Origin of the sequence: Sporosarcina sp. P19, from assembly GCF_002743165.1 — a bacterium.
In the GTDB taxonomy this organism is placed as follows: domain Bacteria; phylum Bacillota; class Bacilli; order Bacillales_A; family Planococcaceae; genus Sporosarcina; species Sporosarcina ureae.
On record NZ_PDYR01000004.1, the window covers coordinates 1 to 218,742 of the forward strand.

Here is a 218,742-nt window from a genome sequence, read left to right on the forward strand (position 1 = left end):
TTTGTTTATGTCATCGTTAGATGCATAAACTGTATTTCGTTAACGTTTTGCTGTTCAGTTTTCAAGGTTCATTTCGTTGGTCTCTCGTAAGAGGCAACTTTCTTATATTAACATCTCATCGTTTTGTTGTCAACGCTTTTACTTAAAAAGTTTTTCTTGTTAAGTTTGATGTTTTCGCAACTGCTTGATGCGACGCTTATAAATATACCACCCTATTTATGAGAATGCAAGCACTTTTATAAATTATTTTAATTAATCCTTGAAAACACCATACCTACAATGAAATACGGATATGCTTCCACTATAAATTCCAATGTAGAAATGCACACCCGCATAAAATAGCTTACTTTCCTCATTGTTTACAAAGTTATTCTATTAAAAGATCTTAACTATAGAAATTCTTCTATTAGACGATAGATCAGTATGCGTGCCCGTATCTAGAACTTTCACGATTGGACGCAACGGGAAGTCACGGTGCAAGTAAATGACTTCTGCTATCTCGTCAGTCGTAAGTTTTACTTTTGTTCCAATCGACAGCTTATTGATCAGTTCGTGAAGTACTTCAATTACCTTCATATCAAACTTGCCGAATTCCTCTTCCCTCATTAACTCGATTACTTTAAAAGAACTTTCCTTCTGTCTGTACGGTCTTTCGGATGCCATAGCGTGGTACACGTCCGCCACTGAGAGTATTTGAGAGATTTCTGTAATCTCCTGCCCTTTCAGTCCTCTTGGATAACCGCTACCATCAAAGCGCTCATGATGCTGCAAAATCGCTACTTTCATTTCCTGACGTACTAATGAAGAATCGTTGACCATTTGGAAACTGTGAATGACATGCTTTTTCACTTCACTTAGCTCTTCACTCGTTAAAAATGCTACTTTATCGATAATCTTTTCATCAATTTTTGCCATACCACTGTCTGCCAATACGCCAGCAATTCCAATTTGAAGTACTTGCCCTCTTGGATACCCCATTGCTTCACTTATTAAGGCTGCCAGAATGCCGACACTAATAGAATGGTGTGCGCGATAGTTTTGTAATGTAGAAAACTCATTTAGTCTTCTGACGTAGTCCTTATTCTCCAAAAATGCTTGAATTACAGGTAAAACAATTGTACGCACGGCTGCAACGTCCAATTTCTTGCCTGATCTATAACTAATGAATTCTTTTCTGTATGACTCTACTGCTTCATCGTATAGCGTTTCCAAAGACCTTGATTTTGGAGGAGCATTTTGAGTCATCTGCTTCTCTACTTCTGGAGTTAATTTTACCTCCGTTATTTTCTCCGTCGGTCCTTGTTCTATTTTACTAAGTGCCTTTGACTCGACCAGCACGCGGGTAATACCAAATGAATGAAGTACTTCAAAATGCTCTAGCATTAACTTGGTGTCTTTAACCATAATGGGATTTCGTGTATTGGCATACAAATCCTCTTTAAGAAAACTACCTGGTATTAATTCATTTACCTCTTTATAAATATCCAACGCTATCACCTAATTTCCTCTTTGCTCTACCTATTAATATACAATATTCTCAATTATATGGATAGATACCTGAGTATTTTTTCCTAATAAAAGCAAAAAAGTTATTGAAGTGACGTATTACGCCCCTTCAATAACTTTTCTTTATTCTTCTGAATCTGTTTCAGCTTCTATGTCTGTATCTGGTTGTACTTGTTTAGACACTTCCAGTTGGCCTTCTATATCTTCTTCCAACTCTTCTTCAAGGTCATCATCTTTTTCTACCTTTGCGACCGTTGCTACACGTTCGTCATCAGCTAATCGAATGAGTCGTACACCTTGTGTTGATCGGCCAAATATAGAAATATCACCAATTGACATACGGATTAAGATCCCGTGAATCGTAATTAACATTAAATCTTCTTCGCCGTTAACCGACTTCATCGCGACAATACTACCGTTTCGATCCGTCATATGCATTGTTTTTAATCCATAACCGCCACGTGATTGAGCTCGGTATTCACTTTCATGTGTGCGTTTGCCATATCCCTTTTCAGTAACTACTAGAATATCGTCACCTTCATCTACGATATCCATGCCAATTACTTCATCCTCTTGACGCAATCTAATACCACGTACACCCGCAGCAGTTCTACCGAGCGGACGGATGCTTTCCTCGTCAAAGCGGATCATCATACCTTGCTTGGTACAGATTGCAATATCTGACTTTCCATCAGTTGATCTAACAGAGATCAGTTCATCGTCTTCACGCAATCCTAATGCAATTAAGCCGTTCGCACGAATATTGGCATAGTCCATAATCGACGTTCGTTTAATAACACCTTGTTTTGTCGAGAAGAATAAATAGTGATCTTCAGTAAACTCATCGATTGGGATCATTGCTGTAACCTTTTCGCCTTTTTGGAAGTCAAGTAGGTTAATTATCGGCAATCCTTTGGCAGTTCTGCTGTATTCAGGAACTTCATAGCCCTTTTTACGGAATACACGGCCTCTGCTCGTAAACAGTAAAATCGTGTCATGCGTTGAAGTATTTAGTAAGTGCTCTACAAAGTCATCTTCATTTGTGCCCATACCTTGAATTCCACGACCGCCACGTTTTTGACTGCGATACGTATTAGCTGGCAGTCGCTTAATATACCCTTGGTGAGTTAATGTCACAATGGAGTTTTCCACTGGAATTAAATCTTCATCTTCAAGCATTTCAGAACCACCAAGCATAATCTCTGTTCGACGTTCGTCAGCAAAACGTTCTTTAATTTCGCTTAATTCTTCACGGATAATTTCAATTAATTTCAGTTCATCCGCTAAAATTGCACGTAATTCAGCAATAAGTGTCAGCAACTCCTGGTACTCCGACTCGATTTTGTCTCGTTCTAATCCAGTTAAACGTTGCAGACGCATGTCGAGAATAGCTTGAGACTGGCGATCAGATAACTCGAATGTCTCCATCAAGTTTGCTTTCGCTTCAGCCGTTGTCTTGGATGCACGGATTAGTGCAATGATCTGATCAATATGATCAAGCGCTATACGTAATCCTTCCAAAATATGTGCACGATCTTCTGCTTTATTCAAATCAAATTGAGTACGTCGGCGAATGACTACCTTTTGGTGTTCTAAGTAATGGTATAGAATTTCTTTCAACGACAATACTTTTGGTTGCTTGTCTACCAGTGCCAGCATATTGATTCCAAAACTAGTCTGCAAGGCAGTTTGTTTATATAGATTGTTCAATAATACATTGGCATTCGCATCTCTTCTTACTTCAATGACAATACGCATACCTGTACGGTCTGATTCGTCTGCTAAGTGTGTAATGCCGTCAATCTTCTTATCACGCACGAGCTCTGCAATTTTCTCGATTAACTTCGCCTTATTTACTTGGAATGGAATTTCATTAACGATAATCGTTTCACGGCCATTTGCAGCTGTCTCAATTTCCGCTTTTCCACGAATGATCAATGAACCCCGACCCGTTTCATAAGCACGACGAATTCCACTACGCCCAAGTATCATACCGCCAGTTGGGAAATCAGGACCTGGAATGATTTCCATTAGTTCTTCGGTTGTAATTGCGCTATTCTCTGCCAAAGCAAGTACAGCGTCTATCGTTTCACCGAGGTGATGGGGTGGGATGTTTGTTGCCATACCTACGGCAATTCCCGATGTACCGTTTACCAACAAGTTGGGATAACGACCTGGCAAGACGGCAGGCTCTTTTTCCTGCTCGTCATAATTTGCTTGGAAGTCGATTGTATTTTTATTGATATCACGCAATAACTCCATTGCAATACGAGACATACGAGACTCCGTATACCGCATTGCAGCCGCTCCATCACCATCAACAGAGCCGAAGTTACCGTGTCCATCTACTAGCATATAGCGATAACTGAAATCTTGAGCCATCCGTACCATCGTGTCATATACCGCACTATCGCCGTGCGGGTGGTACTTACCAATAACGTCCCCTACAATACGGGCTGACTTTTTATGCGGTTTCTCCGCAGTGATGCCCAAGTCATGCATAGCATACAAAATGCGGCGATGTACGGGCTTCAAACCATCTCGAACATCCGGAAGCGCACGAGAAACGATAACGCTCATCGCATAGTTCAGAAATGAAGTCTTCATTTCCGTATTAATATTTATTTCCTGCACTCCGCCTTTTGGCAAATCTGCCATGTTGTCAAGCTCCTTTCACCACTTACATCTATGAGTTCGGTCATTGCTAAATAATCTGTCACGATTAATCAAGTATCGATATTTTGTACGTAAACTGCATTATCTTCAATGAACTTTCTGCGTGGTTCTACTTCATCACCCATTAGTTCTTCAAACGTTTCATTAGCTTCTATTGCATCATCCATACGGACTTGTAGGAATGTGCGTTTATCAGGATCCATTGTGGTTTCCCATAGTTGCTCAGGATTCATCTCACCCAAACCTTTGTATCGTGTAATATCCGGCTTTGGTGAGGCAGGCATACTGCTCAGGATTTCTTGCAACGTTTCTTCGTCATAACAATATTCTTCTCTTTTTCCTGAACGTACACGATAAAGTGGTGGCTGTGCAATATATACATAGCCTGCTTCAATTAGCGGACGCATGAAACGGAAGAAGAAGGTTAATAATAATGTACGGATATGGGCACCATCAACGTCAGCATCTGTCATGATGACTAGCTTATGATAACGAGCCTTATCCAAGTTAAATTCAGGTCCGATTCCTGTACCGAGAGCCGTAATAATCATACGAATCTCTGCGTTCCCGAGAATACGGTCCAAACGTGCTTTTTCTACATTGAGGATTTTTCCTCGGAGCGGCAAGATCGCTTGGAAGTGACGATCGCGACCATTCTTCGCAGAACCTCCAGCAGAGTCACCCTCAACGATATACAATTCACTGATAGCTGGATCTCTTGAGGAACAATCTGATAGTTTTCCCGGTAAACTCGAAATTTCTAACGCCGATTTGCGACGTGTCAATTCACGAGCGTTTTTCGCAGCCATACGTGCTCTTGCAGCCATCGTGCTCTTACCTACTACCTGACGCGCTACTACTGGATTTTCAATTAAGAAACGTTGCAGTGCTTCGGAAAACAAAGAGTTCGTAATCGTGCTAACTTCTGAGTTACCCAATTTCGTTTTGGTTTGACCTTCAAATTGAGGATCAGGGTGCTTGATGGAGACGATAGCCGTCAGGCCTTCACGCACATCATCTCCGGTCAGATTGTCTTCTGACTCTTTCAACAAACCGTTTTTACGTGCATAGTCGTTAATCACGCGAGTTAATGCAGTTTTGAAACCTTGCTCGTGTGTTCCGCCTTCATACGTATGAATATTATTAGCGAATGACAATAAATTTTCACCGTAGCCGCTGTTGTATTGCATAGCGACTTCAACAGTAATGCCATCACGTTCGCCTTCAATGTAAATTGGATCTTCAAAGATCGGCTCTTTATTTGCATTCAAATGCTGAACGTATGATTTAATTCCGCCCTCATAGTGAAACATTTCGGATACGGGTTCCTCACCACGTTCATCGGTAATACTAATACGCAAACCACGGTTTAAGTAAGCAAGTTCACGCAAACGTGTGGCTAATATGCCATACTCGTATACCGTTGTTTCGGTAAAGATTTCAGAGTCCGCCTTAAAACGGATTGTAGTACCTGTTTCATCCGACTCACCAATGACTTCAAGCTCTTTTGAGACAGGGCCTCTAGAAAACTCAATTGCATATAACTTTTTATCCAGTTTAACATAGACTTCCGTCTTCTCTGACAAAGCATTGACGACTGAAGATCCTACGCCGTGCAAACCACCGGATACTTTATATCCACCGCCACCAAACTTACCACCTGCGTGAAGTACGGTCATAATGACTTCAACGGCTGGTCTACCTGTTGACTCCTGAATGCCGACTGGAATTCCACGGCCATTATCGGCTACTTTAATCCAGTTATCTTTCTCTATCGTTACTTCAATATGGTCACAATAACCTGCGAGAGCTTCATCGATACTATTGTCTACTATTTCCCACACAAGATGATGGAGCCCTTTTGCACTTGTTGTCCCAATGTACATACCAGGACGTTTACGGACAGCTTCAAGACCTTCCAACACTTGTATCTGACTTGCATCATAAGAAGTCTGCATATCCTTTTCTTCCATTGCCAAGGTGTTCACCTTTCCTTTCCAATACTATCAAACCGCAACAATCTAATCTCTAGGTAAAACAGATCCATCATGCACTTCAAAAATAGCTGCTTCCTGGATCGTGTTATGATCAATTCCTGCGATATTGGTTGTCGTCACAAATGTTTGAACTTGTCCTTGCATCGTACTCAACAAGTGTGACTGTCGGTAATCATCCAATTCGGATAACACATCATCCAGCAATAAAATTGGAGTTTCGCCCACTTCTTGCTTTACTAGCTCAATTTCCGCCAGTTTCAAAGAAAGTGCAGTCGTCCGTTGCTGTCCTTGTGAACCGTACGTTTGAATATCGTACCCATTGACAAAAAACTGCAAATCATCACGATGTGGACCTACCAGTGTAAGCCCTCGTTCTAATTCGCGTCTTCGCACACTCTTTAACTGATCAGCAAAAATCGTCTCCATCTCTTCAGCAGTCTGCCCAGAATGTAGGTCTTTTAAAGTCCCATATGAAACTTCCAGTGTTTCAAGACCACGTGAAATTCCTTGATGAATCGGATTTGCCCATTTTTGTAGTAATTCCATAAAGTAAAAACGCTTTAGAATAATTTGAACTGCCACTTGAATATACTGTTCTGTGTAAATATCGAACATTACATCCTGGAGATCCAATTTACCGCGATTTGCTTTTAACAATGCGTTGCGTTGCTTTAATATTTTTTGGAAATTGACCAAGTCATGCAAATAGACTCTCGAGATTTGTCCAATTTCCATATCTAAAAAACGCCTGCGCAGCTGTGGACTGCCCTTTACGATATTTAAATCTTCAGGCGCAAACATGACTACATTCATTTGGCCGACATACATACTCAAACGATTTTGTTCCAAATGATTGACTTTGGCTTTTTTCCCCTTTTTAGAAATCGTCAGCTCTATCGGCATATATCCAAATTTACGTTGGACGTCCCCTTCTATTTTACCACACTCTTGTTCCCAGCGTATCAGTTCTCGATCATTTGATGTGCGGTGGGATTTTGCCATTGCTAATACGTAAATAGCCTCCATGACATTGGTTTTCCCTTGTGCATTTTCACCGATCAATACATTCATCGTAGGAGAGAAATTTAATTCCAGAGCCTCATAATTTCGATAGTTCGTTAATTTAAGACGATCAATATGCATCCGACTGTCCAGATTCATCCGCTGACAGTTTGAATTTTCCTGCGCCCGGGATATTTACTACATCTCCGTCATATAATTTCTTACCACGTCGTTGTTCTGGTTCGCCGTTCACGTAGACAATGTTTTCACCTAAAAACCATTTAGCCATTCCACCTGAGCTAATAACATTCGTCATTTTCAATAATTGACCTAGCGTAATATATTCTGAATTAAACTGTACGGTTTCCATTTTTACTCAATCCCTCATAATGTATTCTGTCTCTCTAGTTTACCTAACTTTTCTCAATAAGTAAAAAGGTAGCCAACATGTTGACTACCCGATTACAAGATATTTTCTTTAGTTACAAATTAAAACGTTCTAACTGGCAAAATTAATTGTAGAATTGCTTCGCTGTCAATTGACTTCAAGATGAATGGGCGCATGCTGCCGGTGAAATGGATCTTTAAATCTTGGCCATCAATTGCTTTTAAGGCATCCATCATATATTTTGCACTGAATGAAATTTTCAAAGGTTCCCCTTCAATATCCACAGCTTCTACCAACTCTTCTACATTTCCGACATCCGGTGAGTTAGAAGAGATTTGCACATGTGGACTACCATCTGTTGAGAAGTGCACGATATTATTCCGATCTTCACGAGCTAACAAAGACGCGCGATCAATTGCTTGTAATAAATTGCGTCCATTAATCGTAATAGACGTTTTGTATTCAATTGGGATCAGACGAGATGTGTCAGGGTAATTACCTTCCAGTAGTCTTGAATAGAACAAAACGTTGTGAAGCTTAAATAATACTTGCTGATTCGCAATAAAAATTTCTACAGCTGTAGAGTCGTCAGGTAATATTTTACTTAGTTCCTGAAGACTTTTACCTGGTATTACCGCATTGAATGGTGAGTTTGCTTGAATCTCAGGAGTCACAATTCGTCTAGCTAATCGGTGACTATCCGTTGCAATACAATACAGCTCATGCTCTTTCATAATCCATTGAACACCAGTAAGGACTGGGCGTGTCTCTTGTTGGGATACTGCAAATACAGTCTCTCTAATAAGTGATTTCATTAAGTCCGCAGGCATTTCAAAACGCTCTGCATCTTTTACATCCGGCAAAATGGGATATTCATCAGCACTTTGGGCAATGATATGAAATTCAGACTGTCCAGAACGAATATGCGTTTTCATTCCATCACGTAACTCAATCATGACTTCATTTGTTGGGAGCTTGCGAATAATCTCGTTGAAGACTTTTGCTTGTAACACCAATGTACCTGGTTGGATCGTTTGAATAATTTGAGTACCATCTTCTTCTACTGGAATGAAAGTGGATATCGTAATATCTGAATCACTTCCAGTCATAGTTAATCCCTTTTCAGTAATCTCTAATTTGATACCTGTCAAAATAGGCGTCGTTACTTTTGAACTGATCGCTTTCACAACATCGCTCAATCCATCCAATAATCTGTCTCTCATAATTTCAAACTGCATATAGATACCTCGCTTATATAATAATAATTAAGTAATTAAATATAGTAGTAATAGTAGTAGGGCCTGTGGATATGTGGAAAAGCCTTTTGAATGTATGAGAATCATAGTTTCCCACATGTGCATAATACGTGGACGACCCTGCACTACTTGTCCACAGTTATCCACAATACATTATGCTCTTCCTAATACCTTTTTAATATCTTGAATATCTTGTAGCAATGCTTTGTCTTCATCGAGCTGTTTGGAAATCTTCTCATGCGCGTGAATGACAGTTGAATGATCTCGGCCACCAAACTCCGAACCAATCTTCGGCAGTGAGGAATCTGTCAGCTCTCTTGATAGATACATCGCAACTTGACGTGGAAATGCAATAGCCCGCGTCCGTTTTTTTGCTACAAAGTCTTCTAGTCTGATATTAAAGTGCTCACCGACTGCCTTTTGGATGTCCAGAATGGATATAATACGCGGACGGGAATTTGGAATAATATCCTTTAATGCTTCAGCTGCCAGGTCAGTGGTGACATCAGCATTTACCAACGAGGAGTATGCAACGACGCGGATTAACGCGCCTTCAAGCTCTCTAATATTGGTATCAATCTGATTAGCAATATACAACATAACATCATTTGAAATGTCGACTAGACCGTCTGCTTTTGCCTTTTTTCGTAAAATCGCAATTCTCGTTTCCAAGTCAGGTGGAGCTATGTCTGTGATCAATCCCCATTCAAAGCGGGAACGTAAACGGTCTTCCAGTGTAGGAATCTCTTTTGGAGGACGATCACTGGAAATAATAATTTGCTTTGATTCTTCATGCAACGTATTAAATGTATGGAAGAACTCTTCTTGTGTTTGTTCTTTTCCAGCTAGGAATTGAATATCATCAATTAAAAGAATATCTACATTGCGGTAACGATCTCTAAAATCGCCCGCTTTATTGTCCCGTATGGAGTTAATGAACTCATTCGTGAATTTTTCAGATGATAAATAGACTACCTTTAATGCAGGGTTTTGCTCCAGTACATAATGGCCGATTGCATGCATCAAGTGTGTTTTTCCTAATCCAACACCACCATATATAAAAAGTGGATTGTAGGCTTTTGCAGGTGCTTCAGCAACTGCAAGGGAAGCAGCATGGGCAAAGCGATTTCCTGATCCAATGACGAATGTATCAAAGGTGTACTTTGGATTTAGCATACCGGCTGAGTTGATCATAGGTGCTTTCTCTACTGGTTTCGGCTGTGTCTTTGGTAATTTAATATCGTTCTCCGCCAGATCTTGCGGAACGATAAATTCAACGATTCGATCTTCACCTGTCAATTCGGATAAGATCCCCGTGATCAAATGGACGTAATGTGTCTCGAGCCAATCTTTGGCGAATGAATTTGGAACAGAAATAGTAGCATGTTCGGCTTCATACGTCAGTAACTTTGTCGATTTTAACCACGTTTCAAAACTGGGTTTCGAAACCCTAGCTTCAATATTCTTTAATACTTGCTCCCATAAACTCGATAGATTTTCCAATCGTGTGCCTCCTTTACAATAAAATATTAAAAAGCCCGGAATACGCTTATGCACAGTATCCAAGGCTGTGGATAAAAATTATCGAAACATGTTGAAAAAACTATCCACACTGTATTCACATATGTGGATAAGATTTTAGCTGTAAATTATATACACAACAAAAGCTTTTTAATTGTAACAGGGAAACTGAATATTGACAAGGAGTCTAATGATTTATGCACAATCCCATTAACTGTGCATAAAGTAGTTATCCACAGGACTGAATATGTGAAAAACTTGTCGACAAATGCCGGATTAAAAAATCCACAAATATAGGCATCAACATTTCATCCAGAGCATAACTTTCTCCCGCTGTGGATAAGTATTGTGTGGAAATAGAAATGTTGTGAGTAGATCTCCCGAGTAGGAATAGAAAAGCATTGACTTTCTTTTACTGAATCGCTATACTATTCAAGACTGTCATAGTAGGAAAAGAGACAATCAAAGCAGGAGGTGTCTTACGAAATGAAACGTACATTCCAACCAAATAAACGTAAACGCGCTAAAGTCCACGGCTTCCGCCAAAGAATGAGTTCGAAAAACGGCCGTAGAATTTTAGCAGCTCGTCGTCGTAAAGGAAGAAAAGTTCTTTCAGCATAAGGCCACTGACATCAGTGGTCTTTTTTTTAGCTATTAGAGCGATTTCAATTAACTAGTAGGTCCCCTCTATATAGTGGAGTAGCAGATTAAGACGGTAGAAAATAAAAGCAGGTGCTATTATGAAGAAAAGCCAGCGAATTAAAAAGAATAAAGAATTTCAAACAGTATTTAAAAAAGGAAAGTCTTTTGCCAACCGACAGTTTATTGTCTATACCTATAAGAAGGAAGATCAGCAAGAATTTAGAATTGGCCTATCCGTCAGCAAAAAGGTCGGTAATGCCGTTACGCGTAACAGGATTAAGCGTTATATACGACAATCGTTCCTGGAAATGAAAGATGAAGTTAAATCTGATCTAGATTATGTTATTATCGCAAGAAATCAAGCTGCCACGCTCGATTTCCATACGGCCAAAAAAAATCTGCGACATGTTTTAAAGATCGCAAAAGTCTTTAAGTGAAATTATAGTTCTACTTGGATGTAGAACGATCAAAGCCATCGTGTTACACTGAAAAAAATTTAAAATTGATCTTGCAACTGTTTGGAGGAAAAAATGTTGAAAAAGAAATTAGTGTTCCTTTCATTACTTGTTGTTGTCGCAGTATTCATGGCAGGTTGTTCGGAATTCCAACAGCCGATCACAGCAGAAAGTACAGGAGTTTGGAACGAATATATTGTTTGGCCACTTGTTACATTGATTATGAAATTCAAATCATGGCTAGGTACATACGGATTAGCGATTATCGTCGTTACGGCGATCATTCGTACTGCATTGCTTCCATTGATTATTCAACAAACGAAAAGTTCAAAGCGTATGCAAGAGATTCAGCCAAGACTTAAAGCGTTGAAAGAGAAATATAAATCAAAAGACGCTGTCACACAGAAAAAGTATCAAGAAGAAATGCAACAGATTATGATCAACGAAAAGATTAATCCAGTTGCAGGATGTCTACCGGTTATCATCCAAATGCCAATATTTATTGGTTTCTACCACGCGATCAGCCGGATGAATGCCACACCAACGATTGAGTTAGGCAACTTCCTGGGTGTTGCACTTGGTTCACCAAGTATTATATTTGCAGTCATCGCTGGTTTGTTCCAATTAACGGTTTTACGTACAGGACCCGCAATGGATAACCCACAGATGAAGATGATGATGTACATCATGCCATTTATGATCATGGTATTCGGTTCATTCTTACCAGCAGCACTCGCTTTATACTGGATTGTTGGGAATATCATTTCACTGCTCCAAAACATTTTCATCTATAAGCCGTTTGATAAGCCGAAAAACGTCGAAGTAGTGAAAACAGGAGGGAAAAAGAAATGAAACAACTTACACAAAGGGCAGCAACCGTTGAGCTAGCAATTGAATCAGCTTTACAGGACCTGGGTGTAACAAAAGAACAAGTAGAGATACAGGTAGTGGAAAATGGCAGGAAAGGTTTTCTTGGTTTTGGCGTAAAGCAAGCGGAAGTGCTTGTAACTGTCTTAGAGAAATCCAAACCAGACCCTAAACCTGCTATCGCTCGAGTAACTGAACCGACACAGACGATTACAGATGACAGTGAAGTATTATCTCCCGTTACTAAGGCACCGCAAGTTGTTCAACAGCCTCATATTAAAGCGAAGCCATCAGAAAACGTTGTGGATATAAAGGAAAGTGAAAGAGTACCTGAAGCTAAAATCTATAATGAAAAAGATGCTATTGAAGAAACGAAACAGTACATTGAGGACATGGCAAAAGAAATGGGTATTGAAGATTTGGTTATTACGTATGAAACAAAAGGGAAGTACATCAATTTCCAGCTTGAAAGTGAAAAAGCAGCATTCTTAATAGGCAAAAGAGGACAAACGCTCAATGCGATCCAGCAATTAGCGCAACTCGTAGCCAATAAGGTAACAAAGCAATTCAAGATTGTTCGAATAGATGTTGCAGATTACCGTGAGCGCCGCGAGCAATCGCTCGAGCAGCTGGCAGACCGCATGGCAGACCGTGCAGTACGTACAAAACGTCAAGTTGCGCTAGAGCCGATGCCTTCCTACGAGAGAAAGGTCATCCATAACGCGTTGTCACTCAGACTTGATATCGAGACATTTTCAGAAGGAAAAGACCCATATCGCCACATTGTCATCAAAGGAATTGAATAAAACTAAACCCCGCAGCGTTTTCTGCGGGGTTTTTAATGCGCCTAAAATATTAAGAATAATGATTTGAGTACGAGGGGATTGCACATTCAGTTAGGTACGCTTTGCATGAGACGTGAATTGAGCTGCTTCCTTCGCTAAGGGCATATCTATACACCGGCGCTCACCGCGGATCCATAAGACACGCGACCGCCTAGAGCAAGATCCTTCATGGAGAATGGATTGTGAAGCATAAGCGAAGCGTTGAGAGTACATATTGGCACTTCAAATCACCACCTCAAAACTACCTTCATTTTAGGGCATATTTTCTACATCCCACATATTTCTTCAAGAAACTTTCTACACTAGAAAGCTTGAAACGACAGTGTTCTTTGTCGACTGCTAGCACATGATAAATTACCGTGACGCTTGGTTCAAAATTCCTGAAATTATCCACATAATTTAAATTCGCGTGCTAGGAGATTCCGACGCTTTATGATAATATAGGTTGTTAGAAAGTAGTATTCGCTATAAAAGATATGCACATGTGCACAACAAAGCCAGGAAGGTGAAAAACTTGCATTTTGATACGATAGCCGCCATTTCCACTCCCATGGGAGAAGGAGCGATTGCCATCGTTCGTCTGAGCGGCGATGACGCATGGAAGATTGCAGACCGTATATTTCAGTCACCAGCAGCCAAACCACTCTGCGAACACCCATCGCACACGATTCATTATGGACATTTACATGATCCCGTCACTGAAGAATTAGTGGAGGAAGTCATGGTGTCGATCATGAAAGCGCCAAAGACTTTCACGCGCGAAGACATAGTGGAGATCAACTGTCACGGAGGTATCACTTCGGTCAATAGGGTACTTCAATTGGTATTGACAGAGGGGGCTAGATTAGCAGAACCCGGCGAGTTTACTAAACGAGCATTTCTTAATGGGCGGATTGATTTATCACAGGCCGAAGCAGTTATGGATTTAATCAGAGCCAAAACAGATAAAGCCATGAACGTTGCACTTAACCAGATGGAGGGGAAACTATCCCACTTGATAGGTGAATTGCGACAAGCACTACTCGAAACACTTGCACAAGTTGAAGTTAATATAGATTATCCAGAGTATGATGATGTAGAAGAAGTGACGATTCCTTTAATGATTGAAAAAGGAACGTGGGTAATGGATGAGATTGATGAATTATTGCGTACATCATCACAAGGAAAGATCTTGCGTGAAGGATTGTCGACCGTAATTGTAGGACGTCCGAACGTTGGGAAATCATCGTTGCTTAACAGCTTAGTGCAGGAAAACAAAGCGATTGTTACTGATGTTGCGGGCACTACCCGTGATATTATAGAAGAGTATGTCAACGTTCGTGGAGTTCCATTGCGTCTTGTCGATACTGCGGGAATCCGGGAGACGGAAGATATTGTCGAGCGGATTGGTGTGGAACGTTCAAGGAAGGTACTGAAAGAAGCGGATCTCATACTATTGATGGTTAATAGCTCTGAAGCGTTAACAGATGAAGATGAGCGATTATTCGAAGTGGTTGCCGGCATGGATATGCTCGTCATCGTCAATAAAACGGATTTACCAACAAAGATTGATCTGGAACGAGTCTACGAAGTGGCGGGAAGAGATCGCGTGATTACTACTTCCATTCTGCAAGAGCGAGGTATTACAGAGTTAGAAGAAGCGATTGCCGCACTGTTTTTCGAAGGTTCACTGGAATCCAATGACCTGACGTATGTATCCAATGCTCGCCATATCTCGTTACTAAAACAGGCACGCAATACGATTAACGATGCGGTACAAGCAGCACAAGCTGGAGTTCCTGTCGACATGATTCAAATAGATGTTACACGCACATGGGAAATTCTCGGTGAAATAATTGGTGATACCGTTCAAGACAGTTTAATTAAAGAGTTGTTCTCAAAGTTCTGCCTCGGAAAATAATGATTTTATAAATGGGAAGGATGAACGAACATGCCACAATTTGAAGCAGGCAGGTTCGATTGTATCGTCATCGGAGCTGGACACGCAGGCGCAGAAGCAGCCTATGCATCAGCCAAGATGGGCGCATCGACATTAGTTTTAACAATGAATTTAGACATGATTGCTTTCATGCCGTGTAATCCTTCATTAGGAGGACCTGCAAAAGGTATTGTAGTGCGGGAAATAGACGCACTTGGCGGTGTGATGGCAAAGGTCATAGACAAAACGCATATTCAAATGCGTTTATTAAACACAGGGAAAGGTCCGGCAGTGCGTGCTTTGCGTGCACAAGCGGATAAAGTACTGTATCAGCAAGAAATGAAGCGGATACTGGAAGAAGAGCCGAATTTGACACTTCGCCAAGGGGTTGTCGAGCAGTTGATCGTAGAAGACGACGAAATAAAAGGCGTAGTGACACAGATTGGTGCAATTTTCCGTGCGAAGACTGTCATTATTACAACAGGTACATTTTTACGCGGAGAGGTTATTATTGGAGATCTGAAATACTCCAGTGGACCGAATAACCAAATGCCGTCCATCAAACTGGCGGAACATCTGCAGGAACTCGGTTTACAGACGGTTCGATTCAAAACTGGAACACCACCACGTATCAACAGCAATTCGATCGATTACAGCAAGACAGAAATTCAGCCAGGAGATGACGTACCGCGTTCATTTAGCTATGAAACAACGGAATTCATTGTAGACCAGTTGCCATGTTGGCTAACGTATACAACTCCGGAAACGCATGAAATCATCAATGAAAATCTTCATTTATCTCCGATGTATTCGGGGATGATTAAAGGAAAAGGACCAAGCTATTGTCCGTCCATTGAAGATAAAATTGTACGTTTTGCGGACAAGTCACGTCATCAAATTTTCCTCGAGCCTGAAGGTCGTAATACAAAAGAAGTATATGTGCAAGGGTTGTCAACAAGCCTTCCTGAACATATACAGCATCGCCTAATTGCGAGTGTACCAGGACTTGAGAAGGCTGAAATGATGCGTGCTGGCTATGCAATTGAGTACGATTCTATAATCGCGACTCAATTATGGCCAACGTTGGAAACGAAAAAAATCAAAAACTTGTATACAGCTGGCCAAATCAATGGAACATCAGGGTATGAGGAAGCCGCGGCACAAGGATTGATGGCGGGAATCAATGCAGCATGCAACGTACTTGGCAAGGAAGAGGTTGTTCTTGGACGCAGTGATGCGTATATCGGTGTACTCATCGATGACCTGGTCACTAAAGGTACGAGTGAGCCATATCGTCTATTGACGTCACGAGCGGAATACCGCCTCTTACTTCGTCATGATAATGCTGATATGCGCTTAACAGAAATTGGTTATCAAAACGGCATGATTAGTGAAGAGCGCCATACGAAGTTTTTGGCGAAGAAAGCACAAATTGATGCGGAGATTGATCATTTACGCAAGGTTACTGTGAAGCCGACTGAAGAGATACAGGCAATTATTGCTGAAGTTGGTGGAACAGCACTTCGTGAGCCAATGAAGGCGGCTGATTTATTGAAGCGGCCGGAAATGAAGTATGGCGAGTTGCGTAAGGTAGTGCCACCACTTGAAGAAATTAACGAAGAAGTGGCGGAACAAGTAGAGATTTTCATTAAGTATGAAGGATACATCGAAAAGTCCATGCAGCAAGTAGCAAGAATGAAAAAGATGGAGAATAAGCGGATCCCGGAAAATATTGATTATGATGCGATTTCAGGTATTGCGAAAGAAGCAAAGGCAAACCTTAAAGAAGTACAACCATTGTCGATTGCGCAGGCATCGCGTATTTCCGGTGTCAATCCAGCAGATATCTCAATCTTGCTTGTCTATATTGAACAAGGAAAAATTGCGAAAGTATCCGGTTGAGTCTATGACTGGCGCTTAGTAGCGTCAGTCTTTTTGAAAAGGAATGAGAACATGACGGAAGAACAGTTTTACGAAGCTCTGCAAGAGAAAGGCTTTGAATTGTCCGATACACAGAAGCAACAGTTCAAACGCTATTTTGAAGTACTCGTCGAGTGGAATGAAAAGATGAACTTAACGGCAATTACGGATGCACCTTCCGTATACTTAAAGCATTTCTACGATTCCGTTACAAGTGCATTTTACGTAGACTTCAAAAAGTATGAATCTGTGTGCGACGTAGGGGCCGGGGCAGGTTTTCCAAGCATCCCGTTGAAGATCATCTATCCGCACCTCCACGTGACGATTGTAGATTCATTGAATAAACGTATTACATTTTTAAATCATTTGGCGGGTGAATTAAAGCTTGAAAATGTGGCATTCGTCCATGCTAGAGCTGAAGAATTTGGTCGTAACCCGAAGTACCGTGAACAGTTTGATGTAGTGACTGCACGTGCGGTAGCAAGGCTATCGGTATTGTCGGAACTTTGCATTCCACTTGCCAAACAGGGAGGGCTTTTTGTTTCTATGAAAGGTGCAGCTGCATCTGAAGAAATGAAAGACGCCACTCGTGCTGTGAAACTACTAGGGGCAGTTTTGCAGAATGAACATGAATTCGTACTACCAGAAGAAAACAGTGAACGTCACATCTTTGTATTTGAAAAGAAAAAGCAGACACCTAAGAAATACCCGAGGAAACCAGGCGTACCTAATAAAACACCGATTACAGCAAACTGATTGTGGGAAATGTTTCACGTGAAACAATTGTATAGAAGAGAAAAAAGGGAATAGTTTCGAAAAGGTGGTGCAGAGGTTGAAAAGTACTTTTTCGCGTTTTTTTGGTGGGGGAGAAAAGATGACTACGATAGAAGAAGTAGAAGTTCATCATCTGGAGAAGGTAGCACAAATTGCAATTGATTCGATTACACCGAATCAATATCAGCCACGGACAATTTTTCATGAAGAAAAAATTGAAGAACTAGCTCGAACCATTCATACACACGGTGTTATTCAACCCATTGTCATTCGAACAAAAGATGACGGATCATACGAAATTATCGCAGGGGAACGAAGATTTCGAGCGATGCGTAAGCTTGGTTGGACAGAAGTACCGGCAATTGTGCGGAACTTGGATGATAAAGAGACAGCCTCAATTGCTTTAATCGAGAACTTGCAGCGTGAAGAACTGACGGCGATTGAAGAAGCGCATGCTTATGAACGTTTACTAGAACTACATGAATTAACGCAGGAAGCATTGGCGCAACGGCTCGGTAAAGGCCAGTCCACAATTGCGAATAAGATGCGATTGTTGAAGTTACCTGAACCCGTTCAAACAGCAATTTTACAAAAGAAGATATCTGAACGTCATGCACGTGCATTATTACCGTTAAAAGAATCCTCTCTTCAGCTGAAAGTGCTAGAAGAAATCAAAATGAATCAATATAACGTCAAAGATCTGGAAGCTAGAATTAAAGAAATCATGTATCCAACGGAATCAGTTGAGAAAGTGCAGCCTGCAAGAAGACGCGGGTCTCGACAGAAAGCTGTTAGTAAGGATGTTCGTATTGCAGTGAACACGTTGCGAGAATCTCTTGCACTGATTGCAAAGAGTGGGATTGAAGTAGCATCCGAGGAAGTGGATTCTGAAGAATTCTACACGGTTACGGTAAAAATATGTAAAAAGTGACGAATGGAAACTCTTGCTGATTTACTAGCAAGAGTTTTCTTATATATCAATAGAGTTCGTACAGTGAAGATGATAAACTGAAGTAGACCACATAGAACATATTCTTTGTCAGGCATTTCAAACATACGAAGCAACAAGTAAAACTTTGGTATACTAGTAAGATAAACGAAATAGGAAAGAAAGCAGGTGCAAGAGTGGGTAAGATTATTGCTATAGCTAATCAAAAAGGCGGAGTCGGTAAAACGACGACTTCTGTAAACTTAAGTGCATGCCTTGCCCATTTAGGCAAAAAAGTGCTCTTAATTGATTCTGATCCGCAAGGAAATGCGACGAGTGGGGTCGGTGTTAACAAAGGTGATGTACAAGATTGTATTTATAATATGCTAATTGATGATGTGCCAGTACGTGACGTTATTCTACCAACGGAGATTGAAAACCTTGAAATTGTTCCTGCTACCATTTCACTTGCGGGAGCTGAAATTGAACTCGTCTCTACGATATCACGTGAGGTTCGCATGAAACACGCAATTCAAGACATTAAAAGTGACTATGACTATGTCATTATCGACTGTCCTCCATCTCTTGGCCTTTTAACGTTGAACGCATTGACGGCTTCAGATTCAATTATTATTCCCGTACAGTGTGAATACTATGCACTGGAAGGACTAAGTCAATTGCTCAGTACGATTCGTCTAGTCCAAAAACATTTGAATGAAGCACTTTATATTGATGGCGTATTATTGACGATGTTTGACGCCAGGACCAATCTAGGCATTCAAGTTATTGAAGAAGTAAAGAAATACTTCCAAGATAAAGTGTATAAGACAATCATTCCGCGTAACGTTCGCTTAAGTGAAGCACCAAGTCATGGTAAGCCGATTATATTATATGATCCACGATCCAAAGGTGCGGAAGTGTATTCAGAGCTGGCAAAGGAAGTGGTGGAGAATGAGTAAAGGTCTAGGTAAAGGTCTTAATGCATTATTTCCTCGTGAGACATTGGAAAAGGTAGAGCTTTTACGTCTGAAAAGCATTAAAGTCAATCCATATCAGCCACGTAAAGAATTCGATGAAGTGTCGTTAAATGAATTAAGTGAATCAATTAAGGAACACGGTGTTCTGCAACCAATTATCGTACGAAGTGTAGGCACACAGTATGAAATTGTTGTAGGGGAAAGAAGATTCCGTGCTTCTGAACTGGCAGGCAAAAAGGAAATACCAGCAGTTGTACGTGATCTAACAGATGAGCAATCAATGGAAATGGCTATTCTTGAAAACTTGCAGCGTGAAGACTTATCTCCCATTGAAGTAGCAGAGGCGTATCAGAACTTAATGGAAAGTCTGAAGCTAACACAAGAACAACTTGCCTTTAGGTTAGGTAAGAGTAGACCGCACATTGCCAACCACATTCGTTTACTGACGTTACCTGAGAAAGTGTTAAAAGATATTTCCCATGGAATACTTTCAATGGGACATGGACGTACACTTCTCGGGTTGCGTAAAAAAGAACAAATTTTACCTATTGCCGAAAAGACCAAGACAGAAGGTTTAAATGTTCGTCAATTAGAGAAACTAGTTCAACAATTAAATGAAGATGTTCCACGTGAAACAAAGAAGGAAAAGAAAAAAGATATATTTATTGAAGCACAGGAAAACACACTACGTGAACAATTCGGTACAAAAGTAACGATCAAGAAAACGAAGAGAAAAGGTAAAATCGAAATCGAGTTTCATTCGGATGAAGACTTTGAACGTATTCTTGAATTATTGAACGCTGAGTGATGCTACACAAACCTATTTTGCTTTCATTGCAAAATAGGTTTTATTCTTGAAAAGAACTTGGACGTGACTACATGATATTGTTTGGTTCACTGTTTAATGTATTAACGATTATAATAGGTACATTAATCGGAAGGTTTTTATACGGAATACCGGAACGAATGAAAGAAACCATCATGTATGGAATTGGAATGGCCGTAGTAGCAATCGGTTTACAAATGACATTTGAAACAACACAAATTGTCATTGTGATTCTTAGTATTGTGATAGGCGCAATCCTCGGCGAATGGATTGACCTCGATCAAAAGGTTAATCAATTGGGACGATGGATTGAAAGAAAGTTACCGGCTAAAAAGGAAGGACCGGGAATTGCGCAAGGATTCGTTACAGCTACGTTGTTTTTTTGCGTAGGATCCATGGCAATTATCGGTGCTATTGATAGTGGTCTCCGCAACGACCACAACGTTTTAATAATGAAAGGGATATTAGATGGTTTCACTTCAATTATCTTTAGTTCTACATTAGGCATTGGTGTAGCGTTTGCAGCTATCCCTCTACTGATTTACCAAGGAAGTATAACCTTTCTTGCCACCATCCTCAGTCGGTTTGTCCCAGATGAATTAATGAAGTTGTTCATTTCTGAAATGACAGCTACAGGCGGCTTGATGATTGCGGCAATCGGATTAAATCTAATCGGCTTGACGAAAATCCGGGTAGCCAATTTTATCCCAGGTATTGCGGTAGTTGCGGTCATCGTAACGATTGTATATGCTTTTTGAAGGCTGACGATGATGTGCTAATTGTAAGGCACGGCCAATCATACGACTCATTTCGAACGGTAAATGAAGACGAGTGCTTTGTAAAACGGCTTGCTCCATGAAGCCGCCGACATTGACGATTCCTTTGACAGATACATCACCAACTAGGGGAAGTTCTTTACCTACTGCTTTACCTGGTGCAATCGGACCGCTATGAAACAATAGGTCACCAACTGCGTCCTTTTTACTCAGGCAGGCATCGATCGCCACTACAAATGCATCGGGATATAATGATTTCGTGAGTTCAATCCGTTGTTGTAGATTAAGAGCGTGCAGCGGCTCTTGTAACGTGCCGACTACTGTATATGGGAATAGACTTAGCTCCGACAAGTAGGAGCCTGTCAAAGGACCGAGTGAGTCGCCAGTAGAACGATCGGTTCCGATGCAATAAAAAATAATTGATTGTTGTTTAAAAGGGATATGTTGCATGAAATAAGAACTTAATTTCCACACGACACCGGTTTCTTTACTAGAAATACGGTAATGATAAGAAGAGGGTTCGGCTGTATACATAGGGAGACACCAGTCCTTTGTGATATATTTACGCTGAAATTTATACTGCGCACGTATTGCTGTGCAGTATATCCTGAGGGGTAAGGGTTTATACGAAAGGAGGATTTCTTTCAATGGCATCAACTTCTGCTACAAAAGAAGAAGTGAAAGAAAACCTAGAAGTTCTAGACGAAGCAGTTCAACAGGTAAAAGAAACTCTATTTGACGCGGAATTTTGGCTCGGTACCGGATTCTTTGCTATTCGCATCATTTTAATAATTGTCGTGGCAGGTATCGTCGTAAAAGCCGGACAAGTATTGATTCGCCGATTTTTTGCCATTAAGCTAAAAAGTCCGATGCGTAAAACAGAACGACGTGAGAAGACTATGATTAAGCTTTTGGAAAATGCATTGAAGTACATCGTCTATTTTTCCGCTATACTAGCAGTTTTGACAGAGTTTGAAATAGATGTAAAAGGCCTTCTTGCAGGTGCGGGTGTGCTAGGTCTAGCTGTCGGTTTTGGAGCCCAGAGTTTAGTGAAGGACGTCATTTCTGGGTTTTTCATCATTTTTGAAGATCAGTTTGGAGTCGGGGATTATGTGCGTATTAATTCGGGTGAAGGAACGGTTATGGAAATCGGACTTCGCACAACGAAAATCGCATTGTACGGCGGCGAGTTGTATACAGTACCTAACGGTCAAATAGGTGAAGTCATCAATTACTCTGTCACGAATTCCATGGTTTTGCTTGATTTAGCTCTATCTTACGAAACGGATATTGACCACGCAGAGGAATTAATCAAGGGATTCCTTGGGAAGTTACCGAGAGAACGCTATTCAGAAGTTATTGGAGTACCGGAAGTGTTGGGTGTACAAAGTATCGAACCGTCAAGAATCTTGCTACGCATTGCCGCAGAAACTGAACCGGTTGCTAACTTTAGTGTAGGTCGTAAATTACGACAAGACTTAAAAAAATTCATGGATGTGAATGGAATCGAAATGCCTTATCCACGAATGGTGATACGTGAAGAACATAAGGAAGGGGATTCAGATGATGGAGGACAAAGAGTTTAATTTGCATGACGTAGTGGAGATGAAAAAACAGCATCCTTGTGGCACAAATGCTTGGAAAATCATCCGAATGGGCGCTGATATTCGAATTAAATGTGAAGGCTGTGGACACAGTGTCATGATTCCGCGTAATGAATTTTCTAAGAAGATGAAAAAGATTCTAGTGAAGAACGAGTCTTGAGAACACATGGACAATCTACCGTATTGTCCTTATAATGAAGTGGTTGACTAACGAATAATGTAAGCTTTGGATAGATAAGAAAGGTGTGGGAATAATGGCGTTAACAGCTGGGATTGTAGGTCTTCCGAACGTGGGGAAATCAACATTATTTAATGCAATAACAAAAGCAGGAGCAGAGGCGGCGAACTATCCGTTCTGTACGATTGACCCGAACGTAGGAATAGTTGAGGTACCAGATGAGCGTTTAGACAAATTGACTGAGCTCGTCACACCGAAAAAGACCGTGCCAACTGCATTTGAATTCACTGATATTGCAGGGATTGTAGAAGGTGCAAGTAAAGGCGAAGGTCTAGGCAACAAGTTCCTTTCACATATTCGTGAAGTAGACGCAATTTGTCAGGTAGTTCGTTGTTTCGTGGATGAAAACATTACACACGTGTCAGGGAAAGTAAATCCAATCGATGATATTGAAGTCATTAATTTGGAATTGATTTTAGCGGATATGGAAAGTGTAGATAAGCGTTTGGCTCGCGTTTCCAAAATGGCGAAGCAAAAAGATAAGGAAGCAATGGCAGAAGAGCCCATTCTACTGAAATTACGTGATGCATTTGAAAATGCCATGGCAGCGCGTTCTGTTGAATTGACAGATGATGAGCTACAAGTCGTCAAAGGCATGCACTTACTGACGATCAAACCAATGTTATATGTAGCAAATGTTTCAGAAGATGAAATTGCAGACGCAGATAATAACCCCTATGTACAACAAGTTCGTGACTTTGCAGAGAAGGACAATGCAGAAGTAATCGTAGTTTGTGCAAAGATTGAAGAAGAGATGGCTGAGCTTGAAGATGAAGAGAAAGAAATGTTCCTTGAAGAGCTTGGCATTAAAGAATCCGGTCTTGATCAGTTGATTAAAGCGACGTACAACCTACTTGGATTTGCTACATACTTCACGGCAGGCGTACAAGAAGTTCGTGCATGGACGTTCCGTAAGGGCATGAAAGCACCACAATGTGCTGGAGTAATCCATACCGACTTCGAACGCGGATTCATCCGTGCAGAGACGGTAGCATACGATGACTTGGTCGAGCACGGTTCCATGACAGCAGCAAAAGAAGCGGGTAAAGTTCGTTTGGAAGGTAAAGAATACGTCGTTAAAGACGGCGACGTCATGCTATTCCGTTTCAACGTATAATACAAAAAGCTGATCCTCCAAGTGAGAATCAGCTTTTTTATGTTTTAAATGGTTTTAGTTTAAGACCTGCAAAGGGTATGTAATATAGTGGACGAATATAGATTATTTATGGTCATTGTCTCTGAGTGAGTGTTGGCCTTGAATGAATTCAAATTTAAATATGGAACCGGAATACAAGCCTAAATATAATGCACAATAGTAAGTGATACCTATCCCATTGCAACCCTAACCACTTCATTCAGCAGGATAAATATACAACTTAGGCAACTCGGGATCATCCTTCACCATTGCATCATCCGGAAACTTCTTTAACTCCTTATACATAGCAAAATCTCCAGCCGCACCGCCAATCAGCATCGCACCTAACAGTAACAACACACCATCATTGAAATACAACGCAAGAACGGCAGGCAACACACCTGTCATCCAAAAGGGCAGCAATAACGCTTTGCGAATACCCTTATTGTCCATCAACTGATCGGCGGTAGCGTACGCAACACCCATCTTCAAATTGACACCATACGCCATGTTCTTCCACGGCACATGACAAAACATACGAAAACCTAGCAAATGAAAAAACTCATGTATAACAATTAATAAAATATATCCAACCAAAGCATAAACAGCATACCACACTGAAAATGACATAAAGAGTCCACCTTGTAACAGACCACGAATTATTAAAAGTGCTATAAGCGGTAAGAAAGTGAGCCATAGACTTTGCTTCGCTATTTTCTGTAAATTGAGCTCTACAATTACAGGCTGTTGTTCTTCCATGTGAAATCACTCCTTAATTCATTCAGTATAGTATATTGAAGGTTGATATTTCAATTGTGATGTGATAGTATGTACTGATGTGAGTAATATTAAATTTACTTACTCCTTGCCCACTTGTAAAAGTAGGGCCCAAGTCCATAAGGAGGTGACTATTGATGAGAAAGTACGAAATTATGTACATTATGCGCCCAACTCTTGAAGATGACGCGAAAAAAGCGTTGATTGAACGTTTTGATACTGTCCTAACTTCAAACGGAGCGGAAATCATCGAGTCGAAAGAGTGGGGCAAGCGTCGTCTTGCTTACGAAATCGACGACTTACGTGAAGGTTACTACCAATTAGTAACTGCTAACGCTGGTGCTGAAGCAATCGATGAATTTACACGTCTAGCGAACATCAACGAAGGTATCATTCGTCATATGACAATTCGTGTAGATGCGTAATCTGATATAAAACTTATTAAATTTATGATGAGGGAGGTTTGATTCTGAATGATAAACCGTGTCGTTTTAGTTGGCCGATTAACAAAAGATCCTGAGCTAAAATATACACAAACTGGAATTGCTGTAACACGTTTTACACTGGCAGTGAACCGTGCGTTCGCTAATGCCCAGGGAGAACGGGAAGCGGATTTCATCACGTGTGTAGCTTGGCGTAAACAGGCTGAGAATATCGCGAATTATTTACGAAAAGGAAGTCTAGCCGGAGTGGATGGTCGTATACAGACGGGCAGCTTCGAAGGCCAAGACGGTAAGCGTGTTTACACGACAGAAGTTGTTGCGGATAGTACTCAATTCCTGGAACCAAGAAATGCTAATACAGAACGTCAGCAAACACCATCTTATGGTGGTGGAGCGCCTTCTTATAATGCACCTTCTCAAAACCAGGGACAAGGATACAATAACCAGCAATCCTACCAACCGAATCAGCAAAATATGACACGTGTCGATAATGATCCATTCCAGCCAGGCGGCGGTCCGATTGAAGTAACAGATGACGACTTGCCATTCTGATCGAACGGTTCACTTGATACGTAAATAGGAAGGAGGACAACAATTATGGCACCACGTCGTGGAGGTCGCAAACGCCGTAAGGTTTGCTATTTCACTTCTAACCACATTACTCACATCGACTATAAAGATGTGGATTTGTTGAAGAAGTTTATCTCTGAGCGCGGAAAGATGTTGCCTCGTCGAGTTACGGGTACAAGCGCTAAATACCAACGTAAATTGACGGTCGCAATCAAACGTGCACGCATCATGGCACTTCTTCCGTTCGTATCTGAAGAGCGGTAATATATAAACCGCCACTGACTGAATTAATCAGTCAGTGGCGGTTTTTTATTTGTATCGAAAACCTGATATTTGTGGGCACGTTGCGTATCCACTTTACTGGGAACTGTAACTGCCTGTATTTTTGATTTCACGTCGAATCGTGATACAATTAGAAGGATGATTGTAGCTTTATATTAATTAAGGTATACAACACTTTGTCTCCTTATTAACGATAGGCGGCAAAAGAAGCAGTGAATGAATTGAGGCGTAGATATGCAAGATCAAGCAAGTAGAATTACGTACGGTGCCATGATGGTCGCACTCTTCGCCATATTACTGGCAATGACTTTATACGTACCATTACTCGGCTTATTGACATTGTTGCTCGTTCCATTGCCCATTACGATTTATCGTTTACGTTATGACCGGATCTCTACACTGATGGTGGCGATGTGTACATGGCTAATCACTTTATTGATTGGCGGTCTGCTATCCATCCCAGCAGCGGTTGTATTGAGTGCAGTGGGATTCATTATCGGTGATACTGTACGAACTGGCAAGACGAAACTTTATGTATACATGGCAACAGGTGTCACATTGCTCATTTCATTGAGTCTATTGTATCTTGGTACTGTGTGGTTCATGAAAATTAATCCGATTGAACAGTTGATGCAACAATTTTCAGCTATACAGCAAGAAGCACTTGTGATTCTAACAGGAATGGGAAATTCAACAAGAGACATAGAACGAACCGTGGCAGAGGCATTTACGTATTACCAAACCATTGTGCCTTCCCTGTTCATCTTATCTGTTTTTGTAACAGCCTACCTGTTCGTTATGCCCATTTTGGCGGTCGCAACACGTTTGCGATTTGAAGTTCCCAAGTTTGCTTCCTTTCTTACTATGCGTCTTCCGTTTGCAACGGTATTAGCCTATCTGGCATTGCTGTTGATATCTATTTTATCGCAGCCGGAACAGGGCACAACGTTTTATCTAATGGAGGCAAATGCCATTCTCATCTTTAGATTCTTATTCTTCTTACAAGGTTTGGCGTTAATTTATTATGCATTGCGCAAGATGAAGCTTCCAATGATCGTCAACGTGCTAGCTACATTATTCGCCATGTTCCTCAGTCCCTTCACCGTAATGCTGGGTGTTTTGGATATCGCCATTAACATTCGTACATGGATAGATAAAGACAAGAGAGCGTAGGAGATGAGACATTGAATTTATTTTATAAAAAACGAAAGATACGAATTCCATTAGCAGTCTTGTCTCTACTTGGAGCGGTAGGTTCCGTACTACTAATGCTATTGAACTTTTGGGTTGGACTGCTTTTTGCCGTCGCTTATGCGCTTGCACTAGGCATCGCTTGGAAAGTAGAGAATGATAACTACTTGGAAACAGAGAAATATATTGAAACCCTATCCTATCGAATGAAAAGGGTTGGAGAAGAAGCGCTACTGGAATTACCAATTGGGATTATCTTGCTGAATGATAAGCAGTTAATTGAATGGATCAATCCATTCGTAAGCACGATTTATCCTGACAAGACTTGGATTGGGTCACAGCTCTACGAAATGAGTGAAGCATTTCGTCAAGTAATTAGAGAAGACAGTGAGCAAGATGTCATTGTATTGAATGATCGCTCGTATCGTGTGTACTACAAACCAGAAGAGAAGTTGATCTATTTATTTGACGTAACAGAACGTATAAAGATGCAATCCCTTTACTACGCTGATCGAACGACGATTGGGATTTTATTGGTCGATAACTATGACGAACTATCCCAGACAATGGACGATCAGACACGAAGCCAGATGAACTCACTTGTTACCTCATTGGTCAATCAATGGGCAGATGAATATGGGATCTTCGTAAAAAGAATTTCTTCTGAGCGTTTCTTGGCCGTTTTTAATGAAGGTACACTGGCATTATTGGAGAAGACTAAGTTTGCATTGCTCGATACGATCCGCGAGAACACATCTAAACACAGCGTATCACTTACATTGAGTATTGGGGTAGGGACAGGTACTACGTCGCTTACAGAGCTTGGTGAACTAGCACAGTCGAGCTTGGATTTAGTTCTCGGACGTGGCGGTGATCAAGTAGCGATCAAACACCATGATGGGAAGCTGAAATTCTACGGTGGTAAGACAAATCCTGTTGAAAAACGTACACGGGTGCGTGCACGAGTCATTTCACACGCGTTGCGTGATTTAATCCAAGATAGTGACCGCGTGTTCGTCATGGGTCACAAAATGCCTGACATGGATGCGATTGGTGCATCGATTGGCGTACGTAAAATGGCAAGAATGAATGGTGTTGAAGGCTATGTCGTCGTTAATTTTGATCAGCTCGATGCTAGTGTCAGCCGTTTGATGGATGAAGTGCAGCAAGATGAAGAATTATATGATCACATGCTGATGCCTGAAGAAGCGTTGGAATTGATGACGGAGCGTTCATTGGTCGTGATTGTTGATACGCATAAGCCGAGCATGGTTATAGATGAGCGCGTGTTGGACAAGGCACCGAAGGTTGTATTAATCGACCACCATAGACGGGGAGAAGAGTTCATTAATAATACTGTGCTTGTCTACATGGAACCATATGCATCTTCGACCGCGGAACTGGTAACGGAATTGCTGGAGTATCAGCCAAAGAACGAGAAGCTGACCATGCTGGAATCGACGGCGATGCTAGCAGGTATTGTAGTGGATACGAAAAGCTTTACACTCAGGACAGGTTCTCGTACATTCGAAGCGGCTTCCTATTTGCGAACGAATGGCGCCGATACCGTGCTAGTGCAGCGTTTGTTGAAAGAAGATATTACGACATATATTGAACGTTCAAAACTAATTGAGACCGTAGAATTTGTGGGCAATGGCGATATTGCGATTGCAAGAGGGCAGGATGAAGTAGTTCACAGCTCTGTGCTGATCGCGCAGACAGCTGATATCCTGCTGACGATGCAAGGTATTTCCGCTTCATTCGTCGTTGCCAAGCGTGATGATGGAAAAATGGGTATTAGCGCCCGCTCACTGGGCGAATTGAATGTTCAAGTCGTTATGGAAGAGTTGGGCGGTGGCGGTCATTTAACAAATTCCGCTTGCCAATTACAGGTTGATACGATGGATGAAGCAATCACGATGTTAAAGGACGTACTAGATCAATATGTAGAGAGGGGAAATGAAGGATGAAAGTTATTTTTTTAAAGGATGTCAAAGGTAAAGGCAAAAAAGGTGAAGTAAAAGAGGTTTCAACTGGATATGCACAAAACTATTTGTTGAAAAACAATGTAGCAGTTGAAGCAACTCCAGGTAATTTAAGTAAGTTGCAAGGTCAGAAGGAACGCCAGAAGAAAGATGCGGCTGCAGAATTGGCAGAAGCGAAAGAATTAAAAGAGCAAGTTGAAAAGTTGACTGTAGAGCTACAAGCGAAAACTGGTGAAGACGGCCGTCTCTTTGGTTCTATTACGTCTAAGCAAATCGGACAAGCACTAGAAAAGCAAAATAAAATTAAAGTAGATCGTCGCAAGATGGAATTACCTGAGCCAATTCGTGCACTTGGTTTTACAAATGTTCCGATCAAATTACACCCTGATGTAACAGCTACACTTAAAGTGCATGTTACAGAAGAATGATAAGGAGATAATAGCTTGAACCAGATGATCGAGCGCACACCTCCGCATAACAACGAAGCAGAGCAGTCGGTCCTTGGTGCAATATTTTTAGAACCACAAGCACTAATTACCGCATCTGAAATATTGTTGCCGGAAGATTTCTATCGGGTCGCACATAAAAAGATTTTCGAAACCATGCTTGTACTAAATGACAGAGGTCAGCCAGTCGATTTGGTAACCATCGCCGAAGAGCTCAAAGTGAAAAATGAGCTTGAAGACGTCGGGGGCATTTCGTATATCACAGAGCTTGCCAACGCGGTACCAACTGCTGCAAACATTGTTTATTACGCAAATATCGTAGAAGAAAAAGCTTTATTGCGCAGACTGATCCGCGTTGCAACTGACATTGTGGAAGACGGCTACACACGAGAAGATGAAGTAGAAGCCTTACTTGGTGAAGCCGAAAAAAAGATGATGGAAGTATCCAATCGAAAAAATGCTGGTGACTTCCGTCATATTAAAGATGTATTAGTGGAGACGTATGACAATATTGAATTATTGCATACACGTAAAGGTGATGTAACAGGTATACCTACCGGGTTCCGTGACTTGGATCAGATCACGGCAGGCTTCCAACGTAATGATTTGATTATTGTGGCGGCTCGTCCTTCTGTCGGTAAGACTGCATTTGCATTAAACGTAGCGCAAAACGTGGCAACGAAGACAGATGAAAATGTTGCGATTTTTAGTCTCGAGATGGGTGCAGAACAACTTGTCATGCGTATGCTCTGTGCGGAAGGGAATATTGATGCGCAAGTGCTACGTACAGGGAATCTTGAAGCGGACGATTGGCGCAAGCTGACGATGGCGATGGGCTCGTTATCAAATGCGGGAATCTTCATCGATGACAGTCCAGGTATTCGTATCAATGAAATACGTTCAAAATGCAGACGACTTCAACAAGAACATGGTCTTGGAATGATCATGATTGACTATTTGCAGCTAATCATGGGAAGCGGACGCGGCAGTGATAACCGTCAGCAAGAAGTATCTGAGATCTCTCGATCACTGAAAGCGTTGGCGCGTGAATTAAAAATACCAGTCATTGCACTATCCCAGCTTTCACGTGGCGTAGAGCAACGACAAGATAAGCGCCCAATGATGTCCGATCTTCGGGAATCAGGGAGTATTGAGCAAGACGCCGATATCGTTTCCTTCCTCTATCGGGAAGATTACTACGACAAAGAAACTGAAATGCAAAACATGATTGAGATCATTATTGCCAAGCAACGTAACGGCCCAACCGGTACCGTAACCTTGGCATTTGCAAAAGAATACAACAAATTCCTCAATATCGACTGGAGCCAGCACGAATCCCCTCCGTCTTACGAATAAAACAGCGCGCCTTTCTTCTGTGATTGTAGAAGAGGACGCGCTGTTTTTTCATTGTTCCACGCAAGTGATCCCCGCCTGAAAAAGTGCGATTTTACACAAATCGTGATAGAGTTAGAAGATATGGAATAATATATTTCAGCTTTAGAATCAGGCTGTGACCATAGAAAATTTAGATTAGCGTTTTATGTACCACACAAGTTTACATTGCCAAATTTAGTCGTGGAACAAGAACATAGCTTAAAAATTTGATCGCCAATTATGGTGAGAAAGGAACAAAACATGCAAAATAAAACTGTATTTATTGTAGACGATGAGAAACCCATCGCAGACATCATAGAATTTAATTTGAAAAAGGAGGGCTTCAACGTCTTTTGCGCATACGATGGTGAAGATGCAATCAACCGTGTAGAAGAAATTCAGCCGGACATCATGCTTCTTGATATCATGCTTCCTAAACGCGACGGTATGGAAGTCTGTAGAGAAGTACGAAAAAAGTACGATTTCCCCATTATTATGCTGACAGCGAAAGATTCGGAAATTGATAAGGTCTTAGGGCTTGAACTTGGCGCAGATGATTATGTTACGAAGCCGTTTGGAACAAGAGAATTAATTGCACGGGTCAAAGCCAATCTGCGTCGTCACGCGAGAACTATAGCGGAAGACCAGGAAGAAGAAACGAATGATATTACGGTTGGACAACTAGTTATTCAACCCGATGCTTACTATGTTCAAAAGCGTGGAGTTACAATTGAACTGACGCATCGTGAATTCGAACTACTTTATTACCTAGCAAAACATATCGGTCAGGTGATGACACGTGAGCATTTACTGCAAACTGTATGGGGCTATGATTATTTTGGTGATGTACGAACAGTCGATGTAACGATTCGACGTCTTCGTGAAAAGATTGAAGACACGCCGAGTCATCCGAGCTGGATCGTCACAAGACGTGGCGTAGGTTATTACTTGCGGGATCCGGAACAGGAGTAGGCCACTATGCATAAGGTAGGTTTTTTCCGGTCGATTCAAGTCAAGTTTGTCTTGATCTATGTCTTGCTTATACTTGTGTCCATGCAGATTATTGGGCTGTATTTTGCTCGTGAACTGGAACAAACATTAAAAGATAACTTTACGAGTTCGATTGTAGACCGAATGAATTTAGTCGAGTTCAGTGTACGGGAAGAAGTATTAAAAAAACGTAAAGACAGTGATCCCACGCTGGAACAAAGCTTAAAAAATGTCTTGTTCGAGTTCACTTCAGACGACATTATTGAAATACGGGTTATAAATTCTAAATATCGTATTTTGGCGACATCTTCATTTGATAATCAGATGAGGGTAGGTCAACATTCGACCAATGATAATGTGCGAAAGTCTATTACATCAGAAGCGATGAAAGATGTCGTGACGATTGATCCGCAATCTCATAATCGTGTGCTTTCCTTAGCCAAACCGATTTTTAACGGCAATGAAATTATAGGATCGCTCTATGTAGAAGCCAATATTGAATCCGTTTTCCAGCAAATCGAAGAAATTAATCGAATATTGGCAGGGGCGGCAGCTGTCTCCCTAACCATTACAATAATAGTTGGAATTTTCATAGCCAGGGCATTTACCCGGCCAATTTCAGACATGCGGCGACAAGCACAGGCGATGGCAAAAGGGAACTTCACCCGAAAGGTTAAAGTGTACGGAACAGATGAGATGGGTCAGCTGGCCATCGCATTCAATCACTTAACCAACCAGCTGCAAGAATCTCAGTCCACTACTGAGAGTGAAAGGCGAAAGTTGGCCTCAGTTCTAGAAAATATGACGGACGGTGTCATTTCGACTGACCGAAAAGGACGAGTTAGCTTAATTAACGACTCTGCCCTACAAATGCTCGGTGTAACAAACGACCTCGTCATTAATCGACCTATCGCCAGTATTCTGGGTATAGACGATGAATATACGTTTGAAGAACTAATCCAAATGAAAGAATCGATACCACTGGACTTCAGTACAGAAGATCAAGCATATATTTTACGTGCTACAATTTCCGTTACCCAGCGTGAAACAGGCTTCGTAAACGGCTTGATCGTTGTATTACATGACAATACGGAGCAAGAAAAGATTGATATGGAACGTCGAGAGTTCGTATCGAATGTTTCACATGAATTGCGTACACCGCTCACTACGATGCGCAGTTATCTCGATGCATTGGCAGAAGGGGCTTGGCGCAATGAAGATATTGCTCCAAATTTCTTACATGTTACGCAAAATGAAACCGAGCGAATGATTCGTCTCGTGAATGACTTACTGAAACTTTCACGTATGGACAGTAAAGAATATGAATTAAATAAGGAATGGGTAGAATTTAACCGGTTCTTCAATGCGGTTATCGAGCGCTTTGAATTTTCAAAGTCGCAAAATGTACGCTTCACACGAAATTTGTATTCAAGCAGTCTATTCGTGGAGATCGATACCGACAAACTCACGCAAGTACTAGACAATATTATTTCCAACGCCTTAAAGTATTCGCCGGATGGCGGAGAAATTCGCTTCGGTGTAACAGTTTCAGGTGATTATATTAAAGTGATGATTTCCGACGATGGGATGGGTATTCCAAAATCCAATGTCAATCGAATATTCGATCGTTTCTATCGTGCAGACAGAGCCCGTTCTCGTGCCCTCGGTGGTACCGGCCTCGGCCTCGCAATTGCTAAAGAAATGATTGTAGCGCATAAAGGAGAGATATGGGCACAGAGTGAAGAAGGAACAGGAACGACAATCTTCTTCAAGCTACCATTTGAACAACAAGAGGACGGTGAGTGGGATTGAAATATATTGAAACAATTAAATCCATCGTATTGTTGTTGCTCGTCTCGCTGAGTGTGCTATTCACATTAGCGGTTTGGAACTATTCGCCGAATTACGAACCAATGGAACAACTACAGACTGTCGATATTTCTATTTCTGAAAAGAAAGCAATCGATGAAATCATTAAGCCGTATAAAATTATTACTAATTTAAAAGATCAGGTACTGGGTTCTACTGATACTGAAAAGGTCGATAGGATTCTGACAGAAATGAATACTTGGGATTTATCTGATCTACATTTGGTAAGTCAAGATATGAATAAGTTTGATATTGCAAAAATCTTACGGCAACCAAGCCAAATGACATTCTACTTTACTGGTGAAGTACCTATGCTCGTTTATGACAATGTATTACTAGTCGACGACGTGAATATTCCGGAAGCCACTTTTAATCGTCTAGTCATTGACTGGGGTCAATCCACACAAGCGCCAGTCATTCATTTACTGAGTGAAATGAGCGGCCTACATTACCAGATGCAAGTGACACTACCGAATAAAACAAGTTTTCTGCGCAACGTAGTAGATGTCGGTCAATCATTCGACGAGTATGCGGAAATCGATCGTGGCAATGCACCATTTCTTGCCGTACCAAAAGATCCTATAACTGTTATGCGTAATACGTATTATCAGGAAGAAATCAATCCATTACGCTTCCGTGATGCGTTGTTCAGTGATCCGAATGCCGTACGACGTAATCTAGTGGATTCAACGCATGAAGAATATGGAGACGACCATGCTTTCATGAATGTCGATACCGAGATTAAAAGGTTGAATTATGTCATGCCTGCAGTGGAAAGTCAGGAGATAGCAATACCATCAGAATTATTGTTAAATACTATTGATTTTATCAATGAGCATGGCGGCTGGACGGATGAGTACCGCTACGCTTATATGAATCCGATATCTCGTTATGTTCGGTTCCAACTATATGTCGATGGCTTGCCCGTCTTTAGTGATCAATCTGGTACTAGTGAAATAACGGAGACGTGGGGAAATCAACGCGTATTCAAATATATACGTCCGTATTACACATTGGATGTGAACATTGAACCAGTACAAGAAACGTTGCCTTCAGGAGTGGAAGTGGCGGAGGTTTTACGTGAATCAGAAGAGTTAGACTTCGATTTGATAGAGGAAATCACTCCGGGATATTATATGATCCGTGATGTGGAACGCAAATTAATTATTTTGCAACCTTGCTGGTATTACCTTATCAAAGGTAACTGGTTACGCTTCGCTCCAGAAGAATTGCAAGGAGGTGACAAGATTGGATTGGAATAGAACCAAAACGATCTTCATCATCGTCTTTTCAATTCTAAATGTCTTCTTGTATTGGCTCTATTTAGATAGGCAAATGGGTGTCGGAAATATGCAGATTCTCGGGAAAGCATCCGTGGAAGAAACATTGGCGCTAGAGAATATTACGTATGAGCCTATTCCTTTCAATAAAAAAGATGTTTCATATTTGTCAGCTCATATTGCCACCTTTTCCAATGAAAAGTTAGATGAGTTAAGTGACCAATCGTTTGTTTTGATCGAACAATCACGATTACTGTCCCATATGAAAAAGGCTGTAAAAGTAATTGATGGAAAAGACGAATATAATTTTGACGAGTTCTTAAAGAAGTATGTGCTCAATGGTGAAGATTACGTGCTTTGGGATGTGGACGAAGATGAGCAGAGCGCTGTATTCTTCCAAAGAGTAAAAAATGAAACCATCTTCTATAGTTCCAACGCCATGCTGATCTTGCACTGGAACGAGGATGGAGAAGTTACGCATTACGAACAAAGTATGCTCGATGAGTTCTTAAGCTTTAATCATAAGAAAGACTTACTTTCGCAAGACGACGCAGTCTCTTCACTTGTTACACGAGGTTATTTGAAATCGGGTTCTACTGTCATGCAGGTGAAATCAGGTTATTCAACACTCGTTCAGCTGACAGAAACTCAAGTATTTGCACCGACGTGGAATGTTCAGGTAAAATTGAAGGATGGAACGATAGAACATTACTTCATCAATGCGATTGAAGGAAAAATCATCGAGTTCCAATCGGATATATTAGAAGAACCAATAGAATAGGAGTTTTCCACATGCGATTTAGCATTTTGGCGAGTGGCAGTACAGGCAACTCGCTATATATAGAGACAGATGAGCATGCTTTTCTCGTAGATGCCGGCATGAGCGGTAAGAAAATTGAAGGTTTGCTCGGATCGATCAATCGCTCGATGAAACAAATTGACGGCATTTTCGTCACACATGAACACAGTGATCATATTAAAGGGATCGGCGTACTGGCCCGGAAGTATAAAACACCCATTTATGCCAACGCCAAAACGTGGCAGGCGATGGACTCACTTGTAGGAGAGATTCCCGTTGATCAGCGTTTCCACTTCGACATGGAAACGGTGAAAACATTTGGCTCACTGGATATCCAGTCATTTGCTGTATCCCATGACGCAGCAGACCCAATGTTCTATACATTCAATGAAGGTGACCGTAAACTGGCGATTATTACGGACACAGGCTACGTCAGTGACCGTATGAAGGGTCATATCCACGGAGCTGACAGCTTTGTATTCGAAAGCAATCACGACGTTAGCATGCTACAAATGGGACGTTATCCATGGTCCATCAAACGTCGTATACTAAGTGACGTGGGCCACGTATCGAACGAAGATGCAGCCGTCGCAATGAGTGAAGTAGTAGCTCAAAAAGAAGCGCATATTTATTTAGCCCATCTTAGCTTAGATAATAATATGAAAGACTTGGCGCGCATGAGCGTAGCACAAACCCTCGAAGATTGCGGTATTCGTGCAGGAGAATTTGTTCATTTGCATGATACGGATGCTTCAGAATCTACAGAGCTTGTGCTAGTCTGAAGTACTTGCGAAAAGCCTTGCTAAATTAGTGAGGCTTTTTGCATTTTCAAAGAGTTATTGGGGTACAGTACATGTAGGATTACTTTCTAATAAGGAGGAAATGCGAATGGATGATGAAAGAAGAGAAGAAAGAAAAGAAGAAACGGAATGGCAACAACCAATACCGCCGGTAGAACCAAAACGAAACGCAAAACGTAGAGGTAGTTTTTGGCCCGGCTTACTTGGCGCATTGTTGGGTGGTTTAATCGTATTTTTAGTCATGATGTACGCAACTGGCTCATCAAGTAATGACGATGTTGCAACATCTAAACAACCAGAAGACAAAACCAACTCGGAACATGCCCAAGTATCAATGGATATCTCAAGCGAAATTACCGATGTTGTAGGTGACGTCGCAAATGCCGTTGTTGGTATTACAAATATCCAGACAGTCCAAGACTTCTGGTCTTCCACAACATCTACTCAAGAAGCCGGATCAGGTTCTGGTGTCCTATATAAAAAAGAAGGCGAAAAAGCATATATCGTCACCAATCACCACGTCGTAGAAAATTCCGAACAACTTGAAATTAGTTTTGATGATGGTACTAAAGTTGAAGGGAAATTAATCGGCAGTGACCTATGGACGGACTTGGCTGTAGTCGAAATTGATGCAGAACACGTTGATACAGTGGTAGAATTCGGTGATTCAGATGCGTTAAAACGTGGAGAATCAGTTATTGCAATCGGTAACCCATTAGGACTTGGCTTTGCAGGGTCCGTCACAGTAGGTGTAATTTCAGGTAAAGATCGCTCCATACCAATGGACTTAAACAAAGATGGGAATATCGATTGGCAAGCAGACGTCTTGCAGACAGATGCAGCAATCAATCCCGGGAACTCCGGTGGTGCATTAATCAACATGGCAGGTCAATTGATCGGGATCAACTCCATGAAGATCTCTGAAGCAACAGTAGAAGGAATCGGATTGGCGATCCCAATCAATATTGCATTACCAATTATTGAACACTTAGAAGAAACAGGACAAGTAAATCGTCCAACAATGGGCGTATCGTTACTTGATCTTCAACAGATTCCCATTCAGCAACAGCAACAGACGTTGAACTTACCTGAAGAAGTAACTGAAGGCGTCGTCGTTACGGATGTCATATCAAATTCATCCGCATTAGAAGCAGGCGTGAAGAAGTATGATATAATTGTCCAGTTGGATGAAGAGAAAGTGACAGATATGGTCAGTCTACGTAAGTATTTGTATAATAAAAAAGAAATTGGCGATTCATTGAAAATTACAGTCTATCGGGATGGAAAGAAAGTAGACTTGGAAATGGTATTGAAAGACGGAAACACATTCTAAGAAAAAGTACATTGTCCACATAGTGAACAACTTTCCGCCCACATCAGGCATCTAGCGAAAATGCGCTATGATGCCTGATTTTTTATGAAGTTATCCAATTGTGGATAAAATCGAAATAATGTGTATAATATTGTGTAAAAGAAAATGCTCGGAAAAAACTAAATAAAATTAAAGTGACAAGTGTTAACCCCTTACAGGTCAATAGGTTGGAGTATTTTCATTTTTTATGGGAATTAGATAACTCTATTCAAATTACAAAACGAATAAAAAGTTATCCACATTCGTATGATACACTAATCAGAGAAATTGACATGTAGTACAGAACAAATAATCGGACACAATATGTAGATGGAGTTGTGGATATGTGCATAAGTATTGTGTATAACATTTAGAGGGCGAGTGGATAAACTGTGAATATATCAATTGTGACCGTGGGTAAGTTAAAAGAGAAGTATTTGAAACAAGGAATAGAAGAGTATTCTAAACGTCTGAACAGCTATGCAAAAATGCAATTAATCGAAGTGGCGGACGAAAAAGCACCTGAAACACTAAGCGAAGCCGACATGGAAATCGTTAAAAAGAAAGAAGCAGATCGAATTCTAGCGAAAATTGCACCAGACGCGCATGTCATTGCACTAGCAATCGACGGAAAAATGAAAACTTCTGAGGAATTCGCTGCGAGTATCGATTCGTTGATGACATATGGTAAAAGCAAGATCGTCTTTGTTATTGGCGGATCACTGGGGTTACATAGTAGTGTGCTGCAGCGTTCGAATGAGAAGTTATCGTTTTCTAAGATGACATTTCCGCATCAGTTGATGAAGTTGGTGTTGGTGGAGCAGATTTATCGTGGATTTCGGATTATTAAGGGAGAACCGTACCATAAATAGAAACAAAAAAGTTAAAGAAAGCTGTTGGAATGAAAAATTACTCTTTTTCATTCTGTTTCGTTCCTTATAGCCAGCTTGTACACTTCCCAGATTTTTTGAATACACTGTCAAAGGCTTCCAAACGCTAAAAAAACTAGAAGAGAAGGGTTTATGGAACAAACCCTTTTCTTCTAGTTTTACTTATGAGTTAGAATCAATTATTTTAGATTAGAGATATACTCTTTTAAAACAAGATGGACATAGTCTTGATTGGCCGAAGCAGTATCTGGATTATACTGACCGTTATTAGTTTTGTTATTGGAAAGAATGCGTATACCTAAAAAAGGAACATTGTAACTTTCGGAAATTTGTGCTGCAGCAGCACCTTCCATTTCTTCAACAGAAGTACCATACTTTTCATGGAACCAGTTTATGCGGTCTACTTCGTTATTCCACAGATCAGCGGATCCAATAATACCTTCAACAACTTTGCCTAGTTCATATTGGTCTTTAACCGCATTGGCTGCTGCCAATAATTCAACATCGCCATCAAAGTAGCGAATCTTTTCTGCATCAGGGTCTTCTCCGGCACTGCCTTCAGAAGCCATGAGGTCCATAGGCTTCCATAGTGATGGATCCATTCCTTCATTTTCTTCTGCAGACTCAGTCTTCATCGAACCGATATTGACGGTTTGTTTTCCTAAGACTATATCAAATACATGTAAGTCCGGATCATGTCCGCCTGAAGTTCCTTGATTGATAATCGCGATAGGATTGTACTTTTCAATTGCTAATGCAGTGGCGGCTGCAGTGTTTTCCATCCCTTTACTAGTCTTGGTAACAATTACAGGATAGTCATCGATAGTTCCTTTATAAAAAATAAAGTTTCCTGATTCTTCGACTTCCGCGTCACTTAATTTTTCAGCAAACTTCTCAGCTTCAATAGGCATGGGTCCTTGCACAATGATCGGACGTTGTTCAGTATCTGCTGTACTATTAGTAGTGGAGTTACAGCCTGAAACGATCGTTGCTAGAAAAAGCATACATATAATAACCCCAACTAACTTCATGTTCCTCAAAGATGATCCCTCATTCCTTAAATGATTTCATCGAATAGTATTCCTAAGCACACTACTTTCCCAGATGCGTGATGGATTTCATTAATCCAAACAGTAACGAATAGCTGTTACAGTATGATGATGCTAGAAACCGATTATGTATTAATTGATTCTTATTACTTATTAATATTTTATATGGAAAGTAGTGAAAAGTGCTATTACGATGAATACGTTATGATTATAGCAAAGGCATTTTATGCTTTCAACCGATATACGAACGTTTATTTAATTATTATTTATATTGTACGTTTTACGGTATGATCGTCCTTTCGCACATCATACGGATATAAAGAAATGTACTAAATTACGAACAATGGAGAAAAATTTCATACTGTTAAGATGTAATGACTCATGAGATAACTATAGAATATGGAAGTTTTATTCCGACTACGTTTTAATCTCTTATACATTGCCATCCTATACGTCAATGAGTGGGTATAGCCAAACAAAAATATGTACGAAAAGTTTGAGTAAGTATAGAATAGGACAGTTGGCATTTAGTTGTAGGAAGGATGATAAATTTGTTAAAAGCATACGCTTGGCTGACACTTTGTGTAATGGTGTGGGGCAGTAATTTTGTTTTTGGGAAGATGCTGGTTCAAGACTTTTCTCCGGCTCTCCTAACTTCGCTCAGACTATTGTTTATTGTATTATTTCTGATTGGATTGTCTTTATATAAATTGCATGTGAAACGATTAAATAAATATGATTTGCTGGCAGTACTTTTTCTGGGTGTGTTCGGCGTTTTTATTAACCAGTGGTCTTTTTTTGCTGGATTAGAAACAGCTGATCCAACAACTTCTGCACTAATCTTGGCAACTACGCCCATTTTAACTGCTGTATTAGCAGCCATTTTTTTAAAAGAAAAGTTAACAATTCGTATGTTATTTGGATCTATTGTTGCCATCATAGGTATTTACTTTGTTGTAGCAAAAGGAAATATATCCTCTTTACATATCGATAAAGGTTTATGGTGGATTGTAGTTACGATGATTACATTCGCTATGCTAATTATCGTGACGAGACTCCTTTCCAATAGAATGGATCCGCTTGCCATTACTTTATATTCAAATGTTGTCGGACTGGTTATATCAGTTCCTTTTATTTTTTTACTTGATACGCCCATACGAATAAGTATAAAGGTATCGGATTGGTCATTTCTAATTATAACTGCCGTTGTGGTACACGGTATCGCCATGTTGATTTGGAATAATAATATTCGATATGTTGATGCTTCAAAGGCTTCCATATTATCTAATTTAGAACCTTTTGTAGCAATGATCATGGGTTTGATCTTGCTGTATAAACCAATAACCGGAGCAGAAATTGTCGGCTCATTGTTTATAGTGGGAGGAGTAGTGCTATCAACGTATCAGCGAAGAAAGCTAAAGCTGATAGAAATAACGAAGCCTGCAGGAAGAAAATTTTAAGTTGTACTAAATATAGATCAGTTCCTAAAAATGAATTGGAAACGTTGACTTGTTACCGAGAATTACTTTTCAGAAGATAGCTAAAGGGGTGGGTTATATTACTTGGCGTGGTAGCGCTTGCGCTAGTCAAGTCCCGCGACAGTAACATATGTGGAGAATCACATCAGAAGTAAATTACTTGTTATACAAAAACGGCCTCTTTCAATAATGCAGATACATGTTCTGCAAAAGAAAAGGGGCCGTTTCATTCTGTATGCTTTTAAGTCAGTTCAGGGAATAAGTAATATAATATATCCGTCGTCACTCGACGTGATTCACCTTTATAAGGGTAAATATGCATATACATCGACGGGTTAAAGTTCGCTTCAATGATGCCATAGGCGCCTGGATTTGCTGCTGGCACATCGAGGTCCTCAATAATCAAATCGATACCGCTAATTTTTGCGCCCAGAGCGGCTACTGCATCTACTGCAATCTTTTTATAATCGTCGGTAAACTGATCGGTGACATCAATCGAGTCTCCGCCAGTACTGACGTTGGAATTCTCACGCAAGTAGACGATTTCGCCGTCTTTGGGAATCGAATCTAGTTGATAACCTTGACCTTTTAGCATAAGAACCTCTAGTTCGCCCAGTTGAATAAGTTCTAATGGCGTGCGGTGGTCTGTACCTCTTAGTGGATCTCGGTTTTTTTCTTCAACGAGTTCCTTAATCGTGTGTGTGCCGTCGCCTGTGACGTTTGCAGGCACGCGCAGCATGATCGCAAGTACTTTATCGTGTAACACGAAGAAACGGTACTCTGTGCCGTCTAGGAACTCTTCTACCAAGACAGACGAGTCTTCGTCGAATGCGAGTGTGATCGCTTTCTCGTAGTCCTCATAACTGGCACCATCTTTAAAGATGGATATGCCTATTCCATAGTTCGTTGTTTTTGGCTTCACAACGAAAGGTGTCTTAGCAAACATATCAAAGGCACGCAATGCATCTTCGATATTACTGAACTCGTCACCACCTGGTACACGATAGCCTTCTTGGTGAAGAATTTTCTTCGTGACCGTTTTATTTTCCATAATCAAAGTAGAGACATACGTATCTTTACTCGTCATGTTACCGTTCTTGACGAACTCTACATGGTCTCGTAATTTCAGCTTTAAGAACTGATCTTGACGGTCTAAAATTTCTACTTTGATACCTTGCTGAAATGCATCAAACATGAGAATCTGCGTAGACAATTCCATATCGGTAAAGCCCGTTAACTCATATGGTTTTTCCCATAGATTCGCGTGGGTTTCTTTTGCAATTTCTATAGCTACCTGGCTTTGACTACTTTTTTGGCTTTCCGTGTACAATCTGCCAGCTAGAGTCTTCGAAGGATCTTCTAGCATAGCTCTCAAATTGCTAAATAACGAGTCAGAAACAGGGAAGTCCAATTCCTTAGACAACTTTTCCATACCTTCAACTAGCTCGTAAGCTTCTGCTTCAAACGCTGTATGTGACAATGGATGCTCAAGCGCAACTACATCATTACGTGCATCGCCGACTTTTCCATACTCATCACTTTCTAGATGTTCATCTTTCTGCAGAAGATACAGTGAGAAAATGTGCAGGAATTCCACTTGTTCATAACTGATTCCATTCGTCTCAAAAGGATTTAAATCAATATTTCGTAATTCTACATAACGGACGCCCTCGGTCAAGAATTTCTCTACGCGCTCGCTTCCACGTAAGCGCATAGCGGTATAGAATTCTTTTTCTTCCACAAGCAAACCTCTATTTACAACACAAGATAAATCTTCAATATACCTCTCTATCGAGCTGAATGAAACTTTCACATCATCGTGATTCACATAGCCAAATCTGCTGCTTCTAATACTTCTAACCGGTTCATTAGGCTGATCATCACATCCGTAGAAGTTCTCATTACTGATAGGGGAGGCACCATAAAAGTACGTCACGAGCCAGCGGTAGTATAAATAATTTCTAGTAAGTTTTAAGTAAATGTTTGTTTTGAAGTATTGATAATTGTCGATTTCGGACTGTAAATTAAATAGTTTCTCGAGCAATTCATCACTGAATTCAAAGTTAAAATGAATGCCACAAATCATTTGTTTCCGGCGACCGTATGAATTAGCCAAAGAGCGTCGATAGAGAACATTTTCAAAGTTATCCAGTTTCGCAATTATGATGTCTTCCTCTTTTTCAGGAAGTGCAGGTGGCATGCTTAAAGGCCATAGCATTTCACCTTTGCCCATGGAGCGGTATGCCACATCATGGATAGCAGATAAATAATTAAATAATTCGTCCCGTGTGTTCAGGACAGGCGTGATCAATTCCATTTGCGTTTCCGAGAAGTCGCGCTGAATATACGGATGTTCATCTGCCATTCCAATGCTTGTAGGGTGATCCGTCGTCGCTAAATTTCCCGCAAGATCCACGCGTTGGCCTTCTTTTTCAATACCATACCGAGCTTTTAGAACATACGGCTTCACACGTTCATCGGCTAACATTTTCTTTAGATCCATCGTAACTGTCCCTCCTATGTAAAAGATTTTAATACGTTCCTTCTATCTTAATTCATATACTCTAAAAAACAAAAACATCCACATTATAAGCAATGTGGACATTCGGAATGTAGGTAAATAAAATAGTTACAGGCACTGTTGATAGATGCTGCAGGGAAACGCATTCCCATAAGCATGGCTCAAACCACGCCCTCTGGAAAGCGTCCTCCCTGGAATTGAAATCCCATGCAGTATCCTACTTCAACTATCTACATTTATTCAAGTGATCCCAAGTTCTGCATATGGAAAGCAAAGTGTTCCTCTAAGAAGGAAGAGATGAAGAAATAGCTATGGTCATAGCCCTCTACTTTGTTATATTCCACTGCTTGATTATGCTGCTTCGCATTTTCAAGGAACGGTTTCTCATTCAACTGCTCCGGGTAAAAGCCATCTGCAGTTCCTTGCGTGATCAGGATTGGCGGAATACCTGCTATCTTCACTAGCTCAGCAGTGTCCCACTCTTTCCACGTCGTTTTGTCTTCACCTAGGTACGCCGTAAACGCTTTGATCCCCCAAGGAACATCACTCGGACTTGAAATTGGAGAGAACGCGGAAATCGCTTTGAAACGATCTGCATTCTTCATTCCGATCATCAATGCACCATAACCACCCATCGAGTGACCCATAATACTTTCTTTACCCGAGAAGTTAGGCACTAGAGTAGCAGCAATTTCACTAAGCTCCTGCGTTATATATGAATACATTTGATAATGCTTTGCCCATGGCTCTTCTGTTGCGTTTAGATAAAAGCTCGCACCTTGTCCAAGGTCAAATGCTTCATCGTTCGCTACGTCTTCTCCGCGCGGTGATGTATCTGGAATAATCACTGCCGCTTGATGTTTTTCAGCCAAGCTTTGGAAACCACTTTTTTGACTGAAGTTATCATCGGTACATGTTAATCCCGATAAAAACCAAATGAGCGGTAGTTCTTTTTGTTCTTTATTTGACGGTAAGAAGATACTAAATGTCATATCACACTTGAGGACTTCTGAATAATGGTTGTACTTGTTTTGTTCCCCACCAAAAGATCGTCTTTGCTCAACGCGTTCTACATTCATGATCTCACTCTCCATATGTTAGTATTGATCGAATTGATTCACCTTTATGCAGTAAATCAAATGCTTCATTGATATCCGTGAAGTTTAGTTGGTGTGTAATGAATGAATCTAAATCAATTTCACCGTCCATGTAGTCATCAATCATCCCTGGCAATTCGGTTCTGCCTTTTACTCCACCAAATGCAGAACCGCGCCATACGCGACCTGTAACTAGTTGGAATGGACGAGTATGAATTTCTTTACCAGCACCTGCAACGCCAATGATGACACTCTCGCCCCAACCTTTATGGCAGCATTCAAGAGCGGCTTTCATGACTTCAACATTACCGATACACTCGAAACTGTAGTCTACGCCGCCATCCGTCATGTCTACAATGACTTCTTGGATGGGCTTATCGAATGTAGAAGGGTTGATGAAATCTGTTGCGCCCATCTTCTTCGCTAGTTCAAATTTATCTTCATTGAGATCGATTGCAATGATACGGCTTGCTTTTGCTTGCTTTAGTCCTTGGATAACGGCCAAACCAATAGCTCCGAGACCGAAAACTGCTGTAACTGCACCTTCTTCTACTTTCGCAGTCTTATGAACAGCCCCGATACCCGTAGTGACGCCACATCCAAATAGACAAACTTTATCAAGTGGTACGTTGTGGTCTTCCACTTTAACTAAGGAGATCTCAGACACGACAGTATACTCACTAAATGTGCTCGTTCCCATGTAGTGATAAATAGGTTCTCCATTGTAAGAGAAGCGAGTCGTACCGTCAGGCATTAATCCTTTACCTTGTGTTTCGCGAATTGCACCGCATAGGTTAGTTTTACCGGATAGACAGAATTTACATTTCCCGCATTCAGGTGTGTAAAGTGGAATTACGTGATCGCCAGGTTTAACGGAAGTGACTCCTTCACCTACTGAAACTACGACACCAGCGCCTTCATGACCTAACACGGCAGGGAATACTCCTTCTGCGTCATCGCCAGATAATGTATATGCGTCTGTATGACAGACAGAAGTGTAAAGAATTTTGACTAATACCTCATTAGCTTTTGGTTCTTCTACATCGATTTCTACAATTTTAAGTGGTTCTCCAGGTTTAAATGCTACAGCTGCTCTACTTTTCAAATGAAACCCTTCTTTCTTTTGCTTTATAGTGTTTACATTTCTATCTTTACATATTATAATTCACCATGCAATACTGACTCTTTTGTCACTATGAACATGAATAGTATAGAAAGAAGTGAAGCAATATGATCATTCATTATAAAGATAAGCAGTACTTCACAAGCAAGGATTTAGCATTGTCCGTCATTGGAGGACGTTGGAAAATTGCGATCATCTGGTGCTTACTGCACGAAACGCCATTGAGACTAAGCGAAATACAGAAAAAACTTCCTGATGCCAATCAACGTATGCTGATCAGACAGTTACGTGAATTAGAAGAAGATAAAATTATTACGCGCTACGTCTATCCCGTTGTGCCGCCAAAAGTGGAGTATAAATTAAGTGAAATTGGCTTATTATTGGAACCAGTCGTTACATCGATTTGTGATTTTGGCGATCAGTTTATGCAAACAATTGAAAAGGAACCAGATCCAACGTCAGTCGACTGAATGAAGACAAATTATAACGAATCAGGCTATACTAAGAATTACAGCTATAGACTAGAGAGGGTACAGGTGATGATATGAATAATAATGATATTTTAAGCAGATTACGCTATGCACTGGATCTAAAAGATTCGGCAGTGGTAGAAATGTTTGCGTTAGGCGGACTGAAGACAAACAGGGCAGAAGTCAAAGAAATGCTGACGAAAACGAATGAGGATAGCACGGATGAAATGCAGATGAATGAATATGCAAAAGAAATTGACAACATGATGTTAGAGTCATTCTTAAATGGTTTGATTAGCTCCAAAAGAGGAGTACCGGAGAATACCAGTAATGCTCCACAGCCATTTCTTATGTCAGAGGAAGGCCATCGGAATGTCAATAATATTTTGCTAAAGAAAGTTAAAATTGCGTTATCTCTTACAAGTGAGGATATGCTCGATATTTTAGAAAATGCAGGGGTAACGATTTCTAAAAACGAATTGAGTGCTGTTCTTCGTAAAGAAGGCCATCGAAATTATAAACCGTGTGGCGATCGATATGCGCGTAACTTCTTAAAAGGATTGGCTATTCGTTATCGCGATCAAGACAACGAGGATTAATAGTTTTAATGATGAATATAAAGAGTTAGGAGTGTTAGAAAGATATGTTCAAGCGTAATAAAGCATGGTATTTCCTAATAAGTGTAATGGCGTTGGCCGTACTTTTAGTAGGGTGTGGGAAAGCGACTGAAGAACAACAAGTCGAGACACCGAATGAAGAATCTACAGAGCAACCTAAAGGAGCAGCGGTTGATTACTCGGCAGATGTAAAAGAGAACCCCATCGTGACAATCACGATGGAAAACGATGAGCAGATCGTCTTAGAGTTAGAGCCGACTGTTGCACCGAATACAGTAGCGAACTTCATTTCTTTAATTGAAGATGGCTATTACGATGGCTTGATTTTCCACCGTGTGATTCCAGGCTTTATGATTCAAGGCGGAGATTCATCCGGTGACGGCTCAGGTGGTCCAGGATACGCTATTGATGGAGAATTCTCTTCAAATGGCTTTGAAAATAATATGAAACATGAGCGCGGTGTGATTTCGACTGCACGGACGCAAGATCCGAACTCCGCAGGGTCCCAATTCTTTATTATGACAGACGATAACACTTCACTTGATGGCGAGTATGCGGCTTTCGGTAAAGTAACGGAAGGCATGGAGACAGTGGATGCTATCGTAGCTAATGAAACAGATGCTATGGACAAGCCTATTGAAGAGCAGAAAATGAAGACAGTTGAAGTAGATACAAAAGGTTTTGACTACCCTAAACCAACTACACATTAATCAGAAACAAAACGCAGTAGGCAATTGAGCCTGCTGCGTTTTTTATATAGCATGTTCATTTATTTCCCGTAAAATACACTCATCTAAGAGAATGTGCATAGTAAAGAATTTGACTGTTACTATATACATATCTATTCCTTTTTTACTTGTTTTAACACAGCTACGATGAGGAAGCTGACGATGACTAATAATAACCAAGAACTTAATTTACCTATGCCAACGAGATGCCATGTCTCGCTTTGATTGGGATAAGTCCAAGCACCGAAGAAAGTAGCAATGTTTTCAGCTACCCAAACGAAAAAGCCGATTAATATGAATGAGAGAGATAATGGCATACGGTACTGGGTTTCGTTTATCCAATAGCTCACCGAGGCACGCCAAAAAATAAGTAGTACTAATGCGGACAACCACCATCTTATATCGATCCAATAATGATGTGTGAAGAAGTTTCCATATATTGCGATGGCAAGCGGAACAACTGCCCAGAGCGGAGGCCATTGAATTAGGCTGACATGTAATCTTCTCCAAGCTTGGCATAAATAGCTTGCCACACTCGCATACATGAAGCCGCTGTATAAAGGAACACCGAAAACTTTGAAAAAACCTTCTTCAGGATAAGACCAGGAACCCATATGTACTTTAAATATCTCTAAAGCTAGGCCTATAATATGAAATAACGTAATCACTTTAAGTTCGTCACGTGTTTCGAGTCCAGATTGTACCATCCACCACTGAGTTCCGATGAAAATGAGGAGTAGCCAGTCGTATCGTGGCAAGAAAGGTAAAGGTATGATTTGTGTAAGTGCCAGTGAACTGAAGATGATAACAGGGAAGATGCAAGCTAAAGCTTGTTGCCATCCAAAATTAAAGAGTTGTCGTGTAGAATTCATTGTCTTATTACGTAATACCTGAATATTCATATGCCACCGCCTATTTATTCATAATGGAGATTAGTATGACGCTCATATAATAGTGTAGGTTCATTTACGAATAGATGTTTCACGTGAAACATTGCAGATTAGTGGAAGCGGGTGATCGGTTTTGAGTAGACAGATAATTGATGCGCATATTCATTTGGATATGTATGAAGAGGAAGATCGGCTTCAAATCTTGAGCGAATTAGAAGAGAATGATGTAACTTCGATAGTGGCGGTATCAAATGACTTTGCATCTTCCGTTAAGCAATTAGAGCTTTCGAAAATAGATAGACGAATTAAACCCGCTATAGGTTATCATCCCGAACAAGCTCTACCGAGCGAAAGTGAGCTTTCAGCTATTCTGCGATTGATTAATGACAATGCAGATTGTCTCACAGCGATTGGAGAAGTGGGGTTGCCTTATTATTTACAAAAAGAGCAAGCAGACTTAGACGTAGTACTATATAAAGAAGTGTTGGAATGCTTTGTTCGGAAGGCGGCTGAATATAACTTGCCAATTGCCTTACATGCCGTTTATGAAGATGCCGATATAGTGTGTGAGATGTTGGAACAGTATTCAATCCCGAAAGCACACTTTCACTGGTTTAAAGGGGACGATAGAATAGTGCAACGGATTGTTTCGAACGGTTATATGATTTCTGTGACGCCAGAAGTTACGTATCGGAAAAAGATTCAGCATATCGTTAAACAAGTTCCGTTAACTCAGTTAATGGTAGAGACAGATGGACCATGGCCTTTTGAATATACTTTCAAAGGAAAATTAACACATCCCTCCATGATGCATGAAAGTATGAACAGTATTGCCAGAGTTAAAGGTGTAACTGTTGATGAAGCGTATAAAGAAATCTATGAGACTACACAACGGTTCTTTTGCATATAAAACGGAGACACGCATCAAGCCGCGTGTCTCCGTTTTATCTAAGTACAAAATTTATGAGCAAATCACAATAATTTTATGTGGAGTAGTTTGCGGAGGGATACTCTTTGTAGTTGCACTATATAAAACTATCAAATTCCGCTCTGCTATATTTCCTGTGAAATACTGACCATTTGTCGAAAGTATTTCAGTTTGCGGAGACAGATTAAGTTGAAGCGTTCCATCACTACTTTGCAAGCGACGATTGAAGTAGTCAACTTTCACGTTTTCACGCCTGGAATCTTTGGACATAACTACCGCTCTAAATTGAGGGGGATAAATCATAGGCGTGGCAGCGTCGGCATCATAAAATCCTGTAACGCGATCCCCTACATGAACTTTCACATGATTAACGAAATAAGTTGTAGGCTCTACTACAAAGTTGACGACATTTCCTCGACCATTGTCGACCGTCATTAATACGTAGCAACCTGCGTCCTTATTTTGCCCTGTATAAAAATCACTTATTACCATTACGACACCACTGAAAGACTGAAGATTCATCGTAATACCCCTTTCATTCCTAAATCGTATCTATCTAGACTATGCGAAGCGTCCAATTTAGTGACTAGTTGAAAATCCTACAGCATAAATTGAAATAATTTTCCAAAAACCAATTGACATTACCAGCAAAACACTATATATTAAATGATAACTGTTCTCATTTGTGCGCTTTGAAAGTCACATACTTGTCATAGTCTACTAGATGATTGAGTTGCAATGATTTGTGTATGGGGCGATTTATGAGATAATTTAGAAGTGGAAATATATCCAGTGACTGGAAGCCGGTTGGTGGATTTATGTAGCATAAATATAAACAAGTGAGAGGGGATTATGTCCAAGTGAGAAAAGCATTTTTATACTTTTTAGTTGTAAGTTTTTTCGTGCTGACAATAGGGCTGCCGCAAGCATCCGCTAAAATAGCAAACGGTACCCAGCAATTAAATTATCAAGTTAATCAGCCGGACAGCACTAATGCATCTATTGCGAATGATTACTTCCAAAAACCGGCACTTGTAACGGTAACGAATGGTTCTGCCATCGTACAGCTTACGCTTAAGAACAGTTCTTGGATTACAAAGTTCGAGCCAGCAGGCGGAGCAGAAGTAGTCAATGAAGACCTGAAGGCAGATACGCGTGTTGTAGAGTTTAGCGTAAGTGATATTTCAAAGCCAATTAAGATCCCGATGAAAGTGGACGTAGAGCATATCAATTACCACCACGAGTATACAGTTGATTTGGTGTTCGAGGATAAGAGTGCCGTGACACCACCGGCAGTAAAACCACCTGCAACTACTACTACCCCACCACCTAACACAAATACCAACACTAGTACCAGTACAGTCACAAAAAAGCCAACTACTCAAGTACCAGTTAAGAATCCACAAACCAGTGATCCAACGCCGTACCTATTAATCTTTGTATTGGCAGGTTCTGCATTTTTATTGTATAAAACTAGATTTCATAGAAAACAGGGGGAACAATAATTATGACGAAAAAAACATCATCTCGCGCGACGAAAGTAGTACTTGCTTCATTACTAGCAGCTTCCATTGCTATTCCAACAGCAGCATCCGCTAACCCGATCAGCACAAGTGACCGAGCAGCATCTGCTTTGACACAGGCGGTAGCAGTGGATCAAGTGATTGATTTTCATGTTTATAAATCAGGGACGACTACACCAGAACCTGCAATCAGCAGTCACCTAGTGCCACAGGGTACATTGGTAGAAAAAGACGGAGTGACATATGTGCAGGTAACAGTGCCAGCTGGTTCAGCTCCCATGATTGCTGGTCTACAAACGTTGCAAGGGAAAGAACTTGTAGATGCCACTAGTGTGGAAAATACTGATGGGACAGTAATGTATAGCTTCCCGGTAGAAGTGGATAAAGTGAACTCTGGGAAAATACACGTTAAAACACCTGTTCATGAAATGTGGTATCCATTTGATTTCAAAGCAACAGTTGCTAAAGCAGATACAGACGGAGAAGCAATCAGCAATGTGAACGTAAAAGTATATAAAGATGGAACAACGGAAGAGTCCATTATGAATAATTATATGTCGCCAGTTGCATCTGTGAAGAAAGTAACGGACGGTAACGAAGTGACAGTAACTTTCCCTAAAGGCGACTATATCCACGGATTTAAAATCTCTGGTAAGGATGTACCTGTAGCAACAGATGATAAATCAACAGGCGAACGCACATATACATTCAAGGTAGCGGATCTAACGAAGTTAGTGAATGCTGATCTACACGTTATTGTAAATGAAGGGCCTATCAAATATGATTCAAACCATAAAGTACAAATTGGTCTTGATGGTGCAAAACCAACTGTAAACCCGTTTAAAGACATCGCCAAAGACGGGAACAAAGATGCAATCCTAGCTCTTTATAACAAAGGAATTGTCAAAGGTGCGGACAGGTTCAATCCACGTAACAACATCACACGTTCACAGTTCGCATTGATGGTTGCACGTGCGTTAAACTTGGAATCTACTAAGGACGCAGGTTTTAAAGATTTAGACAAAATTACGGATAAAGAACGCCTAAGCGCAATCAATGCTCTTGCAGAGGCAGGTATTGTGCAAACGAATGAAAAGTTCAATCCGAACCATACATTGACTCGTCAGCAAGGTGCATTGATGTTATACCGTGCAATTCAATTTGCAGAAGGTAAAGAAATCAAAAAAGGTGATACAACTCTCCCATTCTATGCAGATGGAAAAGCAATTACAGATCCTGAAGCGAAGCAAGCATTTGCATTGTTGTACGCAGAAAAAATCATGACAGGTGCCCCTCAGCCAAACGGTAAAGTTTTGATCAGCTCAGGCAGTTCATTACAACGTACACAAATGGCTAAAATTTTATATGGTTCATTAGAATTTATGAATAAATAAGAACGAATACAGATACTTCCTTTCGCTTTTTTAAAAGCGGAAGGAAGTTCCTGTCGTTTTACATGATATGTAAAGGAGTGTACGTCTGAAATGAAAAGAATGGTTTTGTCACCTCTACTTTTGCTACTCATCTCTGCGTGGCTTCCTTTTCATTTTGTAAACGCAAACGAAAGGAAAGAAATTGCAAATGACGTGCATCAAGTTGAACTAAGTTTTCTATCACATGAAGCCGAGGGTACAAATATTTTATTTACTAAGCAGGCTACGTTAACTGTTAAGGAAGGTCGCTATACATTATCTATTGCGGCGAAGAAAGATCACATCCTAATGCAAATCACTGCCGTGCAGCAAGGAAACAAAACGAGCACGCGTCTGGATCGAACAGAAAACTTAGTTCAGTTTGATATAGAGGATGTACAACAAAAGATTGAACTCACGGGCACATATCGTTTGCCGAAAGAACATGCACAGCAATCTTTTTCATATGAAGTGTTGATCAAGGAGCAGTCATTACCACCGTTTGATCAGATTCAACCAGCACAGTCCATTCAACCGGGTGACGATACCGTACACTACCGATTGCTTTCAGATGGTAAACCGTCGGCACTGAACGACTATGTTAATCAAGTACTGCACGTTATTAAACGTGACAATCGATACTTTGCACAGTTAGAGATTCTTCAACCGAGTAAGGTTAAAGGCTTCACAGTAGAGCAGCAAGGGAATTTAGTGGAACCAAAAGTGGTATCACAAAACAAGACACGTATTGTGCAGTTTGAAGTAGAAGATTTCCAGAAGGGGACTCGTATTTGGATGAAAGTGAAGGAATCTGAGAACTCGCATGTACAGGAAGAGTTTTTGCAAATAGCTTTCAATCAGCAACAGATAGCGAAGTTTTTGAACAAAGTACCTTCAAACAACAAAGCAGTATCTTCATTGACTAAGCGAACTGAGCAACCTAAAAACCCCACTACTCCAATTAAACAAAACACGAATGAAAAAGAAAAAAATATAGAAAAGTCATCTGAAGAAAAAGAACAAAAACAGGACGAGTTACCGCCTCTTCTTCCTGAAGTGCAATTGGAATTCGATCGTACAGTGGATGATGTGAAGGAAGAACCAGCTGAGGTCGTTACGCAAGTAGCAAGCGAACCGGAAGAACTGGCAACTCATGCACAAGATGAACAAACGATTCCCTTTGATATAATAAAAATGGGAATACTGTTTACATTATGTATGTTGTCGGGTGTCTTATTGATACGTCGACTACTAAAGAGAAATCACGTGATGAGTAATGAATAACGAGTGGAGGATTACAACGTGCAAAAAAAGTGGAGATATGTATGGCTGATGTTGGTAGTCATGACAGCAGCTATTATCGCAGGGTGCGGCAATGATAAAGAAGAGAAAGCTGTTTCAGCAGATACCGCCGAGAAAAGTGAAACCGCTGAAACAAGTGATCAGCGAATTATTGCGGGCACTGTAGTCATCGCGGATATTCTGGATAAGTTAAATATAGATGCCATCGCTATTCCTGAAACAGAAAAAGAATTGCCGAGCCGGTTTGATGGTCTTCCAACCATTGGCAATGCCATGACACCGGATATGGAAATTGTGAAATCAATGAATCCAACAGACTTTTTATCCGTTTCTACATTGGAATATGACCTCGAAGACGGCTTTGAACAATTGAAAATCCCGGCAACATTTTTAAATTTTCAAAGTGTGGACTCGATGATACAAGAAATCCAAGGTCTTGGAGAGCGCTATGATCGTAAAACACAAGCAGATAAATTAGTAGGGGACTTACAGAAAAAGATTGAAGCTGCCGAAGTAGTGGCAGCGAATCGCAAAGGTCCAAGAGTATTAATATTATTAGGTATCCCAGGTAGTTACTTAGTCGCGACGGAAAACTCCTACGCGGGTGATCTCGTAAAACGTGCTGGTGGAACGAATGTCATGGAAGGTCAGGATCCTGAATACTTATCGTCCAATACTGAGTATCTTCATAATAGTAATCCAGATATTATCTTGCGTTTATCACATGGTATGCCAGATGAAGTCGTGGAAATGTTCAACGAAGAGTTCCAAACGAATGATGTATGGAAGCATTTTGATGCGGTGAAAAATGGGAAAGTCTATGATTTGGAAGAAGAGTTATTCGGTACAACCGCTTCATTGCAAGTACCTGAAGCATTAAGTGAGCTAATGAAGATTTTCTATCGATAACTCGATGAATTTCGTTTGAAAAGGAAGGCCGTCATGAGAAAAAGAATTGCTAGTTATGTAATCGTATCCCTACTGCTCGTCGTAACCATCGTATATTCGGCTACGACAGGTAGTATTAAAATGGGGTTCTTTGAATTTTTCGGTGCGCTCTTTGAACAGGGCAACAGTCAGATGGAAGCAGTTCGTGACTTGCGCTTTCCGCGGATGATTGTGGCGTTATTTGCAGGCGCGGCATTGTCAGTATCGGGTGTCTTGTTGCAGTCTGTAATGCGTAACCCCCTTGCGGATGCAGGAATTATCGGGATATCTTCCGGTGCTGCATTCGTGCAGTTATTCATTATTTCGTTCTTTCCGGCGCTCTTTTTCATGACGCCTTTATTTGCATTTATGGGTGGGGCCTTCGCGTGTTTTCTGGTCTTTGCATTATCGTGGAAATCAGGTCTTAGCCCGTTGAAATTAATTCTTGTGGGAATTGCGATCAATGCAATGTTCACTGGTCTCACCGAAGCGTTCATTAGCTTTGGTGGTTCGTTGAATGTCTCAGCCTCAAGTGTGATTGGTTCGAATTTAACGATGCGTACATGGAGCGATGTATTGACCATTGCGACATACGGAACTATCGGATTGGTTCTGGCATTTGCATTGTACAGCTGGTGTAACTTATTAGTGCTACAGGATAAGACCGCAAAGAGTATCGGCTTCCATGTCGCGCGTGCTCGTTTACTCATTGCGGCAGTAGCTGTTTTACTAGCAGCGATTTCGGTCGTAGTGGCGGGTGTGATTTCATTCGTCGGTTTACTTGTACCGCATATTGCCCGCAGATTAGTAGGCTATGACCATAAGGTGCTTATACCGTTCACAGCGCTTTTAGGAGCATTGATAATTTTGTTGGCTGATACGCTCGGTAGAACGATCGTGGCGCCGCTTGAAATACCTGCTTCGACGTTGATGGCGATCATCGGCGGACCGTTCTTAATATTCTTACTGCGAAAAGAGTGACCTGTTATGGAAATGAAGCGCATTATTGTATCGCATGATAATATAAACAATCACTTGGATGATGTCTCGACGTCTATTTCTAAAGGCAAAGTGACAACGATCATCGGACCAAATGGTTGTGGGAAATCGACATTACTAAGTGTACTTTCACGAAGTAATATACCGAAGTCGGGGACGGTATCACTGGAAAATCGTGATTTAGTAATGTTTAAGCCGAAAGAGTTTGCGAAGAAGTTAGCGATTGTTTATCAGCAGAATGAAGTGCCAAAAGATTTGACGATTGAAAAACTGGTCGGCTTTGGTCGGTTGCCACATAAAACGTTATTGCAGCGAAACCAAGAAGAGGATCGCAAGGCAATAGACTGGGCATTGTCCGTGACGAATCTAACAGACAAACGCCATAATGACTTAGAAGCATTATCGGGTGGAGAGCGTCAGCGTGTATGGATTGCGATGGCACTAGCACAGCAGTCAGAAATACTGTGCCTAGATGAGCCCACAACTTATTTGGATATTTATTATCAGATTGAATTATTGGAGCTTGTAAAATCACTAAACGAAGACTATGGATTAACGATTGTCATGGTATTGCATGATATCAATCAGGCGATTCGGTACAGTGATGAGATTATTATGATGAAGAATGGTCGAATCATTGCAGAAGGTCCGCCACGTGAAATCATTACAAAAGATGTCATCAAAGAAGTATATGGAGTTAACGCTGTCTTCAAGGAAGATGACGAATTAGGTCTTTATATGATGTCTCTTGGTATTTAGGAGGTAAGCTGATGAAGAAACGCCTGTCGAAACTGATGCCACTCGTTTACCTGGCAGTCTTTCTCTACTCAGGCTATTTACTCGTGCAGTATTTGTATACATACGTGGAATCAGCCAGCTCATTGAAGGAAACGCAACAGATGTACGAGACGGCGTTAGAAAGTACAGCTCAGGTTGCTGTAACGGAAGACGCCAAAAAAGATCCCTCGGAAGATGATTCGATGCGTCCACAATTTGAAGAATTAAATAAAGTGAATCAAGATATCGTGGGTTGGATTTCAGTAGAAGGTACCAATTTGCATAATCCGATCTTGCAAGCTGAAGACAACGACTTTTATTTAAATCGTAACTTCACACGAGAAAATAGTCGCGCAGGCAGTGTCTTCATGGACTATCGGAATGATATTACGGATATGAGCCACAACACGGTCCTTTATGGTCATGCGATGCGAAACGATACGATGTTCGGTAGCTTGAAGAAATTTGGAGATCAAGACTATGCAGACGAACATCCCGTTATTTATTTCGATACATTGTATGAAGGGTATGATATTGAAGTATTTGCAGCATACGAAACGACGATTGACTTTTATTATATCGAAACAGATTTTCAGACGGACGAGCAATTTTCGGAGTTTCTAGAGGAAGTAGAATCGCGTTCTCTAATTGATATGCCTGTTGAAGTAGGGGTGGATGATCGGATTGTGACACTGTCGACTTGCAATAACTCTGTGAATAGTAAAGATAAACGCTATGTAGTGCAGGGGAAATTAGTGAAGCGCTAACGTATATAGATAGAATGAGGAGTTGCTCTTACAGGGTAGCTCCTTTTAATTTCTTTAACGATTCGTCTGGTAATGATACGATAGGATAAAACGATGAGGTGGGGGACTTCATGGACTTGGATCGACTGCAAAGTAAGTTATATGAAAATAAATCTTTATTCATCGGAGAAGATACTGCATTCCGTTCCGCTGTAATTATTCCGTTAGTAGAAGCGGAAGGGGAATGGCATGTACTGTTTGAGGTGCGTGCCTTCACGATGAGGAAACAGCCAGGAGACATCAGTTTTCCAGGTGGCAAAATCGATGTAACGGATGCGTCACCTATGGAAGCAGCTTTACGGGAGATGCACGAAGAGCTCGGAGTTGATCCGAAGACCGTACAGATGATAGGAGAGCTAAGTCCGTATATTGCGTCGCCTTCATTTGTCGTCTATCCGTTCGTGGCGGTTGTTGATTATCATGAAATTATTCGAAGCTATAATAAAGACGAGGTGGAGGAGGTATTCTCAATTCCATTAAAGTGGCTTGCGGAACATGAGCCATACATGCATATGGTAGCAATTGAAACAGCACCGCCTAAAAACTTCCCGTTCGAAAAGATTATGAATGGAGATCGGTATAAATTCAGAAGTCATTCTCTTGAAGAATGGTTTTATGAGTATGGTAATTATACAGTTTGGGGATTGACGGCTAGAGTGTTAAAGCATTTTATCGATATCGTGAAGAAATAAACTGGAATGAGGATCAAGTATGAAACAAAAGAGGACATGGAAATTCAAGTTGTTCGTCGGACTAGCAATTTTCCTGTTAATGATTGTAGTTGGTTTCTTTATATTCGCCAGTACTTATTATACAGCGCAGTCTTACGCGGAAGAAAATGTACAATCAGATTCAGATGTAGCGGTTGAGAATGGTAAAGAGCTAGTGTTTGAACCTACATCAAATAAGAAAAACATCGGTTTTATTTTCTATCAAGGTGCAAAAGTGGAAGCTGAAGCATACGCACCGATGGCCAAGGAAATTGCTAAACAAGGCTATACCGTAATTATTCCTCACTTGCCGCTCAAGATGGCGATCTTATCGCCTGACCGAGCCGATAAAGTGATACGTAATTATCCTGGAATAGATACATGGATAATAGGCGGGCATTCTTTAGGCGGTGTGACAGCATCGGATTATGCATCTCGTCATGAAAAGATTTCTGCGCTTGTGTTGCTGGCTTCTTATCCTGGAAGTCATACGGATTTGAGTGAAGCGTCGGTGGATATTTTGTCGATTTCGGCGAGTCAGGATGAGGTGGCGGATGCGGAGGCTATTCAGGCAGCTAAGTCTAGTATGCCTAGTGATGCAAAATTCATTGAGATAGAGGGCGGTAATCATGCAGGTTTTGGTGATTATGGCGAGCAGAAGGGTGACGGTAAAGCTACTATATCGAATGAAGAGCAGATTATGCAGACTTCTGCTGCGATTGTGGAATTACTTGAGGGGTTGGAGTAGTAGAAAATATCTTTTAGTGAAATAAAAGGCTGTGCAAGAAGTCGTGTATGCATGTTTTCCAGCACAGCCTGTAGCTTTATTTTTAGAATGTAGAATTAAAGTACTGTTAGTGTCACTTCAATATTGTCTCTAGTTGCTTTGGAATATGGGCAGACGTGGTGTGCTTTTTCTACTAGCTCTTCTAGTTGAGCCTTTTCGATGTCTGTGCCTGTCACTTGTAACTCAACTTCTAGCTTGAAGCCGCCGTCTGTCTCATCTTTGCACAGGCTGACGTTAGCTGTGACTTCCGATGAAAATTTAACACGTTCTTTGCTTGCGACGAGTTGAAGTGCGCTGTCGAAACAAGCTGCATAACCTGCAGCGAATAATTGCTCAGGGTTGGTAGAGTTCTCTAATTCTTTCGCTCTTTTTGTACCTGGCATTGCCGTATCGAATTCGACTACTTTGTCGGAGGATACTACATGGCCTTCTCTTCCTCCGTTAGCAGTTGCTGTGGATGTAAATAATTTTTCTGACATGAAATCACTACCCCTTGTCTAATTTTTTAGTCTCACTCCATTGCGTACCCGAATATTGGATAATTATGTGTGAATTCTTTAATCTTTTATGTACGTGTATAGTAACGTCATCCAACGTAGTGAATACATTTAGTTAAATTAGTTAGGAAGTGGGAACACGAAATGAACAAAAATGATATTGCAGATATCCGTAAACGATTTAAATTAGATACAGATCTTTTGACGATCACTGACATTTACCATGTGTACATTAGGCAGGAAAGCAGTGAGATTTACCATGAAGAAAGTCAGGCTTTTGCTTTGCTTGACCGTGAGCAACAGGAATTGTTCATGACGAATTTCAAAAAGGTGCTCGGTGGTAAACTAGGCATGAAGTTATTTGAAGTGAAGTTCGAACGTCAGAATGAAGAGAATACCGAGGATCACGCACAAAAGATTTTGTATGAAGGGTTGCATGCGGAAGAAGCCGAAGAATGGAAAGAAGAGATGCAACATCTAGCACTCAAGATGGTGAAAGATGTCCAATACGAAAAGGATCTCGTCGTGACATTTATTCGTGGAAACTACTTTAAGAAGACTAAGCGTAACAGTGAAGAGACGGAAATTGATATGCGGGATGAAGTGTTTACGACACCATTTATTCTATGCAGTATGAATCATACAGACTTGCCGAAGCGCTCCATTGTATTTGATTTTCAGGAGCGTGAATTCAAATCAAATACGATGCTCGATCCAATCATTAATCTTGCGTCACCAATAGGCGGCTTTTTATTCCCTTGCTTTACAGACAATTCAGCTGATGTCAATCATGTATTGTATGCTGCGGGTAAAGCGAATAAGCCGGATTATGCGTTCATAGAGCATGTCCTGAATGGAGAAGAAGTGGTTACTGCTGCGGACGATAAGGCTGTTTTCGAAGAGATCGTGAAACAAGTAGTTGGTGGTGAAGTAGACACGGAAACACTAGGAAATGTATATGAAGCTATCTACCGTTTAACTGTAGCGGATGAAGAAGAGGAAGAACCGGAAGAGCCGCCAGCAATTGATGCGAAGCAAATAGAGCGTGTATTGAAAATGAGCGGTGTCGACTACGTGAATACAGAGTCTGTAGAAACAGCTTTCCAGACCATAGTGGATGACACTTCTTATGAAATGAAAGCATCTCACATCGTCCCAAGTTATACGTCGAAATCGATTAAGATCGAAACTAAAGTAGCGAACATTTCAATCAGTCCACAAGACTTGAAGTATGTGAAACAAGTGAACTACGATGGCAAGCAATGCATTTTGATTGAAGTAGAAGAGGATACAATTATTGAAGGATTCAAAGTGATATCGGAAGATTTATTGACATGAAAATAGCCATAATTGAATCCAATCCGCAAAGTAGTTGAAAATTCGACACATTGCTGGCTTAATCCCGACAAATAAACAAGTCCCTTTAAACCAAGTTATATTTGATGTATAATAGAAAAGATGGTAGTAGATGTATGGTTAAACTGAGACAGAATAAAGTGCTCCTAGTACGCGCCATGTATGCTGTGACGCCTTATTTAGGAACATTTACGATTCTGTAAATTTCACATATAAGGAAGGTCAAAATGAGTAATAGACAAACTAAATCAGATGTTATATTAATTGGTGCCGGAATTATGAGTGCAACGCTAGGAACAATGTTGAAAGAATTAGCGCCTGACTGGAACATCTCGTTATTTGAGAAATTAGATAAAGCAGGGGAAGAGAGTTCGCATGAGATGAATAATGCGGGAACAGGACACGCAGCATTGTGTGAACTGAATTATACTTCCGAAAGACCGGATGGGACTGTAGATATCGCAAAAGCGGTTAAAGTTAATGAACAGTTCCAATTATCTATGCAATTTTGGTCCCATCTAGTAGAGAAAAACTTAATTAAAGATCCTGAGAAATTTATTATGCCACTGCCACACATGAGTCTTGTACAAGGTGAAGACAATGTGACGTATTTGAAGAAACGCTTTGAAGCGATGACAGCAAATCCACTATTCGAAGGAATGGAGTTTTCCGAAGATCCGGAGAAACTAAAAGAATGGATTCCGTTGATCATGAAAGACCGTACTGTTGATGAAGCAATTGCTGCAACAAAAATCGACACAGGTACAGACGTAAACTTTGGTGCATTGACTCGTATGTTAATCGAGCATATGCAAAAAGTGGGCGTTGATGTAAACTACGGTCATCAAGTGGAAGATATCAAACGTACAAGTGACGGCGAATGGGAATTAAAAATAAAAAATAATAAAGATGGCAAGCTTGAATTCCATAAGACTAAATTTGTTTTCATTGGTGGCGGAGGCGGAAGTCTTCCATTGCTACAGAAAACAGGTATACCTGAAAGTAAGCATATCGGTGGATTCCCAATCAGTGGTGTCTTCATGGTCTGTAAAAATCCAGACGTAATTGCAAAACATCACGCGAAAGTATACGGGAAAGCAAAAGTTGGTGCACCACCTATGTCCGTTCCGCACTTGGATACTCGTTATATTGATGGCGAGAAGTCCTTGCTATTCGGACCGTTCGCGGGCTTCACACCGAAGTTCTTGAAAGAAGGATCCATGATGGACCTTATTGGTTCTGTGAAACCAAATAACCTTACGACAATGCTTGCATGTGGTGCAAAAAATCTGTCGTTGACTAAATACTTGGTAGAACAAGTAGTACAAACAAAAGAACAACGTATTAATGAACTCCGCGAGTTTATTCCTGACGCGAAAAGCGAAGATTGGGATCTATGGACGGCAGGTCAACGCGTACAAGTCATCAAAGATACTCCGAACGGCAAAGGTACGCTTCAATTTGGTACAGAGCTTGTAACGGATCAGGATGGTTCTATTGCAGCGTTACTTGGAGCATCTCCAGGAGCATCTACTGCAGTGGCAGTTATGCTGGATCTTATTAACAAGTGCTTCCCAGGACAAGTAAGCGATTGGGAGCCGAAGTTGAAAGAAATGATACCTTCATACGGTAAAGCATTAGCAGAGCATCCTGAATTATTGAAGGACATGCATGCATCTACTTCCAAGATATTGAAGCTAACCGAAAATGAGCTAGAAAAAGAAACAGTTCATAACTAATAGTTAGAATTAAAAACGCACTACTACGATGTATTTCGTAGTAGTGCGTTTTTTATTTCGGTTCTAATGAAGTAAGGAAATAGTAAATACTCGTTTACTATGTTTCGGGAAATTAAAATTCTATACAAGTAAAGAAATTTGGATATACAGTTAATTTGCAACCACATACATAATTCGGAAATAATTCAATCTATAAACTGCTATAATTATGATGAAAGTTCAGGAAATGAGGGGTAGATTTATGTCACTTCAATTTATCAGTGTAGAAAAACGTATACATGATTCCATAATTTTTTCTTCTTTTAATTTATCGATACATCCCGGCCAAGGAGTAGCAATCTACTCCAGTGTAAATGTCCGTGAACAATTAATGGGATTACTGTTAGGAGATACCACGCCTTCGAGTGGAGAAGTTAAAATAGTAGGTGATCAATATACTGAATGCAAACAATCACTAGGATTCCTGTTTTTAGACAACGGTTTATACGAGCGTTTGACTATTGAAGAAATGATTAATTTTACTAAACGGCTCTATTCATCAACGCTGTCTGTAGATGAAGTAATTGGTATTGTGCAATTACGATCAAAACGAAAAATGAAAATAAAGAAGCTTTCTTATTCAGAAAGCAAACGTGTTCAACTAGCTTGTTTACTTGTGCAAAATCCAGACGTCTATATTTTTGAGGAAGCAGATCAAAATCTTGATCTCGAATCGAAGCGTATTTTTTTGACTGTTTTACAAGAGCTTAAAAAGAAGGAAAAAGGTGCATTGGTTTTAACAGGAAACATGGAGAGTGCTGTCACTGTAGCTGATCAGATCTTTCGTTTGGATGAAAATGGTTTACATGCTATTCATACACATGATATGTCAGAAGAACAACCTACTATTGATGAAACAATAACCTTGGAGGAATCCATACAACCGGTTCGTTTTGAAAAAATCCCGACAAAAGTAAATGACAAAATTGTTTTATTTGATCCAACTGAAATTGATTATATTGAAAGCAGTGAGGGACAATCATTTCTGCACATAAAGGGTGAGTCTTTCCCGGCTAATTTTACATTGAATGAACTAGAAGGTCGATTACTACCATTTGGTTTCTTCCGTTGTCATCGCTCTTATATTGTTAACTTGCAAAAGGTGCGTGAGGTAATTACTTGGACAAGAAATAGTTATAGTCTCGTTTTGGATGATAAAGAAAAATCGACAATACCTTTATCTAAAACGAAAATGGCAGAGTTGAAAGAGATGCTTGGACTCTAACTCTGTGAAAATAAATATATTTCCCGGGTAATATATTCATATACATATCTCTCACTGTAAGGAATCGTCATGATTTCAGCTTAATTAGCTATCGATTCAACGTTTTATGTGCTCCATTCACCATCCGTAAATCTCCTTTCATTGGAAATATGATGTGACCAATGATTATTTCCCTTAATCTAAAAGTGTGAAGAAGACATACGGCAAATAATGAGGAGAATGGAAATGGTAAATATTATTGAGGTAAAGAAGTTAGCTAAATTATTTGGAAATCAAAGTGCAATTGAAAGTGTAGATTTTCATGTGAAGAGAGGAGAGATATTTGGCTTTTTAGGACCGAGTGGATCTGGTAAAACAACTACTATTAAAATACTGACTGGCCAATTAGAGCCTACAAGTGGAACAGCAGAGATTTTTGGAGAGTCGATCACTCAGTTGAAGAAGTCAAAATATCGCAGTCGCTTTGGGGTGGTTACAGATAATAGTGGGCTCTATGAAAGACTATCGATACATGACAATTTAAAGTTGTATTGTGATTTATATAATATTCCATATTCGGAAATTAATGTTGTTCTCAATACAGTGAACTTAAAGGATGATAAGACGAAGCGAATTTCTACATTATCAAAGGGAATGATGCAGCGTGTAATATTGGCACGAGCATTGATTCATAAACCTGAATTACTGTTTCTTGATGAACCAACGTCTGCACTTGACCCTGGAAACTCTTTTCATATACACGAGGGTCTGCGCGCTCTCAATAAAGGAGGAACAACTATATTCCTCACTACTCATGACATGCAGGAAGCAGAACTTTTGTGTGATCGAATTGCCTTTTTAGATCAAGGAAGGATTCAGCTACTCGATACTCCCGAAAAGCTTAAGCAGCGGTTCTCTGATTTAACAATCACCATAGAATTGGTGACAGGAGAAAAAGTTATGCTACCGGCGGGGAGTGAAGGGGCAGATCGTTTGTATCACTATATGAACAACAATCAAGTCATAACGGTTCATTCCAATGAACCTACTTTGGGAGAAATATTTATGAAAGTGACTGGGAGGGAATTGACATGATAGTTTCAATGAAGAGAATGAATGCAATATTAATGAAAGACTTCAAGGATTTTTCACGGAATTTGTACGTTTCTACTGTTCTCATCTTGCCTATTGGATTAGCAGCTTTATATGGAAGGACGGGTGTTAATTCAATAGAAAGTCAATTTATGTTGATCAACTTGGCATTCGTAATGATTGCTACATTTATTCAATGTTGTCTGATCGCTGAAGAGAAAGAGAAGAATACACTAAGGGGTCTTATGCTATCGCCTGCAAGTACCGCTGAGATTCTTGGCGGGAAAAGCTTACTAACATTCATACTTACCATGTTTGTTGTAGTAGTTACTGCGTATCTTTCTGACTATAGGCCGGCTAATATTAGTGTAATCTTCACTGCATTCTTTTTAAGTACATTTTTCTATATTGCATTGGGAACATTGCTCGGACTGTTTTCAAAGTCAGTATTGGAAGCTTCAATCATTGTGATGCCGGTATTTGCTATTTTCTCCTTAGGGTCATTTCTTCCGATGATTATCGATCAGTACCCGATTCTCAAAATAGGTATGTACTTGCCGAATGTTCAATTGATTGAACTGGCTACAAAAGTAGAAGCAGGAGCTGGTTTTGTGGACGTGTTATTGGAGCTGTTTATTATTTTAGCTTGGACAATTTTAATATTCTTGCTAACACGTATTATTTATCAAAAGAAAATGGTTGATTAAATGAAAAGAAAAGCAAACCCATGTAGCAAGGGTTTGCTTTTCCTATTTAAACATAGAAACCTTCTTCAACATCGCACAAACCGGTATAGCAATAGCGATGCCTACTGCACATTGGACCAGGTCGCCTGGAATGGAAGCAAGCGGGATAATTAAACTGTTATATAGAACACTTTCCCCGATATAATAACCAGCAATTGTGAATGGTATGGATACTAACATTGCGAGTAGATTGTATTTAAAGCTAGTTCCTTTACGGCCATTGGACCAAGCGACTTTACCTACAATATAACCTTGCAGTCCGCGTGTCAGAATTGTAATCGGTGCCCATAAAGCCCAACCGCTGACAAGATCGAACAAGCCCATTCCAACAGCTCCTGCAATCATACCTTTCTTCGGTCCAAATAAAATGGAGACAATGAACAACATGGCAGTACCGAGATGGATTAATCCACCGTTTCCTAGAGGCAGCTTAATATTGAGTAAAAGAGTAGCGACGAACACGAGTGATGCAAGCATGGATGTCAGTATTAAGTCAAACGTCTTCGTTCGTTGTGCTGGATAGCTCTGTGTTTTTTGCATAGTCTGAATCTTCCTCACGTATAAAAGTAGTAAATTTAGAATAAAGGCAATCTGATACTTTAGAAAGAGTCAATTTATAATAAATTTAAGGGGTCAGAACAGGAGACTTTTACATATTTTGAAAACACTCGCTACATTAGTTGTGTAAGTTTTGTGGTATATATATCCACTAACTATATGTTATGTGGTAATAGAAGTAAGAAAGTGAAGGAAATGATACAAGTACACGGAATGGGTGTAGGTAGGACAAGGTGAGTCAACGCTATTTGACTCCGACACGCAGAAGATTTAGTCGAGGTTTATAAAAGGAGTTTATAGATGGTAGTACGTCTGAAATCGCTACTCGAACCAGTTGTTCCTCAGTAAATTATATCGGTAGACGTGCGCAACGATTGAATTGACTCCGATTGGAAAGACTATTATATTCATCACGATAGGTTTTTGTAGTAGTATGTAAGTATTGGGTATTGTATGATAACACGACCTGATGGCACAAATATTTGACGCAAAGGAATAGGCAATTGCCTACTCCTTTGCGCTTTTTTATTTGCGTAGTTTTTTTACTGCAACGAGTACAATGGTCAAAGTTATAAGTCCCAAACAGATTAATATAGACAAGATAATAGAAGAATACTCTCCATTAAATCCACTTTCCGAAGTGTGCTTAGAATATATCCCGTAATATGCCCAAATCAATACAAGTGCGTAGGCTATATCCTGACGTCGGATCGTAGTTAGAATCCCGATAGCAGCTCCTACGAATAAAATGATAATCGTCCATGTGACGTCAGATAAGCCCAATCCGTCCCACTCAATAGAAACGAGAAAAGCGGTAATGTTTGCAATCGTAGCGATTGTAATCCACCCAAAATAGATGCTGAATGGAAGTTTAATGAAGAATGCTTCTCTGCGAGTCAACGAAGCATCGAATGTGATGGTATTGATTTTTATTAATGTCAGCAACATCAGTAACATGACGATAACGGAAAGTAACAGATATTCATAATGCCATAAGAAAATCCATGATGCATTCAATACAGAGGAGATACAGAACCATATGCCTACTTGACTAAGTAGTTGTGGATTCTTCTTCTTCTCTTGAAAAAGACCAAGTTGATAGATGACATGAAATAATAACAGTAAGTAGATTACACTCCAAATAGAAAACGTAAATCCTGCGGGCGTAAATAAATTTCCGTATTTATCTGATAGCTCACCAGTCGTTTGTCCATTTAGAGGAATGATATTGGCCAATGCATTTGCTGTGATCAAGATTGCATAAGTGATAACAATAGCTACGCGTAAAAGTATAGATGTTTTCTTTTGTTTCATTTCTTCACCTCCACTTTGTTTCATTATAGTGTAGTCCATAGTTAAGTATTCCTGGTTTAATGCAGTGTGAAACATGGGAAGCCTTCTTCATTTAATAGAGGTTGATGGTATAATGGATCCCAAATGGATTGGTAATAAAATGGAGGTCTGAATACATGAAGAAAAATGTACATGTAGTGGGAGCAGTGATTGAAAACGAGAGAGGTGAAGTGTTAGCTGCACTTCGTAGTCCTATGATGACACTGCCGAATTATTGGGAGTTCCCAGGAGGTAAAATAGAAACGGGGGAAACACATCAGGAAGCACTGCGACGAGAGATTCAAGAAGAACTGGGTTGCACCATTACTGTAGGGGAAGCAGTAGAAGACACTACATATGAATACGAAAAAGTCATTGTTCGATTAGAAACGTTCATGGCGAAGATTGTGAAAGGAAAGCCTGTGGTGACAGAACATGCAGAATTACGCTGGATTGCAAAAGAACAGTTACACACGCTGGATTGGGCACCTGCGGATATACCGGCGATTGAAAAACTGGAAAATCAATAGTATTTGGAAAGAGGTGTCTGTGGGATGGGAGATTTTATTCGGCAACTAGAAGCGTCTTTGCATAAGGGGTTTGTGAATAAAGAACATAATCAGAATGGCAGTTATAAACCGGAGCTATTGGTGAATAATTCAATAAAGAATACGACGGTGCTATCCTCGATTCAGGATGAACTTCGACACTGTGAACAATTCTTATTTTCAGTGGCATTTATCACAGAAAGCGGACTGGCTACACTTAAGTCTTTGTTTTACGATTTACATAAACGGGGCGTAAACGGCCGAATCATTACATCTACTTACTTATACTTCAATCAGCCAAAAGTATTTCGTGAGCTTCTAAACATTCCGAATGTAGAAGTACGTCTTACTGAAAAGGAAGGCTTTCATTCAAAGGGTTATATTTTTCAGCAAGGTGATCAATATTCATTAATTGTAGGCAGTTCAAACTTAACAGCACATGCGCTACAAGTGAATTATGAGTGGAATGTGAAACTGACGTCTCATCGTGATGGGGAAATTGTCTATCATTTTAAAGATCAGTTTGAGGATGTTTGGTCAGATGCCAATGTATTAACTGAAGAGTGGATTGAACACTATGAAACGGTTTATCAGGAACATGCAGATCGGATAAGCGGTGCTCAAATATTTGAGCACCCATCCACCTATCAAACCAATGCACTAGAACAGGCGTTAGAGATTACACCAAATAACATGCAACAGGCGGCCCTTGCAAGTATTGAAGCGGTGCGTGCGAACGGTGAGGATAAAGGGCTGGTCATTTCGGCAACAGGTACAGGGAAGACGTATCTATCTGCGTTTGATGTACGTAAATTTGCACCCAAACGTATGCTATTCATTGTGCATAGAGAGCAAATCTTGAAGAAAGCTATGCAAGATTTCAAGCGGGTACTCGGGGGAATCGACGAAGATTTTGGATTGTATGTTGGGGCGAGTCGCCAGTCGGATAAGAAGTATGTGTTTGCAAGTATCCAAACGTTGTCCAAGCCCGAAAACCTTCAGGACTTTAACCCAGAAGACTTTGATTATATTTTAATTGATGAAGTACATAAAGCGGGTGCGGCGAGCTATTTGCGTGTGATGGACTATTTCACACCTAAGTTTCTAATGGGGATGACCGCGACACCTGAACGAACAGACGATTTCAACATATACGAGCTCTTCGATTATAATATTGCTTATGAAATCCGTCTTCAGGAAGCACTGGAAGAAGATATGTTGTGTCCGTTTCATTATTTTGGCGTCACGGATTTTGAAATAGATGGTGAGCTAATTGGTGACCACACGGTTCTTTCTAAATTGGTAACGAATGAACGTGTAGAGCATGTCATTGAAAAAGTTGCCTATTATAGTCATGCCGGTGATCAAGTGAGGGGCTTAATGTTTTGCAGTCGAAAAGAAGAGGCGCGTGAATTATCAAGAGAGTTGAACTTACGTGGCTATAGAACCGTAGCATTAACGGGGGATGATTCGTATGATGAGCGCATGCGAAGAGTCGGCCAGTTGGAAAATGGCGAACTCGATTATATACTGACTGTGGATATTTTCAATGAAGGTATCGATATCCCAAGTATCAATCAGGTGGTCATGCTTAGACAAACACAGTCCAGTATCATTTTCATTCAACAACTAGGACGGGGACTACGCAAAGATCAAAATAAGCCATTCGTTACGGTTATTGATTTTATCGGAAACTATGCCAATAACTATTTGATTCCAATTGCGTTGTCTGGTGACCGCTCGATGAATAAAGATAATGTTCGACGCAATATGAAAGATACTAGTTATATTAAGGGCGTTTCGACAATAAATTTTGAAGAAGTTGCACAGAAGCGTATTTTTAACGCAATCAACAACAGTAATTTAACGTCTTTAAAAATCTTGAAAGATGCTTATCAGAATCTGAGGAATAAAATTGGTAGAGTGCCTTATCTATATGACTTTATCGAACAGCACTCCATCGATCCAGTCGTTATTATAAACAAACACAATAATTACTTTGACTTTCTAATGAAAGTTAAATCTACAGAAGATCCTATTCCAACAATTACACCGTATGAAAGTCAGGTATTAACAATGTTCTCTATGGAATTGATCAATGGCAAACGGATTCATGAAGTAGTGCTAGCTCAGATGTTGCTCACTAAGGGAAGTGTTCGTTTGGACGAATTCATCTACGAGCTAGAAACTACAGGCTGTCAAGTTGATGACGATACGATCGAATCCATCATGCGAATCTATGACTTATCGTTTTTTACACAAAATGCCCAAAAGAAATACGGAAATCAAGCGATTATTACGATGGATCACGACCAAGTGTTCACATTCAACGAAAAAATGCAACAAAGTATTGAACATGATTCGTACGTAGTATTTCTAATTGCAGACGTGTTGCGCAGTGCGAAGGAAAAGTCGAAAGTATACGATTGCGCAAACAAGTTAACGCTACATGCAAAATATTCACGTAAAGATGTATGTAAATTATTGAATTGGCAGGCAGATGAGAGTTCAACGATGTATGGCTATAAGACAAAACATGGCACTTGCCCTATATTCGTAACGTATCATAAGCACGGAGAAGTAGAATCCAGTGTGGATTATGGTGATGAATTCATTAACCCTGAATTATTCAAATGGTATACGCGCAGTAACCGAACACTACGATCGAATGAAGTTCAAACTATTATTCAGGCTAAGGAAAAGAATATTGATATTCATCTATTCGTAAAGAAAGATGACGACGAGGGAACGGACTTCTATTATTTGGGTAAAGGCCTACCTGACCGGCAAAGTGTTGCGGAAGACCATATGATAGACGGCAAAGGTAAGCGTTTGCCAGTAGTCCATATGAATATGGTAATGGAACACCCAGTAGAAAATAAACTTTATGATTATTTGATAGAAGCCTAAAAAGCCCGCGAGATATCTCGCGGGCTTTCATTCATTCACATTCGCATCGATACGTCTCGGAACAAGGTGGGCACGTAGGGCACTTTTTATGACGACGTTCTTCTTTTGATTTCTTTTTCTTGCAAGTACATGACTTTTTACATGTACACTTGCCGCGACATGTACACTTTTTATTGCACTCACATGTACGTTTTGGTTTATGCTCCTTACATATGCAGTTGGTTTTGCAGTCACATTTTCGCTCTACTACTTCGAATTGCCGCATCATATCATGATCTTCGTGCTCTAAAATATGACAATGAAGCATATAGCGACCGGTGAATGGAGCAAAACGCATAATGACCCGTGTCACAAACCCAGGTGGAGACTGCACGACATCTTTCCAGCCTCGTTCATTTACGTCTGGTTGTACAGGGGGGCCTGTAAAATTGAGTAAACCATTCGCTATGAAACCTTGGGCGTCAAATGGGATGCGGTCGAGAATCTGGAATTGGACCAAGTGGATGTGTATAGGGTGCGTTGCGCCAGCCGTGTTGATGATGCGCCAGATCTCTGTATCATTCAGTTTAGGCTTGAAATCGATTCGTTCCATGAAACCTTTATTATTAAACAAGAACTTTAAACGACCATATTCATCGATGTCTGCATCCAGTGTAATGTCGCGTGTTCGAGCGGCGTCGCATTCCCGTAGTTTGGGTATATTGCTGAGTATAGCGGGAACGTTGCTCGTATCTGGCCCTGTTAATTCAACCAACCTGAACTGCATAATCTGCCCATCGGTTTCAGGATCAGGCGGAGTGCCTATTGGCGATGGGAAATCAAACGGAGTGGCTGCAGTATTTTCTAATATGATCGTATCATCGGGTGCCAGTTTGGAGAAGTCAATAATAACGTCCATCCGTTCAGCAGGTGCAATGGTTAACTCATCCATATATACAGGCGTTTCCAATAATCCACCGTCTGAGCCAATTTGTATGATCTTCTGACCGTTTGATAAGTTCATTTTGTAAAAGCGTTCATTTGAAGCGTTCAATATGCGGAATCGGTATTTTCGCGGCTCTACTTCTAAGTATGGCCAGACCTTACCGTTGACTGTGATGTTTTCAAACGCTTCACCAGGTGTGACGGATGGATGTGGGAATGTCAATCCGGGCTGTACAGGTCCTGGTCTAACATTTGTTGTATCTGAATAAAATAAGGAACCATCTTCGTTAAAACCACGGTCAGCGATAATGAGTGGAATTTCATACGCACCAGAAGGAAGGTTCAGTTTACGTTCTTCTTCATCACGGATGATATACATTCCAACCAGTCCTGCATAGACGTTCAAACGCGTAATGCCGACCGCATGGTCATGATACCAGAGTGTGGCAGCGCGCTGATTATTATTATATTTATAAACAGGAGAATCAAATAGAGCACCGACTGTATGATAGTTATTCGTAAACCATGCTTCAGGATGTCCGTCGCTTTCCGGCTCTACTTCTGCTCCGTGTAAATGCACTACTGTACGAACATCTGGCATATGTTCGCTTGAACCGTGGAGTGTTCTATCAATCGGTAGAAAATGTTGATCAGGTAGTTCGTTCTTCCACTTGATATGTGCACACTCACCGCTGTTCACGTTGACTAGGGGGCCAGGGAATTGCCCCTCATATCCCCAGATCTTTGTAGGTGCCAACTCTGAATGAAACTCATGAAAAAATTCCTTCATGCCAATTTCATAGTACGAGAAGCACTTATGCCTCTCGTGTGGAGTAAGATATTGAGGGATAGGTAGTTGATCAATAAACGGTGTTAATTTCAATACATCGCTTCCTTCCAAGTGAAGTTACTATCAAAACTAGTAGATGCACGAGGGGGACCACTTATGCCTATAAACTAATGATAGGCTATTCATAGCTCAACATATGATGTAAAATAGCAAAAGTGCTTTTAGCTCATCACGATAGGGAGGTATTATGAATGAAGACCCGTTCACCAAAGAAAAAGCTGCTGATAGAATACGTTTGGATTGTGATTGGATCCATTTTAGTCGGTTTAGCTTTTAATATATTTTTATTACCAGCAAGACTCGCAGCTGGAGGCGTATCTGGAGTAAGTACTATTCTATATGAGATGTATAGATTTGAACCTGCCTTTGTGCAGTGGCTTATCAATATACCGATATTTTTTATAGGTTTAATTCTTCTTGGTAAGGATTTTAGTCTGAAAACATTAGTGGGAACATTTTTTGTTCCGCTAACCATTTGGCTGACTGCTGACATCCCTTCGACAATTGATAATCCTTTATTGTCCGCAATCTATGGGGGGATTATGTTAGGCGTAGGGCTTGGAATCGTCTATCGAGGAAATGGATCGACTGGAGGACTTGCGACCGTGGCGCAAATTGTTAAGAAATATACGGGTTTGTCCAGTGGTTATGCGCAATTACTCGTAGATGGATTAGTTGTGATTGCTTCTGCCATCGTGTTTAATTTGGAATTGGCATTATTTGCGATGATGGCGATTTTTGTGACGAGTAAGGTAATTGACTTTGTGCAATTACAAACATCCCAATCAAAACTAGTATTGATTATTTCGGATAATGAAGAGCGTATCCAGACGATTATTAAAGAAGAAATTGACCGTGGGTTGACTAAAGTACGCTCCGTAGGCGGCTTTTCCAATCAAGAGAAGACCATGATTTTATGTGTGGTAGAACAAGCGGAAGCGATTTATCTGAAGAAGATCCTGAGAGAGGAAGAACCACAGGCATTTGTCGTATTCCTAAACGCATCTGAAATTCTCGGTAGAGGATTTTCACTATCAAAGGTATATTGAAGAAAGCTATCCTGGACACCAAGTGATGTCTCGGATAGCTTTTTTATGATCATACTGTTTACTCGGTCATAAGCTCAATGTAGGTTGGCTGATAGATGTTGGAAGCGACTTCATTAATTCAAAAGCTTTGGCTGATCGATAACCGGAATGATACAATACATGCGTCTGGATATAGAATAGTGAGTTAAGTAAAATAAGGCACAATAAATAAAAGTCATTCATACTAGGGCATCATATGGAAAGGAAGAAAAACATATGAAACGTAATCAAAATATCGGTTGGAAAGTCGAGTGCAGTTACCGTGAACTACCTGAAACATTTTATACAGTAGTGGAACCAAATACCGTCAGCTCACCGCAATTGGTTCTGACTAATGATGAACTGGCGGTCTCGCTTGGGTTGGATGAAAAACAATTGCATTCCGAAGAAGCAATCGCTGTTTTTGCTGGAAATGAAAAACTTGAAGGAATAGAACCTATTGCTCAGGCCTATGCAGGTCATCAATTCGGTAATTTCACCACGCTAGGTGACGGGCGTGCCATGCTGTTAGGAGAGCACCTGACGCCAGAAGGGAAAAAAGTGGATATTCAATTGAAGGGATCAGGAAGGACACCCTATTCGCGCGGTGGAGACGGACGTGCGGCTCTCGGGCCTATGTTACGTGAGTATTTGATTAGCGAAGCGATGCATGGACTGAATATCCCTACAACACGTAGTTTAGCCGTCACGGTAACAGGAGAGCCTGTTTTACGTGAAACAGCTTTGACAGGAGCCGTGTTGACAAGAGTTGCTTCGAGTCACTTACGTGTCGGAACGTTCCAATATGCGGCAGCCAGACAAGTAGTCGAAGATTTACGTGCACTTGCAGATTACACAATTCAACGTCATTTCCCTGAAGTGGAATCAGAGTCCCACCCTTATGTAGCACTACTAGAACAAGTCATAAAGCGTCAGGCATTTTTGCTCGTGAATTGGCAGCTTACCGGCTTCATTCATGGTGTGATGAATACAGACAATATGGCTATTAGTGGCGAGACCATTGACTATGGGCCGTGCGCATTTATGGATAGCTATGACCCGCAAACCGTCTTTAGCTCAATTGACGTGCAAGGGCGCTATTCTTACCGCAATCAACCTGGTATAGCAGAATGGAATCTTACCCGTTTTGCCGAAACACTTTTACCATTGCTTCACGAAGAGCAAGCGGAAGCAGTGAAACTGGCGGAGAGCAAGCTTTCCAATTTCGCCAGAATTTACGGCGCGGAATGGTTGGCAGGTATGAGGTCCAAATTAGGCTTGTTTAATGAAGAGGAAGCCGATGAAACATTGGTAAAAGATTTGTTAGCTGTCATGAAAGATCATCAGGCTGATTTTACAAATACTTTCCGTTCATTGACGCTTGGACAGCAAGAAGAGTGGTTCCATGAGCCGGACTTTTTAGAGTGGAAAGGGCGCTGGGGTGATAGGCTACAACGTCAGTCGGAAGATACACAATCAGTAGAAGCTTTGATGAAGCGACATAATCCATCGGTCATTCCGAGAAACCATAGGGTGGAAGAGGCGTTACAGGCAGCTGAAGCTGGCGATATGCAGCCGTTTATGAAGCTACTTGAAGTTCTCAAAAACCCTTATGCATATACGGCTGAACAAGAAGAATACGTGAATCCGCCAGAAGACGGAACTACTTTTCAAACATATTGCGGAACATAAAATGAGATGCCCCATTGAAAGTGACAACACTTCAATAGGGCATCTTTTTGTATGGAGTACGATCAACATCTAAAACGAAAATATTATGCGGTAATATCCCGTTTCGTAAACACAGTGTAGCTAATTACTAAGAAAACTACTAAATATGACGCTAATACTACAAGCGAGAATGGCATAGTGATACCATCCACGAATACAGAATTTGTTTCATACATCGTCAGATTCATATGTGTAAATACGAGATACTTCACAATTTCATACTGTGAAAGCAATAGGACAATGGTGTTACCTGTAAAGAAAATGAATAATGATAGGCCGATTGCCATGCCGTTTGAGCGGAAGACGCTACCAATCATGAATGCGAAAGTGGCGGTGATGATAACGTTAGCGAAAGAAAGAATCAGCATATACAAACCGTGTCCCCATATGGAAACGGGCACAATTGCATTGCCATCCCATTTCAGTTCCTGACCTACTCCTGAAGGGAACAGGATGTACGCACTCATAATAGTTACCGCAAATCCAATAACCATTAGTAAGACACCAAACAAAAGAACCGTTACGTATTTTGACGTCATGATTTTCCAACGGCTCACTGGTCGTGTCAACAACATTTTAATTGTGCCTTGAGAAAATTCGGAAGCTACGATGCCTGCTGCTACAATGACTGTAAGTAGTACGACAAGGCTACCAACCCCTACAGGATTGATAATTAGAGATTCCCGGCCGTCTTCTGCGAGAGGCGGGATATCATTTGCTAAACGATATTCCAAAATCTTAATAGTCTCTTCATTTTGCTTGCGTTCCATCTCTGGTAAATCCAGCTGAGTAGCTTCATTTATATAGTTTATTTGTTCTTGTGCACTAGACTTCCAATCGGTCGGCTGTGTAGTGTTCTGGTTGTTTACCCATTTGGTTATCCCCATAACACCAATGACAGCAGCGATTAGCAAAATCGTCATAATCCACGTACCTTTTTTAGACCATAGTTTCATCCATTCATTTTGTATAAGATTCAGCAATCTGTCCGCCTCCCGTCATTTCTAGGAACTGATCCTCTAATGTTTTCCGGTGCGGTTGCACAGCGAACACTTCGATTTCATTGGCTGTCAGTAGCTGTACAATGAATGGAACCTGATCTTTTTCGACCTGCAGTACCAATCCAACCGGCAATAATTTTGGCGTAAAACCATTGGACACCAACAGGCCGTGTGCTTTTTCAGTAGGTGACAGTTCGAAATAGTAATGAGATTGCGCAGTTTCTGACATATCTCGTATGTCAACTAGCCGGCCGTTTTGAATTACAGCAATTCGGTCGCACATTAATTCGATTTCCGAGAGCATATGGCTCGAAACGAAGACAGAAACACCTTCCGTTTCAGCTATAGCCCGTAAATGCTGACGGAATTCCCGAATGCCTGCAGGATCCAGTCCGTTTGTCGGTTCATCTAAGATTAGGAATTTTGGACGATGCAATAAAGCTTGCGCTAGACCAAGACGTTGCCGCATACCTAGCGAGTAAGTGGAGACCTTTTCATGAATACGCTGTTCTAATCCTACTTGTCTAACGACTTCATTGATTCGTTCTTTACTAATATTTTTCTGCATACGTGCGAAATGCAACAGATTTTTATAGCCCGACATGAACTTATACATTTCAGGATTTTCAACAATGACACCGACTTTTGACAGACCCTCTTCAAAGTTTTCCGAAAGTGGTCTTCCATCAATCAGAATCTCGCCGCTTGTACGTTTCATCAAACCGACCATCATTCGAATGGTTGTAGTTTTACCTGCTCCGTTAGGTCCGAGAAATCCAGTAATCTGTCCGGGGTATAATGACAAACTAACATCATCAATAATTTTCTTGTTGCCAATGACTTTCGTCAGATTTTGTAATTCAACTATGGGTTTTATATTCATACATCCTCTCTTTTCATTAATTACTAACATTCTTCCTATACTAACTAACGATTTTTATTTGCAAAAGTTATTTGGTTTAATAAATTACGCATGATCAAAATCTGTTTTGTGTATGATTCGTATGGATAATAGTATGGATAACCATGTCAGTAAGGCGCTAATTAGTAGAACGGAGAGTGCGATTGTCCATTGATTGGTAGTAATAAGGTCTGCGGTTTGCAGAAAGAATTTTTGTTCTGCCACCATTCTTGGATTTTCCATAATATTTAAGATGATTCTAAATGACATCATGCTCAGTAACGGCAAGGCAATTGTTAAAGAAGACGCCAGTACATAGCCCGCCTTGAATTGCAGCGGATAAAAGAGGGAAATGATGAGGTAAAAGAATCCAAGCGCGATGAGTAATTCAGGCATTGTCATCATCCGGGTAGGAAATGGAGCAAATGTATCGAACAAGAAGATATAAAACAGCACAGCCACCGTTGACAGACCGAACCAGATGATAGCAGATGCATACTTCGCCAGTACGAATTGTTTTCTTGTAACCGGAAGGCTGTTTAGTAAGACCGATTCTTTCTCAAACGCCTTGTTACTTGTTGAAATAGCTATGAAATAAGCGACGAAGATTAGAAGTAAAACATGACGTACAGGTTGACCATCCGTAAAAAAGTTTGTAAAGATAATGAACCACAGAGCCGAAATAAGGTAAGTACTCGTCTTTTGTGTGTATAAATCTTTTCGGATCAAAGCATTCATTCGAATTCTCTCCTTCCGGTGTAATACATAATGTCTTCGAGTGTCGGTTTTTCAATAAATAATTTTGACAGGTGATCTAAAGGAATCTCGGCAGTATCTGCCAAACATTCAAAGCCGACATCTGTAGTACGCAGTCCAATTACAGGGAGTCCATCAAGCAGAGTACGCTGATCTGTTGTACCTTTGACCAATACATAACGTTCGGTGAATTCGTCTTTCTCACCTTGAAAGATAATCTCGCCCTGATGAATGAAAACAATGAAATCTGCTATTTTCTCCAAGTCAGTCGTAATATGCGTTGAAAAGAAGATAGCCTTTTCTTCATCTTGTATGAGGTCTTGCATCATATCGAGTAGTTCGCGTCGGACGATTGGATCCAGACCGGCTGTTGGTTCATCCATAACGATAAAATCTGGATGGTGGGAAAGAGCCATTGCAAGTGAAAACTTCATTCGCATACCTTTCGATAAATGCTTTATGCGTTGGGCTGTATTCAACTGAAACTTTCTCAGATAGTAATAGAATAGTTCATCGTCCCACTTGGCATAGAAGGGGGCAAGAATCCTTTTATTTTTCTCGATAGTCAGTTCTTCATAATAGAAATCTGCATCATACACGAAACCTATGCGCTCCTTGATCTCCACCGTGTGGTTTTTATGCGACTCGCCAAACAAACGTATTTCTCCTTGATCAGCTCGAATTAAATCCATCAAACAGCGAATGGTCGTTGTTTTCCCAGCACCATTTGCCCCAATGAATCCCGTAATGAATCCTTTTTTAATATCGAAGTTGAGATTATTCAGTGCAAAGCCCTTAAACTGTTTGGTCAGACCTCGTACTTCCACTATATTTTCCATTCTCTTCACTCCTTATATAGAAATGTCAGCATATGAATTAACTCTTCAAGACTTACGTCAAAAGCTCGCCCATCCTCAATAACGTTCATCAGCTGTTCTTCAATTTTCTTTAACTGTTCTTCTTTTAATAGCTCGTGATTCTGCGCAGCAACAAATGATCCTTTGCCTGGAAAAGTCTCAATAAGTCCATCCCGTTCCAGTTCTTCATAAGCCTTTTTCGTTGTGATGACACTAATCTGCAGGTCTTTCGCTAATTTACGTATAGAAGGCAGTGCCTCTTTCTCTTTCAGTGTCCCTAATAAAATCTGCTCTTTCAACTGGTTTTTAATTTGCAGATAGATCGGTTGGTTCACCGAATTGGAGATGACAATATTCAATACATCACCCCTTTCTTCTTATACTGTATATGTACAGTATACACAGTGTGTGACAGTTGAGTCAACCATAAAAAAACCCCAGAATAGAGTTCTGGAGTTTTTCAATATGAGCAGTTACTATCAATTAACCTGTTTGCACTTGATCGTACGAATAATGAAAAGTTTCTTTTTTAGTGTGAATGAGTAAGAAAAATAATGTTAATGGGCCGATGCGGCCTAGAAACATAACGAAACAAAGAATTACTTCACCTGCAGGGCTAATGTTTCCTGTAATGCCTAATGAAAGTCCTACTGTTGCAAAAGCAGAGACTGTCTCAAATAATAAAGGCAGGAATGGCATCTTTTCAGTAACAGTCAGCAAAAATAAAGCGAGAAAGATAATTACAGAGCTAACCGCCCCTATAGCCATAGAACGAAATATGACTTCGGACTTGATGGTACGATGGAAAATATGCGGTTCTTTTATTCCCCTAAAGTAAGAGATCGTTGCCAGTAAAATAACCATAAAGGTCGTTAACTTTATTCCGGAAGCGGTAGATGCGCTGCCCCCACCAATAAACATGAGAAGAAGTGTCAGTAAGAGGGAAGACTCCTCCATATCTCCGACGACAATCATATTGAATCCGGCAGTACGTGGTGTCACGGCTTGGAAGTATGACGTCCAAAGCTTGTCAATAAAACTCAAACTGCCAATTGTCTTTTCATTATGAAACTCCAAGATGAATAAGAAGAGCGTAGCAATAACGTTCACGATCAGCGTGCCGAATATCATCATTTTCGTGTGTAGTGTCCATTGTTGAATAGATCTCTTTAGAAGGATGTCCTTCACTACAATAAAGCCGATTCCTCCAATAATAAATAAACCAGAAAGGATAATTGTAATAATAGGATTACCTGCAAACGAACTCAAATTGTCCGGAAATAATGAAAACCCAGCGTTATTAAACGCAGATACTACATGGAATACACTGTAGTACATTCCTTGTTTCCAGCCAAACTCAGGTATCCATACAGTGCATAATGCGATAAATGCAATACTTTCTATTACAATCACGAACGTTAAGATTTCACCTACAAAGCGAACGGTTCCACCAATGGACTGATAGTTGAATGTTTCCTGGATGAATATGCGGTTGGTCATACCAACTTTTCTACCTAAAATAATGAGCACTGCAACGGCAAATGCCATTAATCCGACGCCGCCTATTTGAATCAGTATGAGCAACACGACTTCTCCGAAAATGGTGAGTGTAGCGGTGATATCAAAGACGCTCAGTCCAGTTACAGTTGTAGCGGACGTGGCAGTGAAAAGTGCATCAATCCAGCTAATTGGTTTATGTGTAGCTATCGGTAATTTTAATAGTAAGGTACCGATTACTATAGTAAATAGGAAAGATGAGGCTATAAGAGCAGGAGGAGAAAAAGTTTTCCTACGTTTTTTAATAGCTGTCATGATCTTTTCATCTCCAGGTAGATCGAATAAAATAACAAAAAGACTCGTAGCTCTTACAAAATTAGCAACAAGTCTTCGTTTTAAGTTCATTAAAAAATATGATACAGTGTGAACAAGGGAGTGAATCCAGATGAGCAACTGTGCAATTGATCATACGCAACAAGAAGTTGTAGAAAAATTAGCAGAGCAGCAATCCTTCATGCCAGAAGAATTAGTGGAAAGCTGTGAGTTGTTTTTAAGCAAACCATTGAGTCAAGAGGCATTGAATGTGGTATTTCATTTGTTAAAAAAATATGACTTGGCAACAGAAGAAGAACGTGCAGAACGTAATACTAAAATGCAACAGTTATTTCTATAAGCTAGACGATCCGTCTACTCTTTATGATAAGTCATTACTGGACGTCACTTTGTAAAAGAGAAATCGCAGACTCAAGTAACTGAATATCTTGTAGGATAAAAGTTTTGATATCGGCGGGCGCAGTATGGTACTCATCACTGAGTAGTTCAAGCTCTCGGATGAAAATAGAACTTTCATTTTGGTTGGTCATGATTGCAACCCTCCTTATAAGTCAATTTACCCCCTAAGATGGCGTTTTAAACTGTATTGAAATCAAATATTTCAATTACATTACATTTGGGTTGCTGACTAACTGAGACTTCGTTGGCGACCAAGTTAGCAAGAATTCCTGGGTACGACTACGTCCGATAGACAGCAAGTCATCCATTTGCTCTTCACTCAAATCAAATTGTGTCGCACTATAATTTTCTACGGGAATGAAGATTATGTTTTGCACATGTCGTTTTGAGATATATTTTTCATCATGCGCATTCTTCATAGTAGAGAATAACGCTTCGAATAATTGCATAGCATTTCGAATGGTGCGGCCGGGTACTTCATCTTGATTGCGACTCAATTTGATCCCAATTACGGGTAGTTTACGCGACGATGTATCTTCGTCAAAAATCCACATCGGGAAATTACTTAATACGCCGCCGTCTACGACAATCGTTCCTTTTGGTGCATCGAGACGTACAGGTTCAAAAAAGTAGGGGATACCACAACTCATACGCAGTGCCTTTGCAATGGAAAATCGATCAGCATCATATCCGTATTTCTGTAAATCATCAGGAAGTACCATCATCTTGCCATTTGTTAAGTCAGATGCGACCAATTTTAACGAGCCTTTTGGAAGATCACCAAACGCATAACAACCTTTACGCGCAAGCTTTTCAAAAAACCAATCCTCCAACGCCTTTCCTTGATACAAACCCATTCTCCAATAAAGCGAGACCCATTTCATAAAAGGGAATGGCAATAGAGTCTTTCGCGGATCCAGCAGAGCTTGAAAATCTTCTTCAGCCAACATGACTTCAATTTCATCGGCTGTATAGCCGGCCGCCAAAAAACTCGCAACAATAGCTCCTGCACTTGTGCCAGCTACGTTTTCAAATTGATAACCTTGTTTTTCCAACTCCTGCACCGCTCCAACTAGCGCAAAACCTTTTAAACCTCCGCCTGAAAACACGCCATTTATTCGCACTGTATCCCTGCTTTCATTTTTATTGGTCTACTACTGTAAGGTCTTGGCAACAGAAATAGAACAATATTTATGTGGAAATGTATGAAAATTCTCTTTCGGTGAACTATAATAAGGAATCTATACAAACATGTACAGGATTCAATTATAGATTGTTGGAGGAGGTGTGCAACATGAGCGTATTTATGCGGATTGCACTGACGTTAGTGATTATTGGTGCTCTTAACTGGGGATTGATCGGCTTTTTCAACTTTGATTTGGTTGCCAGCGTATTTGGAGGACAAGACACAATTCTTGCGAAGATTGTCTATGCCATTGTGGGACTGAGCGGATTGGCAGCGATTGGACTTTTAGTTAAATCGAATGAAGAGATTATTGTCGACGAGGATGAAAAAGTAGAGCCCCATAAGCAGTTCGATCGAATTCGAAATGTGAATTACAACACAGAATTTGGGGAAGAACTGGATATGATGAAGAAGCGTAAAAAAGTGGATCGATCACTTAAGGACCCTAAAGAATGATCAAAGAGTGTTCTCGTGTTAAAGCGGGAACACTTTTTGATGTAGTGGTGAGAAAAAGTCGCCTATCCGAATTACCTGTCAGGCGATATCAACTAGAATTGAACTGAAAAGCGCAGTGAGGAGATCCTCACTGCGCTATTTAGATTGTCCTCCTGATAAAGCTAACATGACGACCGGCTTGTCTATCTTGGCGATAGGAAAAGCCTTCTGGGCTAAGGAATGTACATGTACGGTCGATTGTAATATTGGCTTCAGGAATTCCTGCCAACTTGCATTGTTTCTTCACTGTCAGTTGGTTATCAATATGATATTTTCGTGTTACTGCATTATAGGATATGAATTCGTCTGCATAGCCGAGGTTGTGAAACTTCGTATAGACATCTTCATCGACTTCAAACATTTCTTGACTGAGTGCTGCACCGATTTGGACATGAACACGACTCAGGTCACAGTGCTCGTATTGCTGTAGGTGGCGGAACAGCTTTGGTGTGATTTCCTTCACCGTGCCTTGCCAACCGGAATGAATGGCTCCAATCAATGGACTAGCCTCACTGTAAAATAATATAGGAACGCAGTCCGCCGTTAAACTGCACAGCACGATATCTGATTCAAGTGTATATAGTGCATCTGTGTCAGGAATTGCCGTATCTTGTCGCAATGCACCTTTACCTCTTTCTTGTGCAGTCACTTTATGAAAGTTTGCGCTATGTGTTTGATTGGCAAATACGAAATCTTCCAAATTACATTGCAAAAAACTCGCCAACTGTCGGCGATTGTTCATCACGTCAACGGGTGAAACGCATGCATGTAAAGCAGTATTATTGCACTCAGGTTGACTGCAATCTTTCAGAGTCATACCTAGTAGGATATTGTTATGGTCTTGATGGATGGTTGTTTTCATAACTCTCGATCCGCATTCAGCAATAGTTGCGTTAGAATTTGTGCACCGTAAATTAAGGCATCGGTATTGAACGACATCTGGGGATGATGCAAGCCTGGTTTCAAATCACAACCGAGTCCAATCATCGTGGCAGGAATTTCAGGCGTTTTCCACGTGTAGAAATGAAAGTCTTCCGCCCCTTGAGAAATACATGGTCCATCTATGTTTTCTTCACCTAACACTGAGCCGATCGCCTGTTGTGCCAGTTGGATTGCTGTGGCATTTTCCGTAGCAGCAGGTGAATAGCCTTCTTCTACATAAGCAATCTTCGTCTCTGTCAGTGCAGCAGTGTGCTGTATAATGTGGCAGGCTTTTGCCAGCAAAGCATCCATCGTCTCATTCGTTTCAGCGCGAACGTCGAGCGTAAATCGAGCGCTGGCGGGGATGGAGTTACTTGTTTCACCACCATGTAGCTCTGTAATTTTGATGGAAAACTTTTTATTGCCTGGCAAGCGGATCTGACGCAGTGACTGGATTAGGAAACTCGCTGCTTCAATTGGGTTATTACCTTCTTCAGGTCTCGCTGCATGCGCAGGTGTACCTGTAATCGTGCCTATAATAGTTGCAGACGATCCATGTAAAATTGCAGGGGCAGATTTACCGAACGGAACTTCCGTATGCGGACGTACGTGCAGGCCGCCTAGAAATAGAACATCTTCAAGCACGCCTTCTTTCATCATGTGCAACGCACCTTCTGCCAACTCTTCTGCAGGTTGGAAAATGAACCGGATTGTATGATGTAAATCTGTTTCGCTGTTCTTTAAAGCCAGTGCGGTATATAACGCCATTGTACTGTGTGCGTCATGTCCGCACGAGTGGTTAGCTATTACTTCGCCATCGACTTCCTGTACCAGTGCATCCATATCCGCACGCAACGCAATGACGCCCTTCGTACGACCGGCAATTTCTGCGATGAAGCCGTGATGCCCATTGTAGGTAGTGATATTTAATCCGGCAGATGAAAGCTGATCCTGTAAATAACATGAAGTCTGCTGCTCTTGCCAACTAGGTTCAGCAATAGCATGCAGGTCTTGATAGGTCTGTAGGATTTCCTTTTTATGAAGTTCTATATAGTTTAGTGGATCAGACATTATGCATTACCTCCGTTTGTATGAAGTGGATGATCTTAAAAGTAAAACATATTGACTAGTATACAGCAATGAAGGTGACTATTCGTCAAGAATTAATTGACTTTTCAAAAACGGTTATTTGAACATAATAAAGTAATAGCTCGCACCATCAATGGAAGGAGAATTTTTATGAAACTTATATTAATAAAGAATTCTAAAAAACAATCGATGATGTATTGTGGGTTCAGTTAGCGCACACGACGCCACCTATTCGATTAGCTGAATATGTAAAAGACTTTGAACCCCATCCTATGGAAAGTAATAATTTTACAGGTTATTTCTACTAGTAAAATATAGTGATGAAAATAAAATGAGATAGTTTAAGACGTAGAAGAAAACTTACTACAATAGGGTTTAGGCTATATCACGTTCTAATTAAATCAAATAAATTGCTTGTATTCATTTGATTTCTAGTTTTTTTTACAGTATAGTGTAAACCTGCTTGTGTAATTCATCTCTAAAGGGGGAACTATGAAGAAAATATCAAAGGTTTTTTATATTACCATTGTCTTAATAATAATTGCGGTAGGATATGGAGTAATAAATCCAGTACATTTCGAGGAAATCACTTCAGCTGGTAAAGCTTTTGTAGCATCAACATTCGGTTGGTACTATATGTTAATTATGACAGCGTTACTGTTGCTCAGTATTTTTATGATATTCAGTCCATACGGTAAAATCCGTTTAGGAAAAGATACAGATCGTCCGCAATTCTCTACGATTACGTGGATTGCGATGCTATTCTCGGCTGGGATGGGAATCGGACTCGTTTTCTACGGTGCCGCAGAACCATTATCCCATTACGCAGTACCAGCAACAGAGGATCCGCTAACACCTGCTGCTTTTAAAGAATCTATGCGGAAAACATTTCTACACTACGGTCTTCATATCTGGGCTTTGTATGGAATGGTCGCATTGGCATTGGCATACTTCCAGTTCAGAAAAGGCGAACCAGGCCTAATCTCAACAACATTGAAGCCAATCTTCGGAGAAAAAGTAAAAGGTCCTTTAGGAACAGTAATTGACGTACTCGCAGTTTTTGCAACTGCTTTCGGTGTGGCAACTTCACTAGGATTAGGTGCTGTTCAAATTAACGCAGGATTGGATTACTTGTTTGGCTTTACGATAGGTATCCAATCGCAAATTATTATCGTGACGGTCGTAACGGTACTATTTATTGGATCAGCCTGGTCTGGATTAAGTAGAGGGATTCGCTATCTGTCCAATATCAATTTGATATTAGCAGTAGCCCTTTTAGGATTAATTCTTATTCTTGGACCTACTTTATTGATCTTTAATATGTTCACGGATTCAGTTGGTGGTTATTTTACAAATCTCATCGATATGAGTATGGGCACGGCTCCACTCAATGGTGAAAATCGTGGATGGTTAGATGGATGGACTATATTTTATTGGGCTTGGTGGATCTCTTGGTCACCATTCGTCAGTATGTTCATTGCACGAGTTTCTAAAGGGCGTACAATCCGTGAATTTATGGCAGGCGTTTTGCTTGTACCTTCATTCTTTGGGTTCTTATGGTTCTCAACGTTTGGTACTACAGCAATCGAAATGCAGAATAACGGAGCAGCAGATCTCGCTTCTTTAAATATTGAAGTAGTTGCATTCGAAATGTTTCACGCAATGCCATTTTCATTAGTTCTATCATTGTTCGCGATTCTTTTAGTGACATCGTTCTTCATCACGTCGGCTGACTCAGCGACTTACGTGTTGGGCATGCAGTCAACGTATGGTTCGTTGACGCCGCCAAACTCCGTAAAAGTGGTTTGGGGTATCATTGTTTCGACAATTGCCTTGATTTTGCTTTCAGCAGGTGGACTTCTTGCCTTGCAAAATACAATCATCATAGCGGCCTTGCCATTTTCGTTCGTCATCTTACTGATGATGTATGCGTTGTTTAAGTCAATGAATGAAGAGCTATATAAAATGAAATAAACGGAAGGAACATGCGAATTATTTTGCATGTTCCTTTTTTATAAGAAAAGGACAGGTAAGCAGAGGGGCGATGTTTCACTGCATACAATTTGTAGTTAGTTCTTAAGTGTATAAAAGGAAATATAATCAGTAAATAAACTAGATATTCTTGAAGTAACGAAAACTAATTTCAGTTGCTCTAAACTACATATTGTTTTCTCTTTTCTTAAGTAATTATAAGCATAGGATGTTAAAATAACGTAGATAAGTTGGATTGAAACAATGGAAAAGGAATAGGTGTACAATATGAGTTTATTAACAGTAAAAAATATTAGCCATGGATTCGGTGACCGTGTAATTTTTGAAGATGTGTCATTTCGTCTATTAGCAGGTGAACATATAGGATTAGTAGGTGCCAATGGAGAAGGTAAATCTACGTTTATGAATATCATTACGCATAAGCTGGAGCCGGATGCGGGAACTGTCACGTGGTCAAAGCGTGTTCGTATCGGATACTTAGATCAACATGCGGCTTTGAAGCAGGGGATGTCCATCCGTGATGTATTGCGCACAGCGTTCCAATATTTATACGATATGGAAACTGAAATGAATAGTCTCTTTGCGAAGATGGGTGAAGTGGAGCCGGATGAACTGGAAAGTTTGCTTGAAGATACTGGACAAATTCAAGAATCTCTAGAGCAGAGTGATTTTTATATGATTGACGCAAAAGTAGAAGAAGTTGCAAATGGTCTTGGACTCGATGAATTTGGTTTGGATACTGACGTAAATGACTTGAGTGGTGGCCAGCGTACAAAAGTATTACTGGCTAAATTGCTGCTTGAAAAGCCCGATATCTTATTGCTTGATGAACCAACGAACTACTTGGACGTCGAGCATATTGAATGGTTGCGTACGTACTTACAAGAGTATCCAGGGGCATTCATTTTGATATCGCATGATATTCCATTCTTGAACAGTGTCATTAACTTGATTTATCATATGGAAAATCAACAGGTCAATCGTTATCCTGGCGACTATGACGAGTTTTTGCGTGTGCGTGAAATGAGATTGCAACAAGTCGAAGCTGCTTATAAAAAGCAACAAAAAGAAATTTCGCATCTGAAGGATTTTGTAGCTCGCAATAAGGCGAATGCAGCAACCAGTCGAATGGCAATGTCCCGCCAGAAGAAGCTGGATAAGATGGACGTTATAGAGTTAGATTCTGAAAAACCAAAGCCACATTTTGATTTCAAAATGGCAAGGACACCCGGGAAATATTTATTTGAAACGACAGATCTAGTGATTGGATACGATGAACCGCTATCGAAGCCTTTAAATCTATCTATGGAACGTGGACAGAAAATCGCTCTTGCTGGAGCAAACGGTATAGGTAAAACGACACTGTTGAAAAGTATTCTCGGGGAAATAAACGCTCTTTCCGGTAAAGTGGAGCAAGGTGAGCATCTATCAATTGGTTACTTTGAACAGGAGATGAAAACAGACACAGAGCATACGTGTTTGGAAGAAATTTGGAGTGAGTTCCCACACTTTGCGCAATATGAAGTACGTGCAGCTTTAGCGCGTGTTGGATTAACTACGAAACATATTGAAAGTAAAGTAAAAGTATTAAGTGGGGGAGAGCGTGCAAAGGTACGTCTTTGTAAGCTGGTAAATAGCGAAACAAATCTACTAGTATTGGATGAGCCCACAAACCACTTGGACTATGATGCAAAAGAAGAACTGAAACGTGCTTTGAAAGAATATAAAGGAAGCATCTTACTCATTTCACACGAGCCTGACTTTTATGAAGATGTAGTATCTACTATTTGGAATGGTGAGACGTGGACTACGAAGATGTTCTAAACAAACGATACTGTTCCACGTGAAACAAAACTCCAACCGATGCCGGTTGGATTTTTTTATTCAGTTACGCATCTCCAAGTGCTGACAACATGATAGGGTGTAGGCGCGTTTCATTCAGTACTTGTGATCATTGGTACAATCCGTTTCTTTGTAGAAATCAATTCAATTGTTCTCAAAATAATTGCATAAACTTTTTTAACGCAAATGAATGATAACTGTTCTTCTTAGTGACGATGCCAAGCTCCCATAGTAAAGGCGGCTCTTGAAGGGGAATCATCTTTATTTTTTTATTTGTAAACTTCGTTGAGATGGATTGAGGAAGAAGCGTGATACCTAGTTTGGCTGCCACCAGTTCAATGATCAAATCCCATTGGGAGCTTTCATACGATATAGTCGGATTAAACCCTGCCTCTTTACAGGCACCTATAATATAGCGATGTAAGGCAAAGCTTTTAGAAAATAGGATGAGTTGTTCATTTTTTAACTCCGATATTGCGACAGCATCTCGTTTTGCAAATGGATGATCAATATGGACGAACAGAAAGAATTCATCTGAAATAAAAGGATGAACCTGGAAAATGTCTTGATTGGTCGGCAACACAATAATACCAGCATCAATCTGACCTTTATCTACAAGCTCTTCTACTACTTTAGCACCCAGTTCGTGCAACTCGATTTTAATATGGGGATAATTCTTTGAAAGGTTTTTAGCGATCTGTGGAAAGAACAGTGTGCCAATCAAAGGTGGCATGCCGATCTTAATTTCTCCCGACACGCCCTCGGCAAGGTCTTCGAGTAAGACAGGAAGCTCTCCAAGTAATTGTAGAATTTGCTGTGCTTGCTCATATACAATGTCTCCCGCATCCGTCAATCGAAGGCTGCGTGTAGAACGGTTGAAAAGTACGACATTGAGTTCTTCCTCAAGTTTTTTCACTGATTTACTTAAAGAGGGCTGTGAAATATATGAATATTCAGCGGCTTTTGTAAAGCTTAAATGGTCTGCTACGTGTATAAAAGCTCGAAAGTCTTTGAGTTCGATGATCATCCAACCTTTCATTTATGCATATTAAGAATAAAATTCATTCACAATATTCATTTTACATATAAGTCAGAAATCTGTACACTATTATTAAAGAGTCGGAGGAGGTTACAGTATGAGTAAAGTAATGAATTCATTCATGGAAGCGGTTTCAGATATTCAAGACGGTGCTACGTTAATTGTAGGAGGCTTCGGATTATGCGGTATTCCGGAAAAATCCATTGAGGCGTTACAGGATCGTGGCGTGAAAGATTTAACTGTAGCTAGTAATAACTGTGGAGTAGATGATGCAGGTCTTGGGAGGTTGCTAGTGAATAAACAGATTAAAAAGATGATTGCTTCGTATGTTGGAGAAAACAAGACTTTTGAAAAGCAGTTCCTTAACGGGGAGTTAGAAGTGGAACTGAGTCCGCAGGGAACACTTGCCGAGAGGATTAGAGCGGGGGGTGCAGGAATTCCTGGATTCTACACAGCAACAGGAGTAGGTACGCCCATTGCAGAAGGTAAAGAAACGAAAGAGTTTAACGGTAAGACGTATCTGCTTGAAGAAGGGATCGTCGGAGACTTTGCGCTTGTGAAAGCTTGGAAGGCCGATACCCTTGGAAACTTAGTGTACCGCAAGACGGCAATGAACTTTAATCCACTTGCTGCGATGGCAGGAAAAATAACGATTGCGGAAGTGGAAGAAATCGTAGAAGCTGGCGAACTTACTCCAGAAGAAATTGATACACCGGGTATTTATGTACAGCGAGTCTTACTTGGAACGGATTATGAAAAACGTATTGAGCGCTTAACAGTGAGAAAAGCGTAAAAAGGAGAGATGAACATGACAGAAACACGAAATTCAATCGTAAAACGGGCGGTCGAAGAAATTCAGGACGGCATGAATGTTAACCTTGGGATCGGTATGCCAACACTTGTCGCCAATGAAATACCAGATGGAATGACGGTTTTATTGCAGTCGGAGAACGGCTTGCTAGGTATCGGTCCTTACCCCATAGAAGGGCAAGAGGATGCAGATTTGATTAATGCTGGAAAAGAAACGATTACGACAGTCCCTGGTTCATCCTTTTTTGATAGCGCGGAATCGTTTGCGATGATTCGGGGTGGACATATCGACTTGGCGATTCTTGGCGGCATGGAAGTTTCGGAGAGCGGAGACTTGGCTAACTGGATGATTCCAGGAAAAGTCGTTAAAGGAATGGGCGGCGCAATGGACTTAGTTGTCGGTGCAAAACGTGTCGTAGTGATCATGGATCATGTCAATAAACACGGTGAATCGAAAGTTAAGAAAACCTGTGCGTTGCCGTTAACGGGTCTTGGTGTTGTAGATCGACTCATCACAGACTTGGCTGTATTTGATTTCACGGAAGACGGCATGGTGCTCGTTGAAACATCTGCTGGTATTACAATAGACGAAGTAAAAGGTAAGACAGAAGCAACGTTTACGGTTTCACCAGACTTCATAATTAGATAATACATTTTGACGATACCCTCTATTGTAGGTATCGTCTTTTGCGTTCACATTACAGACTTGGAGGTAGGTTTATGGAAAGAATAGCGATCATAGGATGCGGTACAATGGGTCATTCCATTGCACTGAGTGTTGCATGGGCTGGATACGATGTGACGATGCATGGCATAGCCGCTGAAGAACTCGAGTGCGCTCAGGCAAGCATCGCAAGTAAGTTGAAAGTGCTAACGGATAATGAGTTATTGGCGTTTGAAGAAGTGGAATTAGTGAAAGAGAGAGTAACTACAGTAACTACAATAGAAGAAGCTGTGAAAGATGCGACGTTCATTATCGAAGCGGTGCCTGAACGTCTAGAGTTGAAGCAACAAATCTTCAAGCAACTGGATCAGCTTTGTGATCCGTCCGTCATTCTGGCAAGTAATACTTCGGCAATCAGTCCGACAGATATCGCGGATCAAACAATACACCCTGAACGCACAGTCATCACACACTTTTGGCATCCGGCGCACTTAATTCCATTAGTCGAAGTAGTTAGAGGAGCCAGAACGAATGATGAAACAGTTGAACGTTCCATAGCACTACTGAATGAGCTAAATAAGAAGCCAATCGAAGTGAAAAAGGAAGCACCCGGCTTCGTAGGAAATCGTTTGCAATTCGCTTTATTGCGTGAAGCACAGCATATTCTACAAGAAGGAATCGCGACGAAAGAAGATATAGATGCTGCGGTGCTTTATAGTATCGGTAGAAGATTACCTGTCACCGGTCCTTTCCTATCAGCAGATATGGGTGGTTTGGATGTATACACAGACATATCGAATTATCTATATAAGGACTTATCGAATGCAAAACAATCCGCAACAAGTATGCAGGAATTATTGGACGCGGGAGAACTCGGCAGTAAAACAGGTAAAGGGTATTATGAGTGGAATTCTACATTTACTGAGGAGATAAATACTGCACGAGAAAAAGAGCTGATCCGTTATATGAAGCAAGATAGAGGGTTATGAAGAGAAAGGCCAGAACACCCTAGAGGGATGTTCTGGCCTTTCTCTTCTAATAGTTCGTCTAATATCAAATATTAATTCAGTATAATAGGTCAATCTTATTAGTAGTAATTTTAATATTTATAAATATTTAATGGAGAATATTATCAGTTAATTTCTTCAATTTGTTCATTGCATGCTTGTATGAAAAATCACGAATTTGAAAATATAGGTAATAATCAAATGGTTGCACACTAACAAATTGTTCCATAGAATATACTGAATTACGGACAAATCATTGAAATAATAGTTGGCTTCTAAACTAATGAGAAAGGATAGTGCATTGTGAAGTTAAATCCTAACAGTCCCTTACCACTGCATGTTCAACTTAAAGATATAATCAAGAACTCTATCGAGTAAGGTTTTTATGAAAAGAAGATTCCTGGTGAAAGGGAGTTAACAGAGCAGCATGAAGTGAGTCGAGCTACAGTAAGGGAAGCTGTAGCTCAACTAGTTCGAGAAGGTATACTGGAAAAGAGACACGGTAAAGGTACGTTCATTCTATTAAGCCAATACATGTTGGTTAGGAACCTTAAGTAGTATGACTGAAACCATCAGTGACATGGGTATGAAACCAGGGGCGACATTGATTGAACACATGATTGTCAAAACACCTACTCCTGTCCAGGGTTTTACAGATGATGGCGAGATGTATGTAATTAAGAGGCATAGATACGCTGATGAAACACCGCTAGCTATTGAAACTCACTATTATCCTGTAGACATTGGAATGAAATTGTCATAGCTGGATATTGCTACAGAAGCACTCTATGACCTCCTTGAAAATAAACTACATATTCAATTGTCAGATGCCGAACAAACTATAACGAGTAACACTTTGAATAGTGAAGGCGCAGAACTATTAGGGATTAACCAATCAGATAACACCCTACAGACGGAGAGATTTTTGACAGATACAAAGGGTGCTTTGATTGAAAACTATATGGCGAATTGTAAAGCCAATATGTATTCTTTTCATATCAAGCTATCAAGAGAAAAGTGAGTATATTTCATGTTTTTAATCTTTAGGTGATTTAATCTTATAGTGCAATTTTTAATATCTTATCCGTAAACATTTGTAATAGATGTTTACAGAGAAGATTTTTTTATATAGACAGTAAAGGTCAAGAAAAAAAGAGATAGGGAAGCTATGACAGTTAAATTTAAATAAATCCGACTAGTCTGAATATATTGTATACATACAACTTTACATGTGCTAGTATATAAACAATCTTAACTGGTACGGACAACATGATGAGTTAAGAATTACGGTTATTTCATCTCGGAAAGACGTAAGACATTCGTATTTAAATCAAAATTTACTAAACTCATATAGATTGGAATGAGGACAATATGATAAAAGCAGACTTGATTATTTATAATGGCACAGTTTTAACACTGGATAAAGTCAACACTGAGGGGCATTCGCTAACTAGTTATAAGGGGCGTATAACAGGAGTATGGAATACGGAAAGACCACCTGAAAAACAAATAACACGATCTGAAAAAACAGTGGAAATAGACTTGAATGGAAAAACAATTATGCCTGGGTTTGTAGATACTCATAATCATTTGCTGATGTACTCTCAGAATAAAGCCCAAGTAAACTGCACATCTCCTTTACATAAAAACATAAAGGATTTACAAACGAACATAGCCAAAGAGTCCTCAGCTAAAGAAAAAGGAGAGTGGATTCTAGGATATGGATATGACGATACAATGCTTGATGAAAAACGTCATCCAACCAGAAAGGACCTAGACGCAATTAGCACAGATCATCCAATTTTCATTCGACACATTTCGGGTCACCTGGCTGTAGCTAATTCGGTTGCCTTAGAGATTGCTGGAGTAGATAAAGATACGCCTAAACCTAATGGTGGTTATTTTGGAAAAGATCAGAATGGTGAACTTACAGGAGTACTTTATGAACCAGGAGCAATGGATATAGTATTTGACGCAGTCCCTGTTCCTAGTACTGAAGAAATTGTTGAACTAATAAGACGTGGAGCTGTCGATTATCTTGCGCAAGGTATTACAACGAATACAGATGCGGGTGTAGGTTTACATTTACTCAAGCGAGAATACGATGCGCATATACTTGCTGTTCAAAAAAAGGCTAATCCTATGAAAATGCGTCTAATGATATTGAGTTATCTGTTAGAAAAAGGTGGGGTCTTCAGTGAGTATAGTGCTGCGGAACTTGATGCGGAAATACAAGAAAAGACAAATGGTCGAGCAAAGCTAGATAGTGCAAAGCTATTTCAAGATGGATCAATCCAAGGGTTAACAGGGGCATTGCGAGAGCCATATTACTGCAATCCTAAACTGTATGGTGATTTAATCTACACGCAAGAGCAATTAAATAATTATGTAATGGACTTTCATCAAAGAGGATTTAGGATTGCTACGCATGGCAATGGAGACTATGCAATAAATTCTGTTATTGAGGCGTATGAAAGCGCTATCAAATCAGGGGGAGAGCGTGATCATCGTCATCGGATTGAACATGTTCAAACAGCTACAGAGGATGATCTAAAAAAGATGAAATCGCTAGATATCGCGGCCTCATTCTTCATAAATCATATTTACTACTGGGGTGATCGTCACCGTGATATCTTCCTCGGTCCAGACCGAGCTAAGCGAATGAATGCGCTACGGGAGGCTGATGACCTTGATATGTTATATACACTTCATTCTGATTGTCCAATTACACCGATTTCTCCACTTTTCTCAATATGGGCAGCTGTCAATCGGATTACGCGAGATGGGGAAGTGTTAGGTGAAGATCAGAAGATAGATGTAGAGACTGCATTGAAGTCTATGACAATTTATGGTGCAGAGCTAAACTTTGAAGAAGATGAGGTAGGGAGTATTGAGGTAGGCAAAGCCGCCGATTTCGTAGTATTAGAAGAAAATCCAATAACCATTGATCCAATTAAAATAAAGGACATTCAAGTAGAAATGACTATCATAGATGGTGAATTAGTTTATAAGAGTTCATGAAACAACTCACATCTATAGAGAACACACACATAATTGGGGGAATGTAAATGGCTTGGTATGTAACTTATTCATCGATTTATTTTGTAGTAATGTTTGCTATTGGTGTTTATTATTTTACTAAGGTAAAAGATGCTGATTCCTACCTAATAGCAGGTTGGAATATGAGCTTTTGGAGTATAGTAGGTACAACGATCAGTACGAATGTGGGTGCAGCAGTCTTTATTGGTTGGGTTGGTATGGGCTTTACAGTTGGCATGTCTGGTTACTTTAAGTTTGCTTTGCCTGCTTATTTAACAAGTATATTACTCATTTATGTTTTCAGTAAACCGCTTAGAAGACAGAGATTGTATACAATGGCCGATTTATTTGGAGAAAGGTTTAATTCCAAAACAGGGGTTATTCCTTCAATACTATCCGCTTTTATATACTCAGTTCCTGCGACTGCGCTTCAAATTGTTGGTATGAGTACAGTTTTTAGTATAGTTTTTAATATTGATGTCAAAGTAGGAATTTTTCTGTCGTTTACATTGATACTTGGCTTCACTATTCTCGGAGGACTAGTTGCTGCTATCGTTACAGATGCATTGCAAAGCTTTATTTTAGTAATTGGTCTATTTATATTAGCGTTTACAGCACTTAAGTTTGGCGATGGTATTTCAAACGTGATAGCTCAAACACCAATGATGTATTTATCTCCCGCGGGTCCACATGGTGTTGGAGAGGTATTAATGTTTGCACTTACAGTAGCTCCATTCTACTTAATTTGGCAATCGACTTGGCAAAGAATTTTTGCTTCGAAAAGTGAAGAAGTTGCGATACGGGCAGGAATAACTGGCTATGTTATAACGGCTATTATTAGTATACTACCCTTTGCAATTGGGGTAACGGCCCGCCAATTCGTACCGGCAGACCTCCATCCAGATTTAATATTTTCTTACGTAACAGTAGATTTGTTACATCCGGCGATTGGCGGTATCGTTATTGTCGGATTGCTAGCTGCGTTGATGACTGGAGCCGATTCCTTCATTCTTCAAGGTAGCTCTAATATTTCGCAAGATTTATACTTCCGTATAATCAATCCAAAGGCATCTGGTAAACAGATGATGTTTGTGGCTCGTTTCAGTGTGGTAATAATAGCTGTTATGGCATTGATTGTATCTTATTTCATGACAGATATTATTAGTGTATACCAGTGGGCATTAAGAATTTCAGCTACAACAATTGTCTTTCCATTCTTGGCAGTAATTTTCTGGAGAAAGACGACTGCTCGGGGGGTTGTTACCAGTATGATAATAGCTGGTTTAGTCACTGCAATCTGGCCTTTTTTCAATACGGGTCTTGATCAAGTAGTGCCTGGACTATCAGCTTCTTTGATAGTGTTAATTATTGTAAGTTTAATGACTAAACATTCGTCTGATGAAACTATAAGAGCAGTGTATTGGGAGGACCTCCCTTCCGCTTCTAGAAGGATTATAGGCGATGAAAATTCAGAGTTGGATAGTGTTTTAAACAAATAACGGTAAAGAGTTATTGTGAATGTGTACAAATGAGGATTATGAAGGGAAAATGCCAGAACACCCAAAGCGGGTAGTTCTGGCATTTTTATTTTTTAATTAGTAAATAGCAAAAGTACGGTGCGCCTATCAACGAAACGATAATACCTGCTGGAATATCACTTGGCTCCAAAATATTTCGACCAATTGTATCTGCTAGCAATAGAAGAAAGCTGCCTAGCAAAATAGCAATAGGTAAATTCATTTGATGGCGTGGGCCGATTAGGGACTTGGCGATATGAGGAGCCATCAGCCCGATGAACGCTATGCCACCTGTAACCGACACAGCGGAAGCAGCTAGAGCTACGGCGGCTAGCAATAATATTGCACGCTCTCGTTCGATCGACACGCCGATACCCGTCGCAACAGCTTCATTCAACCCGAGCATGTCCAGTCGGTGTGCTTTAAATAAAGCGAAAGGAATTAATATGAGCAACCAAGGGGCAAGTGCCCAAATATAAGGCCAATCAGTTCCCCAAATATTCCCGGCTATCCATCTTGAAATAAAATCCACTTTCTCTTGCTTGGCAGAAGAAGTCAATACGACCATTACACCTGAAAGAGCCATCGAGAATCCAATACCCACTAGTACAAGGCGCATAGGCTGTAGTCCGTTTTTTCTACTGTAAGCAAATAGATAAATTAAAACGGAGGTGATGATGGCTCCCAAAAATCCTACTAACGGCAATAAGTAAGCGAATGCGCCAGCCTCAATCGGTACAAACAAGAAAAATACCGCAATAGCGACTCCAGCGCCCGAGTTAATACCTATGATGCCCGGATCTGCAAGATCGTTTCGCGTGATACCTTGTAAAATAGCACCAGACAAGGCAAGTGCAGCACCAGCCAGCAACGTAATGATGATTCTAGGAAGGCGAATAGAAAACAGTACAAACTCTTCTTTAAAAGTGCCTTGGCCAAGGAAAGTAGGGACTAGCCGGTTCCATTCAATAGAAGCAGCTCCTAAACCAAGCGCGATAATAGTTATGAAGAGAATTAAAACAACTAAACATATTCCGAGAATTCTTTGTTTTCTTCGTATACGTGGATGTATCATGAGAATGCTCGACCTCCCTTGCGTACGATCAAAAGAAAGAACGGTAAGCCAATGATGGCAATCAATGCAGCAACAGGCGTTTCAAACGGTGCTTGTAGCATTCGTCCAACCGTATCCGCTAGCAACATAAAAGTTGCACCTAAAAGAGCGGAAATGGGAATGATGAATCGGTAATCTGTTCCGACGATTGCACGAACAATATGTGGAATCATTAATCCGACAAATGCTAGGTTACCCGCTAATGCCACAGCAGCTCCTGCTAATAAAATAATAACAATAAACAACATGACTTTTATTTTCAATGTATTTTGTCCAAGTCCAATCGCTACTTCTTCATTCAAGCTCAATAATGTCAACTGGCGTGAAAGTACGAGTGCGACGAAGATACCTATGATAATGACTGGCGCAATAGTCTGAAGCTGTCCCCATGAGGTGCCAATCAATCCGCCGGCTGTCCACATTGCCACATCTTTTGAAATCTTAAAATACAAACCAACCCCTTGTGCGATGGCGAATAAAAATGTGGAGACGGCTGCGCCTGCCAATACCAGTCGAATGGGTGCAAAGCCGCCTCGCTTCGCGGAAGCAATACCGAAGACGATCAGCGCACCAACAGCCGATCCAATGAAGCAAGCTGTCATGATACCGAAATAGTTAATAGTTGGAATGAAGGCAAGTGCAATAGCTAATGCGGCATTTGCCCCGGCAGTCAGTCCAAGCAATCCCGGATCGGCCAAAGGATTTCGCGTCATGCCCTGCATGATAGCCCCTGAAACGGCCAAAGCGGCACCCACAAACACGGCACCTACTTCACGCGGAAAGCGTATTTCTTTTAGAATCTGAATGTTGTCTTCTTGGTTTGATGTGAATGAAAGTAAAACATCTTGCCATGAAGTGTGAGCGGCACCAAGCTTCATAGCAAATAGGAAACTGATTATTAAAAGGATCGTGCTAGCAAATAATTTAAAACTAAACGGTATAGCTTTTCCAACGGGTTTTTCCATTCTATTCATCCGCTCCTTTCTTGTCATAAAAAAAGGGGTCTTCAATGAAGAAGAGCCCCATCTTGTTTTATTACTTAGTTCCTAAAAAGCTTTTGATGAAGAAATCAAGTTGGTTATCAAGTGTGTAAGCATCGTTGAAAGAGAATTCTGCTGTGTTTACCTGATAGACTTGATCATTTTTGACGGCAGGAATATTCTTGTATGTTTCTGTTTCCAGGAATGAATTATCTCCTGTATCACTTTTACTCAAGATGACATAATCCCCGGCAAATTCAGGCAAGACTTCTGCAGATAGGGCGTAATATCCTTCTTTCTCGGTCATTTCCTTGACCTTTTCAGGCATAGCCAATTTCATTTCCTGGTATAGGATTTCAGTTCCTCTACCCCAGTTATCGCCGAAGACATAAATTTGTTTGTCAAACTCTTCGATGACGGAAACTGTCGTATCTTCTCCGATTTTGGCTTTAATATCTTCTCCTGCCTGCTTCGCACGTGCCTTAAATGCATCTACCCATTCAGTTGCTTCTTTTTCCTTATTCAATAACTTACCGATTTCGATTTGTTGTGTTAAATAATCCACTTTTCCGTATGTATACGTAACAGTAGGTGCAATTTCTTTTAATTTATCAATGTTCTTAATCGTGTTCAGTCCAATAATTAAATCGGGCTCCAGTTCAATGATTTTTTCGATATTTTCGTCTGAAACTTCTTCTACATCTTTCAGAAATGAATCAAAGCTTGGATTATCCTTTGACCAAGATTCTGCTCCTACCAAATTCACGCCAAATTGATGTACAGTACCAGCAAAACTTGATAATACCACAACACGCTGTGGATCTGCAGGAACCTCCACTGGACCTTCTTCAGATTCATAAATAATCGTGCCGCTTGTTCCTTGTTCTTTTGCAGGTGTATCTTCTTTCGCAGGTTCTTCCTGTTTATTGCCGCAAGCTGCTAACGCAAGTACGATAAGCAAAAGGGCAGGTAATAGAATTTTCTTCAACAGTTATTCGTCTCCTTTTAGTAGATCATATGTGATGCATAACGGTTTGCCCGTTCTTGGATCCGTTCCGATTTCCGCGTCAATTCGAAATACTTCTCGCAGTATGTCGGGTCGTACTACTTTTTCGCACATACCCGCACGTACAATTTCTCCATCTTTCATGGCAATGATGAAATCGGCAAAACGTGCTGCCTGATTTAGGTCATGAAGTACCATGACAATGGTGCGTTGCTGCTCTTCATTAAGCCTTTGCAACAGCTCTAGTACTTCCAACTGGTGTGCCATATCCAAATAAGTAGTCGGCTCATCTAGGAAAATTATATCTGTTTCCTGAGCAAGTGCCATCGCAATCCAAACGCGCTGCCGTTGACCACCGGATAATGCATCGACTTGACGGTATTTGAAATCAGTCGTATTGGTGACTTCGAGTGCCCAGTTGATGACGTCCATATCACGCGGTGTCAAACGCCCCATTGCATTCTGGTAAGGAAATCTACCGTAGGATACCAATTCACCAACCGTTAAACCACTGGCGGCTTCTTGTGTCTGAGGAAGAATAGCCATCTTTTGTGCGAGCTGTTTCGTCCTTTGTTTCACGATATTCCCACCATCTAATATGACGTCTCCTGATTGATGAGGAATTAAGCGTGTAACGGCTTTTAGAAAGGTTGATTTGCCACATCCATTTGCTCCGATGATGGCAGTCACTTTCTTGTCAGGTATTTGAACCGATAATCCTTTAACAATCAGGCGATCATCGTATGAAACTTGTAGATTATCTGTATACAAGCGAACCATTTCGTGAAATCAAACCTTTCCTACTAAGTAATCATTGATAATGATTATCAATGTCGTTACAATGAGAACTATAAATTGAAATGCAAGCGATGTCAATAATTATTTTAAAGGGAGAAGATGGAATGAGACAAGATCAGCTACTAGACGTAACGATTATCGGCGGCGGACCTGCAGGGTTATATGCTGCATTTTATAGTGGATTGCGTGAAATGAAGACGAAAATCATTGAATATCAGCAGCAGCTTGGCGGAAAGATCCATGTCTACCCAGAGAAAATGATTTGGGATATTGGCGGTATGACCCCGGCACCAGGAGCTCAGGTAATTGAACGGATTGTGGCTCAGGGATTAACATTTGACCCAGAAGTCGTACTCAATGAAAAAATTGTGAAGATCGAAAAGACAGAAGACAAGCATTTTGCATTACATGGCTCCTCGGGTACTGTTCATTATAGTAAAACCGTAATAATTGCGACAGGTACGGGTATTTTGAATCCACAGAAGATTGAGGTGGAAGGCGCAGAACGATTTGAAGTGTCGAATTTAAACTATACGGTAAAATCTTTAGGACGCTTCAAAGGGAAGACCGTCCTGATTTCAGGCGGTGGCAACGCAGCGATTGACTGGGCGAATGAACTGCAACCGATTGCTAAGAAAGTATACCTAACATATCGCAAAGAGAATTTGAACGGCCATGAAGCGCAAGTGCGGCAACTTTTGGAGAGCGGTGTGGTCTGTCACTTTAATACAAATATATCTCGATTCATTGCGTCTGAAGATCATAGCTCAATTGAGAGGGTGGAGCTGCGACACAATGAAGAAGAAAAAGTTACCACGATAGCTGTGGATGAAGTGATCATTAATCACGGTTACGCGCGCGATACTTCGTTAATTGGCGATCAGCAACTTGGTGTTGAACTAACGGAACATAAACAGATTGCAGGTACTTGCACGAGTGCTACGTCCATAGAGGGAATGTATGCGGCAGGGGATGTACTGAGCCACAAAGGCAAGTTGCATTTAATTGCAGGGGCATTTCAGGATGCAGCGAACGCAGTAAACTGCGCCAAAATCTATATTGATCCCGAAGCAAATGAAAATGGCATGGTATCTTCCCATAATGAACTCTTCAAGGAACGAAATCGAGAATTAGTGAAACAGCTTATATAAACAAAAAAAGGAACTGACCGACGATTTTTATTATCGTAGGTTAGTTCCTTTTTTAGATATTCTCGAGCTTATCTAGCTGTTTTGTTAGCATATATTTCCATTCTTCAGCCAGTGCATCGACTTCCAAAATCCGTTTCAATCCTTCTAAATCTTTAGAGCGCTGAAAATACACTTCATTTGCATAAAGAATGGAAACGTGGTTTGGGTCTTGTTGAAGCAAAGTAATCGGAGAGTTCGAACGAACAATTCCTTCTTTAATAACACGGCATAGGTATCCTGTGAATCCGGTGTTGACCATTCCCTTCATCAGACCAGGCAACCCAGTGCGCTTACTAATGGTGCTGCAAGGTACTCGACCTTGTGTGACTTGAATCACTGCATCTCCAACTGCAAACATATCTCCAATACATATATCTTTCTCGAGCATCCCGTCTACTGTCAGATTTTCTCCGAATGTAGAAGTGGGCAACATGCAGGAGAATTCCATTTCCCAGAGATCATAGTGTTCACTTGGATAGATACAGACCGCTCGATCGGGACCGCCATGGTGCTTCGTGTCTGCAATTCCATCCCCTTGAAAACCATCTACAGAAAGAAATGCTTCTTTTGCAGTCTGTTTACAAATAGCGCTAGAAAATTCTCCGCCATTAGCAGATTGTAATATGCGCGGCACCCCAATAGAAAGTGTTCGTAGTGATGGTTCAATCTTCAATAATACCCCCTTCTTTCCGTGTACTTATACATTTAGTATACGATAAACACGTAATATAGAAGAGGTAATTAAAGCACATATTAGATTGCGACCATGATCAACCAGAAGATATGCATGCACAGTACTGCGATATAAATGAATAATGCAGTAGTCAAAGCGATACGTACGACAATCCCTGAAGAACTTACTGTCACGATATACAAAAGTATCAAAGGTAATCCTAGTTTCACTACATAGAACAAAGGAATACTTTGTTCATATAAAAACGCTACTAGTAGATTGGCTTCTTCTATAAGACCAAGCCGTAAACCATAATCCGTAAAAACGGCATCTAATAAACATAAGCAAGCTAATAGAAAGCCCGCATTTAATAATCTGTTTTGCTGAATAGGAAAGTCCTTTACTGTATTCATTTTATTCGCTCCTTAGATACAGTGTAGTTACCTAGGATGAGTAGTAAGTGACTATTTTATACATTGTTTCACAACAATATTTATATTTTTATTTATTTGCATTATACTATAAAAATGCGTATAGTACATTACAACAGTAATGTACTAGGTAACCTTGAGGTGGTGAAGTTCTTGCTTGAAATGGATGGAGAAAAGCCAATTTATATACAAATTGCAGAATGGTTAGAGACGGAAATTATTGACGGTACGTTACAAGCGGACGATAAAGTGTACTCACAGTATCAACTGGCAGATCTTTTCAATATTAATCCTGCGACTGCGGGGAAGGGGCTGACGATTTTGCTTGATGCGGAACTTATTTACAAGAAACGGGGCCTTGGCACGTTTGTATCTGCTGATGCACGTGAGAAACTGCTGACGAAACGGAAAAGCGGCAGATTAAGTCGTCTCGTGCATGAGCTACTTGATGAAGCTGCATTGCTTGGCCTGCAAGAGGAACAACTCATTGAATTAATTCGGGCAGAGCGAAAGGAGAGGTCATAATGCCAGCAATTACTTTGAAAAACGTGACGAAAAGCTATCGTTCTATTACAGTACTGAATCAGTTAAATTTAGAAATCCGTGAGAATGTCATTACGGGATTGGTAGGACGTAATGGTGTGGGGAAAACGACACTTATGAAGATGGTTGCAGGATTCATAAAAGAGTCAGATGGAGAGCTTCGTGTGTTTGGTGAGCGTCCCTTCAACAGTCTTAAGGTTTCTGCCAACATGATTTTCATAGACGATATGATGGGCTTTCCGGATGCGCTAACACTGGGTGATTTACTAATGGAATGTGATCGCTTCTATGAAAATTGGGATCAGGACCTGGCTATGCGTCTACTCGAGTACTTCAAATTACCGCTGACGTTGAACCATCGTGTCCTGTCAAAAGGCAAACGCAGTACATTCAATGCTGTTGTCGGCATTGCTACACGTTGTCCACTAACAATGTATGATGAGCCGATTACGGGAATGGATGCTGGAGCGCGAAGAGATTTTTACAGGGCGCTGCTGAAAGATTATCTAGCACATCCACGAACTATTCTTTTATCGAGTCACCATATGGAAGAGATGGAGGACTTGCTGGAGGATATTCTGGTGATCGACGGTAAAAGCATTGCATTTCATGGTCCGATTACGGAACTGCAGGAAAAGTTCCTGTCACTTCAAGCTAAAGAGAGTGTGCTTAAATCTCATGCGATTCGATATGGGGTCGTTCATCGATCGAATGCGGGTCCGATGACAGAATGGATTGTTGACAATGAGCATACGGAGGCTGAAGTGGATGAGCTGAAGCAGGCTGGTATCCGCGTATCAGCACTATCTGCAAGCGAAGCCTATTTGGCAATGACAGGCCAGACGACAGGAGGGGTAGACGATGTTTACAACGCAATGGAGCGTGAATGAACTGGCAAAGCGTCAGTATTTATTTAAATTGAGTACCAACGGAGCCGTATTTACGACACTGATTGTATTGCAGATCATTGGAACTATTTTCATAAGTGGCGCTGGATCTACTTTCATGAACGATTGGGGAGAGGGTATAACTTTTAACTTTACGTCCATATCGAATGACGCACAGGTAGGATTGACATTATTCTGGGCTCTTATTGTAGGATTCCTGTTGACATCGGCTGCCCAACGCAATGAATCTTTTTCATTCGTGACGAATCGTCTAACCTTTCAGCTCGCGAACTTCTATTTCATTTGTACTGCGGCATTACTCGGCGGTGTAACAACAGTGCTACTCGGGTCGGTCATGAAAATTGTCGCGCTGTTCGGCGACAATATCATCATAGAAACGACAGGTCTACTGACATCGCCGCTTGATTTCTTCTCACGGATTCTAGTGATGACAGCGTACACATTGTTGCTCATGATGATCGGGTATTTACTTGGAACCTTAATACAATTCAGCAAGTTGTTTATCGTCTTGTTTGGATTGATCTGGTTTATGTATTTCACGTTCGGTATCAACTTGTCAGTTGGCGAAGGTGAAAGCTTATTGTACTTTTACTACGGAGAGACATCGATTCTGTTATTTATTTTGAAAGTAGTAGTGTCGGTTTCCGTACTGTTTGGTATCAGCTTCTTTGTGACAAACCGTTTGGAGGTGAGAAATCCATGATGATTTTTATGGTTTTGATACCTGTGTTGCTGCTGCTTGGTCTAGTTTTAATTGTGATATTCACGAAAAATATGAAGCGCACGCGATTGAAGAAAAAGTTTCATCGCAATTTCATTTTTGGTTATCTTCTGTTGCTGCTGCTTGGTCTTGTCGTGGCGGAAGTCATGGAACGTAAGGTAGAACATCAAAATCCCCCAAAAGTAAACGTAGAGGACGTGGAGTTTGATTTGCCGGCAGCAATAATAGAAGGGACACCGATTCCTGAAAAATTTGTTTTGGCGAAGCGGTCGCATAAAGTAAAAGGTGAACTAGTGATACCCTCTTTCACAAATGCTTATCTTTTAATCGAACGTACACCTGACAACAGCCATACCATTACAGAAACCGTCTACACCCCTGAACTGACGGCGAATATAGGGGAGGAAAATGATGTGTATTATGACGTTACAGACCGGCTTGAAAGTGCATTGCCGATTTGGGAAAGTAATTTAATGACTGTACCTAAACAACCACTTAATAATATACAGTATACGTTTTATCATGATTCGAATATATTGAATCAGTTCACTGGGGAAAAAACGTATGGTTATTCTTCAGGTTCGGTGTCAAGAGCTATGACGATTCACTTGATCGTACCCGAATCAATTGTGCTGAAACTTCCAGAGCTAGAAAATGAATATGGAACTTATATAGATGTGATTAAATAGAAAAAGACTGAAGCGTAAAACGCCGCATTGTTTGTGGCATTTCAGCTTCAGTCTTTTGTATTATCCGCGTTCTACAGGCATTGAACAACATCTGAAAGAACCGCCTGATTTAATGATTTCAGAGAAGTCGACTTCTATGACTTCAAATCCATTTGCGCGTAAGTTTGCATTCACTTGTTCGTTTTGTGGAAGGTTGAATACTTTATTATTACCAATGGAGAGAACATTAGTACCTAGCGAAAACTGTTCATCTTCCGCCACTTCGATCAGTTGGTACGAATCTGCCAGTTGATGGAGTGTTTCCTGATCAAACGCTGCTGGAAAGACTAGCGCTTTTTCGGGAGAAAGGATATTGAAAACGCAGTCTAGATGCAAGTACCGTCCGTCAAATGGAATTCGCTTAAGTTGATGATCAGGAAGCTGTTCTTCCAGCTTGTTAACAGCTTCCTCGGATGTACGGCTACTGATGCCGATGTAGAGAGTATCCCGGTCGACAATAATGTCTCCGCCTTCCATTCGATCCGTCGCGGATTGATAGGGAATGTCTTGCGCAATCAGCCATTCTTTTAGCGTGATTTCTTCCCCTTTTCGTATATTTGTAGCCAAGTCTGCGATGAATACTTCATTACCGATTGTGAATCCAATATCCCGTGTAAAGACTTGTTCAGGGTATTTTTCAGAAGTAGGCAGCGTAATGACCTCCACTCCGTTCTCCTTCAAAAGCTTCTCAAATTCTGCGTGCTGATTCATTGCACGGCTTTTATTGATATTTTCATTTTCATACTTTTTTTGTACTTCGTTAATGACTTCATCAATCGCCATGAATTCTGGCTGGCATAATATGACTCGGCGCAATGTATCATATTCTGTTATGCATTTTACCGTATCTATTCTTTGGTTATTAGCGGTCACTGTCAGTGTGCCTCCCATTCATGAAAGTACTTTGTATTATTCCCATTTACGAATTTTATAAACTTCTCTAGCTAATAGGTTCCACTGTTTTAGAAAGGCCTCTCACAGCGCCTGACAATCAGTTAGAAAAATAAATACAGTAAACGCTTACATATTTCCATTGACAAATAATTTAGAAAACGTTTAAAATAGGTTAAACGACTATATAGCGACACTTTTGTATTGACTGAATTTGGATGGGGTGAAGTGCAGTGGATCAGAGGAAAAGAGAAATAGGGTTCTGGTGGTCGATCTTACCGTTAGTATTGATGATTCTAGTCATGATTATTACCGTAGTACAGCTTAAAGAAGGACCGCACATGCCGCTAATTGTAGGAACTGCCATTGCGTCACTCGTAGCTTGGCGTCATGGTTTCTCGTGGGAAGAAATTGAGGAAATGATGTACAAAGGAATTCGTTTGGCCCTTCCGGCAGTAATCATCATTATGCTTGTCGGTTTGGTTATTGGCTCGTGGATGGGCGGCGGAATAGTCGCGACAATGATTTTCTACGGATTGAAGATTATTACGCCTTCTTGGTTCCTAGTAGCCATAGCGCTGATCTGCTCAATTGTATCATTGGCAATAGGTAGCTCCTGGTCGACAATGGCAACGATTGGTGTAGCTGGAATGGGGATTGGACTCAGTATGGGAATCCCTGCAGGTATGGTAGCGGGAGCTGTCATTTCTGGTGCGTATTTTGGAGACAAGATGTCACCGTTATCGGATACAACCAATTTAGCCGCAGGACTTACCGGAACGGATTTGTTCGATCATATTAAGCATATGTTGTATACGACAATTCCTGGATTAGTAATTGCCCTTGGTGCGTTTACATTCCTTGGAAGAAAATTTGGTTCAGGTGAAGCGGAATTAACATCGATTGCACAAACGGCCCAGGTCATGCAAGATAGCTTCGTTATATCGCCTTGGCTATTGCTAGTTCCTTTGGCAGTCATTTTGATGGTCGCGATGAAGATTCCTGCAGTGCCGGCACTGATTATCGGAATTGTTTTAGGTTTTTTATCGCATGTAACAATTCAGTCGGGGACGTTTGTGGATGCACTTGGTGCTCTGCAGAGTGGTTTTGCGATTGAGACAGGTAACCAGCTAGTAGATAAACTATTTAATGGTGGCGGCTTGGATAGTATGATGTATACCGTCTCTATGACTATTGTGGCCATGACCTTCGGTGGTATTCTTGAGTATTCAGGTATGTTGCGAGCAATTATGACGCAATTGCTGAAGGTTGTAAAATCTACGTCCACATTAATCATTTCAACGATTGGCGCGTGTATCATGACCAATGCAACTTGTTCTGAACAATATATTTCGATCGTTGTACCTTCCAGAATGTTCAGTAAAACATATAAAGATATGGGACTGAGCTCGAAGAACTTGTCGCGTGCATTGGAAGATGGAGGGACGCTTACGTCCGTATTTATTCCTTGGAATACTTGTGGTGTGTTTATATTCGGTACGCTTGGTGTCAGTGTAGTAGAATACGGCCCATACGCTATTCTGAATTTTGCTGTTCCTCTTATTTCAATTATCTACGCTTTTACAGGTTTCGCTGTCGTCAAAATGACGTCTGAAGAAATTGTAGAAATGAATGACCAAGAAGCGAAGTTGGAACTTGAGGCACAGCTCGAATAATTCAAAAAGGCAAAGCCGAGGTATTTTAACGGCTTTGCCTTTTTAATAGATAGCAAGCTTCATTTTGTACAATGCACGTGGTCTACCTTGGCTGTAGGTCATTTCTTCACCAACAGTATCGACAAATTGTTGATCCATTAGCTTTTTAATTGTACGTTCAGCAGTTCTTCTGGAAACAGCTAAATATCCTGCTAAGTCATTAGCGGTGAATGGTGTAGATTGCCTGAATTGATCAAACTGCGTTAGCTTGGAAATGACAGCTGGGCTCAATGTCGTCTTTTCACTGATCTTAAGCAAATCTGGGTCGTCCAACCTCATCGCGACTGAAGGTTTTGTAGCTGGCAAAGGACCGTGTAGTTTCTTATGTTCATCAAGCATAAAAATCCCTTTGTCTATTGCTTGTTTACCAAGTTGCAGTGCACTCATTGCATTGTCACTAGCTTCTACGATCGTTTGGCCTAATCCAAAAGACAAAGTAGATGCAGGATGAAGGGATTCACAGAACTGGATGAAGTCCTTCATTGCTAAAACAAATTCGATGGTTCCTATAGTAGTGTAAAAAAAGAAGCTACTTTCTTTTTCTTTCCATTGTGCCTGCAAGTAGTTTGCTAGTGTCTCAATGGTGTCCTGTGGAAGTTGCTCAGGTTGATGAACTTGCAGTATACCTACAGCGATTTTAGTCGCTTCGCTTCTTGTTAAATTCGCTTGTTGGACAGCGTGTTCCATCGCACGTAAAATATTGCTTGCAGGATCCAACATCCGGAATGATGGGATGCCTGCCGCTTGTAATTGATCATACACGGCATGCACACTAGTTATTGCCATTTTTGACCTTCCGCTTTTTACATGCTCAATATGAAAGTTCACAACAGCCTGCAAATCACCGTTGGATTGCAGTTCATATATAGCAGGCTTCTGCATGGAAGAGAGAGGACCGAGATCTTGCAGAATCTGTTCAATGTGTATTTTGTTTTTTATATCTAGAGAAATATCATGAATTGCGATATTTTTTTCTGAAGCAAGGTATAATAAAGTGACAGCGATAGTATGTTCATTTTGCTGGATATAAAATGTTGGAATCGAGATGGTCCGAAGAACTTGCTCAGACGCTTCATAAGGCAAGGAGCCAGAGAACAAAATAGCGTGACAAGGTTTTAGTGTCTCCAGTAAACGAGGAGCTTCGGACGGACTATCATATTGATAGTAATCAATGCGCATATTATGGGGCAACATAATATTCTCTGCTTGTCGACAAAATTCTTGTGAGCCGATTAATGCAATGGTAACCTTCATAATGGGACCTCCTCTTTTCATTAGCGACTATTTAACGACAATCATACAATACGAATGAAAAGCTGCCAATAGGAAAGGAAGAAAAATAATGAAAATAACTGAAATTGAAATTTTTGCAATTCGATTACCGCTCTATGAACCATTTGTAATTAGCTACGCATCTTATGATGATATGCCTTCTATTATCGTAAAACTTACAACAGACACAGGTTACGTAGGGTATGGTGAAGCAGTAGCAGACGACCATGTCACGGGCGAAAGTTGGGAAGGTACATTTGCCGTACTTCGTCACACACTTGCTCCTGCTTTACTCGGAGAAAATCCAAGTCGCTTTGGGAAAATTCATGAAGTGATGGATCAAGCGATTTACGGTGTACCTACAGCGAAAGCGGCACTAGACATGGCTTGCTTTGACGCAGTAGGGAAGGCATATGGTATCCCCGCCTATAATTTAATTGGGGGTCGTTATCATGAGAAGTTTCCAATTACGCATGTGTTAAGTATTGCTTCACCTGAACATATGGCACAAGAAGCTGCTGATCGTGTGGCAGCTGGCTATAGTTCATTAAAGATGAAAGTCGGTACCAGCGCAGCTGAAGATGTCAAGCGAATTCAGGCCGTGCGCGAGCGTGTTGGCAAAGATATCGCAATCCGTGTGGATGTTAACCAAGGTTGGGTCAACAGTGCGACGACATTGCAGGCAATGAAACAATTGGAAAGCTGTGAACTGGATTGGCTCGAGCAGCCAGTCAAAGCGGATGATATCGATGCAATGGTAGAAATCAAATCGAAAATTGCGACGCCTCTAATGGCTGATGAGGGATTGCGTGGCGTGCGCGAGATGCGTGAAATCATAGCAAAACGTGCAGCAGATAAAGTGAATATCAAGCTCATGAAATGTGGGGGTATGTATCCTGCAATGAAGCTTGCACATATGGCGGAGATGGCAGGTATCGAATGTCAGGTTGGATCAATGGTGGAGTCGTCTATTGGATCTGCAGCAGGCTTCCATGTAGCATTCTCACAAAAAGCGATGACGAGTGTAGAATTGACCGGCCCGTTGAAATTCAGTAAAGACGTCGGCAATCTGCACTATGATGTACCGTTTATTGAACTCAACGAAAAGCCTGGACTTGGCATCGATGTAGATGAACAAGCGCTAGAAGAATTGACGGTGCGTAAAGAAAAGGTGATAGTATGACATTGCAAGCATCACTTTCACTTCTAACAGAAGATCAGCTGCCGGAAGTTCTAGCTTTACAACAACGAATCATTGCTGTTCTTGAGCAACCTGATTTTCTTCAACCGCTATCAGAAGAAGAGTTTGTGTACATTCTACGCGGTAATGGCATGATGGTAGGAGCTTTCGTCGATCATCGTCTCATCGCGTTCCGTGCTATGTTGGACCCTGGTGATGATGAAGAGCATTTAGGAATCGATGCGGGAGTATTAACAAATGAATTATCTAGTGTGCTGTACTCGGAGATTTCGGGTGTGGATCCAGACTATAGAGGGCATGGACTGCAAACAACACTCGGTAAATGGCTAATGGAACATGTCGAAAGAGATCGTTATCGCTATATTTGTACAACCGTTGCACCATTTAATATTCCAAGCTTGAAAGATAAATTTGCACTAGGTTTAAGAATCAAAGAACTCAAAGTGAAATATGGCAATAAACTGCGCTATATTTTATTCAAGGATCTCCAAGAGCCTTCCCGTGGAACGACGTCGGAACAGCAATTTGTTCTGATGGAGAATACCGAACAGCAGCAAAAATTGTTGAAAGAAGGTTGGATTGGAGAATATATCGAGAAAAAGAACGACCACTGGTATGTAAAGTACGTAAAATAATGCATTTGCATCATGTAAGACTATGCCTTTAAGCGTAGTCTTTTTTTCATTGTCCATAAGCATTTCAAGTGCCCAACAGATCTAGAATGCCAACTCTATGGTAAAATTAAGGAACTACAAATTGAAAGGTTGATATCCGTAATGCAAAATTCTTCTGTAAAACTCACTTCATTATCTTCAAAAGGAGGCTGCGGTTGTAAAATAGGACCCGCTGATTTAGCTGAAGTTCTACGAACATTGCCTCCTGGCGTCGCGGACCCTAATTTACTTGTCGGATTGGATACAGGCGACGACGCAGGTGTATATAAGATAAATGATACGACTGCTATCGTGCAGACCCTAGATTTCTTCACACCCATTGTCAATGATCCATATGATTTTGGACAAGTGGCAGCGGCGAATGCGATCAGTGATGTCTATGCAATGGGCGGTAAACCAATTACAGCGTTGAATATCGTCGCATTCCCGATCCATACACTTGACCGCAGTATCTTGACGGAGATCTTGCGCGGAGCTGCTGACAAATTAAAGGAAGCTGGTGCAGTTCTTGTCGGTGGCCACTCGATTGATGATCAGGAGCCAAAGTTCGGTATGCAAGTAACTGGAACGGTACATCCTGACAAGATTCGCACAAATGCAGGGGCAAAACCAGGTGATCGTTTGATTCTGACAAAACCGATTGGCGTAGGTATCATGACTACTTCATTGAAAAACGGATTATTGTCTGAAGAAGAAGAAATTCACGTGACAAAAGTGATGACAACACTCAATAAAACGGCGGCTGAAGTAATGGATGATTACAGCATTCATGCGTCAACAGACGTAACAGGCTTTGGCTTACTTGGACATGCTTCTGAAATGGCAACAGGTAGTGGCGTATGCTTGCGAATCGATAACGAGAAAGTTCCTGTATTACCACGTACAAGAGAACTAGCAGAAGCCGGTTCGGTTCCGGGCGGTACGAAAAACAACTTTGCACATATAGAAGATATGGTAGAATATCCAGAATCATTGGATCAAATCGGCAGATGGATTTTATGTGACGCAGTAACTTCTGGTGGCTTGCTTGTATCAGTTGCTGGAGATGAAGCAGATCGTTTGCATGCACAATTGCGTGAAGCGGGAGTCGATGCGCATATTATTGGAGAAGTAACCGATGAACATAACGGTCGAATTATCGTGCAGTAAATCAAGGAGATGGAAAATTACATGGTACGAGATATTACATTGACAGACGCACTCGAATTACAGAAAAATCGTTCACATACATTAGTCGATGTACGCTCTCCAAAAGAGTTTAAAGAAGCAACTATTCCAGGCAGTATTAACATTCCGATTTTCACGAATGAAGAACGGGCGGAAGTAGGTACGCTTTATAAGCAAGTAGGAAAACAAGCCGCAATGGATCATGGTCTGGCTATTTTCTCTAAAAAACTACCCGATTTCATTGCGGAGTTCAGGAAAATTGACACGCAAATCACTGTGTTTTGCTGGCGTGGCGGCATGCGAAGCAAAACGGCAATGACCGTACTGGAATTGATGGGCATCCGCTCAAGCCGAATCAGTGGCGGGATTCATACATATCGCCAGTGGGTCATTGCGAAACTGCAAGAACCAATCAAACCTAAATTGCTTGTACTAAACGGCTATACAGGAAGCGGCAAGACGAAGATTCTTCACAAGCTAATGGAAGACGGCTGTCCGGTCATCGATCTAGAAGGCATGGCAGGCCATCGAGGTTCGATATTCGGACAAATCGGTGTCAAGCCAAACAACCAGAAGAAATTTGAATTACTAATTGCAGATAAACTGGAAAAGTATGAAAATGAACCATATATCTTCATAGAAGGCGAAAGCAAACGCATAGGGCAAGTACATATGCCGGAACTACTGTTTGAGAAAAAAGGCCAGAGTCCGCAGTGGATTATTAGACTGCCGGTCAAAGCGCGGGTTGAAGAAATCCTTTCCGAGTATGAACCGGAAAAACAACCAGAACTGTTTCTAGAAGCATTCTCAAGAATTCGCAAACGCATCCACCAACCCATCGCGGCACAAATTCAGGAAGACCTGGAAAACGGACGTTTTGCGGAAGCTGTAGAACAGCTATTGACTCACTACTACGACCCTCAATACGAACACTCCGTAGCCCGCTTCGCTACAACTGGCCAAGACGTGATCGAGGCTGAAACCGTGCAAGAAGCGTATGAAGAATGCCTGAAACGGTATAAAGAGCTAATGAAATAAATGAAGGTAGACTATCCTGTTGGGTAGTCTTTTCTTTTGCGTAAAAATAAAATGAGTTGAGTGCAGTCCGCCTGCGTAGATCAAAGAAACTCTCACTTTTGGTTAATGTTATTCATTCAGACCACTAGAAAAGTTTGTCAGACAACTAACTAGGGTATTCTTAAAACTATCATCAATCAGACATTCAACGAGAAAAACTGATATAGAAAAGAGGAAATGCCATGATCGAACTGAAAACAAATCTACCAGGAAAAAAATCACTATTTGGAGATGCGCGGAACATACTTCTGGAACATGATATCCAAATGGGAGGTAACTGGGACTTTGACCGCGGAAACTTCGACACCATCTTGAATCAGGACGGTAGCGATACGATCTACTTACGAATACCTTTTCACGTAGTGGAGGGTGAACTCGATGAAGATAGCGCAATGATCGAATTTGACGTACCTTTTATCATCAATCACGTAGTAAATATTGGATTGGATGACGATGACAGCCCTGTATTAGCTTCTGTCGGACTCGACCAGTTCCAGACACCGGAAGATAAAGACGGACCTATTGTATACGATGAAAAATGGGTACATGAAGGGGAAGCGCGAATAGCAAAGTTCTCAGATCATCCTATTTTTATCGCTCCACTAGTATAAAATCTTACACTATGAAAGGACAAGCAGGCCTGGCATCACAGGGCCTGCTTGTTTTCGTGTACGGAAAAGCCTCCTCATTGTCCTGACTAATGTATGATAAGATAAATAAAGTGTAAAAAATCAATTAACTTGCAAATCCATTACGTGGTAATAAAAAAGGTGGGAATTTCATGTCAAGACAGCAAGATTATTCATACTATACAAAATCTAAAGCTGCACAGAAGCAATTGTATAAGCGCTCCTTACTTGTCGTGATCATTTCCCAAATATTTAGTGGTGCCGGACTTGCAGCAGGAATCACAGTAGGTGCGCTATTGATCCAAGACATGACGGGAAATGAAAGCTTAGCCGGTATGCCGATTGCGCTGTCTACTTTTGGTTCCGCATTCTCTGCCTATCTCGTCGGCAGGTTATCTCAGCGTTACGGTCGTCGACTCGGCCTCGGTTCAGGCTTTATCACCGGTGGTGTAGGAGCATTCGGTGTGATATTTGCTGTGATGACCGGCAGTCTTGCTGTGTTATTCATCTTTCTGTTTATCTATGGGGCAGGTACATCTTCCAATCTACAAGCTCGCTATGCTGGAACAGACCTTGCGAGTGAAAAGCAACGAGCTACTGCAGTCAGTGTCGCTCTTGTTTCAACCACAGTTGGCGCTGTAGCTGGCCCCAATCTCGTCTTACCAATGGGACATATAGCAGATCTAATCGGTATTCCTACATTAACTGGTGTATTTCTACTGGCGGGTGTCGCCTACGTATTATCAGGGCTGACATTCTTGCTGTTTTTACGACCCGATCCGTTACTCGTTGCACGTGAGATTGAACTGGCTGAACAAAAGGAACGTGAAGAATCTTATGAAGGATATGTTGTTCATCAGCATAAGGCAAATAAGATGGGTATTTGGGTAGGTGGCATCGTGCTCGTACTGTCGCATGGTGTCATGGTTGCTATTATGACGATGACCCCTGTCCATATGCAGCACCATGGCGCTGAGATATCAGGTATTGGTTTGGTAATCGGCTTACATATAGCGGGTATGTATTTACCGTCCGTTTTTACGGGTGTGTTAGTAGACCGGATTGGACGACCTACTATGGTTGTAGCTTCGGGCGTGACACTTGCGTTAGCGGGTATTCTCGCAGCCTATGTAGCAGGCGGATCGATATTCTGGATGTCCGCATCACTCATATTACTAGGTGTGGGCTGGAACTTCGGATTAATCAGTGGAACGGCCATTGTTATCGATTCTACTGATGTGTTAACTCGCGCGAAGATCCAAGGAAGCATCGACGTGTTTGTCGCACTAGCAGGAACAGTAGGTGGACTTGCATCGGGAATTGTCGTGGCGTTCTTAGGTTTTTCCATGTTAAGTTTTCTCGGAACCTATATTTCCTTACTACTTATTCCGCTCATTATTTGGATGCGGTATAAACAAAAGAATATTCCTGCACAGACTGCCTGACAAAAACGGATTATTTCCTCGGAAATAATCCGTTTTTCTTGCGTAAACGACAGGCTTGGCTGTGGGGCATCTTATCATTCTTTCGCATAGAGTAACAACGTAGAAAGAAATAGGAGGGATCGTTCATTGAATCAGCAAAGTGAGTATTGGATGAATCACTGGCAACATCCGCAATATCGTAGGATTTCAATGGAGCAGGCAAACGAAATTGCCAGACAAAGAGTACCCGGTGAAGTAGTCAAATCAGAACTGGAATTTGACGACGGTATGTTGATATATGAAGTGGATATTCGCACAGCAGAAGGGCATAAGTATGAAGTCAAATTAGATGCGGTGACCGGTGAGGTACTGAGGGTGAAATTAGATTGATGTGAAACAAGGAATGAAGTTCGATTACTTTTCCAAGTCTATTATTCTGTGTATGATGAAAGTAAGAACTATACACAGAAAGCAGGGAATTAGTATGTACACACCTATTGATTACTCCAATAACCTACAAGAGAAGTACGCACAACTTGCAACACAGTTGGATGCACTAGTATCGGGAGAGCCAAACGTATACGCAAACTTAAGCAACGCATCTGCATTACTCAATCAATTCTTCGATCGCATCAATTGGGTTGGTTTTTACTTGATGGATGGCGATGAACTCGTTCTCGGCCCGTTCCAGGGATTACCGGCATGTATCCGTATTCCGCTCGGTAGAGGTGTTTGCGGAACAGTTGCGAAGACAAGAGAGGGCTTAGTCGTACCGGACGTCAACGCGTTCCCAGGCCATATAGCATGCGACGCAGCATCTCGTTCCGAAGTCGTTGTACCGTTGATTAAAGATGGAGAAGTGTTTGGTGTACTCGACATCGACAGTCCTGAACTAGATCGCTTTACGCAAGATGACTTGGCGGGATTGACGCAAGTAGTAGAAGCACTTATGAAGCATATCTAGTGAAGAAAAAAGGCTGAAGGGGAGGAAGACGTTACACTGCGTTCCAGGCGGACGCGTTCTGGAGGGCCCGCTAGTCGCTTTGCTCCTTTAGTGGTCTCACCTGTCGAGCTGATCCTCCCAGAGCATTCCACTTCGCTTCACTACTGTCTCTTACGTGACTGATAAAGTGGAATGACAAAACCTTACGTATTCGTATTTGAATCTAATAAGTAGGAAAACAAGCTAAGTCAGTTGGTAATCGCAATGTAAACCTAATTAGCTCTAGTATAATCAGTTGATCGTAAGTGGAAGGCGGCGACTCCCGATGGATCAGCGTGCGCCTTGAGACCCCGCAGAAGCGAAGCGCACGAGGAGGCTCAAGCCACGCCCATGGGAAAGCGACCGCCTGGAACGTCGATCAACGGTGCCTTTCCACTCACTCACTTTCTAAGATTATATAAAGAAAAAGCACGCCGGAGAAGTTCTCCAGCGTGCTTTTTACATACCTAAAACCCAAGTAAAGAAAATGACGACGATCGCGATAGGTGCGAAATAGCGTACAATCACTTTCCACAACGAGTGAAGAGCAGGATGCATTCCTAACTCTTCCGCTGTGTCCTCTTTCGTTAGCACGAAGCCAGCAAATAAAGACACGGCCAATGCCCCGAGCGGCATCGCAATTCTACTCGTCAGCAAATCGGCAAAATCGAAGATGGAATTGCCGAAGATGCTAACATTAGATAGCAAGCCAAATGACAGTGCACTTGGAATTCCAACTAAAAAGATCAGCCCGCCAAAAACCCATGAAGCACGTTTTCTTCTATCATGCTTTTTACGGATGCCTGTAGAAACTACTATTTCGAGCATTGCGATAGCAGAAGTCAGTGTAGCAAACAGCATCAGGAAAAAGAAGATGATCAAAAACGCACTGCCAAATGGAATTTCATTGAAAATAGCCGGTAGAATGACGAAAATCAGCCCGGGGCCCGCTTCTGGTGAATGCCCTAAGGCGAAAACAGCTGGGAAAATAACAAGTCCTGCTAAGATAGAAATACCTATGTTCAGTATCGAGACATTAAATGCAGACTGTCCAAGCTTCTCCTCTTTTGAAAGGTAGGAAGCGTAGGTCATCATTGCTGTCACACCGACACTCAGTGAGAAGAATGCCTGTCCCAACGCAACAAGAAATGTAGTTCCGTTAAAATAACTCCAATCCGGTACGAATAGGAAACGCACACCTTCCATCGCCCCATCTAGTGTCAGCGAACGAATCGCCAATACAATGAATGACAAGAATAATAAGGGCATGATCCAGCGGCTAGCTCGTTCAATTCCTCCACGAATCCCGCTTTGAACGATGAAGATCGTCAACGCCATAAATAATGCTTGTGCCAATAATACTTCCCATGGATTCGCGATCGTCGTATTAAACAGTTCACCATAATCCAGCCCACCTAATGTAAACGTAAAGGCTCGAGCTAAATACGATAAAATCCATCCTCCGACAACACTATAAAAAGATAAGATAATGAAAGAAGAGGCAAGCCCCATCCATCCAACCCATCCCCAACTGCGTCCTGTTGATAATTTCTTCAAAGAAGTCACGGCATCTGCTTGTCCTCTTCGTCCGATGACAAACTCAGCCAATAAAATCGGTAGACCGATCAATAATGTACAAATGATAAATAACAGCACAAACACGCTGCCGCCGTTCGTACCGGCCATATAAGGAAACTTCCAGATTGCACCTAAACCGATGGCACTGCCAGCAGCTGCTAAAATAAAACCAATCTTGGATGTCCATTGTTCACGCTGTTTCATAAGAGTCCTCGTTTCTTTTACTAAATCACAAAGTCAATAAATCTTATCATAATTTTAAGAAAGAATCGATAGATGCAAGGTTAACGGAGAATTCCGAAAATTCATTTGCTTATACAGTTAAATTGGTGTAATATTACACCTATAGATATGAATTGTAACTACGAGGTGATTTTGTGAATCAACAACAATTAATAGAGCTGATTTCATTAAAGTTACGAGTGATCCGATTGGAGAAAGAATACTCCCAACAAAAAATGGCGGATGTACTGGGACTTTCCAAAAAGACCTTGATTCAAATTGAAAAAGCAAGAGCAATGGCTAGTTGGACAGCCGTTATAGCAGTCTGTGCTTTATTTCGTGAAAGTGAAGTATTGCAAGCGACAGTCGGCGGAGATCCACTAGAAGTACTGGAAACAATCGCACACGACGGTATTGACCGTCGAATGGATCAATCGATGGGCGGTAAAGTGTGGTGGCGTGAATTGAAAACAAAAGGACGTTTTCGTTTACAGCAAAACGTAATTAGCCAGCATTTTCGTATTTTGGATGAAGAGCATTATCGTTGGTACAGTTCGTTTGATGAAGATGAGGCGTGGCATCGACTGGAGGAATTGAGCGGAAAATAAAAGGGGGGACGCGTATGGTTGCACCTATAGCATTTGCGGTACTTTTATTCATCGCGTTACTATTTTTCACAGGAATTGGATTGTTATATTTATTGTTAATGGGATGGATCCACTATATTCCGTTAGCACTTAGTGCGGTGATAGTTTTATATGTTTGGATCGTCATGATGATTTTTCATTTCTTCAACACGAAACAACGAAAACTGTCGTTCGGTGCTATTGCTGGAGTAGTTATAATCGGAGCGGCAGTTTGGCCAGTCATGCATATGTATAAGGAAAGTATTTCGACAGTGGATGCCGAAGTAGAGGTGCGTTATTATGAACCGTTTACCATTGGACAGGAATCAAAACTCGCTGTACTCGATGAAGCCGCTTCACTCGAACTGAAGGATGATTTACCCAGAGTAGACGGAGCTACCGCGCTATATCCACTGTATGCAGCGTTTGTTCAGGCAGTCTATCCTAGAAAAGAATACAACCCATATGATAGTGAAGTAATGGTCAATACAACACCTGTTGCCTATGAAAATCTACTTTCCGGCAGGGTAGATATGATTTTTGCAGCGGGGCCTTCAGACGCCCAAATGAAAGCGGCGAAGAAACAAGGTATTGAGTTGAAATTAACGCCAATAGGTCGAGAGGCATTTGTCTTTTTCGTCAATCAAAAGAACCTCATTGATCAGCTAGAATTAAAACAAATTCAAGATATCTATGCGGGGAAAATTACAAATTGGGAAGAAGTTGGAGGGAAAAGCGAGCCAATCCGTGCATTCCAACGACCGGCAGACAGTGGTAGTCAAACAGGCTTGGAACGGTTGATGGGGGATATTCCGATTATGGATGCTCCAAAAGAAAATGTGGCCGAAGGAATGGGGGGTATCATATCGGAGGTCTCAAAGTATCGAAATTATAAAAATGCCATTGGCTATACCTTCCGTTATTATTCCACGGAAATGGTAGGCAATGAGGAGATTAAATTGCTGGCAATCGATGGGGTAGAGCCGACGAAAGAAACCATACGAAGTGATGAATATCCAATTGCATCTGAGTTTTATGTCGTCACAGCAGGGACAGAAAATCCGAATGTGGAAAAGTTCATTGAATGGATGAATTCACCACAAGGACAGGAATTGGTGGAGAAAGTCGGTTACGTGCCGATGAAGAAACCGTGAAAACGGTAGTCTAGTGAAATGAAAAGAGGATATACATTATGCAAGGAAACAGAAACAACTAGTGTTTATCATGCTCACTTTCACATGCGCAGCAGGTGTATTTTTCTAAGTGATTTATTTCATAGTATGGCCTATTGGGGCTACGGATTGACGTAATATTGGATAGGTGTTGCACGAACTTTCATAACCGGAATGGTAGGAACTACGTTCATTCTTCAATCGTTAAAAGACCTGTAGAAAAAAGTGGGCTTACGACTGTACATATTTTATTAAAAGCACTCGCAGTTTTAGCTATTGGGCTCGTTTTTTGTGGACTACTTTTATAGTCGTTGCGGGTATGTCAAGAATGTGAAGGTTTTATAATCATATTGAGCAAACAGTGCATTTTATACCCTTAGCTAACTGGAGTGATGAACTAATGGTGAAACGATATTTAAATATAGTATGGCTCGTTATGAGTCTGATTCCAGCGCCATTTCTGTTTCATTTCTATGAGTATGGTCAGTATATGAAGCGAGAAGAGGCAGCGTATTTAGTAGTAGTCCCTGGTTTATACATTGTGATATCAGGTATTTTATCTTGTACCGTGAAGGTTCGTTACATGTTGCTTATGAACATGATAACAGCCATAGTATCTCTAGTGTTGGCAATGAATTTCATCTCAGACGATGGTGGATGGTTCAAGCCATTTGGTCGAGACTTTGTTATGTTGCTAACAGCTATCCCATTTTTTATTGGACAATTATTGATTCGGATGGTTGCTAAGCTTATTATAGGTCAATAGAAAAAACGGCATGCCGCTAGATTAGAGGCATGCCGTTTTTTATTTCTTAAGTGTATGTTTCTTACCTGCTTGATCCGTCACGATTAACTGTGTTGCGGTAACTTCCATATCTTTCGCAAGAACATTGGAAATCTTGCTTGTCTTTTTATCTAACAGATTATATTTATACACACCTGATTTGTTGAAATAATACATCGTAGAAAGATCGAACGCTACAGACTTATTGTTTTGACTTACTTGATTGGTTTTCGTAGTAGCTTCCACTTCATCGAAAATAACACGCGCGTTAAAGTTCAATAAGGTCTTTTTGTTTTTCCCATCCATTGCAACTGAATATAGCGTCAACGGATCATCCAGTGGAGTAGTAGGATCGAATTTGGAATCGAAAACACGGTCCTTGTTCTTTTCAAGTGTATAGTAGATCCGATCGTTCCAAATGAACATATTACGGAACTTTTGATCGATTGGAATACTACCAATTGTATAACTCCAGTCATTAACATTTAATTTCACTAAGTTATAACCTGCAGGCATTTTATTTCCTGCGTTGATCGAGTTCCAATACGGAATGAATATTTCATCATTGTATAGGACCATTTGATAGCCGGACATGAGCAGTATTCGGTTGATTCCGTTATCTGGCATAGTCGCGCTATCCAAGATTGCTGATCGTGTACCTGCCTTTTTATTCTCTTTAAATAACTTAGTAGATGTTTTATCTTTTACAATGGTATAAATAAAGCCGTTTTGTTCAATCGTTTTACCTTTAACACTTACATAGGAATGGTAGTCATCGAGCTTCATAGAGTTGTCTAATGCGCGCACTAAAAATGCTGAGAACTGAGAACGTGTAACGGAGTTAGTCGGCATGTACTTACCTTCTGAACCCCCGGTGATTCCTTTTTTGGCAATCCCGTTAATATCGGGGAATGACCAATGTGTCGGGGATACGTCCACAAATGTTGCTTGATTATCGACAGGTATGTTAAATGAACGACGAATGATCGCAGCCATATGTGCGCGTGAAGTATCTTCACCAGGACGCATGAAACCATTATCACCACGCATGATGCCTTTTTCATTCATTGTTGCTAGAATTTGATAATAGGAAGATTTTTTCGAGACGTCCTTAAATTGCACTGTAGGATTTTTAACCAATGGAATCTTCAATGCTTTTATGAGCATGGAAGATGCCTGCGCCCGTGTAATGGGATCATTTGGCTTAAAGGTACCGTCTGGAAAACCTCCGATGATATTACGGTCAGCTAAATACATGATTTCTTTTTTTGCCCAATGCTTGTCTACGTCAGAAAATTGTGTGGCAGCCTGTGCCTGGAATGGTGTTGCTGCGAAAAACAAGAAAACTGCTAACAACCCGATTAGTTTATTCTTCATATAGGTAGACCTCCTTTAGGTATTCTATTCATTATACAGAATTGCAAATGGAAAAATAAGGGCCTTTAAACATAAAAACCGACAAAAGGGAGAACTCTCTTGTCGGGTCTTTGGAACTTACTTTGTACCAATCTCGTATGTTTTCACTACATCGATACAACCCATTACGGATTGCAACATAGAACAATTCTTCTCCGTCAGCTCCATGATTCTGGGCATCTTTTCGTCTGTAACGTTCGATCCGATAACAGTAAAGTGAAGGTGAATCTTCATCAATCGACTGGCATCATCCTGAGAACGCACCACTTCTTTTACATCAATTGCAATGTCTTCTGCTGGCATGCGCATTTTATCAAGGACTTTTCGCATGACACCGCCACCACAAGCTGCGATCGATGCAACCATCAGCTGATAAGGCCGAAACCCTTTTTCTTCATTTGATGAAATGTGTAATGTACCGAATTCTGTCTCCGTATCAAAACCGTGTTTTGTCATATGGAAATTCATGTTGATCAGCCCCTTATGCAGTTAGTATACGTTGTTTCATTAAGAAAACCAAAGAACGATAACTGACTCTCTATGTTTAATCTCATGAATTTGTGGAAGACTAAACGTAAGATGGAAAGGAGTGTTGAGAATTGAGTGAAAACAAACAGCCACACAAAACACTGACTGATAAGAACAACGGCCTTTCATCCGCACAGGAAGTGTTGTATGCCAAAGATTACAAACGGGCAGATAAGGCTACTGAGCCAGACAACAACAATAAGAAGTAAGATACGAAAATAGTGAATGAGGCGTTCCCCAGTAGTTTTAATCAAACTACTGGGGTTTTTCTCATGAAATAGACCTGACGCATTCTTCACATTCGCTGTATACTAAGAGTAAATGCTTATACAAAGAGAACGAGGATATAGAATGAAGAAAATTGGATGGAAAAAGGTTATCGTCTTACTAGTTGCTTTCTTCGTCATTTTTCAAATAGCAGGAAGTTTTTTCTTTTATAACTTGGCGATTAAGCGTGGACCGAAAGACTTTCTGACAGGCAACGCAGATTTGAAAGTATCGGCCGAAACTATGGACGTGTTTTTAAATGGAGACTGGCTAGATTGGGTAGATAAACAGGAGTTTAAAGAAATGCATATGACTTCAAGAGATGGTGTAGATTTGATGGGTTATTACTTAGCTGCTAAACAGCCTACCGACAAATTGGTGATTCTGACACATGGCTATTTAGGACATGCCAAACAAATGGGGTTATACGGTCAATATTATTATGAGGAACTCGGCTATAATATTTTCCTGCCAAATGCTAGAGGTCATGGAAAAAGTGGTGGTGATTATTATGGATTCGGTTGGCCTGATCGTCTAGATGTGATGGATTGGACGAAGTTGCTTGCCGAAGAAATGGGTCCTGACACACAAGTGCTCTATCACGGTTTGTCTATGGGTGCTGCAACGGTATTGATGGCAAGCGGTGAAAGCCTACCGAAACAAGTAAAAGCAATTATCGCAGATAGTCCGTATCAATCTGTCTATCAGCTTTTTGCCTATCAATTGAATCGAATGTTTCATTTACCGGCCTTCCCTTTACTCGACAATATGAGTTTACTGACGAGCGCCAGAGCAGGATATTCATTGAAGGAGGCGGATGCGTTGAGCGCGGTTCAGCGTGCGACTGTACCGATCCTATATATCCATGGTAATGCGGATACGTTCGTGCCGACAGAGATGACAAAAGAGCTGTATGAGAAGACAAAAAGCGATACGGAATTGTTTTTAGTGGATGACGCCAATCACGGTGAAGCATTCGTGATGGATCAGGAAGCGTATAAGAGAAAGGTAGATGAATTCCTTGAAAAACATTGGTCGACATCGAACCTGTCAATTGACCTCTCTCGCTAACCGTCCTATACTATTTTTACAAAGTAGGGGAAGTAGCATTCCTCGATATAAGGTCGTGGTGTATTGATAAAAGCAACAGTAGAACAACTTTGTAAACAGCACACGGAACTGACTAGTCAAGATGTGAAAATACTTCAGGAGATGGCGTTTAGCTTACAAACCTATGCAGATCTATCTGATTCGTATATGTTTATCGATTGTAAATTAAAAACAAGTAATCAGGCGATTGTCGTTGCGGAAGCTTTTCCAGTTGGTAGTACACCGCTATATAATAACTCAGTTATTGGAAAGATTGTTTTTGAATCTTTTGAGCCAGGTGTATTTTATTCCTATCGTAACGGGAAGAAATCCATCATACAGCAGGCAATGACGCAAGAAGGTATCTTTGTGCATCAGACTGTAGTACCCATTAAGAACACATTTCATCAAGTGATCGGTGTATTGGTATCTGAGAAACGAGTCACTTCACCGCAATCGGTTGACGACATCAAAAGGTTTTCGGTAGTTACAGAAACGGCGGAAGACCAAGTGACAAATTCGGGACTTGGCGTAGTCTCAGACTTATTGATGGAAATGCTTATTTTAACGGATGCTAGTAATCGGTTAATATACGCGAATCCTTCGGGTTTGAAACTGATTTCTGAAATGAGTGGCAGGGACGATGTACTAAATCGTAACTTGTTGGAAATATTACCGTTTTTGCATGCGGTGTATGAGAAGAAAGAAGATGTATTTGTCTTTGAGATGACGATTCAAGATAAAAGCTTAATTGTAAAAAAAATAAGGATGCATGAAAAGAACAAATCTCAAGAAACGTTGTTGATTGTCCAGGATATTACGGAACTTCGAACAAAGGAAAAAGAATTGATGATGAAATCCGTCGTCATTAAAGAAATTCATCATCGAGTTAAAAATAATTTGCAAACTGTGGCAAGCTTAATAAGATTGCAAATGCGTAATGGTATGCCGGTTGAAAATCGATCTGCTTTTGAGGAAACGCTTAACCGGATATACAGTATTTCCTCAGTTTATGAAATTATCCTTACGAAGGAAGATGCAGACGACGATGATGTAAATATTATAAATTTAACGAGGAAAATTTGTTCCACGATGGTGCTAAATGAATACAATTTAAAAGTAGACTTGATTATTGAGCCAAATAACAATAAAATAATAACAACATCTAAGAAAGCGGTTTCAATGGCACTGATCATTAATGAGCTCATACAAAACTCCCTAAAGCATGCATTTCAAGGCAAAGAAGAAGGGATTATTGATGTGGAATTTATCGTAGATCATGATTTTGTGGAACTTCATGTTTCCGACAACGGCGTTGGAATGAAGAATCCGCAAACTTCGCTTGGCACGGAAATTATCCACAATTTGGTAACCAATGACTTGAATGGTGAGTTTCTATATGTGCCTAGGGAAGTCGGGACTCATGCAGTAATTAGTTTTCCAGTGGGTGCGGAGGTGGAAACTTTTGATGAGTAAACGAATCTTGATAGCGGAAGATGAATCAATTATTCGCATGGACCTGAAAATGACCTTGCAAGACCATGGCTATGAAGTCGTTGGGGAAGCTGGTGACGGAGACAGAGCGATCGAGTTGGCTTTTTTGCATAAGCCTGATTTAATCTTGATGGATATTAAAATGCCGAAGATGAATGGGCTGAAAGCGAGCCGAATCATTGGAGAGCAATTGGATATACCAATTTTAATCATTACCGCGTACAGTCAAAAGGAGTTTGTGGAAAAAGCCCAGCAAGACAGTGTGGTCGGTTATTTAGTTAAACCTATTTCTGAAGCTAATTTAATTCCTGCAATTGAAGTGGCGCTTCACCAATCCAGTAAAGCCAAGCGGCTAAAGGACAGCATTCAGCACGCGAAGCAGCAAGTGGAAAAGCGGAAAGTTGTGGAACGGGCAAAAGGTATACTGATGAGTACAGAGCACTTAACCGAGCAACAAGCATTTAAAAAAATGCGTGATACAAGTATGTCGCGGCAAATGACAATGGAGTCACTTGCCATGGAAATTATAGATTTGCACAAGTGAATAGATCTAAGCAAAGACGCTTAAAGAGATACATTCTTTAAGCGTCTTTTTGTGTTCTTTTCGCGAGTTGTATAAAGATTTAAAGGTGGTGGCTAGTGAATTAATGCACGAACATAATATCACAATAGGATAGTAAGAGGGGGAAATTTAGGTGGAAATGATTGGTACAGTCATTGTATATATCATCATGGCCTGTGCAATTGCAGGGGCATTTGCTTCAATAAAAAATCCTGAAGAAGGATTAGGTAAGGAATTTATGTCTGGATTACACGCAGTAGGACATATCTTCGTGCCCGCAGCAGGGATTATGGCATCGATTCCATACTTAACGTGGTTCATCAGTAAATTTATCGGTCCAATTTTTAACTCGATCGGGGCAGATCCAGCAATTGCCGCGACAACGATTCTAGCTTCAGATATGGGTGGATATCAGTTAGCGGAAGCATTAAAAGTAACAAATGAAGGATGGATCATGGCGTTAATCGTCGGTTTCATGTCGGGAGCAACCATTGTATTCTCCATTCCAATGGGTCTCGCAATGCTTGATAAACGGGACCATAAATATATGGCGCTTGGTATCATGTCGGGTGTACTGACAATTCCAATCGGTGCTTTCATTGCGTCTGTTTTAGTTGTCTTGTTCAATACGGATGTGCGTGATGTAATCAGTACGACTGCAACATCTAATTATGAGTTTGCAATTGGTTATTTACAGATTTTCATAAATTTATTGCCATTATTACTATTTGTTGTATTAATTGCGGTAGGACTGAAGTTCGTCCCGCGTATTATGATTAACGGATTTATGTTGTTTGGCCGTGTGATGGATGCAGCTATTAAACTTGTGTTAGTGTTCTCTATCGTTGAAATATTTACAGGTATCTTCACTAAAATCTTTGGTGTTTGGGGATTCGATCCAATTATGGCGGATAAAGCCGATCAGTTCCGTGCGCTTGAAACGGCCGGATATATTGGTATTATGTTAGCAGGTGCATTCCCAATGATTTACTTGATCAGAAAGTATATGGGAACACCTTTGGAAGCCGCTGGAAAGAAGATTGGACTTTCACCTGAAGGTAGTGCTGGTCTACTTGCGACTGTCGCGAATATCTTGGCGATGTTCTCATTAGTTCGTTATATGAGACCAAAAGACAAAGTTATCAATATCGCATTCGCAGTATGCGCGGCATTCTTGCTGGGTGATCATTTATCTTTCACAGCGAATTTCCAGCCGAATATTATTTTACCGGTTATACTAGGTAAACTGAGTGCGGGAATCATCGCAGTTATCATTGCATTCAAGCTGTCTGTACCAACAGCGTTAAAGTTGGAAAAGCAAGACCGTGAAGCAGGAATTATTCGCGAAGGCGAGTACGAAGATGCTGAAACAGAAGCTCCTGCCGTTAAAGCATAAAAATTTAAACAGGGAGTGTGTATGATGAGCGAAGAAAAGAAACGCTTTATACAGGAATTCGTTCCAGGAAAACAAATTACACTTAGCCATTTGATTGCTAATCCTGATCCAGATATGTTTCAGAAGTTAGGTATACAGGAAGCTGGCGCCTTAGGTATTCTTACGTGTACACCAAGTGAAACAGTCATTATTGCAGGAGACTTGGCGACGAAAGCAGCGAATGTACGCATTGGATTTCTTGATCGATTTACAGGTAGCCTCGTCATTGTAGGCAGTGTCTCAGAAGTAGAGATGGCTATGCTTGAGATTAATCGTTTTTTATCGGAGAAGTTAAGTTATACACCATCTGAAATTACAAAATCATAAGGAGTGAGGACGATGCGAAACAAGGCAATGCTAATCGGTGCGGTACGAGCCGGAAAGTCTACATTAACGAATGCTTTATTGGGCCGAAAAGTAGAAGCTTTCAAAACGCAAACGCTCAGTTATTATGATTGGATTGTTGATACTCCGGGAGAATACACAGAAAATCCAATGTTCTACAAAAATATTATGGCTACCGCGCTTGAAGTGACGCACGTACTGTATTTGCAAGATGCAACGAGCGAAAAGATTATCTTTCCACCAGGTTTCAGCATGGGAATCCCAAAATTGCCGATTGGTGTCATCACCAAATGCGATCTCCCGGAAGCTGATATAGACCGTTCACTTGGCATGCTAAACACTGTCATGAGCGAAGGACCCATCGTCATGGTTTCTTCTGTAACGGGCATGGGAATCCGACATCTTAAGGAATTGACAAAGCTGAACGACCTTCAAGCGATGCGTCATTACGTCGAGTCAACAGCCGACGAGCACTTGATATTTCTAGGCTAATCTTCTTTACAGGTAGGTAGGAATTTGATATAGTAAATTTCATACAAGTAAATAAAAACGGCAAAGGCGCCTTTACATCCCGTGGGAAAATCCACGGGTTTGTAAAGGCGTCTTTTTTATATCAAAAGTGTAGGAGCTGGCGTCCGGAACTAGATGTAATCAAAAGCGCAGGACGCCGTCTAGCCCCGACAGGCGTTGGAGGTCTTGCCGACAAAGTGCGCACTATGCACTTTATCGGCAAGACCGAAACGACCCGAGGAGCTGGCGTCCGGAACTAGATGTAATCAAAAGCGTAGGACGCCGTCTAGCCCCGACAGGCGTTGGAGGTCTTGCCGACAAAGTGCGCACTATGCACTTTATCGGCAAGACCGAAACGACCCGAGGGGCTGGCGTCCGGAACTAGATGTAATCAAAAGCGCAGGACGCCGTCTAGCTCCAACAGGCTTAGAAGGAAGTAATCAGAAGGGGGATGTGGGAGTGAGCAATTTCAATAAGCACGAAACAATTATCAGTGCAGGAATTGATATTGGCACAAGCACGACGAAACTGATTATCAGTCGATTTTCCCTACGTAATGTGGCGGGCGCAACACATGTGCCAAGAATAGAAATTACAGACAAAGAAATACTATACAAAAGTCCGGTGTTTCGAACGCCATTGCAAGATGCAGTGACAATTGATGTAGCAGGTGTTCAACAGATTATACGCTCAGAATATAACAAAGCAGGAATCCAACCTTCTCAGATTGAAACAGGAGCTGTCATTATTACGGGTGAAACCGCTACCAAGCGAAATGCCAGTGAAATGTTACATCTTTTGTCTGATGAAGCAGGTGATTTTCTCGTAGCGACGGCAGGCCCTGACCTAGAAGGCATCATCGCAGCGAAAGGTTCAGGTAGCTATGAATGGTCTGGAAAAAGTGGCCAGGTAGTCGCCAATATAGACATTGGTGGAGGAACAGCTAATATTGCAGTGTTCAAAGACAAACAACTTCTTGGCACCTGCACGATGCATATCGGAGGCAGATTGATCGAATTTGAAAACGGCAAAGTCCGTACAATTTCACCGCCAGTCGCACGGTTATTGCAAGACCAAGGCTATTCGTTACAAGTCGGTGATCCCCAAAATGCACCAGCCGTTTCATTCGTAACAACGTATATGGCCGAAGCGGTGGCACGCATGTTGAAAAAAGAAGTCCATGCACAAGATCAAGTGCTGTTACTCGGTCATGAACCAAACTGGCTACAATCGGTCGATACGATTGTCTTTTCAGGTGGTATTTCCGAATGTATGTATCATCATGCGACTGACGAAGTCCAAGAAGCACAATACAACGATATTGGAATTCAACTCGCGGAAGCACTACTGCAAAACACATCACTGCAACACTTTACTTGGCAGGAGCCAGTAGAAACTGTACGAGCGACTGTATTGGGAGCTGGGACACAGACTACTGAAATTAGCGGGGCTACGATACAAGTTGCGCCACATGAGTTGCCATTAAAGAACATCCCGATTTACCAATATGATTTTGAAGAAAATCTCGAAACAGGACTACTCCACTTCGAAGATGCGGTACAGCAGGCAGTTACTTTATATGACTCTGCAAAGGAAGGGCAAAACTTTGCGCTCTATCTATCCAACCTTCCATATCTAGGATTTCGCGATGTGCAGAAGCTTGCCAAAGCAATTGTTCAAATTATGAACGAGCGGCCATGTCCGGAGCAACCGATTATTCTGGTCATTCAATCCGATCATGCTAAAGTGATTGGTCAAACATTAGCTGCGTTACACGTGAAACAAAGCATTATTTGTATAGATCAAATCAATGTGGAAACGGGTGATTACATCGATATCGGCAATGCGCTCACATCAGGCGTCGTACCGGTCGTCGTAAAAACCTTAACTTTTCACACAACGTAAAGGAGGTCTCGTACGTGAACTTATCCACTACACTAGGCGGCGAACGATATGTGTTCCATGACCTGAAAGAAGTACTAGCAAAAGCGAATGAAGAGAAATCTGGTGATCGCCTCGCAGGAATTGCAGCGGAAACGGTGCAAGAACGAATTGCTGCCAAAACCGTTGTCAGTGAGTTGCTTGTAAGTGATATCCGTAACAATCCACTGATTCCGATTGAAAGCGACGAAGTGTCACTTATTATTGAAAATGATATAAACGAGAAGGTTTACGGTGGAATTCAGAACTGGAGTATCGCCGAATTACGTGAATACATTTTGAGTAATGAAGTAGGAGACCGCGAATTAAAGCGTCTCAGCCGCGGATTGACTTCGGAAGTCATCGCAGCCGTCACAAAACTAATGTCCAATCTCGACTTAGTACACGCGGCCAATAAAATTGAAATCTTATCAACATGTAATATTACAATCGGTCAAAAAGGCACTTTGTCTTCCCGTTTGCAACCGAATCATCCGACAGACAATATTGATGGCATCATCACTTCGTTAAAAGAAGGCTTGTCTTACGGTATCGGCGATGCGGTAATTGGGATCAATCCCGTAGATGATTCCGTAGAGAGTGTAAAGCGTGTGTTGAATGCAACGAAAGATTTCATTGATGAATGGGAAATTCCGACGCAAAACTGTGTGCTCGCACACGTAACGACACAGATGAAAGCAATTGAACAAGGTGCGCCTGCGGATATGATTTTCCAAAGTATCGCGGGAACAGAAAAAGCTCATCGTTCATTTGGTATTTCAGCGGAATTAATTGCAGAAGCAAAAGATCTTTCACTGAAAATGGGGACGGGTACCGGCCCACAAACATTGTATTTCGAAACAGGGCAAGGGTCGGAACTATCCGCTGAAGCCCATTATGGCGTGGATCAAGTAACTATGGAAGCACGTAACTACGGTTTTGCACGACATTATGATCCGTACATCGTCAACACGGTTGTCGGATTTATCGGACCGGAATATTTATATAACAGCAAACAGGTAATCCGTGCTGGCCTTGAAGATCACTTCATGGGTAAGCTACACGGACTACCGATGGGTGTAGATATTTGTTATACGAACCATATTAAAGCGGATCAAAATGACATTGAAGATCTAAGTATCTTATTATCAGCGGCAGGTGTGAACTTCATCATCGCAGCTCCGATGGGCGATGACGTTATGCTGAATTACCAATCTATGAGCTACCATGACGTGGCGACGGTTCTTCGGACAATGGGCAAAACACCAGCGCCTGAATACTTGAAATGGCTTGAAAAGATGGGGATTTATGAAAATGGCATGCTGAGTAAACGTGCCGGGGATCTCACACTCTTCAATCGATAGGAGGTGGATGGACTTGAATGAGGAATTAATTCAGCAAATCACAAAAATGGTCGTGGAAAAACTGGAGGCTGCAAGTAGTAGTCAAACAGTACAGCAGCCAACAAACAAACAGAAAGTAGAGCTGTTTTCGAAGCAACCTATTGGACATGTGGAAGTGGAAAAAGTAAAAAGCTCGCCTAGTGGAGCGGTGACATTCCATAGTACGACAGAAGAGCTGAAGCGGAATGTTTCCACTGTAAAGCCAAAGCCAACGACGGCGTATGGTAAAACGAAGTCAAAACCCAAAATAGATTCTGAAGAAGATAAGCTAGCAGAATATCGCAAGAAAACACCCGCTAGGATAGGGGTTGGGCGAGCGGGTTCACGTCCGAGAACAAAGACGTGGCTACAGTTCCGACTGGATCATGCGGCAGCAGTCGACGCGGTCTACGGTGAAGTTCCGGATAACTTGCTTGAGCAGCTGGGGTTATTTCAAGTGCAATCCCGAGTAGCAGATAAAGAAGAATACATTCGACGCCCGGATCTGGGTAGAAAGCTTTCGGACGAGTCAAAGTCTCTGATCCAAGAGCGCTGTAAGAAATCACCCGTCGTACAGATCGTTGCATCAAATGGCCTGAGTGCGAAAGCAATTGAAGAAAATTTGGAAGACGTCTACTTGTCATTGGAACAATCACTTAACAACTTGAATATCGAGATGGGCACAACATTTTATGTCGATAAGGGGCGAGTTGCTGTGATGGATGACATCGGAGAACTATTGCAACCCGATGTTGTGGTCATGCTGATCGGTGAACGTCCAGGTCTAGTATCCGCAGAGTCGCTAAGTGCGTATATGTGTTATAAACCCAGACATGGCACGATTGAAGCAGATCGCATGGTCATCTCCAATATCCATAAAGGCGGAATTCCACCTGTTGAAGCAGGCGCATTCCTTGGAACGATTATTCAGAAAATCTTAAAATATGAAGCGAGCGGTGTATCGCTTGTTCAAAAAGAAAATTAAGGAAGGGGGAGGACAAATGAAAATCTATGCAGACATATTGTCGATGCAAGTTATTTCAAACGTCAGTCCGGAACTTGCTGAGAAGTATAAATTGAAGCCTAACCAGCGTAGCTTGGGTTTAGTGACGACGACAATTGATGACGTCGGCTATACAGCAATTGATGCAGCAACGAAGCATAGTGATGTGGAAGTGGTCTACGCAAAAAGCTTTTACGCGGGCTCATCCCATTCTTCTGGACCACTATCTGGTGAGTTTATTGGAATCATTGCGGGTTCGTCGCCGGAAGAAGTGAAAAGCGGTCTGGATTCAATTCGTATAACGATAGAGCATGAAGCCTATTTCGAAACGATTAACGGAAATCCAGATCATGTGTTATATGCGCATACTATCTCGAGCTGCGGAAGTTATTTAGCTGACATGGCGAATGTACCAGATGGACAGTCGTTGGCATACTTGATTGCACCACCTGTTGAAGCCGTTATCGGTTTGGATGCTGCTTTAAAAGCTGCAGACGTCACACTTTGTGTACTCTATTCACCTCCCTCCGAAACAAACTTTGGCGGAGGTCTGCTGACAGGTAGTCAATCTTCTTGCAAGGCAGCAGCCGATGCGTTCCGGGAAGCCATACAGAACATGGCGGATCATCCGTTAAGTTATTGATAGTTCAGCATGCAGAAAGGAGTGTTTTGATTTGGTTCAATTAGTGGATAATGATTTATTGGCTTTGCAACAAATGCGCACGGCCGTCCAAACTGCAAAAGAAGCACAAGAGAAATTCATGGGCTTTACTCAGCAACAAGTAGACAAGATTGTTAAAGCTGTAGCTGACGCGGCCTTTGAACAATCCGGTCGCCTCGCGCAAATGGCAGTAGATGAAACGGGTATGGGGGTAGCAGCTCATAAGAAAATCAAGAATGAAGTTGGCTCTCGTGATGTCTATGAAAGTATCAAGGACTTGAAAACAGTCGGTGTCATCAAAGAAGACCATTTGAATAAAGTGGTGGAAATCGCTGCTCCGTTCGGTGTAGTTGCCGCCATCATCCCGACGACTAATCCGACATCGACGGCATTCTTCAAAACATTGATTGCGTTGAAAACACGAAACTCTATTGTCGTGAGTCCTCACCCATATGCAGTTGAATGTACACATGAAGCATTAAAAGTATGTGATGCAGCAGCAGTTGCGGCAGGTGCCCCGGAAGGTTTGATCCAGTGTCTTACATTGGCTTCAATGGAGGCAACGCAGCAATTGATGTCGCATAAAGATGTCAATCTAATCATTGCAACAGGTGGTAGTGCACTAGTCAAAGCGGCGTATAGCTCAGGTAAACCGGCGTACGGCGTAGGTCCTGGTAATGTGCCAGTGTATATCGAACGGTCGGCGAAGATTGAAAAAGCGGTAAGAGATATTGTCGATAGTAAATCATTTGATTACGGTACAATTTGTGCAACAGAACAAGCAATTGTTGTCGATAAGCACGTCGTCGATCTCGTTACGCGTGAGTTGAAGAAAAACGGCGCATATATTTTATCAGATGAAGAGAAAAAGATTATGGAAGGTGTCATCTCCCCGGTGCCTGGTAAGGTGAATCCGAAAGTGGTTGGCAAGAGCCCGCAGTTCATCGCTAAAATGGCAGGTATTTCTTTACCGGAAGGCACTCGCTTAATTATCGGGATGGAAACAAAAGTGGGCAAGGATGTACCGTTTTCATTGGAGAAATTATCACCGATTTTCGCTATGTATATTGTCGATGGTGTGAAACATTCGAAAGAAGTTTGTCTTGACTTGCTGAATCTTGGTGGACGTGGACACAGCTTGGTGCTTCATACGGAAATCGATGCAGTCGCTCGTGAATTTGCTATGGAAATGCCAGTTTCACGTATTATGGTCAACACGATGTCGTCCATTGGAGCAGTTGGCGGTACGACAGGCTTAATGCCATCATTTACATTAGGATGCGGAACATTCGGCGGCAACATCACATCAGACAACGTTACAGCTAAGCATTTACTGAACATTAAGCGGATGGCATACGGCACGAAGGAAGTACAGTTACCGAAGCACTCAGAGCCAGTAGAAAGCTCGAACGATCAGCTTGTATCCAATGTGATGAACAATGTATCAGCTTCAACAAACAGCAACATTGATCCAGCATTAGTACAGAACTTAGTCAGTGAAATTGTTAAACAACTTTCAAAATAAAACACTATTAGGAGGAAATTATTATGAATAGAGAAGGTACAGCATTAGGAATGGTAGAAACTAAAGGATTAATCGGGGCAATTGAGGCTGCAGACGCAATGGTGAAAGCAGCAAGCGTAAACTTAGTAGGTAAAGTACATGTAGGCGGCGGAATTGTAACAGTTATGGTACGTGGCGATGTAGGCGCAGTAAAAGCAGCAACAGATGCAGGGGCAGCTTCTGCACAACGTGTAGGCGAATTACTATCTGTTCACGTTATCCCAAGACCACATAATGAATTAGAACTGATGTTACCAAAAAGCGAATAATCACTGCTGACATAGTAGAAAGGCGTGAACTAAATGAATCAGCAATTGATTGAGCAGATTGTCGGAGAGATCCTTGGACAGCTAGGGCAAAGTCCCGTTCAATTGCCGGAACGAGCGGTTCCCATTGCGGTTTCCGCCCGTCACGTACATTTACAGCCTGAACATGTGGAAGTATTATTTGGCGCAGGGTATGAATTGACACAGCGGTCCGAGCTCTCACAGCCGGGCCAATTCGCCGCGAATGAAACGGTGATGATTGCAGGACCTAAAAGCAGTATTGAACGCGTACGTATTTTAGGACCTGTCCGCAAAGCAACCCAAGTTGAGGTCAGCTTTACGGATGCTATGAAACTCGGCGTCAAGCCTCCGCTTCGGGAATCCGGCAATATTGAAGGATCTGCACCGATTACACTAATTGGACCAAAAGGTAGTGTGCATATAGACCAAGGATTGATAATTGCGCAGGCGCATATCCATATGGCACCTACAGATGCTACGCGCTTTGGCGTGGTAGACGGGGAATATGTCACAGTGGAAGCAGATGGAGTCCGATCTATTTCATTCCGCAATGTACGCATTCGGGTGAATGAGCGATATCGCCTTGAAATGCATATCGATACCGATGAAGCAAATGCAGGTTTCATTACACAGGGGTCGATTGGGCGTCTGGTGAAACCAAATGACGCAAAAGAAACGGTACCTATGCAAGCGACGACGGAAACAACGAAGTCACCTGATCCAGTAGTACGTATTCCAGAGGCGCTTGAATTCACCAAAAAACTTTTGTCGGCTGAAGACGTGGCTGATATTTCGGAAAAGGAAATTGTCGTCAATAAAGGCACAATTGTTACGGCACTAGCAAGAGATACAGCACGGGAACTCGGTAAAATGATAACTAGTAGAAAGTAGAAAAAGGTGATTACGCATGCGAATGGGTAGAGTGATTGGTAATGTATGGGCAACCCGTAAAGAGGATGGATTATCAGGACTTAAGCTATTAATCATCCAGCCAATTGATGCACACGGCAATAATATACAGTCGCATATGGTCGCGGCAGATCGAATTGGGGCAGGGGTTGGTGATGAGGTACTCATTACGAGTGGCGGTTCTTCACGCTTTATTTTACCAAAAGAAAACCCGATCCCAATCGACGCGGTCATTATTGGTATTATCGATTCAACAGAAGTAAAGAGAGGTGATATACATGAGTCAAGCGATCGGAATGATTGAGACAAAAGGATTGATAGGATCGATTGAAGCAGCAGACGCAATGGTAAAGGCATCTAATGTGGAGTTAGTATCACAGGAGATGGTGGATGGTGGTATCGTAACGGTCGTCGTTCAAGGTGATGTCGGAGCAGTTCAGGCAGCTGTGGATGCAGGTCGCGATGCAGCAGCGCGTGTTGGTGAATTGCTAGGTGCACATGTGATACCGCGTCCTGATGATTCAGTATATGGCATGGTGAAACCGCTAATGCCAACTACTCCAGAAATTCCTAAAGTAAAGAAAGCGATAGAAGCGAAGAAGGCACCGAAGAAAGACTGAAGGCGAATTACCTATGAGCATTTGCGAAGTTTTATTGGGCATAAACTCTTCGGTCATAATGAAATCTATAGAAAGGAGTGGTTTCCATGGCTTTCAAACGACATAAAATTGCAGTCATTGGAGCGGGTCATACGGGTGCGACTGCCGCATTGATGGCGGCGCAGAAAGAATTAGGCGACATCGTATTAGTCGATATTCCTGACCTCTCCAATCCTACCAAAGGTAAAGCACTCGATCTCCTTCAGACAAGTCCTGTGCAACAGTTCAATTCCCGCATCACAGGTACATCGAATTACGAGGATATTGAAGGCGCTGCAATGGTGATCATTACAGCAGGCGTCGCACGCAAACCAGGTATGAGTCGTGATGATTTAGTTGCGACCAATGCGAAGATTATGCGTTCTGTTTCTGAACAAGTGAAGCGTTACGCACCAGACAGCATTGTGCTGATTTTAAGTAACCCGGTAGATGCGATGACATATGTTTGCTATAAAACAACGGGCTTTCCTAAAAATCGTGTAATTGGACAATCAGGTGTGCTCGATACTGCCCGTTTCAATACGTTCATCTCGGAAGAATTGAATATTTCTGTAGAAGATATTTCGGGCTTTGTCCTTGGTGGACACGGCGATGATATGGTTCCACTTGTGCGTTATTCATACGCTGGGGGCATTCCGTTGGATAAAATCATTTCGAATGAACGATTGGAAGCAATTGTGGAGCGTACTCGAAAAGGCGGTGGCGAGATCGTCTCGTTGTTAGGTAATGGTAGCGCGTATTATGCACCTGCTGCGGCTTTGGTAGAGATGGCGGAAGCAATTATCAAAGATAAAAAACGAATTATGCCATCTATTGCTTATTTAGAAGGCGAATATGGATATCAAAATATCTATTTAGGCGTTCCTACTGTTTTGGGTGGCAATGGTATCGAGAGTGTAATCGAACTCCCGTTAACAGAGGAAGAACAAACAGCGCTCGATCAGTCAGCTGATTCTGTTAAAGCAGTGATCGAAATTTGCGAAAAGCAGTTGTCCTAATAACTACTGATCTCTCTAAGTCGTAAAGGGGACTTAGGGAGATATTTTTGTATAGGAAGAGGTTTTTTTGGCGCATTTTAGTCATTAAATGATAGAGAAGTCAAAGCTTATCTTAAAAGCTGACAAAAAGTTAATAAGGAATTACAACTTTTATATTTACTTTTATTTACTTGCATGGTACAATAAACAGAATTCACAGATTTATTAAACGTGCCTTTATTACACTAGTTCGGAAATATATAAAGAACTCATTTCCTTTCGCCTTTAAAATGTAAGCGCTATCAATAGGCCTTTTATTAATAAAAGCGAAGAAAATGTTCTTTTTTCCCCGACAAGGCATATACTATGAAAAATACAAATCCAGGAGGTAATTCTTATGCAAAACAACACCTATCAAAGCAATTCAGCACTACCAGAGCAAAACGAGACGTTCTATTTGATCACAGGTTACTCAGAGAATGGTTTCATCCATGGGATTACATGGGAAGAAGCGTATGTTCAAGGATTGGCGGAGTGCGGCTGTCTATGCGAACAACAACTCATGTAAGTAATGAAGAAAGCTCGATACAGGGTGCCTAGCAAAAAACGATTGTGGATGTACTCACAGTAGTTTTCTGCATAGGCACCCTGTTTAGTTATGTCTTCCTTCTTATTGAAAACAAACGCTACCACCCTCTATGTTATCCATGATAAAATGAAGTCAATCAAATAAATGAGTTTGCACGATGCGCTGGTACCTATCAAGGTATAAAAGGGAATCCGTAAACCGGAGCTGTCCCCGCAACTGTACACACGGACGACCGCTAGAATTAGCCACTATGGAGACATGGGAAGGCACTGGCGGAAGGATGAAGTGAAGCCAGGAGACCTGCCACGTATCGTCAAAGCGACACTTTCTTCGGGGGTTGAGGAGTGGAAGCAAAAAAGGTATCTGCATCTATACATTTTGTATAGAGTATATTCAAGTTGCCTAAATTTGTTTCCTCATTCACAACTATTGCAATCATCTTGCCGAAGAGGCGGAATGATTGTTTTTTGTTGTTTACGAAAGGAGACCGCGACATGAGATTATGTGAACAAAATGAGGAACGTATACACGAACGTGCACTGTTGCAGATATTGTATAAACAAGCAGAACAACAGCGTGGAAGACCAGTTTATTCAGGATTTCATCAAGTAGTAAGGAAACTGTTACAGGACGGGTTATACGGTCAATGGATCTATAACTATTCAGCAAGTGAAATCAAATGGCTTGGCTTGCAGATTGTAGCTGAACGCGACCGACTGATACCTTCTGCACAATTGCAGCAATATATGAATGAATTTGTAACATCTGATTATCATGATAAGCGGATAGGACTGCCTCAGGAAAGGCTTATGCTCATAGCAATGGGTGCAATGCAAAATGAAACAGTCCAGCGCTTGCAGAAAGTAAAGGAAGCATATTGGATGCTGAGCCATGGTTATGTGACTTTGCCAGCTGAGGTTATGTCATTCTTCGGTAAGACGTTCTATCAGCGAAAGACGAGAGTCCAGCAATATACAATGGATATCGCTGACGACAGAATAGCATCATTTTTATCAAGTAAGGTTAAAGAAAAGCATATACGTATACCCGATCATTTTATGGAACAAGTAAAAGCGTGCGGCTCTTGGTGTTTATTTGATGCTGAACAAGTAGAGCGTATTTTTGGATGTTCATTTGACAACTTCAACAGTGAAAGATTTTCCCACTCTGCTGATAGTTCCTCTATTGGGCATAAAAAAGTCTCTGCCATCGGATTGATGAAACGGCTGCTTGGAAGTGAAGGAATTGTTGTGCATTTTCCTAATAAAGAACGACAGGAAAAAGCAGTATTATGCTCGTATATTCAATTACCGTACGTACTGCAGGAAACGGAGTTGGCACGTACTTGTACCATACTTGTACGTTTACTGAACGGCATTGAAAGTATATGGGGACGTACTATACAAATTGAAGTGGCAGGATGGGAAACCGCTATAGCTGAACAGAAAATTGCTTTACATTCAGAGAGGGCCCTTCTGTTTATTGAAGAGGTAGCCCGAGAGATAAATCGTTCCTTGGAGGTGGCATCCTGTCGAAGCGGAATAAATACTCCTCTGCGCAAAGCGGCCTCGGTTATGCATCGTTCGATATACCAAGCGACAAAACAACAGCAAATCGCCATGATCGACCGAATAACTGCAGAACAGCGCCATACCGATCAAGGCGGATCGGTCACGCTAGAGAAGTCTGCAACCATTGAAACAGCAGAACTATTACAGCTGCTCATAAAGGCATGGAGCTGTGGAATTCCGGAAGTCCGACTTATCTGAATCACCTCTATTGTAGTGGAAACTGAAGTGGCGTAAACTAAGTATGACTAGCAGTTTTCATCCGAGGTGAGACAGGTGTTTCAATTTGATACATTAGGACATGAAATAGTAACTGAATTATCGAATCTGATACAGCAGCAAGTGATCTTAACAGATAGAAGAGGCTTCATTCAAGCGAGTACAGAACCGGATCGAATCAATCAGTTCCATGAAGGGGCACTGTTAAGTATGCGCCAGAAAACGATGCTCCGTATGGCAGACGAGGAAGCGGAGCATCTGCAAGGGGTCCGTAGAGGAATTGTCTTGCCGATCATTATTGAAGAAGAACCGATCGCCGTACTTGGCGTGACGGGTGATCCAGATGTGATTCATCCGCAGGCTCAGCTGATCTTACGCGTAGCGGAACTGTTCATCCAAGACACCCTGAAACGAAAGCAGAAGGATGAAAAAGTACGTGATGTGGAGTTCTTCGTCTTTGACTGGCTGACAGGATCAAAGAAAGATGAAAGATTTATGGAACGAGGGACACTGCTCGGAATCGACGTGACACTCTACAGTCAAGTGGTGGTTTTGGAAGTGCTGGATCTATTGGAACAGTTCTCCGTTGAGGAAATGGAGACATTTGAGTCGATTCAAAACATCCATCCTTCCATGAAGATGATCCGCTGGGCGCAAAATAAAATCTTATTATTATTACCTGAAATGAATCAGGAAACTGTAAAAAACGAGTTAGAGTTCCTATTGCTTCATATAAAGCGGCGCAAGAAAGTACAAGTCGTCGCAGGTATAGGTGCATCCACACGGTATTTCGACTTAGCTAAATCATTCGCCCAGGCAGAACGTGCAGTCCATGCTGCAAAGGAATCTGGAGATATTGTCTTTGAGCATGAACTGCGTCTTGAAATAATTTTGCAGAGCATTCCAGATTTGGTCAAGCAGGAATTCCTTAAGCGCACAGTTGCGCCACTGGAAGATCATAAAGACTTGCTGAATAATTTGACGGTATGGTTCGAAGAGAATCAGTCGATGCAAAATACCGCGAAACGTCTGCATATCCATAAAAATACATTGTCTTATCGTCTGCAAAAGGTCGAGCAGTTAACAGGACTATCTGTTTCTAGTACGCATGATGTCTTCTTACTATACTTGTCACTGCGTTTAATGGAAGAGCAGTCGTTTAGTAAGAAATAAGTGATCAATTGCTTCGCTTCCTATAGTGGAATCGGAGCTTTTTTTATTAGACGAGGAAACAGATTGTTTTTTTCAATTCTACGTCTTATTCATGGTAGGATTAAACTGCGTCTTATCCTAAGAGTGTCAGGAGGATTGTTTTGAATAGAATCCGAAACATCACAACATGGCAGTGGACCCTGTTTTTGATAATAGCACTTTGCTGTATTGGTTCCATTGCATTTGTAAATCAAAATCATTCATTTTATGACCGACCGATCGCTAAGGTGATCGATACAACATTAGAGGAAGAAACCGATGTAACAGATATGCATGGTAATGAAGACACACTATTTGTCCAGCAAATCGTAGCTAGGATCATGAACGGAGAAGAAAAAGGCCAAGAAGTCCAGTTGGCCAATGAGTATTCCTCTTCCGGGGCTTACGATCAGCAGTACCGTATAGGGAATGAAGTATTTGTCTCCATTGATTCTAATGCTGGAGAACAACTGATGGGAAGTATCACAGACGTAAAACGTGATACATATGTATTGATCGTTGCGTGGATCTTCGTCTTTACGCTATTAATTGTTGGGCATAAGCAAGGGTTATTAGCAATAGTAGGCTTTGTGATTAATGTCCTGGTACTATCATTCGCTTTAGATATTTATGTGAAATATTATGAGGTCAGTTTACTTGTAGTTTGCGGGATTTGTATCCTGCTATTCACAACGATTTCGCTCCTGCTAGTCAGTGGCCGCACTGAAAAAACGTATGCCGCGATTGTAGCTACGCTAGTCGCAACAGTCGTATCTCTTTCCATCACGTCTCTTGTCATCTGGATTACTTCAGGGAATGGTTTGCGTTATGAAGAAATGCAGTTTTTGACGCGTCCTTATCACACCATCTTCATGGCGGGGCTGTTTATTGGATCACTCGGGGCCATTATGGATGTGGCCATTACGATGTCGTCTTCGATGTTTGCATTATATGAAAGAGATCACACTATATCCGTTAAAGCGCTAAGAGCATCTGGCATAGATATTGGTAAAGACATTATGGGAACCATTACAAGCATTCTGTTTTTTGCATATATAAGTGGATCCATCCCCATGCTCATTCTCTATTTGAAAAACGCTTCTCCCGTAGGATTTGCACTTTCGATGAATCTGTCGTTGGAATTAGCGCGTGCTTTAGCTGGTGGGATTGGAATCGTCTTGACGATCCCGATTGGACTTTATACAGCCATCTTCTTCATTGAACGAAAGAGGGCAAGAATATGAATGTACTTGTATGGCTCGCGGTTATTTTACTCGTGTTAATGATCTGGGTAGGCGGAAAAAGTGGGGCAAGATCATTCATTTCGCTATTTTTTAATTTTGGTGTTGTCTTCTTCACGATGTTTTTTATGTTGGATCCAAATGCTAATCCTATTCTCATTACATTTATTGCTTGCATCGTTATTGGATGCGTTAGCTTGTTTTATATTAATGAGGTGAATAGTAAAACGGTAATGGCTTTTATCTCAACGATGATTACCATTAGTATATTATTGTTTTTCATTGTATTAGTATCCAAAAAACTAATGATTCAAGGATTTGGTGAAGAGGAAGAAGAAGCAATTGCAGGTATGTCTCTCTATATTGGTGTAGACTTCATAAAAATTGGCGCTTCCGTCATTATAATGAGTACTATTGGGGCGATCATGGACGTCGCCATATCGATCGCTACGACTATGCACGAAGTATTTAAGCATGCACCTAGTTTAAGTAAGAAGGAATTGTTTAAGTCTGGTGTCAGCATTGGACGAGATATTTTAGGAACCGATACCAATACATTGTTCTTCGCTTTCTTTGGTGGATATTTGGCATTGCTCATTTGGTTCAAGGATTTGCACTATTCCATTGGGGATATCGTCAATTCAAAGATATTCAGTTCAGAAATGATTTTGATACTTTGCGCGGGGCTTGGCATAGCGCTAGTTATACCGATTGCTTCTTGGATTAATGCATATTATTTAGTAAGGGCTAGAGAAAAGTTAAATAAAGTATAAAAAGAGGAGCAATAAATTGCTCCTCTTTTTGTGTTCTTCATTATTTTAATATAATAGAAGGAGCGAATAAAGACGCTTTCTATAGAAACTAGACGTTGACACAAAAAATAGAAGTGTTTCTCTATATATCATTGTGCTAAAGTCTATATGAATTAAACTGTCAGACTATTAGAATTATATGTACTAACAAAATGTTTCGAATAGATACTCTTTTGGAGCGGTAAGTATCTAGATGACTTTTGAAAAAAACTGGGGGGAACAACAAATGAAAATGAAGAAAAAGAGTGTATTAGGCGCAATTGGTTTATCTGCCATGCTGATGTTGGCAGCTTGTTCGTCAGACAAAGAAGAATCAACAGATGGTGCGGTTGAATCAGAAGGAAAATCATACGATCTGAAAATGTCTGTCACGGTTAATGATTCATCTACTTGGTATCAGGCCGCAGACAAGTTAGCACAGGACTTGAAAGAACAAACGGATGGTCGTATCAATATTGAAGTTTTCCCGAATGAACAACTATCAAATGGCGACCAAGGAAAAGGTGTAGAGCTTTTGACAAAAGGACAGACCGACTTGAGTCTTCACTCCACAATTATCTATTCGATCTTAGATGATCGCTTTGGTGTAGCGAGTGCACCGTTCCTATTTAAAGACAAAGACGGAGTAGACAAAGTATTTGATGGGGCGGGTGGAGAAGCACTCGCAGAAATTCTCAATGAAAAAAACGTAGAATTACTCGGATTCGGAGAGAATGGTTTCCGTCAGATTACAAACAGTAAAAAGGAAATTAAATCACCTGCAGACATGAAAGGCCTGAAAGTACGTATTCCTGGAATCACGATGTACACAGATTTGTACCGTGCACTAGGTGCCGATCCAACGACAATGGCGTTCTCTGAAGTCTTTACATCTCTTCAGCAAGGTACGATTGACGGTCAAGAAAACCCGATCGATGTTATTCACTCATCTAAGTTGAATGAAGTACAAGACTACTTAACGACTTGGAACTATTCCTATGATCCATTAGTACTAGGCATCAACAAGAAATTGTTTGATTCGATGAGTGAAGAAGATCAGGAGCTTGTGAAGAAGTTAGGTAAAGAGGCGGCAGAGTATCAAGTAGAAATGGCACGTGAAAAGGAAGAGAAACAAATCGGAGAGTTGAAGGATGCGGGCATGCAGTTCTACGCACCAACAGACGAAGAATTAGCTGAGTTTACAGAAGCAGTACAACCGGTTTATAAAAAGTATGAAGATATTTGGGGCAAGGATCTATTAGATAAGTTCCAAGACCAATAAGGACTGGAGGGTGGATGTATGGGAAAAATATTCAATAGGTTAGAAGAATGGATTGTTGTGATTGTGCTGTCCATCATGTCCACCATTGCATTCGTTAATGTGCTATCCAGAGGATTTGCCAATTATTCATTTTCTTTCACAGAAGAGATTACAGTCAATTTGTTTGTGATGTTAACATTTGTCGGAACCGCCATTGGTGTGCGTAAGTACGCACACCTTGGCTTTACTCTGATTTATGACAAGGGCAATCTGTTGCTGAAGAATATTATTACGATTTTGGTTGGATTGATGATGATGTTATTATTTTTTATTCTTTTATATTTTGGTTTGAAGATGGTGCAGTATCAGATGGATATGGGACAGAAAACGCCTTCGCTTGGTTGGCCGCAATGGTGGTTCTCAATGTCGATGCCAATCGGTGCCCTATTTTGTTTCATTCGCTCCATCCAAGTAACGATTGTTGAATTCCGACAGCAAAACGGGAAGGGAGAGCAGCTAATATGACAGCGATTATTTTATTCGGCGTATTTTTCATTTTAGTTATGCTTCGAATGCCAATTGCTGTGGCCTTAGCTATCTCATCCATTGTGGTGTTATTTACAGGCAGTGGATTGTTTGGTTTGGAATTGGTTGCAGATATCATGTATACGAGCGTAGCAAAATTCACGTTGCTTGCGATTCCGTTTTTCATCTTGGCGGGAGTCATTATGGAGCACGCGGGAATTTCCAAAAGACTGATTGATTTTGCGCAAGCATTGGTTGGTCATCGTAAAAGCGGAATTATTTTTGTAACCGTCATGACAGCAATTTTCTTCGCAGCAATTTCTGGCTCAGGTCCTGCAACGGTTGCCGCGATAGGTGGTATTTTAATTCCGGGTATGGTGAAGAACGGTTATAAAACGGAAACTGCGGCCGGTTTGGTAGCAAGTTCCGGAGCAATCGGTATCATCATTCCACCTAGTATTGCGTTTATCGTCTTTGCTGTAGTGGCGGGCGATCAGGTTCCGGTATCGATCGGAAGGATGTTCATGGCAGGGGTCATTCCTGGATTGCTATTGGGCGTTGGATTTATTATAGCTGCCTTGTTCGTTAGGTATCGACAGGAAAAACGTGAGGGTCCGATATCGCAACAGTACATAATGGAACCGGCAACAAGCGCGGAACGCTTTAAAGCCTTTGGAAATGCCATCTGGGGCTTATTAATTCCTGTTATTATTTTAGGTGGTATTTATGGTGGATACTTTACACCGACAGAGGCAGCGGTAGTGGCGGTATTTTATAGTCTGTTCATTGGATTTTTCATTTACCGCGAACTGACATTGAAGAAGCTATATGACATCTTAGTGGCAGCAGGAATTCAGACGGCAGTCGTCATGTTTATCGTTAGTGCGGCGAGTGTCTACGCATACATCATCACAACCGAGCAAATTGCTACACAGATTTCAGACGTGATGTTAAGTATTTCAGATAATAAAATTATAATCTTATTGCTAATCAATATCATTTTACTAATTGCCGGGATGTTTATCGACGCAATTTCTGCCTACTATATTTTCATTCCGATTTTATTGCCGATTGTGCTATTGTTCGATGTCGATCCAACAGTATTCGGTGTCTTTATGACAGTCAACTTAGCGATTGGCCTTTTCACTCCGCCAGTCGGTCTCAATTTATTCGTAGCCGCGGGCATATCGAATACTTCAATAGGGCAAATATCGAAAGGGGTTTTGCCTTTCGTTGTCTCCTCCATCATTATCTTGTTACTCATTACGTATATTCCACAGATCTCTACATTTTTACCAGATTTACTAAATATCAAGTAGATTGAGGAGGGTTGCTTATGAAACTGAAAGGACAGACGGCGATCGTCACAGGGGCTGCCAATGGTATTGGTGCCCAGACGGCCCTCCTTCTTTCACAACAAGGTGCCAATGTCGTACTGGTGGATTCAGCGAGTTGTGCCGGGACGTTGGAAGCCATTCAATCATTTAGGGACAAAGCGGTTTATTTAGAATGCTTGGGCGAAGTTCGTGATAAAGAATTTGTGAACGCGGCAATCGCTAGAGCATCGGATGCCTTTGGAGAATTACATATCTTAGTGAACAATATGTGTAGATGTACTACCCATAATGAAAACCAGTCGTCTGTTGATCATTGGGAACTGGAAGCAGATTCGACTGCGCAAGCAACTTCTTTATTTATTCAAGGAGTATCACCGTATATGGTGGAGCAGAAGTATGGTCGTATCATTAACATCAGTTCGATTTCAAGTTCCGATAAAGAACGAATGTTCACATCTTCTAAGGATTCAGTTAGTAAATTGACCAAGCAGACCGCTAAAGAACTTCGTGAGTATGGAATCACTTGTAATTCAGTTGCACCTGTAGTTATGACCAATTTGGACAAGGCGACAATCCATCAAACAGGCACAGTGGCGAGTATCGCAGAAGCCGTTCTGTACTTTGCCTCATCTGAATCTAACTATACGACAGGACAAGTGCTGAAAATGGATGGAGGGTTTTGTATTGAATCACCCAATTGAAGCGGTATATGACGAGAAAACGAATCGAATTACCGGACGTTTGAAGAAAGGTACCGATCTATTTGAAGGTATTCTCGCAGTGTGTAAGCAGCATCATGTCGAAGCAGCTCAATTTCAATGTATAGGCTCTCTTGCGTATGCGACCATTGTACAACCCCAGCAAAATCCGGATAAAAGTTTACAGTATTCCGAACGGCTTGTCTCAGACACCCCCGTCGAACTACTTTCAGGTTCAGGATTTGTTGGCTACGATGAAGAAGAACAGTTGGATATTCACTTCCATGGACTGTATATAGACTGCAATAAACAAATGAATGGCGGTCATTTTCTTAGAGGAGAAAATCCTGTGGCGATTACAGTAGAATTCATTATATTCCCGGTATCTAATACACGTGTTCATAGAATGCCAGATGAATATTCAGGTATCCCCTTATTTCATTTTACGAAAAGGAGTGAGTGACGTTGGAGACAATCGGTAAACTAGCAATGAAGTCAGCCACAGCGTATCCGAATAAAATCGCTGTGAAAGATGAAATACGCTCACTTACGTTTCATGAACTGATGCAACGAGCACTTGCGCTGACAGCATACTTCAAGAAGGTGGGTCTTGAAAAGGGAGACCGATTCGCCGTTCTATCGTCGAATCGCCTGGAACATATTGAGCTTGACGTAGCGGCCGCAATCTCAGGTGTCATCAAAGTACCGTTAAACTATCGGCTTCATCCGAAAGAGCATGAGTATATGCTGGACGATGCTGATGTTCAGTTGATCATTGGTGAATCAGAGTTAATAAAACCAATCGATACAGTCATCCAAGCGCTAACAATCGGCGAGCAGTATGAACAAGTGATTGAACAAAATAGGGGGGCTACATGTACAACAGAGATTGTGGAAGAGGATATTTTTGCGATTATGTATACATCCGGTACGACAGGAAATCCAAAAGGTGTGATGTTGAGTCATCGCAACATCATTTCGGGAGCTTTGTCACTAGCGCTTGCTTGTGAGACCGATTACGACGATGTGATAGGTCATGTTGCACCATTGACACACGGCAGTAACTTCCTGTCGCATGTAGCGTGGCTGTATGGATTAACGCAAGTTGTATTCAATAAGTTTGAGCCTGAAGAATTCGTTCATAATTTAACGAAAGAAAAAGTCACTGTTATTTTCCTTGTACCTACAATGGTTAATTTAATGATCCAGCATCCGAAATTTGATCCGAAGAATTTATCTACAATTAAGACGATTAATATGGCCGGTTCATCGATTGCTGCAAGTAAGCTCGAGCAAGCACTCGCTCTGACAGGGCCGATATTTGCACAGACATTCGGTCAAGTTGAGGCGCCGATGTGTATTACGATGATGCCGAAACGCGAACTTGGCGATCATCTGGAATCCTGTGGGCGTGTCGGACCTTTTGTTGATGTAAAGATTGTCGATGCGCAAGGGGCTGAACTGCCGGCAGGTGAAGTTGGAGAAATCGTTTGTAAAGGCTCCCTTGTCATGAAAGGTTACTGGAATAACGAACAGGCGACAAATGAAACGTTACGTGACGGCTGGTTACAAACTGGTGATCTCGGTTGGAAAAGTGAGGCGGGCTATGTGCATATCGTGGACCGCAAAAAAGACGTCATTATTTCAGGAGGCGTCAATATTTATCCGAGGGAAGTGGAAGAAGTCCTCAATAAGCATGACGGGGTAAAAGAGACATGCGTTATCGGTGTACCTGACGATAAGTGGGGAGAAAATGTCATTGCATATGTCGTTCCGAACGGTACTAAGCCCGTGATGAAAGAAGAATTACTTCAATTATGTCTAGACCATATGGCGAGCTTCAAAAAACCGAAAGAGATGTATATTGTAGATGAACTACCGAAAAGCTCGTACGGTAAAATCTTAAAACGGGAATTACGCAATCAGCATGTGGAGGTGCAGTCTTGACGAATGTCTATATCGAAGGAATTGGCATGACGAAGTTCGGGAAATTTGTCGACAAGTCTATGAAGCAGTTGTTAGTTGAAGCGTCGATAGAAGCACTTGAAGATGCAGGAAATCCAAAAGTTGATGCGGTGTTTGTCGGCAACTTTATGGGTGGCTCGATCGGTAATCAAGAAATCCTCGGCGCCTTAGTTGCCAATGAACTAGGACTCGGCTATATCCCGACAGCCAAAGTAGAAGGTGCTTGTGCATCAGGGGGGATTGCGCTTCGTCAAGGAATCATGGGAATTTTAAGTGGCGAATACGATACGGTCTTAATAGCGGGTGTGGAGAAGATGAAACATGCTTCGACTGCTGACGTTACACAGGCGATCAATGCCGCAATGGATAACGATTCCAATGAAAAGCAGGCAGGTCTCACATTCCCTGGATTCTTTGGCGTACTCGCGAACCGTTACTTCTATGAAACGGACGCTACGAAAGAGCATTTGGCGATGATTGCGTTGAAGAATCGTGAAAATGCTTTACATAATCCTTTGGCGCAATTCCAGAAGCCAACGACGATGGAAGAGATTATAGAGGCACGTATTATTACGTCTCCACTCGGCTTATTTGATTGTTCGCCAACAACGGATGGGGCGGCAGCATTGGTCATTACGCGAAAAAAAGGTGCTATCCATATCCGTTCATCTGCACAAAGTTCAGGACCTACACAAATGCAAGACGCGGACGATTTACTTTCATTGCCCGCAGTACGAGAGTCAGGTCGCTTGGCATATGAAAAAGCAGGCGTCGGCCCGGAAGATATCGACGTCGTGGAAATTCATGACTGTTTCTCAATGACGGAAATGCTTGCGATTGAGGAGTTAGGCTTTTTCAATAAACGAGAAGGTTGGCTTGCGGTGGAACAAGGTCGAACGAAGGCGACTGGCGATAAACCAGTGAACACGAGTGGGGGATTATTGTCACGCGGTCACCCAATCGGTGCAACCGGTGTTGCGCAAATGTATCAGCTCGTCCAACAACTTCGCGGTACTGCACCAAATCAAGTAGAACATGCCCGACTCGCTTTGGCACAAAACTTGGGTGGAACAGGTTCGTACTCCACTGTTCATATTCTAGAAAGGTTGTGAAGAGATGAAAGTCTATCAATGCGATCAGTGTGAATATGCTAGTGTCTCGAATAAATACCGTTGTCCGAGTTGCGGAACAGGCAAGTTGCAAGAGCAAGACGTGTCATCGAAAGGTACGGTCTATAGTTACACAGATATCCATATTGCACCTGCTGAATTTGCTCATCTTGCTCCTTACACAGTGGCACTTATTCAGTTAGATGAATCCAAAGCTAAGGTTACGGTAAGAACGGATGGAAATGTTGAGATTGGCGACGTGGCGGAATTGGATTATGTAGAGGATGGGGCGTATATATATCGGAAATGCTGATTGATCAGTGAGGTTTTTATGCTGAACGCTCAAAGATTCATGAAAAGCGCTCATAGTTGCGGAGCGAGTGCTCTATGGAATGCTTTAACCGCTCATACACGGCCTTTGACTGATCATAGTGCTTCGATAAGCGCTCATAGCGACGGTCTAACCGCTCATAGCAAAACACAAAGACGGACTTCCTCGCAAGGAGGAGAAATAAATGAAAACTATACAAACCATATCAAAAATCATTTCAAAGTATTTACCACTTTGGATCATACTCTTATCCATCATCGCCTATATCATTCCGGATGCGTTCATTTCAATCCGGCAATTGACGGGCTTTGGATTAGGGACGATCTTCTTTCTAATGGGCTTATCGCTTTCATCGGAGAAGCTGATCGAGGTTATCAAACATCCGAAATATGCTTTACTGGGTGTCTTGTTGAAATGGACGATCATGGTCGCGGTGTCGATAGCAATTGCCTATTTATTTTTCGGCAATCAAGCAGAAATCGCAACCGGTATTATTTTGGCGGGAACCGTACCAAGCGGAACGTCTGCAAATATTTATACATTTATTGCAGGAGGAGAAGTGGCGCTCAGTATTACGATGGCGACGCTAGATACATTTATTTCTCCTGTGTTGACGCCGATTTTATTGCAGACATTTGCAGGACGTTTTATTCCAATTGAATTCTGGCCTTTATTTCTTAACATTATATATATCGTGTTCTTCCCTTTAATTGGCGGTTTACTGATTCAATGGAAGTTTCAGCGCCAAGTGGAGAAGTTTAAACCATATACCGGAGTCTTGTCCCAACTTGCTCTATTTCTAGTCATCCTATCGGTCATATCCAATGCCCAGCAAGCCTTGTCTGAGAACTTATCCGTGCTGCCGCTTGTATTCATAGCAGTCACATTACAAGTCAGCATACCAATGGGCGCAGGCTATTTTATCTCGAGATGGCTAGGTGTACCCGAGCGCAACGCCCGCGCCATTTTATTCCACACGGGTATTTGCAACACAGCTCTCGCCGCAACGCTTGCAATGGAACACTTCGGATCACTTGCGGCTGTACCTGCAGTTGCTAATATGGTAATGAACTTAACGATTGGCGCCTTAATGGCAAGTCTATTCGAGAACAAATTCCGACTTGCTGCGGATGGTAACAGCTAATGAAATTTAGAACTCAAGATATTTTTTCTGTAAAGCGATAAAAATTTTATCGCTTTTTATATTGGTAAATTTCTTGCAAAAGTTATGATTTTAAAAATGGTAATGATATACTATTGGATAAATTTGACGAATTGAAGTGAAGTCAGTATTGAACAATCGGGCGATTTCACGAGGTGAGGGAAGTGATGTTATGAGGTTCTTCAAGTCGATGAATGAGAATGAATCACACAATTGGAAAAAGGGAGTTTTCTTTGGCTTTTATGCATACATGCTAATTACGGCAATAAACTACTTTTATTACTCGGTAATGGGAAGTGCTTTATTTTCTCCCGGTTATATTTTTTTAAGCGGTATAGCAGTTGCCTTTCTGTTTGAATTTATTTTTAATCTTAAACGCAAAAGACTTTAATAGACCAAGATGTTTTGGAATCGGGGCTTTAACGGTACAAGACTTGTGCTTCAAACGGGCCATTTTGAAGAGTTATAGTCGGTGCATTATTGTGTCAGATGGTAAGGGGGCGCGTGGAATGGACAACCAGAACTTCAAAGTAATATCCTTGGCTTGTTTATTAATTTGTATACTAGCTTGGATTCCTAATATAGTTTTCCAAGTAGCCAGTCCTTTATTTTTAGTGACTTTTATTATTGCTCCAGTGGGAATTTTATTCGCAACATTGATAAGAAAATATTGGTTAATCGTGGCTAATATTTTTATGTTTTTCAGCTTTTTCATATTTATGTTTGTGGGTTATCTTGTGAACGCCAACTGAAGTCAAAATTTAAGGATATATTGTTTACGACCAAAAGGAGCAATTGTTGTATAAGGTTTGTGTCTTAAATGGGCCAAATAATAGTGGATTAATTTTTATGATTAAAACTTTGGCTAAGGGATTAAGTGAAAAGGTGATTGTGTTGCAATTTAGGGATAAGGTTATTATTGGGGTAGCAATGACTCTACTGGTTGCAGTATCGATTGGTATAGTTTTTGGTGGAATTATTTTTGGTCTAGCAGGTTTTTTCTCTTTGATTGGTGTTTCTTATGGATCAATTGGATCTTTACTGCTATTCATATTCATTACTTTTTTGGTTGGCATTTTCTTTGAAATAATAGAGCAAATCACGTTATTTTTTATAACGAGAGCAAACCTACCTAGTAAAGAAAAATGGGTTTGGATAGCTCTAATTAAATTAATTTTAAGCTGGATTGTTATATATATTGTTAATGAATTAATGACAACAGTGGTTTTATCAAGTTTAGCAGTATTTTTAACAGCACTTCTTATAGTCAGCATTGACATAGTGTTTGATGATAAAAAAAGAGGTAGTATATAATATTAGACCTCCTTTAACGGGTGGCGTTAACTGAACAACTGTTGCGCACCAAATGGGCCATTTTGTGAATATTGGGTAAGGAAAAATAGGAGGAGATAATCATGCCACGTTGCACTAACTGTAATTACAAGTGGAATGCCAAAGATATAATCGCCCTTGGATTTTCAAAAAAGGAAAAAGACTGCCCCAATTGTAGTGACAGACAATACATCTCTGCTGAATCGCAGAGGTTATTAACTTTGGGATGGTTAAGTTTAATATTTGTTCCGTTTATAATTTCAAAAATTAAATTAAGTGGAAAAGATGAACCCCTTTGGTAATTCCCTAAATGGGGGCGTTTAGGTGATAAGGACAATGCACCAAACGGGCCATTATCTGATGTTAAAGGATGTGAGGTTTAGCGATGAAAAAGTATGTTTTGTTCCTGTTATTATTAACTTTTACTTTAATGTTATGTGCTTGCACCCAAAGCGAAGAAGAAAAAATACAAGTTTACTTAAAAGACAAAAGTAAAAACTTTTATGATTTCTCTGTTGTTGATTTTGCGGATGGAGAATTAAACATTGAGGTTAAAATGCTTCCGAGTTCTGAAACATGGAGTAATGATGATGCAGAATTTGATGTTGGCGTTGAATCAAAAGCATCATTAGAAGCTGTAAAGTATTATTCTAAAGAACATTTAGATGTGGTAAAGCAAGCAAATCTTTACTTTGTTACAAGGGAATCAAATAAAACTGTAGCAGAAATAAATGCAAATGACGATACTATAGTGGAAACCAGTTGGTTAGAAGTAACTAATCAGGAATTTCCTCGAATTGTAGATGGTTACAAATTTTACGGTGTATCAGATTAGTTCTTCAGCTTTAGGGGGCGATTGTCGCAGTGCTTCACTGTAGTCAGCTAGTTGATCGGAGTGGAAGCCGGCGACTCCGGGAGGATCAGCGGGACAGGTGAAACACCTAGCGAGCGTAGCGAGGAGTGTGGTTCACCGCCCGCCCTCCGGAACGCGTCCGGCTGCAACGTAGATCAACGGGTTGCAACCACTATCCCGTTATTGGGCGCTAATTCGTAAGAGCAAAATGCAAAAAAGATGCAGAAGGGCTTATAGCCTTCCTGCATCTTTTCATTATTAGACTTCCACTTTACTGCGTACGAGATAATCGAACGCGCTGAGGGAAGCGGTGGCGCCGGAGCCCATAGAGATGATGATCTGCTTGTAAGGGCTGTCCGAGCAGTCGCCCGCCGCAAATACGCCGGGTACGTTCGTCGCACCTTTCTTATCGACCACAATCTCGCCGAAGCGGTTGCGTTCGATTGAATCACCGAGCCAGTCCGTGTTCGGCACGAGTCCGATTTGAATGAATATGCCGTCCAGTTCGATATGATGCTCCTCACCGGAATCACGGTCTGTATACGTGACACCATCGACTTTATCAGTGCCGGTGATTTCCTTCGTTTGGACGTTCGTCAACACCTTCGCGTTCGGCAGGCTGTTAAGGCGTTCCTGCAAGACCGCGTCCGCTTTTAGTTCCGGTGCGAATTCGAGCACGGTGACATGCCTTGCGATGCCTGCTAGGTCGATCGCCGCTTCGATACCGGAGTTTCCGCCACCGACTACTGCTACGTCCTTGCCTTCAAATAATGGGCCATCGCAGTGCGGGCAGTAGGCCACGCCTTTGTTGCGGAATTCCGCTTCGCCTGGCACGCCAATGTTGCGCCAGCGCGCTCCTGTCGACAAGATCACAGTCTTGCTCTTGAGAACTGCGCCGTTTTCTAGTTCGATTTCAATGAGATCCTTTTTCTCTAGACGTTTCGCTGTCTGCAGGTTCATGATATCGATATCGTATTCTTTCACGTGTTCTTCAAGGCTTGCCGCAAGCTTCGGTCCTTCCGTGCGATTGACGCTGATGAAGTTCTCAATCGCTGCGGTATCCAAGATCTGACCACCGAAACGATCAGCAACGATGCCTGTGCGGATCCCTTTACGGGCAGCGTAGATTGCTGCGCTTGCGCCGGCTGGTCCTCCACCGACAACGAGCACGTCGAATGGGTCTTTGTCTTCGAAGTCGGATGCATCCAGACCGCTTCCCATTTCCACAAGAATTTCCTCGATTGTTTTGCGGCCGTTCGTGAATGGTTCGCCGTTTAAGTATACGGTCGGAACCGCCATGATGTTTTTGCTTTCCACTTCATCCTTAAAGACTGCGCCGTCGATCATCGTGTGCGTGATATTCGGATTCAGTACGCTCATGATGTTCAGCGCCTGTACGACTTCCGGACAGTTCTGACAGCTCAGGCTGATATAGGATTCAAAGTGATGCGTTCCTTCAATGTTCTTCACTTGCTCGATCACCTGATCATCGACTTTAGGCGCTCTGCCGCTCACATGGAGCAAAGCTAGGACGAGAGAGGTGAATTCGTGACCAAGCGGAATACCGGCAAATACAATGCCGGTATCTTCGCCAGGGCGGTTGATGCTGAAACTTGGAGTTCTTTCCAATTCTGCTTTTTCTACTTTGATGAGAGAAGACATGGAAGCCAGTTCATCCACTAGCTCTTGCATGTCCTGTGCTACTTTGTCGGAGCCCACGCTGATCTTTAGCTGGACTTCCTTTTCCATCATCTCGAGATATTGGGCTAACTGCGCTTTAATATTCGCATCTAACATATAAACCGTCTCCTTAAATTTTACCTACAAGATCCAGGCTTGGCTTCAGTGTTTCGCTGCCTTCCTGCCATTTAGCCGGACATACTTCGCCCGGATTGTTGCGGACATATTGTGCTGCTTTGATTTTATTGACTAAAACGCTTGCGTCACGGCCGATTCCGTCTGCGTTGATTTCTGCTGCCTGCACGACGCCGTCCGGATCGATGATAAATGTACCGCGCTGTGCAAGACCTGCTTCTTCGTCTAGCACGTCGAAAATACGAGAGATTTTCTGTGAAGGGTCACCGACCATGATGTAGCGTAAGCTGCTAATGGCATCTGAGTGGTCGTGCCATGCTTTGTGTGTGAAGTGTGTGTCCGTTGAAACGGAGTATACTTCTGTATCGAGGCCTTTCAATGTTTCGTATTGGTTCTGAAGGTCTTCGAGTTCAGTAGGGCAGACAAATGTGAAGTCAGCTGGGTAGAAGCAAACTACGCTCCATTTTCCCTTAAAGTTTTCTTGGGTTATTTCGATGAATTCCCCGTTACCACTGTTGTACGCATTTGCTGTAAACTCTTCGATTTGTTTTCCGATCATTGACATGAATGATTCCTCCTAAAGTGTTTTTGATGACTAATGCAGTCATCTGTTTAAGTTATAGAATATAATAATTCTAATTACGTAATAATTATTATATAAACCTGAAGAGTTGTCAACCATATTGATTTCGTCTAGTAAAATGTCATTATATATTATCCGGGGAGATGATAGTATACGACCCGCATTCTCCCTTATTCTCAATTAAATTGAATGATTACCAGTTGGCTCGAAAGCAGTGGAAGGGATTAAACTAAGCAATTGATGGATAAACCAAATTGGACAAGTCAAATTGAGGGTGAAGAACTAATCTGTACAACTGCGGGGCGTGTTAATGTAAGAGACTTTGTGTGGGATCCAGACCAGATCATTGTGGAAATATGTTACATTTTACTGTAACGTAGTGATTAAATTGAATGACTAAATGCTTTCTAGGGTTCCGCAGCAAATTGTTGGACTGGTCCTAGAGAAAACTCATAGATCTTTCTATGTCACGGAAGGATAAGAGCCTGGAATATGCTATTAAACAGTGTTCTCCTAAGCTTTATAATTTACAACTGATTGTGAAGGGTCATTACATGAATCGAAATTGAATTAAAGGTTTTATAGCGGCTTTTTTATGTGATTGGATTAACACACGCTTATGATTTTTGGACATGGGCTGGAACGATGATTTTGATCATAGTGAGCAACTATTTAATGATTACGGCGGCACATGTGCTTCCGGTTGCAGCGCAGACCAAAGGGTTCCAACCACTATCCCGTTACAAATACTATCTGGTGTAAATGATCCTCGCCTATGCATTCAGAGAAACAGGCTGTTAAGTTAAAAGTTATCAGAAAGGAGCAAACGCAATGGATGTATGGTTTGTGATTAAAGAGCGATATATGCTTCTTTCTATTTTTTTAATCATTCTATTAGTCAACATGTTTTTACTTATAGCTATTTGGAAAAACCGTTCTGATATGCCCAAAAGCTTAACCTTGGTCATAACGATAATCTGTTCAATTATCATTGTCTTATCCATATTTGCGTTCGTGTTTGCAGTTTCGTTTGGATATAATTCTTAAAAACACCTCAATGACCTCTATGTTCAGTATAAATACACTACAACGTAAAAAAACCGGTTAGAGAATAGTCTCTAACCGGTTATACTTCATTAAAATACTTTATCACCATTAAAAATCGAGTTCTTCACAATAACATAATCTACATTGCGTATGGAACTCAGTGTCTTGCCGCCGGAATAAGAAATAGCAGACTGAAGATCTTGTTCCATTTCAATCAACGTATCTTTCAATGGACCTTTATATTCCACGAACATTTTCTTGCCCTCTACATTCTTCTTTTCACCTTTTTGGAATTCAGAAGCTGAACCGAAGTATTCTTTATACAATTGACCATCTTGTTCTACAGTCTGTCCAGGAGATTCTTCGTGACCAGCGAATAATGAGCCGACCATGACCATACTTGCACCAAAACGTACAGATTTTGCGATGTCGCCATGTGTACGGATTCCGCCGTCTGCAATGATTGGTTTGGAAGCAGCTTTCGCACATAAGCGAACAGCCGCAAGTTGCCAGCCACCTGTTCCGAATCCTGTTTTGATCTTCGTGATACAAACTTTACCTGGCCCGATACCCACTTTTGTCGCGTCAGCACCAGCGTTTTCGAGCTCACGGACAGCTTCAGGTGTACCTACATTGCCTGCAATGACAAAGCTCATCGGCAAATGCTTTTTGATGTGCTGGATCATGCGAATGACTTGATTGGAATGACCGTGCGCAATATCGATCGTGATGAATTCAGGAACATGTGCGTTAATCGCAAGTTGCTCAACGAATCCATACTCTTCTTCTTTCACGCCGACACTTATTGAAGCAATCAAACCGCGTGCGTGCATACTTTTAATAAAATCTACACGCGTTTCAGGTTTGAAACGGTGCATAATATAGAAATAGCCATCTTCTGCTAATTGAATCGCAATCTTTTCATCAATAATCGTCTGCATATTGGCAGGAACGACGGGTAAACGGAACGTATGACCACCTAACATAACGGAAGTGTCACATTCTGAGCGGCTCTCTACCACACATTTTGCTGGAACTAGCTGAATATCTTCATAGTCAAATACGGTTTCCATTACAATCACCTCTATAAACGAATGTTTTCATATAAAACAGTTGGATTGTTCGTCCTTTTGTAATTTACATGATTTTTTATTCGTTGTCAACGCTTTCAAAGTAGTTTTCTTTTGAAATGGGACATAGTCAGTAGTACGACTAAAATTGCGGCAAACAACGTGATAGTATAAGGACCCCATAAGTCTGAAGGTGTTAGTTCACCGGTTAATAGCTGAGTGGAAGCCGTCAGTAATTCAAGGGGATTCCAATTGGCGGACTTAGGAAATATAGCCGCAATAAATAATGTAATAACGACTAATAAGGTGACCAGTGTTCCGCCATAGGGTGTAGCGAATAAGGTATTTCCCCATAACGTAACCGCTAGTAATAGTATGCCGAACACATACAGGCAACTGGCTGCAAATAGTAAATGTTGCAGTTGGCTTTGATCCCAATAATAAGCAGTGTAAGCATAGGTGATGGTGAATGATAGCGTGATAGCCAGTGTCCAATAGCAAAGAGCCATAAAGAATTTTGTCGTAATTACGGTACTGCGACGTAAGCCTTTCGTTAGCAAAATCACAAGCGTACCTTTTTCCAATTCCTTCGACATCAGCGTATTGAATAATAGAATAAACACGATTAATCCCATCTGTGGGACGTTTTTATAGAACTGTAGCCAAGAATCGAGTGCGGTAGGTTCAGGTAGATTGACGAGTGCACCTTCAGGCATGAATTCCTCGAATAACACCGGAGAGATTTTTGCTGTAAATGGATTTAATATACCAAGAATCGAGAATATGACTAGGATAAGAAATAACTTATACGTCTTCACACTTTCGAACCATTCCTTCTTCAAAAAACCAAGCCACTGATTCATCCAAGCACCTCCAAGACGAGTTGCTCGAGCAAACGTGTTTTGGGATGCATCGACTGTATAAGGATTTTCTGAGTAATGAGTTCTTGCATGAAAGCCAATTGCGTACTTTCATTAGGTAAATTTACAACTAATTGCTCGCTGTCAATCTTCATTTCGAATGGGGTATGTCGCAATCGTTCGTGTGCTTCTGCTACAGGTAATGTAAATGTGAAAATGAATTGACCCGTAATTTGTTGTTTTAAATTCGCCAGTTCATCTTGGAATATAATAGTCCCTTCATGCAACATAGCGACATGATCACAGATTTGTTCAGCGTCCGAAACGATATGTGTGGAGAAGAAAACAGTTGTTTCTTCTTTTGCCTTGTGTAAAATGGAAAGAATTTGTGCACGTCCGGCCGGATCCAAAGCAGAAGTAGGTTCATCACAAATCAACAATTTAGGGCGATTTAGAAGTGCTTGTGCGATTCCGAGTCGTTGTTTCATTCCTCGAGAATACGTACTAATTAAGGAAGTGGTGCCAGCAAGTCCGACCAATTCAAGTAATTCTGCTATTCTTCTTTGACGTTCTTTTTGGGGTATATTTGTAATGACTGCACATAACTCCAAATACTGCATTGCATTATAGAAGGGATAAAATTCTGGAACGTCGGGCAAGTAGCCGACATATTGATTGGACTTTGTCTCGCCGAACGTTACGGGTTCACCCGCAATTGTAATGGATCCTGCATTAAGTGGTAATAACCCTAGAATACATTTCATCAGTGTCGTTTTGCCAGAACCGTTAGCACCAACAAATCCGAAAACAGTATGCTCAGGAATATCCAGGTGTATATCTTTCAGCACTTCATGATCTCCGAAACGCTTCGAAATACCATTAATTTGTACGACCATTGTGATCACCTCTTCCAAACACGAAATAGATTAATGGCCCGATAAATTGGATCAATAATACAATTAACAGCCACATGACCTGATTGCCGAAGCGGTAGTGAGGATGGCGAATGACATGTATCGCCGAGAAAATAGCCAATCCCAGTTGCAAAATAATGAGCGGAATTAAAAATGGTAGATATTCCATAAATAAAGCCATGTCGTTATTCATGAACGCCCCTCCAGTCCAAAGCGTAGTCGTTGCCGTAACTCTTGCATCTCATCGTCTTGTTTAAATGGTTCAAAGAAATCGGCATCCATCGATTCTATGATCGATCGCTTAATGATCTCTGTATTGCGCAGTGCATTGGCACCTAAATCCAGTTGTTCTAACCAATCTTCTAGTAAATTGAAGTATTCGTCTCCGCGTAAGGAAAAGGGGAGTAAATCATGAACACATATATCCACGTATTTATTAAGATACGGGTAAAGTAACTCACGGTTAACAGAAAGAGCTGCACATTGCGCTACGCTGAAATAAAATTGCAGACACATATTCGGATGAAGAGTACGCAATGCATATAGCTCGATCAATCCATTCATCCGATGAATGGTGTCATCAAACGCTTGTTGATTAGAAGCGGAAAGTCGTAAATAGAGCGGGCTGCTACCGACAAGTTGAATGACGTTTTGATACATCATGACTTGAATGACGCGCATCGCTTCCTCTTGATCACCAAGTTGTTCATGAGCAGTTGCCAGCAAAATCTCGTCTCCGATACTCGGCTTGATGACTCCGTCTAATAATTCCAATGTAGTTTTTGGGGTTGACTGCATGAGCGAAATTGTTGCCTGTAAGGAGTTTGCTTGACGTAAGACCCATACATCTTCACTTACTTTTCGAATTCGCTCCAACCAGCGATTAGTTTTCCGTAAAACAGAGGGACTATCACTACTCAACATATGATGATTGAGCAGTAATATACTCATCTGCAGTAAGAATGCAGGATCGTGGTAGTACAATTTAACTTGTTCTTCTATATCAATGAAAACCGATTCAAAAGATTCTTTACCAAAACGGGATGCGAATTCATAATAGTGATGTTGGATGGCTTCTTTAGAAAGTTGTCGTTCATAGCCAAGCAGTTCATCAACGGTCAATTCAAAATACGAGGCAATTTTCGGCAACAGTGTGATATCCGGATAGCTTAATCCTTTTTCCCATTTCGATACAGAAGCTTTCGATACTTGGCAATAAGAAGCTAGTGTATCTTGTGTAATTTGAAGTCGCTTTCGTTGTTGTAGAATCACAGTGCCTATTTGCAGCATATCCTCCCACCTTTCTCTTTTATTCAGTGTAAGGTTAAACACTTGTTGATTCAATCAACTGTTAGGTGACTATTTAGAAGGGGAGTAAACTACCGAGATATTATGTATCAGTACACAAAAAGCCGGTCTATGAAAGACCGGCTTCTGATCATACGCTCACTGTTGTGAAAGGTTCTAAAATATTCTTTTTTGGTTTTGCTTGATATTGCAGAACTTTATCAGTGGAATCGTATGAATCACCATAGAAATCTTGGTCTTTGTAGGTGTGAATTTCTTCGTAGGTTGTTTTCATCGCGTTGAATACATCTTGTTCATCCGCTTGTGATGACTGCGGGGGTGCCCAGTATAGAATTTCGAGGATGGTTTGTTCGCCAGTGGCTAATGAACGACGATTATAGCCGATTTTCTGTGCGTGCATGAACTCTTCACGTGCATAGAACTTCAGTCGTTTCTCAGTATCTGGTTCGGCTTCGTCAACTGGTTCCACTTCCAGTAAGATCGGTTTTTTCTTGGTTTTCAACGAATCCAGCAGTTTTTTTCCTAACCCTTCACCACGTGCGGCTGAAGATACGAAAAGATAGTCTACGAAAACGAAGTCCTCCGTTTCTACGTACATCAATACGTGCTTTGGTCCTTCTTCCTTATAGTAGACATTGCCTTTATCATTCAGTAATGTCTCCATATGTTCCTGCGACTTCATCTCTTCGATTGGAAAATACTCTTTCAATTTGTTGTACCAATGCATGTGTTAAATTCTCCTCCATAGGTAATGAATGTACCTGGAGCTTTTTGTTTGGGGATCAAACAATGTGAGGAAAAAAGAGGTCAGAAAAAAATCCTCATACTTAGTATACTCTTTTTTTGGTAATAAATAAAGCTGTTTTATAGAATAAGTTTTACTTTTTCATTATAATAAATTAAAATCGATACCAAAGAATTAGTTGGCATCGATTTTAATTGTTCTTTACCTACGACCTTTACTGCTTGAATACGCCTCTTTTTTCTTCTTTTCATTCATGACGGTTTTTGCGACAGGATATAACACCATTCCCCATTTTATTAATTTTTTTATTACTCTTATCATATATGCTTCTTCCTCTCGATTTTGGAGTTGTTATAAGTACCTTCCCCCTTTCCCTTGCTCATTAAACTTTTATTCAAGCGTTTTAGGAACGGAGGTAGGGTGTTCTATTTCTGTGAATAGATTGGAACTTTCAATGACAGGCGTAGATTTAGGTGTGGAAGGAATAGTAAGTTCTAGTTGCTTGCTCATATCTTCTAATAGCAGCTGAAGTCTTGCAATGTCTTCTTTCGTTGCGTATTGCTTGCGGTCGATCAAGACATAACCAAGCTGTCCACTCATTTCAATAGTCGCCCATTTCACATCATCAATTCTTTCAATTCCATTTTGCCGCAAATGCATTTCCAATTCATCCACGGTTAAGCGGAGTTTTTTCATAGTGGATTTTTTGAGGATGCCATTTTCTATTACAATTTTTGATCTTCCTCGTAAAATTCCTTCAAAGAAATTCCACTTCAATGCGAATAATTCAAAGAAAAAAAGTGTTAGCACTAAAATAAATGAAAGGAATAGCGTTTGCCATAAATTTTTGTTTGCTACAGGCTGAATTAATAATGTGCCGACCGCAATCATCAATACGGTTTGGCCGACTGTCATTTGTGAAATGGACTTGCGGCCAGAAATATGTAAAAGTACAATGCCTGCCACAATAATGAGTACCGCTTTCCAAATTGAATCGAATTCCATTATGCTCACGTCTTTTCATGCGTTTATCTTTAGTGTGAGAAGATCTTTAAATAGTATGCATGAAAATGATGAATCCTTACTTGATACAACTCCGTATAAGAAGAAAGGAGTGATCAATATGCGGCAAGATATTCAGATGCGACAAAATAGTCTACAGGAAAAACGAGTAAATCAACGGCGCTTGAGGAAACGCTTAGAGCAGACAAGCGAAAAGCTACTCACAATGAAACAAAAACGTGATCAACTTCACCGCCAGTTGACGAAAGAACAGCAGGATGTTGTGAAGCTTGGTAAGTTTTCATTTGCGAACAAAATTAGTGAATGGACAGGTAGATGGGACGAAAAGATGAAAAAGGAGATCGAAGAAGCAGCAGAAGTGGAGTTAAAATATAATGAAGCAGAAAAAAACGTACTAGATCTGACTGCCGAAGTAGAAGATTTACGTAATGAACTAGAGAAACCGGACTTCATGCATATTGCCGAAGACTGGGAAGATTTCTTGAAGGAAAAAGAGTCATGGATCCGTTTGAATGATTCTGTTGCCAATCAAACTCTCCAGAAGATTTCAGACGATCGTGTGCGTGTCTATTCTATGTTGCGTGAAATTGGTGAAGCGTTTGAAGCGGGGGAAAAGGCGGAACGAGCTTTGGCAGGTGCAATGAAGAAGTTGGATTCAGCGGAAGGGATATCAATGTGGGATACATTTTTAGGAGGAGGAATTTTTGTCTCGGCATTAAAGTATTCCGAAATCAACAGCTCGGATGATCACGTTCATCAAGCACAACGGGCACTACGTCTTTATGAGACGGAATTGATGGATGTGCAAGATGCTGCGACAGATTCTTTCCAAGTAAATAAAAACGATATCTTTACATTTACAGATGTGTTTTTCGATAATATATTCTCCGACTGGATGGTTCATACACGAATTACTTACGGCAAAAAGAAGCTACACGCAGTCATGCAAGATGTCCGTCGCATACAGGACCGACTTGCAAGAAAACGTGCAGCCTTAGAAGAAGAAATCCGGCGGCTTGATCAGCAGCAAGATGATATTATCATGTCGTAATGTATATTAAATGCGTGTTAGGGTCTTCCCTAAATAGCCAAATAGTACTGTTAAAATCGGGCTCAATAAACAGAAGAACGCAAATGGTAAATAAGCAATCGTTGGTACATCAAGCACGGTCGTGATGAAAATACCTGCTACACTCCATGGTACAAGAGGATTAATGACGGTCCCGGCGTCTTCCATGACACGGCTCAAGTTTTTATTTGCCAGTCCAACCTTTTCGTAGCTGGATTGGAAGGCTTGGCCCGTCAATAAGATAGATAAATACTGCTCACCGATTAAAACGTTGATACCGATTGCAGTAAGCGCAGAAGTCAAAATTACTGATGACACTTTACGTAGCGCACTTTCAATTTTTGCAAGCAAGCACTGTACAATACCTAACGTAAATAGCATGCCGCCCATACTAAGTGCAAGCAACACAAGCGAAATCGTGAACATCATACCTTCCATTCCATCACTGCGAGATAATAATTCATCCACGACTGCGACGCCTGTGGATCCTTCATAGCCACTAAATAAAATACTCAAAACTTCGGAAGCGCCATAAAATGTATGGATATATGCAACGATAATGGCGGATAATGCACTGACAGCCAGCGTCAGGATAGCTGGGACTTTGACGAATGTCAAAATGATCAGCACAGCGACAGGAACTAACGTATACCAATGTATCAAGTTTGTACCGATTAGTGCATCACTGTATTTTTCAATTGTCGAAAAATTGCTAGACGTCACATTGGGTGATAACACACCAAATAAGATAAGTGAGATGAAGAACGCGGGAAATGTTGTCCATCCCATATTGCGTATATGTTCAAATAAGTCTACACCAACAATCGAAGAGGCTAAGTTGGTTGTATCAGACAACGGTGACATCTTATCGCCAAAAAATGCGCCCGAGACAATCGCACCTGCCGCAATAGGCAAAGAAAGCTCTAAAATATGTGCCATACTAATGAACGCTACACCAATCGTAGCAACAGTTGTCAATGAACTACCGACCGATAAGCCGATAATTGCTGTGACGATGAATACGATGGCGTAGAAAAACGTTGGCGTAATGATTTGGAGTCCAGCATAGATCAAGGTAGGAATCGTTCCGCCCATCATCCAGCTACTCACGAGAACTCCGATGAAGAAGAATAAAAACACCGCGCTCATTCCAGAACTTGCACCTTCGACTAACCCACGTTCCAACTCTTTGTATGAAATCTTCTTCCATAATCCATAGCCAAATAATAAAAGAATAGCAAATAAAATGGGTACATGTGGTACAGAATCAAATACGATGATGCTGGCACTGATCATCGCCACAATTAGCACGGTCAGTATGACTGATGCTTTAACGGTTGGCGTATGAATCGCCTTAATTGGGAACATACTTATGACCTCCTGTAAATATAGAAAAACTCCTGTCATCCCCTTAAAGGACGAAGGAGTATCTGATCAGTCTCCTGCAGTTGCGAATAAAAGTATAGAAGACATAGATTCATTATATAATAGATCGCTCTGTACATGTATAGAAAGTTATCGTTTTGAATTTTATCATGTCAGAAAGATTTGTCAATAGAGGAATGGACCGATTACTCGCACGCTGAACAGGGTAAAGCATATAGAAAGTATTCGAAAAGGAAGTGATTGTTCATGCAGGAAAGTAGACCAATGCCAAAATTAGAAAGGAAAAATCAGACAGCTAGTATGATTCGTGAAGGTTATCAGTTTTTAGGTAATCGCAGAAGAGGGTTGCAATCCAATATATTTGAAGCGCATATACTTGGAGAAAAAGTCATTTGCCTGTCGGGAGAACAAGCTGCAGCACTCTTTTATGATACGGAGAAGTTTATTCGAAAAGGAGCCATGCCAAAGCGCTTCCAAGAAACGTTAACAGGTGAAGGTGGCGTGCAATCACTCGACGGGGTCGCGCATCGCCATCGTAAAGAAGCTTTTATGTCGCTTATGTCTGCGGAAAAAATCAACCAGTTGAAAGAAATGTTGAAAGACCAATGGGAGCGGAAGTTAAATGATTTTGAAAAACAACAGGAAGTAAATGTTTATAGCGAAGCGCAGGAATTACTTCTTCGCTTAGCTTGTCAATGGGCAGGCGTCCCGTTAAAAGAAAAAGAAGTGCAAGAGAAAAAGGAAGCGATCATTCAGCTTTTCGAATCACCGGTGACACTTGGTTATAAGCAGTGGAAGGCGAAGAAGGCACGACAGGAGTTGGAGACATGGATCGGTGGTCTTATTAAATCGGTTCGAAAAGGTGACTTGATTCCTTTTGAAGGCACGGCTATGAAAGTTTTTGCCTTTCATCGAGATGAACAGGACGAGTTGCTGAATGAAAAAATAGCTGCCGTAGAAGTATTGAACATCATGCGCCCAATTGTGGCGATCTCTATTTATATTGCATTTGAAGTACACGCGATGATTCAGCATCCCGAACATCAAAAGAGATTGGCCTCAGAAGATGAAAAAGATTTGCAAGACTTCGTTCAGGAAGTACGCAGACTCTATCCTTTTTTCCCGTTTAACGCTGCTCGCGTGAAAGAAGACTTTAAATGGGAAGGCTATGCGTTCAAAAAGGGGACGCTAACGATGCTCGATTTCTATGGAACGAATCATGATCCTACCATATGGAATAATCCCGAAGTGTTTGATCCGACGCGATTCAAGGATGAACCAATTACACCATACAATCTCATACCACAAGGTGGTGGAGAATTCATACTTAACCACCGCTGTGCTGGAGAGTGGGTGACAATCGAAGTGATGAAAGTGAGCTTGGATTACTTTGCGAATCGTATGACATTTGATGTGCCAAAACAGGATTTGAGCTACAGTCTTGTCAATATCCCAAGCATCCCGAAAAGTAAAATCATTTTAAAGAACGTGAGACGAAAAGACTGACAAGCATTTGACTTTCTAAAAGAGTTCTACTTCTTGAGAGAGCTTTTTATATAAAGCTCTCTTGATGCGTTAGGTGAATATTTTGTATGAAAGGTCTAATTGACTTACCGGGGAACTCCTGCACACTTCCTACTATAATATGTTGCAACGAAGCTCCAACATGTTTTTGCAGTAATGCATTCAACATATATCAAGAATGTAGTTGTTTATAAAATGTTGAGGGTGCTATTAGGATATAACTTTATATAGAAAGGAATGAATACTTGTGACAACAACACAAGAAGTTGCTCCTCAGCCAGAGAAGCAGAAACGTAATCTGAAGGGGTTATGGATACTCTTGGCATTCGCTGTACTCATAACTATCGTTTTACTTCCCAACCCTGCAGATCTACCTGTAGTCGGTCAAAGATCACTGGCCATCTTAGCATTCGCTGTGATCTTATGGGTGACTGAAGCCGTACCGTATCCTGTCAGCGCAGCCATGATTCTTGGGTTAGCTGCGGTACTGCTCGGCCTCGCTCCGAACATGGAAAATCCTGAAGAATTGTTAGGAACGAAAAACGCCTTAAGAATGGCATTGGCCGGATTCTCAAGTCCTGCAGTAGCACTAGTAGCGGCAGCATTGTTCCTCGCTACCGCCATGCAGACGACCAACTTACATAAACGGTTGGCGCTTTATATTCTGTCGAAAGTAGGCGTCAAAACCGGAGCTATTATCTTTGGTTCCATCGTCGTATCGATCGTCTTGGCATTCTTCGTACCGAGTGCAACGGCACGTGCTGGAGCTGTCGTGCCGATCTTGCTTGGTATGGTCGCTGCATTCGGATTGCCGACAAACAGTCGATTAGGAGCTTTGCTCGTTATCACGGCCGTTCAATCCGTTTCGATCTGGAATGTTGGTATTAAAACGGGTGCTGCACAGAATATGGTCGCCCTTGGCTTTATTGAGAAGGAATTCGGTGTATCCGTCGCGTGGAGTTCTTGGTTCTTGTATGCAGCTCCATGGTCTATTCTCATGTCAATCGCTTTATTCTTCATCATGAAATTGGTTATTAAGCCCGAAACACAAGTAGTTGAAGGCGGTAAGGAATTGATTCAGGGCCAATTAAAAGAACTCGGCAAAATCAAAGCTTCCGAACTCCGCTTGATTGTCGTTGCAGTCGCTTTACTTTTCTTATGGGCAACAGAAGAAAAACTGCACCCGTTTGATACAACAACTGTTACCATTGTTGCTATTGCAATTTTACTCACACCAAAGATCGGTGTATTCGATTGGAAAACCGTTCAGCAAATGATTCCGTGGGGAACGATCGTCGTCTTCGCAGTAGGTATCTCAATGGGTACACTATTACTAGATACAACAGGTGCACAGTGGCTGTCTGATAAAGTGTTCGGCGCAATGGGTTTGGATACTATGCCGTTGCTCGCAACTATTGCTTTACTGTCACTGTTTAATATTTTAATTCACCTCGGGTTTGCGAGTGCGACGAGTTTGTCCTCGGCATTAATCCCGATATTTATTGCATTGGCAACGACGATTTCACTTGATGTCAATGAAGTCGGATTTGTTTTGATTCAGCAGTTCGTCATTAGTTTCGGGTTCTTGCTGCCTGTCAGTGCTCCGCAGAACATGTTGGCATATGGAACCGGTGCTTTCTCAGTGAAAGACTTCTTGAAGACAGGTGTCCCGCTTACCATTATTGGTTACTTGTTAATCTTACTCTTCAGTGCGACTTACTGGCAGTGGATTGGACTTCTATAAGACTAGATGTAATGAAAGCAGAGACCTTTATGGTCTCTGCTTTTCTACTGTAAGGAAAGGACCGCCACAAGAATTGTAGACTTGTGGCGGTCCTTTATTTAGTATGCTTATGAACGAGTAGCTTCTGGAACAGGAAGATCGGTATCGGGTTCTACAGTTGCTGCATCCATCACTTCTGAGTCAATGGATTTCCCTAATATGTAATACTCCGTCTCATCTTGTGTCAGGCTATTGTAACGCTTGCGGATCACCGTATAGAAGATTACACCTACGACTGTCCAAGCGAGTAATAATAAGTAAGAGGGTGTTGTGAGTGCCGCTGGAGAGTTTGGCACAAGTAGTAATGCTAAGAATGATCCACTTGCAACCATACCCAGTAATGCTAAAAACTTTTTCAATGGTGCAATTTCACGTCCCATTTCCTCTTTGCCCCACGCTAGTACTTTAAATGCTGCGAGACATGTGAAGAAGTAGGCAACAGATACGCCCGTTGAAGACATATCAACGATCCATGTCAATGCTTGGCGTCCAAACCATGGTGTCGGCAAAGTAATTAATGCGACGAACCAAATCCCCCATTTAGGTGTTTGGTTTGCCGTCATCTCCCGGAAGAAATTAGGTAATGCACGTGCACGCGCCATAGAGAATAATAGACGACTTGAGGACATGAAGAAACCATTCAAACCAGTGAAGATTCCCATGACAATCGCTACTGCCATAATACCTAGTCCTCCGATTCCTAGTGCGGAACGAACAACTTCGCCTGTTGCCCACAAGTCACCGTTTCCGATGTTAGCCGTTGCAGGATATGTCCAGCTAGTCAGGCCAATCATGATCGCATAGATTACGAAAGATGTGAAAAGAGAAGCTACAATTAACATAGTTGCTTTACGAGGGGAAAAGTTGAATTCTTCTGCAGCTTGCGGCACATTATCGAATCCGACGTATGCCCATGGTGCAATTGCCAATACTACAAGTATAGAAGTAATAATTGACTGATTCCCTTTGAACAATGGCTGCAAATTGGCAAGCGGTTGTTCGGCTCCAGCGAATGTGAAGATACCGAGTACTATGACACCGGCAACAAGCAAGACGCTGAAATAAAATTGAATCTGACCTGAAATACTTGTGCCTGTCGTGTTAATAAATGCGAATGCTAAAATCAGCAAACTGGCAACGATGATTTCAGGTATGTATACGTCCCATCCTGCGACGCTATATAGAAACCCTTGTTTCATAAATCCGGGAGCTAAAAATTTCAGTAATAAAGTGAGTGCAGAAGCATTTAATGCGACGATCGATATATAACCGAGTGACAAGAACCAGCCGCAAATAAACGCCCATACTTTCCCTGCCGCCACAAAAGCGTATGTAAATCCGCCCCCGGAAACCGGAAACTTCTTAATCATTACACCATAACTGGAGGCGATGATCATCATCACGAGTGCGCCAATTCCTAATCCAATGACTGCGCCTAGTGGTCCGGAAGATTGAATCCAATCCCCTGGTAAGATGAACGCTCCCCAACCAACAGATGAGCCGAGTGCGATAGCAAACACCCATGATGGCTTTAATGTTTTATTTAACTTCCTTCGTGCATTCTCAGATCCTTGATCCATGTGATCCAACCCCTAAGTTAGTAGTATAGCGATTGTATGCCCCTTCTTTAGGGAATTAAAACGTGTTAGGCATCATATTATTATTTTACTATCGTAAGACAGAAGTATTTAGTTTTGCCAACGAATTCTGTATAGTGTAATAACGTATGATGCAAGCTTTACATGTTGACAGAGTCTACTCAATCTTTTATGATTCTAAACAACAAATACTTATAAGAATAGTGGGGTTTTATAGATGAAGAAAGTACTTCTACCATTTATGATCGTTTTATTGGCTGCTGTTTTGGTAGCATGTGGTGGTAAAGAAGAAAGTAAGCCCAATGACTCCGCTGAAAAACCGGCAGAGCAAGACGGTCTGCTAGAAGAAGTTCTCGCAAACGGTGTGCTCAATGTAGGAACGGAAGGAACATATGCACCTTTCTCTTTTCACGATGAATCTGGAAAGCTCACAGGCTATGATGTGGAAGTTACACAAGAAGTTGCGAAACGTTTAGGCGTGGAAGCAAAGTTTTTTGAAACACAGTGGGATGCTGTTTTTGCAGGGTTAGATGCGAAACGATTTGACATGATTGCCAATCAAGTTGGTGTAAATGAAGAGCGCAAAGCAAAGTATGAATTCTCTCAAGCATATACGCACTCGAACTCTGTCTTAGTCGTTCGTGAAGACGCGGATATTGCGTTTGATGGAATGGAAGGAAAGAAAGCTGCGCAGACATTGACTAGTAACTATGGCGAACTAGCAAAAGCTAATGGTGCGGAAATCATAAAAATCGACGGATTCAACCAAGGAGTCGACTTAGTCGTTTCAAAACGAGTAGATGGCACGTATAATGATAAACTTTCTGCACTTGATTACTTAAAACAAAAACCTGATGCGCCGATTAAAGTTGTTGAGGAAGAAGAAATCTCTGAAGAGAATCAATCAGAGAGCGCCTTTTTATTCAGACAAGGCAATGAAGACTTAATAGAAGAAGTAAACAAAGCGCTGGATGCGATGCGTGAAGATGGTACATTGAAGACGATCTCCGAAAAATGGTTCGGCGAAGATGTATCTTAATACGATTGCACTAAGTCCCGAACGTATACAAAGATTCCAAGAAATCGCATCAACATCCATCGGGCCATTGATTGAAGGGGCTATTAAGTATACCATCCCCTTGGCAATCATCGCATTTAGTATTGGATTGATCATTGCAATCTTTACGGCATTAGCGAGAATTTCATCTAATAAATTATTGCGAGCAATAGCGCGAGTGTATGTATCAATCATTCGAGGAACGCCTTTGCTTGTACAATTATTTATCATATTCTACGGGTTGCCGACAATTGGTATCACCATTGATCCTTTCCCGTCGGCCATCATAGGCTTTTCATTGAATGTCGGTGCCTATGCCTCGGAAATCATTCGAGCAGCTATACTGTCCATTCCTAAAGGACAGTGGGAAGCAGCATATTCTATCGGTATGAATTACTCGCAGGCATTGCGGAAGATTGTTTTGCCGCAAGCCGCTAGAGTTTCCGTACCACCGCTTTCGAATTCCTTTATTGGGCTGGTGAAAGATACGTCGCTTGCAGCTACTATTTTAGTAGCTGAGACATTTAGGCGGGCGCAAGAAATTGCTTCTATGAACTATGAGTTTTTATTCGTCTATATCATGGCGGCTCTAGTATATTGGGTAATTTGTTTCATCTTGTCGATCATCCAAGGTAGAATTGAAATACGCCTGGATCGAGTTGTCGGTAAGTCAGGGGGATTATCATGATTTCTATACAAGGACTGAAAAAGTCTTTCGGATCGCAAGAAGTAATAAAAAATGTAGACTTGGAAATCGAGCAGGGAAAAGTGGTCGTGATTATCGGTCCTTCAGGTTCTGGTAAATCTACGTTGTTACGTTGTCTGAATGTGCTCGAAACACCGAATGGTGGCGTGCTGTCTATAGATGGTCAGAAGCTAGACTTTAATACATTGGTCTCGAAAAAATCTATCAGTGCATTTCGTCGTTTGACAGGAATGGTATTTCAGAGCTATAACCTGTTTCCGCACCTGACAACGACAGGTAATGTGACGGAAGGACTCACGACAGTCAAAGGGCTATCGCATAAAGAAGCCGTGAAGAAGGCTGAACTGCTACTAGATAAAGTAGGATTGGCTGATCATAAGGACAAGCATCCCTTCCAGCTTTCAGGCGGTCAGCAACAGCGTGTTGCAATTGCACGAGCACTTGCGATGGATCCAAAAGTCATGTTGTTTGATGAGCCGACATCCGCTCTCGACCCTGAACTTGTCGGTGAAGTACTTCGAGTCATGAAGGACCTAGCACATGAAGGGATGACGATGGCTGTCGTAACACATGAAATGAGGTTCGCTAAGGAAGTGGCCGATGAAGTAATCTTTATAGATGATGGTGTCATTGTAGAACGCGGTGCACCAGCTGAGATCTTCAACCATCCAAAGCATGAGCGAACTAAGAAATTTTTGAGTTTATTACAAGTATAGATAGACAAAACGCTTGGCACATAGGATGCCAAGCGTTTTTCTGTGTTGATATTAGTGGAAATTAGCTTATTCGCTCATTAATTTGTATAAGTGATCATAGTTCGTGCTTAACCGCTCAAAGCAACCTCACAACCGCTCTAACACTCTCCGTAAGCGCTCAATCATCTTGCTCAAGCGCTCATAGTTCGTCCTTATCCGCTCAATGCAATCGGGCAACCGCTCTATCAATCTCCATGAGCGCTCAAACACCTGGCTCAACAGCTCATAGCGACGTCTTAACCGCTCAATCTCAATAACCCTAACAACATACTTCCTATTCAGTCCGGATGCCAACGATATGTATCGAGTGGGACACGGCCGTTTGCGTTGAATTGAACACCTTCCGCGAGCAATCGCTCACGTTGTGTCTCGCCTTTTCCTTCTGCGTTTTCCGGAGTCGAGATTCCACCTTGTGCATTGATGATACGATGCCAAGGCAATTCATATTTAGCACTCATCGAATGTAAAATACGTGAAATTTGTCTTGCGCCGCGAGGATTTCCTGCTTCCGCAGCTACTTGTCCATAGGTCATCACACGACCTGGAGGAATGGCTTGAATGATTGCCACGGCTTGTTCTGTAAATTTTTCCATAGTGGTGCAACCTCCTTTTTTGTAAAGTCTAGCATAGATTATCGAGACGTGTTATGCCATTATTCAGACGATATTGAATGCCAATATGGTATTATTTATGTACAGATAGAAAGGAGAATGTATATGAGCTCCAATACACTAGAGTTTGCAAAAGTACTAGATCAGCAAGATTCATTTGCGCCTTACAGAGAGGAATTTTATTTACCGCTAGAGAAAATCTATATGGATGGAAATTCACTTGGATTATTATCGAAGCGTGCAGAAACGAAGTTATTCGAACTGGTAGACACATGGAAAACACTTGCAATCGATGGCTGGACGGAAGGAATGCATCCGTGGTATTACATGGCAGAACAAATAGGGGATAGAATGGCACCATTAGTTGGCGGGAAGAAATCTGAAGTGATTGCAACAGGTTCTACTACGACCAATTTACATCAAATGGTTTCCACATTTTATCGACCTTTGGGAAAACGAACGAAAATACTAGCGGATGAATTGAATTTCCCGTCAGATATATATGCGTTGCAAAGTCAGATTCGTGTACAGGGGCTTGATCCGGAAGAGCATCTGATACGTGTGAAAAGTGAAGATGGACTTACGCTTGATGAAAAGCGAATCATTGAGGCAATGACGGAAGACGTCGCGTTAATTGTACTGCCGTCAGTTCTATATCGCAGTGGTCAGGTGCTAAACATGAAAACGCTTACGCAAGCCGCAAAAGAAAGAGATATCATAATTGGATTCGATTTATCACATTCGGTTGGATCCGTACCACATGCACTTCATGAATGGGACGTAGATTTCGCTTTTTGGTGTACATATAAACACTTGAATGGCGGACCTGGTTCCGTTGGTGGTTTATTCGTCAATGAACGACATTTCGGTAAAAAGGCAGGTCTTGCAGGATGGTTTGGCTCTGATAAGACCAAGCAATTTGATATGAATCATACGATGACAGCTGCAACAGATGCAGGCGCATACCAAATCGGCACGCCGCATATATTGAGCCTGGCTCCGCTACTCGGTTCACTCGAAATGTTCGAGGAACTTGGAATGGAGAGAATCCGTGAGAAGTCATTGAAACTCACAAGCTTTATGTTGAGTTGTATGGATAATGAATTGGGTGAGTATTCATTTGGTATCGGGAACCCGCTGGACGATTCACGTGGGGGCCACTTATTACTGCAGCACAAGGAAGCCGCAAGAATATGTCAAGCATTGAAAGCACAAGGTGTCGTTCCGGACTTCCGTGCGCCTGACGGTATTCGGTTAGCACCTGTTGCACTGTATAATTCATTTGAAGACGTCTGGCAAACGGTACAAATTCTCAAAAAGATTATGCAAGAAGATGTTTATAAACAATTTTCGAATGAACGCGGGGTGGTGGCATGACGAATCAATGGATCGATATTACACAACCATTGAATCAGCGTATTGCGGAGTGGCCTGGGGATACACCGTTTGCCTATGAAGTAGCCGTATCGAAAGAGCAGTCCGGTTCGGTAAACATAGGTAAATTAACGATGAGTACGCATATCGGCACACATACGGATGCCCCTTTTCATTATGATGATGGTGGATTAAAAATCTTGGATTTACCAGTGGATTTGTATATAGGCAAAGCTTGTTTAGTAGACGTGACAGGAGTTAGCTGTGTGACACGGGCAGATTTGGAAGCATTTGATTTCGACGGTGCAGAACGACTTTTAGTGAAAACGGGAAGTCACCCAACTCCAACGAAATTTCCTGAGAACTTCACTGTTATTGGGGAAGATGTCGGGCCACTGTTGAAGGAACGAGGTGTACGCCTAATCGGCGTAGATACACCATCCGTTGATTCGGAGACTAGCAAAGATCTACTTGGTCATCATTCGTTATATCGCAATGATGTGATTATCATCGAGAATTTAGTATTACATTCATTGGAAGTGGGGAATTATGAGTTGATTGCATTGCCTTTAGCATTGGAAGATGCGGATGGAAGTCCTGTCCGTGCAGTCGTCAGGAGGTTACAGTCATGAAGGAAAAAGGGATTCATACCGATTTTAGGGATTCGATGACGTACAGCGAGTATTTGCATTTAGATCAGGTACTATCGAGCCAGAAGCGTCTATCGGGACATCATGATGAAATGCTTTTTATCATTATTCATCAAGTAAATGAACTATGGATGAAGCTGATTTTACATGAGCTAGAAACAGCGATCGAATTGATTCAGCAAGGTGAATTGCCCGAAGCGTTCAAAATGTTAGCTCGCGTCTCAAAGGTTCAGACTCAGATTATTCAGGCATGGGATGTCTTGGCTACATTGACGCCTGCCGAGTACATGGAGTTTCGCGATAGTTTAGGAAAGGCTTCAGGATTCCAATCCTATCAAAATCGTTTGATTGAGTTTGCTTTAGGTTATAAACAACCGCAAATTATTAAAATCTATGAAAAGGATAACGAGCTGTCAAAGAGGTTGGCGAAAGCGTATGAGGCACCGGGAATTTATGATGTAGCCATTCAAGCTTTGGCACGTGCAGGTTTTGATATCAAGGCAGACTTACTCACACGTGATTTTTCAATTACTTATAAAGGAGATCCGAGTGTAGCGGCTGCATGGCTTGAAGTGTATCGGGATGTAGATCGATATTGGGATTTATATCAATTAGCGGAAAAGCTAGTCGATATCGAAGACAGTCATCAGCAATGGCGCTTTAGGCATATGAAAACAGTGGAGCGCATTATCGGCTTTAAGCAAGGCACAGGTGGCTCTTCGGGTGTTCACTATCTAAAATCTGTACTTGATCATCGCTTCTTTCCGGAACTCTGGGATGTCCGAACTAAAATTTGACAAACTGGCAAGCTAGCAACTATTATTAAATTTACAATAATCTGAAAAGAGAGGTGGTATGTATAATGACCAAGAAGTCGATTAGCTATGTTGTGATGGCATTTGCCTTAGTAGTTCAAATTGCTGTCATGCCGTTACAAGCGTCTGCTGCAGATCCTGAAAAAGCACCTACGTGGATATCTCCTATTAATTATTTAGCGCTAGGGGATTCATTAGCAGCTGGTGTTACACCAAATAACGAACTGGGTAAAGGCTATACAGACTTTTTAGCGGAGGAACTGGCTAAAAGTGAAGCATTGCAGGCCAGCAATAAAGGATTTTCATACCCAGGCTATAAAACGGATGATGTCTTGAGGGATTTTGAGATGGACGTCACGAAGCCGATCGTAGGGATCGGACATTCCGACAAAACAGCTACTCTTCATCAATCTGTGAAAGAAGCACATCTCATTACGTTAACAATTGGTGCAAATGACGTGTTGCCAAAGTTTACGTTTGATGACAAAGGTACACCGCAATTCAACTCGGAAGAATTACAGGCGGCTATTATGAAAGTCGGGATGAATACGCAAAAAATATTGGCCAAAATATATCAACTGAATCCGAATGCACAAGTATATATAATGGGCTATTACAATCCATTCCCTTACTTGAGTCCACAGAATCAACCATTAGTAAATCAGCTTGTCGTAACGTTAAATGATGCGATTAAACAAGGCATGACAGGCACTACGGCACAGTTTGTAGACACATCAAAGCAAATCGCAGAAGATCCTTATACGTACTTGCCTAATCCTGAAAATATTCATTTAAGTCAAGCAGGCTACAAAGTAGTCATGGAGGCTTTCCGCAAATCATTGATGGAGAACTATTCATGGTTTGCAAAAGATGTGCTTACTGTCACAGCCAAAGATTCGACTACAGTAGAACTCAACTGGAAACCGGTCATTGATACGGGAATGGTCTCCATGTATCAAGTCTATACTGGTGATAAAATGGTAGGCGAAGTGATGTCACCTATCTTATCATATGAAATTACAGATCTCGAGCCGAATAAAGAGTATCATTTCTCTGTTCACGCCGTTAATCAGAATGGCAAAAAGAGCATGCAACACTTGAATACTAAATACACAATAGATAAAGAGCCGGTTGAACCAGCAGTGATGTTTACAGATATCACAAATCATTGGGCTAAAGATGTAATTGAAGTGGCAGCAATGAGAGGAATTGTTAGTGGCTATGCAGATCACACTTTCCGACCGGACACATCACTCACACGTGCACAAGCTATGTCAATCATCGTTCGCGCGCTGGATTTAAAATCTAAAAGCACGAAATCGGCATTTACTGATTTAGCAGACTACGCGGACAGCACGAAGAGGGATATTCAAGCTGCTTATGACCATGGTTTAGTAAGTGGAGTAAATGGTCACTTCATGCCAAACAAGCCTATCACTCGTGCGCAGTTAGCATTAGTATTGAGTCGAACGTATGAAATAGCAACTGGAAAGCCATTCACGCCAACAGTAGCAGCACCGTTTACAGATATTAAGAAGTTCTCAAAAGACACGCAGTGGGCAATAGCAGGTCTTTACCAAATGAATATTGCAACAGGGGACAATGGCAAGTTCATGCCAAACGATTCCACAACGCGAGCACATGCTGCAAAGATGATCGTGCATTCAATGGAAGCCATTGCACAATAATAAAGTAAACATCAAAAGGCAAGCCTCACATTGAGGTTTGCCTTTTGATGTTGTTCGATTGTAGATTACGATACTAGTTAAACGTTGACCAACGGTGTGGTTTATGCAAATTTCTTACGTGGCGTTTTCTTATCCACCACAGCAGCACCCACAATATCCCCCATGACATTGGAAGCGGTACCCGCCATACCAATTAATGCATCAACTCCGGCGATCAGAGCGACAATCTCCAGCGGTAATCCGAACATAGTAAGTACTGCAGATAGCGTAACCAATCCGGCAGCAGGAACACCAGCTGTTCCAATAGAAAGTAAGGTTCCAATTGCGATGATGACGATAAAATCTACAGCGGATAAGTTCAAGTTCGTGATATTCGCTGCGAAGACAAGGGAAATACCCATGCGCAATGCGCCGCCGTCGGAATTGAAGACTGCGCCGAGTGGTAAAGCGAAGTTCGCTGTATTCTCGGAGACACCCGCTTTTTTAGCAGATTCAATTGCAATGGGCAACGTAGCAATACTACTAGAAGTGAAGAATGCAGTTGTATAGGCATCTTTTGTATTACGATAAAAAGGCAATACTGGATTACCAAAAAACTTCAAGAATCCGCTATAGACAAATAACCAGAGAATTAAAACGCCAAGATAGAATACACCGACGAATGATAGTAATCCAAGTAATGTTTCCCATCCTTGCTCACCAAAAGCAGTGGCACTGATTGCGAAAACACCAATGGGTGCATATAATAACACGCCTTCAAGAATTTTATAGAACATCGTATTTAATGCGTTAAAGAAACGATCAAGAAAATCGCCCATTTCAACGAGTTTCGTATCTTTGGAAAATTTCATGGAAGACATGGCCATGCCGATGATGATTGCGACGAATAGAATGGCCATTAGATCACCAGATGTGAAAGCTTCGAAGATATTCTTTGGTACAATTTGTAATAAAATTTCTGAAAATCCAGGTGCATGTGGAGGTTCCACTACTGCGTCAGTAGGTAAAGTTAAATGTCTACCTGGCTTAAGCCACATGGCCAATGAGAGTCCGATTAAAACGGCGGCCGCTGTAGTTGCCGTGTAATAGAGAATTAACTTACCACCCATTTTCCCAAGTTGGGCTAAGTTCATTTGATTAACAGCTAATACAACTGTCAGGAAGATGACAGGAATGGCGATCAGGCTGAGCAAATTTAATAATAATGTTCCAAATGGTTTCAGGAAAGTAGTGTATTCGTTAAAAAAGATTCCAAGTAAGGTGCCCGCAATAAATCCAATCGTAATTCTAGCGACAAAAGGTGTGTTCTTATACTTATTCCAAATGGGTATCACTCTCCTGTTCGTTCCTTATTCCCGCAGCTAGTGAATTACGGTGTGAGAATATTATTTCATCATATCATATCTGTACAAATAGATTGCGTTAAGTACCTTGCTATTGCTTTACTTTCCATAAAAAAAGATTTAAAATAAAATAAATGGTTAGCCAGACTAACTAAACAAATAAGGGGTGTAAATTTTATGGAGCAAACACAACAGTTTTTTCCGGAATATGTTCAACTCTACCGTCCATTGCTAAATCGATTAAATAATTTGCTGGCACCGTATCAATTATTTCACTCACAATGGGGAATACTAAAGTTGTTATGGTTAGATGGTGAAATGACATCAGCAGAAATTGCTATACGTAGACAAGTGGAAAAGCCGAGTGTCACTAAAATTGTCCAGCGTCTATTGGAAATGGGTTTAGTCAGCATTCGACCAGGAACAGATCGCAGGGAGAAATGGATAGGATTGACCGAACAAGGACAAGCTACAGTAATAAATGTTATGGCTGACTTGGAAGTATTTTATGACAATTTACTTGAAGGTGCTACAGTGGAAGATCTAGAAGCAGGAATTCGTGTGTTAAAACTAGCAAATAAAAATCTTCATAAATGAGAGAGTGGTTGAATGAATAAAAGTAAAATTTGGACAAAGGACTTTATTGTTACATCAGTCATTAACTTCTTTTTAATGTTAGTCATGTATTTACTTATAGTTACGATTGCGCCTTACGCAGTGAAGGAGTATGGCGTATCAACAAGTGTTGCAGGTCTTGTGTCAGGTATTTTCATCATTGGAACATTAATTGCACGCCTTGCTGTAGGTGGGTTAATAGAAAAAGTCGGCAGCCGAAATATCTTATTGATTGGATTATTGGTCACTGTATTGGCATCCGTCTTTTATTTTGGCGCAGTGAACTTACCGTTATTAATGGCGAACCGATTCTTCCATGGTGTTGGACTTGGCATTTCTTCTACCGCGACAGGTACAATGGTAGCTCAAATGCTTCCACCTTCACGTAGAGGTGAAGGTATTGGGTATTTCAGTTTAAGTACAGTTCTCGCTACAGCGATTGGACCATTTTTCGGTATTTTCTTAAGTCAGCACTATCATTTCAATATACTCTTTATGTTTTGTCTGGTACTCAGTATTAGTTGTGCGGCCATGTTCTTTTTCGTTGAGAGAAAGCCAACAGTCCTGCCTAAAAAGAATGTACAGACGACAACAAAGAAATTCGGAGTTCACGGATTATTAGAAGTGCGGGCATTACCGATTGCGTTTGTGACGTTGTTAGCAGCTATCGCTTATTCTGGTGTGCTATCATTCATTTCGTTCTATGCTGAGGAAATCAACTTGGTAAGTGCAGCCAGCTTCTTCTTTTTAGTATACGCCATTGCTGTACTGCTCTCGAGACCATATACCGGTAAATTATTGGATGTAAAGGGTAATAAGTTTGTTGTTTATCCTTCGTTGTTATTATTTGCAGGTGGATTATTGTTGTTAAGTGGGGCAAATGCAGGTTGGATGCTACTTCTTGCGGGTGGTGTTCTTGGGCTCGGGTTTGGTAACTTCCAATCATCTGCACAAGCGATTGCGTTGCAAGGTGTGAAACCTGAGCGTTTAGGTGTTGCTACGTCAACGTTCTTTATTTTCTTAGACTTTGGTTTTGGCTTTGGCCCGTATGTACTCGGGTTACTTGTTCCGATCATCGGCTATCAGCATCTGTATTTGGTTCTTATGGTTATAGTACTGATCGCGCTCGGCTTTTTCATGTTATTCAGTCGGACGCGCCAACGTCTTATTGTAGAACCAGATTGATAAACTATGCAAAAAGACACTACCGTTCTGTATGTAGTGTCTTGTCATATGCGTGTTAAACAATTTCGACCATTACGTTTGGAAGCATACTGGGCATCATCAGCTCTGCCATAAATATGGCTCGATTGATCGCCTTTGCGGAAATTCGTGATGCCCATACTGACGGTTATCCCGATGCTATTCCATTCAGACTTTTCTATATAGCATCGAAGTTCTTCTGCTCTTTCACAGTTCTTTTGATGATTGGGATCATCAAATAGTACCGCAAATTCTTCTCCGCCAATCCGTGCTACTAAGTGTGGAGAATAAATTTTGTACTCCAACTTGCGAGCTACTTCTCTCAACACATCATCACCTACTAAATGGCCATGTGTATCATTCACAGTTTTGAAATGGTCGATATCAAACATTAATAAAGAGAATGAACGCGTCATAAAGAGTTCTGCACGATTGATCGCAGCATCTAAATTTCTCCGGAATACACGGCGATTATAGAGTCCTGTCAATTCATCCCGTGTAGCTAACTCTTGAAGTTCTCCATTCAAATCCTGAAGTTGCTGTTGCTTGTATTCGACTTCTTCAAGCAATCCGAGTAATTTATTGTACGCTTCATCCGTCTGTTGTTGAATTTTCTCTGCTTCTTTTTTTGATTTTAGTAACTGGTTCTCATATTCATCACGTACTGTAATCGGAACTACAATACCTTCATATAATCCATTGCGTTTACTGACATTCATCAATACAGGGAGGGTACGATTAACTACTTTAAAGTTTAAATACATTTCCCGTATTTCTTGGTGCATAGAAATAGACGGCACGAAGTAGGTTTGGAAATAAACTTTAGATGGGACTGTTAGTACGTCATGCATATGTCGCGGCATTTTGTCTAGACGTAATATCTCTCGCATCGTCTTATTCATTTCAACAAACTCCCATTCACTTGTTAAGACGAAATATCCGCAAGGCAATAAGTCCATCTGCTCATCCATGATTTATACGCTCCTGTCCTCTTCGATAAAACGTGTAATCTCATCAATTGTTTCTGTAGGATGACTGATATGTGGATTATGTCCTTTTGCTTTCATGATGACCAGTTCACTGTCCGAAATGTGCTCCTTTATATAGTGTCCTACTTCCATAGGTACGATAGAGTCTTCGGTTGGTTGTAAAATAAGTGTTCTCGTGGGAACCTTAGGTAATTCCTCACGAACATCTGACATAAATGTTGCTTCTGCAAAGCGGCGTGCAATGCCAGGATCATTCGTACACAACATAGACTCGAACTCTTCAGATAGATGTGGTCGATCTTCATTTTTCATCGCTATGGGTGCTAAGTATTTCGTGAACTCTTTATAGTTCATCTCCATCATATCGAGTAATTCATCAATATCTTCACGTTCAAATCCACCATGGTAATCGGTTTCATTTAAGTAATGGGGGGAAGGGCCGATCATGATTAGCTTTTCCATTAAGTCAGGTCTTTGGATAGAAGCGAGCACACCAATCATTCCACTTACTGAGTGACCAACATAGATAATATCTTTTAGTTCTAGCGCTTCACATACCTCGATTACGTCTTGTGCATAGCCAGGCAATGATGCATAGCGCTCTGCTGAGTAGGCTGTCTTATCACTTTGACCAGAGCCTACGTAATCAAATGTCACAATCCGATACTGCTTTTCGAATGCGGGAACGACATGATTCCATACCGTTTGATCACAGCCAAAACCGTGTGCAAAAACTATGGTTTGTTCACCAGAACCTGTTATATGTACGGCGTTTCTTCTTTTAATATCTATTGTCATAAACTCAATTCCCTTCTTCTGAACACCACGTAAATTATTACCATTGTAGCATAGAAAAAAGATCCGTTTATAATACTTGGGCGATAAAATAAAAAACACCTGTGAGTATTCTCACAGGTGTAACATCTTAGTTTGTGAAGTTATCGAAGTATCCTTGAATAAAGACAATAGGTGTACCTTTGTCACCACTACCTGAAGTCAGGTCAGATAATGAACCGATTAAATCCGTTAGCTTACGAGGAGTTGTTCCTTGTGAAGCCATGGATCCCATTAAATTAGTATCTTTATTCTCAATAAAATTAGAAACAGCATTCTTTAATTCCTCTCCGCGCAATTCAGAGAAATCATTATCAGCTAAGTATTTTAGCTTTACTTCATTTGGGATGCCATCAAGTCCATCTGTATAAGCGGGGGATACGACTGGATCGGCCAGTTCCCAAATCTTACCTACAGGGTCTTTGAACGCGCCATCTCCGTAGATCATCACTTCTATATGTTTGCCCGTTTCTTTTTTCAACATGGCCTGAATGTTATCTACTATAGGCTGACAGCTATGAGGAAACAGTTTGATGCTGTCTTCTTGGGCTTTGTTCGCGCCAAGTAAGCCGAACTGTTCGTTGTAGCCACTGCCATCGATAGAAGTTGCCAAAATGTCATCCAAACCATAAATTTTTTCGGCACCGTTTGCTTCCAAAATACGCTTTGTTCTGAAACGTGTATGGATATCGCAAGTCAGTACAGTTTTCGTATAATCTAAAATCGTTCTCGCATTATTGGAGAAAATGACCTCATGCTCTACACCGAACTCGTCCATCAATGATTTATAATATTCAATATAGTCAACGCCTGTGAATGGGTGTTTGTTCTCGCCGAAGTGTTCGCGGAACTCAACTTCAGTCAATACATCAGTCCAAGGGTTAACTCCCTTTTCATCTAGACGATCCAGTTCAACTAAGTGGTTACCGACTTCATCGGAAGGATAGCTAAGCATTAAAACGATTTTCTTCGCGCCTTTTGCGACACCGCGTAAGCAGTTTCCAAAACGGTTACGACTAAGAATAGGGAAAATGACACCGATTGTATCATCACCGAATTTCGCTTCGATATCTTTTGCGATATCATCGATTGTTGCATAATTTCCTTGTGCACGCGCTACAATTGATTCCGTAATGGATACGATATCTTTATCTTGAAACGTAATATTCTCTTTTTCTGAAGCTTCTAATACACTATCCACTACGATTTGATCAATATTGTCACCTTCATTTATAATCGGGCAACGTAATCCCCTAACAACCGTTCCTACAACTCTTCCCAAAACAATCGCTCCTTAGTGAAACTCAATTTGATCACTCTTCTTTGTATTATAACGTTCATTTATGGTATAAGTAAAATTAATATACTTAATAGGGGATATAAGGAGTGGTTATATGTCAATCAACTTAGAGTGGTATAAAGTCTTCCAAACTGTTGTTCATAATGAAAGTTTCTCAAAAGCCGCTCGAAGTTTATTTATGACACAGCCTGCCGTTAGTCAAATAATATCGCAGTTGGAAGGAGCTTTGGACACACGTCTGTTTAATCGTACATCCAAAGGGGTGACATTGACCGATGAAGGCTCCTTGCTATACGAGTATGCCAATTCGGCACTGAATTTAATCGAGGCAGGCAATGAAAAGTTACAGGAGTTGAAGAATCTATCATCAGGTGAATTGAAAATAGGTGTAGGGGATACGATTTCCCGTTATTATCTGCTACCTTACCTGGAAGCTTTCCATACAAGTTTTCCGGGCATCCGATTCAAAATTACAAATGGCACAACTTTAGAGCTAATCGCTGCGCTGAAATCAGGCGAAGTGGATATTGCCATTTGTAATTTTCCAATTGAAGATGATTCGTTGGAGAAGCATGCGTGTTTCGACGTACAAGACACGTTCGTATACGGAGAACGATTTCGAAAACTTTTCTTGAAACCCGTGCCTCTGCAGGAGCTTGCAAGATTACCGTTAATTTTATTGGAGTCGAAATCCAATTCACGTCAGTATGTAGAAGACTTTCTATTGAAGGAAGGTGTAAAGATTTACCCTGAATTTGAACTAGGTTCTCATGAGTTGTTGTTGGAATTTGCCCAAATCAATTTGGGCATTGCATGTGTGGTCAAGGAGTTTTCGGAAGAGTACTTGGAACGTGGCATGCTGCAGGAAGTAGAGTTTTTAAAACCCATACCTAAGCGCAGCATCGGTGTGTGCTATTTAAAAGGAGTGTCGCTATCACCAGCGGCTTCGAAGTTTATAGGGATATTGGAGAAGAATTAGATAGGCCGACAGCGATGTTGGGGTGCATATACCCATTGGGAAAATGTGCTCCAAACGCTTTGCTTATGCTCAAATCCCAACAGATCAACTGGGGGATAAGTAGTGTTGCACATTAAAGTCAGAGTATTAGTCAATTTTGACTTAAATCTACAGTTGCACCTAAATAGGTTTAAAAGCAACAATACTTCATACATTATCGTCAGTAAGTGATTCGGGTTCTACCACTATAAAGGCAGGGATTGAAGCGGAAGCTGGAGCTTCAATTCGCTTGTACTCATTAATTCACTCTCCATTCTTTCAAGTTTATGAACCTTAAACTTAAAACTACCCATAAAAAAGGCTGACACAAGAAATGGATCTTCTTGCGTCAGCCTTTGTTTGATTATGCGTAAATATTACGATCCCAGAAGCGGTGGTGTGCAACAGCCTCTACCCATTGCTCGCCTTCACCTGAAACCGTCAAGTCCGTCAAAATGCCAGGACCTGGTTTTACTTTGGTCTTCTCCATCAACCCTTCAGCTGCTGGAGCAGAGCCGATCGGTTTGAAATGCATATACGCTTCATTGACGAAATCAGCAACATCCGCATCAAACTTCTGTTGTTGCTTCGCTTGTCCACCTACAACATACAACGCATCGTATAGGACGGAGTGAACTGTCAACAATGTTTCGTCTACATCAACTGTAGCCCCATTCTTACCCGTCAGCTTGCCGAACTTCTCGCTCACAATATTAACCGTCATACCTGCATCCAATGAAGCCTTCAAGAATGGCTCAAGCGCTTCATCGTCAAACTGGTCCGCGATCAACACGGCTACTGTACGCGTATCGGGCACTTTTGCCGTGTTCTCCTGACTGAGGGCAGGGGAAGACTTAGATTCGCTAGACTGTGTGACATCTGTTGGTGCCTCGACACCGACTGCGTCAGCAACTTGAGTCGCCATATTCATATCGACATTAGCAAACATATCCACTGCTTGTTTTCTCACATTCATATCATTCACTTTTCCAATTTCAAAGCTAAACGCTGCAATAATATGCTCTTTCTCTGCGTCAGACATACTGTTCCAGAATAGACGGGCCTGTGAGAAGTGGTCTTTGAACGAATCACTCCGGGCTTGTACTTTGCGGCCTTCTACCTTCTCTTGATAATGTACGTAGCCGCCATCTTCCTCGGAAGCCGTGTCCGGTTTATTGTTGGATAATGAATTGTTATGATAATGAGTTTGTCCGACGTTGATGGTCTGTCTGCCGTATCCGTCACGCTGGTTATTGTGGAACGGACAGACCGGTCGGTTAATAGGCAACTCATGGAAGTTGGGTCCGCCTAGACGGATTAACTGTGTATCTGTATAGGAGAACAATCTACCTTGCAATAGTGGATCATTCGAGAAATCAATTCCGGGTACCACGCTGCCTGGGTGGAATGCAACTTGCTCCATTTCAGCGAATACATTGTCTACGTTGCGATTTAAAGTCATTTTTCCAATGATTTTTACCGGAATATCTTCTTCAGGCCATAGCTTAGTAGGATCTAGAATATCAAAATCAAATTTAAATTCATCTTTTTCCTCTAATAATTGTACGCCAAGTTCAAATTCTACGAAGTTTCCGTGTTCAATCGACTCCCATAAATCACGACGGTGGAAATCAGGATCTTTTCCGTTAATTTTCTGCGCTTCATCCCAAACTAAGGAGTGGGCACCGAGCTTTGGTTTCCAATGGAATTTCACAAAGTGCGCTTCACCTTGGTCGTTTACAAAGCGATACGTGTGTACACCGAACCCTTCCATCATACGGAAGCTCCTTGGAATAGCACGGTCGGACATTTGCCACATGACCATATGTGCAGATTCTTGATTGTTCGCAACAAAGTCCCAGAATGTATCATGTGCAGATGCGGCCTGCGGCATTTCGTTATGTGGCTCAGGCTTCACAGCATGTATTAAGTCAGGAAATTTAATAGCATCTTGAATAAAGAATACCGGTATATTATTTCCTACTAGATCATAGTTACCTTCTTGTGTATAAAACTTCACGGCAAAACCTCGTGCATCACGTACGGTTTCAGCAGAACCTTTACTACCTGCTACACTAGAGAATCTGGTGAATACAGGAGTTTTGGTGCCTGGCTCCTGTAAAAATCCTGCTTTTGTATATTTCTTCATGGACTCATACACTTCGAATTCGCCATGCGCTGCAAAGCCCCGTGCGTGAACTACCCGCTCTGGAATTCGTTCATGGTCAAAGTGCGTCATTTTCTCTCGGAAATGGAAATCCTCCATTAGCGTTGGACCGCGTGTTCCTGCTTTTAGTGAATGTTCATCTTCTGAAATCTTCAATCCTTGATTTGTTGTCATAGAATGTTCGTAGTCACGCGCGCGGAATGTCTCCAATTGTTTATTTTTACTCTCTTCGTTTACTTGATGATCTTTCTTCACATAAAATCCTCCCATCGAAAATAGTAGTCTGCTTTTCTTATTCCCCAATTGTGTAGGGATAAACAGAACATTATATTCGTCCGGAACGTAAGATGGAAAATAGCAGGTAAATAAACATTAGAGTTGCGATGACCGCACCGACTTCAATGAGCGGCAACTTTAAGAAGAGCGCGGTTTGTCCGGAAATGGCAGAACCGATAATTAGGCCGACCATTAGAATACTGAATGCCAACAACACGATACTTAAAGAAAGGCGGTTAGCGATTTTATCAAGTCGGCGGAAAATAATGTTTGTTTGCTTCAAGCCGACGTCTAATTCCACTTTCCCTTTTTGTATGGTTTTGATGGCTTTTTTCATATCGTTAGGTAATTCGGACAGAATTTCGGCATTCTTAACAAAAGTATGCCAGCCATTCTCCAGTAAGTAGCGTGGATCGAATTGTTTGAACACCATCTTTTTACCATACGGTTCGATGGCTTTCATAATACTGAATGAAGGATCCAATTTTCCGAGTACACCTTCAAGTGTCAGAATCACCTTTACAAGTATTGCAATTTCATTCGGCAAACGTATGCGGTGTCGATAAGCGATTGAGAAAATTTCCATAAATACATCGCCTAACCTTAAATCTGTGAGAGGTGTCTCATAATATTTCCGTTGAATAATCTGTAAATCACGATAAAGGGCATCTGTTTTAGTCTGTTCATGTAAAATATTCATAGCTTCGAAGACATCGATTAATCGAGCAATATTTCCTTTTTGCAAGGCAACGAGCAATGATATGAAATGATACGTCATTTCCTTACTTAGTTGACCGACCATACCGAAATCTAAATAATGAATAACGTTTCCAGGTGCAATGAAGATGTTACCAGGATGAGGATCACCGTGGAAAAAACCGTTTTCTATTACTTGAGACAGCATGGAATCTGCAATTCTTTCTGCAATCAACTTGCGGTCATATCCTTCGCGGTCCAGTTGTCCGATATTGCTCACTTTAATGCCGGTGACCAGTCCTGCCGTTAGCACAACACGCGTAGTGTATTCATCGTAAACAACTGGAACTTGGATGGTAGGGTTTTTCGCAAATTGGTGCGAGATTCGTTCTGCGTTACGGCCTTCTAGTTGATAGTCCAATTCTTCACGTAGAGAATGAGAGAACTCATAGATTAAATCTTTTATATGATACGCTTTCGCCCAGTCCATATTCTTCTCGAGAAATCCGGCCAAGTCGTGCAAGATAGCGAGGTCAGTATTCACTTGTTGTTGGATATTGGGGCGCTGGATTTTCACCGCTACGTGTTCACCGTTAGGCAACCGAGCGGTATGCACTTGACCTATAGAAGCTGATGCGAGTGGCTTTTCATTGAATTCTAAAAAGAGTTCTTCAATCGTTCCCCCTAATTGATGCTCGATTATTTCCCTGACTACTTCAAATGGGAAAGACTCCACATGGTCTTGTAGTTTTTCAAGCTCTGAAGCAATTTCCTCTGGGACTAAATCGCGCCGGCCACTGGCAATTTGTCCAAGCTTAACGAAAGTTGGCCCGAGTTGCTCTAATGCAGTTCGTAATTTTTTACCGACATGATATAAATTCAGATCGATTTGTTCATCCGCAGAAGTAAACTTTCGATCTGTCAGTCCAAGACGAAATAAAACATGACTGAATCCATTTCTTAAAAAGACATTTATAATTTCTTGTGAACGCTGTGCATTTTTCATTCTTCGTTTTAACAAAAAGAACACCTCCGAATCTACCTTCTCTACAAAAGATACCATTGTATTCCTGTAATTAAACACTAAAAAGGTCTCCTTCTCTTTGTTGAAAAGAGAAAAGGAGACCCATTCATGTTAGAAGATTTTTTTCCTATCGCGTTCTTCCTTCAAGACTTCGACCGCTTCACGAAAACGCAGTGAATGGACGTTTTCTCTTTCTCTTAGAAATTTAAGAGAATCATTAATCCATGCATCGTCTGAGATATCGATGATCCATTGATACGTAGCGCGTGCTTTTTCTTCCGCTGCTATATCTTCGTACAAATCAGCTATCGGATCTCCCTTTGCTTGTAAGTACGTAGTCGTAAAGGGTACACCACCCGCATTTTCATAAAACAACGCATGGCCGTGATTGACGTAATGTGCACCAAGTCCGGCTTCTTCAAGTTGTTCGGGGGTCGCATCTTTCGTTAATTTGTAAATCATGGTAGCAAGCATTTCTAAATGAGAAAACTCTTCGGTCGCAATATCATTCAGTACACCGATGACTTTATCAGGAACGGTGTAGCGCTGATTCATATAGCGTAATGCAGCAGCTAGCTCGCCGTCTGCACCGCCATATTGCTCAGCAATGTACCTCGCAAGTTTTGGGTTACACTCTTTGACCTCTACCGGATACAATAACTTTTTCTCATAGACCCACATCAATATTCCCTCCAGTAACCTAGTATATGGTTGAGACTACATTTGCCATGGCCAAGGTGCTTGGTTCCAGCGCCAACCCGTATCAATGGCTTGTTCAGACGGTATGGAATGTAAGGAAAGCGGTCCGAAACGCTTTTCGTACATTTTCCTTAGTCTTGCTGCTTCTTTTATAGCATGTCGCCATTGCGTAAGTGCTTCCTTGTCGTCAGGATGCGTGTTGGTGTAGAGTGTCAGTTCGACTACCACAAAATCGGCTTGTTGCACATTCTTCAACATGTCTCTTCGTTCCGTTGCATCCATCAGGAGATCCCCTCCCTTTTTGAATAGCCGTCGACTAGTGCCGGCCACAGCGACCCCTGTTGTAAAGCTTCAGCAGGTGAAAATTGTGGAAGTGACGTGGGCTGGAAATTCATAAAAAGCTGAGGCGGCAATGAAAACGTTTTGACTTTGACAGGTGGACACGGATCCCACGGAGAAATATATGGTTCATAACTTCCTCTGAACGTATAATCCATTCGTTATCAACTCCTCTACGCAAGATATGTAAATTTCTCATGCTATATGACCGAACCCAATCTTTCTCCATAGCGAATAAATTAATTTCGGTATTATAGGTCCCTTGGAATAGAATAGTTATATCTAATTAATATATTTATTAATAACTCGTATTCTAGTACAATGGAAGGGGTACGTGGCTTCAGTAGTTCCGTAGGAAGAATACATACAATGAAGGAGACGTTCAAATGAAACGTGGAGATGGCATAAATGGATGATTACTCCATATTTATCGGAAGGCAGCCGATCCTGAGCCGCTCAGGTGAGATTTATGCATATGAACTACTATACCGAAATAGCGAAGAGAACTGTTTTCCTGATATAAATCCTGAACAGGCTACAATCGGACTATTAATCAATACTTTTCTCACCGTTGGAATAGATCAGGTAACAAGTGGTGTGCGTTCATTTATAAATTTTTCAGGTGAACTGCTAGCGCAAGACGTATTTATGAGTCTGAATCCTGATCAAGTAGTGATCGAGATTTTGGAGGATGTGGAAATAACACCTGCTCTTTTGCGTCGGCTGCGAATGTTTAAGGAAGCGGGATTTACGCTAGCGTTAGATGATTTTATTTTACAAGATCAATACATAACCTATTCTCAGTTATTTGAGCTGGTGGATATTATCAAAGTGGATTTCATCCAAACAAGCATAACGGAGAAACATCGCATCAACACATTTTTGAAAAGATATCCAACGATTATTTTATTGGCGGAAAAGGTGGAGACAGAGGCAGATTACCAGCTCGCATTAAAGAGTGGCTATGATTTGTTTCAAGGCTATTTTTTCGCAAAACCTGATATTATTCAAAGTGCTGAAATTCCATCTAATACATTAATTCATCTACAGATTATTGATTATTTCCAACAGGAACCCCAGTCTATTGATCAACTATCCAATCTAATTATGCAGGATGTATCGATATCCTATAAATTGTTACGCTTTATCAACTCATTAGCCTTTGACATACCGCGTCAAATCAGCTCTATTAAGCAAGCGATTATGATGATCGGGCTAAATGAAACGAAGAAGTGGCTACAAGTTCTAATGTTGCATGAATTAGGTCAAGATCTACAAGATGGTCGTGTGAAAGCGCTTATTGAATTATCACTTCGTCGTGCACGAGCATGTGAGCTGTTAGCGAAGTATAAAAGAAAACCAAATAAGGACGAGTACTTTCTCACAGGTATGTTTTCGTTGATTGATGCAGTGATGCGGCGGAAATGGGAAGATATTTTGCCATTACTTTCTTTGTCTAATGTCATTATGGATACGTTAAATGGGAAGCAAACTGAAATGAGCTCATACATGGAGCTAATAAAATCGGTAGAGCATTTTGATTGGGAAACAGTAGAGCGACTTTCACGTGAACTCGCAATCCCCCGAAAAGAGTTAAGCCATATTTTTCTACAAGCCTTACGCTGGTCTCAGGGAATAGAGGATGAAATGAACTGAATATATACTGAAAAAGACATTTGCACTTGAAGATGTCTTTTTTGATGTGTAATATTGACAGTTATAATCTATTTGGTAACTTCTTATTCTGTAATTGATATGGGCAGAAGTACGTTATATTTCTTGTAATTGGGGTAAGGAGTGTAGTAAGAGAGTTACCAAATGAACACTAGGAGTCGATAGGTTTGGATAAAAAGTTCTGGAAAAATCCCGTGTTCTCTATTTCTGCCGTATTTATTTTTGTGCTCGTCGTACTAGGAGCGACCATACCTGTACCGTTTGGCGTGGTTTCTGAAAGGCTCTACCATTTTACGACAGATAATTTTGGATGGTTTTATTTACTAGCAGTATTTATTGTCATTATATTTTTAGTAGGATTGGCAATTAGTAAATTCGGAGCCATTCGTTTGGGTGGAGATACAGAACGTCCGGAATATCCGTTTTTTACGTGGATTGGTATGCTCTTTTCTGCCGGTTTCGGTGTAGGATTGGTGTTCTGGGGTGTGGCGGAGCCAATGAGTCACTACTTTAAGTCACCTATTGCTGGTGCTGAAGCCCAGACAGAAGAGGCGGCACGTGTGGCAATGGGGTATTCATTCTTCCACTGGGGAATTTCTCAATGGGCAATATTTGGCATAGTAGGGCTAGTTATTGGGTTTCTTCAGTTCCGGAAGAAGAAGGATGGTTTGATTTCAACGGCGCTCGAGCCGTTGATTGGAAGTAATCAATACGTTAAGACCGGAATCGATTCATTTGCAGTCATAGCAACTGTCATGGGAATTGCTACTTCGTTAGGTATGGGTGTCTTACAGATGAGTGGTGGTATGGAGTATGTCTTTAATATTAAGAGTACGTTTACGATTCAACTGCTGATCATTGCTGTTGTGTTCGTTGCCTACATGACATCTGCTTCAACAGGCTTGAGTAAAGGTATTGCCTATCTAGGTAATTTTAACTTGGGTATGGCAATTGCATTATTGCTGTTTTTCTTTATAGTAGGACCAAAAGTATTTATATTGGAAACCTTTACGCTGGCGATTGGAGATTATATCAATAACTTCATTACGTACAGTTTGCGTCTACAACCTTATCAAGGTGGCACTTGGGTAAAGGATTGGACCATTTTCTACTGGGCTTGGACTATCGCTTGGTCACCTTTCGTCGGTGCATTCGTGGCACGTGTATCGAAAGGACGAACAATCCGAGAGTTCATCATGGGTGTCATGGTCATACCACCAGCATTTTCTTGTATGTGGATTGCCACGCTCGGTGGAACTGCACTATACAGCGACTTGCGTAATGGTACACAAATTGCACAAGAAGTAGACAAAGATGTGACATCAGCTATTTTTGCGACACTTCAACATTTACCAATGACAGGGATCGTATCGTTCCTAGCTATTGTGCTAATCTTTACATTCTTGATCACGTCAGCTGACTCAGCAACGTATATTCTAGCGAGTATGACAACGCGTGGTAGTTTGTTCCCTCCGTTAATTGTGAAATTCGTCTGGGGATTCCTAATGACTGCAATCGCGGCTGTATTATTATATGCAGGCGGATTAGAAGCTTTGCAGTCAGCATCACTCGTATCTGCCCTGCCGTTTACCTTACTACTTCTATTACTGATCTTCTCGTTGGCCAAACTATTAGCCAGAGAACCGATTACAGTCAGACCGACAGATATTCGCCAATTTGAACATGTAGAAGGCGAAGTCAAAAAGAGACGTAAACGGAAAGAAAGTGAAAAAGAGAAGAGAGCACGCAGAGAAGCAGAAAAGGCTAGGAAAATTAAAGAGAAAAACGATAGAAAGTATCAAGAGCTTGAAAAGAAAAAGTACCGAGAAGTGGAGAAAGAAAAGAACGAATAGAAGAAAAGACCGGTTCGTAGCATTTAGCGCGAATCGGTCTTTTATCATAGAGAGGAGAATGTATGTGGCCATTGTAAAAGTTGAAGACATTCAGTTTACAAGAGACGATAATCAAATCCTGCAAGATATAACTTGGGATATTGAGAAAGGGCAGCAGTGGGGTATGCTTGGATTGAATGGTTCTGGTAAGACTACGTTATTATCTATTATTTCTACATATGAAATTCCTTCTAGTGGTGAAGTGGAGGTACTTGGCAAACGGTTTGGGAGTGCATACTTACCTGAATTACGTAAGAAAATCGGCTTTGTCAGTAGTTCTCTAGAGAAGTTCTCGGACTATTTCTGGAATGAATCGATTGAGCGGATCATCATTAGTGGTAAATTTGCGAGCTTTGGTATTTACGATGAAATTATAGCTGAAGACTGGATACGTGCCGATTATTTAGTGAAGGAATTTCGTTTGGAAGACGTCAAAGGCAAGAAATTCAGATTACTCTCTGAAGGAGAAAAACGTCGTGTATTGATTGCACGAGCATTGATGGGTAATCCAGATTTATTGATTTTGGATGAGCCGTGTTCTGGATTGGATATTTTGGCAAGAGAACAATTTCTTGAAGCGCTTAAAATTGCTACGGAAAATAATGTGCACCTCGTTTATGTCACACATCATATAGAAGAACTCGTTCCCGAAATCACTCACGTACTATTATTAAAAGAAGGAAAGATTGTAGCGAGTGGTCCTAAAACAGAAGTTTTGACGGACGAACTGTTATCCGAAACGTATCAGGTACCTGTAACTATTGAGTGGCATGCAGAACGACCTTATCTTTCAATGAAATAATGCAGATCCATACAGTTTATTGCAAGATAGAGAGGGAATAGTATAAAAAACATAATATCACCATACGATGTGTGCAGGAACGAGTATATCAAATGAACTAGGGAAAGGGGGAAAGAGCTTTTGGTGAATCATAAACGTAAAATGACTAAAAAGCGCATAGCCTCCTACGCACTGCTTTTTGTTGCATTGCTTTACGCGGGTGTCATGCTTTGGCAAACGTATAAGCCATTGCCACCCGGTATTTCATATAAAGGAGAACTTCATCAAGTAGAAGACGTAGAGTTCATTTATGATTTAACGTACTCTAAGACGAAGTCAAAAGATCACTACAAATCAGAACTTCGTATATTCAATGAGGTTTTTCGAATGATTGAAGAAGCGCAAGAGTTTGTCGTGCTCGACTTCTTCTTAATGGATGATTACTATGATGAAAAAGAAGACTTTCCTCAAATTGCGGATCAACTTACAGAAGTACTTGTGAAGAAGAGGAAAGAGTTTCCTGACATGCCGATCGTATACATAACGGATCCAGTGAATACAGGATATGAATCCTATGAATCGGAATGGTTTAAAGCATTGGAAAAAGCAGGTGTGCAAGTAGTGTACACAGACTTGGAGCCATTACGTGATTCAATGCCCTTATACTCTGGGTTATACCGCATCTTCCTACAGTGGTTTGATTTTAACGAAAATAATCGTTTTCCCAACTTCTTGGCGAGTGATGCGCCTGATGTGAAGTTTTCATCTTATTTGAAGTTGTCGAATGTTAAAGCGAATCATCGAAAAACTCTTGTGACAGAACAAGCGGCATTAGTTACGTCTTCTAATCCTCACGCAGCTAGTGGTCGACACGGTAATGTGGCATTCAAAGTGAAAGGCCCAATCCAGAACGATATATTGGAATCGGAAGAAGCTGTGCTTCAGTATTCATCAGGCGGAACGTTACCGCGTATCGAAACGGAAGAACAAGAAGGACCCTACCAGGTCCAGTACTTAACAGAGAGCAAGGTAATGGATGCATTAGTGAGCGATATTAAAAAAGCAAAAAAAGATGATGTAATCCGTATGGGCATGTTTTATCTTTCTGAGCAGGAAGTAATCCGACCTTTAGAAGATGCAGCCAATCGTGGTGTACATGTAGAGATGATCCTAGATCCGAACGAAAACTCATTCGGTAGTAAAAAGTCAGGTTTGCCTAATCGCCCCGTCGTCCAAGAAATAAGAGAGAATACAGATGATAAAATTAAAGTACGTTGGTACAATACCGTAATCGGTCAATATCACACCAAGCTAGTAACGGTACAGACTGCGGACGAGACGTATATTACAAACGGATCTGCCAATATAACGGAGCGTACGTTACGTGATTATAACCTGGAAGCAAATCTGCGTATTATAGCACCAACAGACAGCGAGCTGACAGATGAAATCAACGCGTATTTCGATCGGATATGGAATAATGAAGACGCGCTATACACTCTGGACGTAGAAGAATACCAAAACGGCCTGACATTCTTCCAACGAGGAATTTACGCACTGCAACGCTGGGCGAAGCTTACATCATATTAAAATAAAAAAGCACCGCTTATTGTTGCCAGTGCTTTACTCATATTTAACGCAAAGAACGAATGTAAAACATGAAGAGTATCTAACAATAAATTGAACATAGGAGATGTAGTAGATGAAGATTGTAATATTTGGAGCAACAGGCCGTACAGGAAGTGAGATTGTTCGTCGTGCATTAACTGACGGTAATGAGGTAACGGCAGTCGTTCGATCGCCTGAGATGTGCAAATCTCAAGAAATGCTGACGATCATTGCAGGTGACGTACGGGATCCGGATGCAGTAAAAAAGGCATTATCGGGGGCCGACGCAGTCGTAAGTGCTCTTGGCACTGACAAAACAACCACACTGACAGAAGCAATGCCGGCTATTATTGAAGGAATGAAAGAACACGGAATCGAAAGAATCGTAACAATTGGAACTGCAGGCATATTAAATAGTAGAACAGAACCGTCCAAGTTACGTTATCAATCGAATGAATCCCATCGTAAGTTGACATTTGCGGCAGAGGAGCACCATAAAGTATTTACAATGTTGCAAGATTCCGGTCTAGACTGGACGATCGTGTGCCCAACCTATTTACCTGATGGAGAAGCGGTCGGCAATTATCGGACGGAAAGAGAGTACTTACCGATTGATGGCGCCAAGATTTCTACCGGTGATACTGCTGCGTTCGCGTATGATGAATTATCTAAACAAGAGTATAAGGGATATAGAGTAGGAATTTCCTATTAAAAAATGTCTATTTAGGTGAGAGCACATTTAAAATATTGGTGTATTCTGCATTGAATATTAAAAAAGTCTCATAAAATCTCTTTTCTCTATGATATAATAGGAGTATAGAACCACAGGGAAAAGGAGAATGGGGAAACAGATGAGATGGTCCTTGAAGAACTTAATTCAAGTCGTGGCAATATTGGCGATTGCATTGACCTTTCTAACGAGTACTACGGTGGCATATCAAGTGCATAAACAAACATTAATAAATTCTACTCTAGAAACTAACTACGCATATGTCCAAAAGCTAACGTCCACTACAGATACTTATTTACGGGAAATATTAAACACATTAGAAGTTAATGCGAAAGTAGTCCTATCTCTCCTTGATGACCCTTCTTCACAAACACAATTGAATGCGTTAGCCGAGCGGATTAGGACAGAAACGAATACATTTGATTCTGTTGCGGTCGCCTCTACAGAAGGTGTCATACTAGGTGCATCCACTCCGAGCCTTGAGTTGGTTGGGGAAGAGTTGACATCGATTGGAGCAATGCAAGCTATTAAGGAAAAGAGGAAAATAATCTCTCACCCTTATGTTGGAATTGAAGGAGAACCAATTATATTTATTAGTGTTCCACTTTTTGAAAACGGTGAGTATAAAGGGTTTTTGGGAGGAGCTATTTATCTCGATCAGCCTAATATATTAGAGAAGCTCCTAGGGAACCATTACTATGAAAATGGTTCGTATGTTTATGTAGTAGACTACGCAGGAAAACTAATTTATCATCAAGAAAAAGAGCGTTTGAAAGAAGATGTCTCGAGTAACCCAGCGGTCCAAAAAGTAATTAGAGGGGAAAGTAACTATACACAGCTAATTAACACAAAGGGAATACCTATGTTGGCGGGATATGCCTACGTCCCCATTGCCGAATGGGGAATTGTAGCACAAAGACAACTAGATATTTCTGTTGCTCCCGCAAAAGAAATGGTGCTGGAGATGGCATTAAAGTCTCTCCCGTTACTACTTCTTTCGTTCTTCTTGGTTAGGTATCTGTCAAGAAAGATTGCTCTGCCACTTCAAAAATTGGCATATTATACGGAAAACAGTGTAGAGTCTGATCAAAAAGAAAAAATGGAAGCCATCTCTGATTGGTACTATGAAGCTAAACAATTAAAAGGAGCTATGGTGCATAGTTTGGATTACTTCAAAAATGAGATGAACTATTTCATTCACCAATCAACGATCGATCCGTTGACGAAACTAACAAATCGTCGAATGATGGATAGTTACATGAAGCAATGGGTGGACGATGGAACACCATTTGCTCTAATTATTTTTGATATAGACAAGTTTAAACGTGTCAATGATCGCTATGGTCATGCAGTCGGCGATGAAGTTCTGATCTACTTGGCAGATTGGATGCGACGAACAGTTCGCAAGCAAGATATATGTTGCCGCTACGGTGGAGAAGAATTTGTCATCTTATTACCGAAATCGGATAAAGTAACTGCTTACCTGACAGCAGAACGCCTTCGTGAAAAAATGGAGGACACAGTCAGTCCTTGCGGTGAAGTCATTACAATTTCATCTGGAGTAGGTGCTTATCCACTTCATGCAAACCACCCGGCGCGACTTATCGAATTAGCTGATCAAAGTCTGTATGAAGCAAAACGTACAGGACGTAATAAGACCATCGTTGTTTCTGATGAACCTCGGCAGAAGTAATATGCCGGGGTTTTCTTTAGTAGTAGATTAACAGAAAGGAGATGGAGAAGTGCCAGAGCAATCTATGGATAAACGCTTGCACATCAAAACCCACGGTGTTAGAGAGTGGATTCATCAATCATCTCATTATAATCGTTATGAAGCGACACCTTACGAGATGCTAAATTATTTATTTGCCGAACATGACCTCCTAAAAGAGGGGAGCTTGATTGACTTTGGCTGCGGAAAAGGAAGAGTGCCTTTTTATGTAAATCATCTTTTTTGTCTGGACACAATAGGTATAGAAATGAATAGTGTGTTACATCAAAATGCAATGACTAACTTATTGGATTATCGACAAGCCTTTCCGAAGAGACCTGGATCTATTTCATTTGAATGCTGTATAGCGGAGAGTTACATCATTCCTGCAGATGCCGTGACGTTCTACTTCTTTAATCCATTTTCTTTGGACATTTTTCGATCTGTAGTTCAACGGATTCTAAAGTCAGCAGAAAACTCCCCCCGCACATTGGAAATCATTCTATATTATCCGACTGATGAATACGTTTATTTCTTGCATCATCACCCATTATTTGAGAAAGTAGCGGAGATACCGATTGCACATTTGCAAATCCATGACAAAGCAGAGCGCTTCTTAGTCTATACGTACAAACAGCCCTGATCCTATAGATCAGGGCTGTATTTATATTCATGCAGAATAACTGAATCGCTTTCCTATCCAGAATATGAATTCCATCAAGAGTGCAGCTAAGATCCCTACTAACAACCCGCTTGATAATAGAGGTTGAACTAGCTCCGGGAGTGAAGAAAACACTGTGGCTGGCAAAGTCATAATCGATAACCCGAGAAGTGCAGGTAATGCGACTCGGTAAATAGTTTTAGGTTCGAAAGTTAATCCTTCCACATTGCGCAAGGCAGACCGGAATAACTGTAAATAGGCTACAAATAATACCGTGTTTCCGACGCTTTGAGGAATAGTGGAAAAAAACGCACTTAATGACGGGACGAGCCCAAGGATTATGAACAGTATTGAACCGATAAAGAAGGGAGCTCTGTCCTTTATTCCGCTGGACTGAAGAAAACCGATAGATGAAGCATAAGGTGCATACGGAACGAGGCCTAGCGCACCTGCACCGACATTCAATCCCCCTGTTATAAGGAACGAAGTTTTATACTGACTTTTAGTAGTTTCTTTTTCATATATATCTTCTGCGCCTTTTAGAGTAGCAATTGTGTTCGTTGTATTCAATAAACCTGTAATGACGACTGTAAACACGATGCCGATTTCAAGTGTTGGCTCACCCCAAGGAAACCATTGGATAAATGGCGTGGTTTTAATTGTTTCAGTGGCTGCTTGCGGAAAAATCAGCACAGCACTAATCCATCCGACTGTCATTCCGATGAGTAAGTTCAAGCTGCTGATGATTCCTTTTCCTTTCACATGAACCAAAATTGTCAGACCCGCTAGAGCGAATGAGAATATAGTCTTCGATAGACTGATGAATTCACCGTCATTGAGACCAATCATTCCCTTTAAGAAGATAGTAATCAACTGATTAGCCAACAGTAGTAAAAACACGAACATGACAGTAGGTGTAAACCACTTTTTAAGAATTTCACCCATACCGAGCATACCGAGAGTAGCAACCAGTACACCAGAAATCATGGCGCCTATTGCAATACTGCCTCCAACTGTAGCTAAACTTAAGCCCATGGCGCTCGCAGTTCCGGCCAAGCTGAGTACAACACCCCACCACAAACCTGACTGACCTTCCATTAATGCCAATCGGTGTCCAAGTGCTCCTTGAAGTAAACAAGCGATTCCCGTAAAGATAAATGAGCGTTGTATGGCTGAAACGATTTCAATCTGCTCAAGCTCAAAAGCAGTACCGACCGAAATAGGGATAACAACTGTATTAGCGAACATAAAGAATAGCCATTGAAATCCGGCTAACGCGGTAATTGAATACCGCATTTGTGTAGTGCCCATTCACATCTCTCCCTGTAAATAGTTATCTATGTATGTCGAAAAAATTGAAATATAAAGAAAACTATAGCACAAAATTAATAGGAAGAATAATGTTTCTAGTATTATCTCGATGAAATAGTAATTCATTGGCAATCACATATAATAGTAATAGCCAGCAGACGTTCGTCTGCTGGCTACCTATTATAGTCATATAGTAGTGAATAACTGTAAAAGTTCGTTGGGAGGCACGGGTCTAGAATACAAAAAACCTTGTGCTTCATCACAATCAAGCTTCTTGAGAAATTCGGCCTGTTCGTGAGTCTCAACCCCTTCAGCAATCACTCGTAAGTGTAAGTTCTTAGCCAAGTCAATAATAGCTTTGACAATAACCGAATTTGAATTCAGTTCTCTAACAAAAGATTGATCGATCTTAAGGTGAGTTAGAGGAAACTTAGTTAAATAACTTAATGAGGAATAACCTGTTCCGAAATCATCAATACTAATTTTAATGCCGATCTCACGAAGTTCTTGTAAAATGTTTTGGCAATAGTCCACGTCAGAGGTCATACTTTCTGTAATTTCGATATTCAAATAGTGTGGTAGCAGACCGGTTTTATGTAGTGTGTCTTTGACATCGGTCACAAAACTACTACTTTTAAACTGACGTAAGGATACGTTGACGCTCATTAATAGTGAAGTGTGGCCCAAGTCTTGCCACTCTTTCGCCTGTCTACAAGCAGTTTCTAGCACCCACAAACCAATGGCAAGTATCATCCCAGTTTCTTCTGCTATCGGTATGAATTGCCCGGGTGGGATCATGCCTCGGGAAGGATGTTGCCAGCGTACCAAAGCTTCTACGCCAATCATATTTCCTGTATTAAATTCATATTGCGGCTGGTAATGTAGAGATAATTCCTCTTTGTGAAGTACTTGACGTAATTCCATCTCAATTAAAGTTCGTTCCATCAAGTCTTTATAAAGTTCCTCTGTGAAAAATTGATATGTGCTTTTACCTGATTGTTTTGCTAAATACATAGCAGAGTCCGCATTACGAAGAAGCGTATCGTACTGTGCACCATCGTCTGGGAACATGCTGATACCGATGCTTGGAGCGATAAATATTTCCAAGTAATCGATGAGGAATGATTTTGATACTTCATCGACAATTCGTTTGGCGACCATTTGTGCACCTTGTTTCGTCGTAGAAGAACACAAAATAAGAAACTCGTCCCCGCTAAGTCGACCAACCAAGTCATTTTGCCTAACGAGTGTTTGTAATCTTGCACCAACCGCTTTAAGCAATTGATCACCTACATAGTGACCCATGGAATCATTAATATTTTTAAAACGATCCAAATCCATATAAAGCAGAGCGAAAGGTTCCCGGTTGTTTAAACGGGTCTCAATCAAGTCTTCTACTGTCTGCTTCAGCAACCTTCTATTTGGCAATCCAGTTAGATGGTCGTGAAATGCCATATGTTCGACTAAACGTTCAGCTTCTTTACGATCTGTAATATCACTGGCGGTACCGACAACTTCGACTACATTCTCACCTTCAAAAATAGGAGAGAGGTAAACTAGAAAAGTTCTTGACTGATAGTCAATTTCGAACTGTCCTACACGACCAAGTAGTGCACCAAGAAGCTGTCGCTTAAATGTAGACAATGTGAAGCCTTTATTCGATGCGAGCTGATTAAGTGTATCCGCAGTGATTCCAAGTTGTTCGGCAACTTTTCCTTCTAGTAACGTAATATGAATTTGATCATTTTCGTCCAAGGAATATTTAAAAATAGCATTTTGGAGATTTTTCACAGTCGTAGAAAAATCATTTTTTAATGCCAATTCTAATGATTTTTCCGCTTCCATCTGAGATGTTACATCCTGTCGTATGGAAATATATTGGAACGGCTTCCCATCTGAACCGATAAACGGAACGATAGTAGTATGGACCCAATAAAAACTTCCAGACTTAGACTTATTACGGATCACGTCTCTCCATACTTGACCAGACTGAATCGTATTCCACATATCTGCGAAAAAACTTTTAGGATGTGTACCTGAGTTGACTACCCGATGTGTCTTGCCGATCAGTTCTTGACGCGAATATTCCGAAAGGGTACAGAAGCGATTATTGACATACGTAATTACGCCTTTTGGATTGGTGATGACAACTACTGCTGATTCATCCAGTGCATATTTAAAATTCTGAAGGTCAATACGTGTTTTGGCATACTCGTTTGAGACCATTTTGGAGCCGGTTACATCAATGTCGAGTGAGAGATAACCCGTTAAGTCTCCGATCGTATCATAAATAGGTACAATGGCGATATCCAGCCAGTGTACTGAGCCAGACTTAGAGTGAATTTGTATGGCTTCTTGATAGACGGTTTCATGTACAAAATGCCTTTTAAGTATATAAAGCGTTTCTTCAATAGAGAATTCTTTATTTAACTTCCCCCATGTTCTACCTATTAACTCATCTTCGCTATAACCTGTCAGCACGCAAAAATTCTGGTTTACATAGGTGAGATGACCGCTTAAGTCGATAAGTGATATGCAAAACTTTTCATCAAGTAGTGTAGATAGGTGTGAAGAAATACTAGGAGCATGTAACGGCATAAAGGCACATCCTTTCTTTAGAAATCGTTATGGGGAAGTAGAATAGTCCTTGCTTTGAAAGTATAAAAGTTATGAAATTATATAAAAATGTCTAATAGATTGAAGAATAGATTTAATCTGTCTGATTATAACATGAATGAGAGAGTTTTGAACTAGTTATTGAAGAAAAAATATATAGGTTATTAGAAGTGTAGGAAGAGGAGAGCATTACATAACAAAAAAAATCATGAAAGCTTTGTAAAGCCTTCATGATCTATTCATCTTTTCGGTTTGTAATGAAGTGTTTTGAATAGCTTATTACGCTCTGCATCTGTTAGTTCGCGCCATTCACCAATTGGAAGATCACCCAATTCAATAGTAAGTATCCGAACACGCTGCAAGCGACGTATGTGATAGCCAAGCGCTGCACACATTCTGCGGATTTGACGATTTAAACCTTGTGTCAATATAATAGAAAAGGTTTTAGGACCGAGTTTTGTTACCGTACAAGGTTTTGTGACAGTATCAAGAATCTTCACCCCTTTTTCCATCTGTGAAATAAACGAAGCGGTTAGGGGACTATCCACTGTCACGATGTATTCTTTTTCATGTCCATGTTCTTCCCGTAGGATTTCATTGACGATGTCACCGTCGTTCGTTAATAGTAATAAGCCATCAGAATCTTTGTCTAAACGTCCAATGTGGAAGATTCGCAATGGGTGATTAACAAAGTCCACCACATTACCTTCTATATGGCGTTCTGTTGTACTAGTGATTCCTACTGGTTTATTAAGCGCGATATATACTAACTGTTCTTCTTGTTCGACTAGCTTGCCGTCAACTTCTACTTGATCACCTGATTCGACTTTACTGCCGAGTTCCGCGAGTTGACCATTGATTTTCACGCGACCGTCAGCAATCCACTGATCTGCACCCCGTCTGGATACAATACCTGCACTACTTAAAAATTTATTAATCCGCATAAAGATTCTCCTTCCGCACTTGTTACAATAAGCTAATTATAGCATTTTTCCCGTAAGAAATTGTTGACATTAAAGATTCTGCATATTAAGATAAATATAATAACTAGATGGACAGAAGGTTTCGATAGCGGAATCGTCCCGGTAGATGAGATGAGTTAGCAGAGAAGAGAATAGCGAAAAGATATGAATAAGAAGAGTAGCGATCGCATGTGCTTTCTAGAGAGTCAGTGGCTGGTGAAAACTGATACACATTGTTCGTGAATGGACTTATGGCAGCTGTTTTGATGAAAAACAGACGTTTGCCCGCGTTAAGGGCAGTGTGAAAACACATAAAGTGGGAGTACTTCGGTACTTCAATTTGAGGTGGCAACGCGGTTATATAATCGTCCTCTGCAACAGGCTAACTGGCTCTGTTTGCAGAGGGCTTTTTCTATTTAATCATATGAATTATACGACAGTCCATAAAGCAGAGGAGAATGATCATGATGACAGAGCAGAAGAACTTACGGGTCACGACGAGAAAGATTGAAGGAGATTCCTTAACTCCCATTTTGATATTTAGAAGATTGAAAGGGAATCATAAGTTCCTGTTGGAGAGCTCATCGCAAGCAGGTGGGTCTGGGCGTTATTCATTTATTGGACTGAATCCTCAAAAAGCGTATCGTGGTCGGGATGGTGTAGTAGAAGAGATCGTCTACTCAACGAATAGGACGTATACGCATGAAGGAGATCTCTATACGTTATTGAAGCGTCTCATGCCGCGTATTACAGAAGATGCGGGATTCCCGTTTACAGGCGGTGCGGTTGGTTATGTAGGGTATGGAGCAGCAAGAAATGGTGAACAACGAACAGCCGATGACCTCCAGATGCCGGATGTCTACTTCAATATTTACGACACCATCGTGATCTATGACCATCAATTACACGAAGTGACGTTGCTGCATACAGAAATCAATCCAGTATACGAAGCGCCTGACTTAGACGCCATCGAGGATATGATTGTTAATGGTTCAGTCGATAAAGAAGATAGTGTTTCTCTATCTGATTATCGTTGTGCCATTTCCAAAGAAGAGTTTGAGCGTCGTGTCCAGATTGTTATTGATGCGATTAAAGAAGGGCAGGCGGAACAAGTCGTTCTATCACGTCGCTTTGAAGCAGATATTACAGGTGATCCGTTTGCGTTGTATCGTAAACTGCGTCGCCGCAATCCATCTCCATATATGTACTACATGGAGTTTGAAGATCATACAGTCATCGGAACGTCACCTGAAAGTCTCGTGCGTGTCACCGGAGATAAAGTATTAACCAATCCAATTGCGGGCACTCGCAGAAGAGGGCGAGATCAAGCAGAAGATGAAGCGCTTGAAATCGAATTACGCAATGATCCGAAAGAGCTGGCCGAACACGATATGCTTGTGGAAGTAAGCAAGAAAGAACTGCAACAAATCTGTCGTCCCGAAACGATTGAAGTTGCAAATTACTTGGAAACAGTTCGCTATGAACATGTTATGCACTTAGTTTCCGAAGTGACAGGTGACCTTGCTCCAGGTTTGCATGCACTGGATGCACTGAAAGCGACAATGCCAGCAGGAACTGTTACGGGTTCCCCGAAACCGATCGCTATGGACATGATTGATGAACTGGAAGATCAACATCGTGGGATTTACGGAGGCGCTATCGGATATATTGGTCTTAACGGTAATATCGACTTCGCATTGACAATCCGTACAATGCTCGTAAAAGAAGGCAAAGCGTATGTCCAGGCAGGTGCGGGGATAGTAGGAGCTTCTGTTCCTTCATTAGAATATAAAGAGACATCCAATAAAGCCCGTTCCTTACTAGAAGCAACAGAAATGACAAAGTGATTGCCAAGGCCTAAGCCTTGCTGAAAGATTGCATAAACGTCTAGACGAGAAGGGGAGAGATGAGTATGAAGAGGTTTTTGAGCATAGTAGAGAAGCAACGCAACCTTATGTACGAAGAGATGAGAGAAGCCGCCGAGCTAATGTTCAATGACGCGACAGATGAAGATCTAATTACACAATTTTTGATCGCGTTATCGAAAAAAGGTGAAACATCACATGAAGTAGCGGCATTAGCGGCTGTTATGAAGTCATATGCAAACGACCTGACGCCTACAGAGGCACGTTATCTAGATAACTGTGGAACGGGTGGAGATGGAGTCAATACATTCAATATTAGTACGACAGCTGCATTCGTGCTGGCGGGTGCCGGGGTCCAGGTTGCGAAACATGGTAATCGTAAAATCTCTAGTGCATCGGGTAGCCAGGATGTTTTGGATGCACTTGGCATTCATTCTGATTTCCAGATACCCGATATGCAGAACTTATTGGAACAACAAGGGATTGCATTCTTATTTGCCCCGTCTATTCATCCTAAAATGAAGAGGATCGGCGCTATACGGAACAAAATTGGTAAGACGACGATCTTCAACTTAGTTGGGCCATTGACGAATCCTGTATCACTTGAAACACAGTTTACCGGTATTAACCGTCCAGATTTCATCATGGAATATGCATCAGTACTCAGAATGCTGGGGCGAGAAAGAGCGATTGTTGTGAGTGGGGCAGGGGGAATGGATGAAGCGTCTCTTGCAGGCCAGAATGAATTTGTATTACTCGATCATGGTGATTTAATTCCATTTTCATTGACTGCAGATGACGTGGGGCTTGAATATGCACCGTTATCTGCAATAAAAGGTGGAGACGCAATAGAAAATGCCGCGACTACTCGATCGATCTTAGGTGGAGAACGTGGACCAAAGTTTGATACAGTCGTGTTGAATGCAGGTATTGGTTTATTTGCAAATGGGCATGTTTCTACAATTCAAGAAGGCGTGAAAATAGCTACTGAAAGTATCTTGTCAGGCAAGGCGTTAGCAAAACTAGATGCCGTTGTCGCATTTAGCGAAAAGATTCGGCAGAAGGCGGTTATCCAATGACGATTTTAGAAAAAATTATTGCACAGAAGAAAATAGAAGTAGATCAATTGCTAGCGAGTAACGTGACGTTTCCGGAACGGGAGATCACACGTCCGTCACTCTATCAAACACTGAGGAAAGCGAAACAACTGCAAGTCATCTCTGAAATGAAACGTGCATCACCTTCTAAAGGATTAATTGCAGATGGTGCCAATCCGGTTAAACAGGCGACTGCTTATTATGAAGCAGGTGCTGCGTGTATCTCAGTATTGACTGATAAAGAATTTTTCAAGGGATCATTTGAAGACTTGTCTGCAGTAGCGGATGCTGTGCCCATCGCATTGTTGTGTAAAGATTTTATGATCCATAAAATTCAGATTGACCAAGCAAAAAGCGCAGGTGCATCCGTCATTTTACTGATTGTGGCAGCACTCGATGATGAAACACTTGGAAGTCTATATACGTATGCCAACGAAGAAGGTTTGGATGTGCTAGTAGAAGTGCATAACGTCGAAGAGTTGCAACGTGCATTGTCAATCGATGCAAGAATTATCGGTGTCAATAACCGCAATCTGCATACATTTGAAGTAGACTTAGCACAGACAGAACTGATCGCTTCACACTTCCCGTTTGATGAAGAGCGTGTGTTCATCAGTGAAAGCGGGATCAGGGGACCTGAGGATGCAGAACGTGCAGCTAAAGCTGGAGCAAGTGCAGTACTTGTCGGAGAATCATTGATGCGCAGTGATTCAGTAAAAGAAGCTCTGCAAGCATTGCAAGTAGAAAAGCACGTGGATCGTCCATGACAAAAGTAAAGATTTGTGGACTGATGAAACCAGAACACGTACAAGCAGCCGTGGATGCAGGCGCTGATGCTATAGGGTTTGTATTTGCACCAAGCAGTAGGGAAGTGACGGTAGAGCGGGCACATGAACTGGCGAAACTCATTCCACCGTCCGTATTAAAAATCGGAGTCTTTGTGGATGAAGCAAAAGAGCAGTTACACAAGATATTTAAAGAAGTGCCCTTGGATTATATTCAATACCATGGAGAAGAGACTCCCGCTTTCATTCAACAAGTGGGATTACCTTCTATTAAAGCCCTTGCTATTGAAACTGAAGACGATGTGAAACTCGCTGCCACATATAAGGTGGATTATTATTTATTCGATACACCAGGTGTTGAATACAAAGGCGGTAGTGGTAATACGTTCGATTGGTCGTTACTTGAACATGCGGGTGTATCAAAAGAGCAAATTATCTTAGCTGGTGGACTGCATGCAGGCAATGTGCAGGAAGCATTGTGGCAAGTGAATCCCTATATGGTGGATGTATCAAGTGGAGTGGAGATTGAGAAGCAAAAAGACACGGAACGCATTCAAACGTTTATTCATACAGCGAAGGGTAGGAGAGATCGTCATGACAACAGAGACTAAAGGACGCTACGGGAAATTCGGAGGTCAGTTCGTTCCGGAAACATTGATGACTGCATTGCAGGAGTTAGAAACTGCTTACGAAGAAGCACAGCAAGATCCTGCGTTTTCAAAGGAATTGGATTATTATTTGAAAGAGTTTGTAGGTCGTGAAACCCCTTTGTTTTTTGCAGAGCGTTTGACGAAGCATGCAGGTGGCGCGAAAATTTATTTAAAGCGCGAAGATTTGAATCATACAGGTGCTCATAAGATTAATAACTCTCTTGGCCAAGCATTGCTTGCGATTCGTATGGGCAAGAAGAAAATCGTAGCGGAAACAGGAGCAGGACAACATGGTGTGGCAACAGCTACTGCTTGTGCGTTACTCGGTCTTGAATGCGTTGTATTCATGGGCAAAGAAGATATCCGTCGTCAAGAACTGAACGTCTTTCGCATGGAACTACTCGGTACGAATGTGGTTTCCGTTGATAAAGGTTCAGGTACTTTGAAGGATGCGGTCAATGAAGCATTACGCTACTGGGTTTCCAATGTAGAGGACACACATTATATTTTAGGATCGGCTCTAGGTCCGCATCCATTCCCACAAATCGTCCGTGATTTTCAGCGAGTGATCGGTGATGAAACACGTAAGCAAATCGTGGAACATGAAGGACGACTCCCTGATGCAGTCGTAGCTTGTATTGGTGGCGGTAGTAACGCGATTGGTATGTTCCACCCATTCGTCGATGATCAAGATGTAAAGTTGTACGGTGTAGAAGCGGCCGGTAGCGGCATTTCAACAGGCAAACATGCGGCAGCCATTGCGGGTAAACAAGAAGGCGTTTTGCACGGTGCGTACATGTACGTATTGCAAGACGATGATGGATTTATTCAAGAGGCGCACTCCATTTCCGCCGGTCTCGATTATCCTGCGGTAGGACCTGAGCATTGCCATTTAGCTGATATCAAGCGTGTACAGTATGACTCCGTTACGGATCAACAAGCGCTTGAAGCGGTGCAAGTACTTTCACGTGTAGAAGGGATTATTCCGGCTCTTGAAAGTGCGCACGCTGTTTATTATGCAGTGCAGTTAGCGAAAGAAATGAAAGAAGATGAGCTACTCGTGATCTGTTTATCGGGGCGCGGCGACAAAGACATGCAAACAGTACGTGATGCGCTGGGAGGTCAATCCGTATGACGAAAAAACTAGTGACACAAGCGATTATGCAGTGTAATGAACAGGGAAACAAAGCGTTTGTACCTTATATCATGGCGGGTGACGGCGGATTACAAACGTTGAAGAAGACGATACTATTCCTGCAAGAAGCGGGTGCAACCGCTATTGAAGTAGGTATACCATTTTCCGATCCGGTAGCGGACGGTGATGTAATCCAGCAAGCCGGTGAGCGAGCGTTAGCTGAAGGCATTACATTACGAAAGATTATGAAAGAACTTGCTTCATTCAGAGAAGAAGTCAAGATTCCCTTAGTAATCATGACGTATTTGAATCCTGTTCTTAGCTATGGCTTACAGTCGATAGCGGCAGATTGTGAAGCAAGTGGTGTCTACGGTTTAATCGTTCCAGATCTTCCGCTCGAGGAAAGCGGCTTACTCAAAGAAGCGCTGAAAAATAGCGATGTGGCATTAATTCAATTAGTTTCTCTAACCAGTCCAGCTGAGCGTATTGAAGCCATTGCGAAAGCAGCAGAAGGTTTCATTTACGCAGTGACAGTAAACGGCATCACGGGTGTCCGTTCATCATTTACAGAAGGACTAGAAGGTCACTTAGAGCGTCTAAAGGCTGCAAGTTCCGTTCCGGTTCTTGCGGGATTCGGTATTTCTACTCCTGAGCATGTACGCACACTTGGCGGACTTGCTGACGGCGTCATCGTAGGAAGTGCGATCGTAAGGGCTCTTCATGAAGGAGATTACGAAAAGGTTCGGACGTTAATTAACGCATCCAAAAATCAACTAACCAATAGCTAATAATTTTGCGGATAACTGATATATTTCAGTTATCCGTTTTTTACTGTAAATAAAACTATCCACAATAGAGAAAGTGTGAATAACTTTTTCTGTTATTTAAGTAATTTAATATAAAGTATGCACAATATCTGGGGATTAGCTGTTCATAAAGGGGATAACTTAAAGATTACCCACAATCTACTTTAAATGTCTTAGAAATCTCGTGATGACGATGGAGTTTCATGAATATGATAAAGTAGGACGTAGAAAGGGTGATGAGTAGAATGATTCGTCCAGCACATTTAGTACAAGGTGATGTAATTGGGATTGTGGCACCTGCCAGCCCTGTAGAACGTGAAGTATTGGAGCGTTCATTTCAATTTTTGGAGCAATTGGGTCTGCGCTATAAACTAGGCCAGTCCGTGTATAAGAAAAATGGTTATTTGGCAGGGACTGATGAGGAACGGCTGGCTGACTTGCATGAGATGTTTAAAGATCCCGAAGTGAAGGGAATTCTCTGTGCGGGTGGTGGTTACGGCTCGGCACGCTACGCAGAACAACTGGATCTCGATTTGATCCACGACCATCCGAAAGTGTTTTGGGGGTTCAGTGATATTACGTATCTACATACCGCAATTCGTCAGGGATCAGGACTCGTTACATTCCACGGACCGATGCTTGCATCATGTGTCGCACAAGACGAGTTTCATGAAATGTCGGGAAAAATGTTCGGGCAATTATTTACGCCTGTAGAAGTTCATTATTCTGAAGCCATCTCGCCGCTCGAAACTATTGTAGGCGGTGTTGCAGAAGGCGAAGTGGTCGGTGGTAACTTGACGCAACTAGTCAACAGTCTAGGCAGTGAATTTGAGATTAAGACGAATAATCGATTACTTGTACTTGAGGATGTGGGTGAAGAGCCTTATAAAGTGGATCGTCTACTTAATCAATTACGTCTCGCAGGTAAGCTTCGCGAAGCAGCAGGTATCGTGATTGGTGATTTCGCGAAAGCGACACCAACGAAGCCGAATGCTTCACTCGCATTGGATGACGTGTTTGAACATTATTTTGGCAAACTAAATCAGCCTGTCGTAAAGGGATTCCGTATCGGTCATTGCGAACCGAATATTGCAATTCCATTTGGTGTGAAAGGACGTTTGGATGCAAATAGTAAGACGCTAACTATCTTACCGGGAGTGGAGTAATTGCAAATTCGCACGGTGGAAACATTCCTCGTGTCATCCTCATTGCGTAAACCGTTTATCACGGCGCTGCGTACTGTTCATACTGTGCAATCGGTCATCATCAAACTAACAACTGACGACGGTCTGATTGGCTGGGGGGAAGCGGTGCCCACGCATGTCATAACAGGTGATTCCATCGGTGGCATTCGTTATGTCATCCATGATGTTCTTGCACCTATATTGATTGGCGGAAATATCATACAGCGAGAAGTAATAATGGAAAGAATACAACGGGCAATTATGGGGAATACGAGTGCAAAAGCTGCAGTGGACATGGCAGTGAATGATTTGTTCGGACAGCTTTGCGGTTTACCTTTAGTCCAAGTGTTAGGCGGCTACCATCAAAGCTTGAAAACAGATTTGACAGTCAGTGTCGGGAAGCCTACTGAAATGGCCAAGGAAGCGGCAGAACATATTGCCAAAGGTTTTGATACGCTCAAAGTGAAAGTAGGTACAGGTAGCTTTCAACAAGAAAGAGAAAGGATTCACGCTATTCGTCGAATCGTTGGCCAAGATATCACGATTCGCCTCGACGCCAACCAAGGTTGGAAACCCAAAGAAGCCATTCGCCTAATTCGCCAGTTGGAAGATGACGGAGTTGATTTGGAATTAATAGAACAGCCAGTTGCCGCATATGATGTAGAAGGCTTGAGAGACGTGACAAGACAGACAAGCACGCTGATCATGGCAGATGAATCATTATTTTCAGCGAGAGATGCAAAAAGATTGCTGGAGATGCGCGCAGTGGATGTACTGAATATCAAATTGATGAAGTCGGGGGGGATCCGCGAAGCCTTGAAAATCAATACATTGGCTGAAGTACATGGCATAGAGTGTATGGTCGGAAGTATGATGGAGACAGCAGTTGGGGTGACGGCAGCTGCCCATATAGCAGCAAGTCAACCGAATATAACGCGAGTAGATTTAGATGCACCACTATTATTAGCAGAGGAATTATCTGCAGGGGGTGTACACTATTACGGATCGCGTATGGAATTGAGTAAGGAGTCAGGACTAGGATTTGATTCGAAACGGATGATGCAATGGGTGAAGGAGCATGCATGTGAATGAGAAATGGATGTGCGCGGTAAGCGTTGCGACAGTATGGACTGATCCTGATTCTCCTCGTGTAGCTGATCTCCCTGCCTTGGATCATCCTGTGCAAATCGATAGATGGCTTTCCCAGTTATCCTATGAAGAACGTCTAGCGCTAAGTAACAAAGATCAAATTCAAACGCAATTATTATACGGTGAATCTGTGATTGTCGAAGAAGTGGTTGGTGACTGGGCGCGTATAATTGCTAGCTCCCAGCCAACCCGTAAAGATCCTCGAGGTTATCCTGGGTGGGTGCCGCTTGTTCAACTTTCCATGAAGAAGCGAATACAGACAGAAGAGTTTGTCAGAGTGACTTCTCCAAAAGCAGCTCTGTTTGATGAATCAGGTACATTCTTCTTACGTGTTTCTTTCAATACAATCTTTCCATCCGCAGAACGACGCGGCAAGAAGATACGTGTATGGACACCGCATGGCTGGAAACTGCTAAATGTATCTGATGTCGAGCGTGTAGGAGAAGAATCAATTCACCGTCCGCTAACAGCGGGAAGACGCTTTATTGGCTTGCCGTATTTATGGGGAGGCATGTCCGCCTGGGGCTTTGATTGCTCAGGATTCACCCGAGCTATATGGAAAGCGTGTGGAATTTGCTTGCCGCGTGATGCAGTGGATCAGGCAGAAGAGGGCAGATCCATCTCGCTCGACTCTGCAGATTGGCAAAAAGGTGATTTGATCTTTTTCAAGAATGAAGAGCAACGTATTCATCATGTGGCGATGTATGTGGGCAACGGAAAGATTCTTCACGCACCTTCAACTGGGAAATTAATTGAACAAATCGAGCTGAAGAAGTCTGCTTATGCCGAAAATGTCTGTAGTGTGCGAAGAATTATCTAATCGAATATGCAATACATCAAGAAAGAATTGGCGCTGACTCCCTTCTTTTATGTATACTTGAAAGAACGTACTAAAAAGGGAGTTGTCGTAATGTCTGAACAAAAGCCGATGAGCGAGTCGAGAACCATCCAAAGTAAGCTGGTCTTACCGCCGGACACGAACCATATTGAATCAATCTTTGGAGGAAAAGTTCTCTCCTATATCGATGAAATCGCAGCTATATCAGCTATGAAACACGCAGGTACTAGAGCTGCGATTACTGCTTCGATCGATTCTGTCGATTTCGTTTCTCCAGCCTTGCTGGGCGATGTCATTGAACTTGAAGCGGTAGTCACTTCCGTTGGTCGCACATCTATGGAAGTTTTTATTTCGGTTCATTCCAAAAACTTGGTGACAGGTGAAGTGAGGTTGACGACAGAATCATTCTGTACGATGGTTGCAGTAGATGACACAAATCGTCCGATCCCAGTGGCGGAAGTGTATCCTGAAACGGAATTAGAAAAACGTCTATTCGATACCGCACCTGCACGACGTGAACTTCGTAAGCAGCGCAGATTGATGAAACATTAATAAAAGCGCAAGGAAGAAATGGGGCAACCGTTTCTGCCTTGTGCTATTTTTATGAAAACTTCCTAAAATAATCGTGTATATAAAAACAGCAGTGGATGAATAGGCCGTAGCCCGTTCATTCACTGCTGTTAAATTGTATTAGTTATTACTGCTGAACGTACGGACTAGTCCAAGTACTGTTCCACCAAGAATAAATGCAAACAATGCATACATGATATAGACGAACCACATGAATATCCACTCCTTTGATCAGTATCCTGCCTATAATTGTAACACCTTGACAGGCGCGTTGCAATGGACTTTGTAAGACAACTGTGGCGGCTGTACGACTGAAAGAGTGAGTGTTTGCTATTTTATCGTTCGCTTTTTAATAAATCACGAATTTCAGTAAGTAATTCCTCTTTTATATCCAATGGTTTTTCTTCAGGTTCTTCTTCAACTGCCTCTTCCGGCTTCATTTTCAACTTCATAAGTACTCGTAAGAAGACGAAGATCGAACCTGCGACAATTAGGAAGTCAATAATAGATTGAATGAATAGACCATATTTGATTACAGAATCACCAATTGTATAGCTCAATTCTGAAAAGTTGAGACCACCTAATAAAATGCCAATCAGTGGTGTCATAATGTTTTCGACTAAAGAAGAAACAATCGTTCCGAAAGCGGCACCAATTACAACACCGATTGCCAAATCAAAGATATTCCCTTTAAACGCAAACTCCTTAAAATCCTTCCACATAGAAATAACCTCCTTGTATAAACTTCATCGTGTTTTACTTTGTTTGTAGATTACCTGATCTTTGTCGTTGGAATCGTTGATAGAATGCAATGGATGCGAACAACCAGACTGAACTAGCTAGCACCCCGCCGACTATATCGCTTGGGAAATGAACACCCAAGTATATTCTACTGACTGCAATCATGACAATCATCATAGCTGCAAGAATGATAATCACAACTTGGCCTCCTGTATTCTTTACATTCCTCCATAGGATATAGGCAAGTATCGTATATAGGCTGAATGCCATCATCGTGTGTCCGCTAGGAAAGCTATACCCGCCAATGTCGATTAGACGATTAAAATCAGGACGTTCCCGTTTGAAGATGAATTTAAGTACTTGATTAAGAATGCCTGTTCCAGCTAGTACTATAGCGAATAGTACCGCTTGGGCACGATGTTTCTTCCATAACAGCACTCCAAGTGTCAGTATGGCCAACAGAACAACCGATGTAGTAGAACCGATGGTAGTAAATAGTTTCATAATAGACGTCAGCCCTGGAGATTCTGCGCTTTGCACAAAGTCAATTATAGGTTCATCAAAACTAGAAATCGTTTGCAAATGAATCGATCTGGCAATGTAGGCGAAAAAGCCGGTAAACAAAATACAAATAATCCAAACGGCTAATAAACGAAGTGATAGTTTATGCATGGTATACATTCCTTTCTATAGTTGTATATTCTGAACGATTGTAAAATGAATGTACAGCGAAATGTAGAGGTTTGTACCGGTTAATGTCGAAGTTTTATGTGGTGTGTAGAAGGTGCCTTTGTTAGACGCGGTATAGGACATTTTCAGAACAGTAGTTTTCCTAAATGAGTGACGAGTGCCTGTCGAAGTACGGTACAGTTCATGGTAAGTAAGAAGCTGCTTGGGGTTGTGGTTCTTGCACGTGCTTTTTCTTTCCTGTTTGATCAGGAGGTTATGGTTTAGCTGGCAGTGTAAGTGGCAAGTCCGTTGTCCCTACTACGGCGCTGGCGGATGGCTTTCGCGAGGAGCCATAGACAGGAAAGTGCGCCTGTCTATGGCTCAACGCTACGCTTACCACTGCAGTCGCCTTCGTTGCATCGGGTGTAGGGCAGTTCAGGTAGTTGTTTTTAATCGTCGAAGTGCTGTCGTATTACGTTTCTATTTAGCATGCCTAATATGCGGCGTTAGGTTGTGGTTTAGCTGGCAATGTAAGTGGCAAGTTCATTGCCCCCACTACGGCGCTAGTGGATGGCTTTCGCGAGGAGCCACAGACAGGAAAGTGCGCCTGTCGCTGTCTCATTGCTACGCCTACTACAGCAGTCGCCTTCGTTGCATCGGGTGTAGGGCAGTTCATATAGGTGTTTTAATCGTAAAAGTGCTTTTGTATTCCGTTTCTATTTAGCAGGCCTAATAAGCGGCGTGCGGTTGTGGTTCTTGCACGTGCTTTTCTTTTCCTTGTTCAATTAGGTGGTTGTGGTTTAGCTGTCAATCTAAGTGGCAAATTCATTGTCCCCACTACGGCGCTGGTGGATGGCTTTCGCGAGGAGCCACAGACAGGAAAGTGCGCCTGTCTCTGTCTCCTCGCTACGCCTACCACAGCAGGCGCCTTCGTTGCATTGGGTGTAGGGCAGTTCGTCTAGTTGTTTTAATCGTCGAAGTGCTTTTGTATTCCGTTTCTATTTAGCATGCCTAATAAGCTGCATTCAGTTGTCGTTCTTGTACGTGCTTTTCTTTTCCCTGTTCAATTAGGAGGTTGTGGTTTAGCTGGCGATCTGAATGGCAAGTTCATTGTCTCCACTTCGGCGCTGGTGGATGGCTTTCGCGAGGAGCCACAGACAGGAAGTTCGCCTGTCTCTGTCTCCTCGCTACGCCTACCACAGCAGGCGCCTTCGTTGCATTAGGTGTAGGGCAGTTCGTATACTTCCTTTTCAAAAATAGAAGATCAGTATCACTACGTCATTGATTTTATTCTAGTTAGAACCACAATCAAAATAAATACTACTCAGTAGCACAGGCACAACTGCGGGGTAGGCCGTGGCCATGAGACAACTGGCGG

The 218,742-nt window shown here is 41.3% G+C and carries 211 protein-coding genes, 1 pseudogene, 2 riboswitches and 1 other annotated feature; of the genes and pseudogenes, 145 read left to right on the forward strand and 67 right to left on the reverse strand.

The annotated features are described in order from the left end of the window. Positions 1-375: 375 nt before the first annotated feature. The 7 genes from CSV74_RS06090 to dnaA all read right to left on the reverse strand — a co-directional run bounded on the left by CSV74_RS06090 (position 376) and on the right by dnaA (position 10,328). Positions 376-1,497, reverse strand: a complete 1,122-nt coding sequence (locus CSV74_RS06090; RefSeq protein WP_099690994.1) for an HD-GYP domain-containing protein — start codon at positions 1,495-1,497, stop codon at positions 376-378. A 132-nt stretch (positions 1,498-1,629) separates the two neighbouring features. Next, positions 1,630-4,164, reverse strand: coding sequence for a DNA gyrase subunit A (gyrA, locus tag CSV74_RS06095; RefSeq protein ID WP_099690995.1), 2,535 nt, complete (start codon positions 4,162-4,164; stop codon positions 1,630-1,632). Between the two features lie 68 nt (positions 4,165-4,232). Then, the gene (gene gyrB / locus CSV74_RS06100) at positions 4,233-6,155 is read right to left on the reverse strand and encodes a DNA topoisomerase (ATP-hydrolyzing) subunit B (protein WP_211225432.1); all 1,923 of its coding nucleotides are present in this window, start codon (positions 6,153-6,155) and stop codon (positions 4,233-4,235) included. Between the two features lie 48 nt (positions 6,156-6,203). After that, positions 6,204-7,322: a DNA replication/repair protein RecF gene (recF, locus tag CSV74_RS06105; protein WP_029054392.1), complete on the reverse strand. Its 1,119-nt coding sequence runs from the start codon at positions 7,320-7,322 to the stop codon at positions 6,204-6,206. Beyond that, positions 7,312-7,551 carry a S4 domain-containing protein YaaA gene (gene yaaA / locus CSV74_RS06110; protein ID WP_029054391.1) on the reverse strand — a complete coding sequence of 80 codons (240 nt, stop codon included), beginning with the start codon at positions 7,549-7,551 and terminating at the stop codon, positions 7,312-7,314. Before yaaA ends, recF begins: the two co-directional genes overlap by 11 nt. Positions 7,552-7,670: 119 nt before the next feature. Continuing rightward, complete coding sequence (gene dnaN, locus CSV74_RS06115) at positions 7,671-8,807, reverse strand: DNA polymerase III subunit beta (protein ID WP_029054390.1); 1,137 nt, start codon at positions 8,805-8,807, stop codon at positions 7,671-7,673. Positions 8,808-8,978: 171 nt separating this feature from the next. Then, positions 8,979-10,328, reverse strand: a complete 1,350-nt coding sequence (gene dnaA, locus CSV74_RS06120) for a chromosomal replication initiator protein DnaA (RefSeq protein WP_029054389.1) — start codon at positions 10,326-10,328, stop codon at positions 8,979-8,981. A 504-nt stretch (positions 10,329-10,832) separates the two neighbouring features. On the opposite strand from dnaA, the gene rpmH reads away from it, so the two are divergent. The 11 genes from rpmH to CSV74_RS06175 all read left to right on the forward strand — a co-directional run bounded on the left by rpmH (position 10,833) and on the right by CSV74_RS06175 (position 21,256). Continuing rightward, a complete protein-coding gene (gene rpmH / locus CSV74_RS06125) occupies positions 10,833-10,967 on the forward strand; it encodes a 50S ribosomal protein L34 (protein WP_029054388.1) in 135 nt (44 codons plus the stop codon). 119 nt (positions 10,968-11,086) lie between these two features. Next, positions 11,087-11,425 (forward strand): ribonuclease P protein component, encoded by a 339-nt coding sequence (rnpA, locus tag CSV74_RS06130; protein ID WP_029054387.1) that lies wholly within the window; start codon positions 11,087-11,089, stop codon positions 11,423-11,425. Positions 11,426-11,518: 93 nt separating this feature from the next. Then, complete coding sequence (gene yidC / locus CSV74_RS06135) at positions 11,519-12,295, forward strand: membrane protein insertase YidC (protein ID WP_198040303.1); 777 nt, start codon at positions 11,519-11,521, stop codon at positions 12,293-12,295. Beyond that, positions 12,292-13,116 (forward strand): RNA-binding cell elongation regulator Jag/EloR, encoded by an 825-nt coding sequence (jag, locus tag CSV74_RS06140; RefSeq protein WP_099690996.1) that lies wholly within the window; start codon positions 12,292-12,294, stop codon positions 13,114-13,116. Before yidC ends, jag begins: the two co-directional genes overlap by 4 nt. A gap of 553 nt (positions 13,117-13,669) precedes the next feature. After that, positions 13,670-15,055: a tRNA uridine-5-carboxymethylaminomethyl(34) synthesis GTPase MnmE gene (mnmE, locus tag CSV74_RS06145; RefSeq protein ID WP_099690997.1), complete on the forward strand. Its 1,386-nt coding sequence runs from the start codon at positions 13,670-13,672 to the stop codon at positions 15,053-15,055. 30 nt (positions 15,056-15,085) lie between these two features. Beyond that, the gene (gene mnmG, locus CSV74_RS06150; RefSeq protein WP_099690998.1) at positions 15,086-16,975 is read left to right on the forward strand and encodes a tRNA uridine-5-carboxymethylaminomethyl(34) synthesis enzyme MnmG; all 1,890 of its coding nucleotides are present in this window, start codon (positions 15,086-15,088) and stop codon (positions 16,973-16,975) included. Positions 16,976-17,026: 51 nt separating this feature from the next. Then, the gene (gene rsmG, locus CSV74_RS06155) at positions 17,027-17,749 is read left to right on the forward strand and encodes a 16S rRNA (guanine(527)-N(7))-methyltransferase RsmG (RefSeq protein WP_099690999.1); all 723 of its coding nucleotides are present in this window, start codon (positions 17,027-17,029) and stop codon (positions 17,747-17,749) included. A 76-nt stretch (positions 17,750-17,825) separates the two neighbouring features. Next, positions 17,826-18,698 carry a nucleoid occlusion protein gene (gene noc, locus CSV74_RS06160; protein ID WP_029054381.1) on the forward strand — a complete coding sequence of 291 codons (873 nt, stop codon included), beginning with the start codon at positions 17,826-17,828 and terminating at the stop codon, positions 18,696-18,698. Between the two features lie 194 nt (positions 18,699-18,892). Then, complete coding sequence (locus CSV74_RS06165; protein WP_099691000.1) at positions 18,893-19,654, forward strand: ParA family protein; 762 nt, start codon at positions 18,893-18,895, stop codon at positions 19,652-19,654. Further along, positions 19,647-20,480: a ParB/RepB/Spo0J family partition protein gene (locus CSV74_RS06170; protein WP_029054379.1), complete on the forward strand. Its 834-nt coding sequence runs from the start codon at positions 19,647-19,649 to the stop codon at positions 20,478-20,480. The genes CSV74_RS06165 and CSV74_RS06170 overlap by 8 nt, the downstream gene beginning before the upstream one ends. Before the next feature lie 71 nt (positions 20,481-20,551). Then, complete coding sequence (locus CSV74_RS06175; RefSeq protein ID WP_029054378.1) at positions 20,552-21,256, forward strand: DUF554 domain-containing protein; 705 nt, start codon at positions 20,552-20,554, stop codon at positions 21,254-21,256. Here the strand turns inward: CSV74_RS06175 and yyaC are convergent. Next, positions 21,167-21,808 (reverse strand): spore protease YyaC, encoded by a 642-nt coding sequence (gene yyaC, locus CSV74_RS06180; protein ID WP_099691001.1) that lies wholly within the window; start codon positions 21,806-21,808, stop codon positions 21,167-21,169. The two genes, CSV74_RS06175 and yyaC, sit on opposite strands and share 90 nt — an antisense overlap. Before the next feature lie 113 nt (positions 21,809-21,921). Between yyaC and CSV74_RS06185 the strand changes: the two genes are divergently transcribed. The 3 genes from CSV74_RS06185 to ychF all read left to right on the forward strand — a co-directional run bounded on the left by CSV74_RS06185 (position 21,922) and on the right by ychF (position 24,233). Then, positions 21,922-22,860, forward strand: a complete 939-nt coding sequence (locus tag CSV74_RS06185) for a mechanosensitive ion channel family protein (RefSeq protein ID WP_051210565.1) — start codon at positions 21,922-21,924, stop codon at positions 22,858-22,860. Then, entirely contained in the window at positions 22,841-23,038 is a 198-nt protein-coding gene (locus CSV74_RS06190; RefSeq protein WP_099691002.1) for a DUF951 domain-containing protein, read from the forward strand. Before CSV74_RS06185 ends, CSV74_RS06190 begins: the two co-directional genes overlap by 20 nt. Positions 23,039-23,132: 94 nt before the next feature. Further along, entirely contained in the window at positions 23,133-24,233 is a 1,101-nt protein-coding gene (gene ychF / locus CSV74_RS06195; protein WP_029054374.1) for a redox-regulated ATPase YchF, read from the forward strand. 234 nt (positions 24,234-24,467) lie between these two features. On the opposite strand, the gene CSV74_RS06200 is transcribed toward ychF, so the two are convergent. After that, positions 24,468-25,010, reverse strand: a complete 543-nt coding sequence (locus tag CSV74_RS06200) for a DUF3267 domain-containing protein (protein ID WP_099691003.1) — start codon at positions 25,008-25,010, stop codon at positions 24,468-24,470. A 155-nt stretch (positions 25,011-25,165) separates the two neighbouring features. On the opposite strand from CSV74_RS06200, the gene rpsF reads away from it, so the two are divergent. The 14 genes from rpsF to rlmH all read left to right on the forward strand — a co-directional run bounded on the left by rpsF (position 25,166) and on the right by rlmH (position 39,280). Then, positions 25,166-25,453: a 30S ribosomal protein S6 gene (gene rpsF, locus CSV74_RS06205; protein WP_029054372.1), complete on the forward strand. Its 288-nt coding sequence runs from the start codon at positions 25,166-25,168 to the stop codon at positions 25,451-25,453. A 48-nt stretch (positions 25,454-25,501) separates the two neighbouring features. Continuing rightward, on the forward strand, positions 25,502-26,023 hold the full coding sequence (ssb, locus tag CSV74_RS06210) for a single-stranded DNA-binding protein (protein WP_029054371.1): 522 nt from the start codon (positions 25,502-25,504) through the stop codon (positions 26,021-26,023). Between the two features lie 45 nt (positions 26,024-26,068). Continuing rightward, entirely contained in the window at positions 26,069-26,305 is a 237-nt protein-coding gene (rpsR, locus tag CSV74_RS06215) for a 30S ribosomal protein S18 (RefSeq protein ID WP_029054370.1), read from the forward strand. 252 nt (positions 26,306-26,557) lie between these two features. Next, positions 26,558-27,496 (forward strand): DUF2232 domain-containing protein, encoded by a 939-nt coding sequence (locus CSV74_RS06220; protein WP_099691004.1) that lies wholly within the window; start codon positions 26,558-26,560, stop codon positions 27,494-27,496. A gap of 11 nt (positions 27,497-27,507) precedes the next feature. Next, a complete protein-coding gene (locus CSV74_RS06225; RefSeq protein ID WP_029054368.1) occupies positions 27,508-29,484 on the forward strand; it encodes a DHH family phosphoesterase in 1,977 nt (658 codons plus the stop codon). After that, entirely contained in the window at positions 29,481-29,927 is a 447-nt protein-coding gene (gene rplI / locus CSV74_RS06230) for a 50S ribosomal protein L9 (RefSeq protein ID WP_029054367.1), read from the forward strand. The genes CSV74_RS06225 and rplI overlap by 4 nt, the downstream gene beginning before the upstream one ends. 24 nt (positions 29,928-29,951) lie before the next feature. Next, a complete protein-coding gene (dnaB, locus tag CSV74_RS06235; protein WP_369823697.1) occupies positions 29,952-31,301 on the forward strand; it encodes a replicative DNA helicase in 1,350 nt (449 codons plus the stop codon). Positions 31,302-31,580: 279 nt separating this feature from the next. Further along, entirely contained in the window at positions 31,581-32,291 is a 711-nt protein-coding gene (gene yycF, locus CSV74_RS06240) for a response regulator YycF (RefSeq protein ID WP_029054365.1), read from the forward strand. Between the two features lie 6 nt (positions 32,292-32,297). Then, positions 32,298-34,121, forward strand: a complete 1,824-nt coding sequence (walK, locus tag CSV74_RS06245; RefSeq protein WP_099691005.1) for a cell wall metabolism sensor histidine kinase WalK — start codon at positions 32,298-32,300, stop codon at positions 34,119-34,121. Then, a complete protein-coding gene (locus CSV74_RS06250; protein ID WP_099691006.1) occupies positions 34,112-35,440 on the forward strand; it encodes a YycH family regulatory protein in 1,329 nt (442 codons plus the stop codon). The genes walK and CSV74_RS06250 overlap by 10 nt, the downstream gene beginning before the upstream one ends. Continuing rightward, positions 35,427-36,239 carry a two-component system regulatory protein YycI gene (locus CSV74_RS06255; protein ID WP_029054362.1) on the forward strand — a complete coding sequence of 271 codons (813 nt, stop codon included), beginning with the start codon at positions 35,427-35,429 and terminating at the stop codon, positions 36,237-36,239. The genes CSV74_RS06250 and CSV74_RS06255 overlap by 14 nt, the downstream gene beginning before the upstream one ends. Before the next feature lie 11 nt (positions 36,240-36,250). Beyond that, positions 36,251-37,039, forward strand: a complete 789-nt coding sequence (locus CSV74_RS06260; RefSeq protein ID WP_099691007.1) for an MBL fold metallo-hydrolase — start codon at positions 36,251-36,253, stop codon at positions 37,037-37,039. Positions 37,040-37,145: 106 nt separating this feature from the next. Further along, on the forward strand, positions 37,146-38,390 hold the full coding sequence (locus CSV74_RS06265) for a S1C family serine protease (protein ID WP_099691008.1): 1,245 nt from the start codon (positions 37,146-37,148) through the stop codon (positions 38,388-38,390). A gap of 410 nt (positions 38,391-38,800) precedes the next feature. Beyond that, a complete protein-coding gene (gene rlmH / locus CSV74_RS06270) occupies positions 38,801-39,280 on the forward strand; it encodes a 23S rRNA (pseudouridine(1915)-N(3))-methyltransferase RlmH (RefSeq protein ID WP_099691009.1) in 480 nt (159 codons plus the stop codon). 197 nt (positions 39,281-39,477) lie between these two features. Here rlmH and CSV74_RS06275 read toward each other — a convergent pair whose 3' ends face one another. Then, positions 39,478-40,329: a 5'-methylthioadenosine/S-adenosylhomocysteine nucleosidase gene (locus tag CSV74_RS06275; protein WP_099691132.1), complete on the reverse strand. Its 852-nt coding sequence runs from the start codon at positions 40,327-40,329 to the stop codon at positions 39,478-39,480. 123 nt (positions 40,330-40,452) lie between these two features. Here CSV74_RS06275 and CSV74_RS16480 point away from each other — a divergent pair, with 123 nt between their 5' ends. Both CSV74_RS16480 and CSV74_RS06280 read left to right on the forward strand, forming a co-directional pair. Continuing rightward, a complete protein-coding gene (locus CSV74_RS16480) occupies positions 40,453-40,638 on the forward strand; it encodes a hypothetical protein (RefSeq protein ID WP_143560745.1) in 186 nt (61 codons plus the stop codon). Between the two features lie 260 nt (positions 40,639-40,898). Continuing rightward, entirely contained in the window at positions 40,899-41,807 is a 909-nt protein-coding gene (locus tag CSV74_RS06280) for a DMT family transporter (RefSeq protein ID WP_099691010.1), read from the forward strand. A gap of 259 nt (positions 41,808-42,066) precedes the next feature. On the opposite strand, the gene gshAB is transcribed toward CSV74_RS06280, so the two are convergent. The 3 genes from gshAB to CSV74_RS06295 all read right to left on the reverse strand — a co-directional run bounded on the left by gshAB (position 42,067) and on the right by CSV74_RS06295 (position 46,548). After that, positions 42,067-44,328: a bifunctional glutamate--cysteine ligase GshA/glutathione synthetase GshB gene (gshAB, locus tag CSV74_RS06285; RefSeq protein WP_099691011.1), complete on the reverse strand. Its 2,262-nt coding sequence runs from the start codon at positions 44,326-44,328 to the stop codon at positions 42,067-42,069. A 254-nt stretch (positions 44,329-44,582) separates the two neighbouring features. Next, positions 44,583-45,425 carry an S-formylglutathione hydrolase gene (fghA, locus tag CSV74_RS06290; protein ID WP_099691012.1) on the reverse strand — a complete coding sequence of 281 codons (843 nt, stop codon included), beginning with the start codon at positions 45,423-45,425 and terminating at the stop codon, positions 44,583-44,585. Positions 45,426-45,429: 4 nt separating this feature from the next. Beyond that, entirely contained in the window at positions 45,430-46,548 is a 1,119-nt protein-coding gene (locus tag CSV74_RS06295; protein ID WP_029054355.1) for an S-(hydroxymethyl)glutathione dehydrogenase/class III alcohol dehydrogenase, read from the reverse strand. 125 nt (positions 46,549-46,673) lie between these two features. On the opposite strand from CSV74_RS06295, the gene CSV74_RS06300 reads away from it, so the two are divergent. The 3 genes from CSV74_RS06300 (at position 46,674) to CSV74_RS06310 (ending at position 48,363) form a co-directional block, all read left to right on the forward strand. Then, a complete protein-coding gene (locus CSV74_RS06300; RefSeq protein WP_029054354.1) occupies positions 46,674-47,036 on the forward strand; it encodes a winged helix-turn-helix transcriptional regulator in 363 nt (120 codons plus the stop codon). Positions 47,037-47,110: 74 nt separating this feature from the next. Further along, positions 47,111-47,635: a YehS family protein gene (locus CSV74_RS06305; protein ID WP_099691013.1), complete on the forward strand. Its 525-nt coding sequence runs from the start codon at positions 47,111-47,113 to the stop codon at positions 47,633-47,635. 44 nt (positions 47,636-47,679) lie between these two features. Continuing rightward, entirely contained in the window at positions 47,680-48,363 is a 684-nt protein-coding gene (locus CSV74_RS06310) for a peptidylprolyl isomerase (protein WP_099691014.1), read from the forward strand. Between the two features lie 131 nt (positions 48,364-48,494). Here CSV74_RS06310 and CSV74_RS06315 read toward each other — a convergent pair whose 3' ends face one another. Further along, positions 48,495-49,283: a DUF817 domain-containing protein gene (locus CSV74_RS06315; protein WP_369823691.1), complete on the reverse strand. Its 789-nt coding sequence runs from the start codon at positions 49,281-49,283 to the stop codon at positions 48,495-48,497. Positions 49,284-49,404: 121 nt separating this feature from the next. Here CSV74_RS06315 and CSV74_RS06320 point away from each other — a divergent pair, with 121 nt between their 5' ends. After that, positions 49,405-50,181: a TatD family hydrolase gene (locus CSV74_RS06320; protein ID WP_233190810.1), complete on the forward strand. Its 777-nt coding sequence runs from the start codon at positions 49,405-49,407 to the stop codon at positions 50,179-50,181. Between the two features lie 51 nt (positions 50,182-50,232). Here CSV74_RS06320 and CSV74_RS06325 read toward each other — a convergent pair whose 3' ends face one another. Further along, positions 50,233-50,721 (reverse strand): hypothetical protein, encoded by a 489-nt coding sequence (locus CSV74_RS06325; protein ID WP_099691015.1) that lies wholly within the window; start codon positions 50,719-50,721, stop codon positions 50,233-50,235. A 338-nt stretch (positions 50,722-51,059) separates the two neighbouring features. Here CSV74_RS06325 and isdC point away from each other — a divergent pair, with 338 nt between their 5' ends. The 9 genes from isdC to CSV74_RS06370 all read left to right on the forward strand — a co-directional run bounded on the left by isdC (position 51,060) and on the right by CSV74_RS06370 (position 59,403). Next, positions 51,060-51,704 carry a heme uptake protein IsdC gene (gene isdC, locus CSV74_RS06330; RefSeq protein ID WP_233190812.1) on the forward strand — a complete coding sequence of 215 codons (645 nt, stop codon included), beginning with the start codon at positions 51,060-51,062 and terminating at the stop codon, positions 51,702-51,704. Positions 51,705-51,706: 2 nt separating this feature from the next. Next, a complete protein-coding gene (locus CSV74_RS06335; protein WP_099691017.1) occupies positions 51,707-53,116 on the forward strand; it encodes an NEAT domain-containing protein in 1,410 nt (469 codons plus the stop codon). Between the two features lie 90 nt (positions 53,117-53,206). Next, positions 53,207-54,418: an NEAT domain-containing protein gene (locus CSV74_RS06340; RefSeq protein WP_099691018.1), complete on the forward strand. Its 1,212-nt coding sequence runs from the start codon at positions 53,207-53,209 to the stop codon at positions 54,416-54,418. A gap of 48 nt (positions 54,419-54,466) precedes the next feature. Next, positions 54,467-55,345, forward strand: coding sequence for a heme ABC transporter substrate-binding protein IsdE (gene isdE, locus CSV74_RS06345; RefSeq protein ID WP_099691135.1), 879 nt, complete (start codon positions 54,467-54,469; stop codon positions 55,343-55,345). Positions 55,346-55,378: 33 nt separating this feature from the next. Further along, a complete protein-coding gene (locus CSV74_RS06350; protein ID WP_099691019.1) occupies positions 55,379-56,344 on the forward strand; it encodes a FecCD family ABC transporter permease in 966 nt (321 codons plus the stop codon). A gap of 6 nt (positions 56,345-56,350) precedes the next feature. Next, the gene (locus CSV74_RS06355; RefSeq protein ID WP_099691020.1) at positions 56,351-57,121 is read left to right on the forward strand and encodes an ABC transporter ATP-binding protein; all 771 of its coding nucleotides are present in this window, start codon (positions 56,351-56,353) and stop codon (positions 57,119-57,121) included. An 11-nt stretch (positions 57,122-57,132) separates the two neighbouring features. Beyond that, on the forward strand, positions 57,133-57,906 hold the full coding sequence (srtB, locus tag CSV74_RS06360) for a class B sortase (RefSeq protein ID WP_099691021.1): 774 nt from the start codon (positions 57,133-57,135) through the stop codon (positions 57,904-57,906). Between the two features lie 110 nt (positions 57,907-58,016). Next, positions 58,017-58,637 (forward strand): NUDIX hydrolase, encoded by a 621-nt coding sequence (locus CSV74_RS06365; RefSeq protein WP_029054341.1) that lies wholly within the window; start codon positions 58,017-58,019, stop codon positions 58,635-58,637. Between the two features lie 19 nt (positions 58,638-58,656). Further along, positions 58,657-59,403: an alpha/beta hydrolase gene (locus CSV74_RS06370; RefSeq protein WP_099691022.1), complete on the forward strand. Its 747-nt coding sequence runs from the start codon at positions 58,657-58,659 to the stop codon at positions 59,401-59,403. 95 nt (positions 59,404-59,498) lie between these two features. Here the strand turns inward: CSV74_RS06370 and CSV74_RS06375 are convergent, their stop codons facing one another. Beyond that, complete coding sequence (locus CSV74_RS06375) at positions 59,499-59,921, reverse strand: organic hydroperoxide resistance protein (RefSeq protein ID WP_099691023.1); 423 nt, start codon at positions 59,919-59,921, stop codon at positions 59,499-59,501. Between the two features lie 162 nt (positions 59,922-60,083). Here CSV74_RS06375 and CSV74_RS06380 point away from each other — a divergent pair, with 162 nt between their 5' ends. From CSV74_RS06380 to CSV74_RS06400, 5 genes are all read left to right on the forward strand, one after another. Next, complete coding sequence (locus CSV74_RS06380; protein ID WP_099691024.1) at positions 60,084-61,277, forward strand: DUF4317 domain-containing protein; 1,194 nt, start codon at positions 60,084-60,086, stop codon at positions 61,275-61,277. Positions 61,278-61,522: 245 nt separating this feature from the next. Beyond that, positions 61,523-63,034 (forward strand): malate:quinone oxidoreductase, encoded by a 1,512-nt coding sequence (locus CSV74_RS06385; protein ID WP_099691025.1) that lies wholly within the window; start codon positions 61,523-61,525, stop codon positions 63,032-63,034. Positions 63,035-63,275: 241 nt separating this feature from the next. Beyond that, on the forward strand, positions 63,276-64,298 hold the full coding sequence (locus CSV74_RS06390; protein ID WP_029054336.1) for a LytTR family transcriptional regulator DNA-binding domain-containing protein: 1,023 nt from the start codon (positions 63,276-63,278) through the stop codon (positions 64,296-64,298). 225 nt (positions 64,299-64,523) lie between these two features. Beyond that, positions 64,524-65,372: an ABC transporter ATP-binding protein gene (locus tag CSV74_RS06395; RefSeq protein ID WP_029054335.1), complete on the forward strand. Its 849-nt coding sequence runs from the start codon at positions 64,524-64,526 to the stop codon at positions 65,370-65,372. Beyond that, positions 65,369-66,076: an ABC transporter permease gene (locus tag CSV74_RS06400; protein ID WP_099691026.1), complete on the forward strand. Its 708-nt coding sequence runs from the start codon at positions 65,369-65,371 to the stop codon at positions 66,074-66,076. Before CSV74_RS06395 ends, CSV74_RS06400 begins: the two co-directional genes overlap by 4 nt. Before the next feature lie 42 nt (positions 66,077-66,118). Here CSV74_RS06400 and CSV74_RS06405 read toward each other — a convergent pair whose 3' ends face one another. Next, positions 66,119-66,655 carry an ECF transporter S component gene (locus CSV74_RS06405; RefSeq protein WP_029054333.1) on the reverse strand — a complete coding sequence of 179 codons (537 nt, stop codon included), beginning with the start codon at positions 66,653-66,655 and terminating at the stop codon, positions 66,119-66,121. Between the two features lie 543 nt (positions 66,656-67,198). Continuing rightward, a complete protein-coding gene (locus CSV74_RS06410) occupies positions 67,199-67,987 on the reverse strand; it encodes a TspO/MBR family protein (protein ID WP_099691136.1) in 789 nt (262 codons plus the stop codon). 155 nt (positions 67,988-68,142) lie between these two features. Here CSV74_RS06410 and CSV74_RS06415 point away from each other — a divergent pair, with 155 nt between their 5' ends. Together CSV74_RS06415 and CSV74_RS06420 are read left to right on the forward strand one after the other, a co-directional pair. Continuing rightward, entirely contained in the window at positions 68,143-68,535 is a 393-nt protein-coding gene (locus tag CSV74_RS06415) for a (deoxy)nucleoside triphosphate pyrophosphohydrolase (RefSeq protein ID WP_099691027.1), read from the forward strand. A gap of 24 nt (positions 68,536-68,559) precedes the next feature. Beyond that, entirely contained in the window at positions 68,560-71,463 is a 2,904-nt protein-coding gene (locus CSV74_RS06420; RefSeq protein WP_099691028.1) for a DEAD/DEAH box helicase, read from the forward strand. Between the two features lie 31 nt (positions 71,464-71,494). Here the strand turns inward: CSV74_RS06420 and CSV74_RS06425 are convergent, their stop codons facing one another. Then, positions 71,495-73,270: a multicopper oxidase family protein gene (locus CSV74_RS06425; RefSeq protein ID WP_099691029.1), complete on the reverse strand. Its 1,776-nt coding sequence runs from the start codon at positions 73,268-73,270 to the stop codon at positions 71,495-71,497. A gap of 158 nt (positions 73,271-73,428) precedes the next feature. Between CSV74_RS06425 and CSV74_RS06430 the strand changes: the two genes are divergently transcribed. Together CSV74_RS06430 and CSV74_RS06435 are read left to right on the forward strand one after the other, a co-directional pair. After that, positions 73,429-74,286, forward strand: coding sequence for a YitT family protein (locus tag CSV74_RS06430; RefSeq protein WP_029054328.1), 858 nt, complete (start codon positions 73,429-73,431; stop codon positions 74,284-74,286). 255 nt (positions 74,287-74,541) lie between these two features. Beyond that, positions 74,542-75,996, forward strand: a complete 1,455-nt coding sequence (locus tag CSV74_RS06435) for a protein adenylyltransferase SelO (protein ID WP_099691030.1) — start codon at positions 74,542-74,544, stop codon at positions 75,994-75,996. A gap of 83 nt (positions 75,997-76,079) precedes the next feature. Here CSV74_RS06435 and CSV74_RS06440 read toward each other — a convergent pair whose 3' ends face one another. The 6 genes from CSV74_RS06440 to CSV74_RS06465 form a co-directional block, all read right to left on the reverse strand. After that, positions 76,080-77,018: an ABC transporter permease gene (locus CSV74_RS06440; RefSeq protein ID WP_099691031.1), complete on the reverse strand. Its 939-nt coding sequence runs from the start codon at positions 77,016-77,018 to the stop codon at positions 76,080-76,082. Then, on the reverse strand, positions 76,996-77,919 hold the full coding sequence (locus CSV74_RS06445) for an ABC transporter ATP-binding protein (protein ID WP_099691032.1): 924 nt from the start codon (positions 77,917-77,919) through the stop codon (positions 76,996-76,998). The genes CSV74_RS06440 and CSV74_RS06445 overlap by 23 nt, the downstream gene beginning before the upstream one ends. Positions 77,920-78,003: 84 nt before the next feature. After that, entirely contained in the window at positions 78,004-78,675 is a 672-nt protein-coding gene (locus CSV74_RS06450) for an ABC-2 transporter permease (protein ID WP_099691033.1), read from the reverse strand. Further along, on the reverse strand, positions 78,672-79,532 hold the full coding sequence (locus tag CSV74_RS06455; protein WP_099691034.1) for an ABC transporter ATP-binding protein: 861 nt from the start codon (positions 79,530-79,532) through the stop codon (positions 78,672-78,674). Before CSV74_RS06455 ends, CSV74_RS06450 begins: the two co-directional genes overlap by 4 nt. Positions 79,533-79,537: 5 nt before the next feature. After that, complete coding sequence (locus CSV74_RS06460) at positions 79,538-79,909, reverse strand: GntR family transcriptional regulator (RefSeq protein WP_029054319.1); 372 nt, start codon at positions 79,907-79,909, stop codon at positions 79,538-79,540. Positions 79,910-80,033: 124 nt separating this feature from the next. After that, positions 80,034-81,362 carry a TrkH family potassium uptake protein gene (locus CSV74_RS06465; protein ID WP_099691035.1) on the reverse strand — a complete coding sequence of 443 codons (1,329 nt, stop codon included), beginning with the start codon at positions 81,360-81,362 and terminating at the stop codon, positions 80,034-80,036. Between the two features lie 130 nt (positions 81,363-81,492). Between CSV74_RS06465 and CSV74_RS06470 the strand changes: the two genes are divergently transcribed. Then, complete coding sequence (locus CSV74_RS06470; RefSeq protein ID WP_099691036.1) at positions 81,493-81,720, forward strand: group-specific protein; 228 nt, start codon at positions 81,493-81,495, stop codon at positions 81,718-81,720. Positions 81,721-81,754: 34 nt separating this feature from the next. Here CSV74_RS06470 and CSV74_RS16610 read toward each other — a convergent pair whose 3' ends face one another. Beyond that, a complete protein-coding gene (locus CSV74_RS16610; RefSeq protein WP_155979523.1) occupies positions 81,755-81,910 on the reverse strand; it encodes a hypothetical protein in 156 nt (51 codons plus the stop codon). Positions 81,911-81,985: 75 nt separating this feature from the next. Further along, the gene (locus tag CSV74_RS06475; RefSeq protein WP_099691037.1) at positions 81,986-82,903 is read right to left on the reverse strand and encodes a patatin-like phospholipase family protein; all 918 of its coding nucleotides are present in this window, start codon (positions 82,901-82,903) and stop codon (positions 81,986-81,988) included. Between the two features lie 170 nt (positions 82,904-83,073). Between CSV74_RS06475 and CSV74_RS06480 the strand changes: the two genes are divergently transcribed. Next, on the forward strand, positions 83,074-83,421 hold the full coding sequence (locus CSV74_RS06480; protein WP_099691038.1) for a DUF378 domain-containing protein: 348 nt from the start codon (positions 83,074-83,076) through the stop codon (positions 83,419-83,421). Between the two features lie 139 nt (positions 83,422-83,560). Here the strand turns inward: CSV74_RS06480 and CSV74_RS06485 are convergent, their stop codons facing one another. Next, positions 83,561-84,322, reverse strand: coding sequence for a purine nucleoside phosphorylase YfiH/LACC1 family protein (locus CSV74_RS06485; RefSeq protein ID WP_099691039.1), 762 nt, complete (start codon positions 84,320-84,322; stop codon positions 83,561-83,563). Next, positions 84,319-85,452 (reverse strand): amidohydrolase, encoded by a 1,134-nt coding sequence (locus tag CSV74_RS06490; protein WP_099691040.1) that lies wholly within the window; start codon positions 85,450-85,452, stop codon positions 84,319-84,321. Before CSV74_RS06490 ends, CSV74_RS06485 begins: the two co-directional genes overlap by 4 nt. Before the next feature lie 510 nt (positions 85,453-85,962). Here CSV74_RS06490 and CSV74_RS06495 point away from each other — a divergent pair. Further along, positions 85,963-87,444 carry a BCCT family transporter gene (locus tag CSV74_RS06495; RefSeq protein ID WP_099691041.1) on the forward strand — a complete coding sequence of 494 codons (1,482 nt, stop codon included), beginning with the start codon at positions 85,963-85,965 and terminating at the stop codon, positions 87,442-87,444. A gap of 285 nt (positions 87,445-87,729) precedes the next feature. Beyond that, positions 87,730-89,286: an ABC-F family ATP-binding cassette domain-containing protein gene (locus CSV74_RS06500; RefSeq protein ID WP_029054311.1), complete on the forward strand. Its 1,557-nt coding sequence runs from the start codon at positions 87,730-87,732 to the stop codon at positions 89,284-89,286. A 172-nt stretch (positions 89,287-89,458) separates the two neighbouring features. Here CSV74_RS06500 and CSV74_RS06505 read toward each other — a convergent pair whose 3' ends face one another. Beyond that, on the reverse strand, positions 89,459-90,325 hold the full coding sequence (locus tag CSV74_RS06505) for a LysR family transcriptional regulator (protein ID WP_099691137.1): 867 nt from the start codon (positions 90,323-90,325) through the stop codon (positions 89,459-89,461). 115 nt (positions 90,326-90,440) lie between these two features. On the opposite strand from CSV74_RS06505, the gene CSV74_RS06510 reads away from it, so the two are divergent. From CSV74_RS06510 to CSV74_RS06545, 7 genes and pseudogenes are all read left to right on the forward strand, one after another. After that, positions 90,441-91,136: a CoA transferase subunit A gene (locus tag CSV74_RS06510; RefSeq protein WP_099691042.1), complete on the forward strand. Its 696-nt coding sequence runs from the start codon at positions 90,441-90,443 to the stop codon at positions 91,134-91,136. Positions 91,137-91,151: 15 nt separating this feature from the next. Continuing rightward, a complete protein-coding gene (locus CSV74_RS06515; protein ID WP_099691043.1) occupies positions 91,152-91,802 on the forward strand; it encodes a 3-oxoacid CoA-transferase subunit B in 651 nt (216 codons plus the stop codon). A 71-nt stretch (positions 91,803-91,873) separates the two neighbouring features. Then, the gene (locus CSV74_RS06520) at positions 91,874-92,806 is read left to right on the forward strand and encodes a 3-hydroxyacyl-CoA dehydrogenase family protein (protein WP_099691044.1); all 933 of its coding nucleotides are present in this window, start codon (positions 91,874-91,876) and stop codon (positions 92,804-92,806) included. 450 nt (positions 92,807-93,256) lie between these two features. Next, on the forward strand, positions 93,257-93,382 hold the full coding sequence (locus tag CSV74_RS17125) for a GntR family transcriptional regulator (RefSeq protein ID WP_369823693.1): 126 nt from the start codon (positions 93,257-93,259) through the stop codon (positions 93,380-93,382). Between the two features lie 58 nt (positions 93,383-93,440). Then, positions 93,441-93,845, forward strand: a pseudogene (locus CSV74_RS16890) (UTRA domain-containing protein). 350 nt (positions 93,846-94,195) lie between these two features. Beyond that, positions 94,196-95,845: an amidohydrolase gene (locus tag CSV74_RS06540; protein WP_099691048.1), complete on the forward strand. Its 1,650-nt coding sequence runs from the start codon at positions 94,196-94,198 to the stop codon at positions 95,843-95,845. Between the two features lie 47 nt (positions 95,846-95,892). Continuing rightward, positions 95,893-97,362 carry a sodium:solute symporter family protein gene (locus CSV74_RS06545; protein ID WP_099670686.1) on the forward strand — a complete coding sequence of 490 codons (1,470 nt, stop codon included), beginning with the start codon at positions 95,893-95,895 and terminating at the stop codon, positions 97,360-97,362. An 85-nt stretch (positions 97,363-97,447) separates the two neighbouring features. On the opposite strand, the gene CSV74_RS06550 is transcribed toward CSV74_RS06545, so the two are convergent. The 4 genes from CSV74_RS06550 to CSV74_RS06565 all read right to left on the reverse strand — a co-directional run bounded on the left by CSV74_RS06550 (position 97,448) and on the right by CSV74_RS06565 (position 101,260). Then, positions 97,448-98,455, reverse strand: a complete 1,008-nt coding sequence (locus CSV74_RS06550) for a FecCD family ABC transporter permease (protein WP_099691049.1) — start codon at positions 98,453-98,455, stop codon at positions 97,448-97,450. Continuing rightward, on the reverse strand, positions 98,452-99,459 hold the full coding sequence (locus tag CSV74_RS06555; RefSeq protein ID WP_099691050.1) for a FecCD family ABC transporter permease: 1,008 nt from the start codon (positions 99,457-99,459) through the stop codon (positions 98,452-98,454). The genes CSV74_RS06550 and CSV74_RS06555 overlap by 4 nt, the downstream gene beginning before the upstream one ends. A gap of 70 nt (positions 99,460-99,529) precedes the next feature. Continuing rightward, a complete protein-coding gene (locus CSV74_RS06560) occupies positions 99,530-100,462 on the reverse strand; it encodes an iron-hydroxamate ABC transporter substrate-binding protein (protein ID WP_099691051.1) in 933 nt (310 codons plus the stop codon). Between the two features lie 3 nt (positions 100,463-100,465). Then, on the reverse strand, positions 100,466-101,260 hold the full coding sequence (locus tag CSV74_RS06565) for an ABC transporter ATP-binding protein (RefSeq protein WP_099691052.1): 795 nt from the start codon (positions 101,258-101,260) through the stop codon (positions 100,466-100,468). A gap of 122 nt (positions 101,261-101,382) precedes the next feature. Between CSV74_RS06565 and CSV74_RS06570 the strand changes: the two genes are divergently transcribed. Beyond that, on the forward strand, positions 101,383-102,429 hold the full coding sequence (locus CSV74_RS06570; protein WP_099691053.1) for an NAD(P)/FAD-dependent oxidoreductase: 1,047 nt from the start codon (positions 101,383-101,385) through the stop codon (positions 102,427-102,429). Positions 102,430-102,481: 52 nt separating this feature from the next. On the opposite strand, the gene CSV74_RS06575 is transcribed toward CSV74_RS06570, so the two are convergent. Both CSV74_RS06575 and CSV74_RS06580 read right to left on the reverse strand, forming a co-directional pair. Then, a complete protein-coding gene (locus tag CSV74_RS06575) occupies positions 102,482-103,135 on the reverse strand; it encodes an MOSC domain-containing protein (protein WP_369823698.1) in 654 nt (217 codons plus the stop codon). An 86-nt stretch (positions 103,136-103,221) separates the two neighbouring features. Next, positions 103,222-103,554 (reverse strand): DUF5658 family protein, encoded by a 333-nt coding sequence (locus CSV74_RS06580; protein WP_099691055.1) that lies wholly within the window; start codon positions 103,552-103,554, stop codon positions 103,222-103,224. A 180-nt stretch (positions 103,555-103,734) separates the two neighbouring features. Here CSV74_RS06580 and CSV74_RS06585 point away from each other — a divergent pair, with 180 nt between their 5' ends. From CSV74_RS06585 to CSV74_RS06600, 4 genes are read left to right on the forward strand one after another with little or no spacing between them, the layout of a single operon-like run. Next, positions 103,735-104,097: a GntR family transcriptional regulator gene (locus tag CSV74_RS06585; RefSeq protein ID WP_233190828.1), complete on the forward strand. Its 363-nt coding sequence runs from the start codon at positions 103,735-103,737 to the stop codon at positions 104,095-104,097. Further along, complete coding sequence (locus tag CSV74_RS06590; RefSeq protein ID WP_233190814.1) at positions 104,097-105,005, forward strand: ATP-binding cassette domain-containing protein; 909 nt, start codon at positions 104,097-104,099, stop codon at positions 105,003-105,005. The genes CSV74_RS06585 and CSV74_RS06590 overlap by 1 nt, the downstream gene beginning before the upstream one ends. Then, positions 104,977-105,726 carry a hypothetical protein gene (locus tag CSV74_RS06595; protein WP_099691057.1) on the forward strand — a complete coding sequence of 250 codons (750 nt, stop codon included), beginning with the start codon at positions 104,977-104,979 and terminating at the stop codon, positions 105,724-105,726. The genes CSV74_RS06590 and CSV74_RS06595 overlap by 29 nt, the downstream gene beginning before the upstream one ends. Next, a complete protein-coding gene (locus CSV74_RS06600) occupies positions 105,723-106,433 on the forward strand; it encodes a hypothetical protein (protein ID WP_099691058.1) in 711 nt (236 codons plus the stop codon). Before CSV74_RS06595 ends, CSV74_RS06600 begins: the two co-directional genes overlap by 4 nt. Before the next feature lie 60 nt (positions 106,434-106,493). On the opposite strand, the gene CSV74_RS06605 is transcribed toward CSV74_RS06600, so the two are convergent. Next, a complete protein-coding gene (locus CSV74_RS06605; protein WP_369823694.1) occupies positions 106,494-107,345 on the reverse strand; it encodes a dimethylarginine dimethylaminohydrolase family protein in 852 nt (283 codons plus the stop codon). 251 nt (positions 107,346-107,596) lie between these two features. Here CSV74_RS06605 and nhaC (CSV74_RS06610) point away from each other — a divergent pair, with 251 nt between their 5' ends. Beyond that, positions 107,597-109,039 (forward strand): Na+/H+ antiporter NhaC, encoded by a 1,443-nt coding sequence (nhaC, locus tag CSV74_RS06610; RefSeq protein WP_369823695.1) that lies wholly within the window; start codon positions 107,597-107,599, stop codon positions 109,037-109,039. A 42-nt stretch (positions 109,040-109,081) separates the two neighbouring features. Here nhaC (CSV74_RS06610) and CSV74_RS06615 read toward each other — a convergent pair whose 3' ends face one another. After that, complete coding sequence (locus tag CSV74_RS06615; protein WP_099691060.1) at positions 109,082-110,332, reverse strand: HTH domain-containing protein; 1,251 nt, start codon at positions 110,330-110,332, stop codon at positions 109,082-109,084. Between the two features lie 88 nt (positions 110,333-110,420). On the opposite strand from CSV74_RS06615, the gene CSV74_RS06620 reads away from it, so the two are divergent. The 8 genes from CSV74_RS06620 (at position 110,421) to CSV74_RS06655 (ending at position 117,486) form a co-directional block, all read left to right on the forward strand. Continuing rightward, a complete protein-coding gene (locus CSV74_RS06620) occupies positions 110,421-111,533 on the forward strand; it encodes a mandelate racemase/muconate lactonizing enzyme family protein (protein ID WP_099691061.1) in 1,113 nt (370 codons plus the stop codon). Further along, positions 111,530-112,186, forward strand: coding sequence for a GNAT family protein (locus tag CSV74_RS06625; protein ID WP_099691062.1), 657 nt, complete (start codon positions 111,530-111,532; stop codon positions 112,184-112,186). The genes CSV74_RS06620 and CSV74_RS06625 overlap by 4 nt, the downstream gene beginning before the upstream one ends. A 141-nt stretch (positions 112,187-112,327) precedes the next feature. Then, positions 112,328-113,374, forward strand: coding sequence for a selenide, water dikinase SelD (selD, locus tag CSV74_RS06630; protein ID WP_099691063.1), 1,047 nt, complete (start codon positions 112,328-112,330; stop codon positions 113,372-113,374). Between the two features lie 21 nt (positions 113,375-113,395). After that, the gene (gene mnmH, locus CSV74_RS06635; RefSeq protein ID WP_099691064.1) at positions 113,396-114,430 is read left to right on the forward strand and encodes a tRNA 2-selenouridine(34) synthase MnmH; all 1,035 of its coding nucleotides are present in this window, start codon (positions 113,396-113,398) and stop codon (positions 114,428-114,430) included. Between the two features lie 221 nt (positions 114,431-114,651). Continuing rightward, on the forward strand, positions 114,652-115,080 hold the full coding sequence (locus CSV74_RS06640) for a YugN family protein (protein ID WP_099691065.1): 429 nt from the start codon (positions 114,652-114,654) through the stop codon (positions 115,078-115,080). A gap of 170 nt (positions 115,081-115,250) precedes the next feature. Further along, positions 115,251-116,543 (forward strand): MFS transporter, encoded by a 1,293-nt coding sequence (locus CSV74_RS06645; protein ID WP_099691066.1) that lies wholly within the window; start codon positions 115,251-115,253, stop codon positions 116,541-116,543. A 126-nt stretch (positions 116,544-116,669) separates the two neighbouring features. Further along, a complete protein-coding gene (locus tag CSV74_RS06650) occupies positions 116,670-116,912 on the forward strand; it encodes a PepSY domain-containing protein (RefSeq protein ID WP_199083962.1) in 243 nt (80 codons plus the stop codon). 94 nt (positions 116,913-117,006) lie between these two features. Next, positions 117,007-117,486, forward strand: a complete 480-nt coding sequence (locus tag CSV74_RS06655; RefSeq protein ID WP_029054285.1) for a GAF domain-containing protein — start codon at positions 117,007-117,009, stop codon at positions 117,484-117,486. 477 nt (positions 117,487-117,963) lie between these two features. Here CSV74_RS06655 and CSV74_RS06660 read toward each other — a convergent pair whose 3' ends face one another. After that, entirely contained in the window at positions 117,964-119,286 is a 1,323-nt protein-coding gene (locus tag CSV74_RS06660) for a sodium-dependent transporter (protein ID WP_099691067.1), read from the reverse strand. Positions 119,287-119,459: 173 nt separating this feature from the next. Between CSV74_RS06660 and CSV74_RS06665 the strand changes: the two genes are divergently transcribed. The 3 genes from CSV74_RS06665 to CSV74_RS06675 all read left to right on the forward strand — a co-directional run bounded on the left by CSV74_RS06665 (position 119,460) and on the right by CSV74_RS06675 (position 121,868). Continuing rightward, the gene (locus CSV74_RS06665) at positions 119,460-119,912 is read left to right on the forward strand and encodes a helix-turn-helix transcriptional regulator (protein WP_029055254.1); all 453 of its coding nucleotides are present in this window, start codon (positions 119,460-119,462) and stop codon (positions 119,910-119,912) included. Positions 119,913-119,926: 14 nt separating this feature from the next. After that, a complete protein-coding gene (locus tag CSV74_RS06670; RefSeq protein ID WP_099691068.1) occupies positions 119,927-121,084 on the forward strand; it encodes a PstS family phosphate ABC transporter substrate-binding protein in 1,158 nt (385 codons plus the stop codon). 418 nt (positions 121,085-121,502) lie between these two features. Continuing rightward, on the forward strand, positions 121,503-121,868 hold the full coding sequence (locus tag CSV74_RS06675; protein ID WP_099691069.1) for a hypothetical protein: 366 nt from the start codon (positions 121,503-121,505) through the stop codon (positions 121,866-121,868). A 39-nt stretch (positions 121,869-121,907) separates the two neighbouring features. On the opposite strand, the gene CSV74_RS06680 is transcribed toward CSV74_RS06675, so the two are convergent. Further along, a complete protein-coding gene (locus tag CSV74_RS06680; RefSeq protein ID WP_099691070.1) occupies positions 121,908-123,263 on the reverse strand; it encodes an S-layer homology domain-containing protein in 1,356 nt (451 codons plus the stop codon). A gap of 117 nt (positions 123,264-123,380) precedes the next feature. Continuing rightward, positions 123,381-123,770 (reverse strand): OsmC family protein, encoded by a 390-nt coding sequence (locus CSV74_RS06685; protein WP_099670712.1) that lies wholly within the window; start codon positions 123,768-123,770, stop codon positions 123,381-123,383. A gap of 131 nt (positions 123,771-123,901) precedes the next feature. Between CSV74_RS06685 and CSV74_RS06690 the strand changes: the two genes are divergently transcribed. The 35 genes from CSV74_RS06690 to CSV74_RS06860 all read left to right on the forward strand — a co-directional run bounded on the left by CSV74_RS06690 (position 123,902) and on the right by CSV74_RS06860 (position 155,048). Then, positions 123,902-124,039, forward strand: a complete 138-nt coding sequence (locus CSV74_RS06690) for a YfhE family protein (RefSeq protein WP_099670713.1) — start codon at positions 123,902-123,904, stop codon at positions 124,037-124,039. Between the two features lie 142 nt (positions 124,040-124,181). After that, the gene (locus tag CSV74_RS06695) at positions 124,182-125,168 is read left to right on the forward strand and encodes an alpha/beta hydrolase (protein ID WP_099691071.1); all 987 of its coding nucleotides are present in this window, start codon (positions 124,182-124,184) and stop codon (positions 125,166-125,168) included. Between the two features lie 63 nt (positions 125,169-125,231). Next, positions 125,232-126,662 (forward strand): sensor histidine kinase, encoded by a 1,431-nt coding sequence (locus CSV74_RS06700; protein ID WP_099691072.1) that lies wholly within the window; start codon positions 125,232-125,234, stop codon positions 126,660-126,662. Continuing rightward, positions 126,655-127,224 carry an ANTAR domain-containing response regulator gene (locus CSV74_RS06705; RefSeq protein WP_029053423.1) on the forward strand — a complete coding sequence of 190 codons (570 nt, stop codon included), beginning with the start codon at positions 126,655-126,657 and terminating at the stop codon, positions 127,222-127,224. Before CSV74_RS06700 ends, CSV74_RS06705 begins: the two co-directional genes overlap by 8 nt. Before the next feature lie 151 nt (positions 127,225-127,375). Next, positions 127,376-128,638, forward strand: coding sequence for an ethanolamine utilization protein EutH (gene eutH / locus CSV74_RS06710; protein WP_099691073.1), 1,263 nt, complete (start codon positions 127,376-127,378; stop codon positions 128,636-128,638). 24 nt (positions 128,639-128,662) lie between these two features. Next, positions 128,663-129,004: an ethanolamine utilization microcompartment protein EutS gene (gene eutS, locus CSV74_RS06715; protein ID WP_029053421.1), complete on the forward strand. Its 342-nt coding sequence runs from the start codon at positions 128,663-128,665 to the stop codon at positions 129,002-129,004. 12 nt (positions 129,005-129,016) lie between these two features. Then, a complete protein-coding gene (locus tag CSV74_RS06720; RefSeq protein ID WP_029053420.1) occupies positions 129,017-129,514 on the forward strand; it encodes a EutP/PduV family microcompartment system protein in 498 nt (165 codons plus the stop codon). Positions 129,515-129,991: 477 nt separating this feature from the next. Continuing rightward, on the forward strand, positions 129,992-131,437 hold the full coding sequence (locus tag CSV74_RS06725) for an ethanolamine ammonia-lyase reactivating factor EutA (RefSeq protein ID WP_199170324.1): 1,446 nt from the start codon (positions 129,992-129,994) through the stop codon (positions 131,435-131,437). A 14-nt stretch (positions 131,438-131,451) separates the two neighbouring features. Then, the gene (locus tag CSV74_RS06730; RefSeq protein ID WP_099670717.1) at positions 131,452-132,816 is read left to right on the forward strand and encodes an ethanolamine ammonia-lyase subunit EutB; all 1,365 of its coding nucleotides are present in this window, start codon (positions 131,452-131,454) and stop codon (positions 132,814-132,816) included. Between the two features lie 7 nt (positions 132,817-132,823). Beyond that, positions 132,824-133,819, forward strand: coding sequence for an ethanolamine ammonia-lyase subunit EutC (gene eutC / locus CSV74_RS06735; protein ID WP_369823696.1), 996 nt, complete (start codon positions 132,824-132,826; stop codon positions 133,817-133,819). 16 nt (positions 133,820-133,835) lie between these two features. Continuing rightward, positions 133,836-134,480, forward strand: coding sequence for an ethanolamine utilization microcompartment protein EutL (eutL, locus tag CSV74_RS06740; protein ID WP_233190816.1), 645 nt, complete (start codon positions 133,836-133,838; stop codon positions 134,478-134,480). Between the two features lie 73 nt (positions 134,481-134,553). Beyond that, complete coding sequence (locus CSV74_RS06745; RefSeq protein ID WP_233190830.1) at positions 134,554-136,023, forward strand: aldehyde dehydrogenase family protein; 1,470 nt, start codon at positions 134,554-134,556, stop codon at positions 136,021-136,023. Between the two features lie 23 nt (positions 136,024-136,046). Beyond that, on the forward strand, positions 136,047-136,331 hold the full coding sequence (locus CSV74_RS06750) for a BMC domain-containing protein (RefSeq protein WP_029053414.1): 285 nt from the start codon (positions 136,047-136,049) through the stop codon (positions 136,329-136,331). Between the two features lie 33 nt (positions 136,332-136,364). Further along, positions 136,365-137,240 carry a phosphate propanoyltransferase gene (pduL, locus tag CSV74_RS06755; protein ID WP_099691076.1) on the forward strand — a complete coding sequence of 292 codons (876 nt, stop codon included), beginning with the start codon at positions 136,365-136,367 and terminating at the stop codon, positions 137,238-137,240. Positions 137,241-137,256: 16 nt separating this feature from the next. Then, positions 137,257-137,562, forward strand: a complete 306-nt coding sequence (locus tag CSV74_RS06760; protein WP_029053412.1) for a EutN/CcmL family microcompartment protein — start codon at positions 137,257-137,259, stop codon at positions 137,560-137,562. Continuing rightward, positions 137,537-137,878, forward strand: coding sequence for a BMC domain-containing protein (locus tag CSV74_RS06765; protein WP_099691077.1), 342 nt, complete (start codon positions 137,537-137,539; stop codon positions 137,876-137,878). Before CSV74_RS06760 ends, CSV74_RS06765 begins: the two co-directional genes overlap by 26 nt. Before the next feature lie 86 nt (positions 137,879-137,964). Further along, positions 137,965-138,915 carry a malate dehydrogenase gene (gene mdh / locus CSV74_RS06770; protein ID WP_029053410.1) on the forward strand — a complete coding sequence of 317 codons (951 nt, stop codon included), beginning with the start codon at positions 137,965-137,967 and terminating at the stop codon, positions 138,913-138,915. 376 nt (positions 138,916-139,291) lie between these two features. Beyond that, positions 139,292-139,462, forward strand: a complete 171-nt coding sequence (locus CSV74_RS16615) for a hypothetical protein (protein WP_158231762.1) — start codon at positions 139,292-139,294, stop codon at positions 139,460-139,462. Positions 139,463-139,628: 166 nt separating this feature from the next. Further along, positions 139,629-139,805: riboswitch (cobalamin riboswitch) on the forward strand. A gap of 172 nt (positions 139,806-139,977) precedes the next feature. Next, complete coding sequence (locus tag CSV74_RS06775) at positions 139,978-141,252, forward strand: ribonucleotide reductase N-terminal alpha domain-containing protein (RefSeq protein ID WP_099691078.1); 1,275 nt, start codon at positions 139,978-139,980, stop codon at positions 141,250-141,252. A 75-nt stretch (positions 141,253-141,327) separates the two neighbouring features. Then, the gene (locus tag CSV74_RS06780; protein WP_158231763.1) at positions 141,328-142,443 is read left to right on the forward strand and encodes a CdaR family transcriptional regulator; all 1,116 of its coding nucleotides are present in this window, start codon (positions 141,328-141,330) and stop codon (positions 142,441-142,443) included. 134 nt (positions 142,444-142,577) lie between these two features. Further along, positions 142,578-143,705, forward strand: a complete 1,128-nt coding sequence (locus CSV74_RS06785) for a YibE/F family protein (RefSeq protein ID WP_369823699.1) — start codon at positions 142,578-142,580, stop codon at positions 143,703-143,705. Continuing rightward, complete coding sequence (locus tag CSV74_RS06790; protein WP_099691081.1) at positions 143,702-144,475, forward strand: YibE/F family protein; 774 nt, start codon at positions 143,702-143,704, stop codon at positions 144,473-144,475. The genes CSV74_RS06785 and CSV74_RS06790 overlap by 4 nt, the downstream gene beginning before the upstream one ends. A 265-nt stretch (positions 144,476-144,740) precedes the next feature. Continuing rightward, positions 144,741-145,775: a DctP family TRAP transporter solute-binding subunit gene (locus tag CSV74_RS06795; protein ID WP_099691082.1), complete on the forward strand. Its 1,035-nt coding sequence runs from the start codon at positions 144,741-144,743 to the stop codon at positions 145,773-145,775. Between the two features lie 18 nt (positions 145,776-145,793). Continuing rightward, on the forward strand, positions 145,794-146,279 hold the full coding sequence (locus CSV74_RS06800; RefSeq protein WP_029053404.1) for a TRAP transporter small permease: 486 nt from the start codon (positions 145,794-145,796) through the stop codon (positions 146,277-146,279). Next, a complete protein-coding gene (locus tag CSV74_RS06805) occupies positions 146,276-147,598 on the forward strand; it encodes a TRAP transporter large permease (RefSeq protein WP_099691083.1) in 1,323 nt (440 codons plus the stop codon). The genes CSV74_RS06800 and CSV74_RS06805 overlap by 4 nt, the downstream gene beginning before the upstream one ends. Positions 147,599-147,615: 17 nt before the next feature. Further along, positions 147,616-148,317, forward strand: a complete 702-nt coding sequence (locus CSV74_RS06810; RefSeq protein ID WP_199170325.1) for an SDR family NAD(P)-dependent oxidoreductase — start codon at positions 147,616-147,618, stop codon at positions 148,315-148,317. Next, on the forward strand, positions 148,301-148,777 hold the full coding sequence (locus CSV74_RS06815; RefSeq protein WP_099691085.1) for a PPC domain-containing DNA-binding protein: 477 nt from the start codon (positions 148,301-148,303) through the stop codon (positions 148,775-148,777). Before CSV74_RS06810 ends, CSV74_RS06815 begins: the two co-directional genes overlap by 17 nt. 2 nt (positions 148,778-148,779) lie before the next feature. Beyond that, on the forward strand, positions 148,780-150,261 hold the full coding sequence (locus CSV74_RS06820; protein WP_099691086.1) for a class I adenylate-forming enzyme family protein: 1,482 nt from the start codon (positions 148,780-148,782) through the stop codon (positions 150,259-150,261). Next, complete coding sequence (locus CSV74_RS06825; protein ID WP_099691087.1) at positions 150,258-151,391, forward strand: thiolase C-terminal domain-containing protein; 1,134 nt, start codon at positions 150,258-150,260, stop codon at positions 151,389-151,391. The genes CSV74_RS06820 and CSV74_RS06825 overlap by 4 nt, the downstream gene beginning before the upstream one ends. Before the next feature lie 4 nt (positions 151,392-151,395). Then, a complete protein-coding gene (locus tag CSV74_RS06830; RefSeq protein ID WP_099691088.1) occupies positions 151,396-151,701 on the forward strand; it encodes a Zn-ribbon domain-containing OB-fold protein in 306 nt (101 codons plus the stop codon). A 202-nt stretch (positions 151,702-151,903) separates the two neighbouring features. After that, positions 151,904-152,863: a bile acid:sodium symporter family protein gene (locus CSV74_RS06835; protein WP_099691089.1), complete on the forward strand. Its 960-nt coding sequence runs from the start codon at positions 151,904-151,906 to the stop codon at positions 152,861-152,863. A gap of 208 nt (positions 152,864-153,071) precedes the next feature. Then, positions 153,072-153,272 carry a hypothetical protein gene (locus tag CSV74_RS06840; protein WP_143560747.1) on the forward strand — a complete coding sequence of 67 codons (201 nt, stop codon included), beginning with the start codon at positions 153,072-153,074 and terminating at the stop codon, positions 153,270-153,272. 458 nt (positions 153,273-153,730) lie between these two features. Next, a complete protein-coding gene (locus CSV74_RS06850; RefSeq protein WP_143560749.1) occupies positions 153,731-154,195 on the forward strand; it encodes a YrvL family regulatory protein in 465 nt (154 codons plus the stop codon). 101 nt (positions 154,196-154,296) lie between these two features. Further along, positions 154,297-154,515: a TIGR04104 family putative zinc finger protein gene (locus tag CSV74_RS06855; RefSeq protein WP_099691093.1), complete on the forward strand. Its 219-nt coding sequence runs from the start codon at positions 154,297-154,299 to the stop codon at positions 154,513-154,515. 83 nt (positions 154,516-154,598) lie between these two features. After that, a complete protein-coding gene (locus tag CSV74_RS06860; protein WP_099691094.1) occupies positions 154,599-155,048 on the forward strand; it encodes a hypothetical protein in 450 nt (149 codons plus the stop codon). A 276-nt stretch (positions 155,049-155,324) separates the two neighbouring features. On the opposite strand, the gene ahpF is transcribed toward CSV74_RS06860, so the two are convergent. The 9 genes from ahpF to CSV74_RS06910 form a co-directional block, all read right to left on the reverse strand. After that, entirely contained in the window at positions 155,325-156,863 is a 1,539-nt protein-coding gene (gene ahpF / locus CSV74_RS06865; protein ID WP_099691095.1) for an alkyl hydroperoxide reductase subunit F, read from the reverse strand. Positions 156,864-156,876: 13 nt separating this feature from the next. Beyond that, entirely contained in the window at positions 156,877-157,446 is a 570-nt protein-coding gene (gene ahpC / locus CSV74_RS06870; RefSeq protein WP_029053385.1) for an alkyl hydroperoxide reductase subunit C, read from the reverse strand. Between the two features lie 414 nt (positions 157,447-157,860). Then, a riboswitch (guanidine-I (ykkC/yxkD leader) is annotated at positions 157,861-157,958 on the forward strand. Positions 157,959-158,600: 642 nt separating this feature from the next. Then, positions 158,601-159,584 carry a GMP reductase gene (gene guaC / locus CSV74_RS06880; RefSeq protein WP_099691096.1) on the reverse strand — a complete coding sequence of 328 codons (984 nt, stop codon included), beginning with the start codon at positions 159,582-159,584 and terminating at the stop codon, positions 158,601-158,603. A gap of 95 nt (positions 159,585-159,679) precedes the next feature. Continuing rightward, positions 159,680-160,444 carry an ABC transporter permease gene (locus CSV74_RS06885; protein ID WP_099691097.1) on the reverse strand — a complete coding sequence of 255 codons (765 nt, stop codon included), beginning with the start codon at positions 160,442-160,444 and terminating at the stop codon, positions 159,680-159,682. After that, positions 160,441-161,337 carry an ABC transporter ATP-binding protein gene (locus CSV74_RS06890; RefSeq protein WP_099691098.1) on the reverse strand — a complete coding sequence of 299 codons (897 nt, stop codon included), beginning with the start codon at positions 161,335-161,337 and terminating at the stop codon, positions 160,441-160,443. Before CSV74_RS06890 ends, CSV74_RS06885 begins: the two co-directional genes overlap by 4 nt. Next, positions 161,321-161,548 (reverse strand): PLDc N-terminal domain-containing protein, encoded by a 228-nt coding sequence (locus tag CSV74_RS06895; protein WP_029053380.1) that lies wholly within the window; start codon positions 161,546-161,548, stop codon positions 161,321-161,323. Before CSV74_RS06895 ends, CSV74_RS06890 begins: the two co-directional genes overlap by 17 nt. Next, positions 161,545-162,645 carry a helix-turn-helix domain-containing protein gene (locus CSV74_RS06900; protein WP_099691099.1) on the reverse strand — a complete coding sequence of 367 codons (1,101 nt, stop codon included), beginning with the start codon at positions 162,643-162,645 and terminating at the stop codon, positions 161,545-161,547. The genes CSV74_RS06895 and CSV74_RS06900 overlap by 4 nt, the downstream gene beginning before the upstream one ends. 148 nt (positions 162,646-162,793) lie before the next feature. Further along, the gene (locus CSV74_RS06905) at positions 162,794-163,390 is read right to left on the reverse strand and encodes an N-acetyltransferase (RefSeq protein ID WP_029053378.1); all 597 of its coding nucleotides are present in this window, start codon (positions 163,388-163,390) and stop codon (positions 162,794-162,796) included. Between the two features lie 408 nt (positions 163,391-163,798). After that, positions 163,799-164,413: a DUF421 domain-containing protein gene (locus tag CSV74_RS06910; RefSeq protein WP_037561645.1), complete on the reverse strand. Its 615-nt coding sequence runs from the start codon at positions 164,411-164,413 to the stop codon at positions 163,799-163,801. 118 nt (positions 164,414-164,531) lie between these two features. Here CSV74_RS06910 and CSV74_RS06915 point away from each other — a divergent pair, with 118 nt between their 5' ends. After that, complete coding sequence (locus CSV74_RS06915) at positions 164,532-165,482, forward strand: hypothetical protein (RefSeq protein WP_143560750.1); 951 nt, start codon at positions 164,532-164,534, stop codon at positions 165,480-165,482. 6 nt (positions 165,483-165,488) lie between these two features. Here the strand turns inward: CSV74_RS06915 and nhaC (CSV74_RS06920) are convergent, their stop codons facing one another. Further along, positions 165,489-166,907: a Na+/H+ antiporter NhaC gene (gene nhaC / locus CSV74_RS06920; RefSeq protein ID WP_483315648.1), complete on the reverse strand. Its 1,419-nt coding sequence runs from the start codon at positions 166,905-166,907 to the stop codon at positions 165,489-165,491. 243 nt (positions 166,908-167,150) lie between these two features. Between nhaC (CSV74_RS06920) and CSV74_RS06925 the strand changes: the two genes are divergently transcribed. Continuing rightward, positions 167,151-168,392 carry a cytochrome P450 gene (locus tag CSV74_RS06925; RefSeq protein ID WP_233190818.1) on the forward strand — a complete coding sequence of 414 codons (1,242 nt, stop codon included), beginning with the start codon at positions 167,151-167,153 and terminating at the stop codon, positions 168,390-168,392. Between the two features lie 265 nt (positions 168,393-168,657). Beyond that, complete coding sequence (locus CSV74_RS06930; RefSeq protein ID WP_099691103.1) at positions 168,658-170,154, forward strand: DASS family sodium-coupled anion symporter; 1,497 nt, start codon at positions 168,658-168,660, stop codon at positions 170,152-170,154. Positions 170,155-170,261: 107 nt separating this feature from the next. On the opposite strand, the gene CSV74_RS06935 is transcribed toward CSV74_RS06930, so the two are convergent. Then, a complete protein-coding gene (locus CSV74_RS06935) occupies positions 170,262-171,773 on the reverse strand; it encodes an APC family permease (protein WP_099691104.1) in 1,512 nt (503 codons plus the stop codon). 235 nt (positions 171,774-172,008) lie between these two features. On the opposite strand from CSV74_RS06935, the gene CSV74_RS06940 reads away from it, so the two are divergent. The 3 genes from CSV74_RS06940 to CSV74_RS06950 are packed head-to-tail and all read left to right on the forward strand — an operon-like array spanning position 172,009 to position 174,270. Continuing rightward, positions 172,009-172,830 (forward strand): amino acid ABC transporter substrate-binding protein, encoded by an 822-nt coding sequence (locus tag CSV74_RS06940; protein WP_029053371.1) that lies wholly within the window; start codon positions 172,009-172,011, stop codon positions 172,828-172,830. After that, positions 172,820-173,536 carry an amino acid ABC transporter permease gene (locus CSV74_RS06945; RefSeq protein WP_099634949.1) on the forward strand — a complete coding sequence of 239 codons (717 nt, stop codon included), beginning with the start codon at positions 172,820-172,822 and terminating at the stop codon, positions 173,534-173,536. Before CSV74_RS06940 ends, CSV74_RS06945 begins: the two co-directional genes overlap by 11 nt. Beyond that, a complete protein-coding gene (locus CSV74_RS06950; protein WP_099691105.1) occupies positions 173,533-174,270 on the forward strand; it encodes an amino acid ABC transporter ATP-binding protein in 738 nt (245 codons plus the stop codon). The genes CSV74_RS06945 and CSV74_RS06950 overlap by 4 nt, the downstream gene beginning before the upstream one ends. A 317-nt stretch (positions 174,271-174,587) precedes the next feature. Here the strand turns inward: CSV74_RS06950 and CSV74_RS06955 are convergent, their stop codons facing one another. Next, on the reverse strand, positions 174,588-174,902 hold the full coding sequence (locus CSV74_RS06955; RefSeq protein ID WP_099691106.1) for an MGMT family protein: 315 nt from the start codon (positions 174,900-174,902) through the stop codon (positions 174,588-174,590). Positions 174,903-175,025: 123 nt separating this feature from the next. Between CSV74_RS06955 and kynU the strand changes: the two genes are divergently transcribed. From kynU to CSV74_RS06975, 4 genes are all read left to right on the forward strand, one after another. Beyond that, positions 175,026-176,297: a kynureninase gene (kynU, locus tag CSV74_RS06960; RefSeq protein WP_099691107.1), complete on the forward strand. Its 1,272-nt coding sequence runs from the start codon at positions 175,026-175,028 to the stop codon at positions 176,295-176,297. Beyond that, positions 176,294-176,926 (forward strand): arylformamidase, encoded by a 633-nt coding sequence (kynB, locus tag CSV74_RS06965; protein WP_099691108.1) that lies wholly within the window; start codon positions 176,294-176,296, stop codon positions 176,924-176,926. Before kynU ends, kynB begins: the two co-directional genes overlap by 4 nt. Then, positions 176,923-177,741, forward strand: a complete 819-nt coding sequence (kynA, locus tag CSV74_RS06970) for a tryptophan 2,3-dioxygenase (protein WP_029053365.1) — start codon at positions 176,923-176,925, stop codon at positions 177,739-177,741. Before kynB ends, kynA begins: the two co-directional genes overlap by 4 nt. Positions 177,742-177,806: 65 nt before the next feature. Beyond that, positions 177,807-179,447 carry an S-layer homology domain-containing protein gene (locus CSV74_RS06975; RefSeq protein ID WP_099691109.1) on the forward strand — a complete coding sequence of 547 codons (1,641 nt, stop codon included), beginning with the start codon at positions 177,807-177,809 and terminating at the stop codon, positions 179,445-179,447. A 101-nt stretch (positions 179,448-179,548) separates the two neighbouring features. Here the strand turns inward: CSV74_RS06975 and CSV74_RS06980 are convergent, their stop codons facing one another. Further along, the gene (locus CSV74_RS06980) at positions 179,549-180,781 is read right to left on the reverse strand and encodes a dicarboxylate/amino acid:cation symporter (protein ID WP_233190820.1); all 1,233 of its coding nucleotides are present in this window, start codon (positions 180,779-180,781) and stop codon (positions 179,549-179,551) included. Between the two features lie 186 nt (positions 180,782-180,967). On the opposite strand from CSV74_RS06980, the gene CSV74_RS06985 reads away from it, so the two are divergent. Beyond that, positions 180,968-181,387, forward strand: a complete 420-nt coding sequence (locus CSV74_RS06985) for a MarR family winged helix-turn-helix transcriptional regulator (protein ID WP_099691110.1) — start codon at positions 180,968-180,970, stop codon at positions 181,385-181,387. Positions 181,388-181,399: 12 nt separating this feature from the next. Further along, positions 181,400-182,590: an MFS transporter gene (locus CSV74_RS06990; protein ID WP_099691111.1), complete on the forward strand. Its 1,191-nt coding sequence runs from the start codon at positions 181,400-181,402 to the stop codon at positions 182,588-182,590. 44 nt (positions 182,591-182,634) lie between these two features. On the opposite strand, the gene CSV74_RS06995 is transcribed toward CSV74_RS06990, so the two are convergent. From CSV74_RS06995 to CSV74_RS07005, 3 genes are all read right to left on the reverse strand, one after another. Beyond that, positions 182,635-183,579 (reverse strand): GGDEF domain-containing protein, encoded by a 945-nt coding sequence (locus CSV74_RS06995; protein WP_099691112.1) that lies wholly within the window; start codon positions 183,577-183,579, stop codon positions 182,635-182,637. A gap of 3 nt (positions 183,580-183,582) precedes the next feature. Beyond that, complete coding sequence (locus tag CSV74_RS07000; RefSeq protein ID WP_099691113.1) at positions 183,583-184,395, reverse strand: alpha/beta fold hydrolase; 813 nt, start codon at positions 184,393-184,395, stop codon at positions 183,583-183,585. Between the two features lie 127 nt (positions 184,396-184,522). Continuing rightward, on the reverse strand, positions 184,523-185,713 hold the full coding sequence (locus CSV74_RS07005) for a coenzyme F420-0:L-glutamate ligase (protein WP_029053358.1): 1,191 nt from the start codon (positions 185,711-185,713) through the stop codon (positions 184,523-184,525). 112 nt (positions 185,714-185,825) lie between these two features. Between CSV74_RS07005 and CSV74_RS07010 the strand changes: the two genes are divergently transcribed. Next, positions 185,826-186,710 carry a LysR family transcriptional regulator gene (locus CSV74_RS07010; RefSeq protein ID WP_099691114.1) on the forward strand — a complete coding sequence of 295 codons (885 nt, stop codon included), beginning with the start codon at positions 185,826-185,828 and terminating at the stop codon, positions 186,708-186,710. Between the two features lie 382 nt (positions 186,711-187,092). Here CSV74_RS07010 and CSV74_RS07015 read toward each other — a convergent pair whose 3' ends face one another. The 5 genes from CSV74_RS07015 to CSV74_RS07035 form a co-directional block, all read right to left on the reverse strand. After that, entirely contained in the window at positions 187,093-189,150 is a 2,058-nt protein-coding gene (locus tag CSV74_RS07015; protein WP_099691115.1) for a catalase, read from the reverse strand. Between the two features lie 70 nt (positions 189,151-189,220). Beyond that, a complete protein-coding gene (locus CSV74_RS07020) occupies positions 189,221-190,888 on the reverse strand; it encodes an ABC1 kinase family protein (RefSeq protein ID WP_099691143.1) in 1,668 nt (555 codons plus the stop codon). 114 nt (positions 190,889-191,002) lie between these two features. Beyond that, on the reverse strand, positions 191,003-191,572 hold the full coding sequence (locus CSV74_RS07025) for a manganese catalase family protein (RefSeq protein ID WP_099669979.1): 570 nt from the start codon (positions 191,570-191,572) through the stop codon (positions 191,003-191,005). Positions 191,573-191,608: 36 nt separating this feature from the next. Then, positions 191,609-191,872 carry a spore coat protein CotJB gene (locus CSV74_RS07030; RefSeq protein WP_099691116.1) on the reverse strand — a complete coding sequence of 88 codons (264 nt, stop codon included), beginning with the start codon at positions 191,870-191,872 and terminating at the stop codon, positions 191,609-191,611. Beyond that, complete coding sequence (locus tag CSV74_RS07035; RefSeq protein ID WP_099691117.1) at positions 191,872-192,087, reverse strand: spore coat associated protein CotJA; 216 nt, start codon at positions 192,085-192,087, stop codon at positions 191,872-191,874. Before CSV74_RS07035 ends, CSV74_RS07030 begins: the two co-directional genes overlap by 1 nt. A gap of 250 nt (positions 192,088-192,337) precedes the next feature. Here CSV74_RS07035 and CSV74_RS07040 point away from each other — a divergent pair, with 250 nt between their 5' ends. The 7 genes from CSV74_RS07040 (at position 192,338) to CSV74_RS07070 (ending at position 200,968) form a co-directional block, all read left to right on the forward strand. Continuing rightward, entirely contained in the window at positions 192,338-193,585 is a 1,248-nt protein-coding gene (locus tag CSV74_RS07040) for an EAL and HDOD domain-containing protein (RefSeq protein ID WP_099691118.1), read from the forward strand. 185 nt (positions 193,586-193,770) lie between these two features. Beyond that, positions 193,771-195,456 (forward strand): BCCT family transporter, encoded by a 1,686-nt coding sequence (locus tag CSV74_RS07045; protein ID WP_099691119.1) that lies wholly within the window; start codon positions 193,771-193,773, stop codon positions 195,454-195,456. Positions 195,457-195,514: 58 nt separating this feature from the next. Next, positions 195,515-196,297, forward strand: coding sequence for an ABC transporter ATP-binding protein (locus CSV74_RS07050; protein WP_037561641.1), 783 nt, complete (start codon positions 195,515-195,517; stop codon positions 196,295-196,297). 123 nt (positions 196,298-196,420) lie between these two features. Continuing rightward, on the forward strand, positions 196,421-197,866 hold the full coding sequence (locus CSV74_RS07055) for a phospholipase D family protein (protein WP_369823701.1): 1,446 nt from the start codon (positions 196,421-196,423) through the stop codon (positions 197,864-197,866). 112 nt (positions 197,867-197,978) lie between these two features. Continuing rightward, complete coding sequence (locus CSV74_RS07060; RefSeq protein ID WP_099691120.1) at positions 197,979-198,596, forward strand: NAD(P)-dependent oxidoreductase; 618 nt, start codon at positions 197,979-197,981, stop codon at positions 198,594-198,596. 139 nt (positions 198,597-198,735) lie between these two features. Beyond that, the gene (locus CSV74_RS07065; protein ID WP_099691121.1) at positions 198,736-200,307 is read left to right on the forward strand and encodes a sensor domain-containing diguanylate cyclase; all 1,572 of its coding nucleotides are present in this window, start codon (positions 198,736-198,738) and stop codon (positions 200,305-200,307) included. 49 nt (positions 200,308-200,356) lie between these two features. Next, positions 200,357-200,968, forward strand: coding sequence for an SAM-dependent methyltransferase (locus tag CSV74_RS07070; protein ID WP_233190824.1), 612 nt, complete (start codon positions 200,357-200,359; stop codon positions 200,966-200,968). A gap of 27 nt (positions 200,969-200,995) precedes the next feature. Here CSV74_RS07070 and CSV74_RS07075 read toward each other — a convergent pair whose 3' ends face one another. The 3 genes from CSV74_RS07075 to CSV74_RS07085 all read right to left on the reverse strand — a co-directional run bounded on the left by CSV74_RS07075 (position 200,996) and on the right by CSV74_RS07085 (position 205,857). Beyond that, the gene (locus tag CSV74_RS07075; RefSeq protein ID WP_233190825.1) at positions 200,996-202,297 is read right to left on the reverse strand and encodes a uracil/xanthine transporter; all 1,302 of its coding nucleotides are present in this window, start codon (positions 202,295-202,297) and stop codon (positions 200,996-200,998) included. Positions 202,298-202,483: 186 nt separating this feature from the next. After that, entirely contained in the window at positions 202,484-204,895 is a 2,412-nt protein-coding gene (locus CSV74_RS07080; protein WP_099691122.1) for a bifunctional diguanylate cyclase/phosphodiesterase, read from the reverse strand. A gap of 257 nt (positions 204,896-205,152) precedes the next feature. Further along, positions 205,153-205,857 carry a pseudouridine synthase gene (locus CSV74_RS07085; RefSeq protein WP_029053343.1) on the reverse strand — a complete coding sequence of 235 codons (705 nt, stop codon included), beginning with the start codon at positions 205,855-205,857 and terminating at the stop codon, positions 205,153-205,155. 174 nt (positions 205,858-206,031) lie between these two features. Beyond that, positions 206,032-206,251: a binding site (T-box leader), on the forward strand. Between the two features lie 88 nt (positions 206,252-206,339). On the opposite strand from CSV74_RS07085, the gene CSV74_RS07090 reads away from it, so the two are divergent. The 10 genes from CSV74_RS07090 (at position 206,340) to CSV74_RS07135 (ending at position 215,936) form a co-directional block, all read left to right on the forward strand. Continuing rightward, positions 206,340-207,722, forward strand: coding sequence for an anthranilate synthase component I family protein (locus CSV74_RS07090; RefSeq protein WP_233190826.1), 1,383 nt, complete (start codon positions 206,340-206,342; stop codon positions 207,720-207,722). A gap of 65 nt (positions 207,723-207,787) precedes the next feature. After that, a complete protein-coding gene (trpD, locus tag CSV74_RS07095) occupies positions 207,788-208,819 on the forward strand; it encodes an anthranilate phosphoribosyltransferase (RefSeq protein WP_099691123.1) in 1,032 nt (343 codons plus the stop codon). Next, entirely contained in the window at positions 208,816-209,604 is a 789-nt protein-coding gene (trpC, locus tag CSV74_RS07100) for an indole-3-glycerol phosphate synthase TrpC (protein WP_099691124.1), read from the forward strand. Before trpD ends, trpC begins: the two co-directional genes overlap by 4 nt. Then, on the forward strand, positions 209,601-210,233 hold the full coding sequence (locus CSV74_RS07105) for a phosphoribosylanthranilate isomerase (protein WP_099691125.1): 633 nt from the start codon (positions 209,601-209,603) through the stop codon (positions 210,231-210,233). Before trpC ends, CSV74_RS07105 begins: the two co-directional genes overlap by 4 nt. Beyond that, entirely contained in the window at positions 210,217-211,407 is a 1,191-nt protein-coding gene (gene trpB, locus CSV74_RS07110) for a tryptophan synthase subunit beta (RefSeq protein ID WP_029053338.1), read from the forward strand. Before CSV74_RS07105 ends, trpB begins: the two co-directional genes overlap by 17 nt. Continuing rightward, positions 211,404-212,195, forward strand: a complete 792-nt coding sequence (gene trpA, locus CSV74_RS07115) for a tryptophan synthase subunit alpha (protein WP_099691126.1) — start codon at positions 211,404-211,406, stop codon at positions 212,193-212,195. The genes trpB and trpA overlap by 4 nt, the downstream gene beginning before the upstream one ends. A 254-nt stretch (positions 212,196-212,449) precedes the next feature. Continuing rightward, positions 212,450-213,379, forward strand: coding sequence for a S66 peptidase family protein (locus CSV74_RS07120; RefSeq protein ID WP_099691147.1), 930 nt, complete (start codon positions 212,450-212,452; stop codon positions 213,377-213,379). Continuing rightward, complete coding sequence (locus CSV74_RS07125) at positions 213,380-214,489, forward strand: mandelate racemase/muconate lactonizing enzyme family protein (protein ID WP_099691127.1); 1,110 nt, start codon at positions 213,380-213,382, stop codon at positions 214,487-214,489. Next, on the forward strand, positions 214,482-215,366 hold the full coding sequence (locus CSV74_RS07130; protein WP_158231764.1) for a C40 family peptidase: 885 nt from the start codon (positions 214,482-214,484) through the stop codon (positions 215,364-215,366). Before CSV74_RS07125 ends, CSV74_RS07130 begins: the two co-directional genes overlap by 8 nt. Positions 215,367-215,456: 90 nt before the next feature. Continuing rightward, positions 215,457-215,936, forward strand: coding sequence for an acyl-CoA thioesterase (locus CSV74_RS07135; protein WP_029053333.1), 480 nt, complete (start codon positions 215,457-215,459; stop codon positions 215,934-215,936). A gap of 353 nt (positions 215,937-216,289) precedes the next feature. On the opposite strand, the gene mscL is transcribed toward CSV74_RS07135, so the two are convergent. Both mscL and CSV74_RS07145 read right to left on the reverse strand, forming a co-directional pair. Further along, on the reverse strand, positions 216,290-216,676 hold the full coding sequence (mscL, locus tag CSV74_RS07140; protein ID WP_099691129.1) for a large conductance mechanosensitive channel protein MscL: 387 nt from the start codon (positions 216,674-216,676) through the stop codon (positions 216,290-216,292). A 34-nt stretch (positions 216,677-216,710) separates the two neighbouring features. Next, positions 216,711-217,367 (reverse strand): phosphatase PAP2 family protein, encoded by a 657-nt coding sequence (locus tag CSV74_RS07145; RefSeq protein WP_158231765.1) that lies wholly within the window; start codon positions 217,365-217,367, stop codon positions 216,711-216,713. Between the last annotated feature and the right edge of the window lie 1,375 nt (positions 217,368-218,742).

Bases quoted from the DNA above. Each gene is read 5' to 3' on its own strand.
- CSV74_RS06190 (WP_099691002.1), top strand. From the start codon at position 22,841: ATGGAGGACAAAGAGTTTAATTTGCATGACGTAGTGGAGATGAAAAAA.
- CSV74_RS06305 (WP_099691013.1), top strand. From the start codon at position 47,111: ATGAATAATAATGATATTTTAAGCAGATTACGCTATGCACTGGATCTA.
- mscL (WP_099691129.1), bottom strand. From the start codon at position 216,676: ATGTGGAAGGATTTTAAGGAGTTTGCGTTTAAAGGGAATATCTTTGAT.
- fghA (WP_099691012.1), bottom strand. From the start codon at position 45,425: ATGAATGTAGAACGCGTTGAGCAAAGACGATCTTTTGGTGGGGAACAA.
- CSV74_RS07000 (WP_099691113.1), bottom strand. From the start codon at position 184,395: ATGACAATAGATATTAAAAGAAGAAACGCCGTACATATAACAGGTTCT.
- CSV74_RS06805 (WP_099691083.1), top strand. From the start codon at position 146,276: ATGACAGCGATTATTTTATTCGGCGTATTTTTCATTTTAGTTATGCTT.
- CSV74_RS06745 (WP_233190830.1), top strand. From the start codon at position 134,554: ATGCGCACGGCCGTCCAAACTGCAAAAGAAGCACAAGAGAAATTCATG.
- rplI (WP_029054367.1), top strand. From the start codon at position 29,481: ATGAAAGTTATTTTTTTAAAGGATGTCAAAGGTAAAGGCAAAAAAGGT.
- CSV74_RS06300 (WP_029054354.1), top strand. From the start codon at position 46,674: ATGATCATTCATTATAAAGATAAGCAGTACTTCACAAGCAAGGATTTA.
- CSV74_RS06855 (WP_099691093.1), top strand. From the start codon at position 154,297: ATGCCACGTTGCACTAACTGTAATTACAAGTGGAATGCCAAAGATATA.
- CSV74_RS06835 (WP_099691089.1), top strand. From the start codon at position 151,904: ATGAAAACTATACAAACCATATCAAAAATCATTTCAAAGTATTTACCA.
- CSV74_RS06790 (WP_099691081.1), top strand. From the start codon at position 143,702: ATGAATGTACTTGTATGGCTCGCGGTTATTTTACTCGTGTTAATGATC.
- CSV74_RS07060 (WP_099691120.1), top strand. From the start codon at position 197,979: ATGAAGATTGTAATATTTGGAGCAACAGGCCGTACAGGAAGTGAGATT.
- CSV74_RS06265 (WP_099691008.1), top strand. From the start codon at position 37,146: ATGGATGATGAAAGAAGAGAAGAAAGAAAAGAAGAAACGGAATGGCAA.
- CSV74_RS06900 (WP_099691099.1), bottom strand. From the start codon at position 162,645: ATGCTGCAAATAGGCACTGTGATTCTACAACAACGAAAGCGACTTCAA.
- CSV74_RS06975 (WP_099691109.1), top strand. From the start codon at position 177,807: ATGACCAAGAAGTCGATTAGCTATGTTGTGATGGCATTTGCCTTAGTA.
- trpA (WP_099691126.1), top strand. From the start codon at position 211,404: ATGACGAAAAAACTAGTGACACAAGCGATTATGCAGTGTAATGAACAG.
- CSV74_RS06950 (WP_099691105.1), top strand. From the start codon at position 173,533: ATGATTTCTATACAAGGACTGAAAAAGTCTTTCGGATCGCAAGAAGTA.
- CSV74_RS06585 (WP_233190828.1), top strand. From the start codon at position 103,735: ATGGATGGAGAAAAGCCAATTTATATACAAATTGCAGAATGGTTAGAG.
- yyaC (WP_099691001.1), bottom strand. From the start codon at position 21,808: ATGTATACAGCCGAACCCTCTTCTTATCATTACCGTATTTCTAGTAAA.
- CSV74_RS06655 (WP_029054285.1), top strand. From the start codon at position 117,007: ATGTACACACCTATTGATTACTCCAATAACCTACAAGAGAAGTACGCA.
- CSV74_RS07085 (WP_029053343.1), bottom strand. From the start codon at position 205,857: ATGCGGATTAATAAATTTTTAAGTAGTGCAGGTATTGTATCCAGACGG.
- CSV74_RS07065 (WP_099691121.1), top strand. From the start codon at position 198,736: ATGAGATGGTCCTTGAAGAACTTAATTCAAGTCGTGGCAATATTGGCG.
- CSV74_RS07025 (WP_099669979.1), bottom strand. From the start codon at position 191,572: ATGTGGGTCTATGAGAAAAAGTTATTGTATCCGGTAGAGGTCAAAGAG.
- CSV74_RS06945 (WP_099634949.1), top strand. From the start codon at position 172,820: ATGTATCTTAATACGATTGCACTAAGTCCCGAACGTATACAAAGATTC.
- ahpF (WP_099691095.1), bottom strand. From the start codon at position 156,863: ATGTTAGATGCGAATATTAAAGCGCAGTTAGCCCAATATCTCGAGATG.
- CSV74_RS06340 (WP_099691018.1), top strand. From the start codon at position 53,207: ATGAAAAGAATGGTTTTGTCACCTCTACTTTTGCTACTCATCTCTGCG.
- kynU (WP_099691107.1), top strand. From the start codon at position 175,026: ATGAGCTCCAATACACTAGAGTTTGCAAAAGTACTAGATCAGCAAGAT.
- ssb (WP_029054371.1), top strand. From the start codon at position 25,502: ATGATAAACCGTGTCGTTTTAGTTGGCCGATTAACAAAAGATCCTGAG.
- gshAB (WP_099691011.1), bottom strand. From the start codon at position 44,328: ATGGATCTAAAGAAAATGTTAGCCGATGAACGTGTGAAGCCGTATGTT.
- gyrB (WP_211225432.1), bottom strand. From the start codon at position 6,155: ATGGAAGAAAAGGATATGCAGACTTCTTATGATGCAAGTCAGATACAA.
- CSV74_RS06640 (WP_099691065.1), top strand. From the start codon at position 114,652: ATGATCGAACTGAAAACAAATCTACCAGGAAAAAAATCACTATTTGGA.
- CSV74_RS06200 (WP_099691003.1), bottom strand. From the start codon at position 25,010: ATGGAAGAACAACAGCCTGTAATTGTAGAGCTCAATTTACAGAAAATA.
- CSV74_RS06400 (WP_099691026.1), top strand. From the start codon at position 65,369: ATGATAGTTTCAATGAAGAGAATGAATGCAATATTAATGAAAGACTTC.
- CSV74_RS06445 (WP_099691032.1), bottom strand. From the start codon at position 77,919: ATGAATATAAAACCCATAGTTGAATTACAAAATCTGACGAAAGTCATT.
- rsmG (WP_099690999.1), top strand. From the start codon at position 17,027: ATGACGGAAGAACAGTTTTACGAAGCTCTGCAAGAGAAAGGCTTTGAA.
- pduL (WP_099691076.1), top strand. From the start codon at position 136,365: ATGAATCAGCAATTGATTGAGCAGATTGTCGGAGAGATCCTTGGACAG.
- CSV74_RS06695 (WP_099691071.1), top strand. From the start codon at position 124,182: ATGAAGAAAATTGGATGGAAAAAGGTTATCGTCTTACTAGTTGCTTTC.
- CSV74_RS06990 (WP_099691111.1), top strand. From the start codon at position 181,400: ATGAATAAAAGTAAAATTTGGACAAAGGACTTTATTGTTACATCAGTC.
- CSV74_RS06465 (WP_099691035.1), bottom strand. From the start codon at position 81,362: ATGACAGCTATTAAAAAACGTAGGAAAACTTTTTCTCCTCCTGCTCTT.
- rpsF (WP_029054372.1), top strand. From the start codon at position 25,166: ATGAGAAAGTACGAAATTATGTACATTATGCGCCCAACTCTTGAAGAT.
- srtB (WP_099691021.1), top strand. From the start codon at position 57,133: ATGAAGAAACGCCTGTCGAAACTGATGCCACTCGTTTACCTGGCAGTC.
- CSV74_RS06985 (WP_099691110.1), top strand. From the start codon at position 180,968: ATGGAGCAAACACAACAGTTTTTTCCGGAATATGTTCAACTCTACCGT.
- CSV74_RS06515 (WP_099691043.1), top strand. From the start codon at position 91,152: ATGACAGAAACACGAAATTCAATCGTAAAACGGGCGGTCGAAGAAATT.
- CSV74_RS06385 (WP_099691025.1), top strand. From the start codon at position 61,523: ATGAGTAATAGACAAACTAAATCAGATGTTATATTAATTGGTGCCGGA.
- CSV74_RS06365 (WP_029054341.1), top strand. From the start codon at position 58,017: ATGGACTTGGATCGACTGCAAAGTAAGTTATATGAAAATAAATCTTTA.
- CSV74_RS06705 (WP_029053423.1), top strand. From the start codon at position 126,655: ATGAGTAAACGAATCTTGATAGCGGAAGATGAATCAATTATTCGCATG.
- CSV74_RS06905 (WP_029053378.1), bottom strand. From the start codon at position 163,390: ATGCATTGGTACAACAAATTGAAAGAGTATTTTCCAATCGAAGAGATG.
- CSV74_RS06350 (WP_099691019.1), top strand. From the start codon at position 55,379: ATGAGAAAAAGAATTGCTAGTTATGTAATCGTATCCCTACTGCTCGTC.
- CSV74_RS06520 (WP_099691044.1), top strand. From the start codon at position 91,874: ATGGAAAGAATAGCGATCATAGGATGCGGTACAATGGGTCATTCCATT.
- jag (WP_099690996.1), top strand. From the start codon at position 12,292: ATGAAACAACTTACACAAAGGGCAGCAACCGTTGAGCTAGCAATTGAA.
- CSV74_RS06170 (WP_029054379.1), top strand. From the start codon at position 19,647: ATGAGTAAAGGTCTAGGTAAAGGTCTTAATGCATTATTTCCTCGTGAG.
- CSV74_RS06995 (WP_099691112.1), bottom strand. From the start codon at position 183,579: ATGGATGAGCAGATGGACTTATTGCCTTGCGGATATTTCGTCTTAACA.
- rnpA (WP_029054387.1), top strand. From the start codon at position 11,087: ATGAAGAAAAGCCAGCGAATTAAAAAGAATAAAGAATTTCAAACAGTA.
- CSV74_RS06555 (WP_099691050.1), bottom strand. From the start codon at position 99,459: ATGGAAAAACCCGTTGGAAAAGCTATACCGTTTAGTTTTAAATTATTT.
- CSV74_RS06490 (WP_099691040.1), bottom strand. From the start codon at position 85,452: ATGTCTGATCCACTAAACTATATAGAACTTCATAAAAAGGAAATCCTA.
- CSV74_RS06480 (WP_099691038.1), top strand. From the start codon at position 83,074: ATGAGCGTATTTATGCGGATTGCACTGACGTTAGTGATTATTGGTGCT.
- CSV74_RS06485 (WP_099691039.1), bottom strand. From the start codon at position 84,322: ATGAAAACAACCATCCATCAAGACCATAACAATATCCTACTAGGTATG.
- mnmH (WP_099691064.1), top strand. From the start codon at position 113,396: ATGGTACGAGATATTACATTGACAGACGCACTCGAATTACAGAAAAAT.
- CSV74_RS06450 (WP_099691033.1), bottom strand. From the start codon at position 78,675: ATGAATGCTTTGATCCGAAAAGATTTATACACACAAAAGACGAGTACT.
- CSV74_RS06275 (WP_099691132.1), bottom strand. From the start codon at position 40,329: ATGAAGTTAGTTGGGGTTATTATATGTATGCTTTTTCTAGCAACGATC.
- CSV74_RS06680 (WP_099691070.1), bottom strand. From the start codon at position 123,263: ATGAAGAATAAACTAATCGGGTTGTTAGCAGTTTTCTTGTTTTTCGCA.
- CSV74_RS16480 (WP_143560745.1), top strand. From the start codon at position 40,453: ATGATGATGCTAGAAACCGATTATGTATTAATTGATTCTTATTACTTA.
- CSV74_RS06540 (WP_099691048.1), top strand. From the start codon at position 94,196: ATGATAAAAGCAGACTTGATTATTTATAATGGCACAGTTTTAACACTG.
- CSV74_RS06260 (WP_099691007.1), top strand. From the start codon at position 36,251: ATGCGATTTAGCATTTTGGCGAGTGGCAGTACAGGCAACTCGCTATAT.
- CSV74_RS06595 (WP_099691057.1), top strand. From the start codon at position 104,977: ATGTTTACAACGCAATGGAGCGTGAATGAACTGGCAAAGCGTCAGTAT.
- CSV74_RS07010 (WP_099691114.1), top strand. From the start codon at position 185,826: ATGTCAATCAACTTAGAGTGGTATAAAGTCTTCCAAACTGTTGTTCAT.
- guaC (WP_099691096.1), bottom strand. From the start codon at position 159,584: ATGGAAACCGTATTTGACTATGAAGATATTCAGCTAGTTCCAGCAAAA.
- CSV74_RS06435 (WP_099691030.1), top strand. From the start codon at position 74,542: ATGAAACGTAATCAAAATATCGGTTGGAAAGTCGAGTGCAGTTACCGT.
- CSV74_RS06570 (WP_099691053.1), top strand. From the start codon at position 101,383: ATGAGACAAGATCAGCTACTAGACGTAACGATTATCGGCGGCGGACCT.
- CSV74_RS06925 (WP_233190818.1), top strand. From the start codon at position 167,151: ATGCCAAAATTAGAAAGGAAAAATCAGACAGCTAGTATGATTCGTGAA.
- CSV74_RS06955 (WP_099691106.1), bottom strand. From the start codon at position 174,902: ATGGAAAAATTTACAGAACAAGCCGTGGCAATCATTCAAGCCATTCCT.
- dnaB (WP_369823697.1), top strand. From the start codon at position 29,952: ATGATCGAGCGCACACCTCCGCATAACAACGAAGCAGAGCAGTCGGTC.
- trpC (WP_099691124.1), top strand. From the start codon at position 208,816: ATGACGATTTTAGAAAAAATTATTGCACAGAAGAAAATAGAAGTAGAT.
- CSV74_RS06410 (WP_099691136.1), bottom strand. From the start codon at position 67,987: ATGAAACAAAAGAAAACATCTATACTTTTACGCGTAGCTATTGTTATC.
- CSV74_RS06675 (WP_099691069.1), top strand. From the start codon at position 121,503: ATGGTGAAACGATATTTAAATATAGTATGGCTCGTTATGAGTCTGATT.
- yycF (WP_029054365.1), top strand. From the start codon at position 31,581: ATGCAAAATAAAACTGTATTTATTGTAGACGATGAGAAACCCATCGCA.
- CSV74_RS06850 (WP_143560749.1), top strand. From the start codon at position 153,731: ATGATTAAAACTTTGGCTAAGGGATTAAGTGAAAAGGTGATTGTGTTG.
- CSV74_RS06895 (WP_029053380.1), bottom strand. From the start codon at position 161,548: ATGAATAACGACATGGCTTTATTTATGGAATATCTACCATTTTTAATT.
- eutS (WP_029053421.1), top strand. From the start codon at position 128,663: ATGAGCGAAGAAAAGAAACGCTTTATACAGGAATTCGTTCCAGGAAAA.
- CSV74_RS06885 (WP_099691097.1), bottom strand. From the start codon at position 160,444: ATGAATCAGTGGCTTGGTTTTTTGAAGAAGGAATGGTTCGAAAGTGTG.
- CSV74_RS06915 (WP_143560750.1), top strand. From the start codon at position 164,532: ATGCGGCAAGATATTCAGATGCGACAAAATAGTCTACAGGAAAAACGA.
- CSV74_RS16610 (WP_155979523.1), bottom strand. From the start codon at position 81,910: ATGACCAACCAAAATGAAAGTTCTATTTTCATCCGAGAGCTTGAACTA.
- CSV74_RS06185 (WP_051210565.1), top strand. From the start codon at position 21,922: ATGGCATCAACTTCTGCTACAAAAGAAGAAGTGAAAGAAAACCTAGAA.
- mdh (WP_029053410.1), top strand. From the start codon at position 137,965: ATGGCTTTCAAACGACATAAAATTGCAGTCATTGGAGCGGGTCATACG.
- CSV74_RS06800 (WP_029053404.1), top strand. From the start codon at position 145,794: ATGGGAAAAATATTCAATAGGTTAGAAGAATGGATTGTTGTGATTGTG.
- CSV74_RS06910 (WP_037561645.1), bottom strand. From the start codon at position 164,413: ATGGAATTCGATTCAATTTGGAAAGCGGTACTCATTATTGTGGCAGGC.
- kynB (WP_099691108.1), top strand. From the start codon at position 176,294: ATGACGAATCAATGGATCGATATTACACAACCATTGAATCAGCGTATT.
- CSV74_RS06660 (WP_099691067.1), bottom strand. From the start codon at position 119,286: ATGAAACAGCGTGAACAATGGACATCCAAGATTGGTTTTATTTTAGCA.
- CSV74_RS06670 (WP_099691068.1), top strand. From the start codon at position 119,927: ATGGTTGCACCTATAGCATTTGCGGTACTTTTATTCATCGCGTTACTA.
- CSV74_RS07090 (WP_233190826.1), top strand. From the start codon at position 206,340: ATGATGACAGAGCAGAAGAACTTACGGGTCACGACGAGAAAGATTGAA.
- CSV74_RS06455 (WP_099691034.1), bottom strand. From the start codon at position 79,532: ATGGAAAATATAGTGGAAGTACGAGGTCTGACCAAACAGTTTAAGGGC.
- CSV74_RS06545 (WP_099670686.1), top strand. From the start codon at position 95,893: ATGGCTTGGTATGTAACTTATTCATCGATTTATTTTGTAGTAATGTTT.
- CSV74_RS06375 (WP_099691023.1), bottom strand. From the start codon at position 59,921: ATGTCAGAAAAATTATTTACATCCACAGCAACTGCTAACGGAGGAAGA.
- CSV74_RS06470 (WP_099691036.1), top strand. From the start codon at position 81,493: ATGAGCAACTGTGCAATTGATCATACGCAACAAGAAGTTGTAGAAAAA.
- CSV74_RS06810 (WP_199170325.1), top strand. From the start codon at position 147,616: ATGAAACTGAAAGGACAGACGGCGATCGTCACAGGGGCTGCCAATGGT.
- CSV74_RS06685 (WP_099670712.1), bottom strand. From the start codon at position 123,770: ATGAATTTCCATATGACAAAACACGGTTTTGATACGGAGACAGAATTC.
- CSV74_RS07120 (WP_099691147.1), top strand. From the start codon at position 212,450: ATGAGTAGAATGATTCGTCCAGCACATTTAGTACAAGGTGATGTAATT.
- dnaN (WP_029054390.1), bottom strand. From the start codon at position 8,807: ATGCAGTTTGAAATTATGAGAGACAGATTATTGGATGGATTGAGCGAT.
- CSV74_RS06600 (WP_099691058.1), top strand. From the start codon at position 105,723: ATGATGATTTTTATGGTTTTGATACCTGTGTTGCTGCTGCTTGGTCTA.
- CSV74_RS06625 (WP_099691062.1), top strand. From the start codon at position 111,530: ATGACATTGCAAGCATCACTTTCACTTCTAACAGAAGATCAGCTGCCG.
- ahpC (WP_029053385.1), bottom strand. From the start codon at position 157,446: ATGTCAATGATCGGAAAACAAATCGAAGAGTTTACAGCAAATGCGTAC.
- CSV74_RS06765 (WP_099691077.1), top strand. From the start codon at position 137,537: ATGAGTCAAGCGATCGGAATGATTGAGACAAAAGGATTGATAGGATCG.
- CSV74_RS06500 (WP_029054311.1), top strand. From the start codon at position 87,730: ATGAGTTTATTAACAGTAAAAAATATTAGCCATGGATTCGGTGACCGT.
- CSV74_RS07040 (WP_099691118.1), top strand. From the start codon at position 192,338: ATGGATGATTACTCCATATTTATCGGAAGGCAGCCGATCCTGAGCCGC.
- recF (WP_029054392.1), bottom strand. From the start codon at position 7,322: ATGCATATTGATCGTCTTAAATTAACGAACTATCGAAATTATGAGGCT.
- CSV74_RS06720 (WP_029053420.1), top strand. From the start codon at position 129,017: ATGCGAAACAAGGCAATGCTAATCGGTGCGGTACGAGCCGGAAAGTCT.
- rpsR (WP_029054370.1), top strand. From the start codon at position 26,069: ATGGCACCACGTCGTGGAGGTCGCAAACGCCGTAAGGTTTGCTATTTC.
- CSV74_RS06415 (WP_099691027.1), top strand. From the start codon at position 68,143: ATGAAGAAAAATGTACATGTAGTGGGAGCAGTGATTGAAAACGAGAGA.
- CSV74_RS06840 (WP_143560747.1), top strand. From the start codon at position 153,072: ATGAATGAGAATGAATCACACAATTGGAAAAAGGGAGTTTTCTTTGGC.
- CSV74_RS06315 (WP_369823691.1), bottom strand. From the start codon at position 49,283: ATGAATATTCAGGTATTACGTAATAAGACAATGAATTCTACACGACAA.
- selD (WP_099691063.1), top strand. From the start codon at position 112,328: ATGCAAAATTCTTCTGTAAAACTCACTTCATTATCTTCAAAAGGAGGC.
- CSV74_RS07050 (WP_037561641.1), top strand. From the start codon at position 195,515: ATGTATGTGGCCATTGTAAAAGTTGAAGACATTCAGTTTACAAGAGAC.
- gyrA (WP_099690995.1), bottom strand. From the start codon at position 4,164: ATGGCAGATTTGCCAAAAGGCGGAGTGCAGGAAATAAATATTAATACG.
- CSV74_RS06615 (WP_099691060.1), bottom strand. From the start codon at position 110,332: ATGAAGGTTACCATTGCATTAATCGGCTCACAAGAATTTTGTCGACAA.
- CSV74_RS06380 (WP_099691024.1), top strand. From the start codon at position 60,084: ATGAACAAAAATGATATTGCAGATATCCGTAAACGATTTAAATTAGAT.
- CSV74_RS07080 (WP_099691122.1), bottom strand. From the start codon at position 204,895: ATGCCGTTACATGCTCCTAGTATTTCTTCACACCTATCTACACTACTT.
- CSV74_RS06335 (WP_099691017.1), top strand. From the start codon at position 51,707: ATGACGAAAAAAACATCATCTCGCGCGACGAAAGTAGTACTTGCTTCA.
- CSV74_RS06830 (WP_099691088.1), top strand. From the start codon at position 151,396: ATGAAAGTCTATCAATGCGATCAGTGTGAATATGCTAGTGTCTCGAAT.
- mnmG (WP_099690998.1), top strand. From the start codon at position 15,086: ATGCCACAATTTGAAGCAGGCAGGTTCGATTGTATCGTCATCGGAGCT.
- CSV74_RS06495 (WP_099691041.1), top strand. From the start codon at position 85,963: ATGAAGAAAATATCAAAGGTTTTTTATATTACCATTGTCTTAATAATA.
- CSV74_RS06395 (WP_029054335.1), top strand. From the start codon at position 64,524: ATGGTAAATATTATTGAGGTAAAGAAGTTAGCTAAATTATTTGGAAAT.
- CSV74_RS06860 (WP_099691094.1), top strand. From the start codon at position 154,599: ATGAAAAAGTATGTTTTGTTCCTGTTATTATTAACTTTTACTTTAATG.
- CSV74_RS06580 (WP_099691055.1), bottom strand. From the start codon at position 103,554: ATGAATACAGTAAAGGACTTTCCTATTCAGCAAAACAGATTATTAAAT.
- CSV74_RS06940 (WP_029053371.1), top strand. From the start codon at position 172,009: ATGAAGAAAGTACTTCTACCATTTATGATCGTTTTATTGGCTGCTGTT.
- CSV74_RS06775 (WP_099691078.1), top strand. From the start codon at position 139,978: ATGAGATTATGTGAACAAAATGAGGAACGTATACACGAACGTGCACTG.
- CSV74_RS06220 (WP_099691004.1), top strand. From the start codon at position 26,558: ATGCAAGATCAAGCAAGTAGAATTACGTACGGTGCCATGATGGTCGCA.
- CSV74_RS06510 (WP_099691042.1), top strand. From the start codon at position 90,441: ATGAGTAAAGTAATGAATTCATTCATGGAAGCGGTTTCAGATATTCAA.
- CSV74_RS06390 (WP_029054336.1), top strand. From the start codon at position 63,276: ATGTCACTTCAATTTATCAGTGTAGAAAAACGTATACATGATTCCATA.
- CSV74_RS06550 (WP_099691049.1), bottom strand. From the start codon at position 98,455: ATGATACATCCACGTATACGAAGAAAACAAAGAATTCTCGGAATATGT.
- CSV74_RS06355 (WP_099691020.1), top strand. From the start codon at position 56,351: ATGGAAATGAAGCGCATTATTGTATCGCATGATAATATAAACAATCAC.
- CSV74_RS07075 (WP_233190825.1), bottom strand. From the start codon at position 202,297: ATGGGCACTACACAAATGCGGTATTCAATTACCGCGTTAGCCGGATTT.
- yaaA (WP_029054391.1), bottom strand. From the start codon at position 7,551: ATGGAAACCGTACAGTTTAATTCAGAATATATTACGCTAGGTCAATTA.
- CSV74_RS06370 (WP_099691022.1), top strand. From the start codon at position 58,657: ATGAAACAAAAGAGGACATGGAAATTCAAGTTGTTCGTCGGACTAGCA.
- CSV74_RS06760 (WP_029053412.1), top strand. From the start codon at position 137,257: ATGCGAATGGGTAGAGTGATTGGTAATGTATGGGCAACCCGTAAAGAG.
- kynA (WP_029053365.1), top strand. From the start codon at position 176,923: ATGAAGGAAAAAGGGATTCATACCGATTTTAGGGATTCGATGACGTAC.
- CSV74_RS06795 (WP_099691082.1), top strand. From the start codon at position 144,741: ATGAAAATGAAGAAAAAGAGTGTATTAGGCGCAATTGGTTTATCTGCC.
- CSV74_RS06565 (WP_099691052.1), bottom strand. From the start codon at position 101,260: ATGGTTCGCTTGTATACAGATAATCTACAAGTTTCATACGATGATCGC.
- CSV74_RS06590 (WP_233190814.1), top strand. From the start codon at position 104,097: ATGCCAGCAATTACTTTGAAAAACGTGACGAAAAGCTATCGTTCTATT.
- CSV74_RS07030 (WP_099691116.1), bottom strand. From the start codon at position 191,872: ATGGATGCAACGGAACGAAGAGACATGTTGAAGAATGTGCAACAAGCC.
- trpB (WP_029053338.1), top strand. From the start codon at position 210,217: ATGACAACAGAGACTAAAGGACGCTACGGGAAATTCGGAGGTCAGTTC.
- CSV74_RS06620 (WP_099691061.1), top strand. From the start codon at position 110,421: ATGAAAATAACTGAAATTGAAATTTTTGCAATTCGATTACCGCTCTAT.
- rpmH (WP_029054388.1), top strand. From the start codon at position 10,833: ATGAAACGTACATTCCAACCAAATAAACGTAAACGCGCTAAAGTCCAC.
- CSV74_RS06935 (WP_099691104.1), bottom strand. From the start codon at position 171,773: ATGGATCAAGGATCTGAGAATGCACGAAGGAAGTTAAATAAAACATTA.
- trpD (WP_099691123.1), top strand. From the start codon at position 207,788: ATGAAGAGGTTTTTGAGCATAGTAGAGAAGCAACGCAACCTTATGTAC.
- CSV74_RS06405 (WP_029054333.1), bottom strand. From the start codon at position 66,655: ATGCAAAAAACACAGAGCTATCCAGCACAACGAACGAAGACGTTTGAC.
- CSV74_RS07105 (WP_099691125.1), top strand. From the start codon at position 209,601: ATGACAAAAGTAAAGATTTGTGGACTGATGAAACCAGAACACGTACAA.
- eutL (WP_233190816.1), top strand. From the start codon at position 133,836: ATGAAAATCTATGCAGACATATTGTCGATGCAAGTTATTTCAAACGTC.
- CSV74_RS06645 (WP_099691066.1), top strand. From the start codon at position 115,251: ATGTCAAGACAGCAAGATTATTCATACTATACAAAATCTAAAGCTGCA.
- ychF (WP_029054374.1), top strand. From the start codon at position 23,133: ATGGCGTTAACAGCTGGGATTGTAGGTCTTCCGAACGTGGGGAAATCA.
- CSV74_RS07145 (WP_158231765.1), bottom strand. From the start codon at position 217,367: ATGCATAAACTATCACTTCGTTTATTAGCCGTTTGGATTATTTGTATT.
- CSV74_RS07135 (WP_029053333.1), top strand. From the start codon at position 215,457: ATGTCTGAACAAAAGCCGATGAGCGAGTCGAGAACCATCCAAAGTAAG.
- walK (WP_099691005.1), top strand. From the start codon at position 32,298: ATGCATAAGGTAGGTTTTTTCCGGTCGATTCAAGTCAAGTTTGTCTTG.
- nhaC (WP_483315648.1), bottom strand. From the start codon at position 166,907: ATGACAGGAGTTTTTCTATATTTACAGGAGGTCATAAGTATGTTCCCA.
- CSV74_RS06750 (WP_029053414.1), top strand. From the start codon at position 136,047: ATGAATAGAGAAGGTACAGCATTAGGAATGGTAGAAACTAAAGGATTA.
- CSV74_RS07035 (WP_099691117.1), bottom strand. From the start codon at position 192,087: ATGGATTATACGTTCAGAGGAAGTTATGAACCATATATTTCTCCGTGG.
- CSV74_RS06325 (WP_099691015.1), bottom strand. From the start codon at position 50,721: ATGAATCTTCAGTCTTTCAGTGGTGTCGTAATGGTAATAAGTGATTTT.
- CSV74_RS06310 (WP_099691014.1), top strand. From the start codon at position 47,680: ATGTTCAAGCGTAATAAAGCATGGTATTTCCTAATAAGTGTAATGGCG.
- CSV74_RS06430 (WP_029054328.1), top strand. From the start codon at position 73,429: ATGAAGACCCGTTCACCAAAGAAAAAGCTGCTGATAGAATACGTTTGG.
- CSV74_RS06890 (WP_099691098.1), bottom strand. From the start codon at position 161,337: ATGGTCGTACAAATTAATGGTATTTCGAAGCGTTTCGGAGATCATGAA.
- CSV74_RS06420 (WP_099691028.1), top strand. From the start codon at position 68,560: ATGGGAGATTTTATTCGGCAACTAGAAGCGTCTTTGCATAAGGGGTTT.
- isdE (WP_099691135.1), top strand. From the start codon at position 54,467: ATGTTGGTAGTCATGACAGCAGCTATTATCGCAGGGTGCGGCAATGAT.
- eutC (WP_369823696.1), top strand. From the start codon at position 132,824: ATGGACTTGAATGAGGAATTAATTCAGCAAATCACAAAAATGGTCGTG.
- yidC (WP_198040303.1), top strand. From the start codon at position 11,519: ATGTTGAAAAAGAAATTAGTGTTCCTTTCATTACTTGTTGTTGTCGCA.
- CSV74_RS06175 (WP_029054378.1), top strand. From the start codon at position 20,552: ATGATATTGTTTGGTTCACTGTTTAATGTATTAACGATTATAATAGGT.
- CSV74_RS16615 (WP_158231762.1), top strand. From the start codon at position 139,292: ATGCAAAACAACACCTATCAAAGCAATTCAGCACTACCAGAGCAAAAC.